This window comes from Paenibacillus amylolyticus (assembly GCF_050990605.1).
Lineage (GTDB): Bacteria > Bacillota > Bacilli > Paenibacillales > Paenibacillaceae > Paenibacillus > Paenibacillus amylolyticus_H.
In genome coordinates this window covers 5301531-5532216 of the sequence record NZ_CP158832.1, presented here as the reverse complement: position 1 = coordinate 5532216, position 230686 = coordinate 5301531, and the positions used below count along the sequence as shown (strand labels likewise).

Genomic DNA, 230686 nt, shown 5'->3' with positions numbered 1-230686 from the left:
GTGGAATGTGCACCAGCGTCTCGTTACGCGATATGGGCTGTCGTCCGGGCTTCATTTTGGAGCGATTCCCTATGGCGGACTTAGTGTAGAAATTCGATGGTTTGAGGAGGAACAACCGCATGATGAATCTGATGGTCGTGGATGATGAACATTCGGCAGTGGAGTCGATCGCTGTCTCCATACCGTGGAGAGAACACGGGATTGGTCAAGTATTCAAAGCTTATTCAGTCAAAGAGGCACTGGAACATATGTCAACACATCAGGTCCATATTATTATCACGGATATCCGAATGCCGGGTCTTTCCGGTCTGGATCTGGTCAGTCATATAAGGCAAAAATGGGAACAGACAAAATGCATTATTTTATCGGGGCATGCTTCCTTCGATTATGCAAAGCAGGCGCTCAAACATGGAACAGTCAGTTATCTGCTCAAACCGGTCCGGGACGAGGAACTGATCGAATCCGTGCAGCAGGCCGCTGTGCAGATTCGCCTGGAGGGTGAGAAACAAATGCTGCATCAGCGGGCCATGTATTCAGTGAGAGAACATCTGCCGGAGAAGCGGGCGGAGCTGATGAAGGATGTGCTGTTAGGACATAAATTTGCGAATGACGAACTTGTAGGCAAGCTGGAGCAACTGGAGATCGGGTTCCGTCCACAGGATAAAATGCAACTGCTGCTCATCCGGTATGATGACCATCAACCCACACATAAAGCGTTTCGACTGATGAAGTACGCCATCTCCAATGTGGTGGAAGAGATCTACGGCAGTACCCATCATCTCTGCCATACAGATGACGCTTACGATGACCTGGTCTTTATGGCAAGTCCCAAACAAACCCAATCCGAACCGGAAATGTTAATGGGTCGGCTTGGGGAACGATTAATCCACAGTGTAAGGCAGTATCTGAACGCGACCATTTCCCTGTCCGTTAGTCGTATGGGGCGATTCCCGGATCAGGTGCCCCAGCTATATCATCAAGCCGTGAGTGCTCTTCGTAAGCAGGCAGAGGCGGGCAAAGGATTGCATCTGAATGCGGCGGCAGGAACCAGTGGGGCCACATTGAAGTCACTTGCAGCACTGTATGAACCGCCGGGTCTAACGACTTTGATGGAAGCGGGGCGCATGGAGGATGCACACCTGAAGATTGATCAGATCTTTGCCGAACTGTCGAACAGTGTGTTCCCGGAGCATGTGTATGTGGCTTTTCATTATCTGGCGGCAGCATTCTCAACGATGGCTCATCGGGAAGGAAGACAGTTAACCGAAGTGCTTGGCGAGCAGTATCAGCAGTTGCTCAAGGATGGTTATGGTATCTCGCTGCGTAGTCTGGAAACGTGGACTCGGTCTGTAATGCAGCAGTGGGCTGAGAGCACCAGCGAGGTGGGACAGGATGCCGGATCAACGCTGATCAGGCAGGTGCAGCAATGGATTGATCATCATCTGGGCGAGGATCTGTCGTTGCAGGTCATTGCCGGAGAGGTGCATCTGCACCCGGTATATCTGTCCAAAATGTACAAACAATCCACAGGTGAAGGCATTAGTGATTATATTATCCGTTCCAGAATGGAACGTGCGGTTCATTTGCTCAAGCATACGGCGATGAAGATCTATGAAGTTGGTCAGGAAGTGGGGTACAACAACACGCCTTATTTCATTCAGGTGTTCCGCAAACATTATGGACTGACCCCGCAGGATTTTCGGAACGGTTAACAAATCAATATGAACATTGAAATTGTGATATATGTTTGCCTCCCCGGCTGCACTATCCTTTTCATGTAAGGTGCATTTGGTATCAATCGACTTGGCACAAAGGGTATCCAAGTTACCTGAGGAGGGGTTAGTTCATGTATAGAAAAATGATGACGACATTGCTCGCAATCACGATGGTTGCCGTAACGGCATGCAGTTCGGGGGCCAAGGAAGAGCCAGCGAAGGAAGCCGCTGCACCACTTGCTCTGCAAGACGGGAAGTATGAACCGGCGGTACAGATGAGCTATTTGCGGGCCTGGAATGATGATACGAAATTCAAGAACGGGGAAACGGCACAGAACAATGTGCATACCAAATGGGCAAAGGAACGGCTTGGCATCGATCTGACCACACCGTGGGCCGTTTCGGTGACCAATGATGCATTTTACACGAAATTGCGCCTGTCCCTGTCGGCTAACGAAGAACTGCCGGATATCGTCTCCATTCGGGGAGACTACAATCTGGTGCGGGAATTAATTGAATCCGGCAAATTTGCCAATGCAGGCGAGTTGTTTGACAAGTATGCTTCGGACACATGGAAACAGGCATCCGAATCGGCACCGGAAGAATGGTATCCGTACATGTATGAGGGCGAGCGTTACGGCATTCCAATCTTCGATTATGCCTACAACGGCGATTCGGTCATGTTCATCCGTGAAGACTGGCTGAAGAAGCTGGGACTGGAAGAACCAAAAACCATGGATGAGCTGGTTACGGTCATGGATGCTTTTACGAATCAGGACCCGGATGGAAACGGCAAGAAAGATACGTATGGTCTGACCGTGGGCATGAAGAATGCGCTCAATACCTGGATGACGGAATCCGGCTGGATCTTCGGCATGTACAACACGATGCCTGGACAGTGGAATGATGCTGGAGATGGAACACTACAATATGGCTCCATTCAGCCAGGTGTGAAGGAAGGCCTGACAACCATGAAAGATTGGTTGTCCAAGGGTTACCTGCCCAAAGAAGCAGGTGTCTATGACGAGATCAAGGCAGCAGAACTGTTCACCGCAGGTAAAGCAGGCATTATCGTGGGGCCACACTGGATGCCAAACTGGCCGATTGATGATGTGAAGAAAAATGTGGACGGTGCCACATACAAGGCGATTGCCTTACCTACAGGGCCAACAGGCGAGAGCCATCAACATGGTTCCGGGGCAAGCAATGGAGTGGTGCTGATTAACAAGGATATGGCGAATCCGGAGATTTTCTTCACGTATCAGAATTATCTGTTCGACAACTTTGCGAACCCTGAAGTGGGCAGTGAGTTCGAGCATGGCTTTGCGCAAGGATACGACTATGACATCGTGGACGGCAAAGTCGTTGGTGAAGCCGAAGTGAAGGACGGCGTATCACCACTCAAATATACGATTACGTATGATGGTGCACGGATTCCAAATCTGATGATGGATACGCTGGCGGAACTTGCGAAGGGCAAAGAGCCGGAGACACCTTTTGAGAAAAATACGAAGATTGCGAACAAACCTGAAGTATTTGTGGCCGCTGAAGTGGTCGTTGCGAACAAAGATAATGCGATCAAGAACAAGTTCACCGGGGCACCGACGGAGACGATGAAAATGAAGAAGGACGCGATCGACAAGCTGGAGAAGGATACGTTCAGCAAGATCATCTATGGCCAAGTGGGCATTGAGGAATTCGATGCGTTTGTAACGAAGTGGAAATCCATGGGCGGCGATGATATTACCGCCGAAGTGAACGAATGGTATAAGACCGTTAATTAATAAACAAAGCAGGGTAGAACGATGAATTCATCGGATCTATCCTGCTTTTTGGTATGTCTTAGACCGATTATGACTCGCAGCGGACAAAGGTAACGTTTTTTCCTAGAATCACATGATCCACCTTCCATCCGGCATTTAACCAGGATAGCGCCTGTGTATGATTCATGGAATTATTCACCCACCATTGTTCGCGATTATACGCTGTAGGGGGTAACGTAAATCCGAGAATCTCTTCAAGCTCTGCATATGTAAGGGTGATTGAAACCTGATTCAAATAGTTTTCCAAAGGGAAGTATTTGCTGTAGCTCATTTCGTTAGACCTCCTGAAAAGGAATACAATGATTATACAACGTGGTCATGATGATAGCGAGGGCATACCGAGAGCCTACATAGATGTGAAAGGCATCCGTAGATCTCTTTGACTAGGGCGTGTCTTAAATACCACTTATGGTTATCTTTCACTACCTTTTCTCCCCCTGCTGCCTTATTGTTCGAGGTGTACTTGAGAGAGTAAAATAATAGGTAGTATGCGAACATCAATACGTATTTATAACAGAGATGCTCCGGAATGATCCGGGATTCATAGAGGTTCAAGTTTGGTTGATAAACATCATTAGATGCATGGGAAGGCAGGAGATTCGATGAGTACACTTTATGACCAGGCAATGGAAGAGATGATGACGACGATCCATGAATGGTTTGATGAACAGGAAAAGCGGGATGACTTGGAAAATGTTACGGAGCGAACTACGCTTCAAATGGGTATCTTTAATGACATTTTGCTGGATTATAGACCTGGACGGACTACAGTGGACAGTGTGGATCTGGGTTTGGATGATGGCCTACAATCCAAGCAGGCAGGAGCCTTTACCGAGGAACAGGTTCGCAACGAGATTGGCCCTACGCTTGTAGAGGTTGTTCAGGGAAGACTGGACAAGCTGGCCGATTCCCCGTTAATTGACTATCAATTTACCTTTCGCGGTAAATTCCCTACAACCGAAGGGAAGCTGCAACTGACTTTGCTGGAATATATCCATGAAGAGAAAAAGCAGCAATTGCTTGAACGTATTCATACATATATTGATCAGAAGCTGGAGAATGGTGCATATTCAACAAAGCCGTTGGAATCCTTCTTTTTGACGCGTCATCTGCTTGACCCGAAACTGTTTCCTGAGCTGGATGTAGCATGGATCCTCAGGCAGTATGACCGGATCCAAGAGTTGAATCAGGGTCGCCCGGAGGCACTTGCCGAACATCGTGGTGATATTACTCGTGCGTTGAAGGCATGGGCAGAGAATCAGTTTTTGCCGCAGTATTATGATGTGCAGTCTTCTGCGTATCGTACCAATGAATATTCGCTTAAGCCAGGAGTCACGTTTCAATCGAACATCGATACACAGGCAGGCCAACATTCGGACGAGCAGGGGAAGGTGCAAGCATTCGGCACTCAACCCATAGATCTGCTGTTATACGCGGCGGTGATGATTCTACGATATGAGCCGAGCTATAGCAAAGCCGAAGGTCAGACTTACCTGGAACTCGCGAAGCAACTCGGCAGCAGACGTGCGGCACTTATGATGACGGAAGGTAGCGGGACGTATGCGAAGGACGATACTCATGTGAAAACGGAAGAAGTGGAATGCAAAGCAAATGATGTATTTGCGCTGATGACCATTCACATTCGGAAGGAAGAGGCGAGTGCCTATCAGCAAGCACTTACCTTTATCAATCATCTATTGAAGCAGGGCTTTCCGAAAAGTTATAAAATCAAGCTGAAATCCGCCTTAAAGCAGTATTTGCCGATCAAGGGTCTCGCGAAGTCGGATACCCACCGATTCTTTGCCAATGCACTGGCGTATCCGGAGTTGCATCCACTCCTGGAAGAGTATGCGCGTGAGGCTATTCAGGAGTTTGAGTTTTATGAGGATACCGAAGGCGAGAAGAATTGTATGCCAGGCAGTTATGCAACCTTTGGACTGGGGCTCGTGGATGAGCGGTATTTCCCGCTGGTTGAATATTACATGGATGAAGTGGATGATGAGCATCAGTTGATTCAGGACAAGTTCATTGCGGCATTTGTGGAACAACAGGGTGTAACAGCTCAATCCATACCTGCGTTAGTCGCCAGCTTGCGTCGTTCGACGGACAGTCTGAAGCTGAAGGTTCAGACTCAGCTGGAGAATGATGAAATACTCGAACTGTTGGTTAGACAGATTCAAGAACTTGAGCATTATGAAGCAGAACGTGTACTCTATCCGATCTTCGGTAAGGTGGAGAAGCTCACAACGCTCGCTCGCAAAGCGGAGGGGAGACGTAAGGAATTATTGCTGGAACTGTTGCAGGCCGCAGGGAAATAAAATTGTAAACAACACAAGTAAGGTTGTGCTATACCAGCCAGTAAGTATTTTAGAAAAGTGAAAGTGCGTAAGGAAGGGTGGGTGAAGTCGTGGAAGCATTGAGTCGAGACATGTGGCAGGGGTTAGATGCCCAAGACAAAGAGGCTTGGATGCGTAAGCTGGTTCATCAGTTACCAGATGGTATGCAATATGAGGGACTTGAAACATTTGAACGATTCGGTCAGCGAATGGAGACAGGTGTATTTACGGAGGATGGACTTAGATTTGTATTTGTGCCTGGGGATCAAGTCACGCTTGGCTGGGATCGTTGGCAGCATGGCATGAACCAAGAGACCTCAGCCGACCTTCATGAAACGGTCAGTGAGTATGGTGTGGAGGACGTGGATTCGTTTCTGGCGAGTCAGATGTCACCTGTGAGAGAAGTTACTATTGCCCCGATGCTCGTGGAATGTGAACTGATCTCGCTTGGCTGGATTGAAGTGTCCGAGGAGGAAGCATTTGCACAGGAAGATCCTGATTTCCCGTCAGCACTGGAGCAGTTTAAGCAGTCGGATATACGTGAATATGAATTGCATCAACAATTCCGTCTGATTCGCCAAAGTGAGGATGAAGTGCGAATCCTGTGGTTCAACGAAGGAATAGAGCTGGAAGACGTGGTGAGAGAGGAAGCAGCGGCGGGCTTTGGTTTGCTGACCGAAGACGAATGGGAGTATATCTATGGTGGCGGTTGTCGCACGTTATTTCCCTGGGGGGACAGCTTCGACTATACGATGAGATTGAAGCACTTTGGAATTCTGGAAGGTGTGGATGGGATTGTGGATGGATCGGGAGAGTCGGCCTCTTCACGGGTTGAAGAAAAGGAAGATGATCGTGCTTATGATCTGGAACTGCCGAATTTCTTCGGGGTGCAATTTGCCGGTGATCCCTACAAGGTTGAGCTTACGCTCGATTCGGATGGAGACGTGATGCCTAAAGGCGGGGACGGCGGTAGCCTAATATGTGGTGGTACAGGTCCATTGGTTGGTTTCTTGCCTGCTGCTGCGGTGTATTATCGAGACGTTAATGCCAGTGAACTCGACTGGGAGGATTTGATGGATGCGATGTACTATCGCAGGGTTGTTCGTTTGCCAGAAGTGGTGCTGTAATTATGACGAAACGAATATATCAAGGAAGAGCTATAATGGCTAACAATAAACGTTCAAATACGTATGAGGATTCACCTTATGTTATCTATGCAGTAGATGGTATTCGGCTGAGTGCAGGCATACTTGTCCTGTTTTTCCTTAACGTATTTCTGCTTATTCCAGTATTCAGTGTCCCGTTCCAATCGCTGTATGTGTATATTCTTGTGCCACCGCTAGCCTTTATGAATATATGGGCGATTGCCCTGGTTTCTGCCCCACGCAGACTCCAACTGAATTATGTATTGTTCCGAGGTGTATTTGGTATCGTTTGTTCTGTGGGATTTATGGTGATTATACAGAAGTTTGCTTACGGGACAATTGGTCTGACAACACCTTGGTACGCCATTGGATCATTTGCAGTATATGGTTTTGCCTTGTTCCAATACGTGAAGTTTCGTTTGCGTAAGCTACGGCAACCCCTTCAGCGAAAAAAAGGGGATAAAAGCACGGGTATGCCTGTTGCCACATTAACGATGATTACGGGCGGAGCATATCTTCTGGCCAATATTTCACTGGCCTTTGTTACGCAGCAGACTGTGGCTGTTGTGCTGATGTGTGTATACATTATGCTGGCCTTTGTCGTGTTTCACTTCATTATGGACTTGCATCGGTATTACTGGCTTCGTCAGGTTATGAACAAGGTTGAGAGTTAATTGCAGGATAGGGACGTTTTGTCTGTCTGTACCCAGAAGGTTAGATCTAACCGAATCACATGTATGTCCTTAATAATAAGATATTGTAGAAGTTATTTTTAAAGGGTAAGGACAAAACACACATCAAATCAGCCCCAGCTCATAGAGCGGGACCGAAATGATGTGTGTTATTTTAGTTTATTTCACTTTTTGTACGGATACCGCCATTTGCTCCAGTTGATTGTGAGTCAATTGGTTATTCGGTGAGCTGATGGTTACATAACGATCATCCAGCTTGAACGTGAGCATATCCGTTTGATCTGGTGTATACCATTTGGCGGATACGCCATTAGGCAGTTTTACCGTTTTGCCATCATAGCTGAACGAGTAGTCTTTAGGGGATACCGTGACATTCATACGATTGAAAACAAAGTTTACACCATCACCGCCTGCACCTACACTTTTGAACGTATCTCCAGCAACCATATGTTGTGGGGCATAGGCTGTTGTGAACCCGTCAAACTTCGCAAATGCTTTGCGGATGTTATCCAATTGTTGCTTGCTGTAGTTCACATCTGCGAATGCAGTGATCCCTTGATCATTGTTGCTATTTGTTTTCTGAACAGAGACAGCGACTTGTTGCAACTGAGCTTGACTCAGCTTATGATCCGGCGAGCTAAGGGTAACGTAGCGATCATCCAGTTGGAATGTGAGCATGCCCGTTTGATCGGGTGTGTACCATTTGGCGATAACCCCATTGGATAGTTTCACGTCTTTGCTCGTATAGCCGTCCGAATAATCTCTTGGAGACACATCCACTTTCATATGGCTGAAAATAAAGCTTACACCGTCGCCACCTGCACCTACACTTTTGAACGTGTCACCTGAGATCATCTGCTGAGGGGCATAAGCTGTCTCGAACCCATCGAATTGTGCAAAAGCTTTTTGAATCGCCTCTTTTTGTGCTGCGTTATACGTTACATTCGTCAAGGCCGATGGATTACTTGCAGCTTGGCCGATAATGACCTGTCCTTTTTTGCCATCATAGGATACAGGCACATGCAGCGCATCGGCAAGCGCACGTACGGGCAGATAAGTAGAGTTGTTATAGGTAATTGGAGCCAGTTTGTTGCCATTGCCATCGGTTGGTGAGTAAGCTGCTCCATCGACATTGAAGCTGATTCCATGGTTAAGGTATGCCGAGATCTTCTCCAGCTGCGTTCCAGCAAATACGCCCGTTGCTCCTGTTAATGTCATGCCCAGTACCATCATCGTTGCTACGGATTTCTTCATGTTTTTTTTCATCCTATATCTCTCCTTCAAGTTGGGGTTGGTTTAGTTTAATGGGCTCGCTGTCCCTTATGGCTTTATATTAAACCCCGAACATATCCAGAATAATTCTGAATTATCTCCAACTTGTAAACATGTGTATATAGACAGGAGAATGTAGAACGAAACATGAAGATGCTTGGCATGTTTGAACGTATTCTTTGCGGAATCGAAACATTTCAGTTAAAAAGATAGAGGACTAGTCCGCCAAAACCAAGGACAATCGCACCAACATATACATAGGAGAGTTTGCTTAGGTTTTGCTTTGTGCGGCGGTCATATTCGGGGTTGCTAGTCCGATTGGCTTTGGAATTTCCGATGATCATGGTAGCAACACCTCCAAATAAGGCGATACCTATAATTAAAACATAAGGCAGCCAGGTCATGAATGGACCTCCTTCGCGAATAAGTTGATATGTCTTTATTGTACTTCAAGTTAACCTTTGATGTAAGATTTATTTGAGAAATTAAGGGAAATAAAGTATCTGTCTTACAGTATGTAGGTAGTCTTGGATCGGAAAGATCACTATAATTTTAGTTTTTTTAATTCAAAAAAACCTTGGTACAACAGGCATTCGCAGCTTTCTTCACTGAAGGGTGCGAATTTTTTTGTCCACAGAGTGATCCAGATTAGAGAACCCTGCGTTACACCCTATGAAGACGACGACGAGGAAAGAAATTATACACAAAACATAATCGAGGAGTGAACACGTAATGAAAATGAAGATGAAGAAGTTTATCGCACCTGTACTTAGCTTGACACTGTTGATGCCGGGGATCGCTGGAGCAGCTTCCGCACCACAGATACCAATGACAATGATGAAAGCTTCCGTGAATACACCTGCGGCTGACTTGAGAGCAAACCTGGACCACCTGCTGTCCGAGCACTTTGCACTCGCAGTAACAGCCATGGCAAAAGCATATGACGGAGCAAAAGATGCAGATGCAGCCTACAAAGCACTCGACCAGAATGCACTGGATATGCAACCAGCGATCGCTTCCCTATACGGGGATGCAGGTGCCAAAGAATTCGAACGCATCTTCCGCGCTCATAACAAATACACCGATGATCTGGTGAAAGCAACCAAAATGGGCAACCAGGCTGGCATCAAACAAGCACAGGCCAACATCAACGGTTTTGTGGATGAGTTCTCCACATTCCTGAGCACAGCTACCGAAGGCAAGTTGCCAAAAGCAGCAGCCAAACAGGCGCTGCAAGTACATGAAGATCTCGTGCAAAAAGTATTTGATGAGTATGTAGCTGGGGATTATGCGGATGCATACAAGGCTTACCGTGAAGGTTTCAAAGAAATGTTCGACGTAAGTAAGGCACTCTCCACAGCAATTACTACACAAATGCCTGAGAAATTCGAAAATACCAAAGCGGATACCAAAGCAGCCGATCTGAGGTCTGCACTCAACCACTTGGCTTCCGAGCACTTTGCACTTTCGGCATTGCAGATGCAAGAGGAGTTTGATGGACGTACAGCCGCTTCCAACGCACTGATTACGGCTGAAGCTGGAAACACAGCTGACTTCAAAGCAGCGATTGCTTCTGTTTACGGTAATGATGGTGCCAATGCTTTCGAGAAAATTTGGGTAACCAATCACGTTAATGCGCAAAGCGACTACGTAAAAGCGGTTAAAAACAACGATGCTGCGGCTCGTGCAGCAGTAGAGAAACGTATTGATGGATTTACAACAGAGTTTGCTACATTCCTGGATTCTGCCACAGCTGGCAATCTGCCAAAAGCAGCAGGACAACAAGCACTGACAACACATGAAAATCAAGTGAAAAACGTATTGAATCAATATGCAGCAGGCAACTATGATGTTTCTTACACAACCAATCGTGAAGGCTTCAAAGTGATGTTCGGTGTAGGTCAAGCACTGGGTAATGCCATCGTGACTCAATTCAACGACAAATTCCAAGAGCCGGCAACACCTGCACCAGCGCCAGAAATGACAACGGTGTGGATGAAACTGAACAGCAAAATGCTGAAAATTAACGACAAAACAACCAACATGGACACCACACCAGTGCTTTGGAAAAACACAACCTACATTCCACTGCGTTTCTTGAGTGAAGGTATTGGCGCAACGGTGAAATGGGACAAAAAAGCACAACAAGTAACGGTAATGGCTGGCGAGGATACCCTTGAATTCTGGGTGAACAACAACGTCATGGAAGTGAACGGCGTGAAGAAAAACGTGGGTGCAACTGTATTTGTAAACAAAGATGGACGTACGCAAGTACCCCTACGCTTCATTGCTGAACTTCTGAACTGGGACGTGAAATGGGCTCAAAAAGATGGTTCCATTACGCTGACTAAATCGATGTAATTCAAGAATTAAATCAGATTAAAACAAAAGAGCTGCCCCCTACGGCAGCTTCTTTTTGTTATCCTAAGGAAGTTATTATATTGCGATACATAATTTTATGCACAGGATGACGTACCGTTTGATGTCCATTTTTAATACCTTTGCCAACAGCGATCAGCATGACATCCAAGTATCTATCGGAAATATTCAGGCTGGCTTTTAATTGAGCGGAATCATAACCTGACATCGTGATGGTTTCGAAACCGGCTTCATTGGCGAGCAGAATGAATGACATCGATGCCAGGCTTACATCTCGGGTTAACTCCAACTTCAGCTCTTCATCTGATTTGTTGGCATAGTATTGTATTGCAGCATTCGCCAGATAATCTCGGAGTGATTCATCAAAATAGCCCGACTGAAAGCCTTCTTCGTGAATTCTGATGATGTTATCCGCTTCAAATGCTTGATAATCCCCTAACATGACGATCAAAGCGGAAGCATCGATCACCTGTTGCTGATTGTAAGCAATCGGTAGTAATGTGCTCCGGAGATCAGGGTCATCAATAATAAGATACCGGGTCGCTTGAATATTATTCCCATTCGGTGACTTGCTTGCAGATTCAATGAGCGATGTCAGAATCACTGGGCTTATCGTATAATTTGAATCAAAATGACGAACGGAACGTCGTTTTTCCAAAATGGTTTGTACACTCACAAAATCATCTCCATCGTTGTTATGTAGAGCTCCCTTGAATTATAGTAGGCAATAACAAATACGAAAATAACGTACAAAAAGGTGGTATAACCACTTTAAAGTATCTATTGGGGAGTGACGGGACATTGGTTAAATATAATACCGGAATAAATATTTTCATGGATATCGCTGGAGGGAAGTGGAAGTGTCTTATCCTTTTTTTTCTGAGTCAACAATCGGTACGAACCAAGGAATTCTATGAATTGATACCTGGAATCACACAAAAGGTCTTAACCGACCAATTGAAACAGCTGGAGAGCGATGGACTTGTTCACAGGGAAATATTCAAGGAGGTTCCGCCAAAAGTAGAATATAGTTTAACTGATCTGGGACGATCCTTTGTTCCGGTATTGAACACGATGTGCGACTGGGGAAATGCGTATGCAAGGAAAAAAGGAATGGAAAAGGATGAGTACATTCAATGTGACCATGAATGAACCCAAAAGTTCAAATATTTGGTATAATCATCGGGTAATGACCTACATAACAGCTTGAATAGCCGACGGAGTCTAGAATGATGTATGATCATTTGGTATAAGCAAAATGAAGAGGGGGACAGAGGAATGAGTACATCATCAAAATCGGAGCGTCCAGCGAGAAATGTGGATACCCGGTTATTTGTTGCTTGGGCCGTTTCCGTTATTGCAACAGGAGGGAGTCTCTATTTCAGTGAGATCAAGGGATATCTTCCATGTGATCTGTGCTGGTATCAGCGTATATTCATGTATCCACTAACCATCTTGCTGGGCATTGCCTACTTTAAGGATGACGTGGGCATCACCAAATACGTACTCCCACTTAGTTTCGTCGGTGGCGGTATTTCGTTATATCATGTAACGATCCAGCGTATTTTTTCGGCTACAGGCAATGCCGTGGCGTGCGGTAAGGTTCCATGTTATACCGACTATTTAAACTGGTTTGGTTTCATCACGATTCCATTACTTGCACTGATCGCCTTTATTATCATCATTGTGATGCTGTGGGGTATCGGCAAAACACCAAAATCTTCTTAATAAGAAAGGATAGATGGTGATGAGCGGACAAGCTCGTTGGTTCATGCCCTTCCTGGTGCTAATCATTTTGATCGCTGGCTGCTCCTATGAGGAACAGTCTGCTTCCGGGGAGATGCCGGAGATAATTAAAGTGAAACTTGACGTTCCAGAGAAGGCAACTCTTCATCAACCAATACAGTTGCAGGTGAAGCTTACACAGGGCGATGCACCATTAAGCCATGCCGACCATGTGCAATTTCAGATCTGGAATGAGCTTGAAGATCCGCCTTCTGTATCCCTGGAACAAGGTATGATGACAGCAGACGAACTAGAGAATCAGGGGGCTATTACGGCCAATGAGACAGAGGAAGGACTGTATGAGATCCAGCATACCTTTGAAGAACCAGGCACGTATGTGGTACAGGTCCATGTTACACACGGAGCTATGCATAGCATGCCCAGAGCAAGAATTGTAGCGGAATGAGGCAGCGGGTGGATACCGGGGGTTTGGTTCAGGGTTGGCAATAGGTTTATAATAATAAGGGTATGAAGAATGTTGTAGGAAAAGAGGCTGTTATGGCAACTATTCATGATGTTGCACTCAGGGCAGGAGTTTCTGTAACTACCGTCTCGCGTGTATTAAACAATCGGGGATATATCAGTCAGAAGACTCGGGACAAAGTGTATCAAACCATGGACGAATTGAACTATCGACCCAATGAAATTGCCCGTTCTCTTCTGCGTAAGCAATCTAATGTGATAGGCTTGATTATTCCGGATGTATCCCATCCGTTTTTTGGAGAACTGGCTAGCTATGTTGAGTATCATGCTTACCAGAATGGATTTAAAATTATGTTATGCAATTCCCACATGGACCCTTCCAAAGAACGTGAATATGTGGAAATGCTTAAGGGTAATCGCGTGGATGGCATTATTATGGGAAGTCATACACTGGAAGTTGATGAGTATATGAATCTGCATTCCCCAATCGTAACCTTTGATCGTAAGATCGGTGAAGACATCCCGTTTATCTCATCTGATAACTATCAGGGAGGGGCTATGGCTGCTGAATTGTTGCTCTCGAAGAACAGACGACATTTGGCACATATCTGCGGTAATTTGGAATTGCAAATGCTGTCCAATCGCCGGACGACAGGTTTTGTTAATACATTGCAGGCTCATGGAGTCAAACCAGTCATGATTCATGAAACCGATCTGAATGTGTTTGATCAGCATCAGTATACGGAATTGGTGGATCAGCTGCTTGCACAACACCCGGAGGTGGACGGGCTCTTTGTAACGAGTGACCTGATGGCGGTGCATGCGCTGAAGCAGATCGTGTTAGGCGGGCGCAAGGTACCCGACGATATCGCTATTGTTGGTTATGATGACAGTCGTGCGGCAGCGTATACGATGCCTGGCATAACAACGATCAGGCAGCCGGTGGAGGCCATGGCTAAGCTTGCGATTGATCTGATTCGGCACCAGCTCGCGGAAGAGCAGATTGGTATGGAGCATATTTTGCCGGTTACCATCGTGGAGAGAGAGACGACCTGATACAGGTCGTTTTTTCCTGTTTTTCCGTTTACCACGATAAAATCAAGGCGGGATAATTTTTTTTAAAATGTTATGTCAAACGATTGACATGTCAAACCTTTGACATTATAATTCGAATTGTAAGCGTTTCCTTTTAAACTATTGATCGGGGGCCATAACAAGATGAAAAGAGAACAGAGATGGATGATGAAATTATCGGTATTGTCTTTGATTATGATGCTTGTATTGTCGGCATGTGGCAGTAAAGCAGCGACGGAGTCCAACTCCGCCTCAGAGGGTGGCAGCAGTGAGAGTGTCAAAATCACGATGCTCAATTCCAAGTCGGAAATTAACAGTCAGCTGGAGCAAGCGGCTAAAGACTTCCATGCCGAAAATCCAAATATCACACTTGAAATTGTACCTGTAGGCAGTGGACAGTCTCCGTTTGAAAAAGCGTCTGCCTTGTATGCCTCCGGCAGTCCTACAACAATGATGATGCTGGATACAGGGGATGTCGAGAAATTCAAGGATCGTGTTCTGGATCTCACATCCGAGTCTTGGATGAAGGATGCTGTGGAGAACAGCACAGCGGCTACAACGTTTGATGGCAAAAATTATGCCTTCCCGTTCTCTATTGAAGGATATGGATTCATCTATAACCAGAATGTATTGGATCAGGCAGTAGGTGGGACATTCGATCCAAAGTCCGTACAGACCACTGCACAGCTTGATGAGTTGTTCCAAAAGATCGCTGCTACTGGAAAATCACCTTTGATTATATCTCCGATGGATTGGTCGCTTGGTGCGCATTATCTGGCGCTTGCATATGGTGGGCAGTCGCCGGACCGTACGAAGGTGGACCAATTCATTACCGATCTGAAGGCAGGTCAAGTGGAGCTTGCATCTAATGCCGTGTTTAATGGCTTGATGGATACATTTGATCTGATGAAAACCTACAATATTGACAAGGCTTCTCCCCTGTCCGGAACTTATGAGCGTGGACCTGAGGTGCTTGGCAAGGGTGAGGTTGGCATCTGGTTCCAGGGCAACTGGGCATGGCCGCAAATTTCGAGCTTTGATACAGCGGATGGAAAATACGGCTTCCTCCCGGTACCTGTGAGCAATAATCCGGATGATTTCGGTAATACGCAAATCTCTGCTGCTGTATCCAAACGAATATTGCTGGATAAGGAAAAGAGCACACCAGCGCAGCAGGAAGCAGCGAAGAAATTTTTGGATTGGATCGTGTATAACGAAAAAGGTCAGGATTTCCTGGTGAATCAAGCCAGCATTATTCCGGCATTCAGCAACATTACATTGGAGCCAACCGACCCACTTGGCAAATCCATTAGTGAATACATCAAGGCAGGCAAAATCGAGGAATCAATGAGTACACTTCCTGCGGATCACTGGTCCAAATTGGGTGCATCCATGCAGAAATATTTGGCTAACGTCATTGACCGTGCCGGACTTGCCAGCGAAATTCAGGCATACTGGAGCAACGTGAAATAAAGGAATTAATTTTAGCACTATGTAGCACATAGAGAGAGACTCGCGGTACGCCGGAGATGAATGTACAGCTTCCACATGAGGTCTGTTCAATTTGTTTCCGGCATAACCGTTAGGCTAATTATTTGGATAGAGTGGAGGTTGACAATGCTGACCGAAAAAGGATTATGGACACGTCTGCGCACCCGCCTGATCTTTACAGGCCCGACATTATTTGCGTTTGCTACAGTGATGATTATTCCATTTTTGTATGGTATTTATTTGACGTTTACGAACTGGGATGGCATTGCCATCGATCAAACCTTTGTTGGCTGGGATAATTATATTGGTGTGTTCAAGGACACCGTGTTCTGGAAATCATTCGGGATGACGCTGGAGTACGTATTTATTACCGTTGTGCTGACCAATGCGGTTGCTTTCCTGCTCGCTTACGCTGTAACCCGGGGAATGAAGGCACAGGGCTGGTTTCGGGCCGGATTTTTTCTGCCGAATCTGGTGGGCGGAATCGTGCTTGGTTTCATCTGGCAGTTTATATTTAATCAGGTACTCGTCTTTGCAGGACAAAAAATGAATCTTTCACTGTTCTCCACCTCTTGGCTGGCTGACCCGGATAAAGCGTTCTGGGCACTCATTGTGGTGACCGTTTGGCAGTATGCCGGCTATATGATGGTAATCTACATTGCAGGACTCATGAATGTGCCGAAGGATGTTATGGAGGCAGCCAGCATTGATGGGGCAAGTAATCGTAAAATGCTGGCACGCATAGTATTGCCACTGATGGTTCCTTCGTTTATTGTATGCATCTTTTTGTCACTGCAACGGGGGTTCATGGTGTATGATCTGAACGTCTCCCTGACCAGTGGCGGACCCTTCAAGAGTACAGAGATGGTATCCATGCATGTTTATGAGCAGGCCTTTCTTGCTCGTGACTACGGATTGGGTCAGGCAGAAGCCTTTGTTCTGTTTATCCTTGTAGCCGCCATTACATTGCTCCAGGTCTATTTCAGCAAAAAACTGGAGGTCGAGGCATGATGGCTGGACAATCGCGCATTCTCAACTGGATGAAGTTTATTACATTAATCATTGTGATGATTTTGTTTGTATTTCCTTTTGTACTTCTAATCGTCAATTCATTCAAGGCTAATCAGGCAATTACCTCTGATCCGCTGGGTTTGCCAAGCTCTTTTCAATTCGATAATTACGTCAATGCGTTTGACAAAATGGGATATGTATCCGCCTTCAGCAATTCGTTGCTCATTACCATTGCAGGTGTATTACTGATTGCTCTCTTTGCAGCGATGACAGCCCATTACTTTGTTCGTCACAAAAGCAAACTGAATCAGTATCTCTTTTTCCTGATGGTAGCTGCGATGATAATTCCGTTTCAGGCCATTATGATTCCGCTGGTGAAAATATACGGCTCGCTCAGCCTGCTGGATAACAAGTGGTCGCTAATCTACATGTATATTGGCTTTGGCAGTCCGCTCGCTGTATTTATCTACCATGGCTTTATCAAAAGTATTCCACTGGAGCTCGAAGAAGCGGCTCTAATGGATGGTTGCGGCAGAGTGCAGACCTTTTTTCGCATCGTACTGCCGGTGTTGCTGCCAACAACCGTAACGATCAGTGTTCTGAATGTACTGTGGATATGGAATGATTTTCTGCTGCCTTCCTTGGTACTGACTTCATCCGAGCAGCGAACGCTTCCGCTGTCCACGTTTTATTTTTATGGGACATACACGGTGGATTATGGTCCACTGATGGCTGGTCTGGTTTTGACCCTGCTGCCTGTACTGATCGTTTATCTGTTTGCGCAGAAGTACATTATTCAGGGGGTCATGCAAGGAGCTATCAAATAAGTTCAGTTGGGTGATATAGAGAGAGACAGGAGTGAAGGACATATGAATCAGGAACGATACGAGAAGCAGGAGACAGACACCAGGCATGAGACAGACCTTGGATTGACGACTTCTTCGGATCAAAAGAAGGAGAGCTTTACACTTGCCCGGGCTAATGCATATATCAAGGAGCATCGGCACCGGGTTGATCCAACTTATCGGATGGATTATCATTTGATGCCAGAGGTGGGCTGGATGAATGATCCCAACGGCTTCATATACTTCGGTGGGATGTATCATATGTTCTATCAACATTATCCCTACGAACCGGTATGGGGGCCTATGCACTGGGGCCATGCGGTGAGCCGTGATTTGGTTACATGGTCTTATCTGCCTGTTGCACTGGCACCGGATCAGAGCTACGACAGTGGAGGCTGTTTCTCCGGAAGTGCAATCGTGCAGGATGGCAAATTGGTGTTGATGTACACCGGGCATGTTGTCACTGGACCTGACAAGGATAACGATTACTTGCAGACACAGAATATTGCTGTCTCAGACAACGGGATCGATTTTGTCAAAAGCGAGCTGAATCCGGTCATTCGGCTGGACCAAATCCCAGAGCATACCAGTCCGAAAGACTTCCGTGATCCGAAAGTGTTTGAACGAAACGGTGTGTACTATTGCGTCCTTGGATCGAATGATGCTGCGGGCAAAGGCGTCATTCTGTTATACCGCTCAACGGACTTGCTGGATTGGAGTTATGTCAACATTATGGCCCAGAGTGACGGGACGCTTGGTGACAATTGGGAATGTCCCGATCTGTTCACACTGGATGGCCGAGATGTGCTGATCATGTCTCCGCAGCGCATGCCTGCTCAGGGAGATAACTATCGCAACTTGCATTCGACCGTTTATATGATGGGAACGTTGGATGAAGTCCAGGGTGTGCTGAAGTATGAGCAGTACGTTCCGTTGGATTGTGGCTTCGACTTTTACGCTCCTCAGACGATGGAGGATGCACAGGGGCGACGAATTATGATGGCCTGGATGGATACGTGGGAGACGGAAATTCCGACACAACAGTCCCATGCCTGGGCGGGAGCGATGACTTTGCCTAGACAATTGATTCGCAGGGGAGAACGATTGATATTCCAGCCTCTTCCCGAGCTTAAACAGTACAGGTCGGAAGGCACCGAGCAGTATGATATACATTTAAACGGTGATGAGCATGATTTTGATCTTGGCGGTAGCGGAAACTGTTACGAACTTTATGCTGTATTCGAAGCGGAACAGGCACGACACTTCGGGTTGAAGCTGCGCACGGGTGAGGATGAAGAAACCGTGATTTCCTATGATGTAGAGCGTCGTCGTTTATGTTTAAATCGCGAGCACGCCGGGCAAGGGCCGGGCGGAGAACGAGCTGCGACAGTGGAACTGCTTGACGGGAAGCTGGAACTTCATATTTTTATGGATGTCAGCTCCATTGAGGTGTTCATTCAGCAGGGAGAACGGGTAATGACTGGGCGGATATATCCTGGGCCGAACTCAACAGGTATTAAGGCATTCTCTTCCGGAACGTGTACATTGACCGAACTTCGCAAATGGGATTTACGAATTCCTCGATAAAATGCTATCTAAAATTCAGCCTTGACCTTGAAGTATACTTCAAGGTTTATTCTTTTTTTATCAAGAAATATTGGAGGCTGAATAATGAGGATTTTAGAATGGATTTTGGTATTGGTAACCGTAGCTGCTACGGTACTCATGCTGGTGTTTCCGAAGCACCGAGCAATGACAGTGGGGACACTCACAGCTCTGATTCTGGCAGTGCTTCTGCATGGCTTAATCAATTCATTTCGTGTGCAGATGATACCAACCTATATCGTTACACTTGTATTATTCATTACGTTAATCATTCAACTCATGAAATCATACCGCAATAGCCGTTATGTTCAGAGTGCACTGAAACCTAACCGTCGTTCATGGATAAAGATGACGCTGGCATCGATTCTCGTTCTGGCCTTCAGTGCAGGTTCAATCATACTGACCTGGCTGTTGCCGGCTTTTACGATGCCTGAACCAACCGGCACCTATGCGATTGGCACATTCTCTCAACACCTGGTGGATGAATCTCGCGAAGAGACCAAAACACCCGAGGCCGGGGACAAGCGTGAACTGATGATTAATGTGTGGTATCCGGTGGATCAGAAGGCTGCCCAAGGGCTGCCCCTGGAGCATTATCCTAGTGAACTGGGAGAAGCGATCAGTCTGGTCTTCGGCATTCCGTCTCAGGTGTTCAGTTATCTGGATACCATTCCAACACATGTGGTCCAAGGAGCCGAGATGTCCGCTGCCCAGAACAAGTATCCGGTAGTATTGTTCTCGCCGGGGATTCGCTCAGCCCGGTTTCAGAGCATGACGATGATTGAGGAGCTGGTTAGCCACGGTTACATTGTCGTGGTGATAGATCACCCTTATACGTCTGCACAAGTGAATTTCCCCGATGGACATGCAGTTTCCTATATGGCCGACCCTGAGTTTGCAACGTCAGCAGAATTATATCAATATAATGTAGAAGGCATAGGCATTCGTGCAGATGATGCAAGTTTTGTGCTTGATACGCTTACCGAGTGGAATTCACATGACCCGAATCAACGGCTCCAAGGCAAACTTGATCTGGATCACGTCGGCATCATGGGACATTCATATGGTGGGGCAACGACAGCTGAAGTACTGGCGCAGGATGAACGTTTCCAGGCAGGCCTGAGTTTGGAAGGCGGATTCTGGGGATCGGTATCCAGAACAGCCCTGAAACAGCCGTTTATGTACATCATGTCAGGTGGAACTGCCAAAAGTCTGGAACCGGATGCCACCGAAACGGAAAAAGTAGCCTATCCAGAGTTTAAGCCTGATCTGGATCGAGTGATGACGAGCAGCCTGAATGATACCTATTATCTGACGGTGGAGAATTTCTTCCATCAGAGCTTTACGGATATTTCGTTAATTTCACCGAAACTGTTTGCCCGAGGCATGACGCCAGAACATAATGTGGATATCACCAGATCATACACGTTGGCATTCTTTGATCGTTACATCAAGGAAGAAGAGCAGCCATTGTTACAAGGCCCTTCATCCCAATATACTGAGGCCACTTATGACACTAAGTACACCAAGCTACGTCACCAAAAAGCGGAATAACTCCGCAGAAAGATGGAGGGTATCTAGCGATGGAAACTATGACAAGGGGAGAGCTCGCTAAGCGCACCGGTGTCAGTATGGCAACCCTACGTTATTATGAGGATAACGGGATTCTTCCTGCTCCCCGTCGTTCATCCAATGGATACCGGCTGTATACCGGGGATTATCTGGTCAAGATGAAGTTCATTAAGGATGCCCAGTCGCTGGGCTACTCCTTAAAGGAGATACAAGAGACTCTGCAACTGCTCAGCCAGGAAGACATGGATAAGGATACGTTAAAAACCCTTGTACGCGAACGCATGGTTGACATTCAGAAACATATTGATCATCTGGAACAGATGCAGATTCATCTGGCACGACTGTTGCATACACCGGAGGACGATATCGACAATTATATTCAATCGTTCAGGGTGACTGAGTGAGTATCTGCATGCAATGCTGCAGAGATAAACGTAGAAATGTTTCAAAGTAATGGGAAACGAGGAACAAAATTTAATACCTCGAACAGATAGCGCCTGAGGATGTACTTCGGGCGCTATCTGTTTCGAGGTTTCTTTTAATTCTATTGTAATGCTCTTAATCATGACATGCCCGCTTCACGCAGAAAATGGTGAACAATCGCCGTTTGATATTTGATACGAGTAGAGCGTTTCAGACTCCAGCAGGTCTCCACCGTGACGGAACGGGCTTGCAATAGTCTTGAAGCTGCTGTACGGGCAGATCCTGGCAATTCATGCTGCTTGAGGTTAAAGTGACGATCACGAATGGCAATCGACCGATTCATCCGTTCGATAACTCTTCTGCAAGCTGGAATCGTGCGACTGCCGGGATTGGTGATCAACGTCTGTCCAAGCACTCGGGAACTCAGTTGAGACAGGCCATTGGCCTCATGCAGATCAAGCCACCAATCGGCCCGATGTTCACGCGCCAAACGAAAAACTGCCGCAGCGAGCGGATGCTTGGCCTTGCCTGACATACGGCGTGGAAACGTACGATTCAGATCTGGCTTGCCTCTGATTTTCTTGGCGTAGGCTTGCTGGTTCACACGTGGCACGATAATTAACAGCCCTCGCTGAATGACGTGACGACCTGTCGCACAATCATCTGCGAGTTTTTGCGCAGCGGCCATACTCGCCGTTTCATTCCCGTGAACCCCGGATGTAATGAACATCACCGGTCCCGGCATGATACCACGTACGATGAAATAGGGAGTCGCGTGTACGCTGGATGCTGCAAGGACATGTTTGGTCACAAGCATGACGCTTCACCTCCAATAGTACAGTACGCCATGTCCCTCTTTCATGTAACGGCGCAAGAACAGGTCTTCATCCTATTTCCTCACATAATGGGCTAATTAATACACCCGGTGGATGATATCTTCGAAATCGGGTTCCTTCATCTCCACATCTTCAATCTCACCCCATTGCTCAAGCTGCTTCAGAATGTCCATCGTGCTCCATTCCTTCCGGTTCACCTCCACGGTGACAATCTGCCCTTCCACTCCTGTAATGTGTATCGCGGGCGATATAACGTCGGGGAGGTGAAACGCTCCCCGGAATGTTACTCGAATCAACGTAGGAAGTCCGATGGTTTCGCGAAGTGATGAGATCGTGCCGTCATATGTAAGTTGACCGTGATTGATCACCATCACCCGACTGCATAGCTGCTCGATATCGTCCATGTCATGTGTGGTCAGTAAAATTGTTTTGCCAAATGTTTCATTTAATGTACGTAAAAACTGACGAATGTTACGCTTTGCGTTCACATCCAGTCCAATCGTCGGTTCATCGAGAAAAAGCAGTTGCGGGTCATGCAGCATGGAAGCTGCGAGATCTGCACGCATGCGTTGTCCAAGCGAGAGCTTGCGGACAGGCGTGGCCCAGAACGATTCAAGGTCCAGCAGCTCGGCGAACTGGGACAGCCGTCTCTTTTTGTCCTCGGCACGGACGCCGTACATCTCGGCCAGAATATCATAGGAATCTTTCACGGGCAGATCCCACCAGAGTTGGCTGCGTTGTCCAAACACGACGCCTAGTCGACCAACGGTCCTGCGCCTGTCCTGATGCGGGTTCATACCGTCAAGCCGTACCTCACCCGAGGTTGGGTGGAGGATACCTGTCAGCATTTTGATCGTGGTAGACTTGCCAGCCCCGTTCGGACCGATGTAACCCACAAACTCACCTGGGCCGATATCAAAACTGATATCGCGTACCGCTTCCTTGGACACATACTCACGTGAAAATAACGTACGTAACCCGGAGAAACGCCCTTCGCGAATAACAGGAGTTTTGAATTCCTTTTGCAGATGCCTTGCTGTGATCATGTTCATGATGCATTACGCCTCCTTAGCTACCTGTGCTTTGATATTTGGTCATGCCGAATTGCCAGAAACGCAGACTTGCAGCCAGACTCAGTACGGCAACCGCCGCAACAGCAACAAGAATCCACGCGCCTCCTTCACCCCGTAGCAGGTAAAGTGACGGAATGTAGTTGACGAATCCCACGGGAATCACCGTTAGCAGAATGCCAGACATCCATTTGGGATATAACGTTAGCGGATATTGGGCAGCCGTTCGAGCTGCATCCTCAGTGATCGTCTGTAACTCCTCAATGCGTGTGGTCCAGAATCCGAGCGTGGCAGTAGCGAGTCCGATGGAAAAAAGAATGACTGCGCCCGTCAGGATAATGAGCAGGGAGAAGGGAATGGCGATCCAGCCAATCTGTCCGCTGTGCATCATGCCTGCCAAAGACCAGCAAAGAATGAACCCGCCTTGCAGGACTTCCCCAGCCATGATGCGGAAGTTTTGCGGCAGCAGTGCCAGCAATACGGGCATGGGACGTGTTAACAGTTGATCAAGCTCACCATTAACCAGATATTTTTCAAGATGATGCACCTCATTGCCAAACGTTCGATACAGTGTTTTGGATAACGTCATGATGGCAAAGAGATAACCGATCTCATGGAGGGACCAGCCTTTGATTGCTCCGAATTTGTGCAGCACGAGAGCAACCATCAGAAACTCGGAAATTTGAATTAAAGCGGCTAGTACAGCCGCCATGATGAAATTGAACTTGTATTGCATTCGGCTGCGAATGCTTGTTCGAATGAGCATTTTATATAAATTGAACCAGGAAGTTCGTTTCATCCGCCCTGCACCTCCACTTTACGACGTAACACTTGGGTGATCACAAGACAGATCAGCGTCATGAAGACACACCAAAGCAAGGTTCCCCATAACAAGGAGCCATCTTCGAAACCAAGATAGATTCGCGTAGGTACATAGAGCAGGAAAGGGTAGGGTGATATCCAGGCAAGTTGTTCAAGCCAGTTCGGTAGCCACTCTAGCGGAATGAAAAAACCAGCCAGCAGATTCATCATCGCGTGATTGCCCCAGTGAAGCCAGGAGGACTCCGTAGTCCACATCGACGTGGCACCAATGATGTAGTTCATACAGATGGATAAGTATGCGGCGCCGGTAAGACCAAGTGCAGCATAGAATAGTGTTGAAACGTCTGAGGGCCAATGCAGGGAAAAGACAATGGAGAAGAGCAGGTAGATCGGAATACTTTTGTACACAAACTGGTAGGCAATCTGCCCCCATTCGCGTGCCATCAGGTGGGTAAACAGATGAACAGGTCTCATCAGATCCAGTGCGATCTGCCCTGTCCTGACAGATAAGGGAATACCCAATCCGTTCGTGAGAAAACCCGAGATCCAGAGAGAGGATTGCGTGAATGCAATGTAACTGATCATCCCTTGTGTCCCGTATTCCCCGAGAGTATGGTCGGCCCCGATGCCGATCCAGAGGCAGGCATACATGTAACCAAACATGGCGCTTGCCAGGTTATGTACCATGTGTGCCCCGCGGTATTGCAGATTCCGGGAGTAGGCTTTGGAAGCCAGAGTGAAATAAAGCATGTGACACCTCCGATAAGTGGATTGAACGGCGTTTCCGTTCACTTCAGTCAAGGCGAAAAAGAGAGAAGGACAACAGCATACCAATTTATTCCTTCACAGGCAAGACATTTTTTTAGCTAATAATGGTATTAACAGGGTTGTTCATGATTGCGCCACAAGACAACGGTCTGTCCGTTCATTTATAATTGAGAGGTAGTATCGCAAACGTTTACAATATGAAATATTCAAATTTTAAATAAACCGCCGGGCTTGTGCTTGACGATTGAGGATACAGAACGAACAATCCGGCAAGAGAGAAGGATGTCATGAAGAAAATTGCATGGGTCACCGATAGTACCAGCACACTGGATCCCGTTTTTGCGGAGCAAAATCATATCTACATCGTACCGCTGCGCATCGTATTTGGAGAGGAATGTTACCGGGAAACCGATGACATTACATCTGAAATGTTCTATGAGAAACTTGCGGAGGCTTCACGTGCGAGCAGTTCGCAGCCACCCATTGGCGAGTTCATTGAACTGTATGAATCGCTCAAAGACAAGTACGATGAGATTATTACGATTCATTGCTCTACTGAGCTAAGTGGAACGCTGCATACATCTATGCAGGCTGCGGAGATTGCAGGGGTGACGGTGACCGCAATTGATTCAAAGGCAGGCGCCTATCCTCTTCGCGAGATGGTTATGCAAGGGTTGGAATGGCAGAAGCAGGGGTGTTCGGCTTCCGAGATCAAAGCAAATATTGAACAGATGATTGATAACATGTCCTTTTACCTCATACCGGCCAGCCTTCAGCATCTTCATCGCAGTGGTCGGGTGTCCGGCACCCAGCTAATCATCAGTCAACTGCTCAAGATCCATCTGCTGCTTCGATTTGAAGAGGGCAAAGTGGTTGTGAATGAGAAGATCCGTACGTTCAAGCGGACAAAAGAGCGCATGCTCGATATGCTCAAGCTGGATATGGAGAAAGTAAAGCATGTGTGCATTATGCATGCCAACAATCAGGAAGAAGCTGTTACAATCAAAAAACAGATTGCAGCTTTGCTGCCTAGATTAAAGACCGAAATCATGCCGTTTATCCCTGTGGTAAGTATCCATGCAGGTGCAGGAACCATTGGACTGTGCTGGATACACAGCGAGAACGGATACAGAGATTAGACGGACAGCATTCATCTATAAACTCTCAAAGACCTGGCAGGAAACACACTTGATGTCAAAGTGGTGCTCCTGTCAGGTTTTTTCGTATGTCATTGCCAATTCAAACAAACTGTGAGGTAATAAAGAAAACTGTTCATGTTGGAGGGAAACATGTGTTAAGTCACCGCTTGTTGCTTGTTGAAGATGATCGTTCAATTAGTGAGATGGTCGGGCCGTACTTGGAAAAAGAGGGCTACGACGTCACTTATGCATATGACGGCTTAGAGGCAGAACGTCAGTTCAGCCAGTCACAACCCGGGTATGATCTGGTTATTCTGGATCTGATGCTGCCCCGCAAAAGTGGGATGGATGTGCTGCAAACCATTCGGGCAGTCAGTCTGGTACCTGTACTCATTCTGTCTGCGAAGGATGGGGAGGTGGACAAAGCGTTAGGTCTGGGCTTCGGTGCAGATGATTACTTGAGCAAACCGTTCTCGTTAATCGAACTGACTGCCCGCATCAAAGCTGCGATTCGCCGCGCCAATTATAACAATCCTCCTGTGGCTGAAGAGGCTAAAGATCAACGTATTCACATTGGAGGACTCGTAGTTGACATGGAGACGTACGAGGTGGAACGTGAAGGTACACCCGTCAAGCTGACATCCAAGGAATTTGGCATCCTGAAGCTGTTCGTTACCCATCCTGGCAAAGTATTTACGAAGGCTCAAATTTACGCTTCCGTCTGGAATGACCATTATTACGGAGACGAAAATATCATTAACGTACATATGCGTCGTCTGCGTGAGAAACTGGAGGCAGATCCTTCGGCTCCCCAGTATATCAAGACACTCTGGGGCATCGGATATAAGCTGGAGGCTGAGCAGGGATGACACTGATTTTTGCCATCACGACAGGTATTCTGGCCATGGCCTTCATTGTATTGTGGTTGAAATTCCGGAAAAGAAACCAACACCTGTCCTATATTCATCAGAAAATATCCGCAATTCTGGACCAAGGCACCTTTGAGCGCTTGCTTGTATTCAATAGTGATGACCAAGTCAGTCAGCTTCTGAAAGATATGAACCAGCTGCTGGATCATGCGCACCGCGCTAAGGCCGGTTATGCGAACCAGGAGAAGGAGATGCGTAATATGCTCTCCAACATTTCACATGATCTCAAAACGCCGCTCACCGTTGTGCTGGGTTATAGTGAGACCTTGCTGCACAGCCCATCATTGACCGATCAGGAACGGAAGGTTATGACGGAGAAAATACAAGATAAGGCGCAGGAAGTGCTGCGTTTGATCCATTCCTTTTTTGATCTGGCGAAGCTGGAATCTGGAGACACGGAGCTGGTGCTTAGTCGAGTGAATATAAGCGAATTATGCCGGTTGAAGATGATCTCCTTTTATGAAATGTTGACGAATCTGGGGTTGCAGGTGGAGTTGGAGATACCTGATGGTGATATCTACGTGCAAGCGAATGAAGAAGCATTGGACCGTGTGCTGGATAATTTCATTACCAATGGAATGAAATATGGAGCAGAGGGTAAGGTGCTAGGACTTTCACTTGACCATTCGATAGGTGAACCTGTGACGCTACAGATCTGGGACCAAGGGAAGGGGATTCCTGAAAGCGAGCATAGTCGTGTGTTCGAACGTATGTATACGCTGGAGGATTCCCGTAATCGCCTCTATCAGGGCAGCGGCCTCGGTCTGACGATTACGAAGCGGCTGGTTGAGCGAATGGGGGGGACCATCCATTTACATAGTGTTCCACATCAACGGACTGTATTTTCGGTTACCTTAAAGGCTTGGTAGACCCTGCATTGGCGTGTCCGGAGAGACTTAAGGTTTTTGTAAGATTTGATTAATAAAAAAGAAGACTTTTCTCTTTACAATATAGATATAGGAACCCGGACAGGGGACGAAAAGGAGAACAAGGACGATGAATTATATCGCACGAACAATAGATGTGACCAAAGTATATGAAGGGGTGGAGGTTGTATCCAACGTCAATATGAATATTAAGCAAGGTGAGATCTATGGATTCCTCGGTCCAAATGGTGCAGGTAAAACAACCATCATGAAGATGCTCACCAATCTCGTCAAACCAACCACAGGGGAGATTGAACTGTTTGGGGAGAAGCTTACGCCGACCTCCTATGAAGTGCTGAAACGAATGGGCAGCATTATTGAATATCCTTTTTTCTACGATAGATTATCTGCTCGGGAGAATCTGGAGCTTCACTGTGAATACATGGGATTTTACAACAAAAAGACCATCACCAATACGATGGAAATGGTAGGTCTGAAGGACACCGGCAAGAAATCTGTGAAGGACTTCTCTCTGGGCATGAAGCAAAGACTCGGGCTGGCTCGTGCACTCATAACCACACCTGAACTGCTCATTCTGGATGAACCGATTAATGGATTGGATCCTGTCGGGATTCGGGAGATGCGAGATTTGTTCAAGCGGCTTAGCAATGAGTATCGTATTACCCTGTTGGTCTCGAGTCACATTCTTGGCGAGATAGAGCAGATTGCTGACACGGTCGGTGTCATTCGCGGAGGTCGCTTGGTGGAGGAAGTATCGATGGAGAGCATTCGTGGAAGTCAAAATGAGTACATCGAGTTACAGGCGGTGGATATCCGCAAAGCGACCTATGTCATTGAACACCAGCTTGGTTTGAGTAATTATAAAATGGTCGATGACCAAACGTTACGTATCTATGATCTGGGAATCATTCCATCCGACCTGAACACCAAGCTGATCCAACACGGCATTGAGATCGAATCGATATCCAAACGGGCTCATTCCCTGGAAGAACACTTCATGAAGCTGGTAAAAGGGGATGAAGACGTTGCTTAAACTAATCAGACTTGAGATGCGGAAGCACCGCTTTGCACGTAATTTTGCAGGTGCAGGTATTGCCAACATAGCCATTCTTCTTTTCCTGATCATGATTGGATTCATGGATGTGGGAGCAGAAGATTATGCCTATGCCGATTACCAGACCGCCTTTATAATTATCGATACATTTGTGAGAGCAACCTTTATCGTATTTGCAGGAGCTTTATTATCCAAGCTGGTGATCAGTGAGTATCGAAATAAAACGATGAACGTCATGTTCACCTATCCCATCCAGCGTCATAAAATCATCGCTGCCAAATTGATCATCGTGTTTGGTTTTACATTTGTGATGATTATGGTTACCGATCTGTTCATGGGTTCACTATTGTTGATTGTTAATCAATTCCACTCCTTCATTCCTGGATCATTGACGAATCGGGATATATTGGGACTTCTGGTGAAGTACAGTATAAGTTCTTTATCGGCTGCGTGTATGGCACTCATTCCCCTATTCTTCGGTATGCGTAAGCATTCTGTTACAACTACAATGGTCTCGTCCATTTTGCTGGTTTCGATTGTCTGCTCCGGATTCAACGGGTCGGAAGTTTCCATTCATTCTCTTATTATTATCCCTCTGACCCTTGGAGCAATAGGGATATGGATTGCTTCGATGTCCATGGTTCGTCTGGAGACAAAAGACGTGAACTGAATCATTCGAAAAACCATGCTCTGCATGGCTTCAGATGCCATTGACATCCGCTCGTACAAGGGATAGGATAATGTCAACTGAGACACGAAGGAGAATGCAACTACCATGACGATTCCAAAAACATTAACAATAGCTGGTTCGGACACGAGCGGCGGTGCAGGTATTCAAGCTGATTTGAAAACTTTTCAGGAGCTGGGTGTGTATGGCATGACCGTGCTGACTACGGTTGTGGCAATGGAGCCCGAAACATGGGATCACCAGGTCTTTCCTGTTGAATTAAATGTAGTTGAAGCACAGCTTCGCACTGTTCTGGACGGCATCGGTTTCGATGCAATGAAGACAGGTATGCTCGGTTCTGTAGATATTATTGAACTGGTAGCAAAACATATTCGCCGCAGCGGTCTGCCACAGATCGTTATCGATCCGGTAATGGTCTGCAAAGGTACAGACGAAGTACTGCAACCGGAAAATACGGAAGCGATGATTGAATTCCTGTTGCCAGGTGCGGATCTGGTTACACCTAATCTGTTCGAAGCATCCCAACTGGCGAAGAGTGGACCGATTCGTTCCAAAGAACAGATGGAAGCAGCGGCAGCAACAATTCATGCCCATGGCTCGAAACATGTTCTGATCAAGGACAGAGGTGTCATTAGCCCGGGTAAAGCAATGGATCTACTCTATGATGGAACTAACTACGAATGGTTTGAGGCCGATGTTGTCGGTTCCGGATATACGCATGGTGCGGGCTGCACAACGTCTGCGGCAATTACTGCAGGGTTGGCTCGCGGTCTTTCAGTGAAAGAGGCTGTTCGTGAAGGTAAAGCCTTCGTGACCAAAGCGATTGCCGGCGGATTTCCGCTGAATCGTTTTGTTGGCCCGACACTGCATGTGGCACACCGTCTGGAGCAACAACGTTAAGTGTTGCCAGGGAGCGCACAGTAGCGCATCACTTCTGGATAACACACTTCGATTTCATTCAAGTAGCTGTCAATGAGCAGGAGCTTGCTCATTGACGGCTTCTTTTTTATGCGAATTTTTATGAAAATTAGTAACTTTTGGCTTATATTAACCGTATATATCATGGGAGCATTCCAAAACATGTATGGACACATGAACGACACATGGAATAGGTATGTTATCATCAGAAATCTAAAAAGGAGAGTCGGCCATGATCAGAACAGTGCTTCTGGTGGAAGATGAAAGCCGCATTCGTGAGATTGTGGCCGATTATTTCATAAAAGAACAATGGAACGTCATAGAAGCAGAACATGGAGTACAGGCATTGGAACTGCTGGCTCAGCATGAGGTGGATCTGGTCATTCTGGATGTTTTGATGCCTGAAATGGATGGATGGACCTTATGTGGGCATATTCGATCCCAATCCACCGTACCTATTATCATGCTGACTGCACGGTCCGAGGATGACGATAAAATTCATGGATTTCAGCTGGGCGTTGATGATTACGTCACCAAGCCATTTAGTCCACGTGTGCTGGTTGCACGTGCAGAGACATTAATGAAACGTGTTGAAGGTGCATTGGGAAGAGAGCAGGGTGAGATTCGCTTCGGACAGGTGACCCTTGATCCATGGGCTCGACGGCTGGAGAAGGATGGGGCTGAAGTTGAGCTTGCGCCAAAGGAATATGACCTGTTGCTCTATTTGGTTCGAAATGCAGGCATTGTGTTGTCCCGGGATGCCATTTTGAATCGGATCTGGGGATTTGATTTTGAAGGGGACTCACGTGTTGTGGATACTCACATCAAGAAGCTGCGCAGCAAATTGGGTGACGAAGCCAAGTGTATTCGGACGGTGATTGGCACTGGATATCGTTTCGAGGCAGAAGCATGAGAAGAAATGGCGTAACGATGAAGCTTTTCCTGGTCATGGCAGGATGTCTGGTTCTTTTATATGGGACGACGGTTTTTGCCCAGTTGTTCTGGTTTCCCGACTTCTATCAGCATCAAAAGGTCAGCAGTATGAAGAAAAAGCTGTCCAAGTTCGAACAGCAATATTCCAATGGACATTGGAGTGATTTACAGCTGGCCAAGGAGACCGGAAAATTTATGCGTCAGAATCAGTCGCATCTCGTCATTCTGACGAATACCGGAAGATTGGTTAATGACCCGTTCCACATTACGTTGCTTCAAGAGGATGGGAGTCACGTGAAGGTGTCCTTGTCCTTGTTTATCAATAGTGAGAATGCTGGCTGGATTACATCTCATCTGAAATATGGGCAGGAACTGACGGTGAAAGGCCCGGCCAGCGAGTCCATGGTCTATCCATTCAAAATCCAGGATGCCACTTCTGCTGCTTGGGGAACAGAAAGCTTTCAGGAATCCATTGAACCGGTAAAGGAATGGTCAGGCGTACTGACCGAGGTAGTTCTTCCCAATCTGGCAACATGGAGTCAGAGGCAGGGGCTGCTGGTGCAAGCCCTGGATAGTCGGTTCCCTTTGTCCACAGAAGACCAACTTGCGTTGGCAAATGGCAAAATGCTCAATGAAGAATGGATGGATAGCTGGAGTGGTGTTCGCAATGTCATCACTATTGCTCCAGTGCATCGTTCCGGACCCGAGCAAGAACTGATCTTCTCGCTCACCTCTCTACAGGAGATGAGGGAAGCGAATGAGGCAACACGTTTGTTCTATGCATATTTTGGCATAGGAGCATTTATATTGATTCTGTTGCTGGCGTTACTCCTGTCCCGAATTGTAACGAAGCCGCTCTTGGCCTTGAACCATGTCGCCAAGAGAATGTCCACGCTGGATTTCACGGTGAAATCACCCATCCGGCGTAATGATGAAATCGGCAGTCTGTCTAACAGCCTCAATGCCTTATCGGGAACCTTGGGTCAGACATTGGAAGAGCTGAGACAGGCCAACACGCAGATGCGTACAGATATGGAAATGAAACAGGAGATTGAACAGCGCCAGCGCAAGTTTTTTGCCGATGCATCACATGAACTTAAGACACCGATCAGCATTATTAAGGGATATGCTGAAGGGCTGAAGGATGGCGTGAGTGAGAGTAAACGGGAACGTTACATTGAGATCATTGCCGATGAGGCGATCAAAATGGAAACGATGGTTGAAGAGATGCTGGATCTGGTGCGACTGGAATCCTCAGCGGTTCAATTGAATACGGATGCTGTTGCATTGGCTGACATGATTGAAGATATCGCCGGCCGTCTGGGTCCGCAACTGAAGGACAAAGGATTGGATGTGGTGCTTGTATCCACAACAGAACAGACGGTGGAGGGTGACCGAAGCAAGCTGGAGCAAGTTATTTTCAATATCATGATGAATGCTATACGTCATGCGATACCACATACCGATATAACTATTGAAATCAGCAGGCGTGAAGGTTTTGTCCATATTTCCATTGAAAACAAGGGCGAGCACATTGCTGAAGCTGAGCGGCAGTATATATGGGAGAGGTTCTATCGGGTAGAACGCTCACGTAATCGTAAAATGGGGGGGACCGGGCTCGGTCTGGCCATTGCGAAGCAGATTCTTGATCTGCATGGGTGCAGTTATGGAGTGGAGAATACACCGGATGGAGTCCGTTTTTATATTATTTTTCCTAAAGCCTAGTACGAAAGGGAGTCAAATCTTATGAAGTCTTTACCATCGATTTTAACCTTGGGGAATCTGAGTTCAGGCATGCTGGCAGTCATTATGGCTATTCATGGTGAATTTGCCCTGGCTGTGATGATGATATGGGTAGCGATGTTCTTTGATCTGTTTGACGGATTTGCGGCCCGCAAATTGCATTGTGAGGGTGAGTTCGGCAAATCCCTGGACTCGCTTGCGGATGTAGTTTCATTCGGAACAGCCCCCGTGCTGATTCTGTACCTGAATTCCATGATTGAAGTGAATGTGCTGGGGATGGCACTGACCGCATTGTTCCCGGTTTGCGGTGCTTTGCGTCTGGCCCGTTATAACTGTCAGAAGACAGCAAGCAGTGGTTTTGTTGGAATGCCGATTACCTTTGCCGGAGGTCTGATGTCCTTTTTCGCGCTCTGGAGTCCTTATTTTACACATGGTGTAGCCTATCTTGTCATTATTGTATTATCTGGTCTCATGGTGAGCCAAATCCGATTCCCATCACTAAAACAAGTGCTAGCCTCTCATGAGAAGGATATTGTGGAACCGAAATAAGGAGCGAGTCAGTATGGAATTTGCAAAAGAATTTATTGGTCAATATGGTTATTTCGCAATATACGGACTACTGGCTCTTGGCGTTATTGGCATGCCGATTCCGGATGAGGTGATGATGACTTTTGTCGGTTATCTCGCCTCCATCTCGGTATTAAATTACTCCGTATCCATCGCCGTCAGTTTCGGTGGCGCATTTACCGGAGGGCTGCTTAGCTACATGATTGGCAAGAAAGCGGGCAGGCCGCTGGTTGAAAAATACGGCAAGTGGGTCGGCGTTAATGCCAAACGATTCAGCAGGGTGGAGTCCTGGTTCCTCAAATATGGGTATTGGTCCATCATCCTGGGTTACTTCATTCCAGGCATTCGTCATTTGATGTGCTGTTTCTCCGGGATTAGCCGCATGGCGATTGGCAGGTACGTAGTTGTATCCAGCATCGGTGCATTCGTCTGGTGTATTGTCTTTATCTCCATTGGTTTTTATGTCGGTGTGTTAACTTAAAATGGGACAGCCTGTTGCAAAAACGGGCAAGGATGGAAGACCTCTTGAGTGTAAGGTGGTCTTTTTTTGTTTTTCTATATATGGTCGGAGATACTCCTCAGTATTCTAACGAATCTCAGCAACCTTATTTCACGAAGAAACTTGAAAAAGTACCCAGATTTACTCCATATCATCACAATAAGTTGTCCTGAGTACCGTTTAAAACGAACGTGAACAGGGCTTCAGCTCGTCATGTAAAAATACAAAAAGCCGCTCTGACCATTTCCAACCTTCGCGTTGAAGGGAGAATGGATCAAAGCGGCGTGTGCTTCACGACCGCTATATTACATTTCTAAATCAAGTATAGCTTCAAATACGGAATGATTTCAATACTTTTACCCACTTAAATGTGATTCCTCAATTCCTCTTTCAACTTGTTTTTCCCCTTTTTTGCGTGCAAAGGTGATTTTGAGGAGTGGCGGAGTAACCAGTGTAGTAATAATAACCATGATTACAACACTCGTGAAGTATTCCGGATCAAGCAATCCGGCAGCAAGTCCGGTTGAAGCGATAATGAGTGCAACTTCACCTCTTGAGATCATTCCTGAACCAATGGCAAGAGACGATATACGATCAAATCCGGTAAGGCGTGCACCGGCTCCGCCGCCAAGAAGTTTAGTTGCAATGGCGATGATACTGATGACGACAATAAACCAAATCTGTGAACCCACACCATCAAATGTGACATTTAAGCCGATACTGACAAAGAACACCGGAACAAATATTCCGTAAGCGATTGGTTCCAGTTTGGTTTCGACTTCATGTTTGAAGTTGGTTTGAGAGATGGCGATACCAGCGGCAAAAGCACCAATAATTCCAGCAACACCCATCCACTCTGCAAAGTAGGAAAATCCGAAACAAATGATCAGGCCCGCAGTAATAACGGTCTCCGTTACCTTCAGTGGTGCCATCCACTTCATGATGCGTGGAACAAGGAACCAGCTGGCAGCAATAATAATAACAAAGAACAACAGCTTTTTACCAATGAGCAAAGAGATCGAAGTGTCTCCTCCACCTGTACCCAGCAAGCTCATCATAACGGCAAGAATGACAACGACCAGGACATCATCTACAACAGCTGCACCAAGGATTGTTGTACCCTCACGAGAGCTGAGTTGATCCATGTCTTTCAGTGTCTGAACCGAAATACTGACGGAAGTGGCACAGAACAAAAGTCCAAAGAACAGAGCATGCGTTGTTGACATACCAAAGGCTATGGCCGAGCCGTATCCTCCGATAAAGGGTAAAATGATACCACCTACAGCAACAGCAAACGCTGCTTTCCAGTTTTTCTTCAATTGTTCCAGATCAGTTTCAAGTCCGGCAATAAACATCAGAAGCAGTACCCCGATCTCAGCCATATAATGGACGAAATCACTCTGTTGAACCCAACCAAGCAGCGCAGGTCCGAGGATAACACCGACGATCAGTTTCCCTAAAACGGAAGGTTGACCAAGTCTAACGGACAAATCACCCGCAAGTTTGGTGAAGATCAAGATAAGTGTAAGAACCAAAACAAATTCCATAAGTGTGCTCCTCTCCAGCAGTTGCGTTTTTATAGGATTACCTACCCAAGGGCGAATCATTCCAAGCCAAAAAACAAAAAAAAGGCATAGAACAGCATTAATAAATAGTGCCATTCATGCCTAAAAAAAGACAAGGAGGGCCCTTGGTGACAGGCTCCTCCAGTTTAACGCGTATGTGATTATTGACACTAATCATAACACATATTTGAGATGTGGTAAACATTTTGCTGTCTTGGTAGGTATGAAAATGGCTATAACGGGCAACAATAACGTCGTTTGTGTCATGTTTTGTTCAGAGTGTTGTCACTTAACAGTCCGGAATTGGCGAGATATAATTATATAGAACATAGAAGTTAGGATATGAGGAGGATTTTGCATTGGGCAAAAATAACAAAGGGGAGCCGAACATCCAGTCTCCGACGAGTAATAAAAATTTTGCAGGCATCATTATCACGATTTCCATTCTCGCTAATGTCATTATTTTATTATTGTTCTTCGCACCGTCTATTGGTTACAAAGGAGATGTGACCTTTGATATTACGGTGTTGCCGCGGTTTAATGCCGTGTTTAACAGCTTTACCTTCATCTTCCTGCTCGCAGCGCTTATTGCTATTATCAAGCGGAATGTGAAGCTGCACAAACGATTTATTCTTGCTGCATTCTCAACGACACTGTTATTCCTCGTGACATATCTGACGTTTCATTACCTCTCACCAGAGACGTCCAAATACGGCGGCGAGGGCATCATTCGTTCCATCTATTTCTTCGTTCTGATCACACATAGTATACTGGCAGCCCTGATTGTTCCATTGGCACTGTTCACACTTGTGTGGGGTTGGACGAATCAATTGAAGAAACACCGCAAAATTGCACGTTGGACTATGCCAATCTGGCTTTACGTCAGTTCTACAGGTGTCGTGGTATATCTCATGATGGCACCATATTATTAAGGTTATGAACGTTTCACTGTGCTAATTCGTTTGACTTGCGGGTAATGTTTCCATGGAAGGAGGGTTCACGTTTATGTACAGGGTTGTTTTGATTCGCCATGGACAGAGCATGTGGAATGTAGAGAATCGTTTTACCGGATGGACAGATGTGGATCTGACGACGGATGGTTACGCAGAAGCTCGTAAAGCAGGGAAGATCATGAAGGAACAGGGATTTGATTTTGATTACGCCTATGCATCCGTGTTGAAACGTTCTATCCGAACGCTCGATATTGCGCTGGATGAAATGGACCTCATGTGGATTCCCATTACGAAGACTTGGAAGCTGAACGAACGCCATTATGGTGCGCTGCAAGGATTGAATAAACAGCAGACTGCTGTGAAGTATGGGGAAGCCCAAGTGAAGGAATGGCGACGCTCCGTTAACGTATCTCCACCTGCATTGGACGAAACCGATGAACGATATGTGCAGGATCTGGACAAGTACAAGCGGCTCGGGTGCACCATCCCGTTTACGGAGAACCTGATGGATACCTCCAAGCGTGTGCTGGAGTATTGGAATGCGGAGATTAAACCGATGGTGTCGGCAGGCAAAAGAGTGCTGATCTCTGCGCATGGTAACACGCTTCGTTCACTCGTCATGCATCTGGACCAATTGTCCGAGGCAGACGTGATGGCGCTCAATATCCCGACAGGCATTCCGCTGGTCTACGAATTGGATGAAGATCTGCATCCCATCGGACACTTTTATCTGACCGCCGATGGTTCTACCTACCAACATGAAGAAATGACCCATGTGGCAACGCCTTCGGATTAATGGGACATGAACATGGGTCTTGATTGTACGAAATTTGTTGTTTAATTTATCTCGTTTGGTTGATGTTTCAACCAGTACGAGTGGAAGATGACCGCTGAATTTTAATTCGGAGGTCATCTTTTTTTTCTGCGATCAAGCCTGCACTTCGTTTCGTTTTGCTCCTGCAGGGTAATTGTCAAACAAGACACGATGTACAATTATCCTGAAGGAGGAGAAGCACATGTCTAAAAGAAGAGGAATACTCATGACGGCTATCGGCGCAGGTGTGACTTATCTGATGAGGAACAAACAAGCAAGAGATAAGCTGTTTAGCACTGTCTCGGGTATGATGAAAAGCTCCAATTCGTCTCATGGAACAAGTAAAACCAGACCACGCGTGGAAGTGAAATAGATTTTGATCGTGCGTTTATCGATTGAATTTAAATGATTATGTGAAACCTGGAGATGAAGTCGTTCCAGGTTTTTTTTGTGCAATCAAAAGCAATCCCTTGCTTTTGCGTGTAATGCGATTTTTGCCAGCAAGAATGATACAATGGATACTTGCAGAACGTATGGAGGGAGATGCACATATGAAGAAAAATCGTTTGGGTACATCCGAGCTGATGGTGTCTGAGATTGGGCTGGGATGTATGTCACTTGGAACTGAAATGGAGCACGCTATGGGCCTGATTCATGAGGCTCTGGACCATGGGGTCAATCTGTTGGATACAGCCGATCTGTACGATGCAGGGCGTAATGAAGAAATTGTAGGACAAGCTATTAAAGGGCGTCGGAATCAAGTCATTGTGGCAACCAAAGTAGGTAATCGTCGTATGCCGGGCAAAGAGGGCTGGTCATGGGACCCTTCCAAAGCCTACATTAAGCAGGCTGTACATGAAAGTCTGAAGCGGTTGCAGACCGATTACATCGATCTTTATCAGTTGCATGGCGGGACCTTGGACGACCCCATCGAAGAGACGATCGAAGCGTTTGAGGAACTGAAGAAGGAAGGACTTATCCGATATTACGGAATTTCCTCCATTCGTCCCAATGTGATTCGGGAGTATGTAAAGAGGGCATCCATCGTCAGTGTGATGAACCAGTACAGCATTGCTGACCGCAGAGCGGAAGAAGAAGTGCTGCCTTTATTGGAACAAAAGGGGATCAGCGTAATTGCCCGTGGGCCTGTAGCTAGCGGTGTGCTTGCCGATTCCGGATCTGCCAAGGCAGAAAAAGGTTATCTGGACTATACGCCGGAGCAACTATATACCATTCGGCAAGGGTTAAGTCGTCTTGTTACGGACCAACGCAGCATGGCTCAGACGGCTATTCGTTATGCGTTATCCCATCCTGCGGTAGCAGCCGTTGTCCCTGGTGCCAGTTCAAGAGATCAGTTACTGCACAATATTGCCGCTTCGAATTCGCCTGCACTCACCGCTGCGGAAATTCAGGAAATACGAGAGCTCAGTCCCGCTAATCTGTACAAGCAGCATCGTTAACTCCATTAAGCCTATTTTCAATTGTAACTATACAAGGTACAATGAAGATCAGCCAAAAAAGGGACATATAAGGGAGAGAAGACATATGGAAAGAATTCAAAGTGAACAGCAATATTTGGATACAATCAACTCTGATGGTTTTACCGTCATTAAATTTGATACAACCTGGTGCCCGGATTGCAAGAACCTGGATCGGTTTATCGGGGATGTTATCGACCAACATACGGACAAAACCTTCTATGCCCTGGATGCAGAGAAGTTCCAGCCGTTTGCCGAAGAGAATGGTGTACGCGGCATTCCGAGCCTGCTCGTCTTTCAAAACGGCAAGAAAATTGCACATCTGCATAGCAAATGGGCTAAAACACCTGCTCAAATCTCCGAGTATCTGGAGACACTTGAATCCAAAGTTTAAGCGTACGAATGCATCAGGAGTTTGTATAATTAACTTAGCATACGGAGACCTCTTCTTGTCTTGCGACAGGAAGGGGTTTTTCTGCTTCATTCCAGCATGTTGTTTAGAATTTGTTCAGTGCTCCCATGTATACTGTGAGAACAAACTGAATATTTGGAGTGAACAAAACCCGTATGAAGAATGAAATTTTTGAAGAAATGCACCAATTAAGTCACAATGATGACCGAAGATACCGATTGTTGATGATCGGGGTGAAGCAACTGCTGCAGGAACAGAAGGAGAATAGATATAATCTGCGTGAGAGACTGAAGAATCGGAAGAAACACCGGAGCATTCAAGTAAAAGAGTGGTACTAGCCAAACTGCTTTTCAGAAGTGAACATAAATATGAATGTCCATGATACATAGTAAACCTAGTCGGCACCACTAATGATCCAACCCAGCAAAGAAGAAAGTAATGAAGAGTAAGACTTCTTCTAATTGCAAACATTCCTGTCTTTGAAGCAGTAACAGAATCGTGAAGCAACAGAAACGTAGCTCAGAATATAAAATATGGCGGCCTCGCTTCCCAAGGGAACGTGAGGCCGCCATTGATTTTGCCTGTCTAATTACTTGAATTGTAATGATTACATCAAAATAATAAAGAACACGGCTGCCAAGACGAAGCGATACACAGCAAAGACGGTCAGGCTCAATTTTTTCAAAATGGACAGGAACGTTTTGATCGCAAGCATGGCGACGATGAAAGCAGCGATGAATCCAATCGCAAAGATTGGGAAATCACTGCCGTTCAGGTGATCGATACTTTTGTACAGGTCATATCCCGTAGCACCAATCATAATTGGCACAGACACGAGGAATGTGAACTCCGCAGCGGCTACACGGCTTATCCCTGCAAAGAGACCGCCTGAGATCGTTGACCCGGAACGGGAGAAGCCTGGCCACAATGCCAAGATCTGAAATATACCCACCGCGAATGCCTGTTTGTAAGAGATATCATCGACATCATGGGTAGTAATTCGGTGACTCTTACTGCTCCAGCGTTCGGCCACGATCATCAATATACCCCCAATAACGAGGCTGTACAGCACTGTCTCCGGACCAAATAAATGTGCTTTGATCCAGTCACGGAATACAAGTCCGATGACTACGGCAGGAACCATCGCCAGGAAGATATGTCCCAGATTGAGGCGGCGGGAGTAAGGTCTGCTGCCTCCGGTGAAGCGGAACATATCAATGAATTTGTTCCAGTACAGTACAACAACAGCAAGAACAGCTCCGAGTTGAACAACCACCTCAAACGTTTTGACTGACTCGTTGTCCTCCGATAAACCCAGCAAGTGGGCAGTCAGAATCATGTGTCCAGTGGAGGACACGGGCAAAAACTCAGTCAAACCTTCGATGATGCCCATAATAATGGATGATATAATGTCCAATGCTCTTCCTCCTTGAAATGCAGGTGACAGCACGGCTGTCCTGCTTGACCATGCCTGTTCATTTGAACAAGGCTATCACCTATTATGATCACAAATGCATTCAACTTCAACTTATGCTTGTAATCATTTGTTTAAAACTATATTGACAAAAACCTAGTTATCCCATAGGATATAACTTAACTGACTGACTCATCAATCGGGAGGGTTACATGAATGACCAAAATTAACGGTTTGGAACCTGGTGAAGAACGCCGGGACCAAATAATACGCATAGCGATGGAGCGGTTTGCAACCCAAGGCTACCATCAGACGAAAATTTCCGATATCGTCCGCGAGGCTGGTGTGGCGCAAGGGACATTCTACTGGCATTTCAAAAGCAAAGAAGCCATTGCTTCGGAAATTATATTAACGGGCAAGGAGGAATTGCTTGAGGCGATTGGGCAAGGGTACCGCAAGGATGCCGGATCGGTAGAAGATATGGTGAAAGCATCGGAGAGGCTATTTACTGACCTGTTCTCATTTGCTGCACAGAATCGCTATTTTATGGAATTGTTGCTCAAAGGCATTGTGACGGAAGAATCCGTACAACGGCTGGTTGAGGAGACACGTAATGCTGTCGAAACTGCATTCCGTCACAATATGGAACGTGCCATCCAACTCGGCATGTTGCCTCAGGGCATGGATGTACCGCTTCGAGCAGCGCTATTGGTAAGCATGATTGAAGGCATGATATCACGCTGGTTGTTCGGTTCCGATGAGTTGCACAGCAAGTTCTCAGCCATGACAGCTTCATCGCTGGCAGTTGAGGCAGCAAGCTTTGAGTTTTACGGACTGCTAGGCACATAAGATTCACATGATTAAACAAATAGCAGGGAATAATGGGTACAACTGCAGTTTAGTCACAATAAAGTAACCAAAAGTACATCCGGATTAATACACGACTGAGAGGAAGTTAACGTAATGAACAACACATATGGATCGAAAACTCGTAAAGGCTGGTCTCTGACAGCGATTCTGCTGATGACCGTGCTGGTACTTAGTGCTTGTGGAAGTAAGGCAACAGATGGTGGAAGCACCAACGGTGCACAGGCAACAAATGAACTGGAGCAGATCAAGTCTGCTGGCGTTATCAAAGTGGGCATGATGGGCACATACGCACCGTACAACTTCCTGAACGATAAGAAAGAAATGGACGGCTATGATGCCGATATCGCACGTGAAGTTGCGAAGCGTCTGGGTGTAGAGGTTGAGTTTGTATCCCAGGAGTTCTCCGGTCTGACACCAAGCCTGCAAGCGAAGAAGCTTGATGCCATTATCAGCCAAATGACGATTACTGATGATCGTAAGAAAGTACTGGATTTCAGTGATCCGTATATCACGAACCAAGTCAAAATCATTGTGAAAAGCGACAATAACGATATTACCAAGCTGGAGGATTTCAAAGGGAAAACGATTGGCGTAGGTTTGGGTACAAATGATGAATCATATTTGCGTAATGAAGTATTGCCGAAAGTGGGAGATTTCACCATTAAGACGTATGACGATGTCATCTCTTCACTCAAAGATCTGAATGCTGGGCGGATTGATGCGACAATCAACAACTTGTATGCACTGAAACCAATTGTGGATGCCAACGGATTAAAGATCAAAGCTGTAGGCGAAGCAATCAAGAGTGACCAGGCAGGTATCGCTGTTCGCAAAGACAATCCGGAACTGGTTGCAGCACTGAATGATGCGCTCAAAGGCATGAAGGATGATGGCACGTACAATACCATTTTCAAAAAATGGTTTGGTGAAGAGCCTGCGCAATAATGAACTGGCAAGGCGAAGGGAAGATTTGACCCATGGAACTGGTATTTGAGAATATCCCCTTCTTTCTGAAGGGGGCTTACTATACGTTATACGTAACTGTGATCTCCATGTTTTTTGCATTCATCATCGGATTACTTGTTGCTATTGCTCGTCTAAAGGGGCCGATGTGGCTTAGGTTGATCGCAAGGTTTTATGTATCCATCATGCGGGGAACCCCGCTGCTGGTGCAATTATTCGTCATTTATTACGGATTGGTCGATTATGGAGTGACCCTGGGATCACTCACTGCAGCATGTCTGGGACTGAGTCTGAATGCAGGTGCGTTTCTGTCGGAGACGTTCCGTGGAGCGATTCAGGCTGTACCAAAAGGGCAGATGGAAGCTGCATACGCAACCGGAATGACCCCGGCTCAAGCGATGAGACGGATCATCTTCCCGCAGGCTGTGCGTATTGCCATCCCGCCGATGGGGAACACCTTTATTGGTATGTTGAAGGAAACCTCACTTGTGGCGGCGATTGGTGTTACCGAGTTGTTGCGTTCAGCACAATTACTGGTATCACAATATGCGGTGAATATGCCGTTTTATCTGGCGATTGGTGTGATCTACTGGATTATGAGTATCGGCTTCTCGGCCATTCTGGAACAAGTGGAGCGCCGGCTGGCCCGGGCTTACTGATGGGAGGAGAGAACCGATGATTACAACAACTGGGCTTACCAAACGATTTGGACAAAATGAAGTGCTCACAAATATAGATCTGCATGTCGATGCGAAAGATATTGTTGTATTGCTTGGCCCAAGTGGTTCAGGCAAGAGTACCTTGCTGCGCTGTCTGAATGGACTGGAAGAGCTGTCTGGCGGACAGATCGAAGTGAACGGTGTAGTGGTGAACAGTGCTGATCCGCTGCGGGTCCAGCGTGCCCGAGTATTGGAGATCCGTCGCCAGACCGGTATGGTCTTCCAGCAGTTCAACCTGTACCCGCACAAGACGGTGCTGGGCAATGTGATGGAAGGTCTCGTGACGGTGAAAAAAATGAAACGTGACGAAGCGGCTGAACGTGGCCGGATTCTGCTGGATCGCGTGGGCCTGTCGGACAAGCAGGATGCATATCCGTCCCGATTGTCCGGTGGACAACAGCAGCGGGTTGCCATTGCACGCGCACTCGCGATGGAGCCGGAAGTGATGCTGTTTGATGAGCCAACTTCCGCCCTTGACCCCGAACTGGTCGGAGAGGTGCTTTCTGTCATGAAGGAGCTGGCAGAGGAAGGTATGACGATGCTGGTCGTGACACATGAATTGAAGTTTGCCCGTAACGTGGCGAACAAAATCGTCTTTATGGCAGACGGATCGATCGTGGAAGAAGCAAGTCCACAGGCCTTTTTTGAAGATCCGAAGCAGGAACGCACCCGTCGTTTCCTGCAACAAATTACTGAATTCTAATTACATTACTACAATTTATACTGATTGATACGATCGATTATAGCGATAAGCTGCTGAGTGAAGGGGACGGAATCGATTCTGAAGAAGCGTAGCGCTCGCCTTTGTCTCCGAATATTGTCCTTTGTGAATAAAAATCAAGAATATTTGGAGACAACAGCGATCGGAAGAACGAGCCGTACCCGGAACGGAGTTCTGCAAATCGTAACCTATTGTGAGAAAGAAGGATAACATCATGAATGTAACAACCGTATGGAAAGGCAAACGCGCGTTTACTTCCGAAGGACCCTCTGGCTACGAGGTTGGCATGGATGCCACTGCTGCTTATGGTGGTGACAGCAAGGGTGCGACCCCGATGGAATTGTTACTGGCGGGTCTCGGCGGCTGTATGGGGATCGACATTACGATGATTCTGGACGCTTTCCTGGACAAAATCGAGTCCATTGAGATCGAAGCGCAAGGCACACGCAGCGAGGATATGCCAAAGGGCTTCACATCCATTGATCTGATTTTCAAGGTAGATGGAGATATCCCGGATTATCGCATCTGGAAAGCCATCCAGATGGCAGAAGAGAAATATTGTGCAGTCTCCGCTTCGCTGAGCGCCGATATTCATCCAAAACTGATCCTGAATGGGGTTAGTACACCTCGACCTTAAGGATTCATAAGAGATTCGTTCTGCTCTGTATTATACTAAGACTGGTCACCATGTAATGGTGGCCTCTTTGATTTTCGGGTTTAACACTGAGCCTTTACCTGAGAAGGAGTAGCACAAAGGCTTGGTCCCTTTTTCGAACCCTCATGCGAGCGTTTAACAGTTATGTGGTATGATTAATTAAAAGGACAGAACATCCTGATCCTGCTCTTTATATGTAAGCGCTTATACAGATGACGGAAGGTGCAGACATGTTGAAAAGGCTGATTCGAACCACTAATAATCTCAAATTAAAGCATAAATTGCTCATTTCCTATGTACTGGTTGTCATGATTCCGGTCCTGATTGTTGGTCTTGCTGTGACCAGTTATTTTCGCCAGCAAGCTCTGGACAATGCGATAGGACAGACGATCATCAATGTGGACAAGATCAAGAGCCAGACGGCAACCATGCTGCGTGTACCGACGGATATATCCAACCTTTTGATGTTTAATGCGGATCTCAAGGAGATCGTGAATAAACGGTACAAGAGCGTTGTGGAGCTGACCTCGGCTTATCTTGCATACAAAGATTTTCAGGAGTACAGGCGTTTGTACCGTGAGATAGCCGGCATCCGTTTTTACTCCACGAACCCAACATTGATCAACAACCTTGAATTTATCCCGGTAGACAAGCAGACGGAAGAGAGCTACTGGTATCAACAGGCACTGAAAACAACCAGCATCGGTTGGTTCTACATTCCGGACAAGGAAGATAATCCTGTACACAAGCTCAGCCTGGTGCGCAAAGTACCTTTTGCCGAGTATCGGACCGAGGGCGTGTTGATGATTGTGATCAATCAGGATGAGCTGAATGGATTGCTCCGTCAGGAACAGTTCGAGACGATGATTACGGATGAGCAGGGCTATGTGGTTGCAGCCAAGAATACCGAGCTGGTAGGGAAAACGCTGGACGAGCTTGATTTTGGTGTCGATCTGCAGAATCAGGCGAAAGGCACCATAGAGGGTGATTTCCGGGGGGAACCATCTAATATTGTTATTGATGAGCTGGGCCCTGGATCGAGTATGAACAGCCTGAAGGTGATTTCGGTTTTTGCGACCAAAAATATCGTCAAGGATGCCAACAGAGTCAGCATGATTGGCATGATTTTCATTATCCTTGTGCTTGTTATCGCCCTACTATTCGTATATATCATCTCGTTCCTCACGTCGAACCGATTGCTCCGGCTGAGTAAACACCTCAACAAGCTGGCATTAGGTGACCTGAACGTCACTTCGCGGATTGATGGAAACGATGAGATTGGACAACTGTCACGACAGTTCAACTATATGGTGAAAAGTATCAATGAACTCATGACGCAGGTGGTAGAAGCGACAGAACAGAATAATCAATTGGAAATCGCCCAAAAAGAGATTAAACTGAAAATGATGGCGAGCCAGATCAACCCACATTTCTTGTTTAATGCGCTGGAGTCCATTCGAATGAAAGCGCATATTAAGGGAGAAGCAGAGATTGCTAACATCGTCAGGTTGCTGGGCAAGCTGATGCGCAAGAGTCTGGAGATTGGCAGTGGAAAAACAACCTTCCGGGCTGAACTTGAAATGGTACGTTCCTATTTGGAAATTCAGAAATTTCGTTACGGCGACCGCCTTGCATTCCAGATCGATATCGATCCCGAGGTGGAGAAGATGTACATTCCGCCTCTGATTATTCAACCTTTGGTTGAGAATGCGATTGTCCATGGTTTGGAGAATAAAGAGGGTACAGTCCGTGTTCATATAAGTATTCGTTTAGTAGAAAACATTGTGCAGATCTGTGTGGATGACAATGGTGCAGGCATAACGCCAGAACGACTGGCTGAGGTGATGCAGTTTATCTGTGGACCGGAGGAACAGGAGAAAAGCCGGATCGGCATGCGTAATGTACATCAACGCTTAACATTGACGTACGGGGAGCCATATGGATTGCAGATTAAGAGTGTATATGGGGAAGGAACAGAGGTTTCTTTCACTTTGCCAGCAGGAGGGGACCAACATGTATAAAGTGTTTTTGGTGGATGATGAACCGAGCATACGTGAGGGACTGACCACCATTATCGAGTGGGAAAAATACGGATTTCAGGTCATCGCTACAGCTGCCAGCGGGCGTGAAGCCATCTCCCGGTTTGCGGAATTGGAGCCTGATCTGACAATTATTGATATTCGCATGCCCGGTATGACCGGGCTGGATGTGATTGAAGAAGTGCGCCGGAATCATCCGGATTCGCACTTTTTGATATTGAGCGGTTATGCGGATTTTGATTATGCCAAGAAAGCCATCAGTTTTGGTGTGGATGGTTATCTGCTCAAACCGGTGGATGAAGAAGAGATTATTGGTGAACTAGAGCGGATTGCTACGATCCTGACCCGTGAACGGGAGACGATGGCACGTCAAGCTGGTGAGGACACCGTCTTTAGGGAGCATCAGATTGAGGCTTTGCTCTTTGACAGTCTGGAGGGTGAGGGCAGCATGGAAGAAGATAGCTTGGGGCTGCACTGGCCTCACTATCAGATTGTGCTGCTTGAGATGCATGCGGCGCCTGACCTGCAACGGGGAAGTGTTATGAAACGCAAACTGATTGAAGCATTTGACCAGAAAGACCGAGGCATCGTATTTTCGTTCCATTCCGGTCTGGGGTTGCTAAGCAAGGAAACCATCACATCCGAGTCATCCGCAAGAAATCTGTATGATGAGTTGGAAGGACTTCTGGGAGAATGGGAGGTTCACATGTACGGTGCTGCAGGTGAACCCGTACATTCCACTTCTGAAATTGCGCGGTCATACACGCAGGCGAATCGTATACTCGGTGAACGCTTTTTGTTCACGGAGAAACGTATCATGCTGTGGACTGCAGGTAGCGAAGCTGTTGTTAAGCCAGGAGTTGAAGCTGTGGACGGAGCACATGAGCCAGTTGAGGACGAACTTGCGGACAAGCTGTATTATGCGTTAGACATTCGCAGCAGTGAGTCAGTCATGCGGGTACTGGGTGAGATGGAAGAGCGCTTGGTCCCATACCATCGAACAGAGCAAGCCATCAAAACGGCTTTCTCACAGGTGTTCTCCCTGGCGTTCAACAAGCTTGCAGCGACGAATCAACATATGCACTCCATTATGCAGGAACATTCGGTTCTGATTAATGAAGTCTATCATCAATTTACGATGTCGGATCTCAAAGTCATGGCATTAGAACATTTTAATCGCCTTATTCAACGTATGGGTGGGGGGAGCAAGGATACTGTATTGAAACAGATGATTGAATTTATCCAACGTAACCCTGGCGAAAATCTCAAGCTGGAGGTACTTGCTGAAGTTTTTAACTATAACAGCAGCTACTTGGGTAAGTTGTTCAAGAATCATACTGGAGAGTATTTCAATGCATTTCTGGACAAGGTTCGTATGGAAAAAGCCAAGGAATTGCTGGATGAAGGACTGAAGGTACATCAGGTCGCGGCAAGAGTGGGGTATGCGAATGTGGACTACTTCCACGGTAAGTTCAAGAAATATGTAGGGGAATCCCCTTCCGCTTACAAACAGGCCAGAACCCAATCTTCATTGAAAGGAACAGCTACGGATACAAACGAGGAATAAGTAAGGAGTGCTGGGCCTTGCCCTTGCCTATTCTGTAAAACGTTTTCGATATTCAGGAATTTCAGATTCATCATATTGTCCATGCACTTCCCATGATAAGCAATGGTCACGGAATGCTTCACATTTTAGACTGGATTTACAAGAATCCAGATGAAGGGATGGCTATACGATATGAATTTGTCTGATATAGGTGCTGTACGTCATACATTGAACTTAAATGGAACATGGCAGTTTTGTTTGGATCTGGAGTCCGATGAACTCGTTGAACAAAAGATAACACCGCCTTCGCAGTGTGAAAATACATCATGGGAGACCATTCAGATTCCCGGTTCATGGGAAGAGCAAGGATACGGAGATGAGCCTGAGTACGAAAGGCTTGATACCTGGACCAAGGTACGTGAGTATGAAGGCCTAGCCTGGTATGCTCAGGATGTTACGGTTCCAACAGATGATCCTGGTTGCCAGTATATATTCAGATTGGAAGGGGTCCGATGGACAACGAATCTCTGGATCAATGGACAGTATGCCGGGCAGCAGGATAGTCTGGTGAATCAACAGAAGTGGGATGTTACCTCTCTGGTGAAGCAGGGAGAAGTGAATCGTGTGGAGATCCGAGTGGATAATACGATGAAACTTCCGCTGGCGGGTAGCCATATTCATTCATTGCATACGGCCACAGCCTGGGGTGGAATCACGGGTGGTGTTTATCTGGACAGTCTGCCCCCATGCCGATTACAGACGTTACGGATTCAACCAGATGCTGAGAACGGAACCATTCTGGTTGATTTTACTGTAAGCGCTCCCGCAAATGAATCCGCTAGATCGATGCAATTACATGTGGATATCCAGCATCCGGACGGCACATGGCTTGATCGATATAGTTGTAATGTAAATCTGAGTGATCCATTGCATGTGGATATAAGCTCAGCAGATGTAACTGACAACAACGCTTTAATAGATCAGTGGCGATTGGAACTAGGGGCAGAGAAGTCTATCGCAAGATGGTCGGATGAATCCCCTGAACTTTACAAGGCAGTGATCTGTCTCCATGACGGTGAACAGGAACTGGATCGGCTGGAGCAATCATTTGGTGTACGCTCCTTTGCAGCAAACGGGAAGCAGCTTGAATTGAATGGGACACCGGTGTATCTGCGCGGGTACGTCGATTGCTGTATCTTTCCATTTACAGGTTATCCCGTCTGGGATAAGGAGCATTACCTTCAGCAATTTCGAATTGCCAGATCGTATGGCTTCAATCATGTCCGACTGCATGGGTGGAGCGCGCCGGAGCCTTTCTGGGAGGCAGCTGATGAAACGGGCATGCTGGTGCAGGCAGAACTCCCACATTGGTCTCGTTTCTTTGAGCAATCGAATCAGTCTGCGCCAGCTGAGGTATTGTCCTATCTGACACAAGAACTGGACGGGTTGCTCCAGTCGCTGCATAGACATCCTTCATTCGTCATGTTCTCCATGGGGAATGAACTCATTGGTCCGAATGGTCACCCCGAACTCAATGCATTGGTCTCAAGGGCAAGGGATATGGACCCGACCCGGTTATATACGGACAATACAGGTTTTGGACAGCTTCCGGCGCAAGGGCGGGAAGGTGATTATTATATTCAGTCGTTGAACTGGCATCCCCCGTTGGAATCCGCATATTCTGCTGTGCCGGATACCACGCTGGACTATCATGCAGTCACCCGGCTTGCGGAGCATCCCGTCATTGGGCACGAACATGCACAGTACACCATGTATGTGCGGCCCCAAGAGCGAGCCAAATATACTGGCATATTGCGTCCTAGCTGGTTACGACCGATCGAAGAATCGTTAACAAACAAAGGCATGATTGAGGACCTGGAGCATTTTCAACAGGTCAGTGGTACCCATCTGGTACGTTCCCTCAAAGAAGCCATGGAGCGAATTCGGCGAACACCGGACGCTGCAGGCGTACAGCTTCTGGACATTCGCGATTTTCCAGGGCAAGGACATGCAACGACGGGCATTCTGGACGTATTTTGGGATGACAAAGGCATTACAACACCGGAAGAATTCATGCGATTCAACGCAGATGTGGTGCTGTTGTTAAGCTGCAAGGAGCGTACATTTTACGCCGGAGAACCCATTCATGTCGATGTACGCATCTCTCACTACGGTAAGGAGCCGCTTGAGGAAGCAATCATTCAGTGGAGGTTAATAAGTGATGATGTGATACTTACTGAAGGGGCATGGAAGACCGGAGATATCCAATGTGGGTCCGTCATGTCACTGGGAAGCATCGTCGCTACAGCACCTCGGAAAGCAGCAGCAGCTTTTCGGGTTGAAGCGGAGTTGTTATCAGGCAATTCAGAAAGAACTGTAGCGAATGTATGGCAGGGCTGGTCGTTTCCTGTTTATCAGTCTCATCCGAATTCGAATCGGTTCTGGAATACCATGGCAGAGCTGCAGCCACTTCTCGGGGAAGCACAACATGATTGCGTAGATCGCATCGATGGATTTCAGTTGTTGAAAAATCGGAAGATTGACTTGGTTATCGTCCAGTCGTTAACACCCAATGTCGTTGATTATGTGGTCAACGGGGGGAGTGTTTGGCTACAGCCAAACGCAGAAGGGTTACATGATTCGGTGGAGACCAAGTATCTGCCTGTATTCTGGAATTATCTGATGTTTGCTACACAGCCTGGTGCAACGATGGGCATGTATTTGAGAGAACAGCTAGCACTACTAGGCTCCTTCCCGCATGATGGGGCTTCGGACTGGCATTGGTATCACTTGGTGAACGGTACACCAGCGATATGTTTGGATACGTTGCCCGGGGTGGAGCCGCTGATCGAAGTGGTGGACCATTTCCATCGGGCCAAACGACTCGCGTATGCCTTTGAGGCAAAAGTAGGGAAGGGCAAGATTTTGGTATCCTCACTTCCGTTTGCCAATCTGGCTTTAATGAAGCGTCCGGAAGCCGCCTACTTATTTCAGGAGATACTTGCGTATCTGAATGGAGATCAATTCCGTCCAGCAACTACCATATCCGTAGCGCAATTACTCGGGATCGTTAAACTGCAAACCATTCAATTTACATTGTAATCAGAGGGACCCGAAAGGGTCCTTTTTGTATGCCATGCAGTTAAAGTAAACGATTACTATAAAACGTTTTCGATATTTACCACTTTGGATAGTATTTTACCTTAATATGACTTTTGTTTTATTTATAAGTAGAATTTATCACTGATTTTAACGAATTTATGTCGGATTATATATGCCTATATCTAATTTTTATATGATTTTCTCTAAAATCCAGATGGTATTTTGAAAACGCTCTATCGAGTATGATTATTTTATAAAACAGAGGAGGGGGAACGGAGATGGAAACGCTAACAAAAAAATCCGCTTCCGCGAACAGAAGCAGTGACCCCAAACCGCCTTTAAAGAATCGGCGGAACGGAATTTGGGACAGAATGAAACAACAGAAATATCTCTATCTCATGTCATTGCCATTCGTAGCTTGGGTTTTCGTATTTAACTATCTGCCACTATGGGGATGGACGATGGCTTTCCAAAATTATAAACCTGCCAGATCATTTGGTGATCAGGAGTGGGTTGGTTTTAAACACTTTGTAGAGCTGTTCAGTGATGATCGCTTCTATCTGGTACTTCGAAATACGCTTGCGATGAGCTTGATGGGACTGGTTGTCGGTTTTATCGTGCCGATATTCTTCGCTATTCTCCTGAATGAAATGAGAGGCATGTTCTTCAAGCGTGCCGTGCAAACGGTATCCTATCTGCCTCACTTTGTATCCTGGGTCGTTGTGGCAGGTATTATCACCAAGATGCTCTCCACCGATGGCGGGATTATCAATGATCTATTGGTAGGACTGAACATTATCGATCAGCCGATCCAATTCATGGCCAAGGGGAACTTGTTCTGGTACATTGTAACCGCTTCAGATATGTGGAAGGAAACCGGTTGGAATGCCATCATCTATCTGGCGGCGATTACAGGTATCGACAATGAGCTGTATGAAGCTTCCCGTGTAGATGGGGCCAACCGCTGGAGACAAATGTGGCACATCACGCTGCCTGGCATACGGACCACGATTTCCGTACTTTTCATCATGTCAATTGGACATCTTATCAGTATCGGTTTCGAGAAGCAGTTCTTGCTTGGCAACAGTTTGGTCACAGACTACTCGGAAGTCCTTGATCTATACGCGCTCAATTATGGTTTGAATATGGGACGATTCTCGTATGGTACAGCCATAGGTATATTCAACTCCGTTGTCAGTATCATCCTTCTGTTTACTGCGAACGGCTTGTTCAAAAAATTCACTAAAGAAAGCATCATGTAGGGAGGGGACGACATTATGGCGAACAAAGCATTCAATGCTACTCGGGGCGATAAACTGTTCGATATATTCAACATCCTCGCGATGACCATGGTGCTGGTTGTAACACTTTATCCATTCCTTAACGTACTAGCGATCTCACTCAATAACTCGACAGATACAGTACGTGGCGGAATTTACTTGTGGCCTCGCGAATTCACATTACAGAACTACAAAACGATTTTCCAATATGATGGATTGCTGCAAGGTTTGCAGATCTCCATTCTGCGTACACTTGTAGGTACCGTGCTCGGATTGATCAGTTCATCCATGATCGCCTTTACACTGAGCAGACCTGATTTTGGACTTAGAAAATTTGTTTCCACAACGCTCGCGCTCACGATGTATTTCTCCGGTGGTCTGATTCCGGTGTACATTCTGATGCGTGACTTGAACCTGATCGGTACATTCTGGGTATATGTGTTGCCTGGCATGATCAGTGCATTTAACGTGTTCATCATCCGTTCATTCATTGATGGCCTGCCATACTCATTGCAGGAATCCGCGAAGCTGGACGGAGCGAATGACTTTACAATCTATTACAGAATCATCTTGCCACTGTGTAAACCAGTGCTTGCTACCATCGCGTTGTTCCTGGCTGTAGGACAATGGAATGCGTGGTTCGATACGTACCTATATAATGGTTCAAAGGCACATCTGACCACGCTCCAATATGAGCTGATGAAAGTATTGCAAAGTACGCAGCAAGGCTCAGGTGCTGGACGAAATGCCAATGATATGGCGCAGCAAATGACACAGATTTCACCGGAATCGATCAAAATGGCGATTACGATCGTTGTAACGGTTCCAATCCTCATTGTATATCCATTCCTTCAGAAGTACTTTGTTGGCGGTATGACACTGGGCGCAGTAAAAGGTTAAGCAAGTGGGTACAGGCTGCCAAATAGAGCGGCCGTACATCTACAAATGAAGCATCAGGATGCCCGAAGCGCAGCCATTTGGTCTGCGCTTCACCGTATAGGGCTGCGGTGTGGTATTCATGAAGCTATAGACAGGGACAAAAAAGTCCCGGATAAGACAGACATATGAAACAGGGAGGATTACCATTATGGCAAGTTCCAAAATGAAGATTGCACTGGCACCAGTGCTTGCAATGTCTTTACTCGCAGGTTGCGGTGGAGGAAGCGGCGGTGATACGTCGTTCAAGGATACAAGCGCAGAGACAACTCCACTTACTTTTGATTTCTTCAGCGTTGACCCCAGTCCGAACTGGAATGGCATGAAGGACGAAGTAGGTAAAGTCCTTACGGAAAAAACAGGGATAACCCTTAACGGTGAGTTTGCCGTTAGTGGTGGTCAAGATAAAATATCCTTAATGGCGGCGAGCGGAGACTATCCGGATATCGTCTCCCCCAAAGGAGAACTCAGCAAACTGGTGGATGCCGGAGCAATGCTCGATCTGACAGATCTGATCGACCAATATGCTCCCAATCTGAAGAAGCTGTATGGTAATTACATGGACCGGTTGAAATACAGTAATGAAGATCAGGCTATTTATGTGCTTCCAACGTATTATGCGGTAGACCAAAAGTACTTTGATGCAGGTGGAGGATTTGGTATTCAGCACCGTGTACTGAAAGAACTCGGATACCCGGAAGTGCGTACACTTGAGGATTACGAGAATGTATTGAAGGCATACAAAGAGAAACACCCAACAATTGATGGTCAGCCAACGATCCCTTTAACATTGGACGCGGATGATTGGAGAATCATGATTACCGTAACGAACCCTGCCTTTCAGGCAACAGGAGCTCCGGATGACGGTGAATACTACATCGATCCAGAGACGTATGAAGCAAGTCTGCATTACAAACGTCCAGAGGAAAAAGAGTATTTCCGCTGGTTGAACCATATGTACAATGAGGGACTCCTTGATCAGGACAGCTTCATTCAGAAAACAGACCAATACAAATCCAAAATTGCAAGTGGTCGTGTTCTTGGTGTCATTGACCAGGATTGGGGATATTCCGATGCAGAAAATGCATTGAAATCCGCTGGGAAGTCTGAAGCTACGTATTCACACTTCCCGGTAACTCTGTCCAAGGAAATCAAGGATCATGCCTACCAAGATCCTGGTTTTGTATCCGGTTGGGGTGTAGGGATTACAACATCGAATCCTGACCCGGTTCGTACGATCCAATTCTTCGATTACTTGGCTTCTGAAGAAGGGCAAGTGCTGATGAACTGGGGAATTGAGGGAAATCAGTACGAAGTGAAGGACGGCAAACGTGTCATTCCTGCCGACATTCTGGATCAGAAAACCAATAATGCAGCCGTATTCCAGAAAGAAACGGGTATTGGACTTTACACCAATCTGTCCGGTCACTATGGAGACGGTGTGAAGGATTCAACGGATAACTACTACACTACGAATTTCCCTGAACAGATCGTGGCAGCATATTCCGATGCAGAGAAAGAAACACTCAAAGCATACGGTGCTACTACATGGAAAGATCTGTTCCCGAGTGAAGACGAGTTCCCAATCAAACCATGGGGAGCAGCATACAATCTGCCAACACCAGGTGACTCCAACTACAACGTAATCTTCAAGAAAACCCAGGATATCATCCGGAAGCGTATCCCGGAAGCCATTCTGAGTACTCCTGAACAGTTCGATGCGATCTATGACGACATGATTGCAGAAGTGAACCGAGCAGGAGCAGAGGATATGGAGAAACAATATACAGAACTCGTTCAAAACCGTGTTCAATTGTGGAGCGGTGAAGAGGCTAAATAAACGATTAGCAATTCAGATTTAAAACGAGAAAGAATCCAGAATATCTGGGTTCTTTTTTTATCTAAAACGTTTTCTAAAAAACGTTTTCAATTTTATAAATTCACTATTGACAAGGGATATGGTAGCGATTATTATTCAATTATGAAAGCACTTACATTTGCTTGTACATCACGAGATATACACCTGAATCTCAAAGTTAACACTTGTAGGAATGAAGAGGAAAAGGGTTAGAAAAGAACATTTTTTTATTTTAAGAAAACGCTTCTAATGTTATATAAACAAGAAAATTACATTCGTTTCATCTGGTCACGGTATGCGCAGGTCAGCCTGTTATACAAATATACAGCTTCATTATATCCATAAGGGGGATTACACATGAAGGGCAAAACACCAAAAACATTCGCAATGCTTCTGTTAGCCAGTGCTCTTGCAATTACAGCAGGATGCAGTGGCAATGGAGGAGGATCTAACGCTTCAGAAAAGCCGGTTGATTCCGGAGACACAACGAGTCCAGTAACCTTTACATTCTTTGGTGCAGACGCGAGTCCAAACTGGAATAACATGAAGGATGCTGTCGGTCAAGAGATTACGAAGGCAACGGGAGTTACAATTGAAGCTGAGTATGATGTGAATAATGGTGGTGACCAAAAGATTCCCTTGATGGCTGCCAGTGGTGATTACCCTGATATTATCTATCCTAAAGGCAACTTGTCTAAGCTTGTGGATGCAGGCGCGATGCTGGACCTGACCGATCTGATTGAGGAGCATGCTCCCAACTTGAAAAAAATCTATGGTGATCAGATGAACCGTCTGAAATACAGTTTGGAAGATCAATCCATTTACACGATCCCGACGAATATGGGTGTAGATAACGTTGCGTTTGACGCTACGGGCGGATTCGAAATTCAACAAAGAGTATTGAAAGAGCTCGGCTACCCTGAAGTAAAAACGCTTGAGGACTATGAGAACGTACTGAGAACGTATTATGAGAAACATCCAACGATTGATGGTCAACCGACGATTCCGTTAACATTGAATGCAGATGACTGGAAAATTATGATTACGGTAACGAACCCGGCGTTCCAAGCTACGGGTGGACCGGATGATGGTGAGTATTATATCAATCCTGAAACCTATGAAGCTGTCCTGCACTACAAACGTCCTGAAGAAAAGGAATATTTCCGTTGGTTGAACAAAATGTATAATGAAGGATTGCTGGACAAAGATACATTTGTTCAAAAGGATGACCAATACAAGTCCAAAATCGCCAGTGGGCGTGTCCTCGGTCTGATCGACCAGGAGTGGAACTATGGTGAGGCGGAGAATGCTTTGAAATCGTCTAACGGTGGCGATAAAACATATGCCCACTTCTCCGTGTCCCTGAACAAGGATATTGTGGATCATACGTTCCAACCGACAGGATTTGACGGTTATGGTATCGGAATCACGACTTCGGCCAAAGATCCGGTACGTATCATCAAATTCATGGATTGGCTTGCATCTGATGAAGGTCAAGTTCTGAGAAACTGGGGTGTTGAAGGTCAGCACTACCAAGTAGAGAATGGCAAACGCATTATTCCAGCAGATGTACAAGATCGCAAAACCAATGATAACTCTGCCTTTACGAAAGAATCTGGCGTGGGTATGTACAATATATTCAGTGCGAGATACGGTGACGGCGTAAAAGATGCTACGGATAACTATTACACAACCAACTTCCCTGAGCAGATTCAGGCTGGATACACCGCGGCAGAGAAAGAGACATTGAAAGCTTATGGTATTACAACATGGAAAGATTTCTACCCTTCCGAAGATGAGCTGAAGCTGAAAGATTGGGGCGCAGCATACAACATGCCTGTACCTTCTGACACGGATTACAACGTAACATTCCAGAAAACACAGGATATCGTACGTAAACGGATTCCAGAGGCGATCCTTGCCAAACCTGAGAACTTCGACAGCGTATATGATGGTCTTCTGGCTGAACTCGATAAAGCGGGTGCAGTGGAGATGGAGAAACAATACACCACTTGGATTAAGGAACGTGTAGCACTTTGGACTGGAAAAGATGTGAAATAAGATTGAAAACCAAGCATGAAAATTGATGGTTTTCATAGCAAAAAAAGCCCTTGAGAAAGGGCTTTTTTTATTGTTGACGTATGGTGTCGAATAGCCTATAATCTATCATGTAAGCACTTTCAGTAAGCGTTTTATAGTATGTTTCGAAAACGTTTTATGTATGTTAGAAGAAGAAAGTTTAAAATGAGTGCTGCTGACTGTTAGACTCCGAAAATCTGATTTTACAGCACGTATCGAAAGCGTATTCAAAAAAAGTGGTATCCTCAGGCAAAAAGCCTGTTATACAGATAAAACCTTCATAAATAATAGGGGGAACTAGACAATGAGAGGCAAAATGAAAGGCAATACACCGAAGACGTTTGCAATGTTGATGCTCGCAAGTGCAATGTTGGTTACAGCTGGTTGTGGAAATTCGGGAACAAAAGAGACTACCGAGTCCAGTGGAACTGATCCAATAACAGTGACGTTCTTTGGTGCAGATCCAAGCCCAACTTGGAACAAGATGCAAGATGCCGTTGGTAAAGAGATTACCAAACAAACAGGCGTTACGATTGAAGCTGAGTACGATGTGAACAATGGTGGTGATCAGAAGGTTGCACTTATGGCAGCCAGCGGAGATTACCCTGATCTCATCTTCCCTAAAGGTAACTTGTCTAAGCTGGTGGATGCAGGTGCAATGCTCGATCTGACGGATCTGATTGAAGAGCATGCTCCTAACCTGAAAAAAATCTATGGTGACCAGATGAACCGTCTGAAATACACTATGGAAGATCAGGCAATATATACGATTCCGACCAACATGGGTGTAGATAATGTTGTATTTGATGCAGGTGGCGGATTCGAAATTCAACAGAGAGTACTGAAAGAACTCGGCTATCCTGAAGTGAAAACATTAGAGGATTATGAGAACGTACTCAGAGCCTATTATGAAAAACATCCAACCATTGATGGTCAACCAACCATTCCTTTGACATTGAATGCGGATGACTGGAAGATCATGATCACGGTAACGAACCCGGCCTTCCAGGCAACAGGTGCACCGGATGATGGTGAATACTATATTAACCCTGAAACGTATGAAGCTATGCTCCACTACAAACGTCCAGAGGAGAAAGAATATTTCCGTTGGTTAAACAAGATGTACAATGAAGGTCTTTTGGACAAAGATGCATTCGTACAAAAGGATGACCAATATAAGTCCAAAATTGCCAGTGGCCGTGTACTCGGTCTAATCGACCAAGAGTGGAATTATCAAGAAGCGGAGAATGCACTCAAATCGGCGGGCAAGGACGATGCCACATATGCTCACTTCTCCGTGTCCCTGAACAAGGATATTGTGGATCATACGTTCCAACCAACCGGATTTGACGGTTATGGCATCGGGATTACAACTTCGGCTAAAGATCCGGTGCGGATCATCAAATTCTTGGATTGGCTTGCTTCTGATGAAGGACAAGTTCTTAGAAACTGGGGAATCGAAGGCGAACACTATAACGTCGAAGACGGCAAACGTGTGATTCCTGCTGACATTCAGGATCGCAAAACAAATGACAACTCGAATTTCAGCAAGGAAACAGGTATCGGAATGTATAGTGCCTTTAGTGCGAGATATGGCGATGGTGTGAAAGATTCTACGGGTAACTACTACACAACGAACTTCCCTGAGCAGATTCAAGCAGGATACACTGCAGCTGAGAAAGAGACATTGAAAGCCTATGGTATTACCACATGGAAAGATTTCTATCCTTCCGAAGATGATCTGAAGCTGAAAGAATGGGGCGCTGCATACAACATGCCTGTACCTTCTGACACGGATTACAACGTAGCATTCCAGAAAACGCAGGATATCGTACGTAAACGTATTCCGGAAGCTGTTCTGACTACACCAGCGAACTTTGATGCAACCTATGATGCATTCCTCGCTGAGTTGGACAAGGCAGGTGCAGTGGAGATGGAGAAACAATATACCGTTTGGGTCAAAGACCGTGTCTCCCTTTGGACAGGAAAAGATGTAAAATAATATGGATTGTCTGCAATCCAAGGTATACAAGGAAAGGGCCCTGTGAAGGGCCTTTTTTTATGTGGTTGATGTGTGATGATTTGCATTGACGCAAATTTTGAAATCACATATAATTTTATTATTGTAAGCACTTACCGAAAACGTTTTACAACATAAGATATATACAGCTAATTCAGGAACAGGAGCTAATCATGTCCCAATATAATATCCAAACTAAAATCAATCGTCTATGGTATCGACAACCGGCACAATGCTGGGAAGAAGCGCTGCCCATCGGAAATGGCCGTTTTGGAGGCATGGTGTATGGCGGCGTCGCGGATGAACGAATACAACTCAATGAAGATACGTTATGGTCAGGGTTTCCGCGAGATACGATTCAATACAGCAGTCAGCGGCATTTGAAAATGACGCGTGAGTTGATCATGTCCGGACAGTATGGTGAAGCTGAAGATTTGTTAAACCGTGAAATGCTCGGTCGTGATGTAGAAGCCTACCAGCCGATGGGTCATTTTCTATTGCACCATGAGGGTCTGGATGATCTTTCATATGATGCCTTTGAACGGGAGCTTGATCTGGAATCGGGTATTGCAACCACAACCTACTCATTGGAAGGAACTCAATATGTACGTGAAGTGTATTCCAGTGCTTCGGATGATCTAATGGTCTGCACATTGACTGCTGATCAGAAGGGCGCTATGAGTGTAAGTGTTACGCTAGACAGCCCCCATCCTTATCGCGTTGAGACTTCGGGAGATGCTCTAACCATGTTCAGTCGGTGCCCAAGTCATGTGGAGTCTAATTACTTCAGGGATCACCCCGAATCCGTCCTCTATGAAGAGGATCGGGGGACGGCTTATGCTGTCCGTGTAGCGTTTACAGCATCTGGCGATCAGGTGAAGGTCTCCAATCTGGAAGGCAAGTTACATATTCAGGGTGCTGATCAGGTTGTGTTTTATCTGGCAGCCGCTACGTCCTTTGAAAGTTATGATGTTTTGCCTGTGAAGGATCATCTTGTATTGGAAGAGGAATGCAAGGATATGATCTCCAAAGCGATCACACATGGTGCGAAAATGCTTCGGGAACGACATGTTCAAGATCATAGCGCGTTGTTTAACAGAGTCGCTATTGATTTAGGGGTATCGGCTAACGCCGAATTACCTACGGATGAGCGGCTGCAAGCTTATCAGGCAGGGCAACAAGACGCTGGGCTTGAGGCACTTTATTTTCAATACGGAAGATATCTGTTAATGGCTAGTTCGCGTCCGGGCAGCCAGCCTGCCAATCTGCAGGGAATCTGGAACCATCAGGTAGAACCGCCATGGCATAGTGATTACACCATCAACATCAACACGGAGATGAATTACTGGCCGGCTGAAGTCTGCAATCTCAGTGAATGTCATGAGCCGCTGTTTGATATGCTGACCGATCTCAGTGATACAGGACGCAGAACGGCGCGCATTCTGTACGGAGCCCGTGGATGGACTGCCCATCATAATGTAGATATCTGGAGGACCTCTACGCCGACAGGTGGAGATGCTAGCTGGGCTTTCTGGCCGATGGGCGGAGTATGGCTTACTTCGCATCTATGGGAGCATTATCAATTTACCGGTGATCAGCGTTTTCTTGAGGAACGTGCCTACCCCATTATGAAAGAGGCTGCGCTGTTCTGTCTCGACTGGCTGGTGGAGGGGCCTGATGGTTATCTGGTTACGATTCCATCCACTTCACCAGAGAACAAATTTCTCACAGATGCTGGAGAGGCGAGGAGTATATCCATGGCTTCAACGATGGATATGACGTTAATTCGTGAACTGTTCAGCCGCTGTATTGAGGCCGCGAAGCAATTGAATCTAGATGAGTTATTGGCGAGTGAGTGGGGGGAGGCTCTGGACAAACTCCATCCATTCCGAATTGGAAGCGAAGGACAATTGCTGGAGTGGTTTAAGGATTTTGTCGAATCTGAACCAGGGCATCGTCACGTCTCCCATCTGTATGGACTGTATCCCGGGGAGCAGATCAATCGAGTGAACACACCGGAATTGGTAGAAGCGGCACGGGTATCGCTTGAACGTCGAATCTCACAAGGTGGCGGGCATACAGGATGGAGCTGTGCATGGTTGATCAATCTGTATGCACGACTACTGGATAGTAACCAGGCACATCAGTTTGTGCGCACGTTGCTGGCCAGGTCCACACATCCGAATCTGTTTGATGACCATCCACCATTCCAGATCGATGGTAACTTTGGGGGTACGGCTGGAATCGCCGAGATGTTATTACAGAGCCACTTGAACCAGTTACATTTGCTGCCGGCACTGCCTGAACTCTGGTCTCAAGGCCGTGTGGAAGGACTTCGTGCAAGAGGTGGTTATACGGTGGGCATGACGTGGACAGATAATAAGCTTCTTTCAGCGGTCATCAAGGCGGACCGAAATGACTCGCTAAATATTCGCAGTGCTTATCCCCTGCGAGTGGAAGGACATGAACAAGCGAAGGCAGAACTCACGCCTCAGGGCGATTATGTAATGAATTTAACCATGGCCGCAGGACAGACGATCCGCGTGTCACTATGAGACGGAGGAGTAAACCATGACGATTTTTAAATTTCCACAAGATTTTCGCTGGGGTACAGCAACAGCTTCCTATCAAATAGAAGGAGCCGCACAGGAAGGTGGACGCGGGGTATCTATCTGGGATACGTTTGCGCGCACCCCTGGCAAAGTATATAACGGTGACAATGGTGATGTCGCGTGTGACAGTTACCACCGGTACGAGGAAGACATTGAACTGATGAAGAAACTTGGGATTAATACATACCGGTTCTCCATTGCTTGGCCGCGTATTATTCCTGATGGGGATGGTGAGATCAATCGGGAAGGGCTCGATTTCTACCATCGCTTCGTGGATGCATTGATAGAGGCTGGTATCGAACCGTTCCTCACCCTGTATCACTGGGACCTTCCACAAACGCTGGAGGATGACGGAGGCTGGGGCAACCGCCGAACGGTCGATGCTTTTGTAAAATATGCCGAAGTGATCTTCAAAGAATTCTCAGGCAAAATCAACTTCTGGCTGACATTTAATGAACCATGGTGTATCGCGTTCCTGTCGAACCTTCTCGGGATTCATGCGCCAGGAAACAAAGACCTGCAAACGTCAATCAATGTTGCTCATGGATTGTTGGTTGCTCATGGTAAAGCGGTCCAATCCTTCCGTCGCTTGGGTATAACGGGACAGATTGGTATTGCTCCGAACGTCTGCTGGGCTGAGCCGTACAGCAAATCTCCTGAGGATCAGGCTGCGTGTGACCGATCGATCGCGCTTAATACCGACTGGTTCCTTGACCCGATCTACAAAGGTTCATATCCGCAATTTATGGTGGATTGGTTTGCAGAAGCGGGTGCTACTGTACCCATTCAAGAAGGTGACATGGAGATCATATCGCAACCGATCGATCTGCTCGGCATCAACTATTACACGATGGGAATTAATCGCTTCAATCCGGAAGCAGGTGTTCTTCAATCGGAAGAAGTGGATATGGGCCTCACCAAAACCGATATAGGCTGGCCTGTGGAATCACGCGGGTTGTATGAATTCATGCATTACTTGCAAAAGTACGGTAATGTGGATGTATATATCACGGAGAATGGTGCCTGCATCAATGATGACCTGGAGAACGGAAAAATTAATGATGATCGCCGGATTTCATATTATGAACAGCATTTGGCTCAAATTCACCGCATCATTAACGACGGCATTAACCTTAAAGGATACATGGCGTGGTCACTGATGGATAATTTTGAGTGGGCAGAAGGCTACCGCATGCGTTTTGGTCTTGTTCATATGGATTATCGTTCACTGGTGAGAACGCCGAAGGAGAGCTATTACTGGTATCAGAACGTCATCAAGAATAATTGGTTGGAGACACGGAACGAACATAATCCCCAATAGGCACAATGTCAGCTTCCGAAGGAATGAAAAGAATGAGAAAGACGGTAGCATTGGAGTATTCCAATGCGCCGTCTTTTTTTGTTGTTTCACAGATGAAAATGAGTAGTTCATAAAGGTTTCATAAGGTCAAGTGTGTTTACTGTTATGAAGAGACGGTTTTTGGGTTATAAGAAGTAAGGAAGAAATGGATAATGTTTTGTCAACGGTTAAATTTAAAATAAAGTGTCCAAATTGCGAAGAAAATTTGAACATTTGTTGACTAAAATTCATATTGATGTGGTATATTGGTATAAGGAAAGCACTTACAAAAAGGGAAAAGGAAGTGTTTACTATGGCATCGAAGACAGCAATGGTTAGCCAATTGGAGCGCAAAGACAAAAATATGCGGCGCGCCGTCTTGACGATGACAGTTCTGGCATGGGTCGCACTCATTACGGGGGTGGTCATGTGTCTGATCAATCTAAACGACTTTAATGATCGTAATCTTGGCTTGATGGTTGGTATTGGATTCCTTGTAGGTAGTGTGTTTATTTACGTTATTGCCAAAGCGATTGGCCTTGTTCATACACGCGGGGAAGACGAAGGCGCCGATTGATTATAATCCTGCGTTAATTCGTTCATAATAAGACTGGATAAGTACCCCCGGAATCCAGTGGATAAAGCCCTTTGCGGATTCGTTGACACTGTTCAACGGGACTGCAAAGGGTTTTATTTTGTGACTTGAAGTGTAAAGATTACAATGTGCAAATATCAACCATGCAAGCGATTTGTGAGAAAAAATTCACACATTTAAGGTGTAAAATCGACAAATTTGTTAACAAGAACAAAAAAGTTGTTCATTTCTGATATCTTTAGTAGGAAGAGAGTAGTATACTGATTTTTCAGTATGAGCGAATTTAAGGAGAGGGGATCAAAATGAACAAGAAACCTAGGTCGCTAACCCGGATCATCATTCCGGTTGTCCTGACGTTGGTTACAATTGCATTGATTGTCTGGCCAATGCTGGCAGGTGGACAGTACGTTGTTCTGGATCCGAAGGGACCAATTGGCGCTTCGCAGAGAGATTTGATTGTCATCTCGACAATTTTGTGTGCTGTCATCATTGTGCCAGTACTCATTTTGTCTGCCGTAATCGTATGGCGTTACCGCGACCAGCCGGATAACAAAGCTGCTTATGAGCCTAACTGGTCTCATAGTACGAAGGCTGAGGCAATCTGGTGGACGGTTCCAATTATTATTATTGGACTGCTTGCGATTGTTACGGTTCGTTACACGTATGATCTGGAGCCTTCAAAGCCGTTGGCTCACGAGAAAGCACCAATTACCATCCAAGTGTCTTCACTGGACTGGAAATGGTTGTTTATGTATCCTGAGCAAGGGATTGCAACGGTCAACACGCTGAATATCCCGGCAGACCGGCCCGTGAAATTTGAACTCACTGCGGATTCACCGATGAACTCATTCTGGATTCCGCAACTTGGAGGACAGATTTATACGATGTCGGGTATGGCGATGACCTTGTATCTGCAGGCAGATCATGAAGGTAAGTACTGGGGTTCAGGCGCTAATTTCACAGGTGAGCATTTTGGAGAAATGCGTTTTGATGTGAATGCTACATCGGACGAAGATTTTGACAATTGGGTAGCTGAAGTGAAACAGAGTTCTCAGGCGTTGACTACAGAAGGTTACAAAGCACTGGCTGAACCAGGAACAAGCAATGTTGCTTATTATTCTTCCTTCCCAGAAGGACTGTTCCAAAATATTGTGACCAAGTATGTTGTAGATGGTCAAAGTGCTCACAGCAAGCATGGAATTTCAAGTGAAGCTTCTGGAGCCATTCAAGATGCAACTGATACGTCCAATCAAGACGAGGACAAGAGTGCTAACTAAAGATTCGAAAGGAGGCCCCCAATGTTAGAGGGACTTAAAGAGTTTGCATCGGAGTTTTTCGTAACCGGTGATCCGCTCATTTATGGTGCGATGGTAGCTATCGGAATCACCATGATTACTATTGTAGCGGTGCTAACTTATTTCAAAAAATGGGGCTGGCTCTGGCGTAACTGGTTAACGACTGTCGATCACAAAAAGATCGGTATCATGTATATCATCGCTTCCATTATCATGTTGTTCCGTGGTGGTGTGGATGCGCTAATGATGCGCCTTCAGCTGGCTATGCCTAACAATGAATTTCTAAATCCTGAACACTATAATCAGGTCTTCACAACTCACGGTACGATCATGATCCTGTTCATGGCGATGCCATTTATGTTTGGTCTATTTAACGTTATCGTACCATTACAAATCGGAGCAAGAGACGTTGCGTTCCCGTTCCTGAATTCACTCAGCTTCTGGCTGTTCTTCTTGGGCGCAATGCTGTTTAACCTGTCCTTCGTTATCGGTGGTTCACCGGATGCAGGATGGCTGAGTTATCCGCCTCTATCGGAGCTGTCACACAGTCCGGGGGTTGGACAGAACTTCTATATATGGGGTATACAGATATCGGGTATCGGTTCCTTGGCTACCGGTATCAACTTCCTGGTTACCATCATTAAAATGCGTGCGCCAGGCATGAGATGGATGAAAATGCCGATGTTCACATGGTCGGTATTCTCCACTTGTATCATTATCTTGTTTGCTTTCCCGATCTTGACCGTGACACTTGCACTGTTATTCCTCGACAGGTTTGCCGGGGCGCATTTCTTCACACTTGATCTGGGCGGTAACCCAATGATGTATATCAACTTGATCTGGATGTGGGGTCACCCTGAGGTATACATTGTCGTCTTGCCGGCATTCGGTGTGTTCTCCGAGATTGTAAGTACCTTCTCTCGGAAAAAACTGTTTGGATACAAGTCGATGGTATTTGCAATGTTGATCATCAGCTTCCTGTCCTTCTTCACATGGGCGCATCACTTCTTCACGATGGGTTCCGGAGCGGACGTGAATGCATTCTTCGCCGTAACTACGATGTTGATTGCTATTCCAACAGGGGTTAAGATATTCAACTGGCTGTTTACCATGTATCGAGGAAGGATTCGCATGGCGACTCCGATGATGTGGACACTTGCCTTTATCCCGTGCTTTATTGTCGGGGGTATGACAGGCGTTCTGTTATCCGTTGCTCCTGCTGACTTCCAGTTCCACAACAGTTACTTCCTGATTGCCCACTTCCACCAAGTATTGATCGGTGGCGTTGTCTTCGGATACTTCGCTGGTCTGTATTACTGGTGGCCTAAAATGTTCGGTTTCCAACTCGAAGAGAAACTGGGCAAATGGGCATTCTGGACTTGGAATATTGGTTTCTATGTCTGCTTCATGCCGCAGTACGCTGTCGGTCTGATGGGTATGACACGTCGTCTGAGCACTTACGGCTGGGATACTGGCTGGTGGGAATTGAACTTCGTATCCACAATCGGGGCATTCCTGATGGGTGTCGGGTTCCTGTTCCAAGTTGCGCAAATCGCAGACGGTATTCGCAAATACAAATCACTCAAAGCTCCTGCCGATCCATGGGATGGCCGTACGCTGGAGTGGTCAATTCCATCACCAGCTCCTGAATACAACTTCGCCGTTACACCGCGCGGAGATGATATTGATGAGTGGTGGGAAGAGAAAGAACGTCGTGCCAAAGGCATCTATCCGCCAGAGCAAACGCTTGAGCCGATTCATATGCCGAAGAATTCCTCGATTCCGTTCATCATGTCTGTCTTCTGGTTCGTTGCTGGTTTCGGCTTCGTATTCGGTTGGCTGTGGATGGCGATTCTCGGACTTGCTGGCGTAGGCATCTGTATGATCGCCCGTTCATTCTCATACGATACGGATTATTATATTCCGGTCGACGAAATTAAGCGTACCGAAGCGTCGTTAAGGGGGTCGGTATAGATGGCTCAAGCAGCCGCTAAGCACGGTGAGAATCATGCGCATGGTCATGACCATGGCCACCATGATCCACAGGAAATGAAAATTCTCGGATTCTGGTTCTTCCTGATTTCCGACGTTATCCTGTTCTCCGTATTGTTCGCAACCTTCATTGTGTTGCGTGACAATACGGCGGGCGGACCGATTTTGTCCGAACTGATCAAAATGCCTGGCGTTATCGCCGAGACATTTATCTTGCTCACGAGTTCATTTACGAGCGGACTTGCCGTTCTGGCAATGAATCAGGGTAAAGTGAAACAATTGATTAACTGGCTGATTGTTACAGCTGTTCTGGGTGCAAGCTTTATCGCCCTGGAGGTTTACGAGTTTGTTGAGATGGTTCACGAAGGCTTTAGTTACACGACGAGTGCGGCTTCTGGCGCATTCTTCACCCTAGTGGGTACTCACGGACTTCACGTATCGCTTGGTTTGATTTGGATGATCGGACTCATGTTCCAACTGAAAAAACGTGGGATTACCGACGTTACTCGCGGTAAGATCAACGTTATCAGCTTGTACTGGCACTTCTTGGACGTCGTATGGATTTTCCTCCTGTCGATCGTCTATCTCATGGGGGTGATGTAGATGGCAGAGCACAACTCACATGATTCCCACGGCCATGAACAACATGGCTCACTGAAGTCTTATGTCATCGGCTTCATTCTGTCCGTCGTACTGACAATCATTCCACTTGTGGTGGTTTTGAACGACATGATGGGCAAAACAGGAACACTCGTTGTGATTCTTGGTACAGCAGCACTTCAGTTTGTGGTTCAACTCTTCTTCTTCATGCATATCCGTGAAACAGAGAAACCACGCTGGAATGTTATGGCTCTTATCTTCGGTTTGCTGATCATGATGACTATCGTGATTGGTTCGATCTGGATTATGCTTAACAATGCTGTTGCACATTAATTCATAGGATGAAAGAGCTTCACGACCTTGGAATTCAAGGTTGTGGGGCTCTTTTTTTTCTAAGCAAAAGTTATCGCATAATTTAATGAAAAAAAAGTTGGATTATATCATAATAAGTCGTTGATGAAATAAATTACCAGTGATACTATTGTTATACACTCTGTAAATATATTCAATATTTTAGTTAAAGCTATTTTAGCAAAATTATTTTAGGAGATGTACCAATGAAAGCTAGGGTAATCCGTTATTATCGTTTTGGCGAACCAAGTGAAGTGTTATGTATGGAAGAAAAAGATGTGATACCCCCTGGCCCCGGTGAATTAGCAGTGAGGATGTATGCTCGGCCTATTAATCCCTCCGATATTATTCCTGTTCGAGGAGCTTACCCGCATCGAACCCGATTACCCGCTGTTCCCGGGTTCGAGGGTGTGGGGATAGTAGAAGCAGTAGGGCCGGGAGTATCCAATCAAATGTTGGGGCGCCGCGTCTTGCCGCTAAAAGGTGAGAATACTTGGCAGGACGTCGTGAAGACCATGCAGCGACATACAATCATCATGCCGAATGATATCGATGATCAATCAGCCAGTCAGCTCTATATTAATCCGGTTACGGCTTGGTTGATCTGTACAGAAGTGCTTAAGCTTACGTACGGTGATACCCTGATTGTGAATGCAGGGGGATCTGCAATCGGACGAATCTTTGCACAGATCTCAAAAATCAATGGATTTAAATTGATTGCGCTTACGAGAGATGATCGTCATACTGCTGAACTGTATCGTCTTGGAGCAGTTTCTGTTATCAATACAACGAAAGAGTTGCTACAGGATAGAATCGCGGAATTAACAGAGGGGTGCGGTGCTGATGCAGCCGTGGATTGTATTGGAGGGAGAGATGGGGAACAGTTGGTCAGTTGTCTGAAGCCAAATGGTACGGTCATCAGTGTAGGACTGCTTTCGAGGATCACACCGTTATGGCATGAAGTAACCCGGGGAACACAAGTTCATGTGAAACTTTTCTGGTTAAAGCATTGGGTGGAACGCTGTTCGCAAGAACGCTGGGAACAGGTATTTCATGAGGTGATGGAGCTGGTCAGAGCAGGGAGGCTTGTCATGGCAAACATTGGGGCGACGTATGAACTAACGAATGTGCAACAGGCTATTGCAGCGGCTGAATCGGGTGTCGAGGGGAAAGTTCTCTTATTACAGTAGTACATAAAACTTGGAAAGAACTCAACATAACGAATCGTAATTAACAACTAATTCATATTGGGGGCCTTGTTGTGAAGATTAAAGATATGATGTTTACTGCGATTATGGCAGCCGTTATTGCAGTACTTGGACTGTTACCTCCGATTCCACTACCATTTATACCTGTGCCAATTACAGTCCAAACGCTGGGCGTGATGTTGGCAGGCAGTATCCTTGGTGCCCGATTGGGAGGGGTAAGTCTCCTGCTCTTTGTTGTTTTGATCGGTTTAGGAGCTCCATTGTTGTCCGGTGGCAGAGGGGGCTTGGGTGTTCTGGTTGGACCTACAGGCGGGTATGTTCTTAGTTATCCGATTGCTGCTTTTGTGATTGGGTTGCTGGTTCAACGGGCATCCGTCGCAGGCATTAAATTTTGGAACTTTCTACTGAGCAACATCGTGGGCGGAATTCTTGTTGTGTATGCAGTGGGTATTCCATTCCTGTCCTTTATAACGGATGTACCTATTACACAGGCTATCATAGGCAACCTTGTTTTCATTCCAGGTGACCTGCTCAAAGCAGTGCTTGCTTCACTTATTGCTGTTAGAATTCTCAAGGTAAGTCCTACAATGATCCAGAATACGAAGAGGCAGACTCCGGGAGTCTGACATTATGATATTCAGAGACTGCACATTCCTAAGCAATTCTGTACAAGCAAATCGCGCCAAGTGATGGAGGGACTACAGTGATTCATTTTTCCAATGTAACGTTTGGTTATGCAAACCGAGCAACAATGTTAAACGATATTAACCTTCATATTCGTTCTGGTGAATACGTGGCGTTTGCTGGAAGGAATGGAGCAGGGAAATCCACCATAGCTAGGTTGATGAACGGGTTACTCCTTCCAACCACAGGTCAAGTAACTTTTAATGATTATGTGACATCCAATGAAAATGATTTAAGTATCATACGCCAGAGAATCGGAATGATTTTTCAAAATCCAGAGAATCAAATTGTGGCATCTACAGTGTTTGAAGATATCGCCTTCGGCCTGCAAAACGTTTGTGTCCCTACAGAAGATATCGAGCGTCATGTAACAGAGGCATTGAGGCAAGTGGGGATGCTGGATTATTATAATTCCGATGTATATTCGTTATCAGGAGGACAAAAACAGCGTATCGCTATTGCGGGAGTTCTCGCTATGGGACCAGAAGTTATTGTTTTTGATGAATCTACCTCAATGCTCGACCCGGAAGGTAAAGATCAGATTGCACTGCTGATGGGAGAGTTGCATAAACAAGGAATTACGATTGTAACGATTACGCATGACTTAGAGGAGATTGCAGCATCATCGAGGGTTATTGTACTTGATCAGGGTGACATTTGTTATGATGGATCGCCCGAAGCCTTGTTTCAAGGCGAATACTGGCGTTTTCCTGGGATAACGGCTCCGTTTATTATCGAGGCAAGAGAGGCACTAAACCGGAAGGGAATACACTCTTCTTCGGCACTCACTCTGGAAGATTTGGTGGATGACTTATGCAAATTACACTAAAAGAAGTGGACTTCTCGTATCATGTTGGAACACCACTTGAGAACAACGTATTGAGCAACATTACACTCACGATGGGCGATAATCGTATCTTTGCTGTTGTGGGAAAAACGGGATCAGGCAAGTCAACTTTTGTACAGCTGCTCAATGGGCTTCTGCAACCTACAAATGGAACAGTGGATATAGGGGATTTTCGATTGACAACCGATCGAAAGAAAACACACGTTCTCTACGATAAAGTCGGTATTGTATTCCAATTTCCGGAGCATCAATTATTCGAGGATACGGTATTAAAAGACATTTCCTTTGGTCCCAAGAACTTAGGCTGGTCGGCCGAAAAAGTTCATAATACATGCTTGAATGCATTACACATGGTAGGTTTGGACGAATCTTTCTGCAGTAGATCACCGTTTGAATTAAGTGGAGGAGAGAAGAGGAGAGTGGCAATTGCAAGTGTGTTAGCGATGAACCCGGAGGTGCTCATTCTCGACGAGCCAACCGTAGGGTTGGATTCGGAAGGGAAAAAGCAGCTGATGGAACTTTTTTGTTCCTGGCAGCAGGAACAGGGGAGTACGATCATTATGGTGACGCACGATATGGAGACTGTTGCCGAGTACGCTGAAGAAGTGATTATATTTGAACGTGGTCAAGTGCAAAGGCATACGACTCCGCTCCAATTGTTCACTGAATATCAAGATGAGTTGAAAGATATGGGATTGAAGCTGCCTAAAGCGCTCCAGCTCGTGGAAGCCATAAATTTAAAATTGAACGCTGAATTGCAGCTGGAGTCAGTAAAGAAAGAATGGGTTTTGTCATATATTGCTGATTTTTTCCAGAGGAAGGAATTGTAGTTATGTCCTTATCTCAATCCTTTATCATTGGTCAGTATGTCCACAGAAACTCCATCATTCACCGGCTTGATCCAAGAGCTAAGCTCGTCATCGCATTCCTGTTCATGTTGTCTGTCATGCTGTTGAAGTCATGGCTTTCATACGTATTGTCTGTGGTATTTGTGGCGTGTGTAGTCACTATATCTCAAATACCACTCACCTATATTGTTAGAGGACTGAAACCTGTTTGGCTGATAGTTATTGTCACATCTGTGTTTCACATTTTTCTGACTCAAGGGGGGCAGTTATGGCTTGAAGCGGGAGTATTCTCGATCTACGAGGAAGGTGTCATTAAAGCAGGTAATATAGCCATTCGCATCATTCTTCTTCTCGTCATCGCTTCATTGTTGACGCTTACGACAAAGCTGGGTGATCTCGCACAGGCTATTGAAGATCTGTTGAAGCCTGCCAAGCGGCTGGGCGTTCCTACACAGGAATTTGCGTTGATGATCTCGTGGACGATCCGCTTTATTCCAATCCTGTTGAATGAAACCGACAACGTGATGAAGGCACAGCGGGCAAGAGGTGTTCGTTTTAATTCTGGTAATATCATTCGTCGTCTGCAAAGTTTTATCCCAATTGTAGTGCCTATCCTTCTGTTAGCGTTCCAGAAAGCCGAAAGCGCTTCACTGGCCGTTGAGGCACGCGGATATAGCCCAGGCATGAATCGAACGCAACTGAGAATGTTAGCTTTCAAAAAGCTCGACTATCAAGTGCTGATCATATCTATTTTTTGTTTCGCACTTTTGTTGGCATTACGAAAGTGAGGTAAGCTATGAGAATTTACCCGACAAATCTACATGAATATCACAGACTCATTTCAGTATCTAAAGGTGATCAGCCTGCGACAATGTGGTTTAGGCATGCATCTTACTTGAACGTATACACAGGTGAAGTTGAACAAGCGAATATCTATCTGTCCGGAAGTCGTATTGCCTACGTTGGAGCGAAGGAACTACCCACTTCAGACCAGACCCAGGTTGTTGAATTGGAGAAAGGTCATGTTGTTGTTCCAGGATATATTGAACCTCATGCACACCCATGCCAAATGTACAATCCTTATACTTGGGGAGAAGCTTTGTTACATAAGGGTACGGTCTTGTCCATTAATGATAATCTGTCTTTGTTAACGTTTCTAGGAACGGAAGCTTTGTCATTCATTGAGAAGCTGGAGGAGACAAGTCACCATATGTTTCTATGGTGGTGTAACATTGACCGTCCTGATCGAGCTGATCCAATGACGATGGGAAAGTGGCTGCAACATAACCTTGTGATACAGAGCGGGGAACTGACCGAATGGCCCAAACTGCTGGCGAACGACGAAGTATTGATAGAGCAACTTTATCTTACGAAGGCTCACCATAGGATGAGGGCGGAGGGACATTTGCCTGGCGTATCTTATGAAAAAATAAGTACCATGGCTGCAGCGGGCATCACAGCTGATCACGAAGCTCTTCATGCCGAAGATGTACTTAGACGATTAAAAGCGGGGCTATACGCCTCTCTTCGATACTCATCTATTCGTCCTGATTTGCCACACCTCCTTAAAGAGATGAAAGGTGATTCCCGGTTCAATATGAACCGAATGATGCTTACCAGCGATGGCCCATCACCGAACGATGTGGAGAAGACGAGCTGTGCCAGCATGATCAAGATTTGTCTGGAAACGGGAATATCTGTAGCGGATGCTTATCGTCTTGCTACCTTAAATCCGGCAGTATATTACGGTCTGGATGAAGACTTAGGCGGGATTGCACCAGGCAGACTGGCTTGTTTGAACGTCTTAACCTCCATAAATGAACCTGAGCCACTGCATGTCCTGCAACGTGGTGAGTGGGTGGTCCATAATCAGAAACGAGTGATGAAGCCAGATGAAACAGGGATAACCACTTGGCTGCGCTCCGCTTTTTCGTCTTGTCGTACGATTGTTAACCTGAGGCTGGACCAGATGGAAACTCGAACCGACACCGGCATTGAACTGGTGAACGATGTCATCACCCAATCCTATCATTTTGATCCCCGAGCGGAATTGGAAATGGATGAGAACTGGATGACATTGCTGGATGTTAACGGAAGTTGGGTGATCAACACCCGAATCAAAGGTTTTGCGTCCGGGGTCAAGGCATTGGCGAGTACGTACAACGCTTCGAACGATACACTTTTGCTTGGGCGATCTCTGTCTGCCATGCGTGAAGCGTCCCAGGAGTTGGAACTTCGCGGGGAAGGTATATTAGTATATTTCGTGGATGGGGAGCAACTGTACATTCCTCTTCCTCTCAGTGGAGCTATGAGCTTGGAGAGCGTAGCATCCATCAGCGCTAGTGTGGATCAGTTCAATGAGAAAATGCGTGTCCACGGTTACCGATTTGGTGATCCTCTGTATTCTCTTTTATTTCTAACAGCTTCACATTTGCCGCATATTCGTGTATCGGATAAAGGGTTGTACTTGGTTAAAACAGGTAAGATAGTGCTCCCGGCTACCCCGTTGGTTAATACAGTAAGGAAGGTGAAATGATGTTACTGGCTGATGCGATACGCATACATGCTTCTCAGAATCCAGAGAAAACTGCCATCTTTGATGATGCCCGGCAGATTTCGTACGCCGAACTATACCATGGAATAAAGCTGGCAGCAAATACAATTCTGGCTACTGAGGAAGATTTCGAAGCCGATGAACTTCCTCTTGTCGGCCTGCTGATGAACAATAGTGCCGCGATGATCGAATACTTTCTTGCAGCCACCAAAATTGGAATGTGTGCTGCTGTATTTGATCTCAAGTGGAGCGATGCAAATCTGACGGAGGTTATTAATGAATGTGAACCTCGTGTGCTTGTAGTAGATATGGAGTTCAAAGCCAGAATACCTCATATTCCATCGTCAACAAGGGTGATTATTGTGGATACAGGTGAACCACGTTCTCTTGGCAGGGAAGAAGCCGAACCGCAGCGTTCCTCATCTGAAGATAGCCTGTTCTACATGGGATATACTTCTGGGACGACCGGACGACCGAAAGGCTATCTCCGTTCTCAGCGTTCATGGATCGAGAGCTTTGCATATGCGCGTGAAACATTCGTGCATGATGCAGGAGACCATGTATTGGCGCCGGGTTCTTTGGTCTATTCACTTACGTTATATGCGTGCATTCAAACTTTGTATATTGGCGGGACATTCCATCTAACAAGAAAATTCCGAGCGGAATACGTATTGGAGACGTTAACAACACATGCGGCTACACATCTTTATCTTGTACCTACGATGTTTGAAGCACTCTACAAAGCGTTCATGGCTTCTGATTCAGTTACTGCGCTGCCATCCGTCAGATCTCTCATTACGTCAGGTGATAAATGGTCGCCAGAATCAAAGCGGAAGGTGACAGAGGTATTTGAAAATGCAGGTTTGTATGAATTTTATGGTGCATCCGAGCTAAGCTTTGTCACAGTACTTGATCCGGAAGGGAATCGGTATAAACCTGAATCCATCGGTAAACCGTTTGCCGGTGTACAGGTATCCATTCGTGAAGCAGATAGTACGGAAGCAACCGAAGGCACAGTAGGACAATTGTTTGTGAAGAGCCCGATGATCTTTGCCGGATATTATGGTTCCGATGAAGAAACCAGCCAAGTTGTACATGGTGAATGGGCAACTGTGGGAGACCTTGCAACACGAGATTCCGAAGGCTATTTATATCTAGTTGGTCGAAAGAAAAACATGATTATTAGCGGAGGGCTTAATATATATCCGGAGGAAATCGAGAAACTGTTGTTAACATTGGATGGCATAGAGGAGGTCATTGTTGTAGGTGTACCCGATGTATACTGGGGGCAAAAGGTGACCGCACTTATCAAGCTCAGAATGGGTAGCAAGGTTAGTGATGATGAGATTGTGTCATTGTGCCGTCGTAAGCTTGCTTCCTACAAGTGTCCAAAGGAAATTATACGGGTGGATGCCTTCCCCTATACAACGAGTGGAAAGATTTCGCGAACAAAACTGAACGAGTTACTGAAAATAAAGATATGAACAATATGTTGATTCCTGTTATTCTCTCCGCGAAGCGAACTGCAATCGGCAAATACGGGGGGATGTTTAAGGAGACACCGCCGGAGATACTGGCTGCAGAAGTCATTCGGGCCATTTTAAACGAAATTCCCATCCCTCCCGGTGACATTGATGATGTTCTATTGGGAAATGCAGTAGGCGGGGGAGGCAACATCGCCAGGTTATCCGCGTTACAAGCCAAACTCCCAGTAGAGGTCCCTGGCGTGACGATTGATCGTCAATGCGGATCTGGTCTTGAAGCCATTCATTTAGCAGCGAGGCTGATTCAATCAGGTGCCGGGGAAGCATATCTGGCTGGTGGTGTCGAAAGCACAAGTCGTGCACCCTGGAGATTGGAGAAGCCCTTGTCCCTATACGGGAGTGCAGTACCTCAAGTGATTACACGCACAAGATTCTCTCCGGAATGGATCGGAGATCCGGATATGGGGAAGGCGGCTAACAACGTTGCTAAGAAGTACGGTGTGACTCGAATGGACCAGGACGAATATGCGCTTTCCAGTCATAGGAAAACGATTGCTTCAATGCAAAGCGGGCGTTTTGACAACGAAATCGTTCCGTTGTCTATCCCGGAGGGTAAGCAACTTAGAATCATTCATACAGACGAATGTCCTCGGGCGGATACAACACTGGCGAAACTTGCGGCATTGCCACCAGTTTTCGAACCGGATGGTACAGTGACGGCTGGTAATGCATGTCCATTGAATGATGGTGCCTCTATCGTTTTAATCATGTCAATGGGGAAAGCATTATCGTTAGGACTTACACCCTTAATGAAATTTATCGACAGTGTGGCAGTGGGGGTTGACCCGAACTACTTGGGTATCGGTCCGGTTCCTGCCGTTACCAAGTTACTCAGCCGAAGTCGCTTGGCAATGGAAGACATTGATCTTGTGGAATTCAATGAAGCGTTCGCTTCACAAGTACTGGCCTCTTTAAGAGAACTGCATATTCCAACTCACATTGTCAATGTGGGAGGAGGGGCACTGGCGCTTGGACACCCGTTCGGTGCTTCGGGAGCCATCCTCGTTACACGCCTATTCAACGAGATGAGGCATACAACGGGGGCTCGGGGAATCACAACACTGGGTATTGGTGGCGGGATCGGGCTTGCATCATTGTGGGAGAAGTGCGAATAGGAGGAAACAGCCGTTTTGTTAGAGGGACAGGTAGCAGTCATTACGGGTTCCAGCCGCGGTATTGGGCGTGCAACCGCAATACGTATGGCACAAGAAGGAGCCAAGGTAGTTGTCAACGGTGTACAAGAAGGTGGGGTATGGGACGTTGTTCAGTTGATTCGGGATCAGGGTGGGACCGCTATCGGAGTCGTTGAATCCGTTGCAAGCATGGCCGGGGGAGAACGTATCATATCGGAGGGTCTTCGCGAATTCGGCAAGATTGATATCCTGGTGAATAACGCCGGAGTTGTTCACGATAAGATGGCGCATAAAATGAGTGAAACCGAGTGGGATCTTGTATTGGATTCGCATCTTAAGGGAGCCTTTGCCTGTATTCGGTCCGCTCTGCCCGGTATGAGGGAACGAAGGGAAGGCAGCATTATTAATATGATCTCTGTTGCGGGTTTGACCGGAATGGTTGGACAATTAAATTACAGTGCTGCCAAGGCCGGATTGACAGGCATGACGTGGACACTTTCGCTGGAACTTGAATCTTATGGCATTAGTGTGAATGCAGTTGCTCCCGCAGCGCGTACTGACATGACAATGCCCTATATCGAAAGGGCGAAGCAGACTGCCGATATGAAAGGGGAGTCGTTTCCCGAGTACTGGAAAGTAGGTTCAACGGAAGATGTGGCCGAATTGATGCTTTCCTTATGTCTGCCGCGTTGCCGTAGGGTTACCGGTCAGATCTTCTCTGTTAATGGTGGGAAAATCGGTGTGTGGTCCCCTCCAGAACACCGTATAGTTACCACCCAATCCAGTAGGGTGAACGGTTGGGAAGCAGGCGAACTCTTTGAGCAAGTGTTGTCAGCCTATGTGAAAGTGTAGAACTATTTCCGAAATATATGAATTGTTGGAGGAAATTTTGTTGAAGAAAAAACGCATTTTTATTGGGATGATGGCCGGGATGGGGAGGGTGAATCGTTGTCTTCCCATAGCGCTAAAGTTACGAGAGATGGGACATGAGGTGGCGTTTACAATCTGGGGAAATGCCGGGGTTGCGATGGAACAGATGGGTTTTACCTATATTCCGATTCCAGTTATTCCTGCTCCTAAGGGACAGGCATTCCATCCAAACTTCAAGGATATGAATCACTTTTTGTCCATGATGGGGTACGCCGACCCTGTTTACATGCGAGATGAGCTTGAAGCTCGTCTGCGGGTAACCATCGGTTTTAAACCGGACCTTGTTATTTCTGATTCGAGTGTCCCCGCAGCGTTCATTGCCTCTAAGCTGGACATTCCTCTCGTTTCTATAAATCAGTCCAGCACACTTCCAGGTGGTCTTCCTTTTACAACGAATTATGGATCATATGGAGATATACCGGATGTCACGAATGTGTTGAACGGAGCGTTGGTTGAGCATGGTCTGCCTGAAACGGACAACATTCTCACATTTCTGGCAGGTAATCTTGCCCTTCTTCCGAGCATACCGGATTTTGATCCGGTACAGCTCGGGAAGCTGCCTGTTCCAATTGAATATATCGGTCCCGTGGTATGGAGAGATGCGAATGTTACAGGAATGCCTGCGAACTGGTTGATGAAATCAGACAACGACAGGAGGCCACGTGTATTTGTGTACACAAGTCGTCTCGTGGAATGGGGTGTGGAGAGTGGGGGTCATATTTTCAGGGAAGCCGTTAGAGCACTCGGTAACACTTCGACGGAGCTTTTGATTGCTACTGGGTTTAATCCATTGGAAGGGGACAGCGTGGATGTTCCCCCTAATGTACACTTCACCTCATATGTATCGGGAGTTATGGCAGCCGAGCATAGCGATGTTATGATTCACCATGGCGGACATGGAAGTTGCATGACAACGATCTTAACAGGCACGCCGTCGTTGGTCATTCCGACCTGGGCAGAACGTGAGTTTAACGCCAAGCAGTTGCAGGACGTTGGCGGTGGCAGAGTAATCTCCCCGGATGAGGTTACGGGATCTGCTCTAGCTGAGGCCGTTAACGCGATGATGACTAATGGAGACATGGATAAGGCTGTGGCGCTGAAGGAAAACGTCTGTGCTTCGCAGTATGGAGGAGCCGAGCGTGCAGCTGAACTCATTCGTCGGTTGTTGTAAAGAGGGGGCAAGGTTCTGTTGAAAAGTCTTTTGGTTGTCCTGAGAAGCCCGGCCTTACTGTTATTATCCGTGTGCATTTTTTTTATTGGTTTGGGATACGGATTAACACTACCATTCATGCCATTATTCGGAGTAGAACGGGCAGGAATGAGCCCCTTATCATTAGGGATCTTTATGGCGTGTGGATCGTTAAGCGGTATTATCATTAGTACGCTTTTTAGTCGATTGTCCGATAAAAGGCCTGTGCGCAAGTGGATCATTGTTGGATCATGTGTATCTGCCTCTGTAGGTTATGTATTCTATGCAAATACGGACAGTTATATTGTGTTAATGCTGGTTTCCTGTACTTTCATGGCCTTGTCATTCTCGGCCTTTCCGCAATTATTTGCTCTTGCGAGAGAAGTGGTCGAGAGGGAGGCGAGTGAAGATGTCACCGTTGTTATGGCTGTATTGAGAGCGCTGGTGTCTCTGGCCTGGATTCTTGGTCCTGTAATGGCGTCTTTTATAATCTACCAGTTCTCGTACACAGGCCTGTTTCTGGTTGTTTCGTTGATGTACCTGCTCGTCGCCGTATTTGTATTGATGATTCGAGCACACGAGAGTCGGGAACCGGGGGGCGGAACGGAATTATCATCTGACTCGGTACGCAGTTTCAAGCGCCTGCTGATGGCGCCGCAGATTGTATTTTCATTACTTGCTTTTATGGCATTTGAGTTGGCTAATACGATGGGGGCCATTGTAACTCCTTTATATGTTACGCAAGAGTTGCAAGGAGGGAAGTTGGACGTTGGCATGATCTCGGGAGTCAACGCAGCCTTGCAGGTCCCCACCATGATTATTTTGGGAATACTGGCCAAAAGGTTTGGTAGTATCACAGTTATGAAATGCGCGGGATTGTTTGGAGTCGCCTACTTTTCACTATTTTGGTTTACCCAAGCAGGATGGCAGATTATAGCTATCCAGATATTCAGTGCCATTTTTATCGCGATTGTACTTGGAGTTGGAATGACTTTTTTTCAGGATTTGGTTCCTAAAATGACAGGCACAGCCACAACGCTGTACAACAATGCAAACATTATTGGTTCCATGGGTGGTGGATTACTGGCCGGAGCAGTCGGAAATTATTTTGGTTTTAAAATAGTGATTGCCTGTTCGGCAGCACTTGCCTTCCTGGGATTTGTATTATTATTGGTGCCAAGCGTAAATAAAAAGGTAGTCCGGCATGTGGGAGGAGATACGTATGAAAGCTAGTGTAATTATTCTATCGCATAATCAGAAAGAAGTGATTCAGGCCTGTTTGTCTTCCTTATCACGACAGCGTTTGTGTGAAGGCGATCAATATGAAGTTGTTGTTATCGATAACGGGTCTATAGACGGCACGGGAGAGATGATCGGCGGGCTTAGGTATGATTTTCCTATACGATATCATTACATTCCTTCTACGGAGCAATCAAGTCGGGCAGCGGCACGAAACAAGGGGGTTACTATCGCGAATGGAGATGTGATCGTGTTCCTTGACGGAGATCAACTCGCCGGACCGGACTTTATCTATGAGCATTTGAGAGTACACAAGCTGGCCGAGGGGAAAATTGTCATAGGGTTTCGAAGATATTTGGGTGAAGAGAGCATCGATATAACATCGTTAAATCCGGGATGGGTGCATGCTGCTATTACATCATCAGAAGCAGATGAACGATTTCATCTCATGGAACGTTTTTCGGAAAATGGAAGCGCATTCCGCACAGCGTGGCATCTGTCTTTCAGCTGCAATTTCTCGGTAAACCGAGAAATACTGATCGGATCGGGTATGTTTGACGAAGGGTTCAAGGGGTGGGGGTTGGAAGACAGTGAGCTTGGCTATCGTCTGCAACAGGCTGGGGGAACGTTTGTATTGAACAAAAAAGCGTTAACCTTCCATATCTTTCACCCTTCCGAGTTTGATGAGAATCGTTATGATGGTTGGAAAACGAATCTGGATTATTTTCTCGAATGTCATCCGATGTTTGAAGTACAGGCGCAAAACATCTTAAAGGAATTTTTTGATCCAGAGATTAGAAAATCATGGTGGGATTGTTATATTCGTTTTGAGAAGGTTGTTAGAGCACATCAGGGTTACGAGGGGGATCGATTACCTGTCAGTATCATGGTTATCTATGCCGAGGGCCCGGAACTGAGCCAGACCATTTCGGCAGAAGCTGCCCATAGAGAAGTGTTGGTTATAGATAAGACACCATCATCGGACCTGGATATCTTGTGCCAATGTATTAACGAAAAATGTGATGTTTTGTATTACAAGCATCCTTCGGAAGATCAGTTAATCGACTTGTATCATCAGTATGCAGTAAGGGGAATTGTGAAACATGAAATTTTCAAGTGATCATGGATCAGCTGTTGTGGCCGCAATTGATGACATTTTATACGGGAGGTTGACATGAATTTTGAATTGACAGAGCAACAGAAGCAGATTCAATCCGCCGCACGCCATTTTGTGGACGAGCTACTGATTCCGTTGGAACCTGAATTATTGCGTAACGAGCGTGAGGGAAGACCCGGGATCGAACTTAGACAGATTAGAGAGCTTCAACAAAAGGCGAAAACACAGGGCCTATGGGGTATTGAGACACCAGAAGAGTATGGGGGAGCAAATCTTGGAACGGTCACTAGTGCACTCCTGAAAATGGAGCTAGGACGCACGTGTATTCCGTTTGTCTTTGGAGGGGAAGCGGACAATATCCTGTACCTTTGCAGCAAGGCACAGCAGAGCAAGTATTTGCTTCCCGTTATTGCGGGTGAGAGGCAGTCCTGTTTTGCGATAACAGAGCGTTCGGCAGGTTCCGATGCAAGTCGAATTCAGATGAGGGCTGAACGTGTGGCGGATGGATGGGTACTCAATGGGGAGAAAGTATTTATCACAAACGGAAACGAGGCGGATTTTGCGATTGTTTTTGCAGTGACTGATGTCCAGGCTGAGCCTGGCAAAGGGATCACTTGCTTTCTGGTGGACCGGGACATGGGATGGACGTCAGAGCCGATTCCTACGATGGGGGGGGATAAAAGTCCTTCTGTACTTACGTTTAACCAAGTGTTCGTGCCAAACGGAAATGTGCTCGGTGAAGAGGGGCAGGGATTAACAACAGCAATGCAGTGGATCAGTCGAGGGCGTTGGGTGATTCCGGCTATTGCTGTGGGTGCGTCTGGCAGACTGATCCATATGGCCATTGACTATGTTAAAGAGCGGTCGACATTTGGAGAGCAATTGGCAAGTCGGCAGAGCATCCAATGGATGATTGCCGACTCTGCGGTTGAGCTGGAGGCTCTGAAATGGCTGGTATTATATACCGCTTGGAGGGTGGATCAGGGACTGGATGCAAGACATCATGCGACGATGTCCAAGTTGTACGGTGCAGGTAGAGCAAACGATATTGTGGATCGGGTCCTTCAGATTTTTGGCGGAATCGGATATTCGAAGGACTTGCCGATCGAGCGTTGGTATCGGGAAATGCGAGTATGGAGAATCTTCGAGGGCACAGACGAGATTCAACGCATGATTATTTCCCGCAATCTACTCAAGGGTCATGTCCGAATCGGAGAGTGGGATTAACGGGCCATGTAACGAACGGATCCTTCATAGGCCAGCAAGTCAGACGGAACACCCGCTCGATGTTCAACATAGACTGTGATACTGCATTCCAGATGGGAGAGGTTATCCGTGTCAATGACACTTACGAGGACACGGACGACGTCCCCTTCCATTACAGGTGAGCGAAATCGGTATTTTATATCGTATAGAATCCAGTTATCCAACTCCAGCATTTGTAGTCGGTTTCCAATCATGCCACCGATAAGCATACCTTGTGCAATTCGGCGAGGTGCACCTGCTTCATGTGCTTTGACAACGTCCAGGTGAATTGCGTTGTTATCACTCGATGCGGCTGCATAGTCCATGAGCATAGCGCTGGTTATGGTTCCAAGACAAGCGTCGAACAGGAGCTCACCAGATGAGGGACGGTGTTTCCCATCCCAATGATAATAAATCTCCGAAGGATATTGCGGATACACAGGCTCGAGTTCGGAGTACGAAGGCTGCAACGCTGGAGAGTCCAGAAGTATTAATGTGGTGTTAGCAACGAGTACGGGTTGTTTCATGACGTCCGTAACCTTCATTGTACAATCAAGCAGATGGATGTTCCCCAGAGATCCAGTTGTTTTACGTACGTTTGCAAGTTCAATCCGGTAAAACAAAGCTGCATCATACTTCAATTTACGTTCGTATGTAAAAGATTGTTGGCCATGAATCATAATTTTTTCAGGTATGTCCATCCAGGGTAAGTGTGTCTGTTGCCACCATATCATCGGAAAGGTGAGAGGAATGGATCTTGCGTCGGGACGAAATTGTTCTGGAAAGCCTTGCGTGAACTGGACAATCTGATCTGTGGTAATAACCATTTTCTTGGGAGGAGTAGATACTCCGATCCACGTTTGGTAATCCATAGCTTGCATCTCTCCTTTGACTGACCATGTTTTGTATTATAGCGAAGACAGTTAGAATCATAAATGTTTTATCGCAGAATATTCTTTTTTTTAAAATAAAGGTACACAAAAGATACATAATGAACTAAAATGAACTTATATGAACATGTTCAAACTCAATCCCAACTAATTTAAATGACGAAAGGAATGGATGAATAATGGAAAATCGTTATGCTGCACATCCCAATGAAGTGAAAACGTATGATACATCTCGCCTGCGTGAGGAATTTTTGATGGAGCAACTGTTTGCAACCGATGAATTGGTAACGGTATATTCTCATGTGGATCGTTATATTGTGGGAACGGCTGTACCTGAGAGCAAGGACATTACCCTTGAAGTGAACCTGAAAGATATCGGAACGAACTTTTTCCTGGAACGTCGTGAAATCGGTATCATTAATGTAGGTGGTCACGGAACAGTAACGGCGGATGGACAAGGTTATGAGATTGGAGCGAAGGAATGTCTCTACATCGGCAGAGGTGTGAAGGAAGTTGTGTTCACGAGCAGTGACAAGGCTCAACCTGCCCAATTCTATTTCGTATCCACACCGGCTCACCATACCTATCCAACAGTAAAAGCAACGCAAGAACAAGCTCAGCCGAATCATCTGGGCAGTATCGAAACTTCCAATGAGCGTACAATCTATCGTTACATTCACCAAGGTGAAGGTGGAATTCAAAGCTGTCAGCTGGTGATGGGTATTACGGAACTTGACAAGGGTAACATGTGGAACACCATGCCTGCACATACCCATAACCGCCGTTCCGAAGTATACTTGTACTGGAACTTGCCTGAAGACGGCGTTGTATTCCACATGATGGGTGAGCCGAATGAAACGCGGCATCTGGTTGTACGTGATCGTCAGGCGATCATTTCCCCAAGCTGGTCCATTCACAGTGGTGTGGGCACAAGCAACTACACCTTCTGTTGGGCGATGGCTGGTGAGAACCAGACGTTCGAAGATATGGACGGCGTAGCGATGAAAGACCTGAAATAATAAATTACAGATGTCTGAGTTAATTTGACAGAGTAGACACTTGAACTTATTCTTATTTATTTAACTCAGGTAGTATAGGAAGTTGATTAGGATGAATCCATTGAAAAGACATGAAAAAATCATGGAGGCTCTGCTGGAGCGCCAGGAAGTAACCGTCAGTGATCTGAGTGAGTTACTGCAAGTGACTGGGAAAACAGTGCGAGAGGATCTCGACAAGTTGGAGAGTATGGGATTGCTCGTACGTGTCCATGGTGGTGCTATGCTGGCTCAGAATGACCAGTATGGCATCTTGAATAGCCGCGGAATTACCGAGAAGCATCATTCGGAGAAAACGGAGATTGCTGAACGTGCCCTGGCTTACATTCGACCTGGAGATATCGTTGCTCTTGATGGTGGCAGCACTACGCTGGAGATGGCCAAACGTCTCGATAATCAGCCACTGACGGTCGTGACCAATGACTTGTTCATTATTGCGGAGTTGACCAAGAAGGAGCAAGTGCGACTGGTTGTGCCTGGCGGGGCTCGTGTACGGAATATGCTGGTGGGGGATGATACAGCTGCCTTTATCTCCGGTCTTAACATTCATAAAGCCTTTATATCCACGACAGCCCTTCATCCGGAATTTGGATTATCCATATACACGGGAGATCTGGTTCCTTTGAAAAAAGCAATGATATCTGCCTCGCAGCAGGTATACGGCGTTGTGGATCATTATAAATTCGGACAATTTGCACTGCGAACTTTCGCCAAGTGTTCGGAACTGGACTACATTATCAGTGACGGTCGTCTGGATAAAGAGACAGCTGCCTTATACGAGCAGAGCGGTGTCACAGTGGATTATCAAAGTTAACCTCATGTATCATTCACGGGATTAAAGAAACGTTAGGAGCTATTGTTTGCACATCAAACCATGCGGAGGAATCATTCATGAACCCATTTGATTTAAGCGGACAAGTTGCACTGGTGACAGGTACCTCGGGAGGACTTGGACAAGGGATGGCCATTGGCTTGGCAGAAGCAGGTGCTGATGTGGTGCTGGTCTCTTATTCCAAACCTGCGGAAACGGCAAGTGCGATTGAAGCACTCGGACGCAAAGCTTATGTGATTGAAGCGGATTTAAGTCGTGAAGATGAGTTGTCGGCTGTGTTCGAACAGGCGCTTGCATTCCAGGGCAGAATTGACATTCTCGTCAATAATGCCGGAATCATTCGCCGCACACCTGCGGCTGATCATGCAGGACAGGACTGGCACGATGTAATTGGTCTCAACCTGAACACGGTATTTTTCCTGAGCCAATTGGCTGGCAGACATATGATTGAACGCGGAAGTGGCAAGATCATTAATATTGCATCCATGTTATCCTATCAAGGTGGAATTAATGTACCTGGTTATACAGCCAGTAAACATGGTGTTGCGGGTTTAACCAAAGCACTCGCCAATGAATGGGCAGGGAAAGGAATCCAGATTAACGGTATCGCACCCGGTTATATGGAAACGGATAATACTACCCAGATCCGTGCGGACGAGAATCGTTACCGGGATATTACAGCCCGTATTCCTGCGGGGCGCTGGGGAACACCTGAAGATCTGAAAGGCCCGGTTGTCTTTCTGGCATCTGCCGCTTCGGATTATCTGAATGGTCATGTGCTGAATGTCGATGGCGGCTGGATGGCACGTTAATCGCTTGATCATCGGATTAGCATAAGGAGGCAGTGAGATGAAACTTGGTATTCTGGCACATACATTTGGTAAACAGCCTACAGCACAGCTTGCGCAGACGATTGCGGATAACGGATTCAATTCCGTACAGCTGGCGCTTGCCAAAGCATTATCCGATGTGGACTCATCGAATGGCAAGCTGAGCCCCGGGTTGGCGAATGAGATTGGAGATCAATTTGCACAGCGCGGGGTGAAGATTGCGGTACTGGGCTGTTATATTAATCCGATTGACCCTGATCCCATAAGCCGGCGGGCGGACATTGATCGATTCAAGGAGCATCTGCGTTATGCCCGGGATTTTGGTTGCAGTATGGTAGCAACGGAGACCGGAAGCTTGGACACCTATCAGGGTACACATCCGGATGGATATGAAGAAAAGGCTTGGAGTGTGCTGAAAGAAACGGTGGAGGAGTTGACTGAGGAAGCGGAGAAGTGGGGCGTGCATGCGGCAATTGAGCCTGTGTCCACACATACCCTTCATACTCATGAACATATGACCCGTTTGTTTGAAGAGATCCCTTCATCCAATCTGGGGATGCTGTTCGACCCGTGTAATCTGATCAAATATCCACATGCAGCAGATCAGGGGGCTTTCTTGCGCGAGGTGATGGAATCGCTGTATCAGCGCATGATTGTAATTCATGCCAAGGACGTAGCCTTCGATGCACAGGGAGAAAAGTTCAATCCTGTGCCTGGTGCAGGCATACTGAATTATCCGTTATTTTTTGAATTGTTAAAAACGTACAAGCCGCATATCAATATTTCACTTGAAGGTGTAACTGCAGAGGAAGCTGTCCCTGCGGCCGAACATTTGCGTGAAGTATGGAATGCAGTTCGGGTCTAACTAAACCCTGGATGAGGTATGGCATACCGAAGCCAGAGTAGCTGAAAAACCTTTGCGAGGGCAAAGGTTTTTTTTGGTACAGAAATCAATAATGTACATATTTAATTTTTCTTATCGGAACAATCGGAAATAAGTCTTTTCAAATGCGACATCTTGTGAGAGAATATGGAAAACATATGCCATCATGAGAAGACATTAGAACTTAAAGAACGTATATATCGAGGGAGGATTCAGATTTATGTCAAACGAACGTGAGCTTTCATTTGAAACATTGGCAATTCATGCAGGTCAGGAGATTGATCCAACCACCAACGCACGAGCAGTTCCTTTATATCAGACAACATCCTATGGATTCAAGGATACCGAGCATGCAGCTAACCTGTTTGGTTTGAAAGAGTTTGGCAACATCTATACTCGTCTGATGAATCCAACAACCGACGTGTTCGAGCAACGGATTGCGGCGTTGGAAGGCGGAGCTGGCGCGCTGGCTACAGCTTCTGGTCAAGCAGCCATTACGTTTTCACTTCTGAATATTGCTGGTGCAGGTGATGAGATCGTGTCTTCGGCGAGTTTGTATGGAGGTACATACAATCTGTTCTCGACGACTTTGCCGAAATTGGGTATAGACGTGAAATTTGTGGATTCCAGTGATCCTGAGAATTTCCGGGCAGCGATTACGGAGAAAACGAAAGCATTGTATGCCGAAACGATCGGTAATCCGAAGGGGAATGTTCTGGATATTGAAGCGGTGGCAGCAATCGCTCATGAACATGGAATTCCTTTGATCGTGGATAATACGTTCCCAAGTCCGTACCTGCTTCGTCCAATCGAACATGGAGCAGATATTGTCGTTCACTCTGCAACGAAATTTATTGGGGGTCATGGTACATCCATTGGTGGCGTTATCGTGGATAGCGGAAAATTTGACTGGAAAGCAAGTGGCAAGTTCCCTGGATTGACGGAGCCGGACGCCAGTTATAATGGTGTTGTATATACGGAAGCGGTTGGACCGATTGCTTATATTATCAAAGCTCGTGTACAACTTTTACGTGACTTGGGTGCAACAATCTCTCCATTTAACTCCTGGTTGTTGCTGCAAGGACTGGAGACATTACATTTGCGGGTAGAGCGTCATAGTAGCAATGCTCTTGCGGTTGCTGAATTCCTTGAGAAACATGAGGATGTGTCTTGGGTAAGTTATGCAGGTCTGCCGAGCCACGGTTCTTACGAGATTGCCCAGAAGTATCTGCCAAGAGGGCAGGGTGCCATTCTGACCTTTGGAATCAAAGGTGGTGCGGAAGCGGGTCGCAAATTGATTGAAAGTGTCAAACTGTTCTCTCACCTTGCGAACGTCGGCGATTCCAAGTCACTGATCATTCACCCGGCAAGTACAACTCACGCGCAGTTGACCGAAGATGAACAAACTGCCGCAGGGGTTAATCCGGAGTTGATTCGTCTGTCTGTGGGCACCGAGAACATTCAAGACATTATCTATGATCTGGAGCAAGCCATCAAAGCGAGTCAGCAATCCAGCGTAGGGGTTTGATTTTCTAATTCTTTGGGCAGCCTGTTCTTGCTGAGACATTCTCTTTACAGTTTCAACCTTGAGTTATATAATGACGGTAATTGTATACCTGTTTACCCGGAGGAGTCTGCCAACAGCGGACTCTTTTTACGTTTTTTAGACAAAGGGAATTAGGAGACTGACTCAAAAGATGACGCTGTTATAAAATTAGCAACAACAGGAGCCTATGATATGTTATCTAAAAAGAAATTACTATTTACCCAAAAACTCAGTTTGACTTCTTCAAGAATAATTTTGTTAGGCTTTGCTATCCCCATATTACTAGGTGCTGTTCTACTTTCACTGCCTGTGTCCTCTGCAACCGGGGTTAGTGTAGGCTGGTTAAATGCCCTTTTCACTTCAACTTCCGCAGTATCCGTAACAGGGCTTGTAGTCCTTGATACGGGTACCGACTTTTCGCACTTTGGACAGATGATAATTCTGCTTTTGATTCAAATTGGCGGATTGGGATTTATGACTTTTGGTGTGTTAATAGCCGTGATCTTGGGGAAAAAAATTGGATTAAAGGAGCGCCTTCTTATTCAACAATCTTCAAACGCTGTTACTACGCAAGGCGTTGTCCGTTTATCACTGAATATCTTCCTCATTGCTTTGATTGTTGAAACTCTTGGAGCAGCTATATTAGCTATTCGGTGGGCAGGAGATTTGGGAGTAGCCAGGGCTATATATTATGGAGTATTCCATTCCATTTCTGCGTTTAATAATGCAGGATTTTCGTTATGGTCAGATAGCTTAAGCCGTTATGTAGGGGACCCATTAGTTAATATCGTGATATCCTTTTTGTTTATCATCGGCGGGATCGGATTCACTGTAATTCTGGATTTGTATCGTAAAAGAAGGTGGAAAGACCTTAGCTTTCACACGAAAGTCGTTTTGTTAACTTCGGGTATCTTATGCCTTGCAGGCTTTCTGGTGACATTCACGATTGAACTTTTTAATACCCAAACATTCGGTGCACTCTCTTGGAGTGAAAGAATTTGGGCTGGATATTTTCAGGGTGTAGTTACACGAACCGCCGGATTTAATTCCATCGACATCAGTATGATGCTGCCTGCTTCCCTGTTTTTCATGATTTTATTGATGTTTGTTGGTGCTTCTTCCGGTTCAACAGGAGGGGGGATTAAGACAAGTACCTTTGCTGTACTGTTATTAAGTATCATGGCGACGGTTAGAGGGAAAGAAGATGTACAGCTATTAAATAAGCGAATCCCTCAACAGATTATTTTCAGGGCACTTGCTGTATTGACCATTTCTGCGAGTGTTGTTTTACTTTCTACATTCCTTCTTACCATTACAGAATATTCCCATCATACTAATTTTTTGGTGCTACTCTTCGAAGCAACATCTGCATTCGGCACAGTAGGTATGTCTATGGGAGTTACGCCAGAACTTTCAACAGCAGGGAAGTTGATTATCATTGTTACGATGTATATAGGCAGATTGGGGCCACTAACCCTTGCATTCGCTTTGGCACAGAAAACCGTTAAACAAAAACATCGTTATCCAGAGGATAAGTTACTCATTGGATAATATATCTTGAGCTAACACAAATGTTAATTGAGCATTATTAGGATTTGTGAATAAAACTCTATATAGCTTTATTAAAATACTCTGTCATGTATGTGACAGAGTATTTTTATGGATCGATATGAGTTGAACTAAAATAACCCGATCTTAATGCGATCTTAATGCTTTCAGTCGTTTTCGTAATACGGTACTGATTTTGCCCATGATATAATTGAACTTGAGAGAATACAACAGAAGGTGGGCACAGAATGTCAATCCAAAAAAACGATGCTGCGTCCATACTTGAACAAATGATGGGCTCGTCTGTAGGGAAAAGAAGAGGGAAACTGAAAATTTTCATTGGATATGCACCTGGAGCCGGAAAGACCTGTGCCATGCTCACTGACGCTCGTAAGGAGCAAAAAGAGGGCATGGATGTCGTAGGCGGATGTATTGAAGATCATGACCGACCGGATACTGCTGCGATGTTAGAAGGACTTGAGGTTCTTCCCCATATGGAGATTTCAGGTGGAGAATCATTTATCCAAGAATTTGATCTGGATTATGCGCTCCAGAGAAGCCCTGAACTTATTTTATTGGACGATCTGGCCCATGCGAACATGGCGGAATGTCGTCACAAAAAAAGATATCAGGATGTGGAGGAGCTTCTTCGCGCAGGAATTCATGTATATGCGACGATGAATGTGCAGCAGATCGAAAGCCTGGCTGATATTGTCTACTCTATTACTGGTGTTCCTGTTGATGAACGGATACCAGATAGCCTGTTTCATAGTGCCGATCAAGTGGAATTTGTGGATATTGAACCAGATGATTTGATAGATCGTTTGAATAAAGGAAAAATATATCATGAAATGGAAAATGCACAAGTGGATTTGTTCACCAAGGAGAAGCTGACAGCTCTAAGAGGAATCGCTTTGCGTATTACAGCGAGCCAGTTGAATCGAATTGCAATACAAATCAGTTCACAAGCGAAAAAAAATGAATATGATTCAAAAGAACATATCGTAGTCTGCTTGTCTTCCGCTGCTTCCAATAAAAAAGTGATTCGAACGGCTGCGAGAATGGCAGCTGCTTTTCATGGGTATTTCACGGCGATTTTTGTGGAAACACCAGAAACTAAAGAATTGACTCAAAAAAATAGAACAGAGTTAAGAGAGAATATAAGACTTGCAGAGCAAATGGGTGCCCAAATCGCAACCATGTATGGAGATGATATTGCAGGACAGATTGCTGAATACGTCAAAACAAGTCGTGTATCTAAAGTTGTTCTGGGGCGTTCTCCTTACAAAAAGAGAAGATTGGCAAACGTTAATGTGGTTGATAAGTTGACCGCCTTGCTCCCCAATACAGAAATTTACATTATTCCATATACACAGTCTTTTATTTATAAACCTATTTACGCCAAATACCCAAAGCTATCGCTTGCTGATCTCACCCGAACCGTTGTTATTTTGGGGATATGTACAATCATTGGCTTGTGGTTTAAGGATCTGAACTTTCGAGAAGCGAATATTATTACCGTGTACATTCTGGGTGTTTTGTTGCACGCCATTGTGACCAAGGGGAGATGGTACAGCACCCTTTTCTCAGTCATGAGCGTGCTTGTATTTAATTATTTCTTTACCGAACCTTATTTTTCTCTGAAAGTGTATGATTCAGGTTATCCGGTTACCTTTTTGGTCATGCTGGCGGCTTCATTCATTACGAGTACTCTGACTATGCAGGTAAGAGAGCAGGCTCGGCAATCCGCTCAAAAAGCCTATCGTACCGAGGTGCTTCTGGAAACAAGCAGGAAATTGCAGCAGGCCAAAGACTCCTCGGCGATCATTAATGAAATGGCACATCAAATGGTGAAGTTGCTGGACAGAACGGTCATTTTTTATTCCGTCGAGGTAGATGGGTTGTCAACGCCGCAGGTTTTTCCGAAGAAAGAACCTGCGTCTGATCAAGGGAACTACACGGGGGGCAACGAACGTACTGTTGCTGAGTGGGTGCTTAAGAACAACAAGCGTGCAGGAGCCACCACCGATACGTTTTCTAGTGCGAAATGCCTGTATCATGCGGTACGTGGAGGGGAGCAGGTTTTTGCTGTAGCTGCTATTGTTATGGAGCATGAAGAACCTTTGGAAGTTTTTGAAAAGAGCTTGATGATTGCAATGTTGGGAGAGTGTGCATTAGCGTTGGAGAAAGAAAAACTGAACGAAAAACAGAAACAAATCTCCATACAAATTCAGCAGGAGCAACTTAGGGCTAATCTGCTTCGATCCATTTCCCATGATTTACGCACCCCTCTTACAAGTATTTCAGGTAACGCTGGAATTCTTCTAAAGAACTCTACAGTATTGAACGAGGAACTGAAAAGAGGTCTGTATACGGATATATATGATGATTCCATGTGGCTGATCAATTTGGTGGAAAATTTGCTTTCGATTAGTCGAATCGAAAATGGTACACTGAATCTGAATTTTCAGGCAGAATTAATAGAAGAAGTGATTTCGGAAGCCTTGCTGCACGTGAATCGCAACAGTGAGAGACATATCATTCAAACAGAATTAGAGGACGAATTGATGATGGCCAGGATGGACTCTCGGCTTATTGTTCAAGTTTTGATCAATATTGTTGATAATGCCATCAAATATACCCAAGATGGTTCTCATATCAAGATTTCTGCAAGACGCGAGAGACAAAGCATCGTTGTTGAAATTTCCGATGACGGCCCGGGGATTCCAGAAGAAGCCAAGGCCAGACTGTTTGAAATGTTTTATACGGTAGATAACATTCATGGAGATCATCGCCGCGGATTAGGACTGGGACTTTCATTGTGCAAATCAATTATAAGTGCTCATGGGGGAACCATTGGAGTTGAAAATGCTGTCCCTCAAGGGACTGTTTTTTACTTTACTCTGAAAGCTGAGGAGGTGAATGTGTATGAATAAACCTTTGATTCTTGTCGTAGAAGACGACAAACCCATCCGTAAACTGATTACGACTACTCTTGAGACACAAGGTTATAAATATCATACAGCCGAAACAGGACAAGCTTCCATTCTGGAGGCGGTATCCAGACAGCCGGATCTAATGATTCTCGACTTGGGATTACCGGATATGGATGGAGTGGATATTATTAAGAAGCTTCGGGCTTGGTCGAATATGCCGATCATTGTGGTCAGCGCACGAAGTGAGGATCGAGACAAAATCGACGCACTCGATGCCGGAGCAGACGATTATTTGACAAAGCCTTTCAGTGTGGAAGAACTTCTGGCCAGACTCCGGGTCAGCTTAAGACGAATTCGGTATGACAATGACAGACTTTTGAAGGACGCATCCAGCTTTATCAATGGCAGTTTGAGGATCGATTACGCAGCGGGATGTGTATGGATTAGTGATACAGAGGTTCACCTGACGCCAAGTGAATATAAACTTCTTTGTTTATTAGCGAAAAATGTAGGTAAGGTATTGACTCATAATTATATCATACAAGAAATCTGGGGTAGCCATAGTTATGATATTCCTGCTTTGCGTGTGTTTATGGCGACGCTGAGAAAGAAAATTGAGAAAACAACATCACCGCTAAAGTTTATTCAAACGCATATTGGAGTCGGTTACCGTATGTTACAGGTGGGTGAGGATAGCTGAAACTTTAAATGATCAGGATGACTGACCATGCTCTTTTGAGCATGGTTTATTTGTTTTCCAGGTAAAATCATTTATATCTTAAGGTGATCTTTACGTCTTTATAAAAACCCTAATCCTAAACTAATGATAGAAATGTTACGCTGAAATCGAACATTGAAGGGGGTTTGTAGAAATGTTAGATGTGTATTTAATCGCTATTTTAATCACACTTGCCGCATTGATGATCGGACTCGGGCAGTGGGCTTCCTTAACAATTAATAAGGGAAGTGACCAGGGATGATATGGATGCTTGCGGTAATTGTAGTTGCACTTATGGTGTATTTAATCTACGCGCTTATTAATCCGGAAAAATATTAGGGAAGATTTTAGGAGGGATACAAGTGACCTTAATTTCTTTAATTGCAATTACAATAACATTATTGCTCTCTCTATTGCTGGCCCGCCCTACGGGGCATTACATTGCGCAAGCATTCAGTTATGAGAAAACGAGACTTGATCGCTGGTTTGGATGGCTGGAAAGACCAATTTATGCGATTGGGGGAATAAGCAAAGAGAACCAGACCTGGAAGAGATACGCCGGGTTTGTAGTACTCAGTAACTCAGTGATGATTTTGCTTGTCTATCTGATTTTTAGATTTCAGGGTGTGCTGCCATTGAATCCAGGCGGGATTCCCTCGATGGAGCCTACACTTGCTTTTAATACGGCAATCAGCTTTATGACCAATACCAATCTTCAACATTACAGCGGGGAAAGTGGACTGTCTTATTTGTCGCAGATGCTGGCGATCCTGTTTATGATGTTTACTGCTCCTGCATCAGCGTTAGCGGTAGCTATTGCTTTTATTCGCGGGTTGGCGGGTAAACCTCTGGGAAACTTCTTTGTAGATATGATACGGGGAATTACGCGTATTCTTTTGCCGATCTCTTTTGTAATGGCTTTTGTTTTTGTTGCGTTAGGCGTACCGCAAACCCTGGAGCCAGCGGCTTTTGCAACAACGCTCGAAGGTGTGAAACAGGAGATCGCCCGTGGGCCTGTGGCCTCCTTCCTGACGATTAAACAATTGGGAAACAATGGGGGTGGATTTTTCGGGGTCAACTCTGCCCATCCTTTCGAGAATCCAGGTGGGCTCAGCAACTTGTTACAAATTTTGCTCATGTTACTACTGGGAACGTCTCTGCCTTTTACATACGGCAAGATGGTCGGGAACAGAAAACAGGGTCGGGTATTATTTGTTTCCATGGCAATGATGTTTATCGTTTTTCTAGGAATTTCTCTATTCAGTGAATATGTCGGCAACCCGGCAATTAATGCACTTGGCATTCAGCATCAGCAGGGTTCAATGGAGGGGAAAGAGGCCCGGTTTGGCGTTGCCCAGTCCTCTCTGTACTCCGTAGTAACTACCGCTTCAGAGACAGGCGCAGTTAATACGATGCATGACACGCTGACGCCTGTAGGCGGTATGATTACGATCGGAAATATGATGTTGAATACGATCTTTGGCGGTGTTGGAGCGGGATTTGTCAATGTGCTTATGTACGCAATGATTGCCGTATTTCTATCCGGTTTAATGGTAGGACGCACACCAGAGTTTCTTGGTAAAAAAATGGAAGGTAAAGAAATGAAGCTTATTGCGATTACGCTGATTATTAATCCATTACTTATTCTGTTACCTGCCGCCTTGGCTCTTTTCACTCAGGAGGATACCATATCCAATCCAGGCTTTCATGGGCTGACACAAGTACTGTACGAATTCACTTCGGCTGCGGCTAACAACGGTTCTGGTTTTGAAGGACTGGGGGATGCGACTCCATTCTGGAATATATGCACTGGCATTGTTATGTTCCTCGGCCGATATATTCCGTTGATTACGATGCTTGCCGTAGCAGGCTCGTTAGCGGTCAAGAAAAGCGTTCCGGAAACGGCAGGCACATTTCGTACGGATCATGCATTGTTTGGTGCCGTATTCCTGGGGGCAGTGCTGATTGTAGGAGCCCTGACATTCTTCCCGGCGCTTGCGCTCGGTCCGATTGCTGAATTTTTAACGCTGAAACCTTAGAAGGTCACGGATGGAGGAAAAGAGATGAATACAAAAAAAAGTGTATTAAATAAAGATATTGTCACTCAGGCAATCAAGCAGTCTTTTATCAAACTGAATCCTCAAATGATGTTGCGAAATCCAATCATGTTTGTCGTCGAGGTTGGTTTTATCATTACGTTATTACTTGTCCTAATGCCTGATGCATTTGGTGGACAGGTATCTGCAGGATTTAACCTTGCTGTAGCATTGATCCTGTTGTTCACCCTATTGTTTGCTAACTTTGCTGAGGCATTAGCCGAAGGAAGAGGCAAGGCGCAAGCAGATTCACTAAAAAAGTCAAAAAGGGAAATTACAGCGAATAGGTTGAGCGGCAGCACTATGAAACAAGTTCCTTCCACTGAACTACGTAAAGGTGATGTCGTTGTTGTAGCTCAAGGGGAAATGATTCCGGGTGACGGGGAAGTGATTGAGGGCTTGGCTTCGGTCGATGAATCTGCAATCACGGGTGAATCTGCACCGGTGATTAAAGAGGCTGGAGGAGACTTTAGCTCTGTAACCGGGGGAACCAAAGTAATCAGTGACCAGATCAAAATTCGCATCACGAGTGATCCAGGCGAATCTTTTTTGGATCAGATGATTTCTTTGGTAGAGGGGGCCAAACGTCAAAAAACACCGAACGAAATTGCCCTAAATACAATACTGGTTAGTCTGACCATTATTTTCTTGATTGTGGTCATTACGCTCCCATTTTTCGCTAACTATCTGAATATTCGGCTTGAGATTCCTGTTTTGATTGCTTTGTTGGTTTGTTTGATTCCAACGACGATCGGGGGATTGTTATCGGCAATCGGCATTGCAGGAATGGACCGGGTTACCCAGTTTAATGTATTGGCAATGTCCGGTAAGGCAGTAGAAGCATCCGGAGACATCAATACGATTATATTAGATAAAACCGGAACGATCACCTATGGAAACCGTATGGCTAGCGAATTTATCCCGGTTGGAAACCAAAGCTTGCAGGATGTCGCCGCTTGGGCTGCTCTAAGCTCGGTTCAGGATGAAACACCGGAAGGAAGATCCGTGCTGGAGCTTCTCAAGAAGCAGAATCTTTCCTATCAGGAATCCATCGCAGATGGTGCGAAGTTCATAGAGTTTAAGGCAGAGACACGAATGAGCGGCATTGATCTGTCGGATGGACACCAGATTCGCAAAGGGTCTGTTGACGCAGTGAAACAATGGGTGGCTGCTCAGGGCGGTGAAATACCTGTCGATTTGCAGGGAAAAAGCGATGCCGTGGGTTTGGCAGGAGGTACGCCCCTTGCGGTAGCCGTCAATCAATCGATATTTGGTCTGATTTATCTGAAGGATACGGTAAAACCCGGGATGCGGGAACGTTTCGAGCAAATGCGAAAAATGGGAATAAAAACGATTATGTGTACGGGTGATAATCCGCTGACTGCTGCAACCATTGCAGCAGAAGCTGGTGTGGATGATTTCATTGCCGAAAGCAAGCCAGAGGATAAAATTGCCGTAATTCGCCGTGAACAGGCAGAAGGAAAATTGGTGGCGATGACGGGAGACGGTACAAATGATGCACCTGCACTCGCCCAAGCGGATGTCGGGATTGCGATGAACAGCGGTACGGTTGCTGCCAAAGAAGCGGCTAACATGGTGGACCTGGACTCCGATCCATCCAAAATTATTGAAGTGGTATCGATTGGCAAGCAGTTGCTAATGACACGGGGAGCATTGACCACGTTCAGTATAGCGAATGATATCGCTAAATATTTCGCAATCATTCCGGCCATGTTTATGGTGGCGATTCCTGAAATGGATGTACTGAACGTGATGAGACTGCATTCACCGCTTTCAGCCATCCTGTCGGCGTTGATTTTTAATGCCATTATTATTCCTCTTCTCATTCCGTTAGCAATGAAAGGGGTCGCGTACAAGCCGATGAGTTCGTCCAAGTTGTTAAGCCGTAATCTGGTTATTTATGGCCTGGGCGGTGTAGTTATTCCCTTTGTAGGAATCAAGCTAATCGACTTGCTGGTCCAATTCTGGGTATAGAGAGGATAATGCGAAGTGAAAACAGTCACGGTTACATTAAGAACAAGTTTGATATTAATGTTTATCATTCTAATGTATCAATTTGTTGTAACAGGAATCGCCCAGGCAGTTATGCCAGATAAGGCGAATGGAAGTTTGATTTATAATGATAATCATGAGGTTATCGGCTCTGAACTCATCGGACAAAACTTTACCGATCCGGGCTACTTTCATGGACGGGTCTCCAGCATCGAATATAATGCGGATTCTTCTGGCTCTCCCAACTATGCTGTTTCCAATCCGGATCTGCTGGATCGAACAAAAAAAGCAGTGGAAGACTGGAAATTGCAAAACCCGGATGTTCCGATTTCAAACCTGCCAATTGACTTGATTACAAATTCAGGCTCTGGGCTTGATCCGCACATCAGTATGGAGGCTGCAGAAGCTCAAATTCCGCGAATTAGTAGAAGTACCGGGATATCGGAAGAGCAGCTCCATAAATTAGTAGTAAAACATACAAAAACCAGAGAGTTAGGTATATTTGGAGAACCCGTAGTCAATGTTCTGCTTCTGAACCTTGATGTACAAAAGACAGAGGGACGGAATTAATCAGAGCCTAAGGCCGGCAGGATATTCTTGCCGGGTCTTTTTGTATAAAGAGGGGGGAGAAGAAAAGTGGAAAACTTCAAAAGGAAAAGTCCTGAAGAAATATTATTATCTATTTCCAAACTGCATCAGGGACGGTTTAAAATTTTTATTGGGGCTGTAAGTGGCTCGGGCAAAACCTACCACATGTTGCGGGAAGGAACAGCGCTCCAGCAGCAAGGAGTTGATGTCGTAATTTGTGCAGTGTCTACTTTACAGCGACCGGAGACGGTTGAACAGATGGGTCTGCTGGAGCGGGTCCCGAGTATTCATTGGATCAGTAGTGGAGTGGAAAAAAAGGATCTGGATATTGCGTCTTTGATTCAGAGAAATCCGGAGGTAATCCTTGTGGATGGCTTGGCTCACAGGAATCGGCCAGGTGCGGAGCGTCAGACAAGGTTAGAGGACATCCATTTCTTGCTGAGTCATGGAATCAGTGTAATGACAACGGTAAATGTATATGAATTGGAAGGGGTAAGGGAACTAGCACAGAAGTACATGGGCATTGAGGTCGAAGAAACGGTCAAAATGGATACATTGGAGCTTGCTGACGAAATCCGATTAATTGATGTTACCCCGGAAACTCTATTACAACGCTTCTCGGAAGGTCATGTTCGCAACGACAGGAATGCGTCACTGTTTAAACGGGGGAGCTTGGGCGTGCTGCGGGAGTTGGCACTCAGGCTTGTAGCAGAAGGAGTAAATGATTCACTGGAGAAGCACCGTGAGCAAATGGGGATGCTAGGACCTTCGGGAGTGGCAGAGCGTATTTTGGTGTTGACACAATATCATTGGAACAGTTCCATCTATGTGAGGCGCGGACAACAGGTAGCCAAACGATTAAATGGCGAGCTTCTTGTCGTTAACTTTACTAGCAAGAAGAACTCTCTTACAAAAGAGCAATTAGCCTTCAAGCAATCGCTAGTTAAGCTTGTTGAAAAGGTGGATGCAACATTCGAGGAATTGCCACTTCATTCAAGAAGAAGATTAGCAGACCGGCTTGTACCGTACGCGCTTGAACGTAATGTTACTCGAATCATGCTGGGCCATTCCAGGCAATCGCGCGCGCAGGAGTTCTTGCATGGCTCCGTTGTTAATGACATTTTGAGCAAGTCCAAAAATATGGACATTTTTATGGTTGCTGATCAGGCAGAGTATCATGGGGAACGTATTCTGCCTGCCAGAATGACCAGTACAAAAACAAACCCATTATATCAACGATTAGACTCACGTGAGGTGAATGAAAAAATTGGACGAATTAGGAGAGGAAGGTTCAAGGTTCTGATTGGTGCCGCACCCGGAGTCGGTAAAACTTACACCATGCTGCGAGAGGGCAATCATCTCTTAAAGAAGAGCATTGATGTTGTAGTAGGCCTCCTGGAAACTCATGGAAGATCAGAAACCTTACAACAGGTAGATCGTCTACCCATAGTTGAACGTGCGAAAAGGCGATACTCACACACAGAACTTGAGGAAATGGATACCGAAGCCATCATTAGGCGAAACCCTGAACTGGTTCTTGTCGACGAATTGGCACATACGAACGTGCCTGGGAGTAAAAATAGAAAGAGATACGAGGATGTTCTTGAAATTCTGGATGCCGGAATTTCAGTGATTTCTACCGTTAATGTTCAGCATTTGGAAAGTTTAAATGATGCAGTGGAGCAAATTACAGGAGTTCGTGTCAGAGAAACCGTTCCAGACTCGATTCTTCGTCTTGCGGACGAGGTTGAGCTTATCGATGTGGCACCACAGGCGTTACAAACCCGAATGAAGGAAGGGAGGATATATGCCCGGGAAAAAATAGATCAGGCGCTGGGGAATTTTTTTAAAATCGGAAATTTAATTGCTCTAAGAGAATTGGCTCTCCGAGAAATTGCCGACGATGTGGATGATCGTTTGGAAGTAGGGGAGCGGAGAAGTTCACTGCGTGGACCATGGAACAAACAGGAGGTCATATTCGTATGTGTCAAATTGAGCTCCAATGCAGAGCGGCTAATCCGACGAGGCTTTAGAACGGCTTTTCGTCTCAAGGCACAATGGATCGTGACATATGTACATCATCGGGAAGTGATGAATGACGAGGAAATGAAGAAAAAAGAGAGTCTGGAAAGCCTGGTGCTGCGTCTTGGGGGGAGCTTTGAAGTTGTATCGCACGATCGCTCGAATAATCTTGCAGATGTCCTTGTAGGCAGAGCAAATGAATATCATGCTACCCAGCTTATTATTGGTCAGTGTGACCGTCCCGTATGGAAACGTTTTGGGGGATCTCCAATGATCAAAAAATTACTGCGCACTGCAAGACATATGGATATTCTTATCGTCGCTAACTACGACCCTCATATTAAACGAGATACTCTTCCGCCTCGTGCAGAAGGGTAATGAACTGCTCGGAAATACCCATTTACAAATACAGGGCACAGGCATATAATAAAGCGAAAGTTGTATTGGGTAAAAATAATTGCATAAGTACAAAAATGATTATCATTCTCATTCGAGATTATTGCAAAACCATTCACAAAACCATGCTGCTGCGGGATTCCCGCAGCAGCATGTGTCATTTTTAGGGCATTAACAATGGCTCTCATTCTCAATACAACTTCATCTATGGATGCGGAACTTGAGCACACTCCACTCACGATTCGCAAACCTACCATTCGAAAGGAACGTGATTTATATGCAAGCGATACATCAACCTCTACACAGACAGAACCAAGCAGAACAACGCTCGTCCCAAACACCCGGCCCCAATCGGGGCAAGAAGCCTGATTTTCGAGCCATGGTGCAGAATAAAGAGATGCAATCTGCATTGGGCAGCGGGCTGTTGATGCTGATTGCCTGGGGAACTGCACCTTATTTTGGTACCTTATCCATCATGCTCTACATTGTGGCGTATGCCGTGGGCGGTTGGACCAAAGCGAAGGAAGGCATCGAGACACTGGTCAAGGACCGTGATCTGGATGTAAATCTGCTGATGATTGCCGCATCTCTTGGGGCAGCAGCCATCGGTTACTGGAATGAAGGCGCGATGCTGATCTTTATTTTTGCACTCAGTGGTGCATTGGAAAGTTATGCGACAGAGCGCAGTCATAAGGATATCTCATCGTTGCTCGCGCTGAAGCCGGAGACTGCATTGCGGATTGAGGATGGACAGATGAATCTTGTGGCTATTGATGATCTGCAGCCGGGTGACTTGCTGTTGGTGAAACCGGGAGAACTCATCCCGGCAGATGGTGTGGTGTACCGGGGAAGTTCTTTTATCAATCAGTCGTCCATCACTGGAGAATCCCTGCCTGTGGACAAAGTTGCGGGGGATGAAGTCTATGCAGGTACGGTAAATGGGGAGGGCGCCTTATATGTACAGGTAACCAAATCGGCTGAAGGGTCACTGTTCGGCAAAATCATTAAAATGGTGGAAGAAGCTCAGGCAGAAGTGCCGGATTCCCAGCGCTTTATGGAGCGGTTCGAAGGAATATACGCACGGATTGTTGTAGGGGTGACTTTACTTGTGATTGCAGGAACTCCACTGCTGCTTGGCTGGACATGGAACGAGGCATTTTATAAAGCAATGGTATTTCTGGTTGTTGCTTCGCCTTGTGCACTGGTGTCTTCGATCATGCCTGTCATGCTGTCCGCGATGTCCAGCAGCGCCCGCCGAGGCATTCTCTTCAAGGGAGGGGCCCACATGGAGAATATGGCTCGTACGCGAGTCGTGGCTTTTGACAAAACAGGTACATTGACCATGGGTACCCCGCAAGTCACCGATATTATTACGGCTGAACATGTAGATCGTAACGAGCTGTTAGCTGCGGTAGCAGCAATTGAGAACATCTCCATGCATCCCTTGGCTCGTGCCATCGTAGATCAGGCGAACAAGGAGAACATTACTCTTCAGGAAGCGGAGCACGTACAGGCCCTGACAGGCTGGGGCATTGAAGGAACGGTAAACGATGTGGTCTGGAGCATTGGCAAAACAAATGTAATGGAATCGGTGGAGTCAGAGAAGATGAAGGACGGTAACGATGATGGTTCAGATAAACAGGGTGTTAACCATGTGAAGGTATCTTCCGAATGGGACGATGTGCGCTCCCGTCTTGAGGGGGAGGGGAAAACCGTATCCGTTGTTATGGCTGATGGTGAATTAGTCGGGCTGATCGCGATGCGTGACACGGTACGGCCACAGGCAGCAGCTGCAGTGAGAAAGCTTGAAGCGATGGGTGTAAAAGTTGCCATGTTAACAGGAGATCGAGCCAGATCCGCTTCTGTAATTGCCCGTGAAACAGGAGTAAGCATGGTCTATGCAGATTTGCTGCCTGAAGATAAAGTGAAGCAGGTCCAAGCACTCCGCAAACAGTATGGTCCTGTGTTAATGGTGGGAGATGGCGTCAATGATGCACCGGCACTTGCAGCAGCTACTGTGGGTATGGGGATGGGATTGTCCGGGAGCGGGACTGCACTGGAGGTCGCTGATGCGGTACTGATGAACGATAACATTGAAGAGATTGCTTGGGTGATTGGGCAGGCTCGTCGAGCTCAGCGTACGGTGAAGCAGAATATGTGTTTTGCCATCACCGTTATTCTGGCCTTAATTGCGGGTAACTTCCTCCAGGATGTCGCATTGCCTTTGGGTGTGGTAGGTCATGAAGGCAGTACAATACTGGTTATTCTGAATGGGCTCAGGCTGCTACGGTAATGAGATTTGGAGAGGAAAATGGCTAATTGGTTTCGCTGGTAGTATGCGGCTGGTTGAACTCCTTACGTTTGAACCTTGGGTCAGCGGGTAATGATTCGAAGAGACGATTCGAGGATAAAGGGAGCTGTGAAATATGGGACGTTATGTACAAGTGGAACCAAATGTAAAAGTATATGTTGAAGATATCGGCGAAGGCACCCCGGTTGTCTTTTTGCACGGCTGGCCTGTTAATTATAAAATGTTTGAATACCAATTGAACGTACTTCCGAACCATGGCATTCGTGCCATCGCAATAGATTTTAGAGGATATGGATTATCGGATAAGCCTTCCACAGGATATGATTATGATCGCATGGCAGACGATGTTCGTGCCGTTATCGATGAGCTGGAGCTGAAAGATGCAGTACTCGCAGGGTTCTCCATGGGTGGAGCGATCGCAGTTCATTACATGGCCCGCCATAAGGGACATGGTGTCTCCAAACTGGCCTTGTTATCTGCGGCAGCCCCTGTGTTCACACAGCGCGAAGGTTATCCGTATGGATTGACCCCAGAGCAGCTGAACGAGCAGATTATTGAGCCCATCTTTGCAGATCGTCCGAAGTTGCTGGAGACGTTTGGCGGCATGTTCTTCGCGAAGAAACACAGCCAGCCGTTCATGGATTGGTTCCACGCCCTCGGCATGGAAGCTTCATCTTATGGTACCATTCGCAGTGCAATTGCGTTGCGGGATGAGGACTTGCGAGGTGAACTGAGTTCGATTCAGGTGCCGACAGCCATTTTGCACGGGAAAAAGGATGAGATCTGTCCGTTTGAATTCGCCGAGCAGATGCACCAAGGTATCGCCTCGTCCCAACTGATTGCTTTTGAAGAGAGCGGTCATGGTGCATTCTATGATGAATTGGAAAAATTCAATTCGGAACTGATTCGTTTCATCCAATCCTGATCAGGAGAGGGCGCAATACCGCTGACAGACGATCCCAGTAATTTCATGGAATCTTCATTTGTGGCTAAACAAAGAACCCGGTCGACAGTCTTGGACTGTTCGCTCGGGTTCTTTATGTTCAACAATCAGAACAGTTCGGTCAGACCGATCATTGTGATGAGTCCGAGTAAAAAGGACATAGTCGCTACACGTGCATTACCGTCACCGTGACTCTCAGGAATGAGTTCCTTATAAACAATGAACATCATCGCACCGGCTGCAAATGCCAAACCATAAGGGACAAGGCCGGCTACGAGACTGCTTAATGTGTAACCAATCATAGCTGTAATAATCTCTACCGCTCCGGTCAGGGTGGCAATACCCAGCGCTTTGAAGCGGCCAATGTTCTGATTTACTAAGAAAAGGGCCACCAGGAATCCTTCCGGCGCATTCTGCAATCCGATGGAGAAGGCAATGAGATTGCCCAGGCTCTCATCCGAGCTTGCATAGCTGACTCCAACGGATAACCCTTCCGGCAGGTTATGCATGGTGATGGCTGCAATAATCATGAAAGCTTTGGTTTCAATTTTAAAAGGCATTTTCTCGGGATTCTCCAGATCGACGTGTGGAATCTTCATCTCCAGCACCAGTAGAACCAGGCTACCAAGCATAATACCAAATGCGAGTACAAAGAGATTGGATTGGCCAAGCGCTTCCGGAATGAGGTTATACACGGAGGCCGAGGTCATAATACCTGCGGCGTATGCCAGCAAGATATCACGCAGACGGTGCGATATTTTGCGCATAAATAGAATCGGTACGGCCCCTAGGCCAGTAGACATGGCTGATATAAAACTGCCAATGAGTGCATCGTTCATGCTTCCATTTTCCCTCCTGATGAAGACTTCTTCATAATCGCTGCCGAGCATTGACACCGTACATAAAAGAGATCATAATGAACAACAGATTAGAATGATTATAAATTAGAATTCCGTTTCTGCATAGGGCCATTGTCATTTCACAGTCAGTCTTGTGGACATGATCTAGGCTTTTCGTTCTAGTGTATGCAAAAGCCTAAGCTTTTGATGCCGGAGGGCCTAACCTTTTTGCAGAACCCGGGGGAGGAACTATACATGTATAAATCAATTATTATTGGAACAGGCCCTGCAGGGCTGACAGCAGCAATCTATCTGGCACGTGCCAACTTGAACCCACTCGTTATTGAAGGACCACAACCTGGTGGCCAACTGACAACAACGACTGAAGTGGAGAACTTCCCAGGTTTCCCTGATGGAATTATGGGTCCTGAACTGATGGACAACATGCGTAAACAAGCCGAGCGCTTCGGTGCTGAATTCCGCACAGGCTGGGTGAACAACATCGACATGAGCGAGCGTCCATTCAAGATTCAAGTTGAAGGTATGGGTGAACTCGTATCGGAAACATTGATCCTGTCTACAGGCGCATCTGCTAAATACCTGGGTATTCCTGGCGAAGAAACAAATGTGGGCCGCGGTGTCAGCACATGTGCAACATGTGATGGATTCTTCTTCCGTAACAAAGAAATCATCGTGATCGGCGGTGGTGACTCTGCTCTGGAGGAAGCAAGCTTCCTGTCCCGTTTCGGTTCCAAAGTAACGCTGGTACACCGTCGTGAAGAACTGCGTGGCTCCAAAATCATGCAGGATCGTGCACGCAGCAACGAAAAAGTAGAAATGGCTTTGAACCGTACACCACTCGAAGTACTTGCTGGCGACAACGGGGTAACCGGACTGAAAGTGTTGAACAACGAAACAGGTGAAGAAGAAGTGATTCCGGCAAGCGGCGTATTCGTAGCCATCGGTCACACACCAAACACTGGTTTCCTTGGCGGACAGATCACTACGGACGAACATGGTTATATCCTGACTACACCAGGTACATCCGAGACAAACATCCCTGGCGTATTCGCATGTGGTGACGTTCAGGATACACGCTACAAACAAGCTATTACAGCTGCAGGCAGCGGATGTATGGCTGCCATGGACACAGAGAAATACATTGAAAGCTTGGAACACAGCGCTGTTGTTCTGTAATAGAATGAGCTGTTTTCAACCAAACTATAGATTAATATAAAACCATATGAGGTGAATTAAACATGGAAAACGTAATTGTATATACATCGACGAACTGCCCGAACTGCAAATCCGTAAAAACATTCCTGGCTGACAAAGGTATCTCTTATGAAGAGCGCAACATCGAAACTAGCGATGAGTTTGCACAACAAGTATGGGACATGGGAGTACGTGCCGTGCCATTGACTGTCATTGGTGAACACCGCATTCTGGGTATGAACAAAACCCAATTCGCCAAAGCATTGGACGCTTAAATTCCGCTGATGATCTGGAACATAATGTGTTGAAGAACGTTTCGATTCATATGCAATTCCGGTTTTCGCGAGCCGTTAGGATATAGAAAGAACCGTACCCGGAAGGGTACGGTTTTTTGTGCAAACACAGAATATGCTCTAGAAAAAAATACTCATGAAAGTCTGAAATACAACATACACCAGCAGTCCTGACAGCATGTACATGAAACCAGCCTTCTTTTTGCTCTGGAACAATCGGAGTATGCCAAGGCTGAACAGGGGCGCAAGCACAATCAGGAACAGGAGGACGGTGACAAACATTTGCGCCGAGATATCTGAAGTATCCACGTAGGTCACGCTTTTTTTCACTCCGTTTCATTATCGGAATTAACACAGCTATATTCACACAGCCATGACAAAAATCACATAATCCCATTATACATCTGGATTTCTTTAACAAAAAGGGAGGAAATGGGGCAAAATGATGTCAATTTTCGTCTGTTATTAGACAGATACCCTGATTTTCCCTAGAAACTGGGAAATTGCAGAGTAAGCGGCACCAACGCGGGTGGAACGGCTGCCCAGAGCTGCCCATTCAATCTGCAAACTGCGACGATGATAAGGCAACGTACGTTCCTCCACAACCTGTTTTAACGCCGTTTCGATCCATGGACCTGCTTCAGAGAGCGGACCACCAATGATAATACGTTCCGGGTTGAAACTGTTAACGATATTGGTAATGCCAATCCCCAGTTTGCGTCCAATCGTGTTGTATAATTTCTGAACAGCATCGTGGCCTTGCTCCGCATAATGAATAAGCTCGCGTGTGGTATGAGCAGGTAAATTTAGCTGATGATCCGGGTGCTCGTAGGCTTTTTCCGATGCGTATAACTCCCAGCAACCACGATTGCCACAGGAGCAGGGCAGACCTTCCGCTTCAATGGACATGTGGCCTGTTTCTCCAGCGTAGCCCCACGCGCCTTTGTATAATTCACCATCTACCATAATGCCTGAACCAATTCCCATGCCTGCACTGATGTAGATCATGTGACGGACACCGATACCTGCCCCAAAATTCAACTCTCCATGAGCACCAGCATTGGCTTCATTATCGATGGTTACAGGCAGTTCGAATTCTTCTTCAAGCATGGAGCGCAGAGCTACCTTCTCCCACCCCAGGTTGGGTGCAAACAGGACCGTTCCTGCCTCATCCACCATGCCGGGCACGCCGATACCGATGCCAATGACACCGTGAGGGGAAGCAGGGGCTGCTTCAATGAGCTGTTTGGCTGCCGATTTCAATTGCTCCATTACAGAGGACACGTCATGATGTTCCAAGGTCACTGCGTACTCTGTAATGATGTGTCCTTCCAGATCTGTAAGCACGCCTTTCAAATGGGTCACACTGAGTTCCAGACCGACCGCATAGCCTGATGTGCCTCGAAACAGCAGCATGAGTGGTTTGCGTCCGCCACTGGATTCACCAGGGCCAATCTCCTGCACCAGGTCATCACTGATTAGATCAGCAACCAGGTTGGATACCGTTGCTTTGTTCAGCCCTGTAACCTCGGACACTCGCGCGCGAGATAGAGGGGCATGGCGCCGGATCGTATCCAGAACGATCGATTTGTTTATTTTTTTGACCAGCATCTGGTCTCCGGTAATTTTCATATGGTTAAGGCACTCCTATTCTTCTGATAAAAGGGTTCTGACCCACATCCGAAACAAGTTATTCGACTATTATAGCGTAAACAAACATGTAAAAAACAATTTTATTTTACTTTGTTTAACCAATAGACAAAGTAAATCCGATGTGATAGGATAACGGTGTAAACGATTTCTTAAAACTATTGAGGAGGCATTTTACACATGGCCTATTTTGAATCCGTTAATAAAATTGCATTCGAAGGTAAAGATTCCAAGAACCCTTTTGCTTTTAAACATTATAATCCGGAAGAAGTGGTAGCCGGCAAATCGATGGAAGAACATTTCCGTTTCGGCATGGCTTACTGGCATACATTAACTGCAGGCGGGAGTGACCCGTTTGGTGCGGAGACAGCTGTTCGTTCGTGGGATAAATACTCGGGTCTGGACCTCGCGAAAGTACGCGTGGAAGCGGCATTTGAATTTTTGGAAAAAATGAATCTCCCGTTCTTCTGTTTCCACGATGTGGACATCGCACCAGAAGGCAACAACCTGCGCGAGTTCTACAGTAACATTGATACAATCGTTGATCTGATTGAAGATCATATGAAATCCAGCGGCAAAAAGCTGCTCTGGAACACGGCGAACATGTTCTCGAACCCACGTTTCATGTTTGGTGCAGCTTCCACGTGCAACGCAGACGTGTATGCTCACGCTGCAGCACAGATCAAAAAAGGTCTGGAAGTGGGTAAACGTCTGGGCGCTGAAAACTATGTATTCTGGGGCGGCCGTGAAGGTTACGACACATTGCTGAACACAGACATGCAACTGGAGCAAGACAACATTGCTCGTATGTTCCACATGGCTGTAGATTACGCGAAGGAAATTGGCTTTGATGCACAATTCCTGATCGAGCCTAAACCAAAAGAGCCAACGAAACACCAATATGATTATGATGCAGCAACTTCCATTGCATTCTTGCAAAAATACGGTTTGGACAAACACTTCAAACTCAACCTGGAAGCGAACCATGCTACACTGGCTGGTCATACATTTGATCACGAAATTCGTGTTGCTCGTACAAACGGCATGCTCGGTTCCCTCGATGCAAACCAAGGCGATATGCTGATCGGTTGGGATACGGATGAGTTCCCGGTTGATATGTACGATGCGACATTGACGATGTATGAAGTATTGAAAAACGGCGGTATCGGCCGTGGTGGAGTGAACTTTGACGCGAAAGTACGTCGTGGTTCTTTCGAAGCAGACGATCTGTTCCTGGCACACATCGCAGGTATGGATACGTATGCGAAAGGTCTGAAAGTAGCAGCAAAATTGATTGAAGATCGCGTATTCGATGACTTCATCGAAAAACGTTACAGCAGCTTCAGCGAAGGCATTGGTGCAGATGTGGTTGCAGGTAAAGCAACACTGGCTTCCCTTGCCGAGTATGCGCTGAACAATGAAAGCCCACGCAAAAACCAATCCGGACGTCAGGAATTGCTGAGAGCACAGCTCAACCAGTACATCCTGGCTGACTAATAGTGGATTAGGCAGGGTTGGTCACGTCGACCACCGATGGTTGCTCATATGTGGTTGGACATTATATCCAAGCCAGCCTATCCACAAGATTAGCTTGTACCACGGAACGCCTGAATAAGCATGACATTCGGACCGTCCCCGACTTTCCCCTGGGAAGACGGGGGCGGTTTTTTGATGAAACATACAACGCGGTTTTTAAATTGCTGATATAAGATGGTGCATGCAGAACGGAGTGAGCAGAAAGGACCCGAGGAAGCGAAGCGGTCGCATTTATCCCCGGATTTCACCCTTGCTAAAGGGTATAAAGGAAATCCGGGGGTAACGGCGATCCGAGGGTTTTCTGATCACGTAGTGACCACATGAGCATCAAGGGTTTCATTTATAACCAATGACGAATCAAGGTCATTGGATCATCTTTTCGCTACAAAAACGAGTACGTTTTTACTGTTTGATATAAATGTTCTTCTAAAATGGTACATGCAGAACGAAGTGAGCAGAAAGGACCCGAGGAAGCGAAGCGTTCGCTAAGAGCTTTCTGAAAGAAAGCTGGCTTCGGAAGCATAGGCTTATCCCCGGATTTCTCCCTTGTCAAAGGGATTAAAGGAAATCCGGGGGTAACGGCGATCCAAGGGTTTTCTGATCACGGAGTGACCCATGAGCATCAAAGGTTTCATTCATACAATCTTGTTATAAACGAGAGGAGTTAACTTATGAGTTACGTAATTGGCGTCGATCTGGGAACCAGTGCGGTCAAAACCGTGTTGGTCAATCGTGAAGGAAAAGTGGCATTTGAAGCATCCGAGGCATACCCGTTGTACCAACCCAAGGCTGGATACAGTGAACAAAATCCCGAAGATTGGGTAGAGCAGACGATTGTTTCCCTGCGCAAATTGCTCGAAGTGTCTGGTGTGCAGCCTTCGGAAATTGAAGGTATGAGCTTCTCTGGACAGATGCATGGACTGGTCTTGGTAGATGCCGAAGGTAAACCGCTACGGAATGCTATCCTGTGGAACGATACACGCACAACGGCTCAGTGCCGCCGGATCGAAAAAGTGCTGGATGGCAAGCTGTTAAGCATTGCCCGGAACCGCGCCCTTGAAGGCTTTACCTTGCCAAAAATTCTGTGGGTTCAGGAGAACGAGCCTGAACTGCTGCAGCAAGCATCTTTATTCCTGTTACCCAAAGACTATGTGCGTTATCGCCTGACAGGGGATTACGCCATGGATTATTCCGATGCAGCAGGCACCTTGTTGCTGGACGTTGCAGGCAAACAGTGGAGCAAAGAGATTGCAGAAGCATTGGATCTACCAATTTCCCTTTGTCCACGTCTTGTGGAATCGTTTGAGGAAGTGGGCACCTTGTTGCCTGAGATTGCGGATCAAACGGGTCTGGCGGCTGCGACGAAAGTATATGCAGGTGGTGCGGACAATGCATGCGGTGCCATCGGCGCAGGTATTCTTAGTGAAGGACAGACGATGTGCAGCATCGGAACGTCCGGGGTTGTGCTTTCCTACGAAGAGCGTAAAGATCTCGACTTCGAAGGCAAAGTACACTTTTTTAATCACGGGGAGAAAGATGCCTTCTATATTATGGGGGTAACACTTGCCGCAGGATATAGCCTGTCCTGGTTCAAGGATACGTTTGCAGCGGACAAATCATTTGATGTGCTCTTGCAGGGCATTGATCAGATTCCGGCGGGCAGCAACGGATTGTTGTTCACACCATATATCGTTGGGGAGCGTACACCTCATCCGGATGCGAATATCCGTGGCAGCTTCATCGGTATGGATGCAGGACACAAGCTGGAGCACTTTGGACGTGCGGTGATGGAGGGCATTACCTTCTCACTACGCGAGTCCATTGATATTCTGCGTGGTGCAGGTAAAACCGTCAATGAAGTCATCTCCATTGGTGGCGGTGCTAAGAACGAAGCTTGGTTGCAAATGCAGGCGGATGTCTTTAACGCCACGATTGTGAAGCTGGAGAGCGAACAGGGTCCTGCGATGGGTGCAGCAATGCTGGCTGCCTATGGTTGTGGCTGGTTCCCGTCCTTGCAGGAATGTGCAACGGCGTTTATTCGTCCAGCGAAGTCCTATGAGCCGAACCCGGAAACGGTTGCCGTCTATGATGGACTGTTCGCACTCTATCAGGAAGTCTATGGACAGACACGTAGTCTCAATGATCGTTTGGCTGAATACCGTTAATTTATTTACTTCACTACATTAATCTTGTGATTACCTTTAAAAGCATCCGCGAAGGCGGGTGCTTTTTTGTCGTTCATCAAGATTAACCCCATGAAAGGTTGACTTGCCCTGCATATCCGCATTCCCGCTCTGCATAGATTGGAAATAGAGAATTGTAATTCGTCCAGGCATCGTGTGTCCGACATTTTAATAGATAGAAGCTTGAGCATGGGGGTGAAGCTTTGGATGAACATGAGGAGCATGGAAGACCACATATTACCTTGTCGATGATTGTTCGTAATGAGGAGAATCGGTATCTCGGGCAGGCCTTGGAGACACATCGCGCCTGGATTGATCGCGCAGTAATTATTGATGACGGGAGCACGGATGGAACGGTTGCGATGTGTCGGGAACTTCTGGACGGTATTCCACTCGTCTTGGTGGAGAACGCAGCTTCACGTTTTGCAGATGAGGTAAGCCTGAGGAAACAACAATGGGAAGAGACGGTGGCGACCAGTCCGGAGTGGATTTTGAATCTGGATGCGGATGAGATTCTAACCAATGACTTTGGGTTGGTACGGGATCTGCTGCTCAGTGGCAATGAAGATGCGATCTATCTCAGATTGTTTGATATGTGGAGTGAGACGCATTACCGGGAAGATGAGTTCTGGCAGGCCCATGCCTATTATCGGCCATTTCTGATTCGTTATCATCCGGGGATGAACTATGAATGGAAGGAGACACCACAGCATTGTGGTCGTTTTCCGTTAACGATCCAGCATTGGTCTTATGGATGTCATGCTCCCCGGGTGAAGCACTATGGTTGGGCGCGGGAAGAAGACCGCATCCGCAAATATGAACGCTATCAAGCACTGGACCCTGAAGCAAGATACGGTTGGAAGGAACAGTATGAATCGATATTGGATCAAGAGCCACGACTGTTGGCATGGTTCGAATAAGGAGAGGGGGAGTGAGCACGTTGAAGAAAGACCCTTTACGCCAATCGCAAGCAGAATCCCAACCTCAACTAGAGCTGAATTCACATGAGAAAGAGAATCAGAGTAATCGTCCACCGTCCAGACGTTCTGCTAAATCGCAGGAAACCCGCCAATCGGAAAATCTTGAAGCGCTTGTCCAGGAAAGAATACTGATTGCCAGCCCGGTTCGTCAGACAACTCCGGTGCTGCGTGAATTTCTGGATTCTCTGCATGCACTTGAACGAACAACAGTGAAGACGGATTATCTGTTTGTAGACGATAACGTGGAAGAAGCCGCATCGAATATATTGCGTGAATTTGTGCTTCAGCATGAGGGAACGGTTAATCAAGCAGATGAACATGACAGCGGTAGTCCTGACAACAAAGGGGCGTACACCAAAGATGAGGGAGGACACTACTGGCAGGATGAGCAGATTTGGCGTGTAGCCGGTTTGAAAAATCGCATACTGCAATATGCACGCGACAATCATTACGATGCGGTTTTCCTGATTGATTCTGACTTGGTGCTGCATCCACGGACGCTGGAGCAACTTGTATCGAGTGGCAAAGACATTGTATCCAATATCTTTTGGACCCGCTGGCAGCCGGATGCCAGGGAAATGCCACAGGTATGGTTGCAAGATGAGTATGCCTTGTATCGCCGTGGTGGCAAAACATTAGACGGAACCGAGGCGGAGGACGAGGGCACACAAACGACTGCTTTTCTAAATCAGCTGCGGATCCCGGGTTGTTATGAAGTGGGAGGGCTAGGGGCGTGTACCCTTATCCGCAAAAATGTGCTGGCAGCAGGAGTTTCATATGACCAGATTCCCAATGTGTCCTTCTGGGGCGAAGATCGTCATTTTTGCATCCGTGCTCAGGCACTGGGCTTTCGTTTGTTCGTCGATACTCATTTCCCGGCGTACCACATCTATCGTTTGTCCGAACTACCGGGGGTATCTGCCTTTAACCGCAGGGCCAGACGAGGGGAGGAGACGATCAGTATTACCCTGTGTATGATTGTGAAAAATGAAGAAGCTTCCCTCGCCAGATGTCTGGACTCGGTCAACGGTATTGCCGATGAGATTGTAATCGTTGATACCGGTTCAACGGATCGTACCCGTCAGATCGCTTCCAGATATACGGATCGAATTGTTGATTTTGAATGGGTGGATGACTTTGCAGCAGCACGCAACTATGCCTTCGATCAGGCAAAGAGTGAATATATTCTGTGGCTGGATGCCGACGATGTGTTCGAACCGGAAGATCGGGCGAAACTGATCGCCTTGAAACGCTCGCTGGACCCGGATGTTGATAGTGTCACGATGGATTATAATCTGTCATTCACGGTAGATGGAAAAGTATCCTACAGCCTGCGCCGGAATCGCCTGGTGCGTCGGGATCGGCAATTTCGCTGGATTGGCGCGGTCCATGAATATCTGGCTGTAGCGGGCAATCTGCTGCATAGTGATATCGCGGTTACCCACAAGAAAGATAAGGAGTATACCGATCGGAATCTGCGGATTTATCGCAAAAGGGAACAGGCCGGAGAGGAATTCGGACCGCGTGACTTGTACTATTTCGGTAATGAATTGAAGGACCATGGACAGCATGAGGATGCGGTGAAGTATTATGAGAAGTTTCTGGATACCGGGCTGGGCTGGGTGGAAGATCAGATCGCTGCTTGCCAGAAAATTGCGGATTGTGAAGCTGCACTTGAACGTCCGGAGCAGGAAGTCACGGCGTTGTTCCGATCATTTGCCTATGATTTGCCAAGAGCCGAGATTTGCTGTCGATTGGGTGGTTATTTTGCCGACCGTGAAGATTATCGCAAGTCCCTGTTCTGGTACGAACAGGCGACTTGTGCTGTGCGTCCTGATGATCCTATGGTAGTGCTGAATGAAGCAGCCTGGACCTGGATGCCGCATCTGCAACTCTGTGTGTGTTATGACCGGATGGGTAATCGTGCCAAGGCCCGGGAACATAATGATATCGCACTCGCCTATCATCCAACACATCCGAGCATGTTATATAACGATCGATACTTTAAAGATTTGGAGAAGGATAACGTGTTGGAAAATGCCTAGTATTTCGTTGGCAATGCAATGATGCCTCTTTCGTGGAATTGAATGGGTGAAGCAGCCCATGTTCCCATGAAGAGGTTTTTTACGTTGAAATGCAATCATTTTATAGTATCTCTCGAATTCGGAACTCACTTCAGAAATGGATTAATGTATTTCATCCAGGGGAGGATATGCTTTACAATAATGAATAACGGAAAAGCGGTGAACATGATTACCTGTCTTCGGCTGCCGAATTGATGAAGCAAGGGGAACTGGATATGAATCTGACGGAAGTATTATTGGAATCGAGGCTGGTCGCAATCGTACGCGGTATTAGCCGTGAAGCGGCAGTAACAGCTGGACAAGGTATGACAAGTGGTGGAATCCGACTGATGGAAGTCACACTGAATACACCTGGAGCACATGATATTATTGCAGACTGGAGGGAGCGGCATGAAGGAAAAGCTTATGTTGGAGCGGGTACAGTACTGAATGTGCAGATGGCAAAGGAAGCAGTCGCTGCAGGCGCACAATTTCTGGTGTCTCCCAATGTCGATCTGTCTGTCATTGAATATGCTGTAGAACATGGTGTCGAGATCTGGCCTGGAGCCATGACACCCACGGAGATTGTCGCTGCCCATGAAGCGGGAGCACGAGTTGTGAAGCTGTTTCCGATGGCGAGTCTGGGCATTCCGTATCTGCGGGAGATCAAAGCCCCACTGAACCACATTCCTCTGTTGGCAACAGGTGGTGCCACACTGGAGAATATTGCTGATTATTATGCAGCGGGCGCAGCTGCAGTGGGTCTGGGAAGTGCACTTTTACCACGAGAAGCCCTTATAGCAGGAGATCATGAGCAGATTGCAGCATGTGCACGGAGATTTGTGGAAGCAGCTAAAGCCTAGACTCCAGTGTCAGATGAGGAATATGTATATTTGGGTATATATATGAGGATGCCTTTAGATTATTTTTGAACCAATCTTTATCATAAAAACCCATGTCGTTTAACGTGCAGTTCATTCTATTGTCTTATGATGGACGTATGTCAGAGCCGGAGAGGAGAGATGCCTTGTGAAAGCTAAAACAATGATAGGCGGAATGCTCGCCGTGGCTGCAGTAACGGCAGGTGGATTATGGAAGGCGGCGGTAAAGAGCCAGACGCCCAAGAAAATCCCTATCACCCTGACACCTCCAATGCCATTTGAGGACGTGACCTTTGAGAGTGGGGGAGGTCGGGTGCATGGGTGGTTCATCCCGGCCAGAGCCGACATTCCGAAACCATGGCCGCTCGTTATTATTGCACATGGCTGGGGCTCCAATCGCTCCCGTGTTCTTCGTTATGCAAGGCCGATCTGGGAAGCGGGATATGCCTTGTTTATGTATGATGTGCGTAGTCATGGGGCCAGCGATCCGGTTCGTGCTGCATCTGCCTACCTGTTCCGGGATGATCTGCTCGCGGCGTTGCAGTATACAACTGCACGACCAGAGATTGATGCAGATGCCATTGGAGTGCTTGGACATTCTTTGGGTGGACTGGGCACGATTCTTGCAGTGACGGAGGGAATTCCAGTATCAGCAGTGATCACGGACTCGATGCCATCGCAATTTGAGGTAATCGTCAGTTCAGAGCTGAGACGCCGGCGTCTGCCCTTGTTTCCACTAGCCCAGTTAATTCCGAGAATCTGGTTCTGGCGACTGGGTGAATCTTTGAAATCCTATCGTCAGCGTGATCCGGTGATGATGCTGAATGAACGGCGCAGGGGGATGCAACTGCCGATGCTTATGGTGCACTCCAAGGGAGATAATTTCATTCCCCCGAGTGAGCTTGAATACTTTATGTCCAAAGCCGATCCGCCTGTTGAACATCTGTGGGTCAACAGCGGAGGACACAGTTGTTCCGAGGAAGATCCCGCCTTCTGGGATACCGTTATTCCATTTTTGAAAACCCATGTCCAAGGACAAGTGAAGTCGAACGATTCGTCTATAGCGAGTAGTTAACAGGTAGAATCAGCCTACATAAGCGTGCAGGCTAACAGAGAAAACGCCAACGTGGTTGGCGTTTTTTTGCTGTTATTAGCAATATGCAGAAATTCACATTTGTAAATTTGCGCCGAAAACGACGATTAAAAAGGAAGCTTATGGTATCATAGAATAGACTGGCAATATTCATGCGAGGTTATTTGTTATGCTTCTTTGTATGAAATTGAAGGGAGAGGTCGAGATTTGAGTTTGAATTGGAAGTTTAATGTACGCATCAAAATGTTCGCCACCAAAGCAACAACTGCAGCGATGGCAACACTGCTGCTTGCTTCGCAAACACCAGGTTTTGCAGGCAGTGCATCAGCCGCGCAAGCAGAACAGGTGAATGAAGCGACAACGGGGGAAAATGATCAACTAGACGCAACCAGCAATGACGTGCCTGAGGGAGCGAAAATCTCATCCAGGCAAGCCAGTGAGAATATACTTAAATTATTTCCATTGTTAAAAAAAGCAACGATCTCATCTGCACGATTCGATTCACCTAATTCCTATCCACCGCCAGAATACAAGGCATGGGAGATTGGATTCCAGATTACGCAAGGCAATCATACATCAGGATTCAGTGCAACTGTACATGCAGGCACAGGGGAAGTGTTAAGTGTACATTTGCCATCGGATGTCATGGATAAACATGTCTCGGCATCGGATGTGAAGCTAACCAAAGCTGAAGCCGAAGAAAAGGCCGTGGCATTGTTGTACCAAGCGATTCCAGGTCTTAAGGATAATGAATATGCTCCGCTTGGAGATCTGTATTCTTCGATCGAACAACAGTCGTTGTTTGGCAGAACAGAGTATCGATATGGTTACCAGTTAAAACATGACGGATTGTTATCTGACGCAGAGACGGTCTACATCAATGTGGACGAAAGTGGTTGGGTGACAGGTTACTCGCGAGGTACTACCGCAGCCAAGTATCCCTCATCGAAACCGGCAGCTTCAGAAGAGAAGGCCAGACAGCAGTTTGAAGAACAGTTCGAAGTGGAACTGGCTTATATCTCCAAAGATCGTCTGTCTTCCAAACAGGGTCAGCAGTACTATCTTGCATATACACCGAAAGATATCAGTATCGTTCCGATTGAAGCCAATACGTTGGAACGGATAAACACATTAACAGGTAAAGCTGTAGATGAGAACTCTTTACAGCAGGATACGAAGTTGAAAGGCGATGTGATTCCTTTTGTCCCGGCGACTGGTGCGCGATTAAATGTTCAGCAGGCCGCCAATCGGGTTGCAACGAACTTTGATATTCCCAAGGGTTATAAGCTGGAACATAGCCAGTTGGGCAAGGGATATTACTCAAGTCCGAACAATCAGGTATGGAGTCTGAGCTGGAGCGATCGAAGTGCCAATATGTCCTATATGTTTATGCGGGATATCTCAGCACAGGTCGATGCTGTCACTGGACAGATCTACAGCTATACGATGATGCAACGAATGGGATCGGAGATGGAGCAGGAGAAGCCAGCTATAGAGAAGGAAGGAAGCACCGTAACGAGGAAGCAGGCGGAGAAACTGGCGATGAATACAGTCATTGCACTAGTTCCAGATGCAACGGAGCAGTTCCGACTTGCCAACGTGATTGAGGTGGACGATGCTCGCACATTTTTGTTCCAGCGTTATCTGAACGGAATTCCGGTTAAGGATGATACCGCACAAGTACAGGTACTGAACAACGGTACAATTAACGAGTTCTATACGCGTATTGCTGCTACGCCGGAACAACTGCCGGCAGATCTTAAGCCAGCCATCAGTTATGAAGAGGCCAAGGCAATCTATCTGAAGGAGTTCAAGTTGGTTCTGGCGTATTCCCGTTATGGCGGTTATGGGTTGAACGGTGGTCAAGTCATCCCGGCGGGGGTGAATCTTGCTTATATGCCTACACGCGATGAGAATTCAATCTATGGAAACTATGAAGCGCTGGATGCGAACACAGGAAAGTGGACGCCTTTATACGGAGACACCAGCTCTGCAACCAAGACGGAACCCACGGATATCTCGGGCCATGTGGCCGAAGCTGCGCTTCGCAATATGACACAGCATGGCGTATTAGTTGCGGATGAGCAGGGACGTGTATTCCCGGATCGTGTGATTACTCGAGGAGATTGGTTTAACTATCTGGCAAGAGCAATTAATCCAAATATGGATCTGTACTACAGTGGGGACGGAGAAGACAAGTTATATGCTGATGTGACGCCTGATAGCCCGTATTATAAGGCAGTTCGGGCATTAATCGATCAACGCTGGCTTGCCGGAGCGGACCCTGAACAGAATCTGAATCCGCAGGAAGAGATGACACGTGAAGAATTGGCAGTGCTGCTTGTGCGTATATTACGCTATGAGAAGCTGGCCGGATTCTACACATTGCCATCGGATCTTCCCAACATTGCGGATGCCAGTGCCATTACGAGTAAGGGAGCGGTTTCCCTGAGTCTGAAACTGGGATTGCTTCCTTCGATTGAAGGACGATTCATGCCTGCACGTAAAGTGACGGTAGCTGAAGCTTCACAGGTATTGGAACGACTTGCGAAGCTTCAAGGCAAGACCGATACGTTTATGAGTGGCAATCGTCTGTATTAGACGAGATATCACTCATATTAAGCCCGTATCAATCATAGGATGAAGATAACGGGTACTCGTGATTCATTGAACTGAAGATCAAAGGGACCTTCCATAGAAGGTCTCTTTTGATTTAATTTTTACAAAAATTATATTATATCAACTAACATTTACACGATAACGGAGAGGTCAGAAATAACTTGAGGAAGCGAAGCGTGCGCCTAAAAGCTTTCTGAAAGAAAGCTACGTCGGAAGCATACACTATCACCGGATTTTTCCTTTTGAATAAAGGATCAAAAAAATCTGGGGATAACAGCGATCGGAAAGTTGTTCTGACATCGGAGTGTTAGTGTAAATATTCTTTAGTTGAAATGATATAGAAGAATGACGCCAGAGCCTTTTGTGATACAATAGGGCGTGAGAACTTTGCAAAGAAGGGTGGGTTCCTTTCATGGGTAAGAACGGGAAACGAATTATCACCATACTGCTGGCAGGCTGTCTGATTGCTGTAGCGTTACCACGTACGGTTGATCTGGATCAACTGTATGCTGCATCAGGAACATCAGATATATCCACAACAACAGATTTGCGCCAGACCTTGCTTACCGCAATGTCACAGCGAACGGAGGAACTTGTTTTTACATACAAAGGCAATGTGAAAGGCCTCAAAAAACAATTACAAACCTCCATCGATGAGGCAATGAAGAGTGACCCCTATATCCAATATACCGTTAAAAGTTACGCATTTAATTATAAAGGCTCCAATGTGTCGGCCGAGGTGCATGTGACTCTCTCCTACCGGGAGACCAAGGAACAGACCGATTATGTGAATCGTAAAGTCACGAACGTGTTGAAAGAAATCATCAAACCAGGCATGACGGATCATGAGAAGGTCAAGGTCATCCATGACTGGATTGTACTTAACCTTTCCTACGATACCTCTCTGAAGAAATATACGGCCTATGACGGTCTTGTTACAGGCAGTACCGTCTGTCAGGGATATTCATTGCTGGCTTATCGGATGCTGGAGCGAGTAGGTATCGAAAACCGGATTGTGGAAGGTACAGCAGGCGGGCAGCTTCATGCCTGGAATATTGTGAACCTGGACGGCAAGTGGTATCACATGGACACCACCTGGGATGATCCTACCCCTGACCGCAAAGGTAAGGTTAGCCACAGCTATTATTTGCTGAGCGATGATGAGATGGCACGTGACCATATCTGGACAGGCAAAAGCAAGTACCCCGCAGCGCCAGCACCATATCGAGAAGCTTTATTAAAGCTGGTGAAGGCCGGAGATAGCAAAAAAGCCGCTCATCAGAAGCTGTACCATGCTCTGGACTATTCCCTGTATGATGAACAGGATGCCGTCAAAGGTCATGCTGCGCTGAAGACCAAGGTTCAAAGTACACTGAAGGAAGGCGGAACCTCGCTCACGTTCAGGTACAAGGGTACAGAGGCTGGACTGATTAAAGATTTGCAGGGTTTGTACCAGCTTGGTATGAAATCGATCTCTTATTATGTGTCCAAAATGGAAGGTACTGCCGATCTGCGCGTCAAAATTAACTGGACACGATAACAACCGTTTTGAACAGGATGCTCCGCTTACGGAGTGTCCTTTTTTGCATTCAACTTTGTGTTCAAAAACGAGGGTTTTAGTGTTGTCTATTTTTTGTATAGGTCGCTTTGCTATTCTAATCTTCGGCGTATGCCAACACTACGTACGAGGAGGATATGCAAAAAATGAGGAAAAAAGTGAGCATAGTGATCATTGCTCTGTTGCTGGTCACGCAAATGATGCAGGGTTGGATATTTACACCAACCATGCATGCTCAGGATGAATTGACTAATTTGCCAGCCAGTGCAATGAGTGATACAGCGTCAGAAGAAGGTTTGGCAGATTCGGAAGAGGTGAACAACCTTGCTGCCACTCCGGAAGAAGAGGAGGGAGATCTTGACCAGAGTAGTTTAGCTATGGCAGCTGCTGGTCCGGTAATTACAGAACATTTGATTACCAGTGTGCAGATGTACAATCAGGCACCGCAAGACAATGGGAATGGAACGATCGAAATCAAAGGCGAGAAGATTGAGGATATTCGTCCACGTATTCAGGATGAGGTGGCTGTCGTCTTTACATGGGGGCTTGCAGATGACAACCACAACTACAGCGATGGTTCCACATACACCTTCAACTTGCCCGATAAATTCATCATAGGATCACAGCTTAAAGGTAATCTGGATGGTGGTGTTGGAGAGTATGTGGTGAATCCAGATGGCACAATCGTGTTTACCTTTAATGAACTGATCGAGCATGCGCAGCTGGAAGGTAACTTCTACGTGTGGATTAAGTTTGATGAGAGCAAGATGGAAGATGGCTTGAAACAACAGATAGATTTTAGTTCCGTGGGGCAGGGCAGCATTGATGTACATTTTGCCAACACAGCCGTAGATAAGTTGAAGAAATCGGGAAGCGCAAACAAAAATAACTTCAACTCGGATGAAATTAAATGGACCGTAGATTTTAACCAAGGCGAGAAGGCTATGAAAAATGCGGTTCTTACAGATACGTTGCCAGCAGACTTGGAACTCAAGGGCAATATCGAAATTCGTGAATTGCAAGTGCAATTGAATGGATCTGTAAAAGAAGGTCCAGTCGTTCAAACCGAACCACAGTTTCCAATTGTATTAGGAGACACAGAAAAGGCCTATCGTGTAACCTATACAACGAGTGTTAAAGCACCAACCACTGCTCCATTCACCAACGTGGAGTATCAAAACCAGGTTGCGCTTACAACGGATCAGAGCGAGCACGACGAAACAGATATTGGCCGAGTTCGAGTGAGTTTTAATGAGCCTTTGAACAAGTCAGGGCAAGATAGTGCGTATGATCCAGTGACACAGACGATCACATGGAAAGTTCAATATAACTACAATCAGCAAGAAATCATGCAAACGAATGCATGGATTGAAGACCGCTTTGATACGGCAAAACAGCAACTGATCAACAATTCCGTCAACGTGTATCAAGTGGACATTAATGCAAGTGGAGCAGCTTCGAACAGAACACTGATCAATCCGAATGAATACACACTCGAAGCGATGGGTACAGGTTTCGATGATGGCTTCAGATTACATTTTAAAAACGATATTACAAAGGCCTATGAGATCGAATACGATACACAATCCATTCATCGTGTTTATACAAATGACACCATTACGAACACAGTGAACATGTATGATGGTACTTCGAAAACAGGCCGGAGAGACATTCAAGAAGTCATTTTTGCAAAGAGTGTAAAAAGTGAAAACTTCAACACAAAAGAAATCGAATGGCAGATGGTGTTGAACCGTGATTTGCAGGACATGACGGATATCGTCATCACCGACAATTACGAAGGCAGTCATATGAAACTGATTCCGGGTAGTCTTCAAGTGAGCGGTGTTAACCAAGACGACTTTGAACTGATTCCCGAGCCGGCTGATCCTACGTATGAAAAAGGATTCTCACTTCGCTTGAAGGACGGCGTAACGCTTAGTACGGAGCATGTTATTACTTATAAGACAAGCTTTGATCCAACAGCAGGTATGCCAACGAATGATGAATATCGCAACTCGGCCAAGATCGATTGGGAAGAGTCCAATGTAGCACAAACAGCGATTACCAAATCGGCTATGGTCAAACCTCAAGACTACACGATTCAAAATGGTAACAAAAAGGGTGAATATAGCGCCAAAGATAAAACGATCACCTGGACAATTGATGTAAACTATAACTTGTTTGATATTCAGGATGCAATTCTCAAGGATGCTTACACTGGAGACCAATCTTTCGTAGACGGTTCATTAAAGGTTCATGAGCTGGTGTTGCAGGGAGAAAATAATGTTACTGCAATCGGTGGCGAGGTTGCGCTGACTGATGGACAATTCCAGCTGAACGCGGACGGTAAAGGTTTTGCGTTGGATCTGGGTAACATCGGCAAAGGAGCTTATCGCATTCAGTATCAAACGAGCCTGGATGGATCTTATTCCGTGGAAGGCACGTATGCCAACCAGGCCGTACTAACCGATGGTGAGGGCGGTGAAGAGCGCTTTAACAGATCAGCGAGCGTCACGCCTGCTCACGGTGGTGTGTACGTACAAAAAACAGGTCAACAGATCGGTACAACGGATAAAGCATCATGGACGGTAAATATCAATCCAAGTCAATCTTATGTTCCAGCGGGTTCTCCATTAACAGATACCCTGTCGGAGAACCAAATTTTATTGGCTGATTCATTGAAATTATATGCAACGAACCTGCCTGCCAACAATTCAGGCAATGTCTCCACCAAGGCTGGACTGGTTGATCCGGCTGATTATGAATTGGTTGTGGAGGACAATACATTTACCTTCACCTTCAAGAAAGATATCCATACTGCATTCATTTTGGAATATCAGTCCTATATTAATGCGGATCATGGCGCCCGAATTGAGAATAAGGTTGAATTTGCAGGCCAATCTTCCTCGGTAATCGGAGAAGGTAATCAGTCGGGAATCAAAGTTTCCTTGGCTGGAGCAGGTGGAGGAGCCTCTACAGGTCTGGGCAAAATCAGAATTCACAAAGTCAGTGATACTGGGCTTCCACTGGAAGGAGCCATATTCGCAATCTATAATGCGTCTGGAACTACGCTCCTGGAAACATTGAAACCAACGGACGAGAATGGTGTGGTTGAAAGCTCCAGAAACTATCGATTAAACAATCTAACCAACGGTGTACCTTATAAGTTAAAAGAATTATCTGCACCGGCAGGATACTTGGTTGATCCTGAATATGGCTCTGCCTCAGGTAAAACGATTGAATTTAAGGATGCGGATATTGCTTTTGAAATTGAAAATAAAAAGATTCGTCAAGGCTTTGAATTAACCAAGGTAGATGCGGTGGACTCCTCCAAGACACTTAAAGGTGCAACTTTCGAATTGTACTCCAAGGACGGCGCAATGCGAGAGAAAATCGATGAGTTAACGACAGGGGAAGATGGGAAGATCGCCAAAGGTGGACTGTTGCCAGGGGATTATGAGCTGGTAGAAGTTGTGGCACCTGAGTTTTATCAATTGGATGCTACACCAATTCCGTTCACGATTGTTGAGAATCAGACGGAGAGTATTACATTGACGAACTCTAATGCAATGGGTGCAGGTGGTAAACTTGTCGTTACCAAAGTAAATGCCAAGGATCAGTCCGTATTAAGCGGAATTGAATTCGAATTGCGTGATCGTTCCAACATTGCTATCGATACAAAAGTAACCGATCTCAATGGTGTCATTGAATTCGACGGTTTGGACTATGGCCCATATACATTAGTAGAGACCAAGGCAGAAGGCTTTGTTATTGAACAGCCGGAGACGCTTGTATCTATTATCAAACCGGAAACTCAATTGACCATTGAAAATAAAAAAAATGATCGTTCCGTGAAATTGATTAAAACCAATGCGGGTCGAACTCAGCATCTTCAAGGAGCTGTGTTTGAATTGCGGGCTCAAACTGCATTGATGGATGCAAATGGGAATTGGGAGTTCCACAAGGTAACAGGTCTGGATGAAGCTACACTGACAACCAATCAACAAGGTGTAATTGTACTTGAAGACCTGGATATCAATAAATATCAGTTGGTTGAGATAAAAGCGCCTAACGGATATATCTTGGACACAACACCCGTACCATTTGAGATTACGAACATACAAACGGAAGCTGTAGTTGTGGAAAAAACAAATCAGGCTATTCCGGTATCGGGTGGTGGGTCGAGTGGACCTTATAATCCGGGAACACCTACCACGGGTGTAACACCAAATCCGGAGAAACCAGTAACACCGGGACCGGAAACACCAGAAACGTCTATCCCAGGCACAGTTGTTACTGGACCTACTGAACCTGAAGACGGAACCGAAGTTCCAACAGATGAAGATAACGGAGTAGCTCCTCCTTCACCTGGCGTTTCCAACGGTGACGACACTGCACCTCCAGTTGGGGATACAGATGCACCGGATGGGGAGGGTGCACTCGCACCTCCGGCTGGAACGGATACAGATGGATCACAGGGCAATGAAAATTCTGCATCACAGCCAAACGGAAATTCTGGATCTCAGGGAATGCTGCCACAAACAGGTGAAGAGAGCACAATGGCTTACACTGCTGTGGGCATGATGCTGATGGCGCTAGGTAGCGCGGGATTCATGTACTTCCGCCGCAGACAACAGCTTCAACGTTAGATTGCAGTACGTAATGCAGGAACAGATCATTATATTCAGATAAAAACACCCTCTAGCTTTCACACGTGACCCAGAGTCACGGTGTGAATATACTAGAGGGTGTTTTATTTTATTTCTGCTGAGCCTGAGGGAGATCAAAATCCGGCAACCTCTGGATTCACTTCAATAGCTCTTACAATTAGGCGATGTGTTGGATTGACGAGTGGATCACAGGTAATCAAGGTAAGGACCTGTCCAAGCCCGGGATCCTCCAGCACAGATAAGTCATTTGGCTCCACAACGGATATCTGATCTACCTTATATTGGATAATCGTTCGATCTGCCAGGGTGACTTCCATTGAATCGTCAATCTGGAGTTCTCCCAGACGATTGAACAGTCGTCCTTTTTTGTGGGCGCGATGAGCGGCTATGGCAGCATTGCCTTTGTTACCGATCCTAGTGGTTTCAACAAGATGGGTTGCAGCTACCTTCATATTGGCCTCCGTTGCACCCTCCAGGATAGGTAAGCGGACATCAATCTTGTCAATCGATAGTATTCCTAACGTATCCGAAGAGACCTCTTGCACTGTAGCTGTATTGTCAGTAGTCGGCCCGGCGGAAGTTGCACCCTGCATGCCCTGTTCGAAGGAATGATTAAGCTTGGATAAGCCGTTTTGCAATTGCTCCAGATCGTTCATGACACGGGTTTGCTGCCAGTCATAATACGTTCCCCGCAGGAAAGAAAAACTGATGATCAGGATGCCCAGTAGAACGAGCAGAATAGAGAATTTTTTCATTATACATCAACTCCCGTTGTCCAAGAAAAATAATATACCTTTCTCTATTTTACTTACGGACCTATACAAAATATGGACAGGAACAGAAGTACATACAGGAATTGATCAGGGGGGAGAGTCGAACGAAAACAAAACCTCCCCGTATCGCTACAGTAGGAAAACTGCAACGCCAAGGGGAGGTTTTTTTAATATGAAGTTAAATCGTATCAGCTGGTGCATCAGTAGGTGTGAAATCACATTCCTGCAGCGGCACCACTTTGGTCTTTTTGATCCATTTGTAACCGAGCCACAACACCAGGAACAGTGGTACGCTCAGGTAGGCAACGATGGCTCCACTCCAGTCGATCTGATCACCCGTGAATGCCTGATAGTTCTGTCCAATAATTACAATAATGCACAGAACAAAGGCGAAGATTGGCCCAAACGGGAACCAACGTGCGCGATAAGGCAGATCGCTCAGATCTCTGCCTTGTGCAACGTATGCACGACGGAATCGATAATGACTTATGGCGATTCCAAGCCAAGTGATAAAGCCGCACATACCGGATGCATTCAGCAACCAGGTATACACAATACCATCCCCGAACAGGGAGGCAAGGAATGCCAGCATACCAACAGCCGTCGTGAGCAAAAGTGCATTCATTGGAATGCCTTTTTTATTCAGCTTGCCCAGGAAACGAGGAGCTTTACCATCTCGGGCAAGGGCATAGAGAACCCGGCTTGAAGCATACATGCCTGAGTTACCGGCAGAGAGCACAGAGGTTAGAATAACGGCATTCATGACAGAAGCCGCAATGGCGAGCCCGGCTTTCTCAAAGACCAGCGTAAACGGGCTGACACCGATATTATTCAAGTCACCCTTGAGCAGATTCGGATGAGTATAAGGGATGATCAGACTGATCACGGTAATCGCCAAAATGTAGAAAATCAGAATGCGCCAGAATACCTGACGAATTGCACGAGGTACATTTTCCCGCGGGTTTTCACTTTCACCGGCGGCTACCCCGATAAGCTCGGTACCTTGGAATGAGAATCCCGCAGCCATGAATACGCCTAACACGGCGAAGAATCCGCCATGGATGGGTGCATCACCGATGGTGAAGTTGCTGAAACCAACAGCTTCTCCGCCCATAATACCAAAGATCATGAGCACACCAACGGCCAGGAAGATGATCACGGTAGCAACTTTGATAATGGCAAACCAGTATTCGGACTCTCCGTAGCCTTTGACGGACAGTATGTTCAAGGAAAAGATCAGCACGAGGAATAACAAGCTCCATAACATGGATGAACTGTCTGGGAACCAGTATTTAATGAGTACTGTAGCGGCAGCAAGCTCTGCTGCAATGGTTACTGCCCAGTTGTACCAGAAGTTCCAGCCCATGGCGAATCCAAGGGCGGGGTCGACAAAACGTGCGGCATACGTATTAAATGAACCAGAGTCCGGCATAAAGGTCGCAAGCTCACCAAGACTGGTCATCAGGAAATAGACCATGATGCCAACGGCCGCATAGGCAATTAATGCTCCGCCAGGGCCTGCGGTTGAGATGGCAGTACCACTGGCGAGGAATAGCCCGGTACCAATGGAACCACCGAGGGCGATCATCGTCATATGGCGTGCGCGTAATCCTTTTTTCAGGGACGGTTCGGTTGTTGTTGTATGGTAATTGCGGTCTTGCATGAAAACACTCCTTCATTCGATATACTGATTGTTTGCGATACTGGATTCATAAACAAAAAAGACCACAGGCATCAGCCTGCGGTCTTTAATATTTCAATGTCCGCACCATGTCCCAGATGATTAAGATAGCTCAACACAGAAGAATTCATACCTTTATATCAAGGAAATGTACTTCCGTGACAGTTCTGCGCCTTTCGACAGCAGCCCCAGCCCACCGGACCGTATAAGGAACGTCCAGTAAGCTTCGGCGGGTACACCTTTCGGCTGATCTCATAAGCGGCTCCTTAGCGCCTCCATCAGCGTACTGATCGCACCCGCGACCTCTACCTCACCATCAATGGATGAGGTGTATCTATTGTCTATGAAATTATGAACAACACAACTTAACACCGTGTGTCCTGTTTAGTAAACAGACAATCAGTATAACGCGCATGGTTTTCCAGTGCAATAACAATTGTTGGATGTGAGGTGTGAGAGATGACTATTCCTCTTTTTTGTTACGGCCAGCCATCTGCTGCCATACCGTTCCAGCAGCCTGTTCGCCCGATTCGATCCGTTCCAGAGCCATCTTGGCCTGCAGGCTGACTTCAAATTCAGGATCATCGGCTGCAACTCGCAACGCTTGCTCTGCTTCTTCGGTTCCGACCTCAAAGAGAAAACGTGCTGCACGCCAGCGTACAAGTTTACTTTTATCGGATAATGTTGCTGTCATCGCTGGGGTTGCGGCAGGGTCACCGATATCCGACAAGGTGTCACCGGCAGTACGTCGTACCGCGGGAGAACTGTCCTGAAGCGCTTCATACAGCAGTTCCATCGCTTCCGGTGTACGGATGTCACCCAGGTATACCACAGCCAAGCGACGTATCTGCATTTTGTTGTCATGCAGGGCATGGGCTACGAGAGGCAGTCTTTCTGCTGTAGGCTCCATGCCGTCAAATGCCGCATAGCGAACATTCCAGTCCTCGTTCCGCAAAGCCTCTTCAAGCTCAGCTCCATCCAATTCGCGACGGCGCTCGACGAACTCTTCGGATTTGGTACCATGTTCAATGGCCTGTTTGATGACCTGCTCCAATCGTTCCGGCGGGTAAGCGGCTTCCAGTTCCTGTTCGACTTCCCGTGCGATGTCCGGTAATTCACCATATCGAACGCCATAATCACTCAGTTTGCGTTCTTTGATCATGGTCGCGCTGGCGACTTCTGTCACGGCTGTGACAAAACGATCTGACAACGAGATCCGTTCTTCCTTGACTCCGGCCTTGACCCTGATTTGCATCGGTACGCCACGGAAGAATTGTACAAATACCTGTGCTTCTCCGAAGTGCTCGCCTGAACCATCTTCGGATTCAATCCAGTCCAGATCAATGCCTTGCTGTCCGAGGCGATTTTGGACTTCGCCCAAGATAACGGACCAGTCGGCATTCCCTTTACGATCAAGTGCCACAAAGTCTGTTGTGTGGAACACACTCTTTACACCGGGAATGTGAAGCATCTGGCGAATGAACGCCGGAGCAGATCGTTCGTTGTCCAGTGTATATGTTTTGCGAATTCCGTCCTCCAGACGTTCATCGAGATGTAGCATCATCGTATTTGGACTCGGTGTTGGTTCAATGGAAACAATATTCATCAATGTAACCTCCTATAATACCAGATTCATCTTTAACTTCCCGTAAATTAAATCACACGGGTATTTCTCTATTTTACATCAATGTGTGGAATCTGCGAAATCATCCAAAAGCGACCTAGGCGTGTCTGACACTTAGTGTGAAGAAGTACGAAATTTGTTAACACTTCTTTCATGTTCACGCACAAACATTTTTAAACGAAAATTGGCACAATAAAGATAAGAATCAACTGGAGGTTATACCTATGGAACCCATTACCGTGCTCTCGGATGGAAAACGTCGTATTGAATATGAGAATATTATTCAATTGTTCAGGAACTGGATTGAGGACTCAACATCCGGTTCTGCGATAGAAACACATCGGGGAAGTTGGGAAAACTCCCATTATTGTATTGTTGATTATCAGGTTGCCGAAGAAGCGGTGTCAGCAGCAAATGCCATTCGTGCTTTTATGCCACAACTTCCGTTACTGGTCATTACGGATTTCAAATCCCTTATTCGGAAGCGTCATCTGCAACAGATTACAGGTACGGGTGAGATGAAGATGATTCTCTGGAACGAGCAAGACCCGAATCAACTAATCAAAGACATGGAAAATTGGTTGCATCATTCGTCTGTCCATAAATCAGAAATAGCCATACCCCCCATCTTATCCATGAGATAAAAGAGGGATATGACCAAAGGTGTTTAAAACTTTCAAGCGTTACGATCGTTTTATATCACATATTTGTAGCCTGTTCCCCAAACCGTCTTAATATAACGTGGGTTCTTGGGGTCAGGCTCAATTTTTTTACGCAGACTTGAGATATGAACATCAATGGTACGATCCAGATAGGCGCGTTCGGAGCCTTTGATCCGATCCATCAGTTCATTGCGGGTGAACACTTTGCCCGGATTGCGGTACAATTCCTTCATAATCTCAAACTCAATATGAGTGACCTCGATTTCAACGCCATCCACAAATAAGGTTCTTCTGTACTCATTCACATTTACATGCCCAGTAACCTCTGCCTGCTTGTCTTCTTTTACCGGTTTATCCTTATAGGAAATGATTGATCTTCGCAGCAGTGCTTTAATCCGGGCATCCAACTCTTTCAAACTAAATGGTTTGCACAGAAAGTCATCCGCACCATTATGCAATGCGCGAAGTCGATCATTCAGCATGGTGCTTGCCGAGATCATCAGAATGGGCACAGTGGAGTGCTGGCGAAAGGCTTCTACGAGATCATTTCCATCCATTTCAGGAAGCATGAGATCCGTTACAACAATATCCGGCTGGAATTGTGGAAACAGTTGAAGTGCCTCGCGGGCATGATGAACCCGTTCAGTGATGTATCCTTCCTCCTCAAGAAAGAAAGCAATCATGTCGGCCAGATTTTTCTCATCTTCGATAAGAAGTACTTTGATAGTCATAGGGTCACACTCCTGATGAAAATAATATGTTAAGAAAATGCTAAAAAAACAAGATGAATTGTGAATAAATGCCGCAAATTTTTTAATGTTTCTATCCCAAAATATAGGATGTATATGTAGAGAAAGAATAAGCTTTTTGAATGAACTTCAATATTCTAGCATGAATGTGGTTTGGTTGCCGAACAATCAGAATTTCCCAAAGCTACACCACGTACTAATTACAGTATAATGGATCAGAACGAGTTAAGGGGAAAAAAGTAAGATTGTATCCGCTTAAGTTTATAGGGGGAACCAACGTTGTTGTTGAAAACAGAAGAAACAATGATCCATGAGGGCAACTGCTTATGGATCGTATAAAGGCAAGACAAATGCTGGATTGGGTCGTGTTGAAGCTGAGAATACCTTGGATTGGGACCAGCATTCTGATCATTCTGGGCTCACTAAGCACTATTTTTCCGTTTACTTTATTCTATGGTGTACAGTTTATGATTGGTAGCGCGGCAGCACTCGTTGCTCTTCGTTTGCATGGGGCCATCTATGGAATTGTTACCCTTACAGTCATCCATCTGCTGAATACCGTCTTTGTCGGTTTCATGCCGCACAAATTAACTGTAATGTTTGCCCACTTCATGGAATTAATCTGGATGCTCGTTTGGCAGATCCGTTGGAAGAATGGCAGCTTAATCAAGGCTAATGCTGTCTTTTGGGTAGTGATGTTACTTCCTGTTATCTATGCCGGGCATTTTATGTTGGGTTTAAATATAGACGATTTGAAGTATGAGTATATGTATATTGCCGTGATTGGGATGGTGAATGCGCTGATCGCGGGAATTGTAGTTGATTTCTGGATCACCACGGGTGAACACAAATCCAAGCGGACGGGAACCATTCCACTAACACGAATTGCGTTTAAATACGTAGTCGCCTTTGTGGTATTTGTTTCTCTCGTACTGTTATCCGCAGATAGCCGTAGACAATTAAGTCAAATGAGTGATGCCATATTACGTGATATGAAATATGCAGCGACTGCGGTTGTTCAGGACATTGATGAAGAGTATGTAACCTCCGAGAATATGGATCAGAATATGGCGCGTTATCATCATCTACTGGGTGTGAATGTGATTCTGCTGGATCGGAATGATACAGTCGTTGCTTCTGGATTGAATACACTTCAGGAGGGCGATTACCTGGACATGAACAGTTTTCGTCTTCTGAAATCAAGGGATAACCTCTTTCTGTTAAGTTCCGCAAATATCCATTACAGCGATGTATTGAATCACTGGAAACAAGCCTCTTTTATCTATGAAGCAGAAATGACAAGGTTAACACCTTATCGGGTATTCATTGTGACCGACTCGTCCAAGTATTACCCCCGAATCGAATCGATTTATCTGACCACGCTGCAATCCCTGTTCATCATCATCGTGGCTTCCATGATTGTAGCGGCTCCTCTGAGCAGTAAGGTTGTTAGTCCACTGTTAAGACTCACCCGAATGACAGGTTCTCTTCCGAGGTTGCTGTTTCGAAATGGGAAGATGGAGTGGCCAACGAGCCATGTAACTGAAGTACAGATTCTTATTGGTAATTTGCGTAAAATGGCTGATGTACTGCTGGAACAATTTGAACAGATTCGTCACGATAAGTTAACGCTGGAGGACAGGGTCATAGAGCGGACCAAGGAACTCAAGAATAGTGAAGAAGTCAAACGTGCCATTATTGAATCGTCGATAGATGCGATTATCGCTGTGGACTCCAATGGGCTGATCGTTGAGTTTAATCCGGAGGCCGAAAGAATGTTTGGATTGCGTCGGGAAGAAGTGATCCTGCACAAGGAAGCGCCATCTCTTTTTCAAGGGGCCAGCTGCAAGGAGATCAAGAATTTGCTGGAGCGATATGAATATGTGGAAGGTAAAAGATACACCATCGTTGAAGAAATTTCAGGTATTCGACGGGATGGTTCCGTCTTTCCGATCGAGTACAAAATTGTTGAGATCCAGTTGGGCAAGAATGAGACATTATATAACCTGTTTATTAAGGATATTACGGAGCGGACCAGAGCAGAAGAAGATCGTGTGCGTCATGCCCTTGCGCTGGAGAAGCTGAACTCGGAGTTGTTCAATGAGAAGATTGCCATTCAGGAACAGCGAGATATCAGTGAGCAATTTATTGAATCCGTGCGGGAAGGGCTCGTGATGTCTGATCGATCTGGGACCATAACCATCGTCAACCGAAGGATAGAAGAGATGTTTGGTTTGGGTGATTTTATGGGCAGATCCATTGAAGATTTGGCGCAGGCAATTGATACGATGGTATTAACGGACAACTTTAATCTGATGGAACAGACGAGAGCATTCCTGAATGGAGAAACGGCGTTTATCGAGACCGAATTTATATTTAATAATGTGGATAAAAGTGTATTTTCCTTGTACATGAAGCAGATGGATGTCCCCGGTAAAAACCATGGGTTTCTGCTGGTGTTCCGTGACCGGACAGGAGAAGAACGGCTGGATCGGATGAAAAATGAGCTGATCAGTGTGGTATCTCATGAGCTTCGAACACCTGTAGCTACCATTATGGGATATGTGGAATTAATGATGATGTATGACCTTCCGGCAGCTCAGCAGCGGGAATTCATGCAGACCATCTCTTCGGAGGGCAAGCGGCTGAGCAGTCTCCTCGATGATGTACTCGATATTCAGCGCCTCGACAACGAAGGTATGACTTACCACATGACGTATGTACCGCTGGTTGAGTTGGTAGAAGGGGTTGCCGAACAGTGGAATATGAAATCTGCCCAACGGATCTACGTGCATACGTTTAATGGAGACTTTTTTGCTTATGCTGACCAGAACAGGATGGTTCAGGTTCTGCATAATCTGGTGGGCAATGCAGTCAAGTATTCGCCGGGAGCTGATCGTATTGATGTTACGTTGTGGGAAGAAGAGGAATGGTTATGTCTTGATGTGCGTGACTACGGAATAGGGATTGCGGAGCAAGAGAAGGACATGCTGTTCAACAAATTTTATCGGGTCGATAATTCGGATCATCGGCAGATCGGTGGAACAGGGATCGGGTTGTACATCTCCCGTAAAATTGTAGAGGATCACAAGGGTACGCTGACTTTTATATCTGCACCGGACAAAGGAAGTACGTTCAAGGTTCGACTGCCCAAGCAGGACGTATTGGTTTAAATGTAATGATGGATGAGACCTACGGATAGAGCCTTTGCCCTTCAGCGCGTGAGCGTGATAAGGGGAAAGGCTTTTTTGTTTTTCAATTTTCCCGGATAAAAAAACAACTTCTTTTGCAAACTGTCTATAGAGCCATAATTTGCATCCCATGCAAAAGGAGGACGGCAGGTATATGTTCCGTAAACAAGAGAAAACACTCATCATCGTCTGTCTGGTTGCAGCTGTGGTTGTGTTGTATGCCGTTGTGAAGAGCATCATCCGAATCATGAGTTATTGAGATACACGTTCAAGCAGAGGAACTGCTGTTGTACATAACGATTATGTGAAAGAGGAGTGTAACCATGTCATCCCTGGACCCTGTTTTGCTCAGCCGGATACTAACCGGTCTTACCTTGTTTGTACACATTATTTTTGCATCTATTGGTGTAGGCGTTCCCCTTATGATTGCCTTGGCCGAGTGGCGAGGACTCCGAACCAATGATATGCATTACACCTTGCTGGCACGCCGGTGGGCACGAGGTTTTGTCATTACCGTTGCCGTTGGCGTCGTTACAGGCACCTCGATCGGATTACAGCTCAGTTTGCTGTGGCCGATGTTTATGCGGGTAGCGGGGCAGGCAATCGCCCTGCCGCTGTTCATGGAGACGTTTGCCTTTTTTATAGAGGCGATCTTTCTTGGAATTTACCTCTATACGTGGGATCGTTTCAAAAAGAAATATACACATATGCTGCTGTTGATTCCGGTAGCTCTCGGCTCGTCTGCATCTGCGATTTTCATTACAACGGTGAACTCCTTCATGAACCAGCCTCAGGGGTTTACCCTGATTAATGGCATCATGAAGGACATTCATCCGATTGCTGCGATGCTAAATCCGGCGACACCTACCAAGGTGTCACATGTACTCGCCTCATCGTACACCTTGAGTGCCGGTGTCCTGGCGGGCATAGCCGCCTTCAGTTTGCTTCGGGGACGGGATCATGTGTATTACAAAAAAGCACTGAAACTCACGACGGTATCTGCGCTCGTATTTGCCATCAGCACCGTCATGATTGGCGATTCCTCGGGTAAATTCCTGGCGAAGTATCAGCCTGAGAAGCTGGCTGCTGCAGAATGGCATTTCAAGACGATGAAAGAGGCACCACTCCTATATGGCGGTATTCTGGATGAGAACAATGAAGTGAAATACGCCATTGAGATTCCCTATGCTCTTAGTATTTTGGCAGGTAATCGTCCCGATACGGAAGTGAAAGGTCTCGAAGAGTATCCTGCGGATCTGAGGCCACCACTGTCTATTCACTATATGTTCGACCTGAAAGTCACAACCGGAGTAATCATCCTGATGATTCCTGTGTTATATGTGCTGCGTCGATGGTTGCCAGGGCGTAAGCCATATCCCAAATGGCTGCTACTTGGCATTGTCTTGTTGGGGCCTCTGGCCATGATTGCCATCGAGTTGGGGTGGATGTTCGCTGAAGTTGGCAGGCAGCCTTGGATCTTACGCGGGTATATGAAGGTGTCGGAAGCAGCTACGACGTCAACTTCGGTAGGATGGATGCTGGTGTTGTTCATCTTGCTGTATCTGATCCTTTGTTTCTCGTGCATTCGCGTACTCAGCAAGCTGTTCCGCAACAAGGAAGCAGAGAAGGAACTGGAGACGCTGGGGCTTGAAGGAGGGATCGTGCATTGAGTTTCGAAATTGCAGGCATCGCAATATTGTGGACGTTTTTATTCGGTTACCTGATCGTTGCTTCGATTGATTTCGGCGCCGGGTTCTTCAGCTTTTACAGCATCTTGACCGGGCACGAGAACAAAATTCATAACATCATTCAGCGCTACCTGTCTCCCGTGTGGGAAGTGACGAATGTGTTCCTGATCTTTTTTGTGGTCGGACTGGTCGGATTTTATCCGGACAGTGCCTTTTATTACGGGACAGCCTTGCTGGTTCCGGGTTCGTTGGCCATTGTACTACTTGCGATCCGAGGCGTGTATTACGCCTACAATACCTATGGCAATCATGGGCAGAACAGCCGGATCTATATGGCATTGTACGGAGCGACGGGATTGCTGATTCCGGCTGTATTTTCTACCATTTTGGCAATATCCGAAGGCGGGATCATTGAGCAGGTGGGCGATCAGGTGTTTTTTCGCTGGCGTGAATTTTTGACGAATCCCTATACCTGGTCGGTTGTGTTGCTTGCAATAGTCAGTGTGCTGTACATCTCGGCGATGTTTCTATCCTATTATGCGAAGCGGGCGGGGGATGAGCCGGCATATGAGGTGCTTCGAGAGTACGCGCTGCTCTGGAGCTTGCCTACCATTTTTGCGAGTTTTCTGGCTTTTCTACAGATTAACAAACAGAATCCCGCACACTTTGAGCAGATGGTGAATATTTCGTGGATGTTCATCGCTTCGTTTATTTGTTTTGTCATTGCGGTGTCGCTGGTGTGGAAAAGTAAATATCTAGGTTGGTGCTTTGTTGCTGTCATGCTTCAGTTTGCTTTTGCCTGGTATGGTTACGGGCGATCCCATCTTCCGTACATTCTGTATCCTTACATCAATATTTACGACAGCTTTACGAATCGTACGATGGGGATTGCGCTCATTACAGCGTTCAGTCTGGGGCTACTCGTGCTTATTCCGTCGCTTGTGCTGATTATGAAGCTGTTCCTGTTCGATGCCAATTATGTACGCGGTAATTCCGGTAAAAAGAAAGGATGAGTCTGTCCATGCTGCTGAACATGTTCTTACTCATGAATCCCTTGCTGCATCCACTATCTACTGAGGGAGTCACGGGGATACCCGGTATAACCGGATTGAGCTTCTTTGAGACATTCACCATTATGTACGCCCCTCCACTGATCATTGCGGCTGCTGTTGTCTTTCTGTTTGTATATCTGGCCGTATGTAAGAACCCAAAGGATTGATTGGCTGGTACGTCTATTCCCGTTTGGGGTAATCTCTTGTTAAGAAATGAGGAAGGGAGGAGGGCCCTTTCATGCCGAAAATCCGTTATAACAATATCGATAATGTAAGTACGGACAAAACGCTGAAGGAATTTAAGCAATGGAGGGAGCAGCGACGGAGCAAAGTGAAGGACTACTCCTACACCGTGCCCAAGCACCCGCCTGAACTGGATTATCTGCATGCCAATCGGGAGGATACGAGTATTACCTGGATTGGTCACTCCACGTTTTTCATTCAATACTATGGATTGAACATCGTGACTGATCCGGTGTGGGCCGAAAAAATGGGATTTCAACGAAGGCTCGGTGCCCCCGGCATTCCGATTCAGGATATTCCACCTTTGGATGTGATTCTGATATCCCATTCCCACTATGATCATCTGCATCTGGCTTCCTTGCGTAAGCTGATTACCGCCAAGACGTTGCTGATCGTACCCGATGGTCTGAAGCGCAAGATGATTCGCAAAGGATTCCATCGATGCCAGGAGATGAAATGGTGGGATCATATTACACTTGGCGGAGTCAAAATAACTTTTGTCCCTGCACAGCACTGGACGCGCCGAACGTTGTTTGACACCAATACGTCCCATTGGGGCGGTTATGTATTGGAATCAATCCATCCGGCAACGACTTCAGCAGCGGAAAGTGCTGCAACAACAAGCAATCAGGATGAATCATCCACGGAATCAGGAAAGAACGAAACAACCAAAACAACAGGCGGCCCGCCTGTGTTGTATTTTGTGGGTGATACAGGTTACTTCCAGGGCTTCAAAACGATTGGAGAGCGCTTTGACATTGGTGTTACCCTGATGCCCATCGGTGCCTACGATCCGGAATGGTTCATGACTTCTCAGCATGTGACACCCGAAGAAGCGCTGCAGGGGTTCATTGAATCCGGTTCACAGCTCATGGTGCCCATGCATTACGGTACATTCAAGCTGGCGGATGATACGCCCAAGGAAGCACTGGATCGGCTGGAAGTCGAACGTGAACGGCTGGGCATTGGTAAAGAGCGGATTCGGGTGCTTGGTCATGGCGAAACGCTTCGCATCCGGCATGAAAAAGGTAAACAGGACTAACAAATTCGAGCCAAATATGTTAATGTAGGGATATGCCTGCATGAACAGTACATTTACCAAATCTTTAATAAGTAAAAAGCGGCCAATTTTCGAATTTGCCGCTTTTTTGTGTTATAATATGGTGCCAGAATAGGCATCGGGATATTGAATCCATGATTTACGCAACTTGCTATTCATGCAGTATGCAGATTAACCAATAAAGGATGGTATGCTTAATGATCAGTACAAGCGGCATCACGCTCCGCTACGGAAAACGTGCACTTTTTGAAGATGTAAATATCAAATTCACGCCAGGCAACTGTTACGGCTTGATTGGGGCGAACGGAGCCGGAAAATCAACATTTTTGAAAATTTTGTCCGGTGAGATTGAAGCCAACTCGGGAGAGGTGCACATCACCCCGGGCGAACGTATGGCCGTTTTGAAGCAAAACCACTTTGAATATGATGAGTATCCGGTTCTCGAAACGGTAATTATGGGTCATAGTCGTCTCTATGCCATTATGAAAGAAAAAGATACGCTGTATGCCAAAGCGGACTTCACCGAAGAAGACGGCCTGCGTGCAGGTGAGCTTGAAGGTGAATTTGCGGAGCTCAATGGCTGGGATGCTGAGCCGGATGCAGCGGCACTCCTGATCGGTCTGGGTATCGACCGTGACATGCACGATAAGAAAATGAATGAACTAAGTGGTAACGAAAAAGTTCGTGTCTTGCTTGCACAAGCATTGTTTGGTCGTCCAAACAACCTGTTGCTCGATGAGCCTACCAACCACTTGGATCTCGAATCCATTCAATGGCTTGAGAACTTCTTGATGGACTATGAAGGTACTGTTATTGTGGTATCCCATGACCGTCACTTCCTGAACAAAGTATGTACGCACATTGCGGATATCGACTTTGGTAAAATCCAGTTGTACGTAGGTAACTATGACTTCTGGTATGAATCCAGCCAATTGGCACTTGCGTTGCAGCGTGATGCCAACAAGAAAAAAGAAGAGAAGATTAAAGAGCTGCAAGCCTTTATTCAACGTTTCTCTGCGAATGCCTCGAAATCAAAACAGGCGACTTCCCGGAAGAAACAACTCGACAAAATCACGCTGGATGACCTTCGTCCATCGAACCGTAAATATCCGTTTATCAACTTCAAACCTGAGCGTGAAGCCGGTAAACAATTGTTGACCGTAGATCGCATCAGCAAATCCATTGATGGTGTGAAAATGCTGAATGATATCAGCTTTGTCGTGAACAAAGGGGATAAAATCGCATTTGTTGGCCCGAACGGGAACGCCAAGTCACTGTTGTTTGATATTCTTATGGGTGAAACGGAATTGGATAGTGGCGAATACACTTGGGGTGTAACAACAACTCAAGCTTATTTCCCGAAAGACAACTCCAAATACTTTGACGGTGTAGACATGACGCTCGTGGATTGGCTCCGTCAATATTCCAAAGATCAGGATGAAACGTATCTGCGTGGATTCTTGGGACGTATGTTGTTCTCAGGTGAGGAATCCTTGAAAAAGGCAAGTGTACTCTCCGGGGGCGAGAAAGTTCGCTGTATGCTGGCGAAAATGATGCAGACGGGTGCTAACGCATTGATTCTGGATGAGCCTACGAACCACTTGGATCTCGAATCCATCACAGCGCTGAACAATGGTATGATTGATTTTGACGGCACAATGCTGTTCACATCTCATGACCATCAGTTCATTCAAACGATTGCTAACCGGATTATCGAAATTACGCCGAATGGCATCATTGATCGCCAAATGAGCTATGACGAATATCTGGAAAGTGATGAAATCAAAGAACTGCGCAATAAAATGTATCCGGTAGAAGCTTAAACGAAGCATCATCTACGGAGTATTATTATAGAAACAGCAAAGAACCGCCAGCCTCTGTGAAGAGGGCTTGCGGTTCTTTTTGTCATTCAATGGGTTTCTCTGGGGCTTTAAGACCTAAGATCCACCAGTACGGCGACGTTGGTTGTTAGGTTTCTTGTTGTTTTGACTCTTCATCGCTTTAGGTCCGCCTTCAAAATAGGCGCTGGATTGGTTACCGGAATTTGCTTGTTCTTTCTTTTGCGCCAGCTTTTGGCGTATAGCATCCTGCAAACTGACCTTTTTCGGTTCGTTATTTTCGCTCATCGTTATTTCCCTCCCGGTCTTACAGTGAGCCGTCCAGATTGGACGGGATGTACCTATTTTATACGTTTTATAAAAGCCCCACAAGGGCAACCTGATAAAATGCTCAAAACCTTTGGTTTTACCCAGGCCAACATTTTTTCTCATTAACTACAGCCCTGCCGTCTGGCAACTTTGTTTCGGCTTGCCTACAGCAATGCAGCCTGGCAACACTGTTTCTGTAGACCCACACGCTCCGCATTTGGTAACATGGAAAAACCGTAATACGAAACGTTAAAGGAGTGTCGCCCGGTTTGAACGCTTATGAAGAAATTCGAAAAGGGGAGCGAGGGGCTTGGGTTAGTATCGCAGCCTATCTCGTTTTGTCCGCCTTTAAGCTGATCTGTGGATATTTATTTGCGTCCAGCGCCTTGCTGGCCGATGGCTTTAATAACCTTACGGATATTGTGGCATCCGTAGCTGTATTGATCGGGCTTCGGATCTCCCAGAAACCGCCTGATTCGGATCATGCCTATGGTCATTTCAGAGCGGAGACTGTTGCTGCCTTGGTGGCTTCATTTATTATGGCTATGGTTGGGCTACAAGTATTGGTTGAAGCCGTTCGCTCCTGGTATGAAGGAGCCTTTGTTGCTCCAAATCTGTGGGCGGCAGCGGTGGCTGTAGTCTGTGCTGTGGTGATGTTAGGCGTATATCGTTACAATCACCGTCTAGCTAAACAAATTAATAGTCAGGCTCTGATGGCTGCGGCGAAAGATAATCGTTCGGATGCCTGGGTCAGCATAGGCGCTGCAGTTGGAATTATAGGTGCGCAGTTCGGACTTCCATGGCTGGATAAAGTAGCTGCCATTGCTGTAGGTCTGTTGATCTGCAAAACAGCTTGGGAGATTTTTCGGGATTCTACGCATCGTCTTACCGATGGATTTGACCAGAAGGAACTGACGGATCTCAGATCCTCAGTAGCACGCGTTCCCGGTGTTGAGATGATCAAGGATGTGAAGGCACGTGTGCATGGCAGTCATGTACTTGTGGATGTAGTTATTGAAGTGGACGGAGGCCTAAGCTTGATTGAAGGCCATCAGATCTGTGACCGTGTTGAAGAGCGGTTGAAGCGATCGCATAACATCATGCATGTACATGTACATGTGGAACCGAAGACAAAATAAGTCACAAGGAACCCTTGAACAGGGAGTGAACATCTTGGTAAATCAAAAGAGGACAGCCGCGATTGTACGCGCTGTCCTCTTTACTTATCGTTAGAACGATTATACGATGTTACTGAATGGCAACGTGGATCCACGCTTTGCCTTTCCAAGTGTACACTTGCACCCACTCGCCACCGTCGAATCCGTCAACCACTTCACCTGTTGTATCGATGACTTGGGAGCTCAATGCACCGATTGGTTTACCGTTAGGTGCATCATAGAACCAAGTGCGCTCCAGGAGGTTTAGCAACATTGTGGGTACCAGTACTTCATCGCCTGGTTTTACAAGTGGCTCTTCAAACATTTTTTCATCTGTAGTTGTAGCTGGAGTTTCAGTTGTTGTCGAAGTACCTTCTGCACCTGTAGTGTCTGTTGTTGTACCGGTTACTGTCTCAGCAGTACCTTCTACTGTGTCTACAGCAGGTTTGTTCACTTCAACAGCCGGAGTTGTTGTCGTTGTTGTAGCTTCTGTTCCTTTTTCCGTAGTCACGGTTCCAGTAACCGCTTCCTCAGCACCTGCAGCGGCAGCCATCGAACCCATCAACGTTAAAGCAGCGGCAAAACTTACGATTTTTTTCATTTGTTTTTCCTCCTCGGTTTGTTATGTAATTTGTTGTCCTGTGTTAAAAGTAACCAAGCGAGCTACCTTATGAATCACAAATTATAACAATATTTTCTTGCATTCTCCAGTGTCAACTGGCGCATATGTGGGTATATAGCAAGCCTGTAAATATCATACTTCGGTGGGATAAAACCGGGTTGGCTATCTCAAAAAGGTCCTAATTTTTTGAAATTCATGGGAGAGCAGCTTGGAATAAAGCGGAAGGGAGTGCAATACATAATATAGAAAAGTTGACCTATGCCTGAACGCACAAAAGCCAATCGGCTTGGTAGCACGATCGGCTTTTGTATGTATTCGTTAGTAAACACTCAGTCATTTCAGAGCCTGAGGTTATCGCATTCGGCTGCGTCCCGTAATCAGGGAGATTACGAACAGTACTACAAAGATGAAGAATAGTACTTTCGCGATTGAAGCAGCTGCTTCAACTATACCGAAGAATCCAAAAATACCTGCAACCAGTGCAATGATTAGAAATAATACAGACCATTTCAACATAAGGTTTCATCCTTTCGTTTACTTGATTTTGGAGTGAGTTGAGTTCACCTCACCGCCTTGTGTAGTCTAACTTTAACCGAGTGCTAACCGCTTGAAACATTGGTTTTTTTTCCAAGCGAAGGCATATATGAAGGGATATATAATATTGTTTCGTCCGGGAAATCACCGGGTAACTATAGCAATAACAAACTGATGCACATATGGAAAGAGAGGTTCTTCTATGATCTATCAAATTAGCGTGGCCCTGATTGCAGTGGCATTTGCAGTACTGGTATTCTTTTTAATTCGTACCTTGAAATCCGCCCAGGGTTCTTTGGACAATGTCTCACAGACATTGCAGGAGGTACAGAAAACCATTGATGAACTTAGTTATGAAGTGAAGCAGACGGTAAGACATGCGAATGATATTACGGTGGATGTACAGCACAAAATGAAAAAAATTGATCCTGTTATGGAATCTGTTGAGAATCTGGGAGAAGTGTTGAATGAAGTGACGGCAGCAGCCAAACAAGTCTCCACAACGCTGATGGCGAAATTCCAGACCAAACGTAACAACGCTGAACAGACCAAACATGCTAAATCGGTTCAAGTAACTGCCCCCCCTGCTACATCAACGGATCGTACCTTGCAATCCTATGAAGCTACATATAATGGTGAAGCTAAGGGCGGGAAAAACTGGATGAAGTATATTGATGTCGCAGCGAATGTATGGCAACGGATGCGCAAGTAACATGACCGCTTTGTAACCCATGAAGAAGCCTTCAGAGCGGTAATGAACCTGATGAAAGGGTGAGAATGATGATGAAACTACTGCTTGTGATGTTTAGCGTAATTTCTCCCTTTTCCGTTCAACCGGCAGCGGTACCCGCTGCTCACGATATGCAATGGACGGCAATGGAAGAGAAGGCGTCAGAGGTAACTCTGGCTGTTGATCGATCCGAGACTTTCCAGCATTTTCGGACTCTGAATGGCATTTCTCTGGATGACACCATGGATGATTTGTTGGCCAAGAAGGGCCAGCCGGGGCATAAGCAGGAAGATCCTTATCTGGGGTGTCCTGAATATCACTTTCATGATGTGAAGGTTGGTTTGTGTGAAGATACGGATGTCATTCAATATGTGCATATCGATGCATCTGAGAATCACATCATATTAAACGGAAAGAAAATTGAGATGAATATTGAAACGATCCATCATGCTCTCGGGAAACCTTATTATGTGGCAGAGGACGGAGAAGTGTTTCTCCGTGGAGACCAGGCGCTGAAGGTATATATGAAGTCAGGCTCTCAGCAGATTGAAGGCATTGATCTTTTTGATGACACAGTTTCCTAGGATTGGTTATTACCGAATCGTTTCAACCCCATATAGTATGGTTATATATTAAGTAGCTCGATACAGAAGATTAAATCAGAGGAGAGTGGAAACGATGAATTCAACCAATGAGCAAGCTTATGCAAAAGTGGTAGAAAACGGAGTCCAGGCGGTAGAAGCGGTGAAAGAATTGCAGATTACCGGATACCTTGCTGATCAAATCTTTGTTCTCGCCCATGAGAAGGATCGTACAGATCGAATTGCCGATACAGCAGATGCCAAAGAAATTGGCATAAAGGAAGAAGGCGTATTTGATTCCTTGGCGAATCTGTTTCGCTCACGTGGTGATGAACTCCGGGCCAAAATTGTTTCGATGGGCTTTACCGAAGCCGAAGCGGACTTCTACGAGAGTGAACTCGACAAGGGTAAAGTACTCGTTATTGCTAAAAAGAAAGATTAACCAGATATATGTTCAAGTTGAAGTTTGCTGAACACGGACAAGCTTCTGAATCACTTATGTAAAATGCTTAATCAAAAACATAGATAAGGAATGGGGAAAGCCCCATTCCTTATCTATGTTTTTGCAAGTTTGGAAGCGGGATCAGGACGCTGCAAAAACAGGGTAACAAGCGGGCTATTTCCCCTGCGATGGTGCCATTTACTGATAGAGTTTTTTTGTTTTTACGATTATAGTTATACTAGGAATTATTATGTCTACTGCCGTTTTGTATGCAAAATTTGTATAATCAACGTTCGTTTAAATTTAATAAGAATCGACAAACCCGGACGCCACAGATAAGGAGATATCAATGAGAATACTTATTGTTGACGACAATCCGACGAATGTCATTATCATTCGAGAAATTCTGAAAAAAGAAAACTATCGTGACATTGTAACGGCGAGTTCCGCCATGGAAATGTTTGAAGTGTTGGGAATTGGGGAGGAAAGCAACGAACTTCGTCCAAGACCGTCGGATATTGACCTGATTTTGCTAGATATGATGATGCCCGAGATGGACGGCATCGAAGCCTGCAGTATTGTGCAGAAATTTGAAAATCTGAAGGATATACCGATTATTATGGTGACTGCGATCGGGGACTCCAAGAAACTTGCCGAAGCTTTGGATGCAGGTGCATCAGACTATGTGACTAAACCGATTAACAAAGTCGAACTGATGGCCAGAATTCGACTTGCACTTCGTTTGAAACAAGAGAAGGATTGGCATAAAGAGCGGGATCAACGTATTCAGGATGAGCTCAAGTTGGCAGCGATGGTCCAAAATGCCGTATTAAGTCCGGCAATTAGGGACCCGTTGTTCCAAGTGCACGCCATCTATAAACCATCCTTTGAGCTAGCGGGTGATCTATATTCTTGGTACCCCCTTGGAGAAGGTCGTTACGGAGTGCTGCTGCTCGACATGATGGGACACGGGATATCTTCATCCCTGTTTACCATGTTTATCGCTTCTGTCTTGAAAGATACAGTGACCACATATGTGGATCCAGAGAAGGTCATTCAGGAGTTGAACCGTCGTTTTAACCAGCTCCATCTGGAGAAACAATTGGTACAGTATTATTTTACGGCCATTTATCTGGTCGTTGATACACGAATGAAGCGTATTGATTATGTTAACGCAGGGCATCCACCTGCTTTATTTTTCCGAAACGACGGCAGTGTCACCACATTTGACAGCGTCTGCTGTCCTGTTGGTTTATTTGACAAAATGGATATTGAACCACAAACGATTCATTACGAGGGTGATGGGCATATAGCACTTTATACGGATGGATTATTGGAAGCTGTTCAGGGCGGGCAGGAGGAGCAACATGAATTCCTGATCGAAAAATTGACCGGCTCACATCAGTGGGATGAAGCTGCTATGCAGGCCATGTTTTTTGACGACGAAATTCCCCAGGAGCGGGATGATGATAAATGTCTGGTCTGGATTACTTTAGATAAAGGGGCGGGGGATGAATGAAGATCAGGAATAAACTGCTGATTGGTTTTACCGCTCTGATGGCTATTTTGATTGTGCTCACATTTGTGAGTTATGAACGGCTGAACAGCAGTAATCAACAGATAGATCAGATGTATCAGGAACGTTATCTCAAAGTAAGGTTCACCTCAGCTGCTCGCGGAGAGGTCAACGACATTGCCAAAGTGCTGGCTAACTTGCTGTTGAATCCCAATAATTCGACTGCAGCAGCAGACGCTGACCTGAAGGAGATGAAGGATCGAGGCGATCGCAACCTCGTTGAAGTAAGAGACCGAGCAGACAGTGCACCTGAACATCAACTGGTAGATCGTGTGAATACTGCGTGGATCGCTTATACCTCCTATGCAACGAGACAGATTAGCCTGATGTCCCAAGGCAGGGTAGAAGATGCGAATAACTACAGAAATTCTACAGGACTCGCGGTGCAAAAAGAAGCCGTAGATAGCTTAAATGCTCTTTCACGATATCAGGATCAAGAGATAGATGCTGAGATTAAGGATGCGAACAGCGCTTACACCAGAGCGGTCCAGATTACGATAAGTATCATGATTGCCGGATTATTGCTTGCATTAGGTGTCATTATGTGGGTGCTGCCGAGTATTACACGGGGGCTAAACACTGTATCCATGATGATAACCAGTTTTGGTAAAGGACGTTACCGTACAATCAGACGTATTCAGGTCAAATCAACGGATGAGATTGGTCAGATTGCCAGTGTGTTCAAAGATGTATCCAGTGATCTGGAAGAAAAACTGGAGATCGAGAGGGTTTATGTACAGGCCCAACAGGATCAGAATTGGATGAGTTCGAATATTGCAAGAGTTCCGGAGTTGCTTCGTGGAATTGGATCCATTCGCCAAATTTCACAGATGTTTATCAGTGAGTTCACACCTGTGCTTGGTGCTCAGTTGGGTGTTGTCTATCTGGTCGATGAGGAGAAACATCCCGACGAACTGAGACGCTACGGTGCATACGCATTTGAAGAGAACGAAGATGTTGGTAAGGAAATGTATCGCATCGGTGAAGGTCTGATTGGTCAAGCCGCGCTGGATATGACACCGATTATTCTGGAAAATACGCCTGAAGATTACGTGCATATTGGTTCAGCTTCAGGCTCAACACGTGCTGCGGGTATCATGATCTATCCTGTCGTGTTTGAAGATGAACTGATTGGTGTAGTTGAAGTGGCTTCCTTTGAAGGTTTCAATGAACTGCACAAGCAGTTATTCACACAACTGATTATGAACCTTGGCGTAATTTTGAACAACGTTCGACGTCGTTTGCGTGTGGAGGAGCTGCTGCGTGAATCCCAGGCACTGACTGAGGAGCTGCAGGTTCAATCGGAAGAATTACAGACACAGCAAGAAGAACTTCGTCGTTCCAATGAGAATCTGGAGGAGCAGACAGAGGCGCTTAAACGTTCCGAGGAATTGCTGCAGCGTCAGCAGGAAGAACTGGAGCATTTCAATACGGAGCTCATTGCCAAGACGCGGGCGCTTGAAGAACAGGTGCGTGAAGTCGAAGAGAAGAATGACGAAATTGAGAAAACGAAGACACAGTTGGAACAGCAAGCTACACAGCTGTCGATGACCAGCAAGTACAAGTCCGAATTTTTGGCGAATATGTCACATGAACTTCGTACACCATTGAACAGTCTGCTCATTTTGTCTCAGTTATTGTCGGAGAACAAGGGTGGGAATCTGACTGACAAACAGCAGGAATATGCGCAAACCATCTATATGTCGGGTGCGGATCTGCTGAAGATGATTGATGAGATTCTGGACCTGTCCAAAGTGGACGCAGGCAAGATGGACATCAATTATGAGACGGTTCGAATGGAAGAGCTGACCAACTTTGTTCAGCAGAACTTTGGTGCGATGGCGAATAAAAAAGAATTGAGCTTGAACATCGAGTTCGACAGCGATTTACCCAAATGGGTATACACCGACAGTCATCGTGTCAAACAGATCTTGCGGAACTTGTTGTCGAATGCGTTCAAATTTACCAATCGTGGTTCGGTCAGTCTGATTGGAAGAAGGATGAAACCGGAAGAACTGCCGGGTTATATGAACACCAATCAGGAATATCTCGGATTTAGTGTAAAAGACACGGGCATTGGTATTCCATCAGACAAGACGGATCTGATCTTTGAAGCATTCCAGCAAGTGGACGGGACAACAAGTCGGAAATACGGCGGAACGGGTCTTGGATTGTCCATTAGCAGAGAACTGGCGCGTTTGCTAGGTGGTGCAATACATGTGGAATCTTCTGAGGGTGAAGGCAGCTGCTTTACCTTGTACCTGCCGGATAATCATGAAGAGGAAGCGCTGGCGGAGGAAGGGGCTTCAAGAGAAGCAGCCGTATCCTCAGAGGATCTTTATGAACACTCCAGCGAAGAACGGACCATGCTTTCAAGTCATCAGTCCATCCTCTCTCCTGATCCGGAGCAGAGCGTGGGTAAAGATCTTTCTCCTACCCATACTCCAGATCTCACCCAGATTGAAGATGATCGGGAGAATCTTATGGAAGGTGACAAAATCCTTCTCATCATTGAGGATGACGTGAACTTTGCACATATTTTGATGGATATGGCGCGAGGAAGAGGATTCAAAGCACTTGTTGCCCTTCAAGGGGATAAAGGACTTGAGATGGCACGTCAATATCTGCCTGATGCCATCATCCTTGATATTCAACTGCCTGTTATGGACGGTTGGACCATTCTGGGTGAACTGAAGAGCAGTTCGGCAACACGTCACATCCCGGTACATGTAATTTCAGTCATTGATGATATGAAGCAAGGTCTGATGATGGGCGCCATTGCGTATCTGAAAAAACCTTCCAGCAAGGATTCACTGGATAAGGCTTTCTCACATATCAAATCATATACCGAGAATCAGTTGAAACGACTGTTGATTGTCGAAGATGATGAAATTCAGCGTAAAGCTATTATTGAATTGATTGGTCATGATGATGTGGCAATTACGGCAGTATCTACAGGTAGCGAGGCATTGAATGAATTACACACCCAGCGTTATGACTGCATGGTACTGGATCTGATGTTAACGGATATGACCGGTTTTGAGTTGCTCGACCAGATTCGGGATGATGAATATCTGAACGATCTGCCGATTATAATTTATACAGGCAAAGAACTGGATTCCAAGGAAGAAATGAAGCTGCGCAAATATGCGGAATCCATCATTATCAAGGATGTGAAGTCACCAGAACGTTTGCTGGATGAAACCACCTTGTTCCTGCATCGGGTAGAAGCCAATTTACCGGAAGACAAGCGTCGCATCTTACAGAAACTACACAACAAGGAAACGTTGTTTGAAGGTAAGAAGATATTGCTTGTTGATGACGATATTCGTAACGTATTTGCCCTTTCAAGTGTTCTTGAAGGCTATCGTATGGACGTGACGTTTGCTGAGAACGGCCGAGAGGCTTTGGAAATTTTGGACAAAAATTCGGAATTTGATCTGGTACTGATGGATATGATGATGCCGGAAATGGACGGTTATGAAGCGATGACACGAATCAGACAGATTCCGCAGTTTGAAAAGTTGCCGATTATTGCGCTTACGGCCAAAGCGATGAAAGAGGATCGCGGCAAATGTATTGAGGCCGGAGCGTCTGATTATGTGAAAAAACCGATCCAGACGGATCAATTGTTATCCTTAATGCGCGTATGGCTGTATTCGTAAGTTCATTATTCGGATGTTCATGGTTTGGGTAATGAAAGACAATACGACGAATACGCAAGTAACAAATGAAGAAGTGGAGAGAACTTATGACACCGTGGGAACCTACCGAGACGGGGGCAGATTTGGTCCGTATGCCGCAAGATGAAGAACGCGAGCTGATCGAGATTGAGTTGCTGTTGGAAGGCATGCACCGTTTATATGGATATGATTTTAGAAACTATGCACTGCCATCCCTGAAACGAAGAATCTGGCATCATGCACATGCTGAAGGTGTTAAGAGCATATCCGGCTTGCAGGAGCGTGTTCTTCATGACCGGTCCGCGTTTGACCGTTTTGTACAGAACTTATCCATCCCTGTAACGGAAATGTTTCGAGATCCTTCGCTTTTCCGAATGTTTCGGGAACAGATTATTCCTATCCTGAGAACCTACCCGTATATCCGAATATGGCATGCGGGATGCTCTACGGGAGAGGAAGTTTATTCCATGGCGATCATGTTGCATGAGGAAGGCCTGTATGACAAGGCAAGAATCTACGCAACGGATATGAATGATCGCTCTTTGCAACAAGCCAAAGAAGGCGTATACGGTATTGAAAAAATGAAACTATTTACTACAAATTATTTGGAGGCAGGGGGTACCAGAGCCTTCTCCGAGTACTATACAGCGAAATACAATTCGGTGATATTTCATCCTTTTCTAAGGAAGAACATCATTTTCGCCGAGCACAACCTGGCAACAGACCGGTCATTTAACGAGTTTAATGTTATCTTTTGCCGTAATGTCATGATTTATTTTAATGATGAACTGCGGAACCATGTGCATGGGCTGTTTCACGAGAGCTTGAGCCACTTTGGTATTCTGGTTCTGGGGTCGAAAGAATCGATACATTTTACAGAGTTCAGTGATACCTATGAGCCGTTAGACCGGACCGAAAAAATATACCGGAAGATTAAATAGGGGGTTAGGGTTAGCCATGGGGCTCAATGAACCAATCCACATATTATTGGTAGATGACCGCCCTGAGAACTTGCTTGCGCTTGAAGCAGTTCTGGAATCGGAACAATATAAACTCGTTAAGGCAACTTCCGGAGAAGAGGCACTCCGTTGTCTGCTAAAAGACGAATTTGCGGTTATCGTTCTCGATGTGCAGATGCCTGGAATGGACGGAATTGAGACAGCAAAGTTAATTAAGGCACGGGACAAGTCCAAGGATGTGCCGATTATATTCATCTCTGCCAATAGCAGAGAAGCGGAGCACTTGTTTGCGGGATATTCAGCCGGGGCCATTGATTACATGGTTAAGCCATTTATTCCTCAGATTTTGAAATCCAAAATCGAGGGCTTTGTGGAGATGTTTATCACCAACAAACGATTGAAAACACAGACGATGCTGCTTCACCAGAAGACACAGGAACTGGAGAAGATGAACCAACAACTCATTCAAGCCAAGGAAGAAGCAGAGATTGCAGCTAATGCAAAGACCGAGTTTCTGGCGATGATGAGTCATGAGATTCGTACACCCATGAACGGAGTTATCGGCATGGTGGATCTGTTAATGGATACGGAATTAAAGGAAGATCAGAAGGAATATGTAGACATCGTTCGTCGCAGTGCGGATGCACTCGTCACGGTCATCAACGACATTCTTGACTTCACCAAGATGGAATCCGGAAAAATGGAACTGGAAGAGCACCCTTTTGAAATTGCCTCCTGTATTCGGGAAGTGCTGGGATTATTTTCTGCAGAAACAGGCAAAAAGAACCTGGAACTGGATTATTTCTTGGAAGATTCTGTTCCTGAATTAATTTACGGAGATATGGCAAGGCTGCGTCAGGTTCTATTGAACCTTATTGCCAATGCGATTAAATTTACCGATCACGGTGGGGTGTATCTGATCGTGTCTGTTAAGGAAGAAAAGGATGGACACATGGCATTGGAGTTTGCTGTTAAAGACACCGGAATAGGTATCGCTTCAGACAAAGTTGACCGCCTGTTTCAGCCGTTTTCCCAGCTGGATACATCGATGACACGTAAATACGGTGGAACTGGTTTAGGACTGGCAATATGCAAGACTCTGGTTGAAATGATGGGTGGGCAGATCTACCTGGATACAACAGAACAACGAGGAGCGACGTTTGTATTTACAATTCAGGCAAAACGTTATGTAGAAACCGAACTGGTCCACAGGAACGGGGAAGAGAAGCTGACGGATGTGAAAAATGAGAATAAATATCCAACGGTATTGATTGTGGATGATCATCCAATTAATCAGAAGTTGATGTCGATTATGCTAGGTAAACTTGGGTTGCTCTCAGACATTGCTGAAGACGGGCAGGGGGCACTCGATATGCTAAGTGGCAGCCCATATCCCTATGAATATGTGTTCATGGATCTGCAGATGCCTGTTATGGACGGTTTGGAATGTACAAGGCGGATTCGAGAGACTCTGTCCTCGACCGATCAACCGGTCATTATAGCCATGACTGCTAACGTGATGGAAGGTATTCAGCAACGCTGTATGGCTGCAGGAATGGATGATTATATTAGTAAACCAGTCAAAATGGGCAATGTAAAACAGAAAATAGCCCAGTTTCAGAAACAACGACAAAGGCTAAATTCAGGCCCTTCTGCCATGAATCAGGCCAATTGAAACAATTTCCAAACTCCTTTTTGTTTCACTCGTGCTGAAGTTGGGTTATTAGGTAAGGAAACCATTGATCAGGAGAGAGATGTCTAATGAATACAAATAAAAATGAAAAATTCAATGCAAGAACTGAAACACAGGACGGCGTGTGCACAGTGTATCTGACTGGCGAACTGGATTTGTCGGTTGCTCCTGACTTCCGCTTGGTGATGGAGCCGCTGGTGGACAACAAGGAACAGGATCTTGTAATTAACATGAAAGAATTGAAGTATATCGATAGTACAGGGATTGGTATCCTGCTATCTGTTCTGAAGGCAAGACATGGAATGGAAGCTCGCTTTGAAGTACAGGAAGTTCCTGCGCAGATTCAGAAACTTTTTGATATGACAGGCATCGCCAAATTCTTTGTCACACAGAAGAATTCCCAATAGGAAAGGATCGAAAAAGGAATGAATGCAGAAGTTCAAAGAGTCACCCTTAATTTACCGGCAACAGCTGATTACGTTGATATTGTAAGACTTAATCTTTATGGAGTAGCATCCAAAATGGGATTTTCTTATGAAGACATTGAGGATATGAAAGTTGCTGTATCCGAGGCCTGTAACAACTCTGTACTGTATGCCTACTCACACGAAGGCGGCATGGTTGAAGTTGTATTCGAAGTGGAAGGCGAAACATTGTCTATTACTGTTAAGGACGAAGGTGCCAGCTTCGAGAACATGAACCCTGCTGTGTCACGTGCTGGTCTTCACGACAAAGAACTGACAGAAGCACAGGTTGGCGGACTTGGGTTCTACCTGATGCAAGCCTTGATGGACGATGTCAGTGTGGAAAGTGAGGCGGGCAAAGGTACGAAAGTAGTACTCGTAAAACGTCTTGCAAGAAGTGAGGAGAAAGTATGAATGAAAAAGTGACTCCCCCAGAGTCCATGTCTGAAGCTATAGGTTTGATCTGGGAATACCAGCAGACCCAAGATAATGAAATTGCAACAGTTCTCATCCGTAAATATGAACCGATGGTCAAGATGGCAGCAGGTAAAATTGCTCGGAATCGCCCCGATCTATACGAAGACTTATATCAGACCGGGCAGATGGCCTTGATTCGTTTGCTGAAACAATACGATATCAACCTGGGTATTCCGTTTGAACCTTATGCTATGAAGAGTATGATCGGTCATATGAAAAACTACTTGCGAGACAAATCCTGGTATATTCAGGTGCCCCGGCGGATTAAGGAAAAGGGAGCACTTGTGCAACATGCCATTGATGAGTTAACCGTGAAGCTGGAGCGCTCACCCGGTGTGAACGAAATTGCTGAATACCTTGATTTGACTGCAGAAGAGACGATTGAAGTTCTGGCTGGTCGGGAATGTTACCACTATGTGTCACTGGATTCTCCTTTATCTCAGGATGATAGTGCCGCAACGTTGGGTGAACTGATCAGTGCAGATGTAAATGACTATGATTCGGTCGAAAAACGGATGGACTTGCAACAGGCATTGGGACAATTGAAGGAACAAGAGCAGCAGGTACTTATTCTAGCCTTTCAAGATGGCCAATCTCAGCGGGCAATTGCCCAGAAGCTTGGTGTCTCACAGATGAGCGTATCTCGTATTCAGAAGCGAGCTACAGAGAAATTGAAACAGATTATGTCTAATGCTTCAATGTTATGAAAAATGCAACCCTAATGTTGTTGAGTACGGCATAAATAAGGACACGTCATTGCACTGAAATGCATACGTGTCCTTTTTGGGATTAAAAAGATGAGTGTGTAATGAAAGAACAAGTGCAGGAGTGGATAAAGTGATTGTGAACCAAATCAAGCTGGAGACTCGCCGTGACAAGTTATCTTGCTCGGACCATTGGCAATGGTGGGATTGGGTTGCACCGGACAGCAATAGCATGAACGATGCATTGGAGGAACTGACAGAGGCATTTCCGGATATGCAGTATTGGCTTCATAAAATTCCGGAAGTCGAATCAAATTATTTGTCCGTCCGTTTCGTGAATGGTACAGAACCAGTCATATTTGGTTCATTGTTGTATGCGATCAAGAATGAGAGAGATGACAAGCGTCAAGATAATCAAATGTTTTTCTATGTCGATCGCAATAACCTGGTTACCTTGAATATGGATGACAATACACGAGGGATTATGAAGACGAATGAACGTGCCCATATGTTACAGCAATGTAGTGAGGCCAGGGACGGGATGTTTGTACTTTTTCGAGCTATACTGCATTACTACCATGTGGGGATGGATCATTTTGAGATGAACTTGCGTGATCTGGAACGGAAGATGGAATCTCGCAATGCCCGCACCTTAATGGACCAGATTCTCGCTGCTCGATTTGAATTATTGTATTGGAGTAATCTGTTCATCCCTTACTCGGAACTGATGGCCGCTTCACATGAGGCTTACCTTGATGAAATCAATGAAAATCGATACTTCCAACAGCTCCAACATCGAGTTGAGCGAATGGAACGATTGTTTAGTCATTACGAGAAAGAGATCGATACATTAATCTCCATTGATAATGCAATCTCCGGTGTACGTGGCAATGAGATCATGAAAACACTGACTATTGTCACAGCTGTGTTCATACCCGCCACGGCAGCTGGCGCGATATGGGGGATGAACTTTGAGAACCTGCCCTTTATTGATAAGTCATGGGGAGTTGTACTGGTGCTTGTTGTTATTATCTTAAGCATGATCAGCATGTATGTATGGCTGATGATGAAAGGCTGGACAGGAGATCTGCTCAAAGTTAAATCCTCACAGCCTTCAGCTGAAGAGACAGAGAAAAAAGGAGCAGCGGAAAAACGTAAGAGATAACCTACTGCTGGTTAGTCCTCTTAGTTTTTGTAATCTTCAATATAACCAAGCAAGTCAGCGATATATTGGCCCACAATCGGCATATTCACGAATTGGCTGAGAATGAATGCGAGCAAACCGAGAACAACAAAGGTACCCACAGTCAGACCGAGACCTCGTGCCATGCCCGCTGTGAAATTGGTAATAATCCGCTTTTTGGGACTGCTGTAATTCTCAATAATATCCTTGATCTGTGCTCTCTCCAGACTGTCCGCAATCTGGTCCAAACGGGTGTTCAATCGCTTTACCTCATGACGCAATTCAAAAGGATGCTCGCTTGTATCATAATGCTGTGCTGGTGTTCCTCCCGTAACTGGAGTATTACCGTTGATTGTAACTTTACTCATATTATTCGCCCTCCTCAACTCGCATTGGATAAAAAATAGCCAGCTGGAGTGCAGCTGGCTATTGGTCACTCGATCTGTATCGCCTTACAGGCTAGTCGAGTTAAGTTCTTTACGTGCATCTTCCTTCGCTTCAACGGAAGCGGCAGCCACTTCATCAGATGCACGGGATGCTTCGTTAGCCACATCAGCGGATGCTTTTCTCACAGATTCCATTACATCATTGCGGCCTTGGTTTACTGTTTTTGCAATGTCGGAAGTTTTGGATGAGACCGTTTTAGCCAGTTCGGATGCTCTATCACCTACAACAGTTGCAACTTCTTTCGTCCGGTCAGTAACCATGCCCACTTTCTCGGAAAGGTCACCACGCAATTCACGTCCCGGTTTAGGGGCGAAGAGTAGTGCAGCAGCAGCTCCCAGCAGCCCCCCGATGAAAATACCTTTTGCGAAAGTCGAACCCGTCTGTACAGGATATTGCTCTTCTGCTTTATTCATGTCTAATCACTCCTTCTTCAATTTTAGAAACAAATACGAAACAACGAACACCTTGTTCCCCGAATCAGGCAGCCTGTCTTAGCAGTCTGGACACAAGCCCCAGCAAGAAAACAAAGAGCGCTGTACCAATGATGGCAGGGATGATGGCAAAGTTGCCGATAACGGGTCCCCAGTTACCAAGCAAAAGTGCTCCCAGCCAGGCTCCGGCAAATCCGGCAATCATTGCACCGATTATGCCTCCAGGCATGTTGTGACCGGCAAGTGCATCTCCGATCAAACCGATGATGACAGCCATCACAATGCTGATAATGATGCCCCACATAACAACCGCCTCCTTTAAACTTGATGTAGGATGTTGTCTGTTCGCGTTTGCTTACTTCGTATATAAACGCCGTGCAACCTTGTGAAACAATAAAGATGAGGATGAATGAACAGGAAATCAGAGGAATTCATTCTTTAGCGGCTTTGTGTAATGCCTTTAACCATGCAGAAGATCCATGCCAATCCAGCAGTAAATCCAGTAAATACATCCGTAGGATAATGAACGCCCAACATGATCCGGCTGATCCCAATCAAGAAAATAAAACTAATACCACATAGAACAGGAAGCCACACACTGGAAGAGTTATGTCGCTGTCGTTCAATGGCCCAGATTACAAAGAGCATGCCGTAGAAGCCCATGGAGATCATGGCATGTCCGCTGGGAAAGCTGTACCCGTGAACGACCAGCAGATGATCCAGTTCAGGTCTGCTTCGTCTGAAAAATTCCTTCAATAACGTGTTCAGAATCCACATCATGGCAAAACTTCCTGTGAGCGCATATCCATATATAACAAACCTTGGACTGCGTTGAATGAAGAAAAGAAGAGCAAAACCTCCTGCTGCCACAGCAGAGATTTTGAATGAGCCCAGTGCGGTGATGAATGCAGTGTAAGGGAATAGATGAAGACGTGAATCTGAATTCAGGTAAAATAATTGCTGAATTTGATCATCCAGACGAATAATAACATCAGCACCCAACCAGGCACCCAGACCTGTCAGGATGAATACGACTGATGTACTGAGGGCCAGACCAGCCAAACCCCAGTTGAGGAGTGGACGTAATAATGTGCCGGAATTTGAACTGAATGAGGCTGGTGAATACTTTCTGCGCGGCATAATGAGTTTCTCCTTCAGTTATTGTAGTAGATGAACATAGATGATTAAGCTATACCCAAAATGCCTGTCGAAAAAACTGTAAAAACGTCGCTTTTGTACTATACTATTTAAGATATCCCATGCGGCGTCGTGACGCAAAGCAGAGATGAAATCGGGAGCACAAAGGAGAGAACTCGCATGGAGAGTGCCTTGTTAATTAAAGAATACCGTGCAGGCGTTATGGAATGCGCCCATTACGGACACATAAGTATTACGGATGAGTATGGCCGAATCGTATACTCGGCTGGTGACCCTCATTTTAGAGCGTTCACTCGCTCATCTGCCAAACCTTTTCAAGCCATTCCAGGTATTCGGGCAGGAATTGCCAGTCACTATGACCTATCAGCACAGGAGATAGCCATTATGTCCTCTTCGCATCGTTCGGAACCGGAACACATTCGGGTGCTGGAGCAGTTATCCGGTAAGATCGGATTGGGAGAAGAATGCCTGATTTGTGCACCAAGCTATCCGCTTAATGAAGAAAGCCGTAATCAATGGTTACGTGGACAAGGAGAGAAACGGCGTATCTTGCACAACTGCTCCGGAAAACATCTGGGAATTCTGGGGTACAGTCAGATGAAGCAGGTTGATCTGGGCAGTTACGCTGAACCGGATCATCCGGTGCAACGGGAAATTCTTGAAACCTTTGCCGACCTGGCAGGTATTGAGGAAAAAGAGATTGAGATTGGGACGGATGGCTGCGGCTTTCCGGTATTTTCTTTGCCGTTGTCGGCATTGTCGAACGCTTATCTGAAGCTCGCGTGTCCGGATCTTATCGCTGATCCTTCCACAAGAACAGCTGTAGAGACCATAACATCAGCTATGAATGAACATCCATTGATGGTAGGTGGCACGGAGCGTGTAGATTCAGTGCTGCTGGAAGACGATAACATTGTAGCGAAGGGTGGATTCAAGGGGGTATTCGGATTTGGTCTGAAAAAAGAAAGACTGGGAATCACCTTCAAGGTTCTTGATGGTTCCGAGGAAGAGTGGGCTTTCATTACCCAATCCATCCTGAAACAGATTGGTTATTCCAATGAGAGAACCATTGCACGATTGGCTGAAGTGTTCCCTTCGGACATCCGAAATGATGCGGGTACCCTTGTAGGTCATGCAGATAGTGAGTTCATGCTCCACTCACTTGAAGATAGCGTATAACCTTAAGAAGGGGCGTGATTAGAGTTGCCGGACCCCGGGTAAAGATGACATACCAACTGGTATTCATCTATACAATTCATATACACGCATGGACTGCCGCGGTAATGTGGCAGCTCTAAACCCTTGGAGGTGGATGAACATGATTAAAGTGGTGACATCGGAAGAAAGGCACACGTCGGATCGAGGTTGGATACACAGTGAATTCAGCTTTTCCTTTGCGGATTATGATGATCCAAGCAATGCCCATTTTGGCTGTCTGCTGGCTCATAATGAGAACACGCTGATGCCGCAAGAAGGCTTTAAGAAACATCCACATCATGATCTTGAACTTGTTAGTTATGTCATATCAGGTACACTCAAACATACGGATAGTATGGGGACAGAACAATTGCTTGAACCGGGTACGGTCCAGGTAATGAGTGCGGGTACGGGAGTGGAACATTCCGAGACCAATCCGTCAGCGGATGAACCGGTACGTTTCCTTCAGATGTGGTTCTTGCCATCGGAGCGTATGCTGAAACCTTCCTATGCGAATCGGAGAATAGAGCCGCAGGAGCATTTGAATCGTCTATGTCCAATTGTATCCGGGCAAGGGGGCGAGGGAAGCGAAGGCGCATTGTCTATTTCCCAGGATGTAACCTGTTACCTTTCCCGTTTGGAGTCCGGGAAGAAGTTGATGTACCCGCAACACGAAGATCGACGGACTCACCTTTTCCTGATCAGTGGACATGTAGAGATTCAATGTTCGGATGGCAACTTCAACCTCAAGCCGGGCGATGCCGCACGAATTCGCAAAAGCTGTGATCTGCAAATCACAAGCATGGACAGTGCACCTGCCGAATTTGTTCTGGTTGACCTGCCTTAAGGATATAAACCTAAGAAAAAGGACCTGTTCCCACGCTGATGTGGAAAACAGGTCCTTTTTACGTTTGCTAAGATTTACGAAGATTACCCAGTTCCGAAGCGACAGCTTCCACTTCAGAGATACTGAGATGTTCTTTGCTCAAAATCATTTCATACAGGTCAAACAGATCTTCATATTTCTCAAGTGGGAATGAAGAAGCTTGCATGGCGGCACCACTTGCCATACGAAGTTTGGTTTTGATCGCTTCAATCATATATTCCATATTGGCTGCTGTTGCTTGTGTTAAATCCATCGTTAAATTCATCCCTTCCGTATCGGAAACTCTTGTTATTGTATCATGATTGGAAGTGCTCAGGCCAATGCTTTTGCGGGGAAACCTAGCATCGGTTACAATGATGGATACAACAATCGATTTTCATGGAAACCTGAGTGTACTGGAGGGAACACAGCTTGGCAGCGTATAAGCGAGAAATGGTTCGCCATCAAGGAAGGGAAGTCCGCAAAGGCGTGCCTGCAGAGAATCTGGTTTTATTTTTCAAGAATATCCTCAAACTTCACGCTCCAGATGAAATCACGTTTGTCTGCATCGGTACCGATCGTTCCACCGGGGATGCCCTGGGTCCGCTTACCGGAAGTATCCTTCAAGAGAATGGAATAGGTAACGTAATAGGCACGCTGCTTTCCCCTTGTGATGCAGATACGCTGGAGAAGAAATTGACACTTATTCCTGCACACCATGCCATCATAGCGATCGATGCGTGTCTGGGTCCCAAGAATGCCGTAGGTACATACTATCTCTCGAATAACCCACTCATTCCGGCCCAATCAGTTGGAGGTAAGCTCCCTCCTGTCGGACAATACAGTCTGGCAGCTGTGGTTAATGCCAATGGACCAAGGCCTTATTCCATATTGCAGATGACCTCGCTTCACTTGGTCATGGAGATGTCCCGAACGATTGCAGACGCCGCAATTGAAGCATGGAAATGGAGACAAACGTTTCATTCATAAGATGTAGGCTTAATAATATACAACCTGAATTATTTAATTCGCGCAGAGAGAGGGATTCATATGGAAAAAGTGATGTGTGATGGAACAACGATTTGTTATGCCGAACAAGGTAAGGGAGAAGCACTCATTTTGCTCCACGGATACTGTGGCAGTTCATCGTATTGGGATGAGGTCGTACCTGAACTGGCACGCAGCTATCGCTGTATCGTACCTGATCTGCGTGGACACGGAAAAACAGATGCACCTGTAGGAAGTTATACCATCGAACAGATGGGCAACGATGTATTACAGTTGATGGATGAGTTAAATGTTGAAAAAGCGGTCCTTCTGGGACACTCGATGGGGGGATATATTGCGCTCTCGATTGCACAACGTCACCCGGAACGATTGAATGCATTTGGCCTGATTCATTCCACAGCCTATCCGGACAGTGAAGAAGCCAAGGAAAAACGCCTTCGCGCTGTATCCACCATTCAGACCGAAGGTATCGTTAATTTCGTAGATGGGCTAATTCCCGGCCTATTCGCGCCGGAACATGTGGAATCGCTATCGAAGCATGTCACACGTGTGAAGGAAATTGGTTACCAGACTGCTCCTCAAGGTGCGGTTGGTGCTGCACTTGCTATGCGTGAACGCCCGGATCGCCGCGATGTGTTATCCGCCACTCCTTTACCTGTATTGCTGGTAGCAGGAGAGAAGGATGCTGTTATCCCGCCAGAACGTACATTTACAAGTGACAAGCCGCATATCGTGCAAGCTGTTATCCCGGGTGCGGGTCATATGAGCATGTATGAAGCTCCTGAAGAATTAATTCAGGTCATTAAGCAATTTATGTCTGGATTATCGAAGTAATCAATGAAGTGATTTATGTTGATTTTAATAGAATATAGTTTGGTCTCTGGATGATTCTACCCTCTCGTGGAGGAGGGGACCCAGTTCCATTCTAGCTGAACCCCTGTAAAGTCCCTCTGGGATAGCAGGGGTTCAGTGTGTTTATGGACAGGAGCATAGACGTGGGCGTCTTGTTTTTGGCTTTTTGTCATGTCATGAATTAAAATAACTACAATAGGACGATATGAGATGAGAACGATTGAATGTATACGGTCGAATGATGTGAGGGGGCATACAGCATGTTCAGAAAAGATTATCTGCTCCGCATGATGGAGGAAATGACGGAAGCCATTGGCAAAGTGTTCACGCTCAAACAGCAACGTAAGCATACCGAGGCTTTGTCCGAACTGGATGAGCTGATGCGCAGGCAGTTTGGGTTGAATTTATCTTTACTAAACTCAATGCCAGCAGAGGATGTTATTGAAATGTTCCGTTTTCGCGGAATGATTGAGGTAGACAATCTGCAGCAAGCTGCGAGGCTGATTGAAGAAGAGGCTTATATTTATCAAGAGAAGGCCAAAGTGGAAGGCATAAAAGATCAGGAGAGAATGGACGCAGAGGATGAGGCTGTCATTCGATTGATGAGATCCCTTCATTTTTACCTGTATGCATTGAATCATGGCGCGAATCCCCAGTTATTGAATGCACCGGAACGGGTGAAGGATGTATTGGGTCTTACGAAAGAATATGAACTTCCTGCCCGGTCTGAAAGACAGCTTGCCCTCTATCATGAACAACAAGGACGTTACGACCAGGCAGAGAACAGTTGGTACAGATTGCTCCAGCTTGGTGATGAATTCCCGGTGAGCTACCGAGATGATGTACAGGCGTTCTATGAAAGGTTGAGCCAACTCACGGATGAACAGCTGGAGCAGGGAGGTTTGCCACGTAACGAAGTTAAAGAGGGGTTAGCTGAACTAAGTCGTCAAGAGATGAACTCATAAAATATGGATTGGATCAATGCTTGTTACATGCCTTTACTTGGAGAGGAAACGGAATTATGGTATGGTAACGGTTGACCAAACCAAACCGAAAGTGAGATGTACCCCGTGGATTCATTGCGAAAGCTTATACAAGACATCTTTGAACAGAATTCGCTGATTACAGCGACCTGGAGCCAGCTGCGCAGACGGGACAATGTCTCGTATACCAAAGTGCAAGTCAAGCCGGTGACACTGAAGAATCAGCTGCATTATCAATTTGCATTTCATTATAACAACAAAGTGCTGCACGAGAATTTGACTCCGGCTGAAGCGGCTGAGCGCATGACTTTGTTATGCGAAGAGACGTTTCGTCAAGGGCTGCTCTGTACGACCGAGGCAGACTATCAAATTTTGATCAGCAAAAAATATAAAGTATCCATTTTGACCAAATCTGCTTCCAAAACTGCGGTGGATCTGTCGCATAATCGCAAGAAGCAATATGTATTGGAAGAAGGTGTACCTGTATCGTTCCTCGTTGAACTTGGTATTATGAACGAAGAAGGTCGTGTGCTGGCTCGTAAGTATGACAAGTTCAGACAGATCAACCGTTTCCTCGAAATGGTGCAGGATGTTATTCCGCATCTGCCGGAGGGGCGTCCACTGACCATCGTTGATTTTGGTTGCGGCAAGTCTTATCTGACATTTGCGTTATATCATTATCTGTCTGTACAACAACGTCGTTCACTCAAGATTATTGGGTTGGACTTGAAGGCAGATGTAATTGAACACTGTAATGACCTGGCTAATCGATTGCATTATGGCGATCTGAAGTTTCTGGTTGGAGACATCGCGGACTACGATGAATTGAACGAAGTGGATATGGTTGTCACGCTTCATGCCTGTGATACAGCTACCGATGCTGCTTTGGAGAAGGCGGTTCGTTGGGGAGCTTCTGTTATTCTGTCTGTTCCTTGCTGTCAGCATGAACTGTTTGATCAAGTAGAGGCTTCCGTGATGAATCCGTTGTTGTCCCATGGCATCCTCAAGGAACGTTTTTCCGCATTGGCTACGGATGGGATTCGTGCCAAGTTGCTTGATCTGATGGGATACAAGACACAATTACTTGAATTCATCGATATGGAGAATACGCCCAAAAACATATTGATTCGTGCTGTTCGCGGTCAGGCGGGCGAAGTGACGGAGATGTGGAATGAATATACGGCTTTCCGTGATTTCATTCATGCCGATCCATATTTGGAGCGGGCTTGTGCGGATTTGCTTCCTGCGGATGGCAAGCAGGTTATCGGGAAATCAAAATCGAGCAAAGAAACCGTTCAAGATTCCGCAAATTGCGATCTTTGCTGAGTGTGCCAATGCCAAACCAGGGACATACTGCAATTAGGGTCTCTGATTGTAAACTTCAATAGAGTGCACATGCATTGTAGCAAGCAACATCATAACTGTCAGATATATATCAGGCAGAAGGGACCCGTTATCGGGATCTTCTGTCTTTTTGTTATGCATGCATATGGAGCGGAGAAAGGAGGGGGATAAGGATGAAGAATAGGACAATGGACAAGGGAGTTGTAAGGTATAGACGAGGGTATGCGGCGAATGAGGAAATGATGGAACAGGCGTTTGACGGGTTTCGCCATGGAGCTATCAAGACCGAAGTGTCAGGGAGTTTTTCTCAAAGTGTGAGGTGTATACGTTATTCAGGATCGGGTTGGACTGTTGGGTTGGGCATACTCTCCATTGTCTTGCTGCTTGCAGGATGTCTGAGTCGGGGATTGTATTATTCAGCGGATCTGTACCCTGTCCTTTTGATCGCAGCAGGAAGCGTATTCATCCTGTTTTTTCTTTTCCTTGTCGGTATTCGTCCACAGAAGGAGAGTGAACGAATACCCGTGTCATTAGGACGAGGGCAGGGGGACATCGAACGAATCGTTGAGAAAATCTTTCGATTTTCGGGAATGTGGCGGGTGTTGTGGCCGCTGGGGATGATGACATGTTATGGACTACATGCATGGGCAGGCTCGGTGAGTAAACAGGGCAGCATGGATGAGATGCTGCGTTGGAGCCTGCTTGCGCTGTTTACCCTGCTCACCGTAATACTGGCTGCGCGCACGGATGGTGCGCGTTGGTTAGCTTACGGTTGGCAGATGGCAGGCGGCTTGTTTGTGCTAAGCGGTATGCTTGCCGTGTGCGGGATATTGCCTCTGCCCTTCGGGGTGATGCGGACTGCTGACCCCGAGATCAGCTCCGCCGGAGCAAGGCTCGGCGGATTATTGCAGTACCCTAATGCGTACGGTGCCATTGTTGGCATGTACGCATTGGAGCGGCTGATAGCCGCCGCGCGAGTCATAGCCCGGCCTGTGCCGGCCGGGCGACTCATCGCGGCAGTGCTGCCGCTCATGCCCGCGCAAGCCGCGCTCCTGCTGAGCGAGTCGCGCGGCGCTTGGCTGGCGACCGGCTGCGCCGCGGTCGCCGCCTTTGCTTTGCAGCGGCGCGGTGCCCGCCTGCCGCTGCTGCTGGCCATGGCCGCGCCACTAGCGTGCGCGGCCTGGCTGTACCGCCAGCTGGCTGCTGCCCAGCTGGCGCCTGCACCTGTGCCCGGCCTGCTGGCACTGGCCGGGGCATGGGCAGCTGCGCTGCTCGGCACGCTGCTGCTGTGCCGCCTATGGCACAGCGGCGCCGCCAAGGCTCCGCGCGCCGCTGCCCTGACGGCCATCGTGCTGGCGGGGGCGGCCGCCGCACTGATGGCCATGGCCTCCACCGCCGATCGCCTGGCGGCGGGTGTCGGCACTGGGATGTCCCGCCTACAGATGTGGCGGGATGCCCTCCAGCTGTGGACCGAGGCCGCATGGCTTGGCCACGGGGGAGACACATGGCGCAACATGTTTCGCGCCATTCAATCCTCGCCTTATGTCGGAGGCGAGGTTCACAACGGCCTGCTTGATCTCGCCCTGGACACGGGCATGATCGGCATCCTGCTTGTCGCAGGGTGGTTTCTCCTCACCCTGCGAAGCATGTTTCATTTTGCACCACAGCTCATGCCATCCGTGCTTATTTTTGGCCTGCATGGGGCGATGGACTTTGACTGGAGCTTCACACTATTTTGGATGCTCTTCATCTGGCTCGGTGCTTGGGCAGCAGCATTGAAGACGGAAGCAGAGAGAGTCCACCGATCGGGCGGAACTGTGGAATACACTCCCTCCAGATCCATATGGGGATCTCAACCCAGATCTCTTTTTTTGCGATATTTACTAACCCAATCCCACCCAACAACTGTCCCGATGCGTTCCTTCTTTCATATTCTTCAACGAGTAACTGCTCGGCTAATAAGGGTATCCACAGTGATGATCATCCTTTTCTGGATTGGTGGGACAGTCTGGCTGACCTCCCAATATGCCGTAGCAGAAGTGCAATACCGTCAGGCAATGTCTGAACCGGATGGCACTCCAGCACAGAAGGTGCATCTTATGGCTGCCCTTCAGTCTAACCCGAATCGACCGGATATCGTGATATCCCTTGCACGATCTCTCCCGGGACGAGAAGCAGAATCACTCCTTTTGAACAGCCTGTCCCATTCCCCGATGCACCCTCAGATTTACATCGAACTGGGACGATTGGCGGCCCAATTCGGCGAAGGACAGCAGGCTGGAGAATATTTTGACCAAGCGATCGCATTGAATCGGTATGATGGCATTGGCCAATCCGCGGCTTTGTATTGGATGGAGCAGGCAGCGCGGCGAGAATGGAAGGCAGGATATAGAGATCGAGCCCGACAGACTGCCGCCGCTGGTGTCCAGATGTACGAACGGTACCAACTGTTGGCTGAGGAAGTGAAAGCAGGACACGTTCGCAATGACCGCCGTTTTGTAATTGAAGAACATGTTCAAAACTATGGAGAGAACCTGCGCAAGCTTGCTTCTGTTTCTTCTCCTTGAATCACTGCTGGATCTTGACGTTTACCCAAGCGATATAATAATGGATGTCAGCGTCTAAAAATTCTGGAAGTCCAAGCTGGCTGCTCCTTGCGGATGGGAGTACGATTTTCTAAGGAACACAGGACGTCTTATTTGGCCTTTAGCTCATCCTTTTAAATTGTAAGGAACATCAGACATGTTATTTACCTAAATCCCCTGACAAAAACGTTATAAAAGGCAAAAAATCCCGATATAACGTGTCTGAGATTCCTTAGATTTCTAAGAAGGCTTCAAATCCCTGAATAAGACGCCTCAGATTCGTTACCGCTCGTGGGGTTTAAGCATGAACAATTACTCGGTGTTTATGTTCATACTCCCTGTGGTGCTCATTGCTCCCTGTAGTGGTCGGCTCCATGCTCTGCTCCAACCGTAAGCCAGAGGACAATCCCAAATTCCACCCAGAGGGAAGCTTTTCATTCCTGCATTCCTACAGACGATATCCGCCAAATGCATGCTGAAACGCATCTTTTAATGGTTCAACATCTACTTCCCACATCACGGCGATCTCTGCACTGACATCCGTGTTCCACCACTCACATAATTTCTTGCGGTTGTCGCGATTCTCCCCAATCCAGAGCAGATTCGCAATCACCTTACCGTAATAATATTCTTCTGCCTGCTTCATCCGTTCGGGAGAGACATATACTTTTAACCTTTTGGCTGTCCGGTACAATTCCTTGCTGCATGCTCTGCGAATTCCTCTGGCGGAAGGAAGGTTTTGACCGGATTGCGTATGTTTGACCGGTGGAGAACCGGGTATTGACTTGTGTGACATCTTCTCACGCTCCTCTCCCCATACCATATGCGGACTGCTGCAAACGGGACACTATCCCAACCTCGTGAAGTAGCAACGTCCACAGCCCTGTGATAAAATAGGGACGAACATCCATGGTGCGGAGGGGCACCGCCAATCAGGATGGAGAAAGAGGGTTGAGATGGACTTTATTCATAACCTTGTTGGCCAATTGTTCGATTGGATTCAAAGTCTTGGGTACTTTGGAATCATGCTTGGATTAATGTTGGAAGTTATCCCAAGCGAAATTGTGCTGGCGTATGGAGGTTTTCTCGTTTCACAAGGTAATATCAACTTCTTCGGTGCTATGATTTTTGGTACGGTGGGCGGTGTGATTGCCCAGTTATTTATTTACTGGATTGGCCGTTATGGCGGCAGACCTGTACTTGAACGCTACGGTAAATACATACTCATCCAGAAAAAACACATCGACCATTCCGAGGAGTGGTTTCGCAAGTATGGTACAGGTGTCATTTTCACGGCGCGTTTTGTTCCGGTGGTAAGACATGCCATCTCCATCCCGGCTGGCATCACGAAAATGCACACAGGCAAATTCATCTTGCTTACTACACTCGCTGTTATACCCTGGACTGCATTGTTTATATATTTAGGGATGATTCTTGGGGATCAATGGAAGCATATTGATGAGAAAGCGGCGCCATATGTTATGCCTATTTTGCTTGTCGCTCTCGCCCTTATGATCGTTTATGTACTTATTAAATGGATGAATGTTCGTAAAAAGAAAGGAAGTGTCTAGTCATGGGTAAACCCAACTTGTCTCACAAATTCGGTAAAGGTCTGCCACCGAAGGATTTTATCGAAAGTATGACCAAGAACCAAAGTGAATTCCAGGCCAACTATGATAGCTTTACTTGGTCGAACGAAGAGGATCGTGAGTTTTTTGAGAGTCTGAACCATCGCGATGATCTGCGTGTGTTAATTCTGGCTGCTGACTGGTGTGGGGATGTTGTACGTAATATTCCAGTTGTGTTTCAGGCGCTTGAAATTTCAGGAATCCCAACGGAAGTTCTGATTATGGAGAACCATCCTGAAGTGATGGATGAGTTCCTGACGATGGGTGGCCGTTCCGTGCCAGTCGTTATTTTCACAGATACTGGTGGACATGTGCTCGGTCAGTGGGGACCTCGTCCGCAGCATGTACAGGAAGTTATGATAGAATTCAAACGCCTTAATCCGGATCGTGAAGCAGCAGATTATCAAGAGAATTTGGCTGTAGCTCGTCAAGAGATTGGTAAACGTTATGGGGAAGGAACGGAGTCACATGCGGCCATTATCCGTGAGCTGCGTGAACTGATTTCGGGTTACTAAGCCGATATGCTTAACATTCGTACGTTTACACTAGGCCCGCTTCAGACCAATGCGTATCTTCTACAAGGAGATGATCCAGGTAAAGCCGTCATTATCGATCCAGGCATGAATCCGGGGCCGCTGCTTAAAGCGATCCAAGACATGGAGATTGAAGCCATTCTCCTCACGCATGCTCACTTTGATCATATGGGCGGGGTCGATGAGATCCGTAAATTGAAGGGCTGTCCCGTTTATCTTCATGACTTGGAGAGTGACTGGCTTACCACCCCGAAATTAAATGGATCCTTGAATTGGCCGCAGGCGACACCACCGCTTTCGACAGATCCTGCTGAATATGCCATGGACGAAGGACAGAAGCTGAATCTGATTGGACATACGTTCAAAGTGTTCCATACACCTGGACATTCACCAGGCAGTGTAAGTTTGCTTTGTGAGAACGATCTATTCGCCGGTGATGTGCTGTTCCGCATGGGTGTGGGCAGAACGGATCTCACGGGAGGACGTGAACGGGATTTGATTGATTCGATCCAGAACAAGCTGTATACCTTTGGCGATGAGGTGAAAGTGTACCCAGGCCATGGCCCAAAAACGACCATTGGTTATGAGAAACAGAACAATCCTTACGTGTCTGCAAGATAATCCGACATGTTATGTGAAGAAAGTCTGGACAAGTGACAACTTTTTCATTAGAATAGCAATTAGTTGTTACAAGCGTTAAGGCATCATCTAACTGAAGTAATACCAAGAAACACCCAACCTCGCGAAGCACGCAGACTGTGGTCTATACCCGGTTTGCGTTCTTTTTTTGTTTTCAGCCCCTTTTTATCACAGAATTAGCCTTTTTTACGCTACATAGAGATGCAAGATGCGCTTCATCACAAGCCAGTTTGAGACAATAGCAAGTACAGATTGATTTAGAAATGATGAGTTTAAGAAAAATAGTATATAAGTTGAACTAATCATTTACACAATAACGGAGAGGACAGAAAAAAACTGAAAAAGCGAAGCTACAAGCTTTCTGCAAGAAAGCTACTTCGAAAGCATACACTTCGCCTAAAAGCTTTCTGAAAGAAAGCTGCATCGGAAGCATACGCTATCCCCGGATTTTCCCTTTAAGAAAAGGGAATCAAAAAATCCGGGGATAACAGCGATTGGAAGGTTATTCTGTCATCGTAGTGTCAGTGTAAATAATCTTTAGTTCAACTTATATAGATCATGAGAGTGGGGAATATCAAAGTGGAGAAAACAAGAGTTATTCCGTTGAATCAGCGTGTCGAGTATCCGATTATTGAAGAAAACCGTCACACAATAGAAAGTGGGAAAAGAGAAACGGGTACTGAGCGAGCTTTAATACATAACCCTGGCGTGACCAATGAAGTGATGAAGTCTCAGCAGAATATATGGACAAGCCGTGTTTTAAGAAACGGAGCCCGCAACCAACCGTGGTTCGACAAGCTGCAAGATTACCGGAATCAAGTCTGATTGCCCGGGAAATTGTCGGGTTTAATTTTTTTTTGATTCCATTGAACCTTTCTACAGAGTCAGTCGTATTAACTCCAGATTGAACGGGAAGCAGGTGATGATCATGATAAAGGCAGCTGAGCTGGAAGAGGTACGCAGAGCAGTATCGGGAGACGATAGCGCACTCGCAGCGTTGTTGCAGCGTCACTACACGTTTGTGTATAAATATCTTGTCAAAGTTACGATGGACGCTAACCTTGCAGAAGAGACGGTGCAGGATACAATGATTCGTTGTATGGAAAATATCCATCGATATGATGGCACGTCTGCCTTTTCATCATGGATGATCACCATTGCGACCCGCATCTATATCGACAAGACAAGACGTAAGAAGAGAGAACAGAACTGGCTTGCTCTCATCCGGGATCAGGCTGTACGTCGATTCCGCTGGCAGCTTGAGAGTCGGAATGAAGAATGGACAGATGTCATGGATGCGATGACAAGGCTGACACCCGAGCATCGTGTGGCAGTGCTGCTGAAGCATTATTATGGATACGGGTATGACGAGATCGGGGAAATGCTGGGTATTCCTGCGGGAACGGTGAAGTCACGCACAGCTTATGGTCTCCGTCAGTTAAGAAAGGAGCTGGAACAGGGATGAGCAGATCAGATGATGCACAAGAACAAGAAGTTGTAGAACGATTGCAGCAACACATGAAAGTGCTGGATGATGCATTTGAGCCGACAAGTATTCCTTCTTTGGGTGCACTTGAAGCCCAAGTCAGAGAACGGAGACAGATCAGACGCCGAACCAATTGGATCGAGATGATATGTTTCTGGTTGGTTGGATTGCTTGTCATTACGTTCGGGGCATTATTTCTCGTATCTGCTCCAGCTCTATATTTAGGTATCCAGGCTCTTGGTACAGCTGTTGCGGTGATTTTGGCTGTGATCTGGGCCGGACGGCGCCGGAAGGAGGTTCGTCATGAATAAAATGCATTATTCATTGGATGAAATTTCTCCACTATGGCTTATATTGCTTGGCATTTTCCTCCTGGTTCAGGGCACATGGATCTTTCAGGACGCACGCAGACGTGGACGTTACCCTTGGTTATGGGGATTATGGGGAATCACAGGATTCCCCACGCCGCTCATCATATATTGGTTTGTCGTAATTCGATCACAACGCAAGCCAGGTGGACGAAGTCAGAAATAACATCATTTTAAAAATGGAAAAAAAGATTTTGCACAAATATGTTGTTTAATTCTAGTATTCCTAGACATCGTTATTCTTTTCTAGTAGACTATACAAATAAATATTAAGATAGACTACCAGGAGGTTAGACGATGCTGCGATTAGGAGAGAAGGTTGTCATCGTCGCGGATGCGTTTGAGCAGAATCTTCCTGTGGGGGAATATGGTTTCATCATCGCTTATGACCGGAATCCGGACAATGCGTTCGATTACGTGCTTCGAGTGCCGCAGGTGAATCGGAACTTTTTTGTTCCATCCGGCGACGTCGATCTGGAAGAGGTTCTGCTGAAGCAGGAAGCTGAGCGGGTCGAGCGAGAAGCGTTGATAGATTACGCCCTTGCGACACACAATGAGAAGCTGTTTCATCATCTGATGAACGGAGATTTTCAAGCTGTGGAAGAGGAAGAGGAAACCGCGAACGATGTTATGTCACAGGCGGATTTTATAAAGCAGGTTAATCTGCGTGCATGGATTTAGAATTTGAGGAGTCGGCTGATGCCGGCTCTTTTTTATATTATAAGTTTGTTTTTAGCTTCCCGGATGCCTGTCAGGTCATTTGCATTGAATTGTCGAACTATCTCACCTATAATGAAAAAAGTTATCTTGAGACTTTAGCCCGTTAAACGAGCGATTCGTTTCAGGTCGTTTCGGGAATCAGAACGAATGAAGGAGGCATCCGCTAATGAGTATTTCGAATAATGACGTTCAGCATGTGGCCAAGCTGGCCCGACTCAACTTGACTGCTGAAGAAGAACAGACCCTGACAGGTCAGCTGAACGCGATTTTAAAATATGCAGAAAAGCTGAATGAGCTGGATACGGAAGACATTGAACCTACCACTCATGTTCTGCACGTAAGCAATGTCATGCGTGAAGATGAGACCAAAGAAAGCCTGTCGATTGAACAGGTGATGCGCAATGCACCGGAAGAAGAAGACGGGCAGTTTAAAGTGCCTGCTGTAATGGAATAACGGATAACCGGAAGGAGGACAAAAACTGTGAGTTTATTTGAACAATCGTTGCCTGAGTTACATAACAAGCTGCATGCCAAAGAGTTGTCGGTCAGCGATCTGGTGGATCAGGCGTATCAGAACATTGGCGCGCATGATGATAAAGTTAAGGCATATTTGGCACTGGATGAAGAACAAGCACGCGCTCGTGCACGTCAACTGGATGACCGTCTGGTGAGTGGCGAGGAGAAAGGTTTGCTTTTTGGTCTGCCTGTAGGTATTAAGGATAACATCGTTACGAATGGACTGCGCACGACGTGCGGCAGCCAATTCCTTCGTAACTTCGACCCGGTGTATGACGCGACAGTTGTCGAGAAATTGAAAGCTGCGGACACCGTAACTATTGGTAAACTCAACATGGACGAATTCGCCATGGGCGGCTCCAATGAAAATTCAAGTTTCTCCCCTGTACGTAATCCATGGGCACTTGATCGTGTTCCAGGAGGTTCCAGCGGTGGTTCTGCAGCAGCTGTGGCTGCGGGAGAAGCATACTTCACGCTTGGATCAGATACAGGTGGCTCCATCAGACAGCCTGCTTCGTATTGCGGTGTTGTTGGATTGAAGCCGACGTACGGACTTGTTTCCCGCTTTGGTTTGGTAGCATTTGCATCATCTTTGGATCAGATTGGTCCTTTGACGAAAAATGTTGAAGATTCTGCTTATGTATTGCAAGCCATTGCTGGTTATGACGCCAAAGATTCGACATCTGCAAAAGTAGAAATCCCGGATTATTTGAGCGGACTGACAGGTGATGTCAAAGGGCTTCGCATTGCTGTTCCGAAGGAATACATCGGTGAAGGCGTCGATCCACAAGTGAAAGAAACGGTTTTGTCTGCATTGAAAGTTCTTGAAGGGCTCGGGGCAACATGGGAAGAAGTATCCCTTCCGCATACCGAATATGCGGTAGCTACGTATTACCTGCTGGCATCTTCAGAGGCTTCTTCGAACCTGGCTCGATTTGATGGTGTACGTTATGGCGTGCGTGCAGACAATCCGGACAACTTGCTGGATCTGTATCATCAGTCCCGTAGCCAAGGCTTTGGTCCCGAAGTGAAACGGCGTATCATGCTCGGAACGTATGCCCTCAGCTCGGGTTACTATGATGCCTATTATCTGAAAGCACAGAAGGTACGTACATTGATCAAACAGGATTTCGACAATATATTTGCCAAATATGATGTCATTATTGGACCAACTGCACCAACTACGGCGTTCAAACTGGGTTCACAGGTGGATGATCCACTTACAATGTACTTGAACGATATTCTAACGATTCCAGTCAATCTGGCTGGTGTACCTGCTGTTAGTATTCCATGTGGATTCTCGGATGGATTGCCTGTTGGTCTGCAGATTATCGGTAAAGCCTTTGATGAAACAACCGTATTGCGTGTAGCGCATGCGTTTGAACAAAATACAGAATTCCACAAGCAGCGTCCGCAGCTGTAGACTGCCCGGAACGGAGGAATATAGAAATGTCCGCATCTAAATATGAAACGGTCGTTGGACTTGAAGTCCACGTGGAGTTGCATACCAACTCCAAAATTTTCTGTGGCTGCTCCACAGCTTTTGGAGCTCCACCGAACACGCATACCTGTCCGGTCTGTCTCGGACATCCGGGCGTACTGCCTGTTTTGAATCGTCAGGCGGTAGACTACGCCATGAAGGCAGCGATGGCCCTCAATTGTACGATTGCTGATGTCAGCAAGTTTGACCGTAAAAACTACTTTTACCCCGACTCACCAAAAGCCTATCAGATCTCGCAATTCGATCAACCGATTGGTGAGAACGGCTGGATTGATATCGAAGTGAATGGTGAAACGAAACGAATTGGCATCACACGTCTTCACTTGGAAGAAGATGCAGGGAAGCTTACGCATATCGATGGCGGATACGCTTCTTTGGTGGACTTCAACCGTGTCGGTACGCCGCTCGTGGAGATTGTATCCGAACCTGAGATTTCTTCTCCGGAAGAAGCACGTGCGTATCTTGAAAAATTGCGCGCAATCATGCAGTACTGTGATGTATCAGACGTGAAGATGGAAGAAGGTTCACTGCGTTGTGACGCCAACATCAGTTTGCGTCCACATGGACAGGAGAAGCTGGGAACAAGAGCCGAGCTGAAAAACATGAACTCCTTCCGTGGTGTTCAACGTGGTCTCGAATATGAACAATATCGTCAAGCTGAAATTTTGGATGATGGCGGTGAAGTGGTTCAGGAGACGCGTCGCTGGGACGAGGCGCAAGGAAAAACACTGTCGATGCGTGGTAAGGAACAGGCGCATGACTACCGTTATTTCCCGGACCCGGATCTCGTGAAGCTGCATATTGATGCAGCCTGGAAAGAGCGCATCAAGGCTACCATACCTGAGCTCCCAGACGAGCGTAAAGCCCGTTACACGGCTGATTATGGGTTACCTAGCTATGATGCAGAGGTTATTACTTCATCCAAGGCTATAGCTGATCTTTTCGAAGATAGCTTGAAATTCACTCAGGATGCCAAATCCGTATCCAACTGGATCATGGGCGACCTGCTGGGTTACCTGAATACGAGCAATCTTGAGGTGACTCAAGTCCCACTGACAGGCCAAGGTCTGGGTGAGATGATCGGATTGCTGGAGAAGGGCACCATTAACAGCAAAATCGCCAAAACGGTATTCAAGGAAATGCTGGAGAGCGGCAAGCTTCCACAGCAGATCGTTGAAGAGAAGGGTCTTGTACAGATTAGTGATGAAGGTGCCATTCTTGCCATCGTTGAGCAGGTTGTGGCGAATAATCCTCAATCCGTGGAAGACTATAAAGCTGGTAAACAAAAAGCCATTGGCTTCCTTGTTGGTCAGGTTATGAAAGAAAGTAAAGGCAAGGCGAATCCCGCTCTAGCCAACCAACTGCTTGCAGATGTGCTGAACCGCTAATCCTTCCGGTGAGGCCGGACAGAAAGAGGCTCGTCCCTGTGACAGCCTCTTTTTGGTATTGATAGATACAAATGTATTTCGGACGGGGGAAATGATATGAACATTCAACCATTGTCACTGAGTGATCTGGAGACGTTGGGACAGTTATGGAGACTACAACATGTGGCCTATCGATTGGAAGCCGAAATCATCGGATTTCAGGAGATTCCTCCTTTGATGGATACGATGGAGACACTTCGGGATTGTGGAGAGAGTTTTTATGGTTGCATCCATGATGACGGAGAGCTTATCGGGGCTGTCGCTGTAGCGGAGGAAGAGGAGAACACACTGACCATTACACGAATGATGGTGCACCCGGATCACTTTCGCAAGGGAATTGCGGCATCTTTGATGACGTATGTGTTGGTACAGCATGCGGATCTTCCGCGTTATATCGTCTCCACAGGAACGCTGAATCAACCTGCAGTGAATCTGTACACCAAATTTGGTTTTAATCCCGTGGAAGTCACACAGATTGCACCTGGAGTGGAATTAACGACTTTTCACAAGAATAAACTTTAATAATATGAACAACTTGAGGAGGAATACCGACTTTGGGCGATCCATGGTTCATTGATGAGTGGCACATTTTATTACGATTATTGCTGGCTATGCTGCTTGGAGGGCTCGTAGGCCTGGAGCGGGAACGGTCCAATCATGCTGCCGGTTTGCGTACCCATATCCTGGTATGTCTTGGCTCTGCACTAATTATGATGTTGTCTGTTTATGGCTTTAAAGATTTTGCTAATGAATTAAACGTAAGGATCGATCCAGCACGTCTGGCTACTGCTGTAATTACTGGTGTCGGATTCCTGGGAGCAGGGACCATTCTCTTCACGGGAAAATCCATTACTGGACTGACTACAGCTGCTTCAATCTGGGTTGTTGCAGCTATTGGGCTTGCAGCAGGTGCAGGATTCTTTTTTGCCTCTATCGTATCCACCGTTCTGGTATTGCTTAATCTCTGGGTCTTTAACAAATTAGAGCTGAGGTATTTACGAGGGAACAAGATGCATGTTGTTACACTTCATACTTTGTCAGAACCAGGTTGTCTCGAACAACTGTCTTCATGTATGGAGCAGGAGAAGATCAAAATTCGTAAAATCACCGTGAATGAACAAGACCTGGCATATGCAGAGATGATATCGGTTGAACGCAAAATTGAGATTGTGCTGCATGTTCAGGTACCGCATGATTTCCAAACGGTAGGCTTGGTATCCAAGTTAAGAGAATGGGAACACGTTACCAAGGTGTCGATCGAATAAATGAATTACAACCCTCCCCAGGCCAGTAGTGCCGGAGGGTTTTTGGTCATATCCATATTTCTTCCAGTTACTCTCCTTGCTCTTTAGGGTACTATCTAACCAAATGCATGAAGAGCGGAAGGTCAGATCAGAAGAGAGGAGTATGTTATGAAACGTAGACGTCAATCGAACCAAAAGACCCGTACAGTCCAGACCAAACCGGTCAGGAATCGGACGCACAAGTTTATTGCGGGATTACTGAGTGCCATTATTCCTGGTCTGGGTCATATTTATCTGAGGTTGTACATGAGAGGTTTGACCTTTATGCTGCTTGTTTTGCTTGATCTGTCAGCAGTGTTGTACTTCTCATCTATTGGTATACAGATCAATGTGCCATTGCTCATCTTACTGGCTTTGTGTATTCCGGTTATTTACTTTTACAATGTATATGATGTGTTGCAATCTGCGGATTGGGTCATGATGCGCAGACGTAGAGCAGTAACCCAGGCAACTTCGGACAAGCCGCTATCCAATGAACGTTCTATACGAGATGCAATGATGGTCTGGGAGAGAGGCATATCGTTCGGATTACTCCTGATTGTGGGAGGATCATTGATGGTGCTGTTCTTTCGCAAACCACGCTGGTTTCAAGAGCTCCTGGCCGTGTACGGCGGGTATTCATTTGCGGTTCTCATGATCGTAGGAGGTTTGCTCCTGTTCGGGCGTGAATTCTGGGTGATGTTGAACAAGAAAAAAATGTAGTCGAAACGATACAAGGGGGGAACGTGATGAACCGTAAAGTCCGGGTTGGCCGCTATACGGCTGCCGCCTTAATCATAGCGGTCGGTGTGCTGTTGATTTTGGATAAACGGTGGGGAACTGACTATGTATATGAGATGGCGGACTGGTGGCCATTTTTGCTCGTTGTTTTAGGTGTTGAATATATTGTGCTATTCCTGTGGACACGCAGAAGAAACAAGGTGCAATCGGATAACCCGAGCAATCCTGAGGAGCAAATCAAAGTACGTTTCAGACCCGATGCCAAAGGCATTCTAACCTCACTGATTTTGGCGGCTTCCGTATTTATCGTCACCGAGCAGGATCACTACATGCACTTATGGAATAGAGTGAGTCTAAATCTCGGAGCGGCATCCATGGACTACAGTCAAGCGGCAGGGTATATGGAGGATAAGGGTACAATTCGTGTACCTGTTGGAATGGATACGTCAGATCTTGTGGTAGAAGGTGTGAACGGAGATATCTCGGTGCAACGGGGAGACACGGAGGAGATTGAAGTACGAACCGTGATCTGGGTAGATCAGACGACGGAAGTACAGGCGAAGGCCGTAGCAGATGCCTCTTTTGTGGAGACCGACGGTACGAAAGTGATTCATATCAAAGCTACAGGCAAGACGTATGGGGACAATGAGAAAACACAGCCGCGTATGAATCTTACCATTACGATTCCGGATGATCGTCGCTTTAATCTGGATATTCGAACTTCCAATGGAGCCATATTATTAAACCGTCCGGAAGCGATTAGTACCATACTCGCCGAAACGGGTAATGGACGTATCCGAATTACCAATGCGGTTGGGGATATCTCAGGAAAGACGTTGAACGGGGATGTCATTGTAGCTAATGCCATTGGTAATGTGGATCTGGACAGTAACCGTGGAGACATGAAGGCTCGGGGTATTTCCGGCGATGTAGATCTTACTACTCAAGTGGGAAGTATCAGTATCGCGGACTCCGTTGGTGAATTCACCGCAGAGACACGCAACGGCAATATTACGCTGGATGGAGCCAATCTGGGAATCAAAGCCCAATCGCTTAATGGCAGTATTAACATCGTATCTGCCAAAGTCGGAGGGGACTGGGATGTATACAGTGCGGTGGGAGCCATTAACGTATTACTTCCTGATCGTGGAGACTACAGTCTTGCAGGTTCCAGCAGTTATGGAGATCTAAGTACGGATCTGCCTTTCAAAGTACAGAATAAAACCATAGAAGGCCAGCTCGGTGAGGGTGAATACAGAGTCAAAATCGAAGGAAACAGCGATCTATCCATTCACCGGAATCCGGCTGTATCTACGCCTGAAACAACCACAACCGATTCTGAAGATACGGCTGAAGATCTGGAACAGACTACCGAGGACGGAGCAAATTCCCAGGAGGATTCTACCGAGGTTCCTTGACTGCCGCGTTGACAATAAACTTGTAATCGCCGTACAATAAATGTACACTGGCAAGATTACACGGCATGAAAGATGGATTGTCGTTCTTCATGGCCGGGAATCAACTCTGTGCGAGGAGACAGTATCTTACTCTTCACCAGAGAATGAAAGGTAAGGCGGTGGGTTTTATGGCAACACGTGTCCAACATGCGTTGGAGCATCTGAAAACGACCGGTGTCCGTATTACACCCCAGCGTCATGCCATATTGAACTATCTGATGGAATCTATGGGGCATCCGACAGCCGATGAAATTTACCGAGCCCTTGAACCCCAATTTCCCAGTATGAGCGTGGCAACGGTATATAATAATTTGAAGATGTTTCTGGAAGCTGGCATGGTCCGGGAATTGACATACGGAGATAATTCAAGTCGCTTCGATGCCAATGTGACGGATCATTATCATGTTATCTGTGATCAATGCGGCAAAATTGAAGACTTCAGCTATCCTTCACTCAAAAGTGTAGAACTTCAGGCGGAGTCTAGTACAGGATTCGAAGTACACGGTCACCGATTGGAAGTATATGGCGTTTGCAAAAGTTGCAGGGATTAAGAGAGTTGAATTACAATATTAACGTGCAGAATTCAGTATGGATTCTTCACGTTTTTTTTTTAGCATTTATGCAAAACACTCATTTTCATAACAACTTATGCGTACATCCTTATGATCCAGCATAATTAATGGAGGTAGACGTTTGGGTAGAAAAAGCAGATACACACGTCAGAAGAGACGTTCATTTTGGCCCGGTTTTCTCGGGGCTTGTCTGATCGCTGGGGGGGCTTACTGGCTTATAACGAATGTATGGTTGAACCAGACCCATGAAGACCCCGATTGGGTGGGAAGAAGCCAGCCTATTTTTGTAGATGGGCAACTGATGGATGGAGACGCTCTGGGTACAGGAGATCAACTCAAGTTGCCCGTAAAGGTGCTGCAAGAAGCAGTTGATGCGGGCATACGTTACGAACCAGAGTCGGGCGATATCATTATTGCCTCCTCTCAGCGAGTTCTCCATATGAAAGAGGACAGCACACAAGCAGAACTTAATCACAAAGATTACCCTATGACGGTTAAGCCTGAGGTGAAGGATGGGGAAGCATACATTCCGCTCAAACCATTGAAGGAAGTGTACGGCATCGCCATACAGGAAGATTTGGTAACAGGTGCTGTACTGCTGATGCGTGGAGGAGACACGATACAATATGCTGAGATTGATACGTTGTCATCCAAAGCGGACAAGACGGTGCCGTTATATAAACGTGGGGGTGAATCCTCACCAATCATTGCCGATATGGAAAAGGATGCACGGGTACGTGTATGGCAGACGGGTGATGAACAGAGTTATGTTCAACTCGATAATGGATATGCCGGATATGTAGATAATGACCATATTGCACTCACGGAGAAAAAGAAGGTGGACACGCCCAAGTTTACGCTGACTGCAGCAGAGAAGAAGTGGCAGAATAAACCGGTAAATCTGGTTTGGGAAGCCGTGTACAACCGTCAGCCTGATGTGGGCTCTATCGGTAAAATGCCTGGTGTGAATGTGGTTAGCCCCACATGGTTTCATATTACGGATGGACAGGGCACGGTGAAAAGCAAGGGAAACCAAGCTTATGTGAACTGGGCTCATCGTTCGGGTATGGAAGTATGGGGACTCATGGATAACAGCTTTGACCCGGACATTACCAAAGAAGCTGTAGCTTCTTACGAGACACGCACTCATATTATTGAGCAGATGTTGGAGTATGCACAGACGTATCAACTGGATGGTATCAATATCGACTTTGAGAACGTTTATACAGATGATGGTCCGAATATTACGCAGTTTGTGCGCGAGATCAAAGCGATGGCACGCATACATGGGTTGATGTTATCGATCGATGTAACCCCAAAATCGAACAGTGAGATGTGGTCTGCCTTTTTGGATCGCCGTGCATTAGGTTCTTTTGCAGACTATGTTATTGTGATGGCTTATGATGAACATTGGGCGGCCAGTCCTAAGGCAGGTTCGGTAGCGTCTCTGCCTTGGACCGAGGCTTCCATGAGCCGCATACTTGAGGAGGACGAAGTCCCTTCTAACAAGTTGATCATGGCGGTTCCGCTTTATACACGGATATGGACGGAAGAGACAAATGATCAGGGTGAGGTTAAAGTGTCTTCCAAAGCGGTAGGCATGAATACCATTGTGGAGTTGATCCAAGAGAAGAAACTCAAACCTGAACTGGATCAGGCAAGTGGGCAGAACTATGTGGAATATAAGGAAGACGGAGCGACCAAGAAAATATGGGTCGAAGATGCCGTGTCCCTTCAGGCGCGGGTGGATTTGATTGCTTCGTTGAAGCTGGGCGGAGTAGCAGCATGGAATCGGAGTTTTGCTAATGCTTCTGCATGGGAGGTATTAAAGCAGGCTGGTTACCAGAAATAATTTACTTGAACTCTGACTGTCTGCTTGCTTCAAATTATTTTGGCTAAGTTCAAAGTTTCTCATTGGATACCATCATACGTACAGTCTACCGTTATATTGGTCGTAGAACTTATAACATAATTTCATATCTTAGCTATTGATAACAGTAATAAGGGCTCACTTATAAGCCAAGTCCAAAAAGGTCCGGTAAACATACCGGGCCTTTTTTTGTTCTTCAATGAAATTAAGGTAAAAGACAGTTAGAGTTGAAGATCATTTTGTGCTAACCATCGGTGGGGGGGACTTGTGTAGAAGGCGCTTTCAGTTGTTGACTGGTCATATTGGCCTTGTTAGGGTCCAGGGTGAGGATGGTGTGACAGAACATACAACGATCCGTTTTGCCCAGCATTTTGGTTAACTTCCCACATTCCGGACAGTCGACTTGCACTGCACTGGTGGAGAGCATACCCGCCCAGAAATAAATGACTAGGCTGGCCATCATGGCAATCAGTCCAATGACGAGTCCTACAGCTGCGAAGACCTTGCCTGCGTGTCCCCAGAAAACAATCCCGGCTGTTCCCAGTATCATTAGGCCCATACCTAGCATGGTCAGTAGTAATCCCCAAGTGCGAAAAGCATTAATTTTTGCTGATTTAAAAATCATGAAAAATGCTCCTATCGTATGAGTAGTATTGGACCTGGAAAAGAAGGAAACTTCAGTCTGGATGTAGAATTACATTATAACTGACTTGGCGCTTATCTGCCATGAAATGTATGGAGGGAATCGTGGAATTAAAGAACCTTGCTTTTTTGTCCGAACAGTCGGAAGAGACAGGGGCAGTTGGGGCTATCGCTTATTCCCACCCGGGAGAGCGATTCCACGGCTCCCTAATTCAAGATTTCGAATTATTAGTACTTGTTGTTCATAATGATGATCAATTGAAGTCGGCGGTGGGACATTACAGATATGGTGATTTGCGTTATCAGATGATCTATGCGAGCCGTCAAGAATTAAAGAGTAGTGTAGTTACCGGGAATCATAATAATCTCACCCAGTGTCTGATTGAAGGTGAGATTATCTGGGAAGCGGACAGCACCTTAAGTGATTTGCGAGAAGAACTGTCTGCCTTTGGGGCGGAATTGCGCGAGCAGAAGCTGCTTCATGAATTCACCAGTTTCTTGAGAATGTATGTGGAGGCCAAACGTCATATTCAGGAAGGTCATGTTGTAGACGCCTACTACAATGTATTAGAAGCTCTGGGGAACTGGGCAAGAATTGTATTGATTGAACAGGGGATATACCCGGATCATGCCGTTTGGACACATGTGCAGAATCTGGATCGCGCTTTATGGAAATTATATCAAGAGCTTACCGTAAGCTCGGAGACGCTGGAGCAGCGAGTAGAACTTGTCCTGCTTGCCTGTGAGTTTTCGGTAATGTCCAAAATGAGTGAATGCTCAGAACTGCTGCTGCGTGTGCTAAGAAGTCGCAAGGAGCCGTGGAGCATGAATGAGCTTGTTCATCATCCGCAGTTAAGATTTGTTCGAGAAGATCTGCCTTTGGTTATACGTAAGCTGGTCTTTCGTTCTATTGTAAAAGAATCGGCAGGATGGCCATCGATCGGAGGAGAGGGCCGGGAAATTCGGTATTGGATTGAGGTATAACCTTCTCCGAAGCCTGAAATTTAATTGATCACATAAGGGAGGGGAAACCTTCCTTTTTTGTTTGATTAATAATTTATAAAAAGGTGTTGACTCTCATTCACGATATATGATACATTATATTTCGTTCTTCAAACGAGATTATCGTCAACAAACGATAAATTCTTCAGAGGAAAAGTGAAGAACTAAAGCTTCAAAAAAAGAAATTAAAAAAAGTTCTTGACGAAAACAAACGAAATGTGTTACATTATTTAAGTCGCCGCCGAAACTTGGTTGAGACGAAAAAGAAGTAAAACAAATCGTGTTTGATCTTTGAAAACTGAACAACGAGTGAGTAAACATTCTGCTTGCAGAATGAACGCGAAAGTTCGAAACAAGCCTTGGCTTGAATCGGCTGGAGCACAAATGAGATATTAATCTCGTCAGATTCAAAATGAGCTTATCGCTCTTTTCAATACTTTATTGGAGAGTTTGATCCTGGCTCAGGACGAACGCTGGCGGCATGCCTAATACATGCAAGTCGAGCGGAGTTGATAGGAAGCTTGCTTCCTTGATACTTAGCGGCGGACGGGTGAGTAACACGTAGGCAACCTGCCCTCAAGTTTGGGACAACTACCGGAAACGGTAGCTAATACCGAATAGTTGTTTTCTTCGCCTGAAGGAAACTGGAAAGACGGAGCAATCTGTCACTTGGGGATGGGCCTGCGGCGCATTAGCTAGTTGGTGGGGTAACGGCTCACCAAGGCGACGATGCGTAGCCGACCTGAGAGGGTGATCGGCCACACTGGGACTGAGACACGGCCCAGACTCCTACGGGAGGCAGCAGTAGGGAATCTTCCGCAATGGGCGAAAGCCTGACGGAGCAATGCCGCGTGAGTGATGAAGGTTTTCGGATCGTAAAGCTCTGTTGCCAGGGAAGAACGCTTGGGAGAGTAACTGCTCTCAAGGTGACGGTACCTGAGAAGAAAGCCCCGGCTAACTACGTGCCAGCAGCCGCGGTAATACGTAGGGGGCAAGCGTTGTCCGGAATTATTGGGCGTAAAGCGCGCGCAGGCGGTCATTTAAGTCTGGTGTTTAATCCCGGGGCTCAACCCCGGATCGCACTGGAAACTGGGTGACTTGAGTGCAGAAGAGGAGAGTGGAATTCCACGTGTAGCGGTGAAATGCGTAGATATGTGGAGGAACACCAGTGGCGAAGGCGACTCTCTGGGCTGTAACTGACGCTGAGGCGCGAAAGCGTGGGGAGCAAACAGGATTAGATACCCTGGTAGTCCACGCCGTAAACGATGAGTGCTAGGTGTTAGGGGTTTCGATACCCTTGGTGCCGAAGTTAACACATTAAGCACTCCGCCTGGGGAGTACGGTCGCAAGACTGAAACTCAAAGGAATTGACGGGGACCCGCACAAGCAGTGGAGTATGTGGTTTAATTCGAAGCAACGCGAAGAACCTTACCAGGTCTTGACATCCCTCTGACCGATACAGAGATGTATCTTTCCTTCGGGACAGAGGAGACAGGTGGTGCATGGTTGTCGTCAGCTCGTGTCGTGAGATGTTGGGTTAAGTCCCGCAACGAGCGCAACCCTTATATTTAGTTGCCAGCACTTCGGGTGGGCACTCTAGATAGACTGCCGGTGACAAACCGGAGGAAGGTGGGGATGACGTCAAATCATCATGCCCCTTATGACCTGGGCTACACACGTACTACAATGGCCGGTACAACGGGCTGCGAAATCGCGAGATGGAGCCAATCCCAACAAAGCCGGTCTCAGTTCGGATTGCAGGCTGCAACTCGCCTGCATGAAGTCGGAATTGCTAGTAATCGCGGATCAGCATGCCGCGGTGAATACGTTCCCGGGTCTTGTACACACCGCCCGTCACACCACGAGAGTTTATAACACCCGAAGTCGGTGGGGTAACCGCAAGGAGCCAGCCGCCGAAGGTGGGATAGATGATTGGGGTGAAGTCGTAACAAGGTAGCCGTATCGGAAGGTGCGGCTGGATCACCTCCTTTCTATGGAGAATCGTTTCCCGAGTGGAAACATTCAAAAAGTCTTCAGGAAGCATGCTTCCGAAGCGAGCTTTACTTCGTAAAGCTTTCAACTCACTCGTTGCTCAGTTTTGAGAGCTCAAACTCTCAAACAGCTTGCTTTTGCATGGAGCTTGTTCTTTGAAAACTAGATATCGAAACGAAACAAACGCGAATTAGAACATTCCTTTAAGCTGAACTTGTGCAAACAAGTGAAGTGTTTATAAGGTAGATAAATGCTGTTGCGATGGTATCGAGTGGGAGCGACTTTTGGCTTTGCGTAAGCAAAACAAGGGAAGCGAGCGGTCGAAACCGGAGCAATTTGGTTAAGCTACTAAGAGCACACGGAGGATGCCTAGGCGCTAGGAGCCGATGAAGGACGTGGCGAACAACGAAACTGCCTCGGGGAGCTGTAAGCAAGCTTTGATCCGGGGGTGTCCGAATGGGGAAACCCAGCTGGGGTAATTTCCAGTTACACCTAACTGAATACATAGGTTAGTGTGAGGCATACCAGGGGAACTGAAACATCTAAGTACCCTGAGGAAGAGAAAACAATAGTGATTCCGTCAGTAGCGGCGAGCGAACGCGGAGAAGCCCAAACCAGAGAGCTTGCTCTCTGGGGTTGTGGGACGTCTCACATGGAGTTACAAAGGAACCGGTTAAGCGAAGAGGTCTGGAAAGGCCCGCCAAAGAAGGTAAAAGCCCTGTAGTTGAAAGTCTGTTCCCTCCGAGACGGATCCCGAGTAGTGCGGGGCACGTGAAACCCCGTATGAATCCGGCAGGACCATCTGCCAAGGCTAAATACTTCCTAGCGACCGATAGTGAAGCAGTACCGTGAGGGAAAGGTGAAAAGCACCCCGGAAGGGGAGTGAAATAGAACCTGAAACCGTGTGCTTACAAAAAGTCAGAGCCCGTTTTAGGGGTGATGGCGTGCCTTTTGTAGAATGAACCGGCGAGTTACGTTCCCGTGCAAGGTTAAGGTGAAGAGCCGGAGCCGCAGCGAAAGCGAGTCTGAATAGGGCGAATGAGTACGTGGACGTAGACCCGAAACCGGGTGATCTACCCCTGTCCAGGGTGAAGGTGCGGTAACACGCACTGGAGGCCCGAACCCACGCACGTTGAAAAGTGCGGGGATGAGGTGGGGGTAGCGGAGAAATTCCAATCGAACTCGGAGATAGCTGGTTCTCCCCGAAATAGCTTTAGGGCTAGCCTCGGAAAACAGAGTCGTGGAGGTAGAGCACTGATTGGGTGCGGGGCCCGCAAGGGTTACCAAGCTCAGTCAAACTCCGAATGCCATAGACTTACTTCCGGGAGTCAGACAGTGAGTGCTAAGATCCATTGTCAAAAGGGAAACAGCCCAGACCATCAGCTAAGGTCCCCAAGTGTGTGTTAAGTGGGAAAGGATGTGGAGTTGCACAGACAACCAGGATGTTGGCTTAGAAGCAGCCACCATTGAAAGAGTGCGTAATAGCTCACTGGTCGAGTGACTCTGCGCCGAAAATGTAACGGGGCTAAACACACCACCGAAGCTATGGCTTGGATCGACTTCACTGCTTCTTTGAGGCGTGTTGTCCACAAGGACATTTTTGTCTGACAAGAGATTCTATTCTTGGATGACCAAATGCTTCCCAGGGGATAAACACAGGGCTTCGAAGCTGGAGTGAAGTCGATCCAGGGGTAGGGGAGCGTTGTATAAGGGTTGAAGGTGTACCGTAAGGAGCGCTGGACATTATACAAGTGAGAATGCCGGTATGAGTAACGAAAAGATCAGTGAGAATCTGATCCGCCGAAAGCCTAAGGGTTCCTGAGGAAGGCTCGTCCGCTCAGGGTAAGTCGGGACCTAAGGCGAGGCCGAAAGGCGTAGTCGAAGGACAACAGGTCGAAATTCCTGTACCACCGTAAGCCGTTATGAGCAATGGGGGGACGCAGTAGGGTAGTGACGCGGACTGATGGATGTCCGTCTAAGCAGTAAGGCTGATGTGTAGGCAAATCCGCACATCGTAAGGCTGAGCTGTGATGGGGAGCGAAAATTGTAGTAGCGAAGGTCATGATCTCACACTGCCAAGAAAAGCCTCTAGCCAGGTGAAGGTGCCCGTACCGCAAACCGACACAGGTAGGCGAGAAGAGTATTCTAAGGCGCGCGGAAGAACTCTCGTTAAGGAACTCGGCAAAATGACCCCGTAACTTCGGGAGAAGGGGTGCCCCGGTAGTGTGAATAGCACGAGGGGGCCGCAGTGAAAAGGCCCAAGCGACTGTTTAGCAAAAACACAGGTCTGTGCGAAGCCGTAAGGCGAAGTATACGGGCTGACGCCTGCCCGGTGCTGGAAGGTTAAGGGGAGTGGTTAGGGAGCAATCCCGAAGCTGTGAACCGAAGCCCCAGTAAACGGCGGCCGTAACTATAACGGTCCTAAGGTAGCGAAATTCCTTGTCAGGTAAATTCTGACCCGCACGAATGGCGTAACGACTTGGGCGCTGTCTCAACGAGAGATCCGGTGAAATTTTAATACCTGTGAAGATGCAGGTTACCCGCGACAAGACGGAAAGACCCCATGGAGCTTTACTGCAGCTTGATATTGAATTTGGGTACGATCTGTACAGGATAGGTGGGAGCCTTTGAAGCGTGAGCGCCAGCTTGCGTGGAGGCAACGTTGGGATACCACCCTGATCGTATCTAGGTTCTAACCTGGTACCGTAATCCGGTGCGGGGACAGTGTCAGGTGGGCAGTTTGACTGGGGCGGTCGCCTCCTAAAGAGTAACGGAGGCGCCCAAAGGTTCCCTCAGAATGGTTGGAAATCATTCGAAGAGTGCAAAGGCATAAGGGAGCTTGACTGCGAGACCTACAAGTCGAGCAGGGACGAAAGTCGGGCTTAGTGATCCGGTGGTACCGCATGGAAGGGCCATCGCTCAACGGATAAAAGCTACCCTGGGGATAACAGGCTTATCTCCCCCAAGAGTCCACATCGACGGGGAGGTTTGGCACCTCGATGTCGGCTCATCGCATCCTGGGGCTGAAGTAGGTCCCAAGGGTTGGGCTGTTCGCCCATTAAAGCGGTACGCGAGCTGGGTTCAGAACGTCGTGAGACAGTTCGGTCCCTATCTGTCGTGGGCGTAGGAAATTTGAGAGGAGCTGTCCTTAGTACGAGAGGACCGGGATGGACGTACCGCTGGTGTACCAGTTGTTCCGCCAGGAGCACCGCTGGGTAGCTATGTACGGACGGGATAAACGCTGAAAGCATCTAAGCGTGAAGCCCCCCTCAAGATGAGATTTCCCAGTATGTAAGACCCCTTGAAGACGACGAGGTAGATAGGCTGGGGGTGGAAGTGCAGCAATGCATGGAGCTGACCAGTACTAATCGGTCGAGGGCTTATCCAATAGCAAGTGATAATTCGCATGTTTCGTTTCGAATCTAGTTTTCAGAGAACGATCTCTGAACATATTCCCTGATAGCTCAGTTGGTAGAGCACTCGACTGTTAATCGAGTTGTCACAGGTTCGAGCCCTGTTCGGGGAGCCATATGGAGAGGTGTCCGAGCTGGCCGAAGGAGCACGATTGGAAATCGTGTAGGCGTCACAAGCGTCTCGAGGGTTCGAATCCCTCTCTCTCCGCCATAATAATAAGGCCCGTTGGTCAAGGGGTTAAGACACCTCCCTTTCACGGAGGTAACAGGGGTTCGAATCCCCTACGGGTCATATTAACTTCAAAAAAAGAAGTTGATTTTTACAACAAGGTTATGATATGATCATAAATGTGTTGTTCGGAGGCTTAGCTCAGCTGGGAGAGCATCTGCCTTACAAGCAGAGGGTCGGGGGTTCGATCCCCTCAGCCTCCACCATATAAACTTTATAATGACGCGGGGTGGAGCAGCTCGGTAGCTCGTCGGGCTCATAACCCGAAGGCCGCAGGTTCAAATCCTGCCCCCGCAATTAAACTTTCCTTTGAGAAAGTGATTTGGAACCGTGGTGTAGTTGGCCTAACATGCCTGCCTGTCACGCAGGAGATCGCGGGTTCGAATCCCGTCGGTTCCGCCATTTAATCTTTACATGAGGCAAACTGTTCACTACATCTGCTGTATGGCATTGATGCCCTATATAAAGTGTAAGGAATTAAGATTAGACTTTATTATGGCTCGGTAGCTCAGTCGGTAGAGCAGAGGACTGAAAATCCTCGTGTCGGCGGTTCGATTCCGTCCCGAGCCACCATTTAAAACAATTTAATATGCCGGTGTAGCTCAACTGGTAGAGCAACTGACTTGTAATCAGTAGGTTGGGGGTTCAAGTCCTCTCGCCGGCACCATGTAATCCTGGAGGATTAGCGAAGTGGCCAAACGCATCAGACTGTAAATCTGCTCCCGTACGGGTTCGGTGGTTCGAATCCATCATCCTCCACCAGTTTTTAGGGGCATAGTTTAAAGGTAGAACAACGGTCTCCAAAACCGTTGGTGTGGGTTCAATTCCTGCTGCCCCTGCCAATTAACTTTAGAAATTAACCTTTTGTGGCGATCGTGGCGAAGTGGTTAACGCACCGGTTTGTGGATCCGGCATTCGGGGGTTCAATTCCCCTCGATCGCCCCTTTGTTTTTTTATTTTTTATTGGGGATTAGCCAAGCGGTAAGGCAACGGACTTTGACTCCGTCATGCATAGGTTCAAATCCTATATCCCCAGCCATTATGCGGACGTGGCTCAGCGGTAGAGCATCGCCTTGCCAAGGCGAGGGTCGCGGGTTCGATTCCCGTCGTCCGCTCCAAATATGGCGCCATAGCCAAGTGGTAAGGCACAGCTCTGCAAAAGCTTTATCCCCAGTTCGAATCTGGGTGGCGCCTCCAGCATTTGCCGGCGTGGCGGAATGGCAGACGCGCTCGACTCAAAATCGAGTGGGAAACCGTGGAGGTTCGAGTCCTCTCGCCGGTATATTGAATAGCCCTATATGTTGCTTATGCAATGTGTAGGGCTATTTTTATTTTATATAAATTTATTTTTTGATTGTAAGAATAGTTGGACGTTAATAAAGATTGACGTATGATTATATTCGGTATATTGTAGATAAGTTAAGTCTTTAATATAAAGGAGTGAAGCAAAGTGACTACTGAAAAAAATATACCGGATACCGATCTGTTATTTAATCTTTCTGTATGGGACGAGGCATGGAAAAATCGTCCGAGAAGTCCAAAATATAAAAAGAAAAGCGCCCCATTTAATACAGAAGAAGCATTTGAGCGATGGGCCAGGGATTATCATGTACAGTCGTTCTCTGAAGAAGGTAAGCAACGTTCTGAGCGCATTATGGGCTGGATTGAAAACCAGGGTGTGGAGTTCGAGAGGTTATCCATTTTGGACATTGGAGCTGCTTCGGGCATATTCACCATTCCTTTTGCAGAAAAGGGAGCAACTGTGACTGCAGTTGAGCCATCTGAGTTGCTTGTCTCCCTGATGAAAGAGACGATACCTTCAGCTCTTGAATCTAATATCGAAATCGTAAAAGAACGATATGAGGAAATCTCCATTCAGGATAAAGGCTGGGAGAAGAAATATGACTTTGCATTTGCATCCATGTGTCCCGCAATGGCGGATTGGAAAACGATCGAGCAGGCGATCAACTGTGCCCGGAAGTATGTATATATAAGCACTATGGCTGGACAGAAGGAACACACGTTAATGGATGAACTTAAGGATGTACTGGGGGTAACTTCTACATACAAGGCTGGTGATATGGGATATATTCAACAGTTACTGTATTTAAAGGGTTATTCATACACAATGATCATTACGAGAGAAGTTAACTCATTTGAAGTACCAGTGGAAGAGATTATCGACAAGTTGCCAGAATGGCTTAATACGTATGAGTTACCATCGGATGAAGATTCTCTCAGACTGGCTGAGAAGTACATTCGGGATACGTACAAGGATAGTACGGTGACGTTCTCACGTGGAGCAAGGTTTGGTAAAATTCTAATTCAACTCGAACAGCCCAATATGAAAACAGTTCGCACTAAGGATAAACGATAAATCGAATGGGCTTGTTACATGTACTGGAGGATCAGGAATCGGGACGGACAATGTAGTCTAACGTCTGAGATGACACTAGGAAGCATCACAACGCTGCGCAAAAAGATGCACGTGTGAAACATATGAAGTTAAGATTGCAGAAGTAAAGTTGTAAGTGAAGGGAGCTGGTTATGTGCTCCCTCTTTTTTGAAGCCACTAATTTATCGACCGCTTTGAACCAGACCCTCGTTTATTTGTGAGATGTTCGAGACAACGAAAAACAAAACACAGACCTAGTTTTCAGAGAATGATCTCTGAAGCATATTCCCTGATATTTCAGTTGGTAGAGCATTCGACGATTAATCGAGTTGTCACAGGTCCGAGCCCTGTTCGGGGAGCCATATGGAGAGGTATCCGAGCTGGCCGAAGAGTACGACTTACAATCGTGCTCCTTTTCTAATTTCTGTTCGACACTTCTGCTTTCTGCTTACGCTCCCGATACTGGCCGGGGGTGATCCCTTCCCATTTACGAAATGATCGGATAAAATTTTGCGGATTGTTGTACCGAAGTCGTGCTGCGATATCTTTAACGGTTAGATCACTTTCGTCCAGCCATTTTTTAGCGATATTAAATCGGTACTTGGTTAGATATTCACTAAATGCACAGCCAGTCTCCTTGCGGAAAACACTACTTAAGTAGTTGGCATTGTAGTGAAGCTTAACAGCACATTCCTCAAGTGTCAGATCCTTATCATAATCTTGATGAATCATGGCAATCATCTTCTCTGATATATGCTGATACTGGGCATACTGTTTTGCTTTAAAAACCTGGATGATGGGCAAGATGACTCGATGTTTAAACCACTCCTCAACTTCAGCAGCGTACTGCAAACCATGAAGTTCATGAAACATCGAGCCACGGCCTTGGGAGAACTGTCCGAGTCGTATGCCGGATTCCTGAGTCATCTGCAAAATATGCGTGAGCAGCCTCGTAAGAGCCACCTGATATTCTTCTGGTGAACATTCCATACCAAAGATCACTTCAAGAAGTTTTTGCAGAAGAGTAGGTGCCTGAACTTCATCCGCACTTTGAATAGCTTGGATCAACGAATATTCCAATGATTCTGGGTAAATCATGGACCAAGTGGGAGCATAATGATCAATGTTCTCATACTGAAAGATAATACCTGGGCCCAGCTTCATCCGATGCTTCAGTGCCTCCATTGCCTCTAAATAAGCCTGAGGAATGTGGTATAAGGAGTTATGCGGCTGGCTGAAGCCTATGCTAACTTGAAGAGCTAGAATTTTATTAATTTGTTGTTGTAACTGGTCTGTTAATACATATAGCTGCTGTGAAAAAATAAAATGATCCTGTTCCACGGTGCCAATCACCGTGACTACCGTTTGTTCCATAACAATGGGAAGCAATTGTTGGTCATGCACCACCGTTTCCTCCAATATATTTTGAATAGCAAATAATAAGAGGTCACGGTCACTAGCACTATATTTTGTATGATTAACGAGATCGGCCTGTAGTGTAATAACAGCAATTTGTTGCCATTCCTGAACGTGATGCGTGTAGCCATATTCATTCAGGGTGTCATGGAGAGTATGAACAGGGTTCTTACCCTGGAACAGATTCATCATAAAATGAGTGCGAATCTGCAACAGATGCATATTAAGTGTGTTCTCTAATTGGGAGCGAGAGGCAGATAATTGTGACACCCCAGCTCTAATCTGCTCGAACTCATCTGAAAATGGTGGTGATTGCTGAGCTAACGCGCTTCCTTCTTTGGACAGATGGTTGTCACCAAGTTGGGTTAAAAGTTTACGAATCGGGACATGCATTCGCTTGGAGCCGAGCCAGGCGAGTGCTAATGAAAGTAAAAGCAAGAAAATACTGATATACAAGGTGTGTAATCCAATATCGATATATTCTTGTGTCAGAACGTTCGTAGGTGAGATTAGAACATAAGTCCATCCTTTTAAGGTAGTAGGGCTATACGTCAGGGAATAAGGTGTACCCGCGATCTTAACTTCTCGTTTTTCAAAGCCTGTTGAAAATGGAATAGGTGATAGTTTGGTTATGTTGGCTTCGGTGTCTCGATCCTGTAATCCAATGGCAGACAACGGTTGTCCAATGTATACAGGATCGGGATGGACCAAGATACGTTGTTTCCGATTCAAAATGATCAGTCCTGAGGCAGCATTGCCTAAGGAGGCTTCTCCTAGTGTATTTTGCAAAGAGCATGCAGGAATTCCCGCAATCAGGGCAGCATCGTAAGACGTATTCAGATTCGGAATAGATCTCGCAAGGGCAATATGATAAATACAGCCTGAACCGGGAGAACGCTCATCATTACTGAACACCGATGAAGGGGAAAGCTGCCATCCAGAGGTTAGCGTATCCGATATCAAATCTTTCATGGGAAGTGCCAGTGGAAAATCCGTATTACGATATAATCCTGCATGATCAATAAGCCAATTCTGGGATTGATTCACTAGGGTAATATCCAGCAAAGGTTCCCATGACCTCATATTCTGAAATTCACTCTGAAGTTTGTCGGCAAGTAAAGGGCCTTTCCCTTGTAGTGAAGAAGAAGTAGACAGGGAACGGAGGGTTACTGGAGAGCGAACGGCCTGATCAAGCATATAACTGACTGTAGCGAGTTTATGCTCTACGTTGGATTGCATTTGTTTCAGCAACTGTCTGTTGGCCTGCGTACGATGCAGTTCAGTTTGGTTCGATGAATAGATAAATGCGACAATTCCCGTTAACAAAATGGGCAGGGTGCTTAACAGGATTCCGAAGATGATCATTTTATGGAGATAGCTGATTGGTCGCACAGTTTCAGTTCCACCCCTGACATTAGAAATAGTAACACTTTCTATTTTAGTAAACGCTTACATATAGAACAATCTAAAATTTGTTTATTTGGATAAAAAAGTAATTTTTTAAAGGGACATAGAAACAGAGTTAAGGGATTGCTGATGGATGATCTTGCAGAAAAGTGCTATAGAAACGGTTTGGTCGGACTCTCCTAAATGGAATCATGAGAAACGAAATTGCAGTGTGAACGTAAATAGAGACATGGACATCATTCTCTCTACAGGTCGATATCGTTTGAAGGATAGCCTGAATACGGGGATATAGAAGGTATCCGGAATGCTGTTCAGCTTGGGCGGAACGTTGGTCTTATATAGGGACAGTCAAAGGTCCAACTAGATCCCCGACCTGAGTCTAGGATGAAAAACCGTCCACGGTCTGTTTTGAAAAGTCTCGAAATCCCCTAGAATAAGGACATAAGGTTAAACAAGAAACACGGAAACAAAAAAACAAGAAACAAACGAACAAATGACTCAACACACTAAAAGGAACGAATGGAAAGGGCGGTGAACAACAATTATGAGATTGAATAAGGGAAATGGCTGGGCGATTGTATTGATTGCGCTGGGTGCACTACTCCTCTTCGGAAAGTTAACTCCACTTCTTGGACACTTAATGGGTTATCTGATTCCGGTCCTGATGATTGCACTGGGATATTACGGCGTTAAACGAGGGAATGTGATGCTTGGCTGGATTGTTCTCATCATCGGTATCATCTCACTGATGGGTAAACTGGCATGGTTGATCGGACCGATCATCGCGATCGGGTTAATCATCTTTGGTATCTCAATGCTAAGCAATAACCGCAGTCGTCGTGGTCGGTACTAAGCTTTCACGATTATGAAAAGGAGGGACAGAACATAATGAGTGTATTTCGTCGAATGCGGGATATTACCGTAGCCAATCTGAACGAACATTTGGAGCAAAGTCAGGATCCAGTCAAACTGATTGATCAGTTCCTGGTCTCGACCCGCCAAGACATCGGTGAAGCCGAGAAACTTCGTCATCAATATGCAAGCCATACCAGACAAATGAAACAACAAGCCGACCAGGCAGCAGGTATGGTGAACAAACGGGAAGAACAGGCTTCCATGGCTCTGAAAGCTGGGGAAGAACATCTCGCTAAGCTGGCCTTGCAGGAGAAAATCCTTCACGAGGAAAAAATGGAACAATACAATGAATTGTATGCACAAAGTTATGCAGCATTACAGGAGCTGGATGAACAGATCGACCAGCTGAAGGTAGAATATCAGAATGTATACAGCAAACGCCAATATTACTATGCTCGTATGCAGACGATTCAGTTACAACAACGTATGAACCAGAGAGGCAATCACAACGGTCAGAATGTACCTCGTATGTTTAACCGACTGGATGACCAAGTCTCTGATCTGGAATATGAAGCACAAAGTCTCCGCGATATCCGACGGATGAGTCAAGATGGTTCAGGAGTGACTGGCAGCATGTCATCCTCCACGCTGGATAAGGAACTGGAGCGCTTAAGACAGAAATTGAACAATGACAGAAAGGAGTAGTCACGTGAATAAATTATACCGCTCGGCGCGTAATCGAATGCTAACAGGTTTGATTGGCGGCATTTCTGAAAATCTCGGATTGAGTACCACGCTGCTGCGTATTCTCTTCTTCATCAGTATTTTCGCTACGGGAGGTACATCATTGTTGATCTACTTCATCGCTGCGTTGGTGGTACCAAAGGAATCCAATCACGTTGATCCATATGTTTATGATTCCAGCGTAAGAGGATACAAGTAAACGAAAGGAGCAAGCACATGAGCAAATTATACCGCTCAACGCGTGACCGGATGTTAACCGGCTTGTGCGGCGGAATTTCCGAAAGCATTGGAATGGATTCCACCCTGCTGCGTATCATCTTTGTTATCAGTATCTTCGTAACTGGCGGCACGTCGTTGTTAATATATTTCATTGCAGCACTGGTGGTACCAAAAGAACCGTATCCACCTTATGATCCTTATGGCTACGGTCCAGGCCCTGGTCCTGGCAGAGGATACAACAACTATGATCACCAGCCACCAAGAGGTCCTTTTCAAAATAATCACAACCAACAAGGTCCTGGTAACTTCGGTCCCGGCCCTGGATACAACAGCAGATCTCAATCTGGTCCGCGTTCTTATGACAACAACCCCTACGGAGCAGGTGCACCGCAAGAAAGTGAACTTGATTCCATGATGAAAGATATCGAGAAAAAAGCACTGAAAAAAGAAGTTGAAGAGCTTCGCCAAAAATTATCTCGTTACGAGAAGGGAGAAAAGTAAAATGGGAGTATTTAAACGGATTAAGGATATGACGAAAGCATCGGTAAATGATATGTTGGATAAAGTAGAGGACCCGATTGTAATGTTGAACCAGTACTTGCGTGATATGGAGGCTGAGATTCATGAGGCAGAGGTAACAGTTGCCAAACAAATGGCGAATGAGCGCCGCATGAAACAACGTCTGGATGAAGCAGAGCGTACTTCGGTACAACGTGAGTCCCAAGCAGAAGCTGCTCTGTCCAATGGCCAGGAAGAAGTGGCACGCAAATTGCTGGAAGAGAAAATCTACTTTGATCAAAAAATTACGGAGTACAGTGAACTGCATGCACAGTCCGAAGCACAAGCGAAAGATCTGTTGCAACAGTTGCATGATATGAAAGATGAGTTCTACAAAATGCGTAACAAACGTAATGAACTTGTATCCCGTGCACAAATGGCAAAAGCCAAAAAACAAATGTCTTCCATTAACAGCTTGCATTCGATTGAAAGTGGTGGCGCATCACTAGGATTCCACCGCATGGAAGAGAAAATCATGCAGCTGGAAGCTGAAGCGGACGTAGCCCGTGCACCTTATCGCAACACTTCATCCACGTACACGAACCCTGTTGATGTGGAAAAACAATTCAAAGTGGATCAGCAATTACAAGCCCTTAAAAACAAAATGGGCAATGGTTCCAAGAATGAAGCGAACGGAACTTCAAAAGAATAACTGTTCGCATAGTGGACAATATGATATTCTATAAATCGTGTATAATGTACGGTTGGTAGAACAAAAGTTAAGCCATACAGGACTTCATCGCCTGGTATGGCTTTTCCGTTGAATAAAGAGAGATTAACTTACAGAGGAGGTGCGGCGGGGATGAATAAAAAGAGTAAATGGCTTGCAGTTGTCATTATTATCATTGGTGCAATGATGTTATTGAATCAGAATATTAACTTGCTGACCGCTGCCGCACTGATTCTCTTGACGGTTGGAATGCTTCAAGTCCGCAAAGGGGATACCCGCAAAGGGTACCGGTATCTCGGCATTGGTGCGGCACTGTTATTGCTGGATAATTTAATGATTGTATTTTTGATTGTACTGGGTTCTTTAGCTTATTTTTATTCAAAAAACAAAAAGATTCAGCTGGACGAAGGCGTTATGAAGAAACAGAATTTCATGGCTCGGTACTACTGGGATCAATCATCCTGGACGTTACGTAGTATGAGTCTGTGGCATGCGATGGGTGAGGTTAACGCCGACCTGTCTCTTTCGATTCCGGAGGAGAAACAAACGATTGTACTGCTGCAAGGAGTTATGGGTAATGTTCGCCTTACGCTACCAGAAGATTATGGTGTGGAGATTGAAGCATCGGTTCTTTTTGGCCGGATTAATCTTCTTGGAGAACAAGATAGCGGCATGATGAACAAATTAGTATGGAGAACACCTGGATATGAATCCAGTGAACATAAAGCAAAATTTGTCATTTCTTATATTGTTGGCGACCTAAGCATCAGTAATCCGTAGTAATATAGATGAAGAGAAGGAGGAGACCCCGATGAAGACAAAACGACATACCGACATGGTAACCCGAAGTATGGGTGAAGGGATCCTCCTGGTTTTCATTGTCCTTGCTGTTATTTTGTATGTATTGTATACATATGGTTATCTTGCTCCGTTTGCAGGCTGGCGTCATCTGATTCAATCGGGTCTTGCCTTATTGCTGCTTCTGATTGGGATCGGAGCGGTCTTTGGGTTCTATCAGAGTTATCGGGTTAAACGCCGGCTTGAACTGCTGCGGGAAACACTGCTACTGTGGGAGAAGGGCTCTCTATCACGTACTGTACCTGATCTGGGCGATGATGATGTGGGCCGTTTAAGTGAGCAACTCGGACGAATCGGAAAAAAGTGGGAAGATCAGGTATCTTCGCTGCAGCGATTGTCTACTCATAATGCACAGCTTGCTGAACAAGCCAGAATTACGGCTATTGTGGAAGAGCGTCAGCGGTTGGCACGGGAACTGCATGATGCGGTATCGCAGCAATTGTTCGCGATATCCATGACAGCAACGGCCGTTGGACGGAAGATGGAGAAGGATTTTGAACGTGCTCAGCGGCAGGTGGCTTTGATTGAAGAGATGGCTTCGGTAGCACAATCCGAGATGCGTGCGCTATTGTTACATCTGCGGCCAGTCTATCTGGAGGGCAAACAACTCGAACAAGGTCTGCGTGATCTGGTGATGGAACTGAAAACGAAAGTACCCATGGATATTGTGCTCGAAATAGATGAAGACATCGATCTGATCAAAGGCATCGAGAATCATCTGTTTCGGATCGTTCAGGAGGCTATGTCCAATACGTTACGACATGCAAAAGCGGAAAAAATGGAGATACGGCTCCAGCGCCGCACAGATGCGATTCGGGTACTGATTCGTGATGATGGGCAAGGCTTCGATCTGGATGAGAATAAACAAGCTTCCTACGGCCTGGCTAATATGCGTGAACGTGTTACGGAGATTGGTGGAGCCATACAATTTGTAACAGCGCCTGGTAAGGGAACGCGGATTGAGATTACGATACCTTTGATGAGCGATGAAAGCGAGGAAGAACATGTCAATGGAACCGGAAGTCGAAACGGAGACGGAAACGTCGATCAAAGTATTGCTCGTGGATGATCATGAGATGGTACGTATTGGTCTTGCAGCGGTACTAGATACCGAAGATGGAATTGAAGTTGTTGGTGAAGCAGGTAGTGGAGAGGAAGGTATTCGGCTTGCACAGGAGTATAAGCCCGATGTGGTTCTGATGGACCTGGTTATGGAAGGCATGGATGGCATTGAGGCTACTCGTCAGGTACTTAAAATGTATCCGGAGTGCAAAGTCATCGTATTAACCAGTTACCTGGATGATGAAAAAATGTACCCAGTCATTGAAGCTGGCGCATTCAGTTATCTGTTGAAAACATCTAGAGCCAATGAAGTGGCAGATGCGATTCGCGCAGCAGCTCGCGGACAATCCGTACTGGAGTCACAGGTGGCTTCGAAAATGATGAATCGGTTCCGGCAGCCACAGGCAGCAGCTCCTTTGCATGATGAATTGACGGATCGTGAAATGGATGTGCTCCGATTACTTGCTAAAGGCAAATCAAATCAGGACATTGCTGATGATCTGATCATCGGCATTAAGACAGTCAAATTCCATGTAACAAACCTACTGGCAAAATTGGGCGTAGACGACCGTACACAGGCCGCGATCTATGCTTATAAAAACGGACTTGCAGAGTAAACAGGATCATATGCAATATCATAATCAAGCCAAAGAACCGTGCATTAATTTGCGGAAGCTATAGATAAGAGATGATCTATATAATTGCGTGTTCAAAAAGGTCGGTTTTCAGTACCAAGAAGATGGGATAAAGCTAGAAATGGAGTAGAGGAGCGTAGATCGAGCTACGTGAGCAACCGAATGTTTCCAAAGGAAACATTCTTCGTAAGCCTCTACTTATGTCGGCTGAATTCCATATTGGATGTTGAAGATGGCGCTAGGCACCCTTCGTAATCAAAAGCAGACTTTTTGAACAACCTCTATAAGTATGAATGGAAAGCTCTGATCTGCCATGCAAGTGGCTGATGGGGCTTTTTTTGATGTGTACAGAAGGAGTATAGCTAATGTGGGAAAGGGGCATGCTGTTGATAGATTCATAGAATGCAAGAATGAACGGGGGATTCAAATGTTAAATCGTTGGATGACAGCAGGTATATTAGCAATGGCTATCATTATTCTTATCGGTGTGACACAGGTATACGCAGAGAAAAACGAACCTAAAGCAGCCCAACTGGAACAGTTAATCCATACTGCTGACAGTGTGATTGATAATGTGGATCGTCTGGTTATCAAATGGCAAGCAGAAGGCCGGGGAGATGCACAAGCGCAGGCCGTATTACTGGCTAGTCACTTGGGACTGGAACAACCGGTACAGGTACGCCAGACGGGCCACGATGTGTACCGCAGTGAGCTGGTTGCAGGTACGGCTAATGGAGGTGCAGGTATGTTGGTCAATGTCGTCGATACAGGAGACAACGGCTACTATGTCATCGTACAGCTTTCAGGGGATGCACAAACGGATCGGAAGACATTAATGATATTGCAGGGACAGGTCGATCAATTGCTTGTAGACTCAGGGATGAAGGCAAGCTGGAATATGTCTGTGCAAGGTACAGCAGCTAATGCGATTCAACGTGATGCGATTCAGCAGTTGGCACTGATTGAGAAACACTTGTCTAGAAATGTGGATATTGCCTCAGTTGAACGTTATACGGATGTAGGGACTGCAAGTGTCTCTTATGAGGCGGCTGAGCTGCCTTTGTCGATCAAGAGTGGCTCACATATGTTAAATATGCAACTCGCAGTTCATCAGGTCGGTGAACAAGGGAACAATCGAATCACGGTAGGTTTCCCGGTGATCACAATTGAATATTAATGGATGAAATTTCTATGAATTTGGACGGGATATTGAGAATCTTTATCAGAAAAGTGAGTGTGAAATAGTGCATCCATTCAGTTGATATGCTAAAATGGCATCACATCCAAGAAGGAACTTGCTGGTAATTGACAGTTGTATGTCGTGCATATATAACACCATTACATAGCTCGGGGAGAGCGTGAAGGTTATCTTCCCGGAAGAAAGAGGAGCCCATGGTTGAAAAACAATTGCAAGATGAAGTACAGACACCAGGTGCAGTATTTTTCATTTTTGGAGCAACGGGTGATTTGGCCCGCCGGAAGCTGTTTCCGGCTATCTACAGTCTTTACCGTGAAGGCAAGCTTGCCGAAGACTTTGCGGTTATTGGCGTAGCACGTCGTCCGAGGTCCCCAGAAGAATTCCGGGAAGACATCTATGAATCCATTAAAGAGTTCTGCCGTTATCCTGCGGGGGAAACTGATGAGTGGAACGCTTTTGTCGATCATTTTGAATACAAAGCACTGGATATCAACAATGTGGAAGGATTCAAAGAGCTGCGTGCGCAGACGGAGCATCTGGAATCAAAGTTTAACACGCCGGGGAATCGGCTGTTCTATCTGGCACTGGCACCTGAGCTGTTTGGCAGTGTCTCGTACAGTTTGCGGGACGGCGGTATGTTGGAAAGTCAGGGGTGGAACCGTTTGGTGATCGAAAAACCATTTGGTTATGATCTGCAATCGGCCGAACATCTAAATGAGCAGATTCGTGAGGTCTTCCGTGAAGAGGAAATCTATCGGATTGATCATTATCTGGGCAAGGAAATGGTGCAAAATATCGAAGTGATCCGCTTCGGAAATGCTTTTTTCGAACCGCTCTGGAACAACAAACATATTGCCAACGTTCAGATTACGCTCGGTGAGACCGTAGGCGTAGAAGAACGTGGTGGTTATTATGATCACTCCGGTGCACTGCGTGATATGGGGCAGAATCATATGCTTCAGATGCTGACGATGATTGCGATGGAGCCGCCAAGTCGCTTATTCCCGGAAGACATTCGGGATGAGAAGGTGAAGGTATTGCGCTCATTGCGGGCCTTTACTTCGGATGAGGAAGTAAGCAACAACGTTGTACGGGGACAGTATGCCGAAGGGGAGTACCGTGGCAAGCAGCTTCCGGGGTATCGTCAGGAAGACAAGGTTGATCCGCAGTCGAATACGGAGACTTATTTTGCAGCACGTGTATTCGTGGATAATTTCCGCTGGGCGGGTGTTCCATTCTACATTCGGACAGGCAAGCGTCTTCCGGTGAAAACGACCGAGATCGTAGTGGAGTTCAAGTCGATGCCAAACAACGTGTACCTTGGGAAAAAGTATAAATTGGAACCAAATCTGCTGGTCATTCGGGTGAATCCGATGGAAGGCATATATATCAAGATCAATGCCAAAAAACCAGGCTCGGATTCCGAGATTCAGCCGCTCGCAATGGATTTCTGTCAGAGCTGCATGATTGGAATTAACTCGCCTGAAGCGTATGAACGTCTGCTGCACGATGCAGCAGAGGGGGATTCTACGTACTTTACCCGTTGGGATGAAGTGGCGACAGCCTGGTCTTTCGTAGATCGGATCGCTGCAGCCTGGGGCAAGAATCAGGGAGAGTTACACACGTACCCTGCTGGAACCTGGGGACCAGAAGCGACAGATAAGCTGCTGGAGCAGGACGGGTTCCACTGGTGGCCGGTGAATGGTCAGGACGAGGACAGCGTGATCTGGCAAGTGAATGGTTAGGGTAAGGGCATTAACAACATACACAACATGACTGAGTCTGGGGAAATCGCTGAATTTTGCGGTGTCCCCAGGCTTTTTAGCGAGAAAAGGCAGGCATCCATCATAAGGAAATAAGTAATTTAAATTAAGTTGTTGACAAAAAGTAAGTATGTAACTTATACTCAACACATGAGTTAAAGAGTTACGCAAATGACAAACTTCATCCGGGCCAACGATTCGGATAAGTTATCATTCATGAGATAAAATGTAAACCAGTTGAAGGGGTTTGCGTCACAGAGAATCATGAAAAAACATGCATAATATCTTTAATCTAAGAATACTATTTTGTATATATTGAATGGAGGAAAAAGAAAATGATGTTGGATGTAGGGTTGTTGTTGATTCGTTTGGTGATTGGATTGTCGTTCATGGCGCACGGGGCACAAAAGCTGTTTGGATGGTTCGGAGGTTACGGGATCAAGGGTACAGGCGGCTGGTTTGAATCGATGGGCATGAAACCCGGTGCATTGGTAGCGTTACTGGCTGGACTTGCTGAGTTCGGTGGTGGACTGTTGCTCGCTCTGGGTCTGCTCACACCGGTAGGCGGCATTCTGATTGCATTGACGATGGTTATTGCGATTGTAAAAGTCCATGGTGCGAACGGTTACTGGTCCACACAGAACGGATTCGAATATAATCTCGCGATTCTGGTCGTTGGTGTGGCACTGGCTCTGACGGGTGGCGGACAATACGCGCTGGATGCATTGATTTTCTAAACCCGATAAATAAAAATGAATGAGGAGTGCCTGGATGCCATGGTTATGGCTGAAGGGTGCTTTTTTTTGCAAGTGAAAGAGAAGAATCTGCGGTAGTAATCGGTTATTTTCGGTACAGATTATGGTACAATAGGAGAGTTGGGTTAAGAAGCAGTTCACGGTATGCATGAAAGCACAGATTTGAGGAGGATGAACTCCATTGTAAATGTGTAAAATTAATCTAGTGTATGAATACCTCATATGCAAAATGACCAGTGTACAATCAACCGGCCTTGCCGGATTGCATAAAGATTGAATGATGGACCGGCCATGCCGGATTAACGTGAATGAACGGACGAAAGGGATTAAACCTATGAGCAAAGCTGCAAATGATATTCTTCAACAGGAAGTGGACAAACGCCGGACGTTTGCCATTATCTCTCACCCGGATGCGGGTAAAACGACATTAACCGAGAAACTGTTGCTGTTCGGGGGCGCGATTCGCCTTGCGGGAACGGTAAAAGCTCGGAAAGCCAGCAAACACGCAACAAGTGACTGGATGGAAATTGAGAAACAACGGGGGATCTCGGTTACTTCTTCCGTAATGCAATTTGATTACCTGAACCATCGCGTTAACATTCTGGATACACCGGGTCACCAGGACTTCAGTGAAGATACGTATCGTACACTGACGGCTGCCGACAGCGCGGTGATGTTGATCGACGTGGCAAAAGGTGTCGAGGCACAAACGATCAAGTTGTTCCAGGTATGTGCGAAGCGTGGCATTCCAATCTTTACGTTTATCAACAAACTCGACCGTGAGGGTAAAAGCCCATTTGACCTGATGGAAGAACTAGAAAATGTACTGGGTATTCGTTCGGTTCCAATGAACTGGCCTATTGGTACAGGCCGCGAGCTCTGCGGTGTATATGACCGGATGAAAAATCAGGTGGAGTTGTTCCAAGGGGACGATCACTCGACCATTAAAGTTCAGAAAGTAAACGGTTATACAGATCCAATTATCCGTGAGATGGCAGGAGAATATCTGCATGATCAGTTAATTCAGGATCTGGAGCTTTTGGACGTTGCAGGAGATCCGTTTGATATGGAGAAAGTTCAACGCGGCGAATTGACGCCTATTTTCTTCGGTAGTGCGATCAATAATTTCGGTGTGCAAACCTTCCTGGAGAATTTCCTGGAACTAGCACCGAAGCCTGAACCACGTCGCAGTACGGCAGGGGAAATCCAGCCAACGAATGAAAAATTCAGCGGTTATGTATTCAAGATTCAAGCGAACATGAACCCGGCACACCGGGATCGTATTGCGTTCCTTCGCATTGTATCAGGCAAGTTCCAACGTGGAATGAGTGTGAAGCATACTCGGGTGGGCAAAGAGATCAAGCTGTCACAGCCACAGCAATTTCTGGCACAAGATCGGGATATTGTCGAAGAGGCATATGCCGGCGATATTATCGGTTTGTTCGATCCAGGCATCTTCCGGATTGGCGATTCACTGAGCCAAGGCAGCGAGGTTATCTTTGAGGAACTGCCAACGTTCTCGCCAGAGATTTTCGCCAAAGTTACTGTGAAAAATGCATTGAAACATAAACAATACCAAAAAGGCATTGACCAATTGACGGAGGAGGGAACCATTCAGGTGTTCCAGACGGCAAGTTTCGATGAGACAATTCTTGGCGTAATTGGTCAACTTCAGTTCGAGGTATTTGAATACCGGATGAAAGGTGAGTATGGGGTAGACGTGCAATTGCAGCGCATGCCTTATCAGTTCGCTCGCTGGATCGTGGACGAGAACCTGGACCCAAGCAAATTCCGGATTAACTCTGCGCTTGTAAAAGATAAAAAAGGGAATTATGTCGTGCTCTTCGAGAATGAGTACGCCATGAGAACGGCTATGGATAAAAATCCTACAGCTAAGTTCCTTGAGACTGCGCCTTAAGTAAGTTCGACGTTTGCCTCGGCAATTATTAAAGGGTTAGTTGAATGTGACAAGCTCATGTGATGAGATAGAGCTTGTAAAAAATAAGATCCCTCCGCCGATTGGTGGAGGGATCTATTGCTATTCACCTTACTGAGAGGCGGGTATGATCCAGCCGGATAAGGGAAAGCTTTCTTTTGCAGACAGAACAAACGGTGTGATGGTTACCTTACCCTTCAATGCTTCGATTAGCGAAGCGGTTGAACGGGAATGGTGTGCAGATGCTCCTGCGCGATTTGAATGAGTTCTTCCTGCTTGGCAGGTTCTGTGTTCTTCCAGATCATCTCGAAAATGGCGCCAAGTCCAGGTAATGCAGCTTCCGGTCCATCGACTGAACCTTCAATCATCTCCCGGAGCTGATCATCACTCTTGTCATGAACTTTATGAACAATCGCTTCACGCAGGCTTAATGTAATGGGCATCGCAATTCCCTCCTCGTATATTCGGCTGCTCTAATACTGTTCCCTGGGATGCGCGAGCGCATTCAAGTTTATCAGGCTTTGTGGTATACTACGAAGGATTATTTACGTTGGCATGGGTATCCGTAATGATGCATCATGCTGAAGTGCAGCGGGAGGTTAAGACCCTAATGGCCAAGAAACAGTATGCCGTAATTGGCATGGGACGGTTCGGATCAAGTGTTGCCAATGCACTGAGTGGCATGGGATTCGACGTGCTGGCAATTGATGCGGACGAGCAGAAGACTCAGGAAATGTCCAATGTGGTGACCCATGCGGTATCGGCAGATTCAACAGATGAAGAAGCGCTTCGTGCGCTGGGCATACGAAATTTCGACGTTGTCGTTGTGGCGATTGGTGAAGATATTCAGGCGAGTATTCTGACAACTCTGATATTGAAAGATATGGGTGTACCCGTTCTGATCGTAAAAGCTCAAAATGAACTTCATGGTAAGGTACTGCAGAAGATTGGAGCAGATAAAGTCATCTATCCTGAGCGGGATATGGGACTGCGCGTAGCCCATCATCTGACCTCGCCTAATATACTGGATTACATCGAGTTATCTGAGGATTACAGCATTTTGGAGATGAGAGCTTCTGAGCAAATGATCGGTAAAAACCTGATGGAATTAAACATCCGGGCACGTTTTGGTTGTAACGTGATGGCGATTCGCAGTGGAAATTCGATGAACATCTCGCCGTACGCGGAGGACCGGATCGAAGCGGGAGATGTGCTGATCATTGTGGGTCACAAGGATCATTTGACGAAAATGGAGCTTGCATATCCGAAGTGATGGATGCAGATGGGAAGGATGGAAAGATGGATATTGTATCACCGCAAAATACACGTGTAAAAGAATGGGCACAGTTGCTGGAGAAAAAGCATCGTACCCGTCAACATAAATATATCATTGAGGGCATTCATCTGGTCCAGGAAGCATTGCGCGCCGGAGCGGATCTGGAGTGCATCGTGTACGATGGAGAGCAAGGCGTACCTAGCGAACTCGCCGGGCTTGAGAATCCGCTACAGCGTGTGGAGTGGGTCAGCGTAACTCCTGCGGTTATCGCCAAATGTACGGATACGATGACACCGCAGCCTGTATTCGCAATTGTGCGTAAAGGCAGTGAGCCACTGGGAAGCCTAATTACCGGAGCGCGCGGGCTTGTCGTGGTGCTGGACGGGGTGCAAGACCCGGGTAATGTGGGAACGATCATCCGTAGTGCGGACGCAGCTGGAGCAGCTGGGGTCGTACTTGGAGCTGGCTGTGCTGATGTATATAACCCGAAGACGATTCGTTCGACGATGGGGTCATTGTTTCATTTGCCCATTGTGGAGGGCCAGTTGGAATCTTTGCTTCCAGAAGCGAAGGCTGCGGGCGTGAAGCTGGTCAGTACTTCTTTGCAGGCAGAGCATTCATGTTATAGTTATGATTTTACGCAGTCCGTATGGCTTGTCATTGGTAACGAAGGCAAAGGTATCTCGGATGCTACGGCACGTTTGGTGGATGATGCGATTACGATTCCGATGCAGGGACAGGCAGAGTCGCTTAACGCGGCGATGGCGGCAACGATTTTGCTGTTTGAGGCGATGAGACAGCGGATGGTGTAGGTAGTAAAATAACTATCTTTTCCTGAAGAACGTATGGAAGACTGGATACTGGTTGAAGATTGAATCAACCATTTACCCAGTCTTTTTATTTTCATTCAAGGACGTTAGCTGTTATAACAAAGATGTTTTTTTCATTTGAAGTGAATATTGAAAGGCGATGAATAACCCTCCGGGTTTGAGTTCCTTATAGATCTGCTGTACCAACATATTTCTTAATTCAGGCTCAAAGTTGAAGAAGGGCAACCCGCTAAAAATATAATCCAGTTGCTGAACGCCTTCTTGATTCATGGATTCTACTAATCGAGCGGCATCTGGATAACAGGAGAAGTCCTGGTATGCTCTCTGCAGATTATTTCTCATCGTCTCGTTCATTTCAAACAACAACACTTTAGTAGAACCTTGCACCTGTTGTTGAATATAACGAGTGATAGCACCTGTACCTGATCCGAGTTCGGCGATGGCTTTTACCTCCAGCCAAGACGCTTGGTTGACCATTTTGTTAGCGAGGAAACGGGAACTGGGTATGATACTGCCAACATGTTTAGGACTTTGAAGAAAGCTTTTCAGAAATAAAATGGGTTCATTGGAATCATGTTTGTGGTTCCTCCATATATGTGATGTGATGTTATCCAAACCAGTTAGAAATGTAATAATTGAAGCGTCGCTAGAATGGGGCCGCCGAAATAGATTCCTGCTATAAAATACGTCATGGTCCAGAGCACAGCGCTGGAATATGCAATGAGAGCAAATTGACGATATCTTACGCCACTTAGCCCAATGACCAATGGGAGAACATAACGCACGATTGGAATGAACAATCCGATGGATATGGCCCCTTTTTCATTCTTATTTAGCATCAGTTCCGCCTTAACGAAGTGTTTATGATGTTGAAATCTGTGTTTTATCTTGGTCCCGAATACCTTTCCTGCAAAATAAGCAAAGGTAATGGCTGTTAATAGTCCTGATAAAATACAGAAGTATGTGATCCATGAATTGATAACTCCTGTGTGGTTCAGAATGGCACCGCTGATAATCGTGATCTCATTTGGAATTGGAATCCCGAAAGGTCCCAATGAGAAGGCAAAATAAAAAATCAGGTATCCATATTGATGAAGTAGCTCTAAGATCGTATTACTGATCATTGTTTTGCCTCCTCTCTTGTTGATATAGCAATCATAATGAAAAAAATAAGGAATTAATGAGCATATTTCTGAAGAAAATCTAAAGAATACATAAGTCACACAAACTACGTTAAAGAGAAAAAAGCGTTGCCAACGTACTGGCAAGACTTGAACAGGTGGATATACTCAGGAGCGGTGATCAAGTGATATGAATTTCTGAATATCAAGTAAAGTTAGTTTCAAGAAGGAACGGTATAAGCGAGCTTGGATTCAATACAATATCTTTATTTGTATAGAATAGATGAGCATAAAGAAGAGCTGAGACGTCATAGTGACGACTCAGCTCTTCTTATTATCCCATGAGACTTACATTGTGTTGGAATCAGACCTATTGTAGGAAGTAGAACCATTTGAACCTGGTACCAGCAACAAAAAACAAGATAATCCATCCCCATAGAAACAGTAAACGTAAAGGTCGTGGAATCAGTAAATATTCCGAGTATAATTTGGTGAAAAACTTCATCACAGTTAGTTCATCCTTCGCTAGGTTACTCTTTAATAATTCATATTAAAAGACATAAGATGATCTTATAATTTAGATGCAAATCCTCCATTTATATCAAAAATAGGTATATTATATCATGATGAACACCAATAGGTTCTTTATTTTTTAGAATTATTCATTAAATAAATCGAACGAAATAATGCGGGCATGCCAATATATAGTGTAAGGAGGAAGGGGATGGCTAATGAGCGAGCAGGACGAGTACATACAACTTGTAACGTTAATACGTGCTGGGTATGAAGAAGCGTATGGAGAATTATATGAGAAAACAGTGATGGGTGTATATCGGACTGTGCGATTTCTCGTCAAGGACGAGCCCGACGCGGAAGATGTGGTACAGGAGATTTATATTCAGGCCTATCGATCCTTGGCGAGATATGATGCGGAGCGAGCTTTTCGTCCCTGGTTAATGGGTGTGACGATGCGACAGGTTCAGAGTTATCGACGCAAAAGATTAATGCAGTTTCGGTTTGGCAAGCGAATCGAAAAATCTGACGTGGGATTGGAATATGATTTTTCCACGGATCTGGTAAACAAACTGGCCAATCGTCCTCTGCTGGAACAGGTGCGCCGTTTGCCGTACAAGCTGCAGCAGGTGGTTACACTTCATTATTTGAATGAATATACGCAAGAGGAGATTGCTGGCATATTAGAGATTCCTCTTGGAACCGTAAAATCGCGTATACATGCGGCGCTGGCGAAGTTGAGACAGAAAGAGAAGATGAATCCAAGATTGCGGGGAAAGGTGGAGGATCTGCATGAAACTCGATGAACAGTTGCGAAGAGCCTACCAGGAAGAGACCAAAGACTGGTCCGTTCCTGCGAGAATTAAACATAAAATGATGGATAGTATTCGACGTGACTCACACATCAAAAGAAACCGAAAAAAATGGCTGGTCACGGGGCTATTGGCTGCTGTACTCATTATTCCCACGGGAGCTTATGCAGGGTACACCTATCTCGCAGACGGAATATACGGTTCACAGGAAAACATCACAGCTATGGGGGGAACAGCTGAGGATTATATGAGGTTGGAAGCGAAGCTGCAGACGGCCAAGGCCCATTTCAGCGAAGAAGAATTTGTTCAATATATGGACCTGTTGAAGCAAATGGGGCAAATGGCCATGAAGCATGCCGATTCACAAGGCAATTTGCATCCAGAGCAGTGGAGTACAGTGGAACAGGAAAGATATAACCTTCTTGCAGCTGAGCTGGAACCGTTTTTCGAGAAGCTGGAAGCTGTGAGTGTAGGGTCCTCCAAAAAAAGGATGGACGAGGAGCAATTTTGGACGGAACAGTTGATACAGGCAGAGAAGACATTTACCAAGGAACAATATCGTGAGTTCATGTCTGTGTATGAACAAATGAAGAAATACAAAGTTATGGTGATGGACAAGGATGGAAGTATTCATGAGGAACGTTTGTCGGCGGAGCAGAAGGATGATTTAAACCAGCTAGAGAGACGCTTAATCCCCTATTTGAAACGATTGGGGCTTAATGTGCGTTGAGTCGGGCGAACTATTTCTTCCCCTGCACATTCAGTCGATATTGATGCGGCGTAGAGCCTGTGGCATTACGGAATACTTTACAAAAGTAGGAGGGGCTGGTCATACCAACACGGTGACCGATTTCCGGAATGGTGAGCGAGGAATGAGTGAGCAGCACACAGGCATGACGAATGCGGGTGGCTTGAGCATAAGCAATGATGGTGGTGCCGGTCGCTTTTTTGAATACATGAGACAGATGATAAGGAGATAGATGAAGTGTATCTGCGATATGCTCCAAACGGAATGGCTCTGAATAATGCTGTTCAATCCACTGCATGGCAGCTTCGGCATGAGGATGAAGGATTACTGAACTGGATGCGGCAGGGGCCTTTAGATCCTGAATGACAACATCTTTCCATAAGTAACGAAGTTGCGTAAGTGAATCCAGTACAAAGAGACAAGTATCCTCCCCAGCTTCATGAGGTAGTAGTTCTGGATGGGTCTTATCGAATTGTTCCATTCGTTGAATGAGTGGGGAAGTGGCAGGAAGTCGGATCGGCTGAATCGGAGATTTCTCTCCCAGCAGGTCATGTATAAAACGCTGAGTTGTCATAAAATGCGACCAATGTGTCTTTAATATTTCAAGCTCAAACATAAGCACGTTTCTGATGAAAGGCTGCTCATTAGATACTTGTATCTGGACGTGGTGCAATTGAAAAGGTCTAAAAATCATGAGCATACCAGGTTCAAGGGAGAAAACCTGTCCTTCGGTTATCAACTGTCCATATCCTTCATGGATATAGGTTATCTCCATCTGGGAATGAGCATGGAACACTTCGCGAAACGTAGTGTTGGATGTACGACGACAGGCCAAGTTAAATTGTTCTCCCAGGATGATGGACATCACGAATGCCTCCCTTATCATGCGCAAGATAGTTTCATTTTAGCACAAGATGAACGCATAAAAGCGCTTTATTATTGTGTATTGTGAAGGGAATAAGGGAGGGATGCAACGATGTTAAAAGTGGCGATTATCGGAGCAGGTGCAATTAGTGGAGCACATATCTCAGCATATTTGGCATTCCCCGAGAGATGTCAGATTGTTGCTGTGGTCGATATCTATGTGGAAAAAGCACAGAAGCGAATAAACGAATATGGACTGGAAGGTGCACAAGTCGTTACGGATTACGCAGAGTTACTTGCCCAAAACATTGATCTGGTATCAATCTGTACACCGCCGTATACGCATGCTTCCATTGCGTGTGATTTCATGCAGGCAGGTGCACATGTATTGGTCGAAAAACCGATGGCATCTTCCCTGGAGGAAGCGGATCTGATGCTGAAAGTAACGCAAGAAAGTGGCAGATTACTATCTGTTGTAGCCCAGAATAGGTTTACGACACCGATGATGAAGCTAAAAGGTGTGCTGAACAGTAAACGGATGGGACCTATAGTACATGTGCAGGTTGATTCGTTCTGGTGGCGGGGCCACAATTATTATGATCTGTGGTGGCGCGGGACATGGGAAAAAGAAGGCGGAGGCTGTACCCTTAATCATGCGGTGCATCACATTGATGCCATGTTATGGATGATGGGACCTCCAGTGGAATTGCAGGCCATGATGGCGAATACCGCACATGATAATGCCGAAGTTGAGGATATATCCATGGCGATGCTGCGCTTCCAGGAAGGTGCACTCGGCATGATTACCAGTTCCGTTGTACATCACGGAGAGGAGCAGCAGTTAATTTTTCAGGGCAAAAAAGCCCGGGTATCTGCACCTTGGAAAGTGGTTGCTTCTACCGCGCGGAATAACGGATTTCCGGAACCGAATCGAGAGTTGGAACACCAGATTCAGAAGTTCGCTGACGAACTACCGGATGTTATTCATGTCGGTCATGCTGGGCAAGTTGAGAATGTGTTAAACGCTATTGAGACAGGATCACCGCTACTGGTGGATGGCAATAGTGGCCGGAATACACTTGAACTGATTGTAGGCATCTACAAATCAGCAAGTACGGGGGAAAAGGTTGTTTTTCCACTAGGGGCGGAAGACGCATTTTACACAAGAGAAGGAATTATGCAACATGCCGTACACTTTTATGAAAAAAGGACGACGGTGGAGAACTTCGAGGATTCGAGTATTACGCTCGGGAGCAAGTTGGATTCGTAGTTTTTTATGTGAAAAAGATGCCTTCTCACAATAAAGTGAGAATGGGCATCTTTTTTTAGTCTGAGACACCTTCCTGTTCTAAAAATATAACAATTGTATCCATTCATATTTGTGGAATGACGTTATTACGTTATCTTACTGTGCACAATTTTTATTTAAAAATTTAAATTAATATGATAAGGCTTCCTCGCCTCAATGTTACAGCCACTTATCAGCCCAACGTTCCACTGCGCTTAGCGCTCTCCCCAGTTCCGTACCTTTTCGTGACAACATATATTCAGTCCGAACTGGACGTTCCGTGACCACATGGCGAACCACGAGTCCTTCTTCCTCCAATTCCTTCATTCGCTCATTTAACACACGTTTGCTCAAGTCAGGGATATAAGCGTGAATCTCACTGAAGCGTTTGGGCTCCTCCATCAACGCATGAATAATGAGGGCTACCCATTTTCGGCCAATGATCTGATAAGATTGTTCCACTTTTGTGCATATTTGCTTGGCATTCTCATCATCGCTCATGATTGTGCTCCTTTGATTTAGTATTGCCTGTAATATCATTAGTATACTTATTGTAACCTACATGTCCACAGGCCATATGTGTTAAATGTCACATACCAATTGTTATTAATGTTACCACATAAAGCGTTATCATCAAATAAAAACCCTATAAACACTGGAGTTCACAGGTTCGACACGATTATTGACGAATTGTGACGACAGGTGTAATATGGGTAACGTTAATTCAAATGGTTACAATTTATAACCTAAACACAGGTTGTGGAGAGAAGGAATGTTCCATGGTTGAATTCAGGTGTGTTATATAAACGGAGGCAAGGCGGGGAACACACCCACTTATTCCGTCTTTTGTCATGCTTGGATTTGAACATTTTGCAACATCATATACTATACTGCACAGATCACAGGAGGCACTCCAATGGATGCAATGACATTTGTCCTGTTCGGGGCAACAGGCGATTTAGCCAAACGCAAGATTTATCCTGCATTATATAACTTGTACATGGATCAGAAAATGCCGAAATCCTTCTCCGTTATTGGTTTGGGACGACGTGAGTTGTCCGATACGGACTTCCAGGCGAATGTGGAAAAGTCACTGCATGAATTCTCACGTCAGACGCCGGAAGAAGCATCTCAAGTTCGTGATTTCATTGGCGCTTTCCGTTATTGTTCTCTAAATAATACGAAGCTTGAAGATTACACCAAACTGTTGGAACTGGTTCAACAGCGTGAACAAGAGCTTAACATTCCCGAAAACCGCATGTTCTACATGTCGGTAGCACCGGAATTCTTTGAGCCAATCGCATTGAATATTCAAGAAAGTGGCCTGGGTAACACCAAAGGCTGGAAGAAACTGATTATCGAAAAACCATTCGGACACGATCTGCAATCAGCTCGTGATCTGAACGAAAAACTGAGTAATACCTTTGCGGAAGAGGAGATCTATCGCATCGACCATTTCCTCGGTAAACCGATGGTTCAAAATATTGAGACGCTTACCTATGCAAATCCGGTGATTCAGGCGTTGTGGTCTAACCGTTATATTGCCAATGTACAGATTACGGCAAGTGAGACAGTGGGTGTTGAAGAGCGTGCTGCGTATTACGACCAAAGCGGTGCCCTTCGTGACATGTTCCAAAACCATATGCTTCAGTTGCTGATGATGATTGGTTTGCATTTACCAAAACGTTGCACACCGGAAGAAATTCAATTCAAAAAGCAAAAAATTGCTGAAGCACTTCGTCCGTTGACGAAAGAAAATATCGCTTCTGAAGTTGTTCGTGCGCAATATGCAGCAGGTGAGCTGCAAGGTGCTTCGGTTGTTGGATATCTGGACGAGCCTGGCATCCCAGCCGGATCTCAGAACGAGACCTATGTTGCCGCGAGACTGTGGATCGATGATCCATTCTGGAGCGAGGTTCCATTTTATATCCGTACAGGTAAACGCCTGGCCGAGAAATCCACCAGAATCGTTATTGAATTCAAGGCTCCGTTGAAGACCGGACATGAATCAGAAATTACAACGGAACCTAACCTGCTGACAATTGAAATTGGTCCGGGAGAAAGTATTTCCCTTCAATTAAATGCGAAGAATCCATTGAACCACGGTGAAGTAGAACCAATGAATATGACCTTCAACTCAGGTAAACGTAACATCCCTGAAGCTTATGAGAATCTGATCTTTGATGCGATGCGTGGCGATTCTACCTTCTTCGCTCACTGGAACGAAGTGGAGCTGGCATGGCAATGGGTCCAACCGATTCAGGAAGCATTTGAAGCGGGCAGCGTACCACTGGATACGTACAGCGCAGGTTCGCATGGACCAGAGTCAGCAGATCGCCTGACAGCAGCAGACGGCTACCGTTGGTGGTAAGTTAAACGAAAGAGTGAGCACAAGAGAACACAATAGTAAAGAAAACAGTACAGACAACAGTACAATCCGTTCTGCTCACCCATGAACATTTTGCACAATCCAAATTGTGTCTTCCAAGTTAGCAGGATATAGAACGAAATGTTTTATTCCCCTAAAGCTTTACTCAGAAGCGAGTTGGATGGAAGCAAACTGCTGATATAACAAAGTAACTATTACGAATCATACCGTTCCAATTTTGCTTAAGTCCTTCCGGTTATGTGGCCGGAAGGCCGTGAAAATTTTTGAATATAGATTAGCTGTTCAGTTTTGAAAATGGGTTGGCTTGAACGCTGAGAATGTAGTGTAGGGGACGAAATCGATTCTGTAGAAGCAAAGCGTTCGCCTTTATCCCCGGATTTTCTCCTATATAGGAGATTCAAAAAATCTGGGGATAACAGCGATCAAAAGAACGATTCGTGACCGGAACGGTTACCTTCGCCAAACGTTAAGCACTTATTTTTAATTTTGAACGCAAATGAAATTTAAACATTGTTCATAACAGGAGGATTTTGAAATGAAACTTGGACTTGTCGGATTAGGAAAAATGGGATTGAACTTGGGTAGAAACTTGATTGATCACAAACACGAAGTGGTTGCTTTTGACCTGAACACTGAAGCAGTAAATGAAATGAAAGAATACGGCGCTGAAGGGGTATCTTCTTACGCAGAAATGGTGGCTTCGCTCGAATCCCCACGTGTACTGTGGATCATGGTTCCTCACAACGTGGTAGACGCTGTATTGGCTGAAGTTAGCCCATTGTTGTCCAAAGGCGACATCATTATTGAAGCGGGTAACTCCCACTACAAAGAATCCATCCGTCGCTACGAAGAGATGAAAACTAAAGGCATTCACTACATGGATGCAGGTACATCTGGCGGTATGGAAGGCGCACGTAATGGAGCATGTTATATGATCGGTGGAGACCCGGAAGCTTGGGCAATTGTTGAACCGGCATTCAAAGATACTTCCGTGGAGAACGGCTACCTATATGCAGGTAAAGCGGGCAGCGGTCACTTCCTCAAAATGGTTCACAATGGTATCGAGTACGGTATGATGGCATCCATTGGTGAGGGCTTTGACGTATTGGAGAAAAGTGGATTTGATTTCGACTTCGAACAAGTGGCTCGCGTATGGAACAACGGTTCCGTTATCCGCTCTTGGTTGATGGAGCTGACAGAACGTGCCTTTTCCAAAGATGCAAACCTTGATGAAATTAAAGGCGTAATGCACTCTTCTGGCGAAGGACGTTGGACGGTAGAAACGGCATTTGACCTTCAAACCGCTACACCGGTTATCGCTTTGTCCTTGCTGATGCGTTATCGTTCCCTGGAAACAGACACATTTACAGGTAAAGTGGTAGCAGCATTGCGTAATGAATTTGGCGGTCATGCTGTAGAGAAAAATTAATTTTATATATAACTGTTAACATATGATGAACATCGGGTAATGACTTATATCGTGTTTACGAATTCATCAAGTGGAGGGAACATATCATGAAATTTTTCTTGGATACAGGGAATGTGGAAGAAATCAAACGGATCGAACGTCTGGGTCTGGTGGATGGAGTCACGACAAACCCGTCTTTGATTGCCAAAGAAGGTCGTGTATTTAAAGAAGTCATTCAGGAGATCTGTGGCGTGGTTAAAGGCCCGGTCAGTGCTGAAGTTATCGGTCTCAAAGCCGAAGATATGTTGAAGGAAGCTTATGAAATTGCAGAATGGGCACCGAATGTAGTCATTAAATTGCCGATGACCGAAGACGGGTTGTACGCTTGTCATGAGTTGACGCAAAAAGGGATCAAAACCAATGTAACGCTGATCTTCTCCGCAGCACAGGGTCTGATGGCGGCGAAAGCCGGTGCAACCTACATCAGTCCATTCGTTGGTCGCTTGGATGATATTGCGGTGGATGGCATGAAATTGATTCGTGATCTGCGTCTGATTCTGGACATGTATGATCTGCCTTCCGAGATTATCGCAGCAAGCATTCGCAATATCAAACATGTAGAAGATGCAGCCCTTTCGGGTGCGCACATTGCCACCATTCCGGGTTCGCTTCTGCCGACACTTTGGAAACACCCACTGACGGACAGCGGGATTGAACGTTTCCTGAAAGACTGGGAATCAGTTCCGAAATAAAAGGAAAGACATGACCTGAATCATTGGGTGGTCTGAACATAAAGCCTTTCACTTTGCAGAGTAATCTGCGGGCGAAAGGCTTTTTTTATCTCGGTTTACGTAGTTTCCGATTTCCGGTTAGGTTCGCAATAAGGAGTACTGAGTACTTGTCCTCTAATGTTGTTGTTACTTTCTGTCCAGTGTCCACGTACTGTCCTTCTTTTTCGGGACAACGGTGCATAAGGTTAACATATAGCCTATAGCTCATCCCGCAGGGGAGGGACACTTCGATGATGAGAAGAAAATGGCGAAGCCGGAGACGCCGTAAGCCGCCAAGCGGCAAGCGCAAAATGTGGTTGATCATTTTATTGGTCGCCGTGTTTTGTTTGATGCAGGGCTTTGCTTACGTGGATAAGAAAATGAAGCCCCCCATCATGCACTTGGCCAAGATCAGAGTGAAGCAGATTGCGACCGAAGCGATCAACAAGGCAATTACAGCACAGGTGGCAGATGGCAAAACCAACGAAGAACTGATTGATTGGAAGACGGATACCGCCGGGAAAGTGTCCGGTTTCATGCTGAACTACAATGAGCATATGCGAATCACTGCAAGTACGATGAATATTGTGCAATCCACACTGCAGAATGTACACATGTTAAAAGAAAAAATCCCGCTGGGGCAGGCGCTGGGCAGTCCGGTGTTGGCTTCATTTGGCCCGAGTATACCGGTTCGTATTGAGCCCCAAGGCGCTGTCAAAGTGGACCTGAACACCCGTCAGCAAAATGCGGGTATTAACATGATTTTGGTGGAAGTGTACATTCACATCATTGCTGAGGTCGCGGTCGTGGTGCCCTTCGACATGGAGCCCGAAACGGTTGATACGGAAATCCCGATTTCCTACCTACTGGTTGTTGGGGATGTGCCAATGTATTATTACGATAATCAGGGCAAGCCAGTGGGCAGTAACGGCAGTAATGCCCCAGCTATTGCGCTGCCCTCAGGTCAGGCAGGTGTATCAAGCGGTAGTGGAGTGACTACGAATCCCCCTAGCCAGAACCAGCAACAGACGCCATCCGACCATTCGCAAGGAAGTGAACTTGAATTTGAACCGGATAATTTGCCCGATGTGAATGGGGGATCACAGTCTAATAAGGACGCGCACCCGTGAATCACAGCGATTACTGGTAAAACGACGTTCAGTACAAAATTCAAAAAGGGGCCTCTAATCAAGAGGTCCCTTTTTCGAATGCTCATCGTACGCCTAGCGGAAACATTTATATTGACATATTCTCGTCTTACTTGCTTTTCTTGCTCTTTTGTTTGCGTTCATCCTGTTCCCAATGTTTCAGCAGTGGATAGGGATCAAACGACCATTCGTGCAGTCCGCTGTCCCGGTAGATCCCATAGTGCAGATGTGGAGGGAATTTGCCCTGTGTCCCAGGTTTCCCGTAACCCGAACTGCCAACCCAACCTACGACCTGACCGGGGATAACCACTTCACCGATGGATGCACTTTTGTCAAAACCCGAAAGGTGGGCGTAGTAATGATAATGGTTGTTCAAATCACGGATTCCGATACGCCAGCCGCCAAACGGGTTCCAGCCTTTGATCTCCACGACCCCGTAACAGGTACTGCGCACAGGCAGGCCATGCGGAGCGAAAATATCCGTTCCCTCATGAATGCGATAACCGCCCCAGCTTCTTTTCGTCCCCCAGGTACTGCGATAGGAGTAGTTGGTTCCGAGCGGGACCGGAAAGGCATGTCCGAATAGATCCAGATTGTCAAAATGCTCATATAACTTCGCGAATTGCTGTATCCGTTGCACAGCACGGGAGTTGTGATAATATTCCCACAAAGCAATGTTGAAGTCCTCTTGCTTGTTCCCGTAGCTTTGAATAACCGAAGCCATGCTGTACAGCACATCCTGATCATTGTTGGCATCTGCTATACCATCTCCTGAACCATCACGCCCATATCCTTTGAAAAAAAGAATGGATTCCGGATGTTGATCCGTCTCATCGGGATTTAGCCATCCTCTCCAAGCCGGAGGAGTCATGAAGATTCCCGTAAGTCGCTCCGGATGCTTGCGATCCTTTGGATGTGCCCGAGTAATCGTTCGTTCATACTGATCAATGGCGGCCAGCCTGTACCAGGGAATCTGGGTCATCTGACCGATGGTTTCATATAAATGGCGACGTGCAGTGAAAATTTCTGCGGGTTTTAACTCGGCAGCCTGTGGTTTGGGAGCGGCCTGGGCGGGTTCACTGTAAACTTCAACAGGCAAGAATGGGAGAAGCAGAGTACCTGCAAGTAATGTTTTGATCCAAAATCGGTACGTGTGCCTGAAGGTCAAGCGTTGTTGCACTGGGAAGCAGCCCCTTTCCATTAGAATGATACAAGGTACCCGATGAACCAAGCTAAAGGTTAGCGTTCTTCAAAAGTTCTCATTTTATCCATGTAAGCTCTTGGAGTGAATCGAATTATACAAATTGTCCATATCGGGCATGAATGCACAAGATGTGACAAATGGGGGTTTTTCCAACGCTTTCATGGTATAATATGTTCCGAGCAACAGCCTAACTTCAGTAGAAAGAAGGTTTATGCATTGGCAAAACGTGTTAAAGAACCGAAGCCGGATTGGATTCGGATCAAATTGACAACCGGCGATAACTATCAGGAAATGAAAACGATGATGCGTTCAAAAACGCTGCATACGGTATGTGAGGAAGCAAGATGTCCGAATATTTATGAATGCTGGGCCAACCGAACGGCCACTTTTATGATTTTGGGTGATATTTGCACAAGGGCATGCCGGTTTTGCGCGGTGAATACAGGCTTGCCAACGGAACTTGATCTGCAGGAACCAGAACGTGTGGCGGAAGCAGCAGAGCAGATGAATCTGCAACACTGCGTAATTACAAGCGTAGCCCGTGATGATCTGAAGGATGGGGGAGCTACGATCTTTGCAGAGACGGTAAAGGCCGTACGGCGGCGGTTGCCATTATGCAGCGTTGAAGTACTCATTCCAGACTTTCTGGGCGATCGGAAATCTTTGCAGATTGTAATGGATGCCAAACCGGACATCCTGAATCACAATATTGAGACGGTTGAGCGGTTGTCAGACAAAGTGCGTGCCAAGGCAAAATATAAACGTTCCCTGGAATTGCTTGCTCGTGCCAAAGAAATGCAACCTGACATCCCAACGAAATCAAGTATTATGCTTGGTGTAGGTGAGGAATATAATGAAATTTTATCAACCATGGATGATCTTCGTGCAGTGGACTGTGATATTATGACGATTGGTCAATATTTGCAGCCATCGGAGAAACATCTGTATGTTGAAAAGTATTATCCGCCAGAGGAGTTCGCTGCATTGAAACAGGAAGGATTAAAACGTGGCTTCAGCCATGTCGAGTCCGGCCCGATGGTACGCAGCTCCTACCATGCGCATGAACAGGTGAAATCGGCTACCAAACATGCTGAACAGGCGGCAACACACGCGTGATGGAGGACACCGGATTGGAAGAAAACAAAATTAAAGAACAGATTCAGGACCAACTTCAGGAGCAGATCCAGGAGCCAGTTCAGGAAGCGGTTGTTGAATCGGTTGAAGAACAGCCCAAAGAACCGGTCATTGTACAGATTGGCTCCAAAAATTATGAAATCGTCCAGAACCACAAAGAGGGATGGAATCCAGAAGTTTTCCGTGATCGTTACAGTGAAGTTCTGGAGCGTTATGATTATATTATCGGGGACTGGGGTTATAGCCAGTTGAGGTTAAAAGGTTTTTACCGTGATAACCATCCAAAAGCGACGAAGGATTCCACGATCGCCAGTATGGTGGATTATATCAATGAATACTGTAACTTTGGCTGTGCGTACTTTGTGCTTCAGAAGAGCAAAGATCAGCCTCAAGCCAAAGCAAAAAGCGGTTCCTGAGAAGGACCGCTTTTTTGGTGTACTTATTTTAGTCAAGAAATGCCGTGCGAACGCGATTCCAGAAAGGATAAGGACGGAAACGTGCGAAACTGACCTTGTGACTGGATACCTGACAACGGACGGAGATCAGATCCTCTACCATCACATTTACATGATCAATGGTCATCAGTAATCGCTGATCCTTGCGGGAGAAAATGTCACAATGATGATGCTTGGGCAAAATAATCGGTGAACCAAGTGTCCGATAGACCCGGTTATTAATTGATGCAATCTCCGCAATCTGAATCGCCTCGATGGTTGGATGAACCATGGCACCCCCGAGGGCCTTGTTGTATGCGGTGCTGCCTGATGGCGTGGATACACAGATGCCATCCCCACGGAACATCTCAAATGTTACATCGTTAATATCGACCTGGGCCACGACGGTACCGTCTACACCTTTTAACGTAAATTCATTAAGGGCGATGTAAGAGGAATTACCCGACTTTTTCCGAATCTCAAGCTCCAATAGCGGATATTGTACAATACGTGGTTTGAGACGCTCCGGATCTCCCTTGCCACTCATCAGTCTGACTAATTCCCTTAATTCTTCCTTCTTCCAATCCGCATAAAAGCCGAGATGACCTGTATGAACCCCAACAAAAGCAATATCCGGAATACGGTCGATGAAATTGTGAAATGCCTGTAGCATCGTACCATCGCCCCCGATGGAGATAACAATCTCCGGCGATTCTGCGTCCAGCTTGAACCCTTCTTCCTTCGCCAGCGCATGAAACTGCTGACTGAGATCAATCGATAACTGGTCTCCGCGGTCTTGAACATAATATCTCAAGATGAAAGCTCCTTTGTGGTCATTATACTACCGATGATAATCAATTCCGCGGAAGAACACAACGTTTGGAGGCATATTCAGTTAAATATAGATGAATGAGTGACTTATTTTTTGGCATGTCGTCTTGGCTTGAGAATGGAACTTAATATCGCAAGGAATAACAACAACACGATGAGACTTACAAAAACAATCATCCCGGACAAGAAGATCAGTCCAAAGTCCGGTGCATACGTCGATAATGATGGGATGAAACCAGGCTCCATGAGAACGGGTGAAGAGGAACGTCCCATCATGGGTGTCCATAACAGCAGGACCAGCAGAGGTGCGATTAGCGCATGAATTGCTCTGGCAAATAGAAATGGACCGTATCTCATGGGTGTGTTGCTAAGAACGCTCATAATCTGTGCATGGACGGATAATCCGCCCCAGGAGAGAACAAAGGCCGCTGCTGCAACTTTATAGACGAGTGGGATGGATGCCCCGGCACTTCCGGCCTCTTTGTTCCCCAGCGTTACTTCAAATAACCCCCCGACCAAGCTAGGAGATAAGGATGGAGGAAGCCCGCTATGTCGAAGCAATTGCTCGGTTATCCCGTATAATCCCCCAAGCCAACCGGTCTGTACAAGCAACTCCATCATGACCGAGAAGAATACAACCAGCCCTCCTACGATAATAATAAGGCGAAGGGAAGAGGAGACTGCCTGGCGCAGCAGTTCACCGAATGCCCGTCCGTCAGCCTTTCTTGCCTCATGCATTGCATAGATGGCCCGGACCAGTCTGTTTCTATGTATTTCCCCCGGTGGAGATGCAGAAGAGATGTCTGGCTGTGAGCCTTTCGCTGTACCCCCGTGAAAACGCATGAGCATACCTACCAGAAAAGCTGCAGCGTAATGACTCGCAACCAATAACGGAGCAATGGCGACATTATGGAAGAACCCAACCGATACCGCTCCAATCATGAAGATCGGATCGGATGATGTAGTGAAGGCAACAAGCCGTTCTCCTTCTTCCCGGGTAACCAGCTTTTGTTCCCATAACTGAGCGGTCAATTTCGCCCCTGTAGGATACCCGGATGCACAGCTCACGGCAAATACAAAACCACCGCTTCCGGGAACACGAAACAATGGACGCATCAGTGGATTCAGCAAGGTGCCTAGAAAATGAACAATGCCAAAGCCGAGCAGCAGCTCGGACAGCACCAAAAAAGGAAAAAGGGAGGGAAACAATACGTCCCACCAGATGGACAGGCCGCGTACACCTGCATGCCAGGTTTCCGCTGGATACAAGACCATTAACACACAAAAGATCAGGAGAGCGAGTGTGACCAGGACATGGGTAAGTCGTTGTGAAGTAGCCATGAATTCTTCTCCTTTACTTTTGGAATGGTCGGTGTGCGGAAGTCTGTGATGCTATTGCCATCAATATATGAAAAAAAATGGACAAACAGTACAAAATTATACGTAGAAAGCGCTTGCAAAAGTGGCTGTGTTTTTGAGTGATGTGTGCTAAAATGAGAAAAACGCCTGAACGTCACCTAATTGTCTCCAAGGTGAAATTCAATTCGGATGGAGTGATGATCATGAGTCTTGTCACCGGAATCCTGGTCTGTGCTTTTGTATATGTGATACGTGCCTCGCTGGTACGCTCTGAGGAAGAGGACTGGCGGAGTTATTAATGGAATATTTAGTGCGCCAACCTATGTGGTTGGCGCTTTTTTTGTGTTATGTTTTGAAGAAGGTCCTATATATAGATGGCAGGTTATGCGTCCTGATGATTTCATGTTATATAGGACTTTTTGGTTTTTTTTGATAGAATGGAGATAAAGGCTTTTGGGGCCTGGATATTGTTACTGTTTTCACAATGTTCACGGAACGTGTAATATATGGCAAAATTCGACATCAGAAAGGGGAATCAGACGAATGAATCCCAGTTTGAGTATTTATGACAATCTTGGCGGCGAGAAAGGTGTTCGCGCACTGGTCGAGGCCTTTTATCCGATCGTTCAGCAGAATGAGCAGCTGGCTCCGCTTTTTCCGGAAGATATTCAGCCGGTTATCGACAAGCAGTATATGTTTTTGTCTCAGTTTTTTGGAGGACCAGGGCTGTTTTCCGAGGCGTTTGGACATCCGATGATGCGTGCCCGTCATATGCACTTTGAAGTGACGGTAGAACGGGCTGAAGCCTGGCTTGCATGCATGGATCAAGCCTTAACACAGATTGGTGTGGAGGAGCCCTTGCATTCGTTTATCCTGCAGCGTTTATCCGGGCCTGCACATCATTTTGTGAATACACCGTAGTCGTAGTTCCGAATATGATCATAAGCGTACGGGAGAGGGATGGAAGAGATTGGAATTAGAACCGCTATATAAGGTGAAGGTGACCTGTCATTATTGCGAAACCGAGTATGAAACCTCACGGGTAAGACCGAGTTTGAAAAGGCCCTACCGGACGGATTCCGATTTTTGTGCTTACTACAAGCTGGAGAATCCTGATTTTTATGTGGTTCGCATCTGTCCGCAGTGCGGGTTTGCCTCTACGGAGAACGCAACGGAGCATTTGAATGATGCTCAACGCAAGGCTTTTAAGGAACAGGTCGGTAATCGCTGGGTAAAACGTGATTATAGCGGAGCACGGACACTGGACCAGGCGCTGGCAACGTACAAGCTTGCCTTGCTGTGCGCACAGGTTATCCAGGAGAAGGACCGTGTCGTCGCCGGTCTGTTGCATCATATAGCATGGTTGTATCGATATATGGAGGACCATGCACAGGAACATCGTTTTCTCGAATTTAGCCTTGAAGCCTATGTGAAGGTGTTTGAACGGGAAGGAACGGGCGGCAATGAAGCCAAACTGTTGTATTTGCTTGGGGAATTGAACCGCAGGGTAGGACGGTTTAATGAAGCAGTGCAATGGTTCAGCAAGGTCATTCATGACAAGCGGATCACAGATGCGGCCATGATTCGTGCTTCAAGGGAACAGTGGGCTGTGTTGCGTGAACAGATGATCTCAAGTAAGTTGGAACTCCCTGAAGAGATGCTGGAAGCAGACAAAGAGGCTGCGAAGCGCAGCCCCCTCTAGGTTGATCTTACATTAATTACGGACAGGACGGCTGGATAACAAATAGTCACTGTCGTTATCGATCACGGTCATGCTGGTATTACAGCAGGGAAAGACGAGTAATTTCTTTTTGCCTTCACGAATGAGCACCAGCTCTTTGGGTTTGAGGGGGAGCAGCACGTTGCTTGCATGACAGTAGGGACATTGCTGTACATAGATGTCTCCCATCACAATATCGTAAGGCCAGCTGTTCTCAAACGGAATCATTCTTGTTCGCCTTCTGGTGCGGAAGGTTTGGAGGTTTCTTGTTTGGCAAGTTCCGCAATCTTCTGCATCAGGATATGTTGGGGCATGTGCATCAGGTGCTCCAAAGGTACACCCAGGGATTCTGCTAATTTGACGGCTGTATCAGCCGATACTTGTAAAGGTTTCATACGTTTACCTCCTGAAAGTTGCTATGAGTATTTCTCTAGTATAGAGATACAGCACACATAAAACCAGTTTTTAATTCAATCCTAACCATCCAATTTATAGAGAGAGGTGCCTTATTAAATGAAAACGCCATTACACCCCGTATGGGATCTGGAGTCCATTTTTAGTGGAGGTTCTTCCTCCGAATCATTCGCTGCGTATCTGATTGAACTGGAAGAGGATGTACGTAAACTGCAACATCTGTTGAACGAAACTCCTGCACCGACTTCAATGGAAGAGACGGCTGCATTTGATCCCATTTTGGTACTGCTGCAAAGCTGTTATGTCCGTATATCGGAAGGTTCTGCGTTTGTATCCTGCCTCTCATCGCAAAATCAGAAGGACAAGAAGGCAACGCAGCTTCAGGGGGCGATCAGTTCTATTGCAGCGATGCTGAACGGCAGCAAATCAAAATTCGATAATACACTTAGTCAGATATCAGATTCGGTGTGGAATGCTTGGATTGCCCGGGAAGATATTCAGCCGTTGGCATTTGTATTAAACGAGAGCCGTACGCTGGCTCGTGAGAAGCTGTCACCTGAACTGGAAGGTCTTGCTCTGGATCTGGGTGTGGATGGTTACCATGGTTGGGGCAAATTCTATAACACGATTGTCAGCAAGGTAAACATTCCATTTGAGCAAGATGGGGAAACGGTGATGCTATCCGCAGGACAGGCTGCCAACAAGCTGAGCGATAGTGATCGGAATGTACGCGAGAAGGTATTTGCAAACTGGGAGCAGGCTTGGACCGATGTCGAAGATTTCTGTGCAGACACGCTGAACCACCTCGCAGGATTCCGTCTGAAGTTATATGAGAAACGTGGCTGGGATGATATCCTCAAAGAACCTCTGGCCATCAACCGGATGTCACGTCAGACACTGGATACGATGTGGGATGTGATTAATGGTGCCAAACCTGCGCTTGTTCAATATCTGGAGCGCAAGGCAGAACTGCTGGGGGTAGACAAGCTCAGTTGGAGCGACGTAGACGCACCTGTAGGTAAGTCGAGTGGCAAAATCACTTACGATGAGGCAGCTATCAATATTGTTGAACAGTTTGCCAAGTTCAGTCCTAAACTTTCCTCGTTTGCAGAGATGGCTTTTGAGAAACGCTGGATCGAAGCAGAAGACCGCCCAGGCAAACGTCCAGGTGGCTTCTGTACGTCTTTGCCACTTAGCAAAGCAACCCGGATTTTCATGACCTTCTCCGGGACACCATCTAATGTGTCGACTCTTGCGCATGAACTTGGTCATGGATATCATCAACACATTATGGAAGAGTTACCTGCATTGAATCAACGTTACGCGATGAATGTGGCTGAGACAGCGTCTACGTTTGCTGAACTGATTGTAGCAGACGCCCTTGTGCAGGCGGCAACAGATGAGCAAGAGAAGCTGGCTTTGTTAGAAGATAAGATACAGCGAAGTGTGGCTTTCTTTATGAATATCCATGCCCGGTTCCTGTTTGAGAATCGTTTCTATGAACAACGCAAAAAAGGCCTGGTTAACGCGGATGAACTATCCAAATTAATGGTGGATGCTCAGCAGGAAGCGTTCTGTGGTGTACTTGCATCAGATCATCCGCATTTCTGGGCATCCAAACTGCATTTCTATCTGACAGGTGTGCCATTCTATAACTTCCCATACACGTTTGGGTACATGTTCAGTGCGGGAATCTATGCGAGAGCACAGCAAGAAGGAACAGCATTTGCAGATAAATACGATGATTTGTTACGGGATACAGGGCGCATGACGGTCGAAGAACTTGCTCAGAAACATCTGGGTACAGACCTGACACAACCGGAATTCTGGCAAAATGCTGCAGACTTGGTTATTGCCGATATTGAGCAGTTTTTGCAGATGACAGCACCGTAAAAATAGGTTGAACATATATGAAAGAGGCTGCAATCCTGTGTGAACACACACGGAATTGCGGCCTCTTTTTGCTCGCGATCCTAATTTTCAATAATTAAATATTTTGTCGCAAATGAACGAAAAAGCTCACTTTAAGGAAGGGAAATGGCAATTAATTGTGCAAATTATAGTTAAAAATACCCAAATTTTCCGTTGTTTGTTGAACATGCGCAAATGATGTCATATAATGAGTCGTAAGTCCTTATTACATAGGACTATAAGCATGTAGGAGGAGTGTTATTATGAAAATTGAACAGCTTTCATTAGTGCGTCAGTTAGATTTGGTATTTAAAGAGCTTGATCATGAGTTGTCAGGGTTAGATTCAGGGGTAGTTTTTGTGCAAATACGAAATAACGTAATTGGGAAGTTTGGTATTCGACATAATCCGATAACTGGACGGGATGGGCAGATGGATGAGGAGGAAGGGGGACTAAACGAAACTCAAAGAAATTCTTTTCGGGCGATGGCACTGGAGACGTTGAAATTCAAACGCAATTGGACACATGGCGAAATATCGTACGACTTCACAGTAAGACAAGGTATGATTTTGGTAGATGCAACGATGGAGTCTAATTACAATATGGCGAGCCTGATGATTCGTTACCCTAGAACCAATACATACAAGGATTCAGATATGGAGTCGACCTCCTAATTCGTTGCACAAGAGAAAGCGGCACTTCCGAAGAAGGCCGCTTTTACTTTGGATTCTGCTTAGGCTCAAGCAATAATTACGAGCTTACGAACGACCCGATAATTGCTGCTCAGCGATTTGCACCAGACGTTTAGTGATGTATCCACCCAGAGAACCTGTCTCACGGGAAGTATAGTTACCGTAGTAACCATCTTGTGGAATCGTTACACCCAGCTCTTGAGCAGCTTCCATTTTCAATTGTTGCAATGCTGCTGTTGCTTGGGGAACGACCAGGTTGTTGGAGCGGCTACCGCTACCTTGGTTTTGACTTCCGTACATATGTGTCACCTCCTTATGGGTTGGTGATGTTAGTATGGTTAGAGAATAAAGAAATATACATGATATGGCATAAGGGAAAATATGGATAACTATCAGTGCACATGACACATAAAAAAGCCGACCCAATGCGGGTCGGCAAGTTGTATCAGGATATCGAAAGAGATGCTGATATACGTAAAAGCAGTATAGCGAATGATCAGCTTGCTTAGTCAGTAGGAGGTATAACCTCAATACGTGTAAATAGCTCAACAGGTTGTTCCGGTTCCAAGCGAATCAACCCGGTTTGTTCATCCGATAAAGCCAAATTAGGTGCATCCGGGAGCCAAGTGTACGGTTCAATGCACAAGAACTGATCGGTTTCACCTTTGGTAAAGAGAACCCAATGTTTGAAAAATGCTTCATCTGCTGAATATTTCAATGTATACCCGTCTTGCCTCCGTAAGTAAGCCATAGCCGGTTCACCGTCGGTAGCTTTCAACAGGGTATCCCAGTTACGTCCCTGCAAATTGATGCCTTCGTTAAGAGCAGACCATTCACCCAGGGATTCTAGTTCACCTGTCGGTAGTTGTTCTTCATTCTGTCCGTATATTCCGGAAACAGGCAGTTGCAGTGTCCAGTCGGCAGGTTTGCCATCTAGCAAAAACCATGTATGATATCCCATCCCAAAGGGAGCAGGCGTTGAGCTCAGATTGGTGACTCGCAGACGCTGGCTAAATACAGCGTTTTGCAGACTGAACGTCATCTCAAGTTTCAGGGGAATCGGGAATTGAGCCATCCAATGCTCTTCATTTTCGGTCAGTAATTCAGTCGTAATAGCACAGCCGTCTTCATCTTCCTCAATGTCACTGACACACCAGGATTGGGTACGGTGGAGACCGTGAATGTGGTTGTCATTCGCCGTGTTCTGATCAAACTGGTAACGAATACCTTCATATTCGAATTGTCCTCGATGAATGCGCCCTGGTGGAATCAGGAGAGGAACGCCAAAATGGTACGGCTTCTGCAGATAAAAGGCAAGATCGTCTTCATCCGGACGGCGGACGACATCTCTGTCCTGCACTAAATCGCGAATAGAAATAATATTATTTCCAAGACGCGGCAGCAGGGTGATTTCCAATTCACGGCTATGTAGGATATACGTGTCGTAACCATTCCATTGGCCTTTGGTCACTTGTTTCATATCGATGCTCCTTTTCCCACTTGAAATCTGTCTGCAAGCAGTTGTGATGAAGCTACTGCTGCAGGCGTGTCGTTGTGTACATGCCAGCTATTTCCAGCGCTGCTTCTTGTGAAGCAGGCATGTGAATAAGCAATTCCATCATAACAGATTTTGATGTCTCGGGTAAAAAAGTTCAACTCATTTTGACATTCGCGCCTGTGCGCATTAAGATGGAACTCTAAAAGCAATTATTCAAATTGAATGACATGAAATCGATGACAGGGATAAGTAGGCCAAGAGAAATCCTCTTCAGAAAGCCGGTGGTTGATGTGAACCGGTGTGAGCTCTTTACCGAATGGACCCTTGAGTGTAGGTTTGAACAGGTTAAGCCAGAGATGGGCTTGCCCCATTAGAGTCTGCCGTGTAATCCACGTTACGGAACAATGAAGGTATTTCTTCGGCTTGACTTGATTCAGGGTCAGGAGCAATGGAAGAAAAGCGAATAAGGGTGGCACCACGGTCTCACGTCCCTTGCGGATGTGGGGCCTTTTTGCGTCCGCAGAGAATGGCAGGAGCTTTTTAATATACAATCAGGGAGGCGTTATATCTAATGAAAACAGTACTTTCAGGTATTCAGCCAAGCGGTAAGCTCACATTGGGCAACTATATTGGTGCAATCAAAAATTTTGTAAAACTCCAGCATGACTATCAATGTCATTTCATGGTGGTTGATCTTCATGCCATCACCGTGGCTCAGGAGCCAGCAGCATTGCGTGAACAGTCGGAAGCGGTAGCTGCACTGTTTATTGCAGCAGGTATTGATCCGTCGAAATCTAACGTATTTCTGCAATCCCATGTACCGCAGCACGCGGAATTGGGCTGGTTGATGACAACGCTGACCTCCATGGGTGAGCTAGAACGCATGACTCAGTTTAAGGATAAATCATCC

The 230686-nt window shown here is 46.3% G+C and carries 208 protein-coding genes, 16 tRNA genes, 2 rRNA genes, 1 riboswitch and 1 other annotated feature (2 of these 228 only partly in view); of the genes, 185 read left to right on the top strand and 41 right to left on the bottom strand.

Translation table 11 applies throughout. From position 1 onward, the window contains the following. From ABTV53_RS24430 to ABTV53_RS24420, 3 genes are all read left to right on the top strand, one after another. On the top strand, nt 1-145 hold the 3' end of the coding sequence (locus ABTV53_RS24430; protein ID WP_433747442.1) for a sensor histidine kinase. The gene continues 1616 nt to the left of window position 1, outside the view; only the last 145 of its 1761 coding nucleotides appear in the window; the start codon falls outside the window, past its left edge; the stop codon is at nt 143-145. Next, nucleotides 120-1712, top strand: a complete 1593-nt coding sequence (locus tag ABTV53_RS24425) for a response regulator transcription factor (protein ID WP_433747439.1) — start codon at nt 120-122, stop codon at nt 1710-1712. The genes ABTV53_RS24430 and ABTV53_RS24425 overlap by 26 nt, the downstream gene beginning before the upstream one ends. Nucleotides 1713-1846: 134 nt before the next feature. Continuing rightward, on the top strand, nt 1847-3499 hold the full coding sequence (locus ABTV53_RS24420) for an extracellular solute-binding protein (protein ID WP_433747436.1): 1653 nt from the start codon (nt 1847-1849) through the stop codon (nt 3497-3499). Nucleotides 3500-3566: 67 nt separating this feature from the next. Here ABTV53_RS24420 and ABTV53_RS24415 read toward each other — a convergent pair whose 3' ends face one another. Beyond that, a complete protein-coding gene (locus ABTV53_RS24415; protein ID WP_433747433.1) occupies nt 3567-3809 on the bottom strand; it encodes a DUF7662 domain-containing protein in 243 nt (80 codons plus the stop codon). A gap of 331 nt (nt 3810-4140) precedes the next feature. Here ABTV53_RS24415 and ABTV53_RS24410 point away from each other — a divergent pair, with 331 nt between their 5' ends. The 3 genes from ABTV53_RS24410 (at nt 4141) to ABTV53_RS24400 (ending at nt 7693) form a co-directional block, all read left to right on the top strand. Then, nucleotides 4141-5856: a DUF6138 family protein gene (locus tag ABTV53_RS24410; RefSeq protein ID WP_433747430.1), complete on the top strand. Its 1716-nt coding sequence runs from the start codon at nt 4141-4143 to the stop codon at nt 5854-5856. A gap of 89 nt (nt 5857-5945) precedes the next feature. Beyond that, nucleotides 5946-7001 (top strand): hypothetical protein, encoded by a 1056-nt coding sequence (locus tag ABTV53_RS24405; protein ID WP_433747427.1) that lies wholly within the window; start codon nt 5946-5948, stop codon nt 6999-7001. Nucleotides 7002-7036: 35 nt separating this feature from the next. After that, on the top strand, nt 7037-7693 hold the full coding sequence (locus ABTV53_RS24400; protein WP_433747424.1) for a hypothetical protein: 657 nt from the start codon (nt 7037-7039) through the stop codon (nt 7691-7693). Between the two features lie 177 nt (nt 7694-7870). Here ABTV53_RS24400 and ABTV53_RS24395 read toward each other — a convergent pair whose 3' ends face one another. Both ABTV53_RS24395 and ABTV53_RS24390 read right to left on the bottom strand, forming a co-directional pair. Beyond that, nucleotides 7871-8977, bottom strand: a complete 1107-nt coding sequence (locus ABTV53_RS24395; protein ID WP_433747421.1) for a stalk domain-containing protein — start codon at nt 8975-8977, stop codon at nt 7871-7873. A gap of 203 nt (nt 8978-9180) precedes the next feature. Next, nucleotides 9181-9387, bottom strand: a complete 207-nt coding sequence (locus ABTV53_RS24390; protein ID WP_433747418.1) for a hypothetical protein — start codon at nt 9385-9387, stop codon at nt 9181-9183. 334 nt (nt 9388-9721) lie between these two features. On the opposite strand from ABTV53_RS24390, the gene ABTV53_RS24385 reads away from it, so the two are divergent. After that, on the top strand, nt 9722-11344 hold the full coding sequence (locus tag ABTV53_RS24385) for a copper amine oxidase N-terminal domain-containing protein (protein ID WP_433754341.1): 1623 nt from the start codon (nt 9722-9724) through the stop codon (nt 11342-11344). Between the two features lie 58 nt (nt 11345-11402). Here the strand turns inward: ABTV53_RS24385 and ABTV53_RS24380 are convergent, their stop codons facing one another. Next, nucleotides 11403-12038 carry a nitroreductase family protein gene (locus ABTV53_RS24380; protein ID WP_433747415.1) on the bottom strand — a complete coding sequence of 212 codons (636 nt, stop codon included), beginning with the start codon at nt 12036-12038 and terminating at the stop codon, nt 11403-11405. Nucleotides 12039-12196: 158 nt separating this feature from the next. Here ABTV53_RS24380 and ABTV53_RS24375 point away from each other — a divergent pair, with 158 nt between their 5' ends. The 10 genes from ABTV53_RS24375 (at nt 12197) to ABTV53_RS24330 (ending at nt 21572) form a co-directional block, all read left to right on the top strand. Then, a complete protein-coding gene (locus ABTV53_RS24375; protein WP_433754340.1) occupies nt 12197-12514 on the top strand; it encodes a winged helix-turn-helix transcriptional regulator in 318 nt (105 codons plus the stop codon). Nucleotides 12515-12640: 126 nt separating this feature from the next. After that, nucleotides 12641-13090: a disulfide oxidoreductase gene (locus ABTV53_RS24370; protein WP_124118173.1), complete on the top strand. Its 450-nt coding sequence runs from the start codon at nt 12641-12643 to the stop codon at nt 13088-13090. 19 nt (nt 13091-13109) lie between these two features. Continuing rightward, nucleotides 13110-13553 (top strand): FixH family protein, encoded by a 444-nt coding sequence (locus ABTV53_RS24365; RefSeq protein WP_433747411.1) that lies wholly within the window; start codon nt 13110-13112, stop codon nt 13551-13553. Nucleotides 13554-13645: 92 nt separating this feature from the next. After that, the gene (locus ABTV53_RS24360; protein WP_433747408.1) at nt 13646-14626 is read left to right on the top strand and encodes a LacI family DNA-binding transcriptional regulator; all 981 of its coding nucleotides are present in this window, start codon (nt 13646-13648) and stop codon (nt 14624-14626) included. Between the two features lie 162 nt (nt 14627-14788). After that, the gene (locus ABTV53_RS24355) at nt 14789-16117 is read left to right on the top strand and encodes an ABC transporter substrate-binding protein (RefSeq protein WP_433747405.1); all 1329 of its coding nucleotides are present in this window, start codon (nt 14789-14791) and stop codon (nt 16115-16117) included. A gap of 144 nt (nt 16118-16261) precedes the next feature. Further along, entirely contained in the window at nt 16262-17146 is an 885-nt protein-coding gene (locus ABTV53_RS24350; protein WP_339305572.1) for a carbohydrate ABC transporter permease, read from the top strand. Next, nucleotides 17146-17973, top strand: coding sequence for a carbohydrate ABC transporter permease (locus ABTV53_RS24345; protein WP_433754339.1), 828 nt, complete (start codon nt 17146-17148; stop codon nt 17971-17973). The genes ABTV53_RS24350 and ABTV53_RS24345 overlap by 1 nt, the downstream gene beginning before the upstream one ends. 42 nt (nt 17974-18015) lie before the next feature. Further along, nucleotides 18016-19578, top strand: a complete 1563-nt coding sequence (locus ABTV53_RS24340) for a glycoside hydrolase family 32 protein (protein WP_433747401.1) — start codon at nt 18016-18018, stop codon at nt 19576-19578. 84 nt (nt 19579-19662) lie between these two features. Continuing rightward, nucleotides 19663-21150, top strand: coding sequence for an alpha/beta hydrolase family protein (locus tag ABTV53_RS24335; protein ID WP_433747398.1), 1488 nt, complete (start codon nt 19663-19665; stop codon nt 21148-21150). Between the two features lie 29 nt (nt 21151-21179). Next, a complete protein-coding gene (locus ABTV53_RS24330; RefSeq protein WP_433747395.1) occupies nt 21180-21572 on the top strand; it encodes a MerR family transcriptional regulator in 393 nt (130 codons plus the stop codon). 158 nt (nt 21573-21730) lie between these two features. Here the strand turns inward: ABTV53_RS24330 and ABTV53_RS24325 are convergent, their stop codons facing one another. The 4 genes from ABTV53_RS24325 to ABTV53_RS24310 all read right to left on the bottom strand — a co-directional run bounded on the left by ABTV53_RS24325 (nt 21731) and on the right by ABTV53_RS24310 (nt 25069). Further along, nucleotides 21731-22408, bottom strand: coding sequence for a succinylglutamate desuccinylase/aspartoacylase family protein (locus ABTV53_RS24325; RefSeq protein ID WP_433747393.1), 678 nt, complete (start codon nt 22406-22408; stop codon nt 21731-21733). A gap of 96 nt (nt 22409-22504) precedes the next feature. Next, the gene (locus ABTV53_RS24320; protein WP_433754338.1) at nt 22505-23473 is read right to left on the bottom strand and encodes an ABC transporter ATP-binding protein; all 969 of its coding nucleotides are present in this window, start codon (nt 23471-23473) and stop codon (nt 22505-22507) included. A 22-nt stretch (nt 23474-23495) separates the two neighbouring features. Continuing rightward, a complete protein-coding gene (locus ABTV53_RS24315; RefSeq protein WP_433747391.1) occupies nt 23496-24296 on the bottom strand; it encodes an ABC transporter permease in 801 nt (266 codons plus the stop codon). Next, nucleotides 24293-25069 carry an ABC transporter permease gene (locus ABTV53_RS24310; RefSeq protein WP_433747388.1) on the bottom strand — a complete coding sequence of 259 codons (777 nt, stop codon included), beginning with the start codon at nt 25067-25069 and terminating at the stop codon, nt 24293-24295. The genes ABTV53_RS24315 and ABTV53_RS24310 overlap by 4 nt, the downstream gene beginning before the upstream one ends. Before the next feature lie 305 nt (nt 25070-25374). Between ABTV53_RS24310 and ABTV53_RS24305 the strand changes: the two genes are divergently transcribed. From ABTV53_RS24305 to ABTV53_RS24260, 10 genes are all read left to right on the top strand, one after another. Continuing rightward, entirely contained in the window at nt 25375-26226 is an 852-nt protein-coding gene (locus tag ABTV53_RS24305; RefSeq protein ID WP_433747385.1) for a DegV family protein, read from the top strand. A gap of 203 nt (nt 26227-26429) precedes the next feature. After that, entirely contained in the window at nt 26430-27095 is a 666-nt protein-coding gene (locus ABTV53_RS24300) for a response regulator transcription factor (protein WP_433754337.1), read from the top strand. Next, the gene (locus tag ABTV53_RS24295) at nt 27092-28024 is read left to right on the top strand and encodes a sensor histidine kinase (RefSeq protein ID WP_433747382.1); all 933 of its coding nucleotides are present in this window, start codon (nt 27092-27094) and stop codon (nt 28022-28024) included. Before ABTV53_RS24300 ends, ABTV53_RS24295 begins: the two co-directional genes overlap by 4 nt. Before the next feature lie 127 nt (nt 28025-28151). Further along, nucleotides 28152-29075: an ABC transporter ATP-binding protein gene (locus ABTV53_RS24290; protein ID WP_433747379.1), complete on the top strand. Its 924-nt coding sequence runs from the start codon at nt 28152-28154 to the stop codon at nt 29073-29075. Beyond that, entirely contained in the window at nt 29068-29766 is a 699-nt protein-coding gene (locus ABTV53_RS24285; RefSeq protein WP_433747377.1) for an ABC transporter permease, read from the top strand. Before ABTV53_RS24290 ends, ABTV53_RS24285 begins: the two co-directional genes overlap by 8 nt. Before the next feature lie 105 nt (nt 29767-29871). Further along, nucleotides 29872-30684 carry a bifunctional hydroxymethylpyrimidine kinase/phosphomethylpyrimidine kinase gene (gene thiD, locus ABTV53_RS24280; RefSeq protein ID WP_433747375.1) on the top strand — a complete coding sequence of 271 codons (813 nt, stop codon included), beginning with the start codon at nt 29872-29874 and terminating at the stop codon, nt 30682-30684. 250 nt (nt 30685-30934) lie between these two features. Next, on the top strand, nt 30935-31615 hold the full coding sequence (locus ABTV53_RS24275) for a response regulator transcription factor (protein WP_433747371.1): 681 nt from the start codon (nt 30935-30937) through the stop codon (nt 31613-31615). Then, nucleotides 31612-33360: a sensor histidine kinase gene (locus tag ABTV53_RS24270; protein ID WP_433747368.1), complete on the top strand. Its 1749-nt coding sequence runs from the start codon at nt 31612-31614 to the stop codon at nt 33358-33360. The genes ABTV53_RS24275 and ABTV53_RS24270 overlap by 4 nt, the downstream gene beginning before the upstream one ends. 21 nt (nt 33361-33381) lie before the next feature. Further along, entirely contained in the window at nt 33382-33927 is a 546-nt protein-coding gene (gene pssA / locus ABTV53_RS24265) for a CDP-diacylglycerol--serine O-phosphatidyltransferase (RefSeq protein ID WP_433747366.1), read from the top strand. 13 nt (nt 33928-33940) lie between these two features. Beyond that, nucleotides 33941-34426: a DedA family protein gene (locus ABTV53_RS24260; protein ID WP_433747363.1), complete on the top strand. Its 486-nt coding sequence runs from the start codon at nt 33941-33943 to the stop codon at nt 34424-34426. 374 nt (nt 34427-34800) lie between these two features. Here ABTV53_RS24260 and ABTV53_RS24255 read toward each other — a convergent pair whose 3' ends face one another. Beyond that, nucleotides 34801-35991, bottom strand: coding sequence for a cation:proton antiporter (locus tag ABTV53_RS24255; RefSeq protein WP_433747360.1), 1191 nt, complete (start codon nt 35989-35991; stop codon nt 34801-34803). Nucleotides 35992-36368: 377 nt separating this feature from the next. Here ABTV53_RS24255 and ABTV53_RS24250 point away from each other — a divergent pair, with 377 nt between their 5' ends. The 6 genes from ABTV53_RS24250 (at nt 36369) to ABTV53_RS24225 (ending at nt 40004) form a co-directional block, all read left to right on the top strand. Then, nucleotides 36369-36941, top strand: coding sequence for a DUF420 domain-containing protein (locus ABTV53_RS24250; RefSeq protein WP_433747357.1), 573 nt, complete (start codon nt 36369-36371; stop codon nt 36939-36941). 73 nt (nt 36942-37014) lie between these two features. Then, nucleotides 37015-37758 carry a 2,3-diphosphoglycerate-dependent phosphoglycerate mutase gene (gene gpmA, locus ABTV53_RS24245; RefSeq protein WP_433747354.1) on the top strand — a complete coding sequence of 248 codons (744 nt, stop codon included), beginning with the start codon at nt 37015-37017 and terminating at the stop codon, nt 37756-37758. A 220-nt stretch (nt 37759-37978) separates the two neighbouring features. Beyond that, on the top strand, nt 37979-38149 hold the full coding sequence (locus ABTV53_RS24240; protein ID WP_433747351.1) for a hypothetical protein: 171 nt from the start codon (nt 37979-37981) through the stop codon (nt 38147-38149). Between the two features lie 178 nt (nt 38150-38327). Beyond that, nucleotides 38328-39236 (top strand): aldo/keto reductase, encoded by a 909-nt coding sequence (locus ABTV53_RS24235; protein ID WP_433747348.1) that lies wholly within the window; start codon nt 38328-38330, stop codon nt 39234-39236. Between the two features lie 85 nt (nt 39237-39321). Further along, entirely contained in the window at nt 39322-39648 is a 327-nt protein-coding gene (locus ABTV53_RS24230) for a thioredoxin family protein (protein WP_017692202.1), read from the top strand. 173 nt (nt 39649-39821) lie between these two features. After that, the gene (locus ABTV53_RS24225; RefSeq protein WP_433747346.1) at nt 39822-40004 is read left to right on the top strand and encodes a hypothetical protein; all 183 of its coding nucleotides are present in this window, start codon (nt 39822-39824) and stop codon (nt 40002-40004) included. A gap of 269 nt (nt 40005-40273) precedes the next feature. On the opposite strand, the gene bacA is transcribed toward ABTV53_RS24225, so the two are convergent. Then, the gene (gene bacA / locus ABTV53_RS24220; RefSeq protein WP_433747344.1) at nt 40274-41083 is read right to left on the bottom strand and encodes an undecaprenyl-diphosphate phosphatase; all 810 of its coding nucleotides are present in this window, start codon (nt 41081-41083) and stop codon (nt 40274-40276) included. Nucleotides 41084-41296: 213 nt separating this feature from the next. Between bacA and ABTV53_RS24215 the strand changes: the two genes are divergently transcribed. The 33 genes from ABTV53_RS24215 (at nt 41297) to ABTV53_RS24055 (ending at nt 83172) form a co-directional block, all read left to right on the top strand. Next, nucleotides 41297-41929, top strand: a complete 633-nt coding sequence (locus tag ABTV53_RS24215; RefSeq protein ID WP_433747341.1) for a TetR/AcrR family transcriptional regulator — start codon at nt 41297-41299, stop codon at nt 41927-41929. Between the two features lie 114 nt (nt 41930-42043). Then, nucleotides 42044-42895, top strand: a complete 852-nt coding sequence (locus ABTV53_RS24210) for a substrate-binding periplasmic protein (protein WP_433747339.1) — start codon at nt 42044-42046, stop codon at nt 42893-42895. Nucleotides 42896-42927: 32 nt separating this feature from the next. After that, nucleotides 42928-43572 carry an amino acid ABC transporter permease gene (locus ABTV53_RS24205; RefSeq protein ID WP_253441002.1) on the top strand — a complete coding sequence of 215 codons (645 nt, stop codon included), beginning with the start codon at nt 42928-42930 and terminating at the stop codon, nt 43570-43572. A gap of 16 nt (nt 43573-43588) precedes the next feature. Beyond that, nucleotides 43589-44335 (top strand): amino acid ABC transporter ATP-binding protein, encoded by a 747-nt coding sequence (locus ABTV53_RS24200; RefSeq protein ID WP_433747335.1) that lies wholly within the window; start codon nt 43589-43591, stop codon nt 44333-44335. Nucleotides 44336-44567: 232 nt separating this feature from the next. Next, a complete protein-coding gene (locus ABTV53_RS24195; protein ID WP_433747332.1) occupies nt 44568-44990 on the top strand; it encodes an OsmC family protein in 423 nt (140 codons plus the stop codon). A gap of 248 nt (nt 44991-45238) precedes the next feature. Further along, entirely contained in the window at nt 45239-47029 is a 1791-nt protein-coding gene (locus ABTV53_RS24190) for a sensor histidine kinase (protein ID WP_433747329.1), read from the top strand. Next, complete coding sequence (locus ABTV53_RS24185) at nt 47022-48614, top strand: response regulator (RefSeq protein WP_433747327.1); 1593 nt, start codon at nt 47022-47024, stop codon at nt 48612-48614. The genes ABTV53_RS24190 and ABTV53_RS24185 overlap by 8 nt, the downstream gene beginning before the upstream one ends. 171 nt (nt 48615-48785) lie before the next feature. Then, nucleotides 48786-51695 carry a glycoside hydrolase family 2 protein gene (locus tag ABTV53_RS24180; protein ID WP_433747324.1) on the top strand — a complete coding sequence of 970 codons (2910 nt, stop codon included), beginning with the start codon at nt 48786-48788 and terminating at the stop codon, nt 51693-51695. Between the two features lie 278 nt (nt 51696-51973). Next, entirely contained in the window at nt 51974-52957 is a 984-nt protein-coding gene (locus ABTV53_RS24175; RefSeq protein WP_036606891.1) for an ABC transporter permease, read from the top strand. 15 nt (nt 52958-52972) lie between these two features. Continuing rightward, nucleotides 52973-53875 carry a carbohydrate ABC transporter permease gene (locus ABTV53_RS24170; RefSeq protein ID WP_036606894.1) on the top strand — a complete coding sequence of 301 codons (903 nt, stop codon included), beginning with the start codon at nt 52973-52975 and terminating at the stop codon, nt 53873-53875. A gap of 187 nt (nt 53876-54062) precedes the next feature. Beyond that, nucleotides 54063-55751, top strand: a complete 1689-nt coding sequence (locus tag ABTV53_RS24165; protein ID WP_433747322.1) for an ABC transporter substrate-binding protein — start codon at nt 54063-54065, stop codon at nt 55749-55751. Nucleotides 55752-56126: 375 nt separating this feature from the next. Further along, nucleotides 56127-57830, top strand: coding sequence for an ABC transporter substrate-binding protein (locus ABTV53_RS24160; protein ID WP_433747319.1), 1704 nt, complete (start codon nt 56127-56129; stop codon nt 57828-57830). 322 nt (nt 57831-58152) lie between these two features. Beyond that, nucleotides 58153-59850, top strand: coding sequence for an ABC transporter substrate-binding protein (locus ABTV53_RS24155; protein WP_433747317.1), 1698 nt, complete (start codon nt 58153-58155; stop codon nt 59848-59850). Nucleotides 59851-60041: 191 nt separating this feature from the next. Beyond that, entirely contained in the window at nt 60042-62423 is a 2382-nt protein-coding gene (locus tag ABTV53_RS24150; RefSeq protein WP_433747314.1) for a glycoside hydrolase family 95 protein, read from the top strand. 16 nt (nt 62424-62439) lie between these two features. After that, nucleotides 62440-63801, top strand: a complete 1362-nt coding sequence (locus tag ABTV53_RS24145; RefSeq protein WP_433747311.1) for a GH1 family beta-glucosidase — start codon at nt 62440-62442, stop codon at nt 63799-63801. 331 nt (nt 63802-64132) lie between these two features. Then, nucleotides 64133-64396 (top strand): hypothetical protein, encoded by a 264-nt coding sequence (locus ABTV53_RS24140; protein ID WP_433747309.1) that lies wholly within the window; start codon nt 64133-64135, stop codon nt 64394-64396. A 320-nt stretch (nt 64397-64716) separates the two neighbouring features. Beyond that, nucleotides 64717-65691 carry a ubiquinol oxidase subunit II gene (gene cyoA / locus ABTV53_RS24135; protein WP_433747306.1) on the top strand — a complete coding sequence of 325 codons (975 nt, stop codon included), beginning with the start codon at nt 64717-64719 and terminating at the stop codon, nt 65689-65691. Between the two features lie 21 nt (nt 65692-65712). Next, on the top strand, nt 65713-67683 hold the full coding sequence (locus tag ABTV53_RS24130; protein ID WP_433747303.1) for a cbb3-type cytochrome c oxidase subunit I: 1971 nt from the start codon (nt 65713-65715) through the stop codon (nt 67681-67683). Next, a complete protein-coding gene (gene cyoC / locus ABTV53_RS24125) occupies nt 67684-68304 on the top strand; it encodes a cytochrome o ubiquinol oxidase subunit III (RefSeq protein ID WP_215077952.1) in 621 nt (206 codons plus the stop codon). Next, nucleotides 68305-68634, top strand: coding sequence for a cytochrome o ubiquinol oxidase subunit IV (cyoD, locus tag ABTV53_RS24120; protein WP_215077953.1), 330 nt, complete (start codon nt 68305-68307; stop codon nt 68632-68634). Nucleotides 68635-68858: 224 nt separating this feature from the next. Then, the gene (locus ABTV53_RS24115; RefSeq protein WP_433747300.1) at nt 68859-69842 is read left to right on the top strand and encodes a zinc-dependent alcohol dehydrogenase family protein; all 984 of its coding nucleotides are present in this window, start codon (nt 68859-68861) and stop codon (nt 69840-69842) included. A 71-nt stretch (nt 69843-69913) separates the two neighbouring features. Beyond that, complete coding sequence (locus ABTV53_RS24110; RefSeq protein WP_433747297.1) at nt 69914-70486, top strand: biotin transporter BioY; 573 nt, start codon at nt 69914-69916, stop codon at nt 70484-70486. A 77-nt stretch (nt 70487-70563) separates the two neighbouring features. Continuing rightward, on the top strand, nt 70564-71373 hold the full coding sequence (locus tag ABTV53_RS24105; protein ID WP_433747295.1) for an energy-coupling factor transporter ATPase: 810 nt from the start codon (nt 70564-70566) through the stop codon (nt 71371-71373). Then, a complete protein-coding gene (locus ABTV53_RS24100; RefSeq protein ID WP_433747292.1) occupies nt 71358-72221 on the top strand; it encodes an energy-coupling factor transporter ATPase in 864 nt (287 codons plus the stop codon). Before ABTV53_RS24105 ends, ABTV53_RS24100 begins: the two co-directional genes overlap by 16 nt. 2 nt (nt 72222-72223) lie before the next feature. Further along, nucleotides 72224-73027, top strand: a complete 804-nt coding sequence (locus ABTV53_RS24095; RefSeq protein WP_433747290.1) for an energy-coupling factor transporter transmembrane component T family protein — start codon at nt 72224-72226, stop codon at nt 73025-73027. A gap of 83 nt (nt 73028-73110) precedes the next feature. After that, a complete protein-coding gene (locus ABTV53_RS24090; protein ID WP_433747288.1) occupies nt 73111-74775 on the top strand; it encodes an adenine deaminase C-terminal domain-containing protein in 1665 nt (554 codons plus the stop codon). Next, nucleotides 74772-76277 carry an AMP-binding protein gene (locus ABTV53_RS24085; protein WP_433747285.1) on the top strand — a complete coding sequence of 502 codons (1506 nt, stop codon included), beginning with the start codon at nt 74772-74774 and terminating at the stop codon, nt 76275-76277. Before ABTV53_RS24090 ends, ABTV53_RS24085 begins: the two co-directional genes overlap by 4 nt. Beyond that, nucleotides 76274-77452: a thiolase family protein gene (locus ABTV53_RS24080; RefSeq protein WP_433747282.1), complete on the top strand. Its 1179-nt coding sequence runs from the start codon at nt 76274-76276 to the stop codon at nt 77450-77452. The genes ABTV53_RS24085 and ABTV53_RS24080 overlap by 4 nt, the downstream gene beginning before the upstream one ends. A 15-nt stretch (nt 77453-77467) precedes the next feature. Beyond that, nucleotides 77468-78322 (top strand): SDR family NAD(P)-dependent oxidoreductase, encoded by an 855-nt coding sequence (locus tag ABTV53_RS24075; protein WP_433747279.1) that lies wholly within the window; start codon nt 77468-77470, stop codon nt 78320-78322. 40 nt (nt 78323-78362) lie between these two features. Continuing rightward, complete coding sequence (locus ABTV53_RS24070; protein ID WP_433747276.1) at nt 78363-79571, top strand: glycosyltransferase; 1209 nt, start codon at nt 78363-78365, stop codon at nt 79569-79571. A gap of 18 nt (nt 79572-79589) precedes the next feature. After that, on the top strand, nt 79590-80822 hold the full coding sequence (locus ABTV53_RS24065; protein WP_433747273.1) for a sugar efflux transporter: 1233 nt from the start codon (nt 79590-79592) through the stop codon (nt 80820-80822). Beyond that, nucleotides 80812-81948, top strand: coding sequence for a glycosyltransferase family 2 protein (locus ABTV53_RS24060; protein ID WP_433747271.1), 1137 nt, complete (start codon nt 80812-80814; stop codon nt 81946-81948). Before ABTV53_RS24065 ends, ABTV53_RS24060 begins: the two co-directional genes overlap by 11 nt. A 54-nt stretch (nt 81949-82002) precedes the next feature. Continuing rightward, nucleotides 82003-83172, top strand: coding sequence for an acyl-CoA dehydrogenase family protein (locus tag ABTV53_RS24055; protein ID WP_091019278.1), 1170 nt, complete (start codon nt 82003-82005; stop codon nt 83170-83172). Here ABTV53_RS24055 and ABTV53_RS24050 read toward each other — a convergent pair. Next, nucleotides 83169-84062, bottom strand: coding sequence for a MaoC/PaaZ C-terminal domain-containing protein (locus ABTV53_RS24050; protein WP_433747268.1), 894 nt, complete (start codon nt 84060-84062; stop codon nt 83169-83171). The two genes, ABTV53_RS24055 and ABTV53_RS24050, sit on opposite strands and share 4 nt — an antisense overlap. Nucleotides 84063-84259: 197 nt before the next feature. On the opposite strand from ABTV53_RS24050, the gene kduI reads away from it, so the two are divergent. The 16 genes from kduI (at nt 84260) to ABTV53_RS23970 (ending at nt 104779) form a co-directional block, all read left to right on the top strand. Beyond that, nucleotides 84260-85099: a 5-dehydro-4-deoxy-D-glucuronate isomerase gene (kduI, locus tag ABTV53_RS24045; RefSeq protein ID WP_036606918.1), complete on the top strand. Its 840-nt coding sequence runs from the start codon at nt 84260-84262 to the stop codon at nt 85097-85099. Nucleotides 85100-85190: 91 nt separating this feature from the next. Beyond that, complete coding sequence (locus tag ABTV53_RS24040; RefSeq protein WP_433747264.1) at nt 85191-85949, top strand: DeoR/GlpR family DNA-binding transcription regulator; 759 nt, start codon at nt 85191-85193, stop codon at nt 85947-85949. Between the two features lie 77 nt (nt 85950-86026). After that, on the top strand, nt 86027-86779 hold the full coding sequence (gene kduD / locus ABTV53_RS24035) for a 2-dehydro-3-deoxy-D-gluconate 5-dehydrogenase KduD (RefSeq protein ID WP_062836432.1): 753 nt from the start codon (nt 86027-86029) through the stop codon (nt 86777-86779). A gap of 37 nt (nt 86780-86816) precedes the next feature. Continuing rightward, nucleotides 86817-87662, top strand: coding sequence for a sugar phosphate isomerase/epimerase family protein (locus ABTV53_RS24030; protein ID WP_433747261.1), 846 nt, complete (start codon nt 86817-86819; stop codon nt 87660-87662). Between the two features lie 238 nt (nt 87663-87900). Further along, the gene (locus ABTV53_RS24025; protein ID WP_433747258.1) at nt 87901-89208 is read left to right on the top strand and encodes a homocysteine synthase; all 1308 of its coding nucleotides are present in this window, start codon (nt 87901-87903) and stop codon (nt 89206-89208) included. A 210-nt stretch (nt 89209-89418) separates the two neighbouring features. Further along, nucleotides 89419-90777: a TrkH family potassium uptake protein gene (locus ABTV53_RS24020; RefSeq protein WP_433747255.1), complete on the top strand. Its 1359-nt coding sequence runs from the start codon at nt 89419-89421 to the stop codon at nt 90775-90777. Nucleotides 90778-91022: 245 nt separating this feature from the next. Beyond that, nucleotides 91023-93710, top strand: a complete 2688-nt coding sequence (locus ABTV53_RS24015) for a DUF4118 domain-containing protein (RefSeq protein ID WP_433747252.1) — start codon at nt 91023-91025, stop codon at nt 93708-93710. Next, nucleotides 93703-94410 (top strand): response regulator, encoded by a 708-nt coding sequence (locus ABTV53_RS24010; RefSeq protein ID WP_433747250.1) that lies wholly within the window; start codon nt 93703-93705, stop codon nt 94408-94410. The genes ABTV53_RS24015 and ABTV53_RS24010 overlap by 8 nt, the downstream gene beginning before the upstream one ends. Nucleotides 94411-94582: 172 nt before the next feature. Then, nucleotides 94583-94690: a signal peptide protein gene (locus tag ABTV53_RS24005; RefSeq protein ID WP_433747247.1), complete on the top strand. Its 108-nt coding sequence runs from the start codon at nt 94583-94585 to the stop codon at nt 94688-94690. Further along, complete coding sequence (gene kdpF / locus ABTV53_RS24000) at nt 94687-94767, top strand: K(+)-transporting ATPase subunit F (RefSeq protein ID WP_433754336.1); 81 nt, start codon at nt 94687-94689, stop codon at nt 94765-94767. The genes ABTV53_RS24005 and kdpF overlap by 4 nt, the downstream gene beginning before the upstream one ends. 32 nt (nt 94768-94799) lie before the next feature. Next, on the top strand, nt 94800-96467 hold the full coding sequence (gene kdpA, locus ABTV53_RS23995; protein ID WP_433754335.1) for a potassium-transporting ATPase subunit KdpA: 1668 nt from the start codon (nt 94800-94802) through the stop codon (nt 96465-96467). 24 nt (nt 96468-96491) lie between these two features. Then, complete coding sequence (kdpB, locus tag ABTV53_RS23990; protein WP_433747244.1) at nt 96492-98519, top strand: potassium-transporting ATPase subunit KdpB; 2028 nt, start codon at nt 96492-96494, stop codon at nt 98517-98519. A gap of 15 nt (nt 98520-98534) precedes the next feature. Next, nucleotides 98535-99107, top strand: coding sequence for a potassium-transporting ATPase subunit KdpC (gene kdpC / locus ABTV53_RS23985; RefSeq protein ID WP_433747242.1), 573 nt, complete (start codon nt 98535-98537; stop codon nt 99105-99107). A gap of 66 nt (nt 99108-99173) precedes the next feature. Beyond that, nucleotides 99174-101525 (top strand): histidine kinase, encoded by a 2352-nt coding sequence (locus ABTV53_RS23980; RefSeq protein ID WP_433747239.1) that lies wholly within the window; start codon nt 99174-99176, stop codon nt 101523-101525. Nucleotides 101526-101820: 295 nt separating this feature from the next. Beyond that, nucleotides 101821-103836 carry a heavy metal translocating P-type ATPase gene (locus tag ABTV53_RS23975; RefSeq protein WP_433747236.1) on the top strand — a complete coding sequence of 672 codons (2016 nt, stop codon included), beginning with the start codon at nt 101821-101823 and terminating at the stop codon, nt 103834-103836. Nucleotides 103837-103969: 133 nt separating this feature from the next. Then, on the top strand, nt 103970-104779 hold the full coding sequence (locus ABTV53_RS23970; protein ID WP_433747234.1) for an alpha/beta fold hydrolase: 810 nt from the start codon (nt 103970-103972) through the stop codon (nt 104777-104779). Nucleotides 104780-104904: 125 nt separating this feature from the next. Here the strand turns inward: ABTV53_RS23970 and ABTV53_RS23965 are convergent, their stop codons facing one another. Further along, on the bottom strand, nt 104905-105636 hold the full coding sequence (locus ABTV53_RS23965) for a ZIP family metal transporter (RefSeq protein WP_237178227.1): 732 nt from the start codon (nt 105634-105636) through the stop codon (nt 104905-104907). A 255-nt stretch (nt 105637-105891) separates the two neighbouring features. On the opposite strand from ABTV53_RS23965, the gene trxB reads away from it, so the two are divergent. Continuing rightward, entirely contained in the window at nt 105892-106833 is a 942-nt protein-coding gene (gene trxB / locus ABTV53_RS23960; protein ID WP_036668032.1) for a thioredoxin-disulfide reductase, read from the top strand. A gap of 62 nt (nt 106834-106895) precedes the next feature. Beyond that, nucleotides 106896-107126 (top strand): glutaredoxin family protein, encoded by a 231-nt coding sequence (locus tag ABTV53_RS23955; protein ID WP_036668031.1) that lies wholly within the window; start codon nt 106896-106898, stop codon nt 107124-107126. A gap of 138 nt (nt 107127-107264) precedes the next feature. Here ABTV53_RS23955 and ABTV53_RS23950 read toward each other — a convergent pair whose 3' ends face one another. Further along, nucleotides 107265-107462: a hypothetical protein gene (locus ABTV53_RS23950; protein ID WP_017692236.1), complete on the bottom strand. Its 198-nt coding sequence runs from the start codon at nt 107460-107462 to the stop codon at nt 107265-107267. Nucleotides 107463-107609: 147 nt separating this feature from the next. Then, nucleotides 107610-108776, bottom strand: coding sequence for an ROK family protein (locus tag ABTV53_RS23945; RefSeq protein ID WP_433747230.1), 1167 nt, complete (start codon nt 108774-108776; stop codon nt 107610-107612). A gap of 198 nt (nt 108777-108974) precedes the next feature. Between ABTV53_RS23945 and xylA the strand changes: the two genes are divergently transcribed. The 9 genes from xylA to ABTV53_RS23900 all read left to right on the top strand — a co-directional run bounded on the left by xylA (nt 108975) and on the right by ABTV53_RS23900 (nt 126356). Then, the gene (gene xylA, locus ABTV53_RS23940; protein WP_036606941.1) at nt 108975-110291 is read left to right on the top strand and encodes a xylose isomerase; all 1317 of its coding nucleotides are present in this window, start codon (nt 108975-108977) and stop codon (nt 110289-110291) included. A 710-nt stretch (nt 110292-111001) separates the two neighbouring features. Further along, nucleotides 111002-112495, top strand: a complete 1494-nt coding sequence (gene xylB / locus ABTV53_RS23935; protein WP_433747227.1) for a xylulokinase — start codon at nt 111002-111004, stop codon at nt 112493-112495. A 221-nt stretch (nt 112496-112716) separates the two neighbouring features. Further along, nucleotides 112717-113433 carry a glycosyltransferase family 2 protein gene (locus ABTV53_RS23930; RefSeq protein WP_433747225.1) on the top strand — a complete coding sequence of 239 codons (717 nt, stop codon included), beginning with the start codon at nt 112717-112719 and terminating at the stop codon, nt 113431-113433. Nucleotides 113434-114467: 1034 nt separating this feature from the next. Beyond that, nucleotides 114468-115538, top strand: coding sequence for a glycosyltransferase (locus ABTV53_RS23925; protein WP_433754334.1), 1071 nt, complete (start codon nt 114468-114470; stop codon nt 115536-115538). A 254-nt stretch (nt 115539-115792) separates the two neighbouring features. After that, complete coding sequence (locus tag ABTV53_RS23920) at nt 115793-116419, top strand: bifunctional 4-hydroxy-2-oxoglutarate aldolase/2-dehydro-3-deoxy-phosphogluconate aldolase (protein WP_433747222.1); 627 nt, start codon at nt 115793-115795, stop codon at nt 116417-116419. A gap of 166 nt (nt 116420-116585) precedes the next feature. Beyond that, nucleotides 116586-117512, top strand: a complete 927-nt coding sequence (locus ABTV53_RS23915; protein WP_433747219.1) for an alpha/beta hydrolase — start codon at nt 116586-116588, stop codon at nt 117510-117512. 225 nt (nt 117513-117737) lie between these two features. Further along, entirely contained in the window at nt 117738-120131 is a 2394-nt protein-coding gene (locus ABTV53_RS23910) for an S-layer homology domain-containing protein (RefSeq protein ID WP_433747216.1), read from the top strand. Nucleotides 120132-120561: 430 nt separating this feature from the next. Continuing rightward, nucleotides 120562-121689 carry a transglutaminase domain-containing protein gene (locus ABTV53_RS23905; protein ID WP_433747213.1) on the top strand — a complete coding sequence of 376 codons (1128 nt, stop codon included), beginning with the start codon at nt 120562-120564 and terminating at the stop codon, nt 121687-121689. A gap of 164 nt (nt 121690-121853) precedes the next feature. After that, a complete protein-coding gene (locus ABTV53_RS23900) occupies nt 121854-126356 on the top strand; it encodes a collagen binding domain-containing protein (protein WP_433747210.1) in 4503 nt (1500 codons plus the stop codon). A gap of 134 nt (nt 126357-126490) precedes the next feature. Here ABTV53_RS23900 and ABTV53_RS23895 read toward each other — a convergent pair whose 3' ends face one another. The 3 genes from ABTV53_RS23895 to ABTV53_RS23885 form a co-directional block, all read right to left on the bottom strand. Beyond that, nucleotides 126491-127132, bottom strand: coding sequence for a class D sortase (locus ABTV53_RS23895; RefSeq protein WP_433747207.1), 642 nt, complete (start codon nt 127130-127132; stop codon nt 126491-126493). Nucleotides 127133-127328: 196 nt separating this feature from the next. After that, entirely contained in the window at nt 127329-128813 is a 1485-nt protein-coding gene (locus ABTV53_RS23890; RefSeq protein ID WP_433747204.1) for an amino acid permease, read from the bottom strand. Nucleotides 128814-128931: 118 nt separating this feature from the next. Then, a riboswitch (Lysine riboswitch) is annotated at nt 128932-129147 on the bottom strand. Nucleotides 129148-129294: 147 nt separating this feature from the next. Next, nucleotides 129295-130437 (bottom strand): virulence factor, encoded by a 1143-nt coding sequence (locus ABTV53_RS23885; protein ID WP_433747201.1) that lies wholly within the window; start codon nt 130435-130437, stop codon nt 129295-129297. Between the two features lie 242 nt (nt 130438-130679). Between ABTV53_RS23885 and ABTV53_RS23880 the strand changes: the two genes are divergently transcribed. Beyond that, nucleotides 130680-131099, top strand: coding sequence for a hypothetical protein (locus tag ABTV53_RS23880; RefSeq protein ID WP_433747199.1), 420 nt, complete (start codon nt 130680-130682; stop codon nt 131097-131099). A 50-nt stretch (nt 131100-131149) separates the two neighbouring features. Here the strand turns inward: ABTV53_RS23880 and ABTV53_RS23875 are convergent, their stop codons facing one another. After that, a complete protein-coding gene (locus ABTV53_RS23875) occupies nt 131150-131848 on the bottom strand; it encodes a response regulator transcription factor (RefSeq protein ID WP_036668013.1) in 699 nt (232 codons plus the stop codon). Nucleotides 131849-132192: 344 nt separating this feature from the next. Between ABTV53_RS23875 and ABTV53_RS23870 the strand changes: the two genes are divergently transcribed. The 6 genes from ABTV53_RS23870 to ABTV53_RS23845 all read left to right on the top strand — a co-directional run bounded on the left by ABTV53_RS23870 (nt 132193) and on the right by ABTV53_RS23845 (nt 140923). Further along, nucleotides 132193-135039, top strand: coding sequence for an ATP-binding protein (locus ABTV53_RS23870; protein WP_433747196.1), 2847 nt, complete (start codon nt 132193-132195; stop codon nt 135037-135039). A 341-nt stretch (nt 135040-135380) separates the two neighbouring features. Further along, the gene (locus ABTV53_RS23865; RefSeq protein WP_433747193.1) at nt 135381-136727 is read left to right on the top strand and encodes a cytochrome ubiquinol oxidase subunit I; all 1347 of its coding nucleotides are present in this window, start codon (nt 135381-135383) and stop codon (nt 136725-136727) included. Beyond that, entirely contained in the window at nt 136724-137758 is a 1035-nt protein-coding gene (locus tag ABTV53_RS23860; RefSeq protein ID WP_433747190.1) for a cytochrome d ubiquinol oxidase subunit II, read from the top strand. The genes ABTV53_RS23865 and ABTV53_RS23860 overlap by 4 nt, the downstream gene beginning before the upstream one ends. A gap of 8 nt (nt 137759-137766) precedes the next feature. Beyond that, nucleotides 137767-137964 (top strand): cytochrome bd oxidase small subunit CydS, encoded by a 198-nt coding sequence (gene cydS / locus ABTV53_RS23855; protein ID WP_433747187.1) that lies wholly within the window; start codon nt 137767-137769, stop codon nt 137962-137964. Nucleotides 137965-138035: 71 nt separating this feature from the next. Continuing rightward, the gene (locus ABTV53_RS23850; protein ID WP_433747185.1) at nt 138036-139082 is read left to right on the top strand and encodes an MBL fold metallo-hydrolase; all 1047 of its coding nucleotides are present in this window, start codon (nt 138036-138038) and stop codon (nt 139080-139082) included. Between the two features lie 215 nt (nt 139083-139297). Beyond that, nucleotides 139298-140923 (top strand): ABC-F family ATP-binding cassette domain-containing protein, encoded by a 1626-nt coding sequence (locus tag ABTV53_RS23845; RefSeq protein WP_433747183.1) that lies wholly within the window; start codon nt 139298-139300, stop codon nt 140921-140923. Between the two features lie 114 nt (nt 140924-141037). Here ABTV53_RS23845 and ABTV53_RS23840 read toward each other — a convergent pair whose 3' ends face one another. Then, nucleotides 141038-141226 carry a hypothetical protein gene (locus ABTV53_RS23840; RefSeq protein ID WP_017692261.1) on the bottom strand — a complete coding sequence of 63 codons (189 nt, stop codon included), beginning with the start codon at nt 141224-141226 and terminating at the stop codon, nt 141038-141040. A gap of 290 nt (nt 141227-141516) precedes the next feature. On the opposite strand from ABTV53_RS23840, the gene ABTV53_RS23835 reads away from it, so the two are divergent. Then, the gene (locus tag ABTV53_RS23835) at nt 141517-142386 is read left to right on the top strand and encodes a cation diffusion facilitator family transporter (RefSeq protein WP_433747180.1); all 870 of its coding nucleotides are present in this window, start codon (nt 141517-141519) and stop codon (nt 142384-142386) included. 109 nt (nt 142387-142495) lie between these two features. On the opposite strand, the gene ABTV53_RS23830 is transcribed toward ABTV53_RS23835, so the two are convergent. After that, the gene (locus ABTV53_RS23830; protein ID WP_433747177.1) at nt 142496-143005 is read right to left on the bottom strand and encodes a hypothetical protein; all 510 of its coding nucleotides are present in this window, start codon (nt 143003-143005) and stop codon (nt 142496-142498) included. Nucleotides 143006-143377: 372 nt separating this feature from the next. Next, nucleotides 143378-143542, bottom strand: coding sequence for a DUF1328 domain-containing protein (locus tag ABTV53_RS23825; RefSeq protein WP_017692264.1), 165 nt, complete (start codon nt 143540-143542; stop codon nt 143378-143380). A 220-nt stretch (nt 143543-143762) separates the two neighbouring features. Here ABTV53_RS23825 and ABTV53_RS23820 point away from each other — a divergent pair, with 220 nt between their 5' ends. The 11 genes from ABTV53_RS23820 to ABTV53_RS23770 all read left to right on the top strand — a co-directional run bounded on the left by ABTV53_RS23820 (nt 143763) and on the right by ABTV53_RS23770 (nt 156034). Beyond that, complete coding sequence (locus ABTV53_RS23820) at nt 143763-144272, top strand: DUF948 domain-containing protein (protein WP_433747174.1); 510 nt, start codon at nt 143763-143765, stop codon at nt 144270-144272. A 65-nt stretch (nt 144273-144337) separates the two neighbouring features. Further along, nucleotides 144338-144874 (top strand): hypothetical protein, encoded by a 537-nt coding sequence (locus tag ABTV53_RS23815; protein WP_433747172.1) that lies wholly within the window; start codon nt 144338-144340, stop codon nt 144872-144874. A 94-nt stretch (nt 144875-144968) separates the two neighbouring features. Then, the gene (locus ABTV53_RS23810) at nt 144969-145313 is read left to right on the top strand and encodes a general stress protein (protein WP_017692267.1); all 345 of its coding nucleotides are present in this window, start codon (nt 144969-144971) and stop codon (nt 145311-145313) included. Between the two features lie 349 nt (nt 145314-145662). Further along, entirely contained in the window at nt 145663-146832 is a 1170-nt protein-coding gene (locus ABTV53_RS23805) for a PP2C family protein-serine/threonine phosphatase (RefSeq protein WP_433747169.1), read from the top strand. Beyond that, nucleotides 146829-150554, top strand: a complete 3726-nt coding sequence (locus tag ABTV53_RS23800) for a response regulator (protein WP_433747167.1) — start codon at nt 146829-146831, stop codon at nt 150552-150554. The genes ABTV53_RS23805 and ABTV53_RS23800 overlap by 4 nt, the downstream gene beginning before the upstream one ends. A gap of 86 nt (nt 150555-150640) precedes the next feature. Next, on the top strand, nt 150641-151513 hold the full coding sequence (locus ABTV53_RS23795; protein ID WP_074096446.1) for a CheR family methyltransferase: 873 nt from the start codon (nt 150641-150643) through the stop codon (nt 151511-151513). A gap of 16 nt (nt 151514-151529) precedes the next feature. Continuing rightward, entirely contained in the window at nt 151530-153206 is a 1677-nt protein-coding gene (locus ABTV53_RS23790; RefSeq protein ID WP_433747164.1) for a response regulator, read from the top strand. Between the two features lie 86 nt (nt 153207-153292). Beyond that, nucleotides 153293-153631: an STAS domain-containing protein gene (locus ABTV53_RS23785; RefSeq protein ID WP_036606989.1), complete on the top strand. Its 339-nt coding sequence runs from the start codon at nt 153293-153295 to the stop codon at nt 153629-153631. Nucleotides 153632-153649: 18 nt separating this feature from the next. Further along, entirely contained in the window at nt 153650-154102 is a 453-nt protein-coding gene (rsbW, locus tag ABTV53_RS23780; protein ID WP_433747161.1) for an anti-sigma B factor RsbW, read from the top strand. Continuing rightward, nucleotides 154099-154872, top strand: a complete 774-nt coding sequence (locus tag ABTV53_RS23775; RefSeq protein WP_047841571.1) for a sigma-70 family RNA polymerase sigma factor — start codon at nt 154099-154101, stop codon at nt 154870-154872. Before rsbW ends, ABTV53_RS23775 begins: the two co-directional genes overlap by 4 nt. Before the next feature lie 136 nt (nt 154873-155008). After that, on the top strand, nt 155009-156034 hold the full coding sequence (locus ABTV53_RS23770; RefSeq protein ID WP_433754333.1) for a magnesium transporter CorA family protein: 1026 nt from the start codon (nt 155009-155011) through the stop codon (nt 156032-156034). Nucleotides 156035-156054: 20 nt separating this feature from the next. On the opposite strand, the gene ABTV53_RS23765 is transcribed toward ABTV53_RS23770, so the two are convergent. From ABTV53_RS23765 to ABTV53_RS23750, 4 genes are all read right to left on the bottom strand, one after another. Beyond that, nucleotides 156055-156420 carry a DUF5665 domain-containing protein gene (locus tag ABTV53_RS23765; RefSeq protein ID WP_433747158.1) on the bottom strand — a complete coding sequence of 122 codons (366 nt, stop codon included), beginning with the start codon at nt 156418-156420 and terminating at the stop codon, nt 156055-156057. Nucleotides 156421-156504: 84 nt separating this feature from the next. Further along, nucleotides 156505-156912: a YtxH domain-containing protein gene (locus tag ABTV53_RS23760; RefSeq protein WP_433747155.1), complete on the bottom strand. Its 408-nt coding sequence runs from the start codon at nt 156910-156912 to the stop codon at nt 156505-156507. A 64-nt stretch (nt 156913-156976) separates the two neighbouring features. Next, a complete protein-coding gene (locus ABTV53_RS23755) occupies nt 156977-157234 on the bottom strand; it encodes a GlsB/YeaQ/YmgE family stress response membrane protein (RefSeq protein WP_017692278.1) in 258 nt (85 codons plus the stop codon). 134 nt (nt 157235-157368) lie between these two features. Next, a complete protein-coding gene (locus ABTV53_RS23750; protein ID WP_433747153.1) occupies nt 157369-158070 on the bottom strand; it encodes a phosphatase PAP2 family protein in 702 nt (233 codons plus the stop codon). A gap of 177 nt (nt 158071-158247) precedes the next feature. On the opposite strand from ABTV53_RS23750, the gene ABTV53_RS23745 reads away from it, so the two are divergent. Both ABTV53_RS23745 and ABTV53_RS23740 read left to right on the top strand, forming a co-directional pair. After that, a complete protein-coding gene (locus tag ABTV53_RS23745; RefSeq protein WP_433747150.1) occupies nt 158248-159267 on the top strand; it encodes an asparaginase in 1020 nt (339 codons plus the stop codon). 139 nt (nt 159268-159406) lie between these two features. Beyond that, on the top strand, nt 159407-160132 hold the full coding sequence (locus ABTV53_RS23740) for a pirin family protein (RefSeq protein ID WP_433747147.1): 726 nt from the start codon (nt 159407-159409) through the stop codon (nt 160130-160132). Between the two features lie 67 nt (nt 160133-160199). On the opposite strand, the gene ABTV53_RS23735 is transcribed toward ABTV53_RS23740, so the two are convergent. Next, complete coding sequence (locus ABTV53_RS23735) at nt 160200-160424, bottom strand: DUF1128 domain-containing protein (protein WP_017692283.1); 225 nt, start codon at nt 160422-160424, stop codon at nt 160200-160202. Nucleotides 160425-160582: 158 nt separating this feature from the next. Here ABTV53_RS23735 and yyaC point away from each other — a divergent pair, with 158 nt between their 5' ends. The 5 genes from yyaC (at nt 160583) to ABTV53_RS23710 (ending at nt 166904) form a co-directional block, all read left to right on the top strand. Next, entirely contained in the window at nt 160583-161140 is a 558-nt protein-coding gene (yyaC, locus tag ABTV53_RS23730) for a spore protease YyaC (protein WP_433747144.1), read from the top strand. Between the two features lie 60 nt (nt 161141-161200). Then, nucleotides 161201-161992, top strand: a complete 792-nt coding sequence (locus ABTV53_RS23725; RefSeq protein WP_433747141.1) for an alpha/beta fold hydrolase — start codon at nt 161201-161203, stop codon at nt 161990-161992. A 278-nt stretch (nt 161993-162270) separates the two neighbouring features. Continuing rightward, nucleotides 162271-162975, top strand: coding sequence for a DUF6483 family protein (locus ABTV53_RS23720; RefSeq protein ID WP_433747139.1), 705 nt, complete (start codon nt 162271-162273; stop codon nt 162973-162975). Nucleotides 162976-163071: 96 nt separating this feature from the next. Continuing rightward, complete coding sequence (locus ABTV53_RS23715) at nt 163072-164319, top strand: class I SAM-dependent methyltransferase (RefSeq protein ID WP_433747137.1); 1248 nt, start codon at nt 163072-163074, stop codon at nt 164317-164319. Nucleotides 164320-164510: 191 nt separating this feature from the next. Further along, a complete protein-coding gene (locus ABTV53_RS23710) occupies nt 164511-166904 on the top strand; it encodes an O-antigen ligase family protein (RefSeq protein WP_433747135.1) in 2394 nt (797 codons plus the stop codon). Between the two features lie 466 nt (nt 166905-167370). On the opposite strand, the gene ABTV53_RS23705 is transcribed toward ABTV53_RS23710, so the two are convergent. Beyond that, nucleotides 167371-167718: a dehydrogenase gene (locus tag ABTV53_RS23705; protein WP_433747132.1), complete on the bottom strand. Its 348-nt coding sequence runs from the start codon at nt 167716-167718 to the stop codon at nt 167371-167373. Nucleotides 167719-167878: 160 nt separating this feature from the next. Between ABTV53_RS23705 and ABTV53_RS23700 the strand changes: the two genes are divergently transcribed. The 17 genes from ABTV53_RS23700 to ABTV53_RS23620 all read left to right on the top strand — a co-directional run bounded on the left by ABTV53_RS23700 (nt 167879) and on the right by ABTV53_RS23620 (nt 181645). Beyond that, nucleotides 167879-168493, top strand: a complete 615-nt coding sequence (locus tag ABTV53_RS23700) for a DedA family protein (protein ID WP_036607012.1) — start codon at nt 167879-167881, stop codon at nt 168491-168493. Between the two features lie 2 nt (nt 168494-168495). Next, complete coding sequence (locus ABTV53_RS23695) at nt 168496-169065, top strand: thioredoxin family protein (RefSeq protein WP_433747128.1); 570 nt, start codon at nt 168496-168498, stop codon at nt 169063-169065. Between the two features lie 6 nt (nt 169066-169071). Then, nucleotides 169072-169704, top strand: coding sequence for an MBL fold metallo-hydrolase (locus ABTV53_RS23690; protein ID WP_433747125.1), 633 nt, complete (start codon nt 169072-169074; stop codon nt 169702-169704). A gap of 597 nt (nt 169705-170301) precedes the next feature. Further along, nucleotides 170302-170547, top strand: coding sequence for a hypothetical protein (locus tag ABTV53_RS23685; RefSeq protein WP_433747123.1), 246 nt, complete (start codon nt 170302-170304; stop codon nt 170545-170547). 103 nt (nt 170548-170650) lie between these two features. Continuing rightward, entirely contained in the window at nt 170651-171187 is a 537-nt protein-coding gene (gene sigY, locus ABTV53_RS23680) for an RNA polymerase sigma factor SigY (protein ID WP_433747121.1), read from the top strand. Continuing rightward, nucleotides 171184-171519, top strand: coding sequence for a YxlC family protein (locus ABTV53_RS23675; protein WP_433747118.1), 336 nt, complete (start codon nt 171184-171186; stop codon nt 171517-171519). Before sigY ends, ABTV53_RS23675 begins: the two co-directional genes overlap by 4 nt. Continuing rightward, nucleotides 171512-171742 (top strand): sigmaY antisigma factor component, encoded by a 231-nt coding sequence (locus tag ABTV53_RS23670; protein ID WP_433747115.1) that lies wholly within the window; start codon nt 171512-171514, stop codon nt 171740-171742. The genes ABTV53_RS23675 and ABTV53_RS23670 overlap by 8 nt, the downstream gene beginning before the upstream one ends. Before the next feature lie 131 nt (nt 171743-171873). Next, complete coding sequence (locus ABTV53_RS23665) at nt 171874-172257, top strand: hypothetical protein (protein WP_024631336.1); 384 nt, start codon at nt 171874-171876, stop codon at nt 172255-172257. Nucleotides 172258-172462: 205 nt separating this feature from the next. Further along, nucleotides 172463-172750, top strand: a complete 288-nt coding sequence (gene gatC, locus ABTV53_RS23660) for an Asp-tRNA(Asn)/Glu-tRNA(Gln) amidotransferase subunit GatC (protein ID WP_036607033.1) — start codon at nt 172463-172465, stop codon at nt 172748-172750. 27 nt (nt 172751-172777) lie between these two features. Then, the gene (gatA, locus tag ABTV53_RS23655) at nt 172778-174235 is read left to right on the top strand and encodes an Asp-tRNA(Asn)/Glu-tRNA(Gln) amidotransferase subunit GatA (protein WP_433747112.1); all 1458 of its coding nucleotides are present in this window, start codon (nt 172778-172780) and stop codon (nt 174233-174235) included. Between the two features lie 26 nt (nt 174236-174261). Beyond that, nucleotides 174262-175701, top strand: coding sequence for an Asp-tRNA(Asn)/Glu-tRNA(Gln) amidotransferase subunit GatB (gene gatB / locus ABTV53_RS23650; protein WP_062836483.1), 1440 nt, complete (start codon nt 174262-174264; stop codon nt 175699-175701). Nucleotides 175702-175797: 96 nt separating this feature from the next. Then, nucleotides 175798-176262, top strand: coding sequence for a GNAT family N-acetyltransferase (locus ABTV53_RS23645; protein WP_433747109.1), 465 nt, complete (start codon nt 175798-175800; stop codon nt 176260-176262). 32 nt (nt 176263-176294) lie between these two features. Continuing rightward, nucleotides 176295-177005, top strand: a complete 711-nt coding sequence (locus ABTV53_RS23640) for an MgtC/SapB family protein (RefSeq protein WP_433747107.1) — start codon at nt 176295-176297, stop codon at nt 177003-177005. 147 nt (nt 177006-177152) lie between these two features. Beyond that, a complete protein-coding gene (locus ABTV53_RS23635; RefSeq protein ID WP_433747104.1) occupies nt 177153-177746 on the top strand; it encodes a hypothetical protein in 594 nt (197 codons plus the stop codon). Nucleotides 177747-177772: 26 nt separating this feature from the next. Continuing rightward, entirely contained in the window at nt 177773-179182 is a 1410-nt protein-coding gene (locus ABTV53_RS23630) for a DUF4097 family beta strand repeat-containing protein (protein ID WP_433747101.1), read from the top strand. A gap of 167 nt (nt 179183-179349) precedes the next feature. Beyond that, on the top strand, nt 179350-179772 hold the full coding sequence (perR, locus tag ABTV53_RS23625) for a peroxide-responsive transcriptional repressor PerR (RefSeq protein WP_026081471.1): 423 nt from the start codon (nt 179350-179352) through the stop codon (nt 179770-179772). Between the two features lie 142 nt (nt 179773-179914). Beyond that, nucleotides 179915-181645: a glycosyl hydrolase family 18 protein gene (locus ABTV53_RS23620; protein WP_433747099.1), complete on the top strand. Its 1731-nt coding sequence runs from the start codon at nt 179915-179917 to the stop codon at nt 181643-181645. A 262-nt stretch (nt 181646-181907) separates the two neighbouring features. Here the strand turns inward: ABTV53_RS23620 and ABTV53_RS23615 are convergent, their stop codons facing one another. Next, nucleotides 181908-182288 (bottom strand): DUF2614 family zinc ribbon-containing protein, encoded by a 381-nt coding sequence (locus ABTV53_RS23615; RefSeq protein WP_433747097.1) that lies wholly within the window; start codon nt 182286-182288, stop codon nt 181908-181910. 122 nt (nt 182289-182410) lie between these two features. Here ABTV53_RS23615 and ABTV53_RS23610 point away from each other — a divergent pair, with 122 nt between their 5' ends. The 20 genes from ABTV53_RS23610 (at nt 182411) to ABTV53_RS23515 (ending at nt 191698) form a co-directional block, all read left to right on the top strand. Next, nucleotides 182411-183289, top strand: coding sequence for a nucleotidyltransferase-like protein (locus ABTV53_RS23610; protein ID WP_433747094.1), 879 nt, complete (start codon nt 182411-182413; stop codon nt 183287-183289). A 456-nt stretch (nt 183290-183745) separates the two neighbouring features. Beyond that, nucleotides 183746-185298, top strand: a 16S ribosomal RNA gene (locus tag ABTV53_RS23605). Between the two features lie 339 nt (nt 185299-185637). Further along, nucleotides 185638-188687, top strand: a 23S ribosomal RNA gene (locus ABTV53_RS23600). Together the 16S and 23S rRNA genes with 15 tRNA genes alongside form the textbook arrangement of a ribosomal RNA operon. Nucleotides 188688-188752: 65 nt before the next feature. Next, nucleotides 188753-188828: transfer RNA gene (locus ABTV53_RS23595), tRNA-Asn, on the top strand. A 3-nt stretch (nt 188829-188831) separates the two neighbouring features. Continuing rightward, a tRNA-Ser gene (locus ABTV53_RS23590) sits at nt 188832-188923 on the top strand. 9 nt (nt 188924-188932) lie between these two features. Further along, a tRNA-Glu gene (locus ABTV53_RS23585) sits at nt 188933-189004 on the top strand. 67 nt (nt 189005-189071) lie between these two features. Next, a tRNA-Val gene (locus tag ABTV53_RS23580) sits at nt 189072-189147 on the top strand. Nucleotides 189148-189164: 17 nt separating this feature from the next. Beyond that, nucleotides 189165-189238: transfer RNA gene (locus ABTV53_RS23575), tRNA-Met, on the top strand. A 27-nt stretch (nt 189239-189265) separates the two neighbouring features. Beyond that, nucleotides 189266-189343: transfer RNA gene (locus ABTV53_RS23570), tRNA-Asp, on the top strand. A 95-nt stretch (nt 189344-189438) separates the two neighbouring features. Next, nucleotides 189439-189514: transfer RNA gene (locus tag ABTV53_RS23565), tRNA-Phe, on the top strand. Nucleotides 189515-189532: 18 nt separating this feature from the next. Continuing rightward, nucleotides 189533-189608 (top strand) — tRNA-Thr (locus tag ABTV53_RS23560). Between the two features lie 9 nt (nt 189609-189617). After that, a tRNA-Tyr gene (locus ABTV53_RS23555) sits at nt 189618-189703 on the top strand. 6 nt (nt 189704-189709) lie between these two features. Then, nucleotides 189710-189783, top strand: a tRNA-Trp gene (locus tag ABTV53_RS23550). Nucleotides 189784-189810: 27 nt separating this feature from the next. Beyond that, nucleotides 189811-189883, top strand: a tRNA-His gene (locus ABTV53_RS23545). Between the two features lie 22 nt (nt 189884-189905). Further along, nucleotides 189906-189980, top strand: a tRNA-Gln gene (locus tag ABTV53_RS23540). A 4-nt stretch (nt 189981-189984) separates the two neighbouring features. Beyond that, nucleotides 189985-190059, top strand: a tRNA-Gly gene (locus ABTV53_RS23535). A gap of 5 nt (nt 190060-190064) precedes the next feature. Then, nucleotides 190065-190138, top strand: a tRNA-Cys gene (locus tag ABTV53_RS23530). A 6-nt stretch (nt 190139-190144) separates the two neighbouring features. Continuing rightward, a tRNA-Leu gene (locus ABTV53_RS23525) sits at nt 190145-190223 on the top strand. A gap of 168 nt (nt 190224-190391) precedes the next feature. Beyond that, the gene (locus ABTV53_RS23520) at nt 190392-191318 is read left to right on the top strand and encodes a methyltransferase domain-containing protein (RefSeq protein ID WP_433747092.1); all 927 of its coding nucleotides are present in this window, start codon (nt 190392-190394) and stop codon (nt 191316-191318) included. 304 nt (nt 191319-191622) lie between these two features. Then, a tRNA-Asn gene (locus ABTV53_RS23515) sits at nt 191623-191698 on the top strand. Nucleotides 191699-191753: 55 nt separating this feature from the next. Here ABTV53_RS23515 and ABTV53_RS23510 read toward each other — a convergent pair. Further along, nucleotides 191754-194144 (bottom strand): helix-turn-helix domain-containing protein, encoded by a 2391-nt coding sequence (locus ABTV53_RS23510; RefSeq protein ID WP_433747090.1) that lies wholly within the window; start codon nt 194142-194144, stop codon nt 191754-191756. A 559-nt stretch (nt 194145-194703) separates the two neighbouring features. Between ABTV53_RS23510 and ABTV53_RS23505 the strand changes: the two genes are divergently transcribed. The 12 genes from ABTV53_RS23505 (at nt 194704) to ABTV53_RS23450 (ending at nt 205394) form a co-directional block, all read left to right on the top strand. Further along, entirely contained in the window at nt 194704-195012 is a 309-nt protein-coding gene (locus tag ABTV53_RS23505; RefSeq protein ID WP_017692311.1) for a LiaF transmembrane domain-containing protein, read from the top strand. A gap of 35 nt (nt 195013-195047) precedes the next feature. Then, nucleotides 195048-195719, top strand: coding sequence for a PspA/IM30 family protein (locus tag ABTV53_RS23500; protein WP_091037978.1), 672 nt, complete (start codon nt 195048-195050; stop codon nt 195717-195719). A 4-nt stretch (nt 195720-195723) separates the two neighbouring features. Next, nucleotides 195724-195957 (top strand): PspC domain-containing protein, encoded by a 234-nt coding sequence (locus ABTV53_RS23495; RefSeq protein WP_433747087.1) that lies wholly within the window; start codon nt 195724-195726, stop codon nt 195955-195957. Between the two features lie 17 nt (nt 195958-195974). Further along, entirely contained in the window at nt 195975-196478 is a 504-nt protein-coding gene (locus ABTV53_RS23490; RefSeq protein ID WP_433747084.1) for a PspC domain-containing protein, read from the top strand. 1 nt (nt 196479) lies between these two features. After that, nucleotides 196480-197187, top strand: a complete 708-nt coding sequence (locus ABTV53_RS23485; protein WP_017692315.1) for a PspA/IM30 family protein — start codon at nt 196480-196482, stop codon at nt 197185-197187. Nucleotides 197188-197337: 150 nt separating this feature from the next. Then, entirely contained in the window at nt 197338-197985 is a 648-nt protein-coding gene (liaF, locus tag ABTV53_RS23480; RefSeq protein ID WP_433747081.1) for a cell wall-active antibiotics response protein LiaF, read from the top strand. Nucleotides 197986-198016: 31 nt separating this feature from the next. Further along, on the top strand, nt 198017-199132 hold the full coding sequence (locus ABTV53_RS23475) for a sensor histidine kinase (protein WP_433747079.1): 1116 nt from the start codon (nt 198017-198019) through the stop codon (nt 199130-199132). Then, the gene (locus tag ABTV53_RS23470; protein ID WP_091020933.1) at nt 199074-199742 is read left to right on the top strand and encodes a response regulator transcription factor; all 669 of its coding nucleotides are present in this window, start codon (nt 199074-199076) and stop codon (nt 199740-199742) included. The genes ABTV53_RS23475 and ABTV53_RS23470 overlap by 59 nt, the downstream gene beginning before the upstream one ends. Nucleotides 199743-200187: 445 nt before the next feature. Next, complete coding sequence (locus ABTV53_RS23465) at nt 200188-200937, top strand: YwmB family TATA-box binding protein (RefSeq protein ID WP_433747076.1); 750 nt, start codon at nt 200188-200190, stop codon at nt 200935-200937. 215 nt (nt 200938-201152) lie between these two features. After that, nucleotides 201153-202703: a glucose-6-phosphate dehydrogenase gene (gene zwf, locus ABTV53_RS23460; protein ID WP_433747074.1), complete on the top strand. Its 1551-nt coding sequence runs from the start codon at nt 201153-201155 to the stop codon at nt 202701-202703. Between the two features lie 356 nt (nt 202704-203059). After that, nucleotides 203060-203458, top strand: coding sequence for a DoxX family protein (locus ABTV53_RS23455; RefSeq protein ID WP_053783291.1), 399 nt, complete (start codon nt 203060-203062; stop codon nt 203456-203458). Nucleotides 203459-203810: 352 nt separating this feature from the next. After that, nucleotides 203811-205394 carry a peptide chain release factor 3 gene (locus ABTV53_RS23450; protein WP_091037965.1) on the top strand — a complete coding sequence of 528 codons (1584 nt, stop codon included), beginning with the start codon at nt 203811-203813 and terminating at the stop codon, nt 205392-205394. Between the two features lie 227 nt (nt 205395-205621). Here ABTV53_RS23450 and sspI read toward each other — a convergent pair whose 3' ends face one another. Continuing rightward, nucleotides 205622-205855: a small acid-soluble spore protein SspI gene (gene sspI, locus ABTV53_RS23445; RefSeq protein WP_036673259.1), complete on the bottom strand. Its 234-nt coding sequence runs from the start codon at nt 205853-205855 to the stop codon at nt 205622-205624. A 128-nt stretch (nt 205856-205983) separates the two neighbouring features. On the opposite strand from sspI, the gene ABTV53_RS23440 reads away from it, so the two are divergent. Both ABTV53_RS23440 and ABTV53_RS23435 read left to right on the top strand, forming a co-directional pair. Continuing rightward, a complete protein-coding gene (locus ABTV53_RS23440; RefSeq protein WP_433754332.1) occupies nt 205984-206685 on the top strand; it encodes a potassium channel family protein in 702 nt (233 codons plus the stop codon). Between the two features lie 26 nt (nt 206686-206711). After that, nucleotides 206712-207500: a TrmH family RNA methyltransferase gene (locus ABTV53_RS23435; protein ID WP_433747071.1), complete on the top strand. Its 789-nt coding sequence runs from the start codon at nt 206712-206714 to the stop codon at nt 207498-207500. 111 nt (nt 207501-207611) lie between these two features. Here the strand turns inward: ABTV53_RS23435 and ABTV53_RS23430 are convergent, their stop codons facing one another. Both ABTV53_RS23430 and ABTV53_RS23425 read right to left on the bottom strand, forming a co-directional pair. Then, nucleotides 207612-207995, bottom strand: coding sequence for a class I SAM-dependent methyltransferase (locus ABTV53_RS23430; RefSeq protein ID WP_433747068.1), 384 nt, complete (start codon nt 207993-207995; stop codon nt 207612-207614). Between the two features lie 143 nt (nt 207996-208138). After that, nucleotides 208139-208642, bottom strand: a complete 504-nt coding sequence (locus ABTV53_RS23425) for a DedA family protein (protein ID WP_433747065.1) — start codon at nt 208640-208642, stop codon at nt 208139-208141. A 728-nt stretch (nt 208643-209370) separates the two neighbouring features. On the opposite strand from ABTV53_RS23425, the gene ABTV53_RS23420 reads away from it, so the two are divergent. Together ABTV53_RS23420 and ABTV53_RS23415 are read left to right on the top strand one after the other, a co-directional pair. Further along, nucleotides 209371-209958, top strand: a complete 588-nt coding sequence (locus tag ABTV53_RS23420) for a sigma-70 family RNA polymerase sigma factor (protein WP_433747063.1) — start codon at nt 209371-209373, stop codon at nt 209956-209958. Beyond that, on the top strand, nt 209945-210694 hold the full coding sequence (locus tag ABTV53_RS23415) for a DUF3600 domain-containing protein (protein WP_433747060.1): 750 nt from the start codon (nt 209945-209947) through the stop codon (nt 210692-210694). Before ABTV53_RS23420 ends, ABTV53_RS23415 begins: the two co-directional genes overlap by 14 nt. A gap of 10 nt (nt 210695-210704) precedes the next feature. Here the strand turns inward: ABTV53_RS23415 and ABTV53_RS23410 are convergent, their stop codons facing one another. Further along, on the bottom strand, nt 210705-211577 hold the full coding sequence (locus tag ABTV53_RS23410; RefSeq protein ID WP_433747057.1) for an AraC family transcriptional regulator: 873 nt from the start codon (nt 211575-211577) through the stop codon (nt 210705-210707). 111 nt (nt 211578-211688) lie between these two features. Between ABTV53_RS23410 and ABTV53_RS23405 the strand changes: the two genes are divergently transcribed. Beyond that, nucleotides 211689-212846, top strand: coding sequence for a Gfo/Idh/MocA family protein (locus ABTV53_RS23405; protein ID WP_433747054.1), 1158 nt, complete (start codon nt 211689-211691; stop codon nt 212844-212846). 198 nt (nt 212847-213044) lie between these two features. Here the strand turns inward: ABTV53_RS23405 and ABTV53_RS23400 are convergent, their stop codons facing one another. Continuing rightward, complete coding sequence (locus ABTV53_RS23400) at nt 213045-213365, bottom strand: winged helix-turn-helix transcriptional regulator (protein WP_036605715.1); 321 nt, start codon at nt 213363-213365, stop codon at nt 213045-213047. A gap of 415 nt (nt 213366-213780) precedes the next feature. Between ABTV53_RS23400 and zwf (ABTV53_RS23395) the strand changes: the two genes are divergently transcribed. From zwf (ABTV53_RS23395) to yunB, 4 genes are all read left to right on the top strand, one after another. Beyond that, nucleotides 213781-215235, top strand: coding sequence for a glucose-6-phosphate dehydrogenase (zwf, locus tag ABTV53_RS23395; RefSeq protein ID WP_433747051.1), 1455 nt, complete (start codon nt 213781-213783; stop codon nt 215233-215235). 553 nt (nt 215236-215788) lie between these two features. Continuing rightward, nucleotides 215789-216682, top strand: a complete 894-nt coding sequence (gene gnd, locus ABTV53_RS23390; protein WP_433747048.1) for a phosphogluconate dehydrogenase (NAD(+)-dependent, decarboxylating) — start codon at nt 215789-215791, stop codon at nt 216680-216682. Between the two features lie 86 nt (nt 216683-216768). Further along, nucleotides 216769-217413 (top strand): fructose-6-phosphate aldolase, encoded by a 645-nt coding sequence (gene fsa / locus ABTV53_RS23385; protein ID WP_036605718.1) that lies wholly within the window; start codon nt 216769-216771, stop codon nt 217411-217413. Nucleotides 217414-217682: 269 nt separating this feature from the next. Beyond that, entirely contained in the window at nt 217683-218561 is an 879-nt protein-coding gene (gene yunB / locus ABTV53_RS23380; protein ID WP_433747045.1) for a sporulation protein YunB, read from the top strand. 127 nt (nt 218562-218688) lie between these two features. On the opposite strand, the gene ABTV53_RS23375 is transcribed toward yunB, so the two are convergent. Further along, a complete protein-coding gene (locus tag ABTV53_RS23375) occupies nt 218689-219759 on the bottom strand; it encodes a M23 family metallopeptidase (protein ID WP_433747042.1) in 1071 nt (356 codons plus the stop codon). A 240-nt stretch (nt 219760-219999) separates the two neighbouring features. Here ABTV53_RS23375 and lipA point away from each other — a divergent pair, with 240 nt between their 5' ends. Together lipA and ABTV53_RS23365 are read left to right on the top strand one after the other, a co-directional pair. Next, a complete protein-coding gene (gene lipA, locus ABTV53_RS23370) occupies nt 220000-220899 on the top strand; it encodes a lipoyl synthase (RefSeq protein ID WP_433747039.1) in 900 nt (299 codons plus the stop codon). Nucleotides 220900-220913: 14 nt separating this feature from the next. Continuing rightward, entirely contained in the window at nt 220914-221333 is a 420-nt protein-coding gene (locus tag ABTV53_RS23365; protein WP_433747036.1) for a YutD family protein, read from the top strand. 28 nt (nt 221334-221361) lie between these two features. On the opposite strand, the gene ABTV53_RS23360 is transcribed toward ABTV53_RS23365, so the two are convergent. Together ABTV53_RS23360 and ylbJ are read right to left on the bottom strand one after the other, a co-directional pair. Then, nucleotides 221362-222165: an NAD kinase gene (locus ABTV53_RS23360; RefSeq protein WP_215075653.1), complete on the bottom strand. Its 804-nt coding sequence runs from the start codon at nt 222163-222165 to the stop codon at nt 221362-221364. 104 nt (nt 222166-222269) lie between these two features. Next, on the bottom strand, nt 222270-223523 hold the full coding sequence (gene ylbJ, locus ABTV53_RS23355; protein WP_433747033.1) for a sporulation integral membrane protein YlbJ: 1254 nt from the start codon (nt 223521-223523) through the stop codon (nt 222270-222272). A gap of 152 nt (nt 223524-223675) precedes the next feature. Here ylbJ and ABTV53_RS23350 point away from each other — a divergent pair, with 152 nt between their 5' ends. The 3 genes from ABTV53_RS23350 (at nt 223676) to ABTV53_RS23340 (ending at nt 225243) form a co-directional block, all read left to right on the top strand. After that, complete coding sequence (locus tag ABTV53_RS23350; protein ID WP_433747030.1) at nt 223676-223840, top strand: hypothetical protein; 165 nt, start codon at nt 223676-223678, stop codon at nt 223838-223840. 244 nt (nt 223841-224084) lie between these two features. After that, a complete protein-coding gene (locus ABTV53_RS23345) occupies nt 224085-224462 on the top strand; it encodes a globin (protein WP_036605723.1) in 378 nt (125 codons plus the stop codon). Nucleotides 224463-224511: 49 nt separating this feature from the next. Next, a complete protein-coding gene (locus ABTV53_RS23340; protein WP_433747027.1) occupies nt 224512-225243 on the top strand; it encodes a DUF2225 domain-containing protein in 732 nt (243 codons plus the stop codon). Between the two features lie 12 nt (nt 225244-225255). Here ABTV53_RS23340 and ABTV53_RS23335 read toward each other — a convergent pair whose 3' ends face one another. Both ABTV53_RS23335 and ABTV53_RS23330 read right to left on the bottom strand, forming a co-directional pair. Continuing rightward, nucleotides 225256-225489: a hypothetical protein gene (locus ABTV53_RS23335; protein ID WP_017692378.1), complete on the bottom strand. Its 234-nt coding sequence runs from the start codon at nt 225487-225489 to the stop codon at nt 225256-225258. Next, nucleotides 225486-225656 carry a YycC family protein gene (locus ABTV53_RS23330; protein ID WP_074096390.1) on the bottom strand — a complete coding sequence of 57 codons (171 nt, stop codon included), beginning with the start codon at nt 225654-225656 and terminating at the stop codon, nt 225486-225488. The genes ABTV53_RS23335 and ABTV53_RS23330 overlap by 4 nt, the downstream gene beginning before the upstream one ends. A 118-nt stretch (nt 225657-225774) precedes the next feature. Here ABTV53_RS23330 and ABTV53_RS23325 point away from each other — a divergent pair, with 118 nt between their 5' ends. Then, the gene (locus tag ABTV53_RS23325; RefSeq protein ID WP_433747023.1) at nt 225775-227568 is read left to right on the top strand and encodes a M3 family oligoendopeptidase; all 1794 of its coding nucleotides are present in this window, start codon (nt 225775-225777) and stop codon (nt 227566-227568) included. A gap of 278 nt (nt 227569-227846) precedes the next feature. Further along, nucleotides 227847-228260, top strand: a complete 414-nt coding sequence (locus tag ABTV53_RS23320; RefSeq protein ID WP_433754331.1) for an O-methyltransferase — start codon at nt 227847-227849, stop codon at nt 228258-228260. An 84-nt stretch (nt 228261-228344) separates the two neighbouring features. Here ABTV53_RS23320 and ABTV53_RS23315 read toward each other — a convergent pair whose 3' ends face one another. Together ABTV53_RS23315 and ABTV53_RS23310 are read right to left on the bottom strand one after the other, a co-directional pair. Continuing rightward, entirely contained in the window at nt 228345-228578 is a 234-nt protein-coding gene (locus ABTV53_RS23315) for an alpha/beta-type small acid-soluble spore protein (protein WP_111269531.1), read from the bottom strand. 205 nt (nt 228579-228783) lie between these two features. Then, nucleotides 228784-229758, bottom strand: a complete 975-nt coding sequence (locus ABTV53_RS23310) for an aldose 1-epimerase (protein ID WP_433747020.1) — start codon at nt 229756-229758, stop codon at nt 228784-228786. A 245-nt stretch (nt 229759-230003) separates the two neighbouring features. Then, nucleotides 230004-230272 (top strand) — a binding site (T-box leader). A 75-nt stretch (nt 230273-230347) separates the two neighbouring features. Here ABTV53_RS23310 and trpS point away from each other — a divergent pair. Further along, on the top strand, nt 230348-230686 hold the start of the coding sequence (gene trpS / locus ABTV53_RS23305) for a tryptophan--tRNA ligase (protein WP_307542251.1). Its footprint extends 654 nt past the window's final position; the window shows 339 of its 993 coding nt (coding positions 1-339); the start codon lies at nt 230348-230350; its stop codon lies beyond the right edge, outside the window.

Excerpts from the sequence above, each read along its gene's own strand:
- kduD (WP_062836432.1), top strand. The coding sequence starts at position 86,027 with ATGAACCCATTTGATTTAAGCGGACAAGTTGCACTGGTGACAGGTACC.
- ABTV53_RS24335 (WP_433747398.1), top strand. The coding sequence starts at position 19,663 with ATGAGGATTTTAGAATGGATTTTGGTATTGGTAACCGTAGCTGCTACG.
- ABTV53_RS23875 (WP_036668013.1), bottom strand. The coding sequence starts at position 131,848 with ATGACTATCAAAGTACTTCTTATCGAAGATGAGAAAAATCTGGCCGAC.
- ABTV53_RS23945 (WP_433747230.1), bottom strand. The coding sequence starts at position 108,776 with ATGAAAATTACCGGAGACCAGATGCTGGTCAAAAAAATAAACAAATCG.
- ABTV53_RS24330 (WP_433747395.1), top strand. The coding sequence starts at position 21,180 with ATGGAAACTATGACAAGGGGAGAGCTCGCTAAGCGCACCGGTGTCAGT.
- kdpF (WP_433754336.1), top strand. The coding sequence starts at position 94,687 with ATGATATGGATGCTTGCGGTAATTGTAGTTGCACTTATGGTGTATTTA.
- ABTV53_RS23775 (WP_047841571.1), top strand. The coding sequence starts at position 154,099 with ATGAATGAAAAAGTGACTCCCCCAGAGTCCATGTCTGAAGCTATAGGT.
- ABTV53_RS24040 (WP_433747264.1), top strand. The coding sequence starts at position 85,191 with ATGAATCCATTGAAAAGACATGAAAAAATCATGGAGGCTCTGCTGGAG.
- ABTV53_RS23850 (WP_433747185.1), top strand. The coding sequence starts at position 138,036 with ATGCCGAAAATCCGTTATAACAATATCGATAATGTAAGTACGGACAAA.
- cyoC (WP_215077952.1), top strand. The coding sequence starts at position 67,684 with ATGGCTCAAGCAGCCGCTAAGCACGGTGAGAATCATGCGCATGGTCAT.
- ABTV53_RS23675 (WP_433747118.1), top strand. The coding sequence starts at position 171,184 with ATGAGCAGATCAGATGATGCACAAGAACAAGAAGTTGTAGAACGATTG.
- ABTV53_RS23745 (WP_433747150.1), top strand. The coding sequence starts at position 158,248 with ATGGAGAGTGCCTTGTTAATTAAAGAATACCGTGCAGGCGTTATGGAA.
- ABTV53_RS23425 (WP_433747065.1), bottom strand. The coding sequence starts at position 208,642 with ATGATCAGTAATACGATCTTAGAGCTACTTCATCAATATGGATACCTG.
- ABTV53_RS24400 (WP_433747424.1), top strand. The coding sequence starts at position 7,037 with ATGGCTAACAATAAACGTTCAAATACGTATGAGGATTCACCTTATGTT.
- gatC (WP_036607033.1), top strand. The coding sequence starts at position 172,463 with ATGAGTATTTCGAATAATGACGTTCAGCATGTGGCCAAGCTGGCCCGA.
- ABTV53_RS23690 (WP_433747125.1), top strand. The coding sequence starts at position 169,072 with ATGCTTAACATTCGTACGTTTACACTAGGCCCGCTTCAGACCAATGCG.
- ABTV53_RS24155 (WP_433747317.1), top strand. The coding sequence starts at position 58,153 with ATGAGAGGCAAAATGAAAGGCAATACACCGAAGACGTTTGCAATGTTG.
- ABTV53_RS23870 (WP_433747196.1), top strand. The coding sequence starts at position 132,193 with ATGGATCGTATAAAGGCAAGACAAATGCTGGATTGGGTCGTGTTGAAG.
- ABTV53_RS23695 (WP_433747128.1), top strand. The coding sequence starts at position 168,496 with ATGGGTAAACCCAACTTGTCTCACAAATTCGGTAAAGGTCTGCCACCG.
- ABTV53_RS24270 (WP_433747368.1), top strand. The coding sequence starts at position 31,612 with ATGAGAAGAAATGGCGTAACGATGAAGCTTTTCCTGGTCATGGCAGGA.
- ABTV53_RS24415 (WP_433747433.1), bottom strand. The coding sequence starts at position 3,809 with ATGAGCTACAGCAAATACTTCCCTTTGGAAAACTATTTGAATCAGGTT.
- ABTV53_RS24310 (WP_433747388.1), bottom strand. The coding sequence starts at position 25,069 with ATGCTTTATTTCACTCTGGCTTCCAAAGCCTACTCCCGGAATCTGCAA.
- cydS (WP_433747187.1), top strand. The coding sequence starts at position 137,767 with ATGCTGCTGAACATGTTCTTACTCATGAATCCCTTGCTGCATCCACTA.
- ABTV53_RS23440 (WP_433754332.1), top strand. The coding sequence starts at position 205,984 with ATGCATCATGCTGAAGTGCAGCGGGAGGTTAAGACCCTAATGGCCAAG.
- cyoD (WP_215077953.1), top strand. The coding sequence starts at position 68,305 with ATGGCAGAGCACAACTCACATGATTCCCACGGCCATGAACAACATGGC.
- gnd (WP_433747048.1), top strand. The coding sequence starts at position 215,789 with ATGAAACTTGGACTTGTCGGATTAGGAAAAATGGGATTGAACTTGGGT.
- ABTV53_RS24020 (WP_433747255.1), top strand. The coding sequence starts at position 89,419 with ATGTTATCTAAAAAGAAATTACTATTTACCCAAAAACTCAGTTTGACT.
- ABTV53_RS24195 (WP_433747332.1), top strand. The coding sequence starts at position 44,568 with ATGAATGTAACAACCGTATGGAAAGGCAAACGCGCGTTTACTTCCGAA.
- ABTV53_RS24115 (WP_433747300.1), top strand. The coding sequence starts at position 68,859 with ATGAAAGCTAGGGTAATCCGTTATTATCGTTTTGGCGAACCAAGTGAA.
- ABTV53_RS23500 (WP_091037978.1), top strand. The coding sequence starts at position 195,048 with ATGAGTGTATTTCGTCGAATGCGGGATATTACCGTAGCCAATCTGAAC.
- ABTV53_RS23735 (WP_017692283.1), bottom strand. The coding sequence starts at position 160,424 with ATGGATTTAACACAAGCAACAGCAGCCAATATGGAATATATGATTGAA.
- ABTV53_RS23470 (WP_091020933.1), top strand. The coding sequence starts at position 199,074 with ATGGAACCGGAAGTCGAAACGGAGACGGAAACGTCGATCAAAGTATTG.
- ABTV53_RS23705 (WP_433747132.1), bottom strand. The coding sequence starts at position 167,718 with ATGTCACACAAGTCAATACCCGGTTCTCCACCGGTCAAACATACGCAA.
- ABTV53_RS23895 (WP_433747207.1), bottom strand. The coding sequence starts at position 127,132 with ATGAAAAAATTCTCTATTCTGCTCGTTCTACTGGGCATCCTGATCATC.
- pssA (WP_433747366.1), top strand. The coding sequence starts at position 33,382 with ATGAAGTCTTTACCATCGATTTTAACCTTGGGGAATCTGAGTTCAGGC.
- liaF (WP_433747081.1), top strand. The coding sequence starts at position 197,338 with ATGAATAAAAAGAGTAAATGGCTTGCAGTTGTCATTATTATCATTGGT.
- ABTV53_RS24205 (WP_253441002.1), top strand. The coding sequence starts at position 42,928 with ATGGAACTGGTATTTGAGAATATCCCCTTCTTTCTGAAGGGGGCTTAC.
- ABTV53_RS23350 (WP_433747030.1), top strand. The coding sequence starts at position 223,676 with ATGAGAAAAACGCCTGAACGTCACCTAATTGTCTCCAAGGTGAAATTC.
- ABTV53_RS23330 (WP_074096390.1), bottom strand. The coding sequence starts at position 225,656 with ATGAAACCTTTACAAGTATCGGCTGATACAGCCGTCAAATTAGCAGAA.
- ABTV53_RS24055 (WP_091019278.1), top strand. The coding sequence starts at position 82,003 with ATGAATTTTGAATTGACAGAGCAACAGAAGCAGATTCAATCCGCCGCA.
- ABTV53_RS24290 (WP_433747379.1), top strand. The coding sequence starts at position 28,152 with ATGAATTATATCGCACGAACAATAGATGTGACCAAAGTATATGAAGGG.
- ABTV53_RS24150 (WP_433747314.1), top strand. The coding sequence starts at position 60,042 with ATGTCCCAATATAATATCCAAACTAAAATCAATCGTCTATGGTATCGA.
- gatB (WP_062836483.1), top strand. The coding sequence starts at position 174,262 with ATGTCCGCATCTAAATATGAAACGGTCGTTGGACTTGAAGTCCACGTG.
- fsa (WP_036605718.1), top strand. The coding sequence starts at position 216,769 with ATGAAATTTTTCTTGGATACAGGGAATGTGGAAGAAATCAAACGGATC.
- ABTV53_RS24185 (WP_433747327.1), top strand. The coding sequence starts at position 47,022 with ATGTATAAAGTGTTTTTGGTGGATGATGAACCGAGCATACGTGAGGGA.
- ABTV53_RS23345 (WP_036605723.1), top strand. The coding sequence starts at position 224,085 with ATGAATCCCAGTTTGAGTATTTATGACAATCTTGGCGGCGAGAAAGGT.
- ABTV53_RS24100 (WP_433747292.1), top strand. The coding sequence starts at position 71,358 with ATGCAAATTACACTAAAAGAAGTGGACTTCTCGTATCATGTTGGAACA.
- ABTV53_RS24165 (WP_433747322.1), top strand. The coding sequence starts at position 54,063 with ATGGCAAGTTCCAAAATGAAGATTGCACTGGCACCAGTGCTTGCAATG.
- ABTV53_RS24365 (WP_433747411.1), top strand. The coding sequence starts at position 13,110 with ATGAGCGGACAAGCTCGTTGGTTCATGCCCTTCCTGGTGCTAATCATT.
- gpmA (WP_433747354.1), top strand. The coding sequence starts at position 37,015 with ATGTACAGGGTTGTTTTGATTCGCCATGGACAGAGCATGTGGAATGTA.
- ABTV53_RS23485 (WP_017692315.1), top strand. The coding sequence starts at position 196,480 with ATGGGAGTATTTAAACGGATTAAGGATATGACGAAAGCATCGGTAAAT.
- ABTV53_RS23405 (WP_433747054.1), top strand. The coding sequence starts at position 211,689 with ATGTTAAAAGTGGCGATTATCGGAGCAGGTGCAATTAGTGGAGCACAT.
- ABTV53_RS24355 (WP_433747405.1), top strand. The coding sequence starts at position 14,789 with ATGAAAAGAGAACAGAGATGGATGATGAAATTATCGGTATTGTCTTTG.
- ABTV53_RS24360 (WP_433747408.1), top strand. The coding sequence starts at position 13,646 with ATGGCAACTATTCATGATGTTGCACTCAGGGCAGGAGTTTCTGTAACT.
- ABTV53_RS23670 (WP_433747115.1), top strand. The coding sequence starts at position 171,512 with ATGAATAAAATGCATTATTCATTGGATGAAATTTCTCCACTATGGCTT.
- ABTV53_RS23890 (WP_433747204.1), bottom strand. The coding sequence starts at position 128,813 with ATGCAAGACCGCAATTACCATACAACAACAACCGAACCGTCCCTGAAA.
- ABTV53_RS24420 (WP_433747436.1), top strand. The coding sequence starts at position 1,847 with ATGTATAGAAAAATGATGACGACATTGCTCGCAATCACGATGGTTGCC.
- ABTV53_RS23975 (WP_433747236.1), top strand. The coding sequence starts at position 101,821 with ATGCAAGCGATACATCAACCTCTACACAGACAGAACCAAGCAGAACAA.
- ABTV53_RS24225 (WP_433747346.1), top strand. The coding sequence starts at position 39,822 with ATGAAGAATGAAATTTTTGAAGAAATGCACCAATTAAGTCACAATGAT.
- ABTV53_RS24145 (WP_433747311.1), top strand. The coding sequence starts at position 62,440 with ATGACGATTTTTAAATTTCCACAAGATTTTCGCTGGGGTACAGCAACA.
- ABTV53_RS24320 (WP_433754338.1), bottom strand. The coding sequence starts at position 23,473 with ATGATCACAGCAAGGCATCTGCAAAAGGAATTCAAAACTCCTGTTATT.
- ABTV53_RS24240 (WP_433747351.1), top strand. The coding sequence starts at position 37,979 with ATGTCTAAAAGAAGAGGAATACTCATGACGGCTATCGGCGCAGGTGTG.
- ABTV53_RS23750 (WP_433747153.1), bottom strand. The coding sequence starts at position 158,070 with ATGCCGCGCAGAAAGTATTCACCAGCCTCATTCAGTTCAAATTCCGGC.
- ABTV53_RS23815 (WP_433747172.1), top strand. The coding sequence starts at position 144,338 with ATGATGATGAAACTACTGCTTGTGATGTTTAGCGTAATTTCTCCCTTT.
- ABTV53_RS23430 (WP_433747068.1), bottom strand. The coding sequence starts at position 207,995 with ATGGTCAACCAAGCGTCTTGGCTGGAGGTAAAAGCCATCGCCGAACTC.
- ABTV53_RS23800 (WP_433747167.1), top strand. The coding sequence starts at position 146,829 with ATGAAGATCAGGAATAAACTGCTGATTGGTTTTACCGCTCTGATGGCT.
- trxB (WP_036668032.1), top strand. The coding sequence starts at position 105,892 with ATGTATAAATCAATTATTATTGGAACAGGCCCTGCAGGGCTGACAGCA.
- ABTV53_RS24160 (WP_433747319.1), top strand. The coding sequence starts at position 56,127 with ATGAAGGGCAAAACACCAAAAACATTCGCAATGCTTCTGTTAGCCAGT.
- ABTV53_RS24395 (WP_433747421.1), bottom strand. The coding sequence starts at position 8,977 with ATGAAAAAAAACATGAAGAAATCCGTAGCAACGATGATGGTACTGGGC.
- ABTV53_RS23965 (WP_237178227.1), bottom strand. The coding sequence starts at position 105,636 with ATGAACGATGCACTCATTGGCAGTTTTATATCAGCCATGTCTACTGGC.
- ABTV53_RS24260 (WP_433747363.1), top strand. The coding sequence starts at position 33,941 with ATGGAATTTGCAAAAGAATTTATTGGTCAATATGGTTATTTCGCAATA.
- ABTV53_RS23645 (WP_433747109.1), top strand. The coding sequence starts at position 175,798 with ATGAACATTCAACCATTGTCACTGAGTGATCTGGAGACGTTGGGACAG.
- ABTV53_RS23310 (WP_433747020.1), bottom strand. The coding sequence starts at position 229,758 with ATGAAACAAGTGACCAAAGGCCAATGGAATGGTTACGACACGTATATC.
- ABTV53_RS23635 (WP_433747104.1), top strand. The coding sequence starts at position 177,153 with ATGAAACGTAGACGTCAATCGAACCAAAAGACCCGTACAGTCCAGACC.
- ABTV53_RS23490 (WP_433747084.1), top strand. The coding sequence starts at position 195,975 with ATGAGCAAATTATACCGCTCAACGCGTGACCGGATGTTAACCGGCTTG.
- xylA (WP_036606941.1), top strand. The coding sequence starts at position 108,975 with ATGGCCTATTTTGAATCCGTTAATAAAATTGCATTCGAAGGTAAAGAT.
- ABTV53_RS23325 (WP_433747023.1), top strand. The coding sequence starts at position 225,775 with ATGAAAACGCCATTACACCCCGTATGGGATCTGGAGTCCATTTTTAGT.
- ABTV53_RS23450 (WP_091037965.1), top strand. The coding sequence starts at position 203,811 with ATGAGCAAAGCTGCAAATGATATTCTTCAACAGGAAGTGGACAAACGC.
- ABTV53_RS23790 (WP_433747164.1), top strand. The coding sequence starts at position 151,530 with ATGGGGCTCAATGAACCAATCCACATATTATTGGTAGATGACCGCCCT.
- ABTV53_RS24190 (WP_433747329.1), top strand. The coding sequence starts at position 45,239 with ATGTTGAAAAGGCTGATTCGAACCACTAATAATCTCAAATTAAAGCAT.
- thiD (WP_433747375.1), top strand. The coding sequence starts at position 29,872 with ATGACGATTCCAAAAACATTAACAATAGCTGGTTCGGACACGAGCGGC.
- ABTV53_RS23455 (WP_053783291.1), top strand. The coding sequence starts at position 203,060 with ATGTTGGATGTAGGGTTGTTGTTGATTCGTTTGGTGATTGGATTGTCG.
- ABTV53_RS24005 (WP_433747247.1), top strand. The coding sequence starts at position 94,583 with ATGTTAGATGTGTATTTAATCGCTATTTTAATCACACTTGCCGCATTG.
- ABTV53_RS23920 (WP_433747222.1), top strand. The coding sequence starts at position 115,793 with ATGAATCTGACGGAAGTATTATTGGAATCGAGGCTGGTCGCAATCGTA.
- ABTV53_RS23970 (WP_433747234.1), top strand. The coding sequence starts at position 103,970 with ATGGGACGTTATGTACAAGTGGAACCAAATGTAAAAGTATATGTTGAA.
- ABTV53_RS24350 (WP_339305572.1), top strand. The coding sequence starts at position 16,262 with ATGCTGACCGAAAAAGGATTATGGACACGTCTGCGCACCCGCCTGATC.
- ABTV53_RS23830 (WP_433747177.1), bottom strand. The coding sequence starts at position 143,005 with ATGAAAAAAATCGTAAGTTTTGCCGCTGCTTTAACGTTGATGGGTTCG.
- ABTV53_RS23740 (WP_433747147.1), top strand. The coding sequence starts at position 159,407 with ATGATTAAAGTGGTGACATCGGAAGAAAGGCACACGTCGGATCGAGGT.
- ABTV53_RS24235 (WP_433747348.1), top strand. The coding sequence starts at position 38,328 with ATGAAGAAAAATCGTTTGGGTACATCCGAGCTGATGGTGTCTGAGATT.
- ABTV53_RS23400 (WP_036605715.1), bottom strand. The coding sequence starts at position 213,365 with ATGAGCGATGATGAGAATGCCAAGCAAATATGCACAAAAGTGGAACAA.
- ABTV53_RS23410 (WP_433747057.1), bottom strand. The coding sequence starts at position 211,577 with ATGTCCATCATCCTGGGAGAACAATTTAACTTGGCCTGTCGTCGTACA.
- ABTV53_RS23840 (WP_017692261.1), bottom strand. The coding sequence starts at position 141,226 with ATGAGCGAAAATAACGAACCGAAAAAGGTCAGTTTGCAGGATGCTATA.
- ABTV53_RS23700 (WP_036607012.1), top strand. The coding sequence starts at position 167,879 with ATGGACTTTATTCATAACCTTGTTGGCCAATTGTTCGATTGGATTCAA.
- ABTV53_RS23465 (WP_433747076.1), top strand. The coding sequence starts at position 200,188 with ATGTTAAATCGTTGGATGACAGCAGGTATATTAGCAATGGCTATCATT.
- ABTV53_RS24090 (WP_433747288.1), top strand. The coding sequence starts at position 73,111 with ATGTGGTTTAGGCATGCATCTTACTTGAACGTATACACAGGTGAAGTT.
- ABTV53_RS24295 (WP_433747382.1), top strand. The coding sequence starts at position 27,092 with ATGACACTGATTTTTGCCATCACGACAGGTATTCTGGCCATGGCCTTC.
- ABTV53_RS23335 (WP_017692378.1), bottom strand. The coding sequence starts at position 225,489 with ATGATTCCGTTTGAGAACAGCTGGCCTTACGATATTGTGATGGGAGAC.
- ABTV53_RS23505 (WP_017692311.1), top strand. The coding sequence starts at position 194,704 with ATGAGATTGAATAAGGGAAATGGCTGGGCGATTGTATTGATTGCGCTG.
- ABTV53_RS24030 (WP_433747261.1), top strand. The coding sequence starts at position 86,817 with ATGAAACTTGGTATTCTGGCACATACATTTGGTAAACAGCCTACAGCA.
- ABTV53_RS24340 (WP_433747401.1), top strand. The coding sequence starts at position 18,016 with ATGAATCAGGAACGATACGAGAAGCAGGAGACAGACACCAGGCATGAG.
- ABTV53_RS24410 (WP_433747430.1), top strand. The coding sequence starts at position 4,141 with ATGAGTACACTTTATGACCAGGCAATGGAAGAGATGATGACGACGATC.
- ABTV53_RS23760 (WP_433747155.1), bottom strand. The coding sequence starts at position 156,912 with ATGAATAAAGCAGAAGAGCAATATCCTGTACAGACGGGTTCGACTTTC.
- ABTV53_RS24425 (WP_433747439.1), top strand. The coding sequence starts at position 120 with ATGATGAATCTGATGGTCGTGGATGATGAACATTCGGCAGTGGAGTCG.
- ABTV53_RS24255 (WP_433747360.1), bottom strand. The coding sequence starts at position 35,991 with ATGGAATTTGTTTTGGTTCTTACACTTATCTTGATCTTCACCAAACTT.
- ABTV53_RS23825 (WP_017692264.1), bottom strand. The coding sequence starts at position 143,542 with ATGTTGAAATGGTCTGTATTATTTCTAATCATTGCACTGGTTGCAGGT.
- ABTV53_RS24130 (WP_433747303.1), top strand. The coding sequence starts at position 65,713 with ATGTTAGAGGGACTTAAAGAGTTTGCATCGGAGTTTTTCGTAACCGGT.
- ABTV53_RS24345 (WP_433754339.1), top strand. The coding sequence starts at position 17,146 with ATGGCTGGACAATCGCGCATTCTCAACTGGATGAAGTTTATTACATTA.
- ABTV53_RS24315 (WP_433747391.1), bottom strand. The coding sequence starts at position 24,296 with ATGAAACGAACTTCCTGGTTCAATTTATATAAAATGCTCATTCGAACA.
- ABTV53_RS23710 (WP_433747135.1), top strand. The coding sequence starts at position 164,511 with ATGAAGAATAGGACAATGGACAAGGGAGTTGTAAGGTATAGACGAGGG.
- ABTV53_RS23885 (WP_433747201.1), bottom strand. The coding sequence starts at position 130,437 with ATGAATATTGTTTCCATTGAACCAACACCGAGTCCAAATACGATGATG.
- ABTV53_RS23810 (WP_017692267.1), top strand. The coding sequence starts at position 144,969 with ATGAATTCAACCAATGAGCAAGCTTATGCAAAAGTGGTAGAAAACGGA.
- ABTV53_RS23315 (WP_111269531.1), bottom strand. The coding sequence starts at position 228,578 with ATGTACGGAAGTCAAAACCAAGGTAGCGGTAGCCGCTCCAACAACCTG.
- yunB (WP_433747045.1), top strand. The coding sequence starts at position 217,683 with ATGATGAGAAGAAAATGGCGAAGCCGGAGACGCCGTAAGCCGCCAAGC.
- ABTV53_RS23415 (WP_433747060.1), top strand. The coding sequence starts at position 209,945 with ATGAAACTCGATGAACAGTTGCGAAGAGCCTACCAGGAAGAGACCAAA.
- perR (WP_026081471.1), top strand. The coding sequence starts at position 179,350 with ATGGCAACACGTGTCCAACATGCGTTGGAGCATCTGAAAACGACCGGT.
- ABTV53_RS23435 (WP_433747071.1), top strand. The coding sequence starts at position 206,712 with ATGGATATTGTATCACCGCAAAATACACGTGTAAAAGAATGGGCACAG.
- ABTV53_RS23785 (WP_036606989.1), top strand. The coding sequence starts at position 153,293 with ATGAATACAAATAAAAATGAAAAATTCAATGCAAGAACTGAAACACAG.
- kduI (WP_036606918.1), top strand. The coding sequence starts at position 84,260 with ATGGAAAATCGTTATGCTGCACATCCCAATGAAGTGAAAACGTATGAT.
- ABTV53_RS24370 (WP_124118173.1), top strand. The coding sequence starts at position 12,641 with ATGAGTACATCATCAAAATCGGAGCGTCCAGCGAGAAATGTGGATACC.
- ABTV53_RS24085 (WP_433747285.1), top strand. The coding sequence starts at position 74,772 with ATGATGTTACTGGCTGATGCGATACGCATACATGCTTCTCAGAATCCA.
- rsbW (WP_433747161.1), top strand. The coding sequence starts at position 153,650 with ATGAATGCAGAAGTTCAAAGAGTCACCCTTAATTTACCGGCAACAGCT.
- ABTV53_RS24390 (WP_433747418.1), bottom strand. The coding sequence starts at position 9,387 with ATGACCTGGCTGCCTTATGTTTTAATTATAGGTATCGCCTTATTTGGA.
- ABTV53_RS23630 (WP_433747101.1), top strand. The coding sequence starts at position 177,773 with ATGAACCGTAAAGTCCGGGTTGGCCGCTATACGGCTGCCGCCTTAATC.
- ABTV53_RS23845 (WP_433747183.1), top strand. The coding sequence starts at position 139,298 with ATGATCAGTACAAGCGGCATCACGCTCCGCTACGGAAAACGTGCACTT.
- ABTV53_RS24060 (WP_433747271.1), top strand. The coding sequence starts at position 80,812 with ATGAAAGCTAGTGTAATTATTCTATCGCATAATCAGAAAGAAGTGATT.
- ABTV53_RS24200 (WP_433747335.1), top strand. The coding sequence starts at position 43,589 with ATGATTACAACAACTGGGCTTACCAAACGATTTGGACAAAATGAAGTG.
- ABTV53_RS24050 (WP_433747268.1), bottom strand. The coding sequence starts at position 84,062 with ATGGATTACCAAACGTGGATCGGAGTATCTACTCCTCCCAAGAAAATG.
- ABTV53_RS24010 (WP_433747250.1), top strand. The coding sequence starts at position 93,703 with ATGAATAAACCTTTGATTCTTGTCGTAGAAGACGACAAACCCATCCGT.
- xylB (WP_433747227.1), top strand. The coding sequence starts at position 111,002 with ATGAGTTACGTAATTGGCGTCGATCTGGGAACCAGTGCGGTCAAAACC.
- ABTV53_RS24375 (WP_433754340.1), top strand. The coding sequence starts at position 12,197 with ATGGATATCGCTGGAGGGAAGTGGAAGTGTCTTATCCTTTTTTTTCTG.
- ABTV53_RS23905 (WP_433747213.1), top strand. The coding sequence starts at position 120,562 with ATGGGTAAGAACGGGAAACGAATTATCACCATACTGCTGGCAGGCTGT.
- zwf (WP_433747074.1), top strand. The coding sequence starts at position 201,153 with ATGGTTGAAAAACAATTGCAAGATGAAGTACAGACACCAGGTGCAGTA.
- ABTV53_RS24015 (WP_433747252.1), top strand. The coding sequence starts at position 91,023 with ATGTCAATCCAAAAAAACGATGCTGCGTCCATACTTGAACAAATGATG.
- ABTV53_RS23805 (WP_433747169.1), top strand. The coding sequence starts at position 145,663 with ATGAGAATACTTATTGTTGACGACAATCCGACGAATGTCATTATCATT.
- ABTV53_RS23865 (WP_433747193.1), top strand. The coding sequence starts at position 135,381 with ATGTCATCCCTGGACCCTGTTTTGCTCAGCCGGATACTAACCGGTCTT.
- ABTV53_RS24095 (WP_433747290.1), top strand. The coding sequence starts at position 72,224 with ATGTCCTTATCTCAATCCTTTATCATTGGTCAGTATGTCCACAGAAAC.
- ABTV53_RS24170 (WP_036606894.1), top strand. The coding sequence starts at position 52,973 with ATGGCGAACAAAGCATTCAATGCTACTCGGGGCGATAAACTGTTCGAT.
- ABTV53_RS23795 (WP_074096446.1), top strand. The coding sequence starts at position 150,641 with ATGACACCGTGGGAACCTACCGAGACGGGGGCAGATTTGGTCCGTATG.
- ABTV53_RS23880 (WP_433747199.1), top strand. The coding sequence starts at position 130,680 with ATGGAACCCATTACCGTGCTCTCGGATGGAAAACGTCGTATTGAATAT.
- sigY (WP_433747121.1), top strand. The coding sequence starts at position 170,651 with ATGATAAAGGCAGCTGAGCTGGAAGAGGTACGCAGAGCAGTATCGGGA.
- ABTV53_RS24175 (WP_036606891.1), top strand. The coding sequence starts at position 51,974 with ATGGAAACGCTAACAAAAAAATCCGCTTCCGCGAACAGAAGCAGTGAC.
- ABTV53_RS24385 (WP_433754341.1), top strand. The coding sequence starts at position 9,722 with ATGAAGATGAAGAAGTTTATCGCACCTGTACTTAGCTTGACACTGTTG.
- ABTV53_RS24230 (WP_017692202.1), top strand. The coding sequence starts at position 39,322 with ATGGAAAGAATTCAAAGTGAACAGCAATATTTGGATACAATCAACTCT.
- ylbJ (WP_433747033.1), bottom strand. The coding sequence starts at position 223,523 with ATGGCTACTTCACAACGACTTACCCATGTCCTGGTCACACTCGCTCTC.
- ABTV53_RS23955 (WP_036668031.1), top strand. The coding sequence starts at position 106,896 with ATGGAAAACGTAATTGTATATACATCGACGAACTGCCCGAACTGCAAA.
- zwf (WP_433747051.1), top strand. The coding sequence starts at position 213,781 with ATGGATGCAATGACATTTGTCCTGTTCGGGGCAACAGGCGATTTAGCC.
- ABTV53_RS24180 (WP_433747324.1), top strand. The coding sequence starts at position 48,786 with ATGAATTTGTCTGATATAGGTGCTGTACGTCATACATTGAACTTAAAT.
- ABTV53_RS24025 (WP_433747258.1), top strand. The coding sequence starts at position 87,901 with ATGTCAAACGAACGTGAGCTTTCATTTGAAACATTGGCAATTCATGCA.
- ABTV53_RS24325 (WP_433747393.1), bottom strand. The coding sequence starts at position 22,408 with ATGCTTGTGACCAAACATGTCCTTGCAGCATCCAGCGTACACGCGACT.
- ABTV53_RS23665 (WP_024631336.1), top strand. The coding sequence starts at position 171,874 with ATGCTGCGATTAGGAGAGAAGGTTGTCATCGTCGCGGATGCGTTTGAG.
- ABTV53_RS23720 (WP_433747139.1), top strand. The coding sequence starts at position 162,271 with ATGTTCAGAAAAGATTATCTGCTCCGCATGATGGAGGAAATGACGGAA.
- ABTV53_RS23420 (WP_433747063.1), top strand. The coding sequence starts at position 209,371 with ATGAGCGAGCAGGACGAGTACATACAACTTGTAACGTTAATACGTGCT.
- ABTV53_RS23925 (WP_433754334.1), top strand. The coding sequence starts at position 114,468 with ATGATTGTGAAAAATGAAGAAGCTTCCCTCGCCAGATGTCTGGACTCG.
- ABTV53_RS23615 (WP_433747097.1), bottom strand. The coding sequence starts at position 182,288 with ATGATTTTTAAATCAGCAAAAATTAATGCTTTTCGCACTTGGGGATTA.
- sspI (WP_036673259.1), bottom strand. The coding sequence starts at position 205,855 with ATGCCCATTACATTAAGCCTGCGTGAAGCGATTGTTCATAAAGTTCAT.
- ABTV53_RS23725 (WP_433747141.1), top strand. The coding sequence starts at position 161,201 with ATGGAAAAAGTGATGTGTGATGGAACAACGATTTGTTATGCCGAACAA.
- ABTV53_RS24210 (WP_433747339.1), top strand. The coding sequence starts at position 42,044 with ATGAACAACACATATGGATCGAAAACTCGTAAAGGCTGGTCTCTGACA.
- ABTV53_RS24140 (WP_433747309.1), top strand. The coding sequence starts at position 64,133 with ATGGCATCGAAGACAGCAATGGTTAGCCAATTGGAGCGCAAAGACAAA.
- ABTV53_RS24305 (WP_433747385.1), top strand. The coding sequence starts at position 25,375 with ATGAAGAAAATTGCATGGGTCACCGATAGTACCAGCACACTGGATCCC.
- ABTV53_RS24215 (WP_433747341.1), top strand. The coding sequence starts at position 41,297 with ATGACCAAAATTAACGGTTTGGAACCTGGTGAAGAACGCCGGGACCAA.
- ABTV53_RS23820 (WP_433747174.1), top strand. The coding sequence starts at position 143,763 with ATGATCTATCAAATTAGCGTGGCCCTGATTGCAGTGGCATTTGCAGTA.
- ABTV53_RS24275 (WP_433747371.1), top strand. The coding sequence starts at position 30,935 with ATGATCAGAACAGTGCTTCTGGTGGAAGATGAAAGCCGCATTCGTGAG.
- ABTV53_RS23755 (WP_017692278.1), bottom strand. The coding sequence starts at position 157,234 with ATGTGGGGCATCATTATCAGCATTGTGATGGCTGTCATCATCGGTTTG.
- ABTV53_RS23765 (WP_433747158.1), bottom strand. The coding sequence starts at position 156,420 with ATGAGTAAAGTTACAATCAACGGTAATACTCCAGTTACGGGAGGAACA.
- cyoA (WP_433747306.1), top strand. The coding sequence starts at position 64,717 with ATGAACAAGAAACCTAGGTCGCTAACCCGGATCATCATTCCGGTTGTC.
- ABTV53_RS23475 (WP_433747079.1), top strand. The coding sequence starts at position 198,017 with ATGAAGACAAAACGACATACCGACATGGTAACCCGAAGTATGGGTGAA.
- ABTV53_RS23715 (WP_433747137.1), top strand. The coding sequence starts at position 163,072 with ATGTACCCCGTGGATTCATTGCGAAAGCTTATACAAGACATCTTTGAA.
- ABTV53_RS24080 (WP_433747282.1), top strand. The coding sequence starts at position 76,274 with ATGAACAATATGTTGATTCCTGTTATTCTCTCCGCGAAGCGAACTGCA.
- ABTV53_RS23900 (WP_433747210.1), top strand. The coding sequence starts at position 121,854 with ATGAGGAAAAAAGTGAGCATAGTGATCATTGCTCTGTTGCTGGTCACG.
- ABTV53_RS24300 (WP_433754337.1), top strand. The coding sequence starts at position 26,430 with ATGGTCGGGCCGTACTTGGAAAAAGAGGGCTACGACGTCACTTATGCA.
- kdpB (WP_433747244.1), top strand. The coding sequence starts at position 96,492 with ATGAATACAAAAAAAAGTGTATTAAATAAAGATATTGTCACTCAGGCA.